The sequence below is a fragment of the Streptomyces malachitofuscus genome (genome assembly GCF_055571035.1).
Map to the genome: position 1 here is coordinate 1 of NZ_JBVIGA010000018.1, position 196907 is coordinate 196907.

The 196907-nt window shown below is 71.4% G+C and carries 169 protein-coding genes, 2 tRNA genes, 2 pseudogenes and 1 riboswitch; of the genes and pseudogenes, 102 read left to right on the forward strand and 71 right to left on the reverse strand.

Features of this window, described 5'->3' with window-relative positions; all coding sequences use genetic code 11:
- Positions 1–191: 191 nt before the first annotated feature.
- Positions 192–1484 (reverse strand): M6 family metalloprotease domain-containing protein, encoded by a 1293-nt coding sequence (locus ACZ44S_RS24785; RefSeq protein WP_466932581.1) that lies wholly within the window; start codon positions 1482–1484, stop codon positions 192–194.
- A 257-nt stretch (positions 1485–1741) separates the two neighbouring features.
- Here ACZ44S_RS24785 and ACZ44S_RS24790 point away from each other — a divergent pair, with 257 nt between their 5' ends.
- Both ACZ44S_RS24790 and ACZ44S_RS24795 read left to right on the forward strand, forming a co-directional pair.
- On the forward strand, positions 1742–2383 hold the full coding sequence (locus ACZ44S_RS24790) for a TetR/AcrR family transcriptional regulator (protein WP_466932583.1): 642 nt from the start codon (positions 1742–1744) through the stop codon (positions 2381–2383).
- A gap of 148 nt (positions 2384–2531) precedes the next feature.
- Positions 2532–4079 (forward strand): MFS transporter, encoded by a 1548-nt coding sequence (locus ACZ44S_RS24795; RefSeq protein WP_466932586.1) that lies wholly within the window; start codon positions 2532–2534, stop codon positions 4077–4079.
- Positions 4080–4198: 119 nt separating this feature from the next.
- On the opposite strand, the gene ACZ44S_RS24800 is transcribed toward ACZ44S_RS24795, so the two are convergent.
- Positions 4199–4714, reverse strand: a complete 516-nt coding sequence (locus tag ACZ44S_RS24800) for a MarR family winged helix-turn-helix transcriptional regulator (RefSeq protein ID WP_466932588.1) — start codon at positions 4712–4714, stop codon at positions 4199–4201.
- 170 nt (positions 4715–4884) lie between these two features.
- On the opposite strand from ACZ44S_RS24800, the gene ACZ44S_RS24805 reads away from it, so the two are divergent.
- Positions 4885–5646 carry a dioxygenase family protein gene (locus ACZ44S_RS24805; RefSeq protein ID WP_466932872.1) on the forward strand — a complete coding sequence of 254 codons (762 nt, stop codon included), beginning with the start codon at positions 4885–4887 and terminating at the stop codon, positions 5644–5646.
- A gap of 25 nt (positions 5647–5671) precedes the next feature.
- Here the strand turns inward: ACZ44S_RS24805 and ACZ44S_RS24810 are convergent, their stop codons facing one another.
- Positions 5672–6190, reverse strand: coding sequence for a GNAT family N-acetyltransferase (locus tag ACZ44S_RS24810; RefSeq protein WP_466932589.1), 519 nt, complete (start codon positions 6188–6190; stop codon positions 5672–5674).
- Between the two features lie 191 nt (positions 6191–6381).
- On the opposite strand from ACZ44S_RS24810, the gene ACZ44S_RS24815 reads away from it, so the two are divergent.
- Positions 6382–7380 carry a sigma-70 family RNA polymerase sigma factor gene (locus ACZ44S_RS24815; protein WP_190165297.1) on the forward strand — a complete coding sequence of 333 codons (999 nt, stop codon included), beginning with the start codon at positions 6382–6384 and terminating at the stop codon, positions 7378–7380.
- 464 nt (positions 7381–7844) lie between these two features.
- Complete coding sequence (locus ACZ44S_RS24820; RefSeq protein WP_466932874.1) at positions 7845–8465, forward strand: TetR/AcrR family transcriptional regulator; 621 nt, start codon at positions 7845–7847, stop codon at positions 8463–8465.
- Positions 8466–8711: 246 nt separating this feature from the next.
- Here the strand turns inward: ACZ44S_RS24820 and ACZ44S_RS24825 are convergent, their stop codons facing one another.
- Complete coding sequence (locus tag ACZ44S_RS24825; RefSeq protein ID WP_466932591.1) at positions 8712–9692, reverse strand: helix-turn-helix transcriptional regulator; 981 nt, start codon at positions 9690–9692, stop codon at positions 8712–8714.
- A gap of 63 nt (positions 9693–9755) precedes the next feature.
- Here ACZ44S_RS24825 and ACZ44S_RS24830 point away from each other — a divergent pair, with 63 nt between their 5' ends.
- From ACZ44S_RS24830 to ACZ44S_RS24850, 5 genes are all read left to right on the forward strand, one after another.
- Positions 9756–11270, forward strand: a complete 1515-nt coding sequence (locus tag ACZ44S_RS24830) for an MFS transporter (protein WP_466932592.1) — start codon at positions 9756–9758, stop codon at positions 11268–11270.
- 272 nt (positions 11271–11542) lie between these two features.
- Positions 11543–12304, forward strand: a complete 762-nt coding sequence (locus ACZ44S_RS24835) for a DeoR/GlpR family DNA-binding transcription regulator (protein ID WP_190165294.1) — start codon at positions 11543–11545, stop codon at positions 12302–12304.
- A complete protein-coding gene (pfkB, locus tag ACZ44S_RS24840; RefSeq protein WP_466932595.1) occupies positions 12301–13248 on the forward strand; it encodes a 1-phosphofructokinase in 948 nt (315 codons plus the stop codon). The genes ACZ44S_RS24835 and pfkB overlap by 4 nt, the downstream gene beginning before the upstream one ends.
- 82 nt (positions 13249–13330) lie before the next feature.
- On the forward strand, positions 13331–15358 hold the full coding sequence (locus ACZ44S_RS24845; RefSeq protein ID WP_466932597.1) for a PTS fructose transporter subunit IIABC: 2028 nt from the start codon (positions 13331–13333) through the stop codon (positions 15356–15358).
- A gap of 117 nt (positions 15359–15475) precedes the next feature.
- Positions 15476–15754 carry a hypothetical protein gene (locus tag ACZ44S_RS24850; protein WP_466932599.1) on the forward strand — a complete coding sequence of 93 codons (279 nt, stop codon included), beginning with the start codon at positions 15476–15478 and terminating at the stop codon, positions 15752–15754.
- 15 nt (positions 15755–15769) lie between these two features.
- Here ACZ44S_RS24850 and ACZ44S_RS24855 read toward each other — a convergent pair whose 3' ends face one another.
- A complete protein-coding gene (locus ACZ44S_RS24855; protein WP_466932601.1) occupies positions 15770–16516 on the reverse strand; it encodes a DUF6227 family protein in 747 nt (248 codons plus the stop codon).
- A 185-nt stretch (positions 16517–16701) separates the two neighbouring features.
- Positions 16702–17727: a P1 family peptidase gene (locus ACZ44S_RS24860; protein ID WP_466932603.1), complete on the reverse strand. Its 1026-nt coding sequence runs from the start codon at positions 17725–17727 to the stop codon at positions 16702–16704.
- A 43-nt stretch (positions 17728–17770) separates the two neighbouring features.
- Between ACZ44S_RS24860 and ACZ44S_RS24865 the strand changes: the two genes are divergently transcribed.
- On the forward strand, positions 17771–17947 hold the full coding sequence (locus tag ACZ44S_RS24865; RefSeq protein WP_466932604.1) for a hypothetical protein: 177 nt from the start codon (positions 17771–17773) through the stop codon (positions 17945–17947).
- Between the two features lie 13 nt (positions 17948–17960).
- Here ACZ44S_RS24865 and mscL read toward each other — a convergent pair whose 3' ends face one another.
- From mscL to ACZ44S_RS24895, 6 genes are all read right to left on the reverse strand, one after another.
- On the reverse strand, positions 17961–18431 hold the full coding sequence (mscL, locus tag ACZ44S_RS24870) for a large conductance mechanosensitive channel protein MscL (RefSeq protein ID WP_466932606.1): 471 nt from the start codon (positions 18429–18431) through the stop codon (positions 17961–17963).
- A 135-nt stretch (positions 18432–18566) separates the two neighbouring features.
- The gene (locus ACZ44S_RS24875; RefSeq protein ID WP_466932608.1) at positions 18567–19172 is read right to left on the reverse strand and encodes a hypothetical protein; all 606 of its coding nucleotides are present in this window, start codon (positions 19170–19172) and stop codon (positions 18567–18569) included.
- Between the two features lie 142 nt (positions 19173–19314).
- Positions 19315–20157 carry an S-methyl-5'-thioadenosine phosphorylase gene (locus ACZ44S_RS24880; protein WP_466932610.1) on the reverse strand — a complete coding sequence of 281 codons (843 nt, stop codon included), beginning with the start codon at positions 20155–20157 and terminating at the stop codon, positions 19315–19317.
- Positions 20158–20235: 78 nt separating this feature from the next.
- Entirely contained in the window at positions 20236–20553 is a 318-nt protein-coding gene (locus ACZ44S_RS24885; RefSeq protein ID WP_466932612.1) for an FmdB family zinc ribbon protein, read from the reverse strand.
- Positions 20554–20620: 67 nt separating this feature from the next.
- Positions 20621–21907, reverse strand: a complete 1287-nt coding sequence (locus ACZ44S_RS24890) for an MFS transporter (RefSeq protein ID WP_466932614.1) — start codon at positions 21905–21907, stop codon at positions 20621–20623.
- 227 nt (positions 21908–22134) lie between these two features.
- Entirely contained in the window at positions 22135–23670 is a 1536-nt protein-coding gene (locus ACZ44S_RS24895; protein WP_466932615.1) for a potassium/proton antiporter, read from the reverse strand.
- Positions 23671–23909: 239 nt separating this feature from the next.
- Here ACZ44S_RS24895 and ACZ44S_RS24900 point away from each other — a divergent pair, with 239 nt between their 5' ends.
- A complete protein-coding gene (locus ACZ44S_RS24900; RefSeq protein ID WP_466932617.1) occupies positions 23910–26771 on the forward strand; it encodes a penicillin acylase family protein in 2862 nt (953 codons plus the stop codon).
- A 58-nt stretch (positions 26772–26829) separates the two neighbouring features.
- Here the strand turns inward: ACZ44S_RS24900 and ACZ44S_RS24905 are convergent, their stop codons facing one another.
- A complete protein-coding gene (locus tag ACZ44S_RS24905) occupies positions 26830–27453 on the reverse strand; it encodes a 5-formyltetrahydrofolate cyclo-ligase (RefSeq protein ID WP_466932619.1) in 624 nt (207 codons plus the stop codon).
- 92 nt (positions 27454–27545) lie between these two features.
- Here ACZ44S_RS24905 and galU point away from each other — a divergent pair, with 92 nt between their 5' ends.
- From galU to ACZ44S_RS24940, 7 genes are all read left to right on the forward strand, one after another.
- Positions 27546–28457, forward strand: coding sequence for a UTP--glucose-1-phosphate uridylyltransferase GalU (gene galU, locus ACZ44S_RS24910; protein WP_466932620.1), 912 nt, complete (start codon positions 27546–27548; stop codon positions 28455–28457).
- Positions 28454–29776, forward strand: coding sequence for a molybdotransferase-like divisome protein Glp (glp, locus tag ACZ44S_RS24915; protein ID WP_466932622.1), 1323 nt, complete (start codon positions 28454–28456; stop codon positions 29774–29776). The genes galU and glp overlap by 4 nt, the downstream gene beginning before the upstream one ends.
- 86 nt (positions 29777–29862) lie before the next feature.
- Positions 29863–30375 (forward strand): cyclic pyranopterin monophosphate synthase MoaC, encoded by a 513-nt coding sequence (gene moaC, locus ACZ44S_RS24920; RefSeq protein ID WP_466932624.1) that lies wholly within the window; start codon positions 29863–29865, stop codon positions 30373–30375.
- On the forward strand, positions 30372–30878 hold the full coding sequence (locus ACZ44S_RS24925; protein WP_466932625.1) for a MogA/MoaB family molybdenum cofactor biosynthesis protein: 507 nt from the start codon (positions 30372–30374) through the stop codon (positions 30876–30878). Before moaC ends, ACZ44S_RS24925 begins: the two co-directional genes overlap by 4 nt.
- Positions 30879–30904: 26 nt before the next feature.
- Positions 30905–31558, forward strand: a complete 654-nt coding sequence (locus ACZ44S_RS24930; RefSeq protein ID WP_466932627.1) for a GNAT family N-acetyltransferase — start codon at positions 30905–30907, stop codon at positions 31556–31558.
- A 171-nt stretch (positions 31559–31729) separates the two neighbouring features.
- Complete coding sequence (gene sepX, locus ACZ44S_RS24935; RefSeq protein ID WP_466932629.1) at positions 31730–32932, forward strand: divisome protein SepX/GlpR; 1203 nt, start codon at positions 31730–31732, stop codon at positions 32930–32932.
- 71 nt (positions 32933–33003) lie between these two features.
- Positions 33004–33077: transfer RNA gene (locus ACZ44S_RS24940), tRNA-Ala, on the forward strand.
- A gap of 44 nt (positions 33078–33121) precedes the next feature.
- On the opposite strand, the gene ACZ44S_RS24945 is transcribed toward ACZ44S_RS24940, so the two are convergent.
- The gene (locus ACZ44S_RS24945) at positions 33122–33421 is read right to left on the reverse strand and encodes a GntR family transcriptional regulator (RefSeq protein ID WP_466932631.1); all 300 of its coding nucleotides are present in this window, start codon (positions 33419–33421) and stop codon (positions 33122–33124) included.
- Positions 33422–33831: 410 nt separating this feature from the next.
- Between ACZ44S_RS24945 and ACZ44S_RS24950 the strand changes: the two genes are divergently transcribed.
- Positions 33832–34224, forward strand: coding sequence for a hypothetical protein (locus tag ACZ44S_RS24950; protein WP_466932633.1), 393 nt, complete (start codon positions 33832–33834; stop codon positions 34222–34224).
- A gap of 135 nt (positions 34225–34359) precedes the next feature.
- Here the strand turns inward: ACZ44S_RS24950 and ACZ44S_RS24955 are convergent, their stop codons facing one another.
- The 4 genes from ACZ44S_RS24955 to ACZ44S_RS24970 form a co-directional block, all read right to left on the reverse strand.
- Positions 34360–34929, reverse strand: a complete 570-nt coding sequence (locus tag ACZ44S_RS24955) for a hypothetical protein (protein WP_466932635.1) — start codon at positions 34927–34929, stop codon at positions 34360–34362.
- Positions 34926–36842, reverse strand: coding sequence for an alpha/beta hydrolase (locus ACZ44S_RS24960; protein ID WP_466932637.1), 1917 nt, complete (start codon positions 36840–36842; stop codon positions 34926–34928). The genes ACZ44S_RS24955 and ACZ44S_RS24960 overlap by 4 nt, the downstream gene beginning before the upstream one ends.
- Entirely contained in the window at positions 36842–37300 is a 459-nt protein-coding gene (locus tag ACZ44S_RS24965; protein WP_466932639.1) for an amino acid ABC transporter permease, read from the reverse strand. Before ACZ44S_RS24965 ends, ACZ44S_RS24960 begins: the two co-directional genes overlap by 1 nt.
- Positions 37301–37522: 222 nt before the next feature.
- Complete coding sequence (locus tag ACZ44S_RS24970) at positions 37523–37999, reverse strand: GNAT family N-acetyltransferase (protein WP_466932641.1); 477 nt, start codon at positions 37997–37999, stop codon at positions 37523–37525.
- Between the two features lie 50 nt (positions 38000–38049).
- On the opposite strand from ACZ44S_RS24970, the gene ACZ44S_RS24975 reads away from it, so the two are divergent.
- Entirely contained in the window at positions 38050–38871 is an 822-nt protein-coding gene (locus ACZ44S_RS24975; protein WP_466932643.1) for an exodeoxyribonuclease III, read from the forward strand.
- A 215-nt stretch (positions 38872–39086) separates the two neighbouring features.
- On the opposite strand, the gene pdxR is transcribed toward ACZ44S_RS24975, so the two are convergent.
- Positions 39087–40526 carry a MocR-like pyridoxine biosynthesis transcription factor PdxR gene (pdxR, locus tag ACZ44S_RS24980; RefSeq protein ID WP_466932645.1) on the reverse strand — a complete coding sequence of 480 codons (1440 nt, stop codon included), beginning with the start codon at positions 40524–40526 and terminating at the stop codon, positions 39087–39089.
- A gap of 157 nt (positions 40527–40683) precedes the next feature.
- Here pdxR and ACZ44S_RS24985 point away from each other — a divergent pair, with 157 nt between their 5' ends.
- A complete protein-coding gene (locus ACZ44S_RS24985; RefSeq protein ID WP_466932647.1) occupies positions 40684–41181 on the forward strand; it encodes a cupin domain-containing protein in 498 nt (165 codons plus the stop codon).
- Between the two features lie 87 nt (positions 41182–41268).
- On the opposite strand, the gene ACZ44S_RS24990 is transcribed toward ACZ44S_RS24985, so the two are convergent.
- The gene (locus ACZ44S_RS24990; RefSeq protein ID WP_466932875.1) at positions 41269–41889 is read right to left on the reverse strand and encodes a MerR family transcriptional regulator; all 621 of its coding nucleotides are present in this window, start codon (positions 41887–41889) and stop codon (positions 41269–41271) included.
- A 177-nt stretch (positions 41890–42066) separates the two neighbouring features.
- Between ACZ44S_RS24990 and ACZ44S_RS24995 the strand changes: the two genes are divergently transcribed.
- The 4 genes from ACZ44S_RS24995 (at position 42067) to ACZ44S_RS25010 (ending at position 45652) form a co-directional block, all read left to right on the forward strand.
- Positions 42067–43590: a flavin-containing monooxygenase gene (locus ACZ44S_RS24995; RefSeq protein ID WP_466932649.1), complete on the forward strand. Its 1524-nt coding sequence runs from the start codon at positions 42067–42069 to the stop codon at positions 43588–43590.
- Positions 43587–44516: an alpha/beta fold hydrolase gene (locus ACZ44S_RS25000; protein ID WP_466932651.1), complete on the forward strand. Its 930-nt coding sequence runs from the start codon at positions 43587–43589 to the stop codon at positions 44514–44516. The genes ACZ44S_RS24995 and ACZ44S_RS25000 overlap by 4 nt, the downstream gene beginning before the upstream one ends.
- Positions 44513–45397 carry an SDR family oxidoreductase gene (locus ACZ44S_RS25005; protein ID WP_466932653.1) on the forward strand — a complete coding sequence of 295 codons (885 nt, stop codon included), beginning with the start codon at positions 44513–44515 and terminating at the stop codon, positions 45395–45397. The genes ACZ44S_RS25000 and ACZ44S_RS25005 overlap by 4 nt, the downstream gene beginning before the upstream one ends.
- A gap of 75 nt (positions 45398–45472) precedes the next feature.
- Positions 45473–45652, forward strand: a complete 180-nt coding sequence (locus ACZ44S_RS25010; RefSeq protein ID WP_149548789.1) for a hypothetical protein — start codon at positions 45473–45475, stop codon at positions 45650–45652.
- Positions 45653–45704: 52 nt separating this feature from the next.
- Here the strand turns inward: ACZ44S_RS25010 and ACZ44S_RS25015 are convergent, their stop codons facing one another.
- Positions 45705–48959, reverse strand: a complete 3255-nt coding sequence (locus ACZ44S_RS25015) for a S41 family peptidase (RefSeq protein ID WP_466932655.1) — start codon at positions 48957–48959, stop codon at positions 45705–45707.
- 175 nt (positions 48960–49134) lie between these two features.
- Between ACZ44S_RS25015 and ACZ44S_RS25020 the strand changes: the two genes are divergently transcribed.
- From ACZ44S_RS25020 to ACZ44S_RS25030, 3 genes are all read left to right on the forward strand, one after another.
- On the forward strand, positions 49135–49737 hold the full coding sequence (locus ACZ44S_RS25020; protein ID WP_466932657.1) for a TetR/AcrR family transcriptional regulator: 603 nt from the start codon (positions 49135–49137) through the stop codon (positions 49735–49737).
- Between the two features lie 114 nt (positions 49738–49851).
- On the forward strand, positions 49852–52065 hold the full coding sequence (locus ACZ44S_RS25025; RefSeq protein ID WP_466932659.1) for an MMPL family transporter: 2214 nt from the start codon (positions 49852–49854) through the stop codon (positions 52063–52065).
- Between the two features lie 207 nt (positions 52066–52272).
- A complete protein-coding gene (locus tag ACZ44S_RS25030; protein WP_190165259.1) occupies positions 52273–52548 on the forward strand; it encodes a DUF1876 domain-containing protein in 276 nt (91 codons plus the stop codon).
- Here ACZ44S_RS25030 and ACZ44S_RS25035 read toward each other — a convergent pair whose 3' ends face one another.
- The 4 genes from ACZ44S_RS25035 to ACZ44S_RS25050 form a co-directional block, all read right to left on the reverse strand.
- The gene (locus ACZ44S_RS25035) at positions 52549–53715 is read right to left on the reverse strand and encodes a serine hydrolase domain-containing protein (protein WP_466932661.1); all 1167 of its coding nucleotides are present in this window, start codon (positions 53713–53715) and stop codon (positions 52549–52551) included.
- A 107-nt stretch (positions 53716–53822) separates the two neighbouring features.
- The gene (locus ACZ44S_RS25040; protein ID WP_466932662.1) at positions 53823–54617 is read right to left on the reverse strand and encodes an energy-coupling factor ABC transporter ATP-binding protein; all 795 of its coding nucleotides are present in this window, start codon (positions 54615–54617) and stop codon (positions 53823–53825) included.
- On the reverse strand, positions 54605–55366 hold the full coding sequence (gene cbiQ, locus ACZ44S_RS25045) for a cobalt ECF transporter T component CbiQ (protein ID WP_466932664.1): 762 nt from the start codon (positions 55364–55366) through the stop codon (positions 54605–54607). The genes ACZ44S_RS25040 and cbiQ overlap by 13 nt, the downstream gene beginning before the upstream one ends.
- A gap of 1 nt (position 55367) precedes the next feature.
- Entirely contained in the window at positions 55368–56507 is a 1140-nt protein-coding gene (locus tag ACZ44S_RS25050; RefSeq protein WP_466932666.1) for an energy-coupling factor ABC transporter permease, read from the reverse strand.
- 200 nt (positions 56508–56707) lie between these two features.
- Here ACZ44S_RS25050 and ACZ44S_RS25055 point away from each other — a divergent pair, with 200 nt between their 5' ends.
- Entirely contained in the window at positions 56708–57064 is a 357-nt protein-coding gene (locus ACZ44S_RS25055; RefSeq protein WP_466932668.1) for an SsgA family sporulation/cell division regulator, read from the forward strand.
- A gap of 3 nt (positions 57065–57067) precedes the next feature.
- Here ACZ44S_RS25055 and ACZ44S_RS25060 read toward each other — a convergent pair whose 3' ends face one another.
- Together ACZ44S_RS25060 and ACZ44S_RS25065 are read right to left on the reverse strand one after the other, a co-directional pair.
- Positions 57068–58738, reverse strand: a complete 1671-nt coding sequence (locus ACZ44S_RS25060; protein WP_466932670.1) for a penicillin-binding transpeptidase domain-containing protein — start codon at positions 58736–58738, stop codon at positions 57068–57070.
- 133 nt (positions 58739–58871) lie between these two features.
- Entirely contained in the window at positions 58872–60515 is a 1644-nt protein-coding gene (locus tag ACZ44S_RS25065) for a penicillin-binding transpeptidase domain-containing protein (RefSeq protein WP_466932671.1), read from the reverse strand.
- 213 nt (positions 60516–60728) lie between these two features.
- Here ACZ44S_RS25065 and ACZ44S_RS25070 point away from each other — a divergent pair, with 213 nt between their 5' ends.
- Positions 60729–62105 (forward strand): hypothetical protein, encoded by a 1377-nt coding sequence (locus ACZ44S_RS25070; RefSeq protein ID WP_466932673.1) that lies wholly within the window; start codon positions 60729–60731, stop codon positions 62103–62105.
- The gene (locus ACZ44S_RS25075; protein WP_466932675.1) at positions 62095–62664 is read left to right on the forward strand and encodes an NUDIX hydrolase; all 570 of its coding nucleotides are present in this window, start codon (positions 62095–62097) and stop codon (positions 62662–62664) included. Before ACZ44S_RS25070 ends, ACZ44S_RS25075 begins: the two co-directional genes overlap by 11 nt.
- Here the strand turns inward: ACZ44S_RS25075 and ACZ44S_RS25080 are convergent.
- On the reverse strand, positions 62661–64406 hold the full coding sequence (locus ACZ44S_RS25080) for a dolichyl-phosphate-mannose--protein mannosyltransferase (RefSeq protein WP_466932677.1): 1746 nt from the start codon (positions 64404–64406) through the stop codon (positions 62661–62663). The two genes, ACZ44S_RS25075 and ACZ44S_RS25080, sit on opposite strands and share 4 nt — an antisense overlap.
- Before the next feature lie 91 nt (positions 64407–64497).
- Here ACZ44S_RS25080 and rsmI point away from each other — a divergent pair, with 91 nt between their 5' ends.
- The 5 genes from rsmI (at position 64498) to ACZ44S_RS25105 (ending at position 69589) form a co-directional block, all read left to right on the forward strand.
- The gene (rsmI, locus tag ACZ44S_RS25085; protein WP_466932679.1) at positions 64498–65367 is read left to right on the forward strand and encodes a 16S rRNA (cytidine(1402)-2'-O)-methyltransferase; all 870 of its coding nucleotides are present in this window, start codon (positions 64498–64500) and stop codon (positions 65365–65367) included.
- A gap of 131 nt (positions 65368–65498) precedes the next feature.
- Positions 65499–66380, forward strand: coding sequence for a TatD family hydrolase (locus ACZ44S_RS25090; RefSeq protein WP_466932681.1), 882 nt, complete (start codon positions 65499–65501; stop codon positions 66378–66380).
- 113 nt (positions 66381–66493) lie between these two features.
- Positions 66494–67756, forward strand: a complete 1263-nt coding sequence (locus ACZ44S_RS25095; RefSeq protein WP_466932683.1) for a ubiquitin-like domain-containing protein — start codon at positions 66494–66496, stop codon at positions 67754–67756.
- Positions 67757–67817: 61 nt separating this feature from the next.
- Complete coding sequence (gene rsmA / locus ACZ44S_RS25100; protein WP_466932685.1) at positions 67818–68699, forward strand: 16S rRNA (adenine(1518)-N(6)/adenine(1519)-N(6))-dimethyltransferase RsmA; 882 nt, start codon at positions 67818–67820, stop codon at positions 68697–68699.
- Positions 68696–69589, forward strand: coding sequence for a 4-(cytidine 5'-diphospho)-2-C-methyl-D-erythritol kinase (locus tag ACZ44S_RS25105; protein WP_466932687.1), 894 nt, complete (start codon positions 68696–68698; stop codon positions 69587–69589). The genes rsmA and ACZ44S_RS25105 overlap by 4 nt, the downstream gene beginning before the upstream one ends.
- Before the next feature lie 4 nt (positions 69590–69593).
- On the opposite strand, the gene ACZ44S_RS25110 is transcribed toward ACZ44S_RS25105, so the two are convergent.
- Complete coding sequence (locus tag ACZ44S_RS25110) at positions 69594–70190, reverse strand: Uma2 family endonuclease (RefSeq protein WP_466932689.1); 597 nt, start codon at positions 70188–70190, stop codon at positions 69594–69596.
- Between the two features lie 156 nt (positions 70191–70346).
- On the opposite strand from ACZ44S_RS25110, the gene ACZ44S_RS25115 reads away from it, so the two are divergent.
- The 4 genes from ACZ44S_RS25115 (at position 70347) to ACZ44S_RS25130 (ending at position 77115) form a co-directional block, all read left to right on the forward strand.
- On the forward strand, positions 70347–72158 hold the full coding sequence (locus ACZ44S_RS25115; RefSeq protein WP_466932691.1) for an ABC-F family ATP-binding cassette domain-containing protein: 1812 nt from the start codon (positions 70347–70349) through the stop codon (positions 72156–72158).
- A gap of 267 nt (positions 72159–72425) precedes the next feature.
- On the forward strand, positions 72426–74183 hold the full coding sequence (locus ACZ44S_RS25120) for an outer membrane protein assembly factor BamB family protein (RefSeq protein ID WP_466932693.1): 1758 nt from the start codon (positions 72426–72428) through the stop codon (positions 74181–74183).
- Between the two features lie 76 nt (positions 74184–74259).
- Positions 74260–76191, forward strand: coding sequence for an outer membrane protein assembly factor BamB family protein (locus ACZ44S_RS25125; protein WP_466932695.1), 1932 nt, complete (start codon positions 74260–74262; stop codon positions 76189–76191).
- A gap of 252 nt (positions 76192–76443) precedes the next feature.
- On the forward strand, positions 76444–77115 hold the full coding sequence (locus ACZ44S_RS25130) for a helix-turn-helix transcriptional regulator (protein ID WP_466932697.1): 672 nt from the start codon (positions 76444–76446) through the stop codon (positions 77113–77115).
- Positions 77116–77581: 466 nt separating this feature from the next.
- Here ACZ44S_RS25130 and ACZ44S_RS25135 read toward each other — a convergent pair whose 3' ends face one another.
- Positions 77582–77905 (reverse strand): hypothetical protein, encoded by a 324-nt coding sequence (locus tag ACZ44S_RS25135; RefSeq protein ID WP_190165237.1) that lies wholly within the window; start codon positions 77903–77905, stop codon positions 77582–77584.
- A 21-nt stretch (positions 77906–77926) separates the two neighbouring features.
- Positions 77927–79606, reverse strand: coding sequence for a sodium:solute symporter family protein (locus ACZ44S_RS25140; RefSeq protein ID WP_466932699.1), 1680 nt, complete (start codon positions 79604–79606; stop codon positions 77927–77929).
- Between the two features lie 179 nt (positions 79607–79785).
- On the opposite strand from ACZ44S_RS25140, the gene galT reads away from it, so the two are divergent.
- From galT to galK, 3 genes are read left to right on the forward strand one after another with little or no spacing between them, the layout of a single operon-like run.
- Positions 79786–80847 carry a galactose-1-phosphate uridylyltransferase gene (gene galT / locus ACZ44S_RS25145; RefSeq protein WP_466932701.1) on the forward strand — a complete coding sequence of 354 codons (1062 nt, stop codon included), beginning with the start codon at positions 79786–79788 and terminating at the stop codon, positions 80845–80847.
- Positions 80844–81806, forward strand: coding sequence for a UDP-glucose 4-epimerase GalE (galE, locus tag ACZ44S_RS25150; protein ID WP_466932703.1), 963 nt, complete (start codon positions 80844–80846; stop codon positions 81804–81806). Before galT ends, galE begins: the two co-directional genes overlap by 4 nt.
- A 28-nt stretch (positions 81807–81834) precedes the next feature.
- Complete coding sequence (gene galK / locus ACZ44S_RS25155) at positions 81835–82995, forward strand: galactokinase (RefSeq protein ID WP_466932705.1); 1161 nt, start codon at positions 81835–81837, stop codon at positions 82993–82995.
- Positions 82996–82998: 3 nt separating this feature from the next.
- Here galK and ACZ44S_RS25160 read toward each other — a convergent pair whose 3' ends face one another.
- Positions 82999–83454: a GNAT family N-acetyltransferase gene (locus ACZ44S_RS25160; protein WP_466932707.1), complete on the reverse strand. Its 456-nt coding sequence runs from the start codon at positions 83452–83454 to the stop codon at positions 82999–83001.
- Between the two features lie 289 nt (positions 83455–83743).
- Between ACZ44S_RS25160 and ACZ44S_RS25165 the strand changes: the two genes are divergently transcribed.
- Positions 83744–84511: a LuxR C-terminal-related transcriptional regulator gene (locus tag ACZ44S_RS25165; RefSeq protein WP_466932709.1), complete on the forward strand. Its 768-nt coding sequence runs from the start codon at positions 83744–83746 to the stop codon at positions 84509–84511.
- Here the strand turns inward: ACZ44S_RS25165 and tamR are convergent.
- Entirely contained in the window at positions 84470–84967 is a 498-nt protein-coding gene (tamR, locus tag ACZ44S_RS25170) for a MarR family transcriptional regulator TamR (RefSeq protein ID WP_190165230.1), read from the reverse strand. The two genes, ACZ44S_RS25165 and tamR, sit on opposite strands and share 42 nt — an antisense overlap.
- Positions 84968–85081: 114 nt before the next feature.
- Between tamR and ACZ44S_RS25175 the strand changes: the two genes are divergently transcribed.
- Both ACZ44S_RS25175 and ACZ44S_RS25180 read left to right on the forward strand, forming a co-directional pair.
- The gene (locus tag ACZ44S_RS25175; RefSeq protein WP_466932712.1) at positions 85082–85885 is read left to right on the forward strand and encodes a trans-aconitate 2-methyltransferase; all 804 of its coding nucleotides are present in this window, start codon (positions 85082–85084) and stop codon (positions 85883–85885) included.
- Positions 85885–86247 carry a VOC family protein gene (locus tag ACZ44S_RS25180; protein ID WP_466932714.1) on the forward strand — a complete coding sequence of 121 codons (363 nt, stop codon included), beginning with the start codon at positions 85885–85887 and terminating at the stop codon, positions 86245–86247. Before ACZ44S_RS25175 ends, ACZ44S_RS25180 begins: the two co-directional genes overlap by 1 nt.
- On the opposite strand, the gene ACZ44S_RS25185 is transcribed toward ACZ44S_RS25180, so the two are convergent.
- The 3 genes from ACZ44S_RS25185 to ACZ44S_RS25195 are packed head-to-tail and all read right to left on the reverse strand — an operon-like array spanning position 86193 to position 88173.
- Entirely contained in the window at positions 86193–86453 is a 261-nt protein-coding gene (locus tag ACZ44S_RS25185; protein ID WP_466932716.1) for a type II toxin-antitoxin system prevent-host-death family antitoxin, read from the reverse strand. The genes ACZ44S_RS25180 and ACZ44S_RS25185 overlap by 55 nt on opposite strands.
- Positions 86454–86485: 32 nt before the next feature.
- On the reverse strand, positions 86486–87163 hold the full coding sequence (locus tag ACZ44S_RS25190) for a TetR/AcrR family transcriptional regulator (RefSeq protein WP_466932718.1): 678 nt from the start codon (positions 87161–87163) through the stop codon (positions 86486–86488).
- Positions 87160–88173, reverse strand: coding sequence for an acyl-CoA desaturase (locus ACZ44S_RS25195; protein WP_466932720.1), 1014 nt, complete (start codon positions 88171–88173; stop codon positions 87160–87162). Before ACZ44S_RS25195 ends, ACZ44S_RS25190 begins: the two co-directional genes overlap by 4 nt.
- A gap of 290 nt (positions 88174–88463) precedes the next feature.
- Between ACZ44S_RS25195 and ppc the strand changes: the two genes are divergently transcribed.
- Positions 88464–91196, forward strand: coding sequence for a phosphoenolpyruvate carboxylase (gene ppc, locus ACZ44S_RS25200; RefSeq protein WP_466932722.1), 2733 nt, complete (start codon positions 88464–88466; stop codon positions 91194–91196).
- Between the two features lie 164 nt (positions 91197–91360).
- On the opposite strand, the gene ACZ44S_RS25205 is transcribed toward ppc, so the two are convergent.
- The 6 genes and pseudogenes from ACZ44S_RS25205 to ACZ44S_RS25230 form a co-directional block, all read right to left on the reverse strand.
- Positions 91361–91846, reverse strand: coding sequence for a hypothetical protein (locus ACZ44S_RS25205; protein ID WP_466932724.1), 486 nt, complete (start codon positions 91844–91846; stop codon positions 91361–91363).
- Positions 91847–91936: 90 nt separating this feature from the next.
- The gene (pth, locus tag ACZ44S_RS25210; protein ID WP_466932726.1) at positions 91937–92545 is read right to left on the reverse strand and encodes an aminoacyl-tRNA hydrolase; all 609 of its coding nucleotides are present in this window, start codon (positions 92543–92545) and stop codon (positions 91937–91939) included.
- A 72-nt stretch (positions 92546–92617) separates the two neighbouring features.
- Positions 92618–93214 carry a 50S ribosomal protein L25/general stress protein Ctc gene (locus ACZ44S_RS25215; protein ID WP_466932728.1) on the reverse strand — a complete coding sequence of 199 codons (597 nt, stop codon included), beginning with the start codon at positions 93212–93214 and terminating at the stop codon, positions 92618–92620.
- Positions 93215–93451: 237 nt separating this feature from the next.
- Entirely contained in the window at positions 93452–94432 is a 981-nt protein-coding gene (locus tag ACZ44S_RS25220; RefSeq protein WP_466932730.1) for a ribose-phosphate diphosphokinase, read from the reverse strand.
- Between the two features lie 88 nt (positions 94433–94520).
- The gene (gene glmU / locus ACZ44S_RS25225; RefSeq protein WP_466932732.1) at positions 94521–95966 is read right to left on the reverse strand and encodes a bifunctional UDP-N-acetylglucosamine diphosphorylase/glucosamine-1-phosphate N-acetyltransferase GlmU; all 1446 of its coding nucleotides are present in this window, start codon (positions 95964–95966) and stop codon (positions 94521–94523) included.
- Between the two features lie 213 nt (positions 95967–96179).
- Positions 96180–96555 (reverse strand): annotated as a pseudogene (locus tag ACZ44S_RS25230) (hypothetical protein); the annotation flags it as partial.
- Positions 96556–96788: 233 nt separating this feature from the next.
- Between ACZ44S_RS25230 and ACZ44S_RS25235 the strand changes: the two are divergent.
- Positions 96789–98105 carry a sensor histidine kinase gene (locus ACZ44S_RS25235; protein ID WP_466932734.1) on the forward strand — a complete coding sequence of 439 codons (1317 nt, stop codon included), beginning with the start codon at positions 96789–96791 and terminating at the stop codon, positions 98103–98105.
- Positions 98106–98123: 18 nt separating this feature from the next.
- On the opposite strand, the gene ACZ44S_RS25240 is transcribed toward ACZ44S_RS25235, so the two are convergent.
- Together ACZ44S_RS25240 and ACZ44S_RS25245 are read right to left on the reverse strand one after the other, a co-directional pair.
- Positions 98124–98618, reverse strand: a complete 495-nt coding sequence (locus tag ACZ44S_RS25240; protein WP_466932736.1) for an SUKH-3 domain-containing protein — start codon at positions 98616–98618, stop codon at positions 98124–98126.
- A gap of 42 nt (positions 98619–98660) precedes the next feature.
- Entirely contained in the window at positions 98661–99194 is a 534-nt protein-coding gene (locus ACZ44S_RS25245) for a YwqJ-related putative deaminase (RefSeq protein ID WP_361027460.1), read from the reverse strand.
- A gap of 351 nt (positions 99195–99545) precedes the next feature.
- Between ACZ44S_RS25245 and ACZ44S_RS25250 the strand changes: the two genes are divergently transcribed.
- The 3 genes from ACZ44S_RS25250 (at position 99546) to ACZ44S_RS25260 (ending at position 104271) form a co-directional block, all read left to right on the forward strand.
- Positions 99546–100565, forward strand: a complete 1020-nt coding sequence (locus ACZ44S_RS25250) for an SMI1/KNR4 family protein (RefSeq protein ID WP_466932738.1) — start codon at positions 99546–99548, stop codon at positions 100563–100565.
- Positions 100566–100574: 9 nt separating this feature from the next.
- Positions 100575–103184 carry an SUKH-4 family immunity protein gene (locus ACZ44S_RS25255; protein ID WP_466932739.1) on the forward strand — a complete coding sequence of 870 codons (2610 nt, stop codon included), beginning with the start codon at positions 100575–100577 and terminating at the stop codon, positions 103182–103184.
- Positions 103185–103386: 202 nt separating this feature from the next.
- Positions 103387–104271, forward strand: coding sequence for a cellulose-binding protein (locus tag ACZ44S_RS25260; protein WP_466932741.1), 885 nt, complete (start codon positions 103387–103389; stop codon positions 104269–104271).
- A 17-nt stretch (positions 104272–104288) separates the two neighbouring features.
- Here the strand turns inward: ACZ44S_RS25260 and ACZ44S_RS25265 are convergent.
- Positions 104289–105903 (reverse strand): annotated as a pseudogene (locus tag ACZ44S_RS25265) (sodium/solute symporter).
- Complete coding sequence (locus tag ACZ44S_RS25270) at positions 105900–106358, reverse strand: DUF485 domain-containing protein (RefSeq protein ID WP_466932743.1); 459 nt, start codon at positions 106356–106358, stop codon at positions 105900–105902. Before ACZ44S_RS25270 ends, ACZ44S_RS25265 begins: the two are co-directional and overlap by 4 nt.
- A gap of 647 nt (positions 106359–107005) precedes the next feature.
- On the opposite strand from ACZ44S_RS25270, the gene ACZ44S_RS25275 reads away from it, so the two are divergent.
- The 3 genes from ACZ44S_RS25275 (at position 107006) to mfd (ending at position 114258) form a co-directional block, all read left to right on the forward strand.
- The gene (locus ACZ44S_RS25275; RefSeq protein WP_466932744.1) at positions 107006–107845 is read left to right on the forward strand and encodes an ABC transporter ATP-binding protein; all 840 of its coding nucleotides are present in this window, start codon (positions 107006–107008) and stop codon (positions 107843–107845) included.
- The gene (locus tag ACZ44S_RS25280) at positions 107842–110421 is read left to right on the forward strand and encodes an ABC transporter permease (protein ID WP_466932745.1); all 2580 of its coding nucleotides are present in this window, start codon (positions 107842–107844) and stop codon (positions 110419–110421) included. The genes ACZ44S_RS25275 and ACZ44S_RS25280 overlap by 4 nt, the downstream gene beginning before the upstream one ends.
- Positions 110422–110724: 303 nt before the next feature.
- Entirely contained in the window at positions 110725–114258 is a 3534-nt protein-coding gene (mfd, locus tag ACZ44S_RS25285; protein ID WP_466932747.1) for a transcription-repair coupling factor, read from the forward strand.
- A 96-nt stretch (positions 114259–114354) separates the two neighbouring features.
- On the opposite strand, the gene ACZ44S_RS25290 is transcribed toward mfd, so the two are convergent.
- Positions 114355–114540: an antitoxin gene (locus ACZ44S_RS25290; protein ID WP_190165208.1), complete on the reverse strand. Its 186-nt coding sequence runs from the start codon at positions 114538–114540 to the stop codon at positions 114355–114357.
- A 165-nt stretch (positions 114541–114705) separates the two neighbouring features.
- Here ACZ44S_RS25290 and ACZ44S_RS25295 point away from each other — a divergent pair, with 165 nt between their 5' ends.
- Both ACZ44S_RS25295 and ACZ44S_RS25300 read left to right on the forward strand, forming a co-directional pair.
- Positions 114706–115485, forward strand: coding sequence for an HNH endonuclease family protein (locus ACZ44S_RS25295; protein ID WP_466932749.1), 780 nt, complete (start codon positions 114706–114708; stop codon positions 115483–115485).
- Positions 115486–115541: 56 nt separating this feature from the next.
- Positions 115542–116285, forward strand: coding sequence for an N-acetyltransferase (locus tag ACZ44S_RS25300; RefSeq protein WP_466932751.1), 744 nt, complete (start codon positions 115542–115544; stop codon positions 116283–116285).
- 80 nt (positions 116286–116365) lie between these two features.
- Here the strand turns inward: ACZ44S_RS25300 and ACZ44S_RS25305 are convergent, their stop codons facing one another.
- Positions 116366–116860: a hypothetical protein gene (locus ACZ44S_RS25305; protein ID WP_466932753.1), complete on the reverse strand. Its 495-nt coding sequence runs from the start codon at positions 116858–116860 to the stop codon at positions 116366–116368.
- A gap of 202 nt (positions 116861–117062) precedes the next feature.
- On the opposite strand from ACZ44S_RS25305, the gene ACZ44S_RS25310 reads away from it, so the two are divergent.
- The 14 genes from ACZ44S_RS25310 to ACZ44S_RS25375 all read left to right on the forward strand — a co-directional run bounded on the left by ACZ44S_RS25310 (position 117063) and on the right by ACZ44S_RS25375 (position 134326).
- Positions 117063–119162, forward strand: a complete 2100-nt coding sequence (locus tag ACZ44S_RS25310) for an N-6 DNA methylase (RefSeq protein ID WP_466932755.1) — start codon at positions 117063–117065, stop codon at positions 119160–119162.
- 154 nt (positions 119163–119316) lie between these two features.
- A complete protein-coding gene (locus ACZ44S_RS25315; RefSeq protein ID WP_466932756.1) occupies positions 119317–119943 on the forward strand; it encodes a hypothetical protein in 627 nt (208 codons plus the stop codon).
- Positions 119944–119981: 38 nt separating this feature from the next.
- Positions 119982–121472 carry a protein kinase domain-containing protein gene (locus ACZ44S_RS25320; protein WP_466932877.1) on the forward strand — a complete coding sequence of 497 codons (1491 nt, stop codon included), beginning with the start codon at positions 119982–119984 and terminating at the stop codon, positions 121470–121472.
- A gap of 169 nt (positions 121473–121641) precedes the next feature.
- The gene (locus ACZ44S_RS25325; protein ID WP_466932758.1) at positions 121642–122289 is read left to right on the forward strand and encodes a SurA N-terminal domain-containing protein; all 648 of its coding nucleotides are present in this window, start codon (positions 121642–121644) and stop codon (positions 122287–122289) included.
- Between the two features lie 87 nt (positions 122290–122376).
- Positions 122377–123372: a nucleoside triphosphate pyrophosphohydrolase gene (locus tag ACZ44S_RS25330; protein WP_466932760.1), complete on the forward strand. Its 996-nt coding sequence runs from the start codon at positions 122377–122379 to the stop codon at positions 123370–123372.
- Positions 123373–123496: 124 nt separating this feature from the next.
- Complete coding sequence (locus ACZ44S_RS25335) at positions 123497–124774, forward strand: cytochrome P450 family protein (protein ID WP_466932762.1); 1278 nt, start codon at positions 123497–123499, stop codon at positions 124772–124774.
- Between the two features lie 201 nt (positions 124775–124975).
- A complete protein-coding gene (locus tag ACZ44S_RS25340; RefSeq protein ID WP_466932764.1) occupies positions 124976–125971 on the forward strand; it encodes a transglycosylase family protein in 996 nt (331 codons plus the stop codon).
- Between the two features lie 205 nt (positions 125972–126176).
- Positions 126177–126345: riboswitch (cyclic di-AMP (ydaO/yuaA leader) on the forward strand.
- 4 nt (positions 126346–126349) lie between these two features.
- The gene (locus ACZ44S_RS25345; RefSeq protein WP_466932766.1) at positions 126350–127054 is read left to right on the forward strand and encodes a transglycosylase family protein; all 705 of its coding nucleotides are present in this window, start codon (positions 126350–126352) and stop codon (positions 127052–127054) included.
- A gap of 264 nt (positions 127055–127318) precedes the next feature.
- Positions 127319–128605, forward strand: coding sequence for a phosphopyruvate hydratase (gene eno, locus ACZ44S_RS25350; protein WP_466932768.1), 1287 nt, complete (start codon positions 127319–127321; stop codon positions 128603–128605).
- A gap of 189 nt (positions 128606–128794) precedes the next feature.
- The gene (locus ACZ44S_RS25355; RefSeq protein ID WP_466932770.1) at positions 128795–129265 is read left to right on the forward strand and encodes an FtsB family cell division protein; all 471 of its coding nucleotides are present in this window, start codon (positions 128795–128797) and stop codon (positions 129263–129265) included.
- A gap of 31 nt (positions 129266–129296) precedes the next feature.
- Positions 129297–129842, forward strand: a complete 546-nt coding sequence (locus tag ACZ44S_RS25360; RefSeq protein WP_466932772.1) for a DUF501 domain-containing protein — start codon at positions 129297–129299, stop codon at positions 129840–129842.
- Complete coding sequence (locus tag ACZ44S_RS25365; RefSeq protein ID WP_466932774.1) at positions 129839–130783, forward strand: Ppx/GppA phosphatase family protein; 945 nt, start codon at positions 129839–129841, stop codon at positions 130781–130783. The genes ACZ44S_RS25360 and ACZ44S_RS25365 overlap by 4 nt, the downstream gene beginning before the upstream one ends.
- 443 nt (positions 130784–131226) lie before the next feature.
- A complete protein-coding gene (locus ACZ44S_RS25370) occupies positions 131227–132618 on the forward strand; it encodes an NAD(P)/FAD-dependent oxidoreductase (RefSeq protein WP_466932776.1) in 1392 nt (463 codons plus the stop codon).
- 394 nt (positions 132619–133012) lie between these two features.
- The gene (locus tag ACZ44S_RS25375) at positions 133013–134326 is read left to right on the forward strand and encodes a class I SAM-dependent methyltransferase (protein WP_466932778.1); all 1314 of its coding nucleotides are present in this window, start codon (positions 133013–133015) and stop codon (positions 134324–134326) included.
- A 75-nt stretch (positions 134327–134401) separates the two neighbouring features.
- On the opposite strand, the gene ACZ44S_RS25380 is transcribed toward ACZ44S_RS25375, so the two are convergent.
- Together ACZ44S_RS25380 and ACZ44S_RS25385 are read right to left on the reverse strand one after the other, a co-directional pair.
- Positions 134402–136936, reverse strand: a complete 2535-nt coding sequence (locus tag ACZ44S_RS25380) for an ABC transporter permease (protein WP_466932780.1) — start codon at positions 136934–136936, stop codon at positions 134402–134404.
- A gap of 37 nt (positions 136937–136973) precedes the next feature.
- Positions 136974–137744 (reverse strand): ABC transporter ATP-binding protein, encoded by a 771-nt coding sequence (locus ACZ44S_RS25385; protein ID WP_466932782.1) that lies wholly within the window; start codon positions 137742–137744, stop codon positions 136974–136976.
- Positions 137745–138133: 389 nt separating this feature from the next.
- On the opposite strand from ACZ44S_RS25385, the gene ACZ44S_RS25390 reads away from it, so the two are divergent.
- Together ACZ44S_RS25390 and cutA are read left to right on the forward strand one after the other, a co-directional pair.
- Positions 138134–138217, forward strand: a tRNA-Leu gene (locus ACZ44S_RS25390).
- A 380-nt stretch (positions 138218–138597) separates the two neighbouring features.
- A complete protein-coding gene (gene cutA, locus ACZ44S_RS25395; RefSeq protein ID WP_466932784.1) occupies positions 138598–138924 on the forward strand; it encodes a divalent-cation tolerance protein CutA in 327 nt (108 codons plus the stop codon).
- Here the strand turns inward: cutA and ACZ44S_RS25400 are convergent.
- Positions 138921–140225, reverse strand: coding sequence for a helix-turn-helix domain-containing protein (locus ACZ44S_RS25400; RefSeq protein ID WP_466932786.1), 1305 nt, complete (start codon positions 140223–140225; stop codon positions 138921–138923). The two genes, cutA and ACZ44S_RS25400, sit on opposite strands and share 4 nt — an antisense overlap.
- Positions 140226–140478: 253 nt before the next feature.
- Between ACZ44S_RS25400 and ACZ44S_RS25405 the strand changes: the two genes are divergently transcribed.
- The 6 genes from ACZ44S_RS25405 (at position 140479) to ACZ44S_RS25430 (ending at position 147247) form a co-directional block, all read left to right on the forward strand.
- Positions 140479–140970, forward strand: a complete 492-nt coding sequence (locus tag ACZ44S_RS25405) for a hypothetical protein (RefSeq protein WP_466932788.1) — start codon at positions 140479–140481, stop codon at positions 140968–140970.
- Positions 140971–141016: 46 nt separating this feature from the next.
- The gene (locus ACZ44S_RS25410; RefSeq protein WP_466932790.1) at positions 141017–142240 is read left to right on the forward strand and encodes a phosphotransferase; all 1224 of its coding nucleotides are present in this window, start codon (positions 141017–141019) and stop codon (positions 142238–142240) included.
- Positions 142237–143157 (forward strand): lactate/malate family dehydrogenase, encoded by a 921-nt coding sequence (locus ACZ44S_RS25415; protein ID WP_466932792.1) that lies wholly within the window; start codon positions 142237–142239, stop codon positions 143155–143157. Before ACZ44S_RS25410 ends, ACZ44S_RS25415 begins: the two co-directional genes overlap by 4 nt.
- Positions 143154–144284, forward strand: coding sequence for a phosphoenolpyruvate carboxykinase (ATP) (locus ACZ44S_RS25420; RefSeq protein ID WP_466932794.1), 1131 nt, complete (start codon positions 143154–143156; stop codon positions 144282–144284). Before ACZ44S_RS25415 ends, ACZ44S_RS25420 begins: the two co-directional genes overlap by 4 nt.
- Positions 144285–144969: 685 nt before the next feature.
- On the forward strand, positions 144970–146145 hold the full coding sequence (locus tag ACZ44S_RS25425) for a 4-hydroxybenzoate 3-monooxygenase (RefSeq protein ID WP_466932796.1): 1176 nt from the start codon (positions 144970–144972) through the stop codon (positions 146143–146145).
- A 208-nt stretch (positions 146146–146353) separates the two neighbouring features.
- Complete coding sequence (locus ACZ44S_RS25430; protein WP_466932798.1) at positions 146354–147247, forward strand: Bax inhibitor-1/YccA family protein; 894 nt, start codon at positions 146354–146356, stop codon at positions 147245–147247.
- 78 nt (positions 147248–147325) lie between these two features.
- Here ACZ44S_RS25430 and ACZ44S_RS25435 read toward each other — a convergent pair whose 3' ends face one another.
- Complete coding sequence (locus ACZ44S_RS25435; protein WP_037939887.1) at positions 147326–147556, reverse strand: DUF4287 domain-containing protein; 231 nt, start codon at positions 147554–147556, stop codon at positions 147326–147328.
- Between the two features lie 101 nt (positions 147557–147657).
- On the opposite strand from ACZ44S_RS25435, the gene ACZ44S_RS25440 reads away from it, so the two are divergent.
- A complete protein-coding gene (locus tag ACZ44S_RS25440) occupies positions 147658–147969 on the forward strand; it encodes a hypothetical protein (RefSeq protein WP_190165187.1) in 312 nt (103 codons plus the stop codon).
- A gap of 26 nt (positions 147970–147995) precedes the next feature.
- On the opposite strand, the gene ACZ44S_RS25445 is transcribed toward ACZ44S_RS25440, so the two are convergent.
- The 3 genes from ACZ44S_RS25445 to ACZ44S_RS25455 form a co-directional block, all read right to left on the reverse strand.
- On the reverse strand, positions 147996–148778 hold the full coding sequence (locus ACZ44S_RS25445; protein ID WP_466932801.1) for a hypothetical protein: 783 nt from the start codon (positions 148776–148778) through the stop codon (positions 147996–147998).
- 290 nt (positions 148779–149068) lie between these two features.
- Positions 149069–150289, reverse strand: a complete 1221-nt coding sequence (locus ACZ44S_RS25450; protein ID WP_190165185.1) for an acetyl-CoA C-acetyltransferase — start codon at positions 150287–150289, stop codon at positions 149069–149071.
- A 562-nt stretch (positions 150290–150851) separates the two neighbouring features.
- Complete coding sequence (locus ACZ44S_RS25455) at positions 150852–151880, reverse strand: SGNH/GDSL hydrolase family protein (RefSeq protein ID WP_466932803.1); 1029 nt, start codon at positions 151878–151880, stop codon at positions 150852–150854.
- 160 nt (positions 151881–152040) lie between these two features.
- Between ACZ44S_RS25455 and ACZ44S_RS25460 the strand changes: the two genes are divergently transcribed.
- Positions 152041–153429: a cystathionine beta-synthase gene (locus ACZ44S_RS25460; RefSeq protein WP_466932805.1), complete on the forward strand. Its 1389-nt coding sequence runs from the start codon at positions 152041–152043 to the stop codon at positions 153427–153429.
- A 372-nt stretch (positions 153430–153801) separates the two neighbouring features.
- On the opposite strand, the gene ACZ44S_RS25465 is transcribed toward ACZ44S_RS25460, so the two are convergent.
- Positions 153802–154224, reverse strand: a complete 423-nt coding sequence (locus tag ACZ44S_RS25465; protein ID WP_466932879.1) for a hypothetical protein — start codon at positions 154222–154224, stop codon at positions 153802–153804.
- An 86-nt stretch (positions 154225–154310) separates the two neighbouring features.
- Positions 154311–156008, reverse strand: coding sequence for an LCP family protein (locus ACZ44S_RS25470; RefSeq protein ID WP_466932807.1), 1698 nt, complete (start codon positions 156006–156008; stop codon positions 154311–154313).
- A 270-nt stretch (positions 156009–156278) separates the two neighbouring features.
- Between ACZ44S_RS25470 and ACZ44S_RS25475 the strand changes: the two genes are divergently transcribed.
- The gene (locus tag ACZ44S_RS25475; RefSeq protein WP_466932809.1) at positions 156279–157121 is read left to right on the forward strand and encodes a MurR/RpiR family transcriptional regulator; all 843 of its coding nucleotides are present in this window, start codon (positions 156279–156281) and stop codon (positions 157119–157121) included.
- Positions 157122–157226: 105 nt separating this feature from the next.
- Positions 157227–157814, forward strand: coding sequence for a hypothetical protein (locus ACZ44S_RS25480; protein ID WP_466932811.1), 588 nt, complete (start codon positions 157227–157229; stop codon positions 157812–157814).
- 130 nt (positions 157815–157944) lie between these two features.
- Here the strand turns inward: ACZ44S_RS25480 and ACZ44S_RS25485 are convergent, their stop codons facing one another.
- Positions 157945–159366 (reverse strand): diaminopimelate decarboxylase, encoded by a 1422-nt coding sequence (locus tag ACZ44S_RS25485; RefSeq protein ID WP_466932813.1) that lies wholly within the window; start codon positions 159364–159366, stop codon positions 157945–157947.
- Between the two features lie 131 nt (positions 159367–159497).
- On the opposite strand from ACZ44S_RS25485, the gene hutU reads away from it, so the two are divergent.
- The 4 genes from hutU (at position 159498) to hutI (ending at position 165114) form a co-directional block, all read left to right on the forward strand.
- Positions 159498–161174 (forward strand): urocanate hydratase, encoded by a 1677-nt coding sequence (gene hutU, locus ACZ44S_RS25490; RefSeq protein WP_466932815.1) that lies wholly within the window; start codon positions 159498–159500, stop codon positions 161172–161174.
- Positions 161175–161326: 152 nt separating this feature from the next.
- Positions 161327–162529: an allantoate amidohydrolase gene (locus ACZ44S_RS25495; protein WP_466932817.1), complete on the forward strand. Its 1203-nt coding sequence runs from the start codon at positions 161327–161329 to the stop codon at positions 162527–162529.
- Entirely contained in the window at positions 162526–163908 is a 1383-nt protein-coding gene (locus tag ACZ44S_RS25500; protein ID WP_466932819.1) for a formimidoylglutamate deiminase, read from the forward strand. The genes ACZ44S_RS25495 and ACZ44S_RS25500 overlap by 4 nt, the downstream gene beginning before the upstream one ends.
- 21 nt (positions 163909–163929) lie before the next feature.
- Positions 163930–165114: an imidazolonepropionase gene (hutI, locus tag ACZ44S_RS25505; RefSeq protein WP_466932821.1), complete on the forward strand. Its 1185-nt coding sequence runs from the start codon at positions 163930–163932 to the stop codon at positions 165112–165114.
- A 250-nt stretch (positions 165115–165364) separates the two neighbouring features.
- On the opposite strand, the gene ACZ44S_RS25510 is transcribed toward hutI, so the two are convergent.
- Positions 165365–166279, reverse strand: a complete 915-nt coding sequence (locus ACZ44S_RS25510) for an RNA polymerase sigma factor SigF (RefSeq protein ID WP_466932823.1) — start codon at positions 166277–166279, stop codon at positions 165365–165367.
- Positions 166280–166529: 250 nt separating this feature from the next.
- Here ACZ44S_RS25510 and ACZ44S_RS25515 point away from each other — a divergent pair, with 250 nt between their 5' ends.
- Both ACZ44S_RS25515 and ACZ44S_RS25520 read left to right on the forward strand, forming a co-directional pair.
- Entirely contained in the window at positions 166530–166907 is a 378-nt protein-coding gene (locus ACZ44S_RS25515; RefSeq protein WP_466932825.1) for an STAS domain-containing protein, read from the forward strand.
- A 242-nt stretch (positions 166908–167149) separates the two neighbouring features.
- Positions 167150–167665, forward strand: a complete 516-nt coding sequence (locus ACZ44S_RS25520; RefSeq protein ID WP_466932827.1) for an ATP-binding protein — start codon at positions 167150–167152, stop codon at positions 167663–167665.
- Positions 167666–167960: 295 nt separating this feature from the next.
- Here the strand turns inward: ACZ44S_RS25520 and ACZ44S_RS25525 are convergent, their stop codons facing one another.
- Positions 167961–169457 (reverse strand): oligopeptide:H+ symporter, encoded by a 1497-nt coding sequence (locus ACZ44S_RS25525; RefSeq protein WP_466932829.1) that lies wholly within the window; start codon positions 169455–169457, stop codon positions 167961–167963.
- Positions 169458–169969: 512 nt separating this feature from the next.
- Between ACZ44S_RS25525 and ACZ44S_RS25530 the strand changes: the two genes are divergently transcribed.
- Both ACZ44S_RS25530 and ACZ44S_RS25535 read left to right on the forward strand, forming a co-directional pair.
- Complete coding sequence (locus ACZ44S_RS25530) at positions 169970–170647, forward strand: response regulator transcription factor (RefSeq protein WP_466932830.1); 678 nt, start codon at positions 169970–169972, stop codon at positions 170645–170647.
- A gap of 65 nt (positions 170648–170712) precedes the next feature.
- The gene (locus ACZ44S_RS25535) at positions 170713–171987 is read left to right on the forward strand and encodes an ATP-binding protein (protein WP_466932831.1); all 1275 of its coding nucleotides are present in this window, start codon (positions 170713–170715) and stop codon (positions 171985–171987) included.
- 19 nt (positions 171988–172006) lie between these two features.
- Here ACZ44S_RS25535 and ACZ44S_RS25540 read toward each other — a convergent pair whose 3' ends face one another.
- Positions 172007–172546 carry a GtrA family protein gene (locus tag ACZ44S_RS25540; protein ID WP_466932833.1) on the reverse strand — a complete coding sequence of 180 codons (540 nt, stop codon included), beginning with the start codon at positions 172544–172546 and terminating at the stop codon, positions 172007–172009.
- A gap of 154 nt (positions 172547–172700) precedes the next feature.
- On the opposite strand from ACZ44S_RS25540, the gene ACZ44S_RS25545 reads away from it, so the two are divergent.
- From ACZ44S_RS25545 to ACZ44S_RS25560, 4 genes are all read left to right on the forward strand, one after another.
- Positions 172701–173840, forward strand: coding sequence for a 5-(carboxyamino)imidazole ribonucleotide synthase (locus ACZ44S_RS25545; RefSeq protein ID WP_466932835.1), 1140 nt, complete (start codon positions 172701–172703; stop codon positions 173838–173840).
- On the forward strand, positions 173837–174361 hold the full coding sequence (gene purE, locus ACZ44S_RS25550; RefSeq protein WP_466932836.1) for a 5-(carboxyamino)imidazole ribonucleotide mutase: 525 nt from the start codon (positions 173837–173839) through the stop codon (positions 174359–174361). Before ACZ44S_RS25545 ends, purE begins: the two co-directional genes overlap by 4 nt.
- A gap of 14 nt (positions 174362–174375) precedes the next feature.
- Complete coding sequence (locus ACZ44S_RS25555) at positions 174376–175554, forward strand: dipeptidase (protein WP_466932838.1); 1179 nt, start codon at positions 174376–174378, stop codon at positions 175552–175554.
- A 122-nt stretch (positions 175555–175676) separates the two neighbouring features.
- Positions 175677–176804 carry a dipeptidase gene (locus ACZ44S_RS25560; RefSeq protein WP_466932840.1) on the forward strand — a complete coding sequence of 376 codons (1128 nt, stop codon included), beginning with the start codon at positions 175677–175679 and terminating at the stop codon, positions 176802–176804.
- Between the two features lie 18 nt (positions 176805–176822).
- On the opposite strand, the gene ACZ44S_RS25565 is transcribed toward ACZ44S_RS25560, so the two are convergent.
- The gene (locus ACZ44S_RS25565; RefSeq protein WP_466932842.1) at positions 176823–177215 is read right to left on the reverse strand and encodes a VOC family protein; all 393 of its coding nucleotides are present in this window, start codon (positions 177213–177215) and stop codon (positions 176823–176825) included.
- A 15-nt stretch (positions 177216–177230) separates the two neighbouring features.
- Entirely contained in the window at positions 177231–177590 is a 360-nt protein-coding gene (locus ACZ44S_RS25570; protein WP_466932844.1) for a VOC family protein, read from the reverse strand.
- 126 nt (positions 177591–177716) lie between these two features.
- Between ACZ44S_RS25570 and ACZ44S_RS25575 the strand changes: the two genes are divergently transcribed.
- The gene (locus ACZ44S_RS25575; protein WP_466932846.1) at positions 177717–178223 is read left to right on the forward strand and encodes a CGNR zinc finger domain-containing protein; all 507 of its coding nucleotides are present in this window, start codon (positions 177717–177719) and stop codon (positions 178221–178223) included.
- Between the two features lie 376 nt (positions 178224–178599).
- Here the strand turns inward: ACZ44S_RS25575 and ACZ44S_RS25580 are convergent, their stop codons facing one another.
- The gene (locus tag ACZ44S_RS25580; protein WP_466932848.1) at positions 178600–179943 is read right to left on the reverse strand and encodes a UDP-glucose dehydrogenase family protein; all 1344 of its coding nucleotides are present in this window, start codon (positions 179941–179943) and stop codon (positions 178600–178602) included.
- A gap of 181 nt (positions 179944–180124) precedes the next feature.
- Between ACZ44S_RS25580 and ACZ44S_RS25585 the strand changes: the two genes are divergently transcribed.
- Entirely contained in the window at positions 180125–181282 is a 1158-nt protein-coding gene (locus ACZ44S_RS25585; protein ID WP_268249064.1) for an acyl-CoA dehydrogenase, read from the forward strand.
- Positions 181283–181328: 46 nt separating this feature from the next.
- Here the strand turns inward: ACZ44S_RS25585 and ACZ44S_RS25590 are convergent, their stop codons facing one another.
- The gene (locus ACZ44S_RS25590; protein ID WP_466932850.1) at positions 181329–182492 is read right to left on the reverse strand and encodes a phospholipase D-like domain-containing protein; all 1164 of its coding nucleotides are present in this window, start codon (positions 182490–182492) and stop codon (positions 181329–181331) included.
- 227 nt (positions 182493–182719) lie between these two features.
- Here ACZ44S_RS25590 and ACZ44S_RS25595 point away from each other — a divergent pair, with 227 nt between their 5' ends.
- Positions 182720–183085, forward strand: a complete 366-nt coding sequence (locus tag ACZ44S_RS25595) for a four-helix bundle copper-binding protein (protein ID WP_466932851.1) — start codon at positions 182720–182722, stop codon at positions 183083–183085.
- Between the two features lie 56 nt (positions 183086–183141).
- Here ACZ44S_RS25595 and ACZ44S_RS25600 read toward each other — a convergent pair whose 3' ends face one another.
- Entirely contained in the window at positions 183142–184413 is a 1272-nt protein-coding gene (locus ACZ44S_RS25600; protein ID WP_466932853.1) for an LCP family protein, read from the reverse strand.
- 120 nt (positions 184414–184533) lie between these two features.
- On the opposite strand from ACZ44S_RS25600, the gene ACZ44S_RS25605 reads away from it, so the two are divergent.
- On the forward strand, positions 184534–185091 hold the full coding sequence (locus ACZ44S_RS25605) for an acyl-CoA thioesterase (protein ID WP_466932855.1): 558 nt from the start codon (positions 184534–184536) through the stop codon (positions 185089–185091).
- 49 nt (positions 185092–185140) lie between these two features.
- On the opposite strand, the gene ACZ44S_RS25610 is transcribed toward ACZ44S_RS25605, so the two are convergent.
- Complete coding sequence (locus ACZ44S_RS25610) at positions 185141–186616, reverse strand: LCP family protein (RefSeq protein ID WP_466932857.1); 1476 nt, start codon at positions 186614–186616, stop codon at positions 185141–185143.
- A 128-nt stretch (positions 186617–186744) separates the two neighbouring features.
- Between ACZ44S_RS25610 and ACZ44S_RS25615 the strand changes: the two genes are divergently transcribed.
- On the forward strand, positions 186745–187782 hold the full coding sequence (locus ACZ44S_RS25615) for a glycosyltransferase family 2 protein (protein ID WP_466932859.1): 1038 nt from the start codon (positions 186745–186747) through the stop codon (positions 187780–187782).
- A 52-nt stretch (positions 187783–187834) separates the two neighbouring features.
- Here ACZ44S_RS25615 and ACZ44S_RS25620 read toward each other — a convergent pair whose 3' ends face one another.
- From ACZ44S_RS25620 to ACZ44S_RS25635, 4 genes are all read right to left on the reverse strand, one after another.
- Positions 187835–189418: an LCP family protein gene (locus ACZ44S_RS25620; RefSeq protein WP_466932861.1), complete on the reverse strand. Its 1584-nt coding sequence runs from the start codon at positions 189416–189418 to the stop codon at positions 187835–187837.
- 189 nt (positions 189419–189607) lie between these two features.
- Positions 189608–191359 carry an LCP family protein gene (locus ACZ44S_RS25625; RefSeq protein WP_466932863.1) on the reverse strand — a complete coding sequence of 584 codons (1752 nt, stop codon included), beginning with the start codon at positions 191357–191359 and terminating at the stop codon, positions 189608–189610.
- 242 nt (positions 191360–191601) lie between these two features.
- A complete protein-coding gene (locus ACZ44S_RS25630; protein WP_466932865.1) occupies positions 191602–192807 on the reverse strand; it encodes an LCP family protein in 1206 nt (401 codons plus the stop codon).
- A gap of 426 nt (positions 192808–193233) precedes the next feature.
- A complete protein-coding gene (locus ACZ44S_RS25635) occupies positions 193234–193995 on the reverse strand; it encodes a TIGR03089 family protein (protein ID WP_466932867.1) in 762 nt (253 codons plus the stop codon).
- Positions 193996–194124: 129 nt separating this feature from the next.
- Between ACZ44S_RS25635 and ACZ44S_RS25640 the strand changes: the two genes are divergently transcribed.
- Together ACZ44S_RS25640 and manB are read left to right on the forward strand one after the other, a co-directional pair.
- The gene (locus tag ACZ44S_RS25640; RefSeq protein WP_466932869.1) at positions 194125–195528 is read left to right on the forward strand and encodes a peptidoglycan recognition protein family protein; all 1404 of its coding nucleotides are present in this window, start codon (positions 194125–194127) and stop codon (positions 195526–195528) included.
- A gap of 107 nt (positions 195529–195635) precedes the next feature.
- A complete protein-coding gene (manB, locus tag ACZ44S_RS25645; RefSeq protein ID WP_466932870.1) occupies positions 195636–196718 on the forward strand; it encodes a mannose-1-phosphate guanylyltransferase in 1083 nt (360 codons plus the stop codon).
- Positions 196719–196907 lie beyond the last annotated feature (189 nt).

Genomic DNA, 196907 nt, shown 5'->3' on the forward strand with positions numbered 1-196907 from the left:
CGAAGGCAACCACCCCCAAGCCATACCCGGGGCCACTGGATCTTCCGGACCGTACGACAGCCCATCCGACCCATCAACAACGTAGGACCACCCCCAGGTCATCCCATCGACAGGGGGCAACAGTCATGCCGGGCCCGGAGGCCGGCGGCCCTCTTGCAGGACCGCAGAAACACAACGGGCGGGGTTCGGTGTCAGCTCTCGGTGGTGCGGGTTACGCGGATGCGGTAGGTGTCGTCGGCCGCCTCCAGTACCGCCACCCGGATGCCCTTCTCCCGGTCCACGAAGCTCTCGCCCGGTGTGAACGTCGCGTCCGAGAGTTCCGCGTGGACGTTGGGGGAGCGGGTGCAGCCGCCGCTGTCCCGGCGGGAGTCGTGGACGGTGACCGGGCCCATGCCGGTGTCCACGTTCGCGTCGACGCGGTAGACGAGGATGCCGGGGCGGCAGACCGCCTCGTCGTTGCCGGCCCGGGTGCGCAGTTCGACGGCGTAGCCGGAGTGGGCGTTCAGCGGGATGAAGACCAGTTTCGGGCCGCCGGTCCGCGCGAGGGGCGTGAGTGCGTACTCCCGTGTGCCCCGGCTCGCCGCGCAGCCGACCTGGGACGCGTCCAGCCAGCCCAGCTTCCACTTGTGCCACGCGAGGAGGTCGTTGTTGGCGCCCCAGTCCTCGCTCATGATGTCCCAGTGGCCGACCGCGCCGCCGCCCTCGGCGGTGTAGAGGTCGGGCAGGCCGAAGACGTGGCCGTTCTCGTGCGGCAGGACGCGGTAGCCGGTGCGGTCGTAGGAGCCGGAGCCGTCGTCCTGGCGGGAGTAGACGAAGGACGCGTTGGAGACGGGGATGCCGTCCGCGGTCGGGGCCTCCCGGTTGCCGGCGAAGGTGACGGACAGGACCGTGTCCAGCGCGGCCGGGCCCGCGTTGGGGGTCACCAGCACGTTCAGCAGGTCGTATGCCTGGAAGTCCACCTCGGGATCGGCCTCGGCCACGATGTCGCGGACCAGTTCGCGGTAGCCGGGGTCGAAGGGGGCGCCGCGCTCTATGCCGTAGTCGCGAAAGGACTTGGGCATGCGCAGCCAGTCGGGGACCGGGATCTCGGGGCGGTAGTCGAGGCGGCCGTAGGAGCTGATGGCGAACCACTGGCGGGTCTGGGGGAAGAACTCCCGGTAGCGGTCGAGGGCGTCGCCCTCGCCGGGGGCGTCGGAGAAGTCGATCATCAGGGTGAGGGCGCGGACCGTGCCGGTGGAGCGGGTGTAACCGGGGTTTGTGGGGATGCCCTCGGACATCTGGACCTCACGGTTGCTGCCGATCATGCAGGGGCCGTGTGCGGAGGTGCGGGAGAGGGCGCTGGGTCCGGCGCCGGCGGTGGAGGCGCCGGGGGAGAGGTGGCCGTTGCCGGCGGAGGTGCTGACGGCGAGGGTCAGGGCGGAGACGGATGCCAGGGCGGCCAGGCGGCGCGGGGATATCCGGCGTCGGCTCGGCTGCCACTGCATGCGGGGACCTCCGCTCCACACGGCAGCCGCCGGTCTCCGACTGCACCCTCTCGATCACCCTCCGTTGCCCCGCAGGGGTGCGCTCGCCGGGAGGGCCGATCGTGGGGCACGCGAAGAACCGGATGTGGTGTGGGTCACAGGAAAAGTTCTCGGGGGAGGGAAATAACCGGGGATCGTTTCCCCGTTTAGACCTGTGTCCGCGCGAAACGGGGATTCCCTCCCCGGATTCGACGAGTCAACCGATCGAGGAGTGCACCGTGCAGACCGCGACCCCCGTCACGCGCAAGGCGCCCCGGCCCCGCGCCGACGCCCTGCGCAACCGGGAGCGGATCGTCACCGCCGCCCGCGAGATGTTCGTCGAGTTCGGGTGCGAGGTGCCGCTCGACGACGTCGCCCGCCGGGCCGGCGTCGGCAATGCCACGGTGTACCGCAACTTCCCCGACCGTGACGCGCTGGTGCGCGAGGTCGTCTGCTCCGTGATGGACCGTACGGTGCGGGCGGCCGAACAGGCGCTGAGCGAGACCGGGGACGCCTTCGAAGCGCTGGAGCGCTTCGCGCACGCGGCCGCCGACGAGCGGATCAGCGCGCTGTGCCCGATGATCTCCAGCGCCTTCGACCAGCACCACCCCGACCTGGAGGACGCACGCCGGCGAGCCGAGAGCCTCGTCGCCCAGCTGATGGACCGCGCCAAGGCGGCCGGTCAGCTCCGTACCGACGTGGAGTACGGCGATCTGATGGTGGGCGTCGCCCAGCTGAGCCGGCCCCCGGCCGGTACCGGCTGCGACAACGCCGACCGCTTCGTCCACCGCCATCTTCAGCTGTTCCTGGACGGGATGCGGGCGCCTGCCCCGAGCGTCCTGCCGGGTTCTGCCGTGACCGTGGAGGATCTGCGCCGCTGAGCGAGCCCTGACACCCGTCCGCGCCGCCCGTCCTGACCACGGGCCTCGCATCGAACGGCCGTCCCGGGGACGCGTCGTTCCCTGAAGACACCCGATTTTTCGTTACACATTCTCGATTTCCGTCACAAGTACCGAAGTGGGTACCCCCATGTCTGAAACAGCCTCACTGGCGGCGAAGACCGCCGGCGCTCCGGACGCCAACCGCTGGAAAGCGCTCGTCTTCATCGCGCTCGCCCAGCTGATGGTCGTCCTGGACGCGACCATCGTGAACATCGCCCTGCCCTCCGCCCAGCAGGACCTGGGCATCTCGGACGGCAACCGTCAGTGGGTCGTCACCGCGTACGCCCTCGCCTTCGGCGGTCTGCTGCTCTTCGGCGGCCGGATAGCCGACCTGTGGGGGCGCAAGCGGGCCTTCGTCCTCGGTCTGGGCGGCTTCGCGCTGGCCTCCGCGCTCGGTGGCGCGGCCACCAACGAGGCCATGATGTTCGGTGCCCGTGCCCTGCAGGGCGCGTTCGGCGCGCTGCTCGCGCCGGCCGCGCTCTCCCTGCTCGCGGTGATGTTCACCGACGGCAAGGAGCGCGCCAAGGCGTTCGGCATCTACGGCGCGATCGCCGGTGGCGGTGGTGCCGTGGGCCTGATCCTCGGCGGTTTCCTCACCGAGTACCTGGACTGGCGCTGGACGTTCTTCGTGAACATCCCGTTCGCCGTCGTCGCCGCGGCCGGTGCGTACCTCGTCATCCGTGAGCCGGAGGGCGGACGCAACCGCTCGCCGCTCGACATCCCGGGCGTGGTCCTGTCCACCCTGGGTCTGGTCGCGCTCGTCTACGGCTTCACCCGCGCGGAGTCCGAGGGCTGGAGCGACTCCGTGACCGTCGGCATGTTCATCGCGTCCGCCGTGCTGCTCACCGCCTTCGTGATCGTCGAGGCCCGGGTCAAGGCGCCGTTGCTGCCGCTGCGCGTGATCACCGAGCGCAACCGCGGCGGGGTGTATCTCTCGCTGGGCCTGGCGATCATCGCGATGTTCGGCCTGTTCCTCTTCCTCACCTACTACCTGCAGGTCGTGCAGGGGTACTCGCCGGTCAAGACCGGCTTCGCCTTCCTGCCGATGATCGCGGGCATGATCGTGGGGTCGACGCAGATCGGCACCCGGTTGATGACCCGGGTCGCGCCCCGGCTGCTGATGGCCCCCGGGTTCGTGGTCGCCGCGCTCGGCATGCTGCTGCTGACGCAGCTGGAGATCGACTCCTCGTACGCCGCCCTGCTGCTGCCGGCGATGCTGCTGCTCGGTCTGGGCATGGGTACGGCGTTCATGCCGGCCATGTCGCTGGCCACCCTGGGTGTGGAGCCGCGTGACTCCGGTGTCGCCTCCGCGATGGTCAACACCTCGCAGCAGGTGGGCGGCGCGATCGGTACGGCCCTGCTGAACACGATCGCCGCCTCGGCCACCACGTCCTACATCGCCGACCACATCGGCGGCGCCACCAGCCGGTCCCAGCAGCAGCTGGTCCAGCTCCAGGGGCAGGTGGAGGGTTACACCAGCGCGATCTGGTTCGCCGTCGGGATCCTGGTCGTGGCCGCGGCCATCGCCGCGGTCCTGATCAACGCGGGCAAGCCGGGCGGCACCGCCGTCGCCGGGTCCTCCGACGCCTCCCTCGAGGAGGAGGCGGCGACGGCCGTGCCGGTGGCCATGCACTGACGGGCGTGCCGGTGGCCGTACCCGTCCACTGACGGCCGGCCACCTCCCGCCACCCGTATGGAGGAGGAGGGGACGCCTCCCCCGTACGGCTTCCGGGACCTGCCCCGGCTTCCGCCTCGTCAGCGGAGCCAGGGCAGGTCCGCACCCGCTTCGCTCGGCTGAAGTCCCTCGGCGATGATCCGCATGATCTCGCCGAGGGACTTCTGCTGTTCCGGGGTGAGCCGGTCGAAGACCGCCTGGCGTACGGCGTCCACATGGCCGGGCGCGTGCCGGCGCAGCACGTCCTGGCCCTTCTCCGTCAGTACGGCGAACTGGCCCCGCTTGTCGGAGGGGCACTCCTCGCGCCGCACCCAGCCGCTCTTCTCCAGCCGGGCGACGGCGTGCGAGAGGCGGGAGCGGGTGATCTTCGCGGACATCGCCAGCTCCGTCATCCGCAGACGCCGGTCCGGGGCCTCGGCCAGCTTGACCAGCAGGCCGTAGTACACGTGCGGCATCCCCGCGTCACGCTGGAGCTGACGGTCGAGGTGGTCCTCCAGGAGGGTGGCGGCTTCGATGTACGCGCGCCAGACGCGCTGTTCCTCGTCGGTGAGCCAGCGTGGCTCCTCGGCGTCTGCCGATACGGGTGCCGTCTTCATGTACTCCACTGTACGGCGAACCTCCTTGAACGTTAAACAATAATGGCGTACGGTCGGTAGTGGAAATTGAGAGTTCAAGTAACAGCCGTCGCTCCGGGGTCGCCTCGGGCGGAGGCGAGGAGAACCCGCTGAAAGGAGTCGCCGTCATGACCGCCGCCACTCAGGAGCGCATGCCCGCGCTCTACCTCAGCCACGGCGCCCCGCCCCTGGCCGACGACCCCGTCTGGCCCGGTGAGCTGGCCGCCTGGTCGGCCGGGCTGCCCCGTCCCCAGGCCATCCTGGTCGTCTCCGCCCACTGGGAGGAGGCTCCGCTCGCCCTCGGCGCCACCGAGACCGTCCCTCTCGTCTACGACTTCTGGGGCTTCCCCCAGCACTACTACGAGGTAACATACGGCGCCCCCGGGGCCCCCGCGCTCGCGGACTCCGTGCGCAAGCTGCTGCGCGCCCCCGGCATGCCCGTGCAGGACGTCCCGGACCGGGGCCTGGATCACGGGGCGTACGTCCCGCTCGTCGAGATGTACCCCGGGGCGGACATCCCGGTCCTCCAGGTCTCCATGCCGACGCTGGACCCGGTGAAGCTGATGGAGATCGGGCGGCGGCTCGCGCCGCTGCGCGACGAGGGTGTACTGATCATCGGCTCGGGATTCTTCACCCACAACCTGGCGGCGCTGCGGCAGGGCGGCGTTCCCGCCTGGTCGGCGGAGTTCGACGCCTGGGGGCGCGAGGCCCTGGAGGCGCGGGACGTGGACGCACTGCTCGACTTCACCCGCACGTCCCCGGCGGGCCTGCTCGCCCACCCGCGCACCGAGCACTTCGCCCCGCTCTTCGTGGCCATGGGCGCCGCGGACGCCGCCGGTGAGCTCGGGGAACAGAAGTCCGTGATCGACGGGTTCTGGATGGGGCTGGCCAAGCGGTCGGTGCAGTTCGGCTGAGCAGCCCCCCGGGGGTGCGGGGGAGCTACAGCTCCTTCTCGTACCAGGCCACGTCCCACCACCGGCCGAACTTGCGGCCCACCTCCCGGTACGTGCCGACGTGCCGGAAGCCGAAGCGCTCGTGCAGGCGCGTCGAGGCATCGTTCGGCTGGGTGATGCCGGCGTAGGCGCGGTGCAGGTCCTCGCCCGCCAAGGCCTCGAAGAGGGCCTTGTAGAGCAGGGTGCCGACGCCGCGCCGGCCCGCGTCCGGGGCGACGTAGACCGTCGTCTCCACGGAGGTGCCGTAGGCGGGCTTGGGGCGGAAGGGGCTGGACGTGGCGTAGCCCAGGATCCGCCCCGGACCGGCGCCCGTGGCAACCATCAGGCGGTGGGGGCCGTCTACAGGGTGGGAGAGCAGCCAGGGGCGGCGCTCCTTCGGGGTGAACGGCGACGTGTCGAATGTGATCGCCGTCTCACGTACGTAGTGGTTGTACAGGTCGGTGAGGGCCGGCAGGTCGGCCTCCTCGCCCGGCCTGACCTGGACCTCCGCATGTTCCGACGGCATCGTGCCTCCCCGCGTGGGCCGACAGGGTACTGCATGATCAGAAAATCGGGGGCCGGGTTGGGAATTCTGTCCGGATTCCAGTCGTTGTTTCCATTGGATGCAGGGCACTCGACCAGAGTCCGGAGGACCTGAGAGACGTGCTGAGCGTCCGCAGGACCACCCGCTGACCTCATCATCGCAAGGGAGCACGCATGGCAACCCGCGCCGTCGCCCGTCGTCAGTCCGCCACCGGCGAGACGGCCGACTCGGCACGCACTGTCCGCGCCCAAGGCGGCGAGATCGCCGACCGCGACCTGGTCGGCATGTACCTCGACGAGATCGCGCGCACGCCGCTGCTCGACGCCGCCAAGGAGGTCGAGTTGTCCCAGATCATCGAGGCGGGTGTGTTCGCGCAGCAGATACTCGACGGCCTCGAGGAGAACAAGGTGGGGGCGACCCCCGAGGAGCTCCAGGCGCTGGTCGACGCGAGCGAGCGGGCCAAGGACGTCTTCATCCGTTCCAACCTCCGCCTGGTCGTCGCCGTCGCCCGGCGCTACCCGCGCAGCGGCCTGCCGCTGCTCGACCTGATCCAGGAGGGCAACGCCGGTCTGGTGCGCGCGGTCGAGAAGTTCGACTACCGCAAGGGCTTCAAGTTCTCGACGTACGCGACCTGGTGGATCCGTCAGGCCATCACGCGGTCGATAGCCGACCAGTCGCGCACCATCCGCCTGCCCGTCCACCTGGTGGAGGAGCTGGGCCGGATACGGCGCGTGCAGCGCGAGTTCAACCGTGAGCACGGCCGTGACCCGGAGCCCACGGAGATCGCCGCCGAGCTCGGCTCCACGCCGGAGCGCGTCACCGATGTGCTCGACTGGGCCCGTGACCCGGTCTCGCTGAACATGTCGGTGGACGACGAGGGCGAGACCCAGTTCGGCGACCTGCTGGAGGACACCTCGGCGGTGTCGCCGGAGCAGTCGGTGCTGACGCTGCTGCGCAGCGAGGAGCTGGACGACCTGATCGGCCGCCTCGACCAGCGCACGGCCTCCATCATCAAGATGCGCTACGGCATCGAGGACGGCCGCGAGCGCACGCTGACCGAGGTCGGCAAGGAGCACGGTCTGACCCGTGAGCGCATCCGCCAGATCGAGAAGCACGCGCTGCTGGAGCTGAAGAAGCTGGCCCGCGACACCGGGTTCGACGCGGCGGCGTGACAGCCGGCTTCGCCGTGCCGGGGTGACGACCGCGTGCGGCGCGGTAGCGTGAACACCCCGGCCGCGTGCGCCGGGTGGCGAAAGACCGCGCAGAATATGGCCGTTCCCTGCCGCTTCAACCCGCTGGGCCTTGGGAACAAGCATTCAAGACCCAGGAGTTCGAGCCCCGGGGGTGTGATCCCCTGGTCTCGCGAGAGCCACGTCCCGACGCACCACCCCCCCGGCGCCGGGACTTCCCAAGGCCGGGTTCGGCGCCCCTCCCCCCGGGCGCCGGGCCCGGCTTTCTCATGCCCCCGTGACGAGTAGGCGGGTCACCCCGAACCTGAACCCCGGGGTGGCCCGCCAGATGGCAGATTGTGCCACATGGGCATAGCCTGCCGGGCGTGACCAGCAGCACCACCCCGACCCCGCCCCTTCCGTCTTCCGGGCTCTCCCTGACCGCACGGCGCAAGGCCGAGACCCGTATGGAGATCGCCCGCGCGGCGGCCGGTCTCTTCGTCCGGCAGGGGCTCCGGGCCACTCGCGCCGAGGACATCGCCCAGGCGGCCGGGATCGCCCCGCGCACCTTCTACCGGTATTTCGCCAGCAAGGAAGAGGCCATCGGCCCGCTCTACGCGACCGGTGCCCAGCGGTGGGTGGAGGCGGTGCGCGCCACCCCCGCGGAGGTGCCCATGCCCCGGGTCCTGGAGGACGCCGTGCGCCACACGCTGACGCCGGGGCTCGGGGTCTCGGCAGCCTCCTGGAACTGGGTGCGCACGCTGATCCGGCTGGCGCAGGCGGACCCGGCCCTGGGCAGGGTGTGGGCGGAGGCGTGCCAGGCGTCGGAGCGCAACCTGACGGAGGCGCTGGCGGAGCGCCTGACGGCCGGTCAAGTCCGGTCCGCCTCCGACAACGTTGCCGACCGCAGCCGGCTGGCCTTCGCCGCCGCCGTCGCGAGCGCGGCCGTACGCACGGCCATGGAGAGCTGGGCGGCGTGCGACGGCCCCGCGGAGGGCGCCCAGGGACCGGCCGAACTGGCCGTGGCCAACCTGGCCGCGCTCCGGGACTTCCCGTGGACGGACCTGACGTCCCCCGGAACACCCTGACACCCGGTCACGGCCCGGCCCTGTCCTGGAGTCCAGCCCGTGACTGCCTCGATGCCGCCATGCGTCCGTCCGGCCGGAGTGGTGCCTCGGTCCTGTCTCCGGTGTGCGGCTCGTGCTTGCCTTGGTGCTGTGCCGTGTGTGCCGTGTGTGCCGTGTGTGCCGTCGGCCGGAGCCGTGCCTCGGGGCCGCCCCCGTCGTGTCGGCCTCGCGGCCGGTGCCCTGGTGCGGAGGGCTCGCCGTGCCGTGTCACGGTGAGCCGTTGCCGCCCGTCGCCGCCCTGCTCATCCGGCCGCCCAACTCCCGGACGGCGTCCACCAGTCCCTGCGGCGCCCGCACCGTGAAGTCGTGCCCCAGCATCGCCAGGCGCACCGCCATCCACTCCTTGGCGTCGCTCACCGTCGCCCGTAGCCGGCACGAGCCCTCGTCGAGCGGCTCGGGTGTGCCCAGCCAGCCGGGGATGCGGGCGGCGACCGTCCCGGCCGGGGCGGCGAAGGTGACGTCCAGCTCGTACGACTCCTGCGCCCGGTACATCGACCGGCGCAGATACTCCGCCGCGCTCCCCGTCGGCAGCTCCCTCGGTGTGAACCGCGCCCCCGTCGCGAAGGGGTCGCTCACCCGGTCGACGCGGAACGTGCGCCAGTCCTCGCGGTCGAGGTCGTACGCCACGAGGTACCAGCGCCGTCCGGTCGACACCAGCCGGTACGGCTCCGTCACGCGCCGGGACTCGGTGCCGTCGGCCGCCCGGTAGGCGAACCGCAGCCGCTCCTGCCCGGCCACCGTGGAGGCCATGACGATGAGGATCTCCGGCGCGATCGTCGCGCCGTCGCCGCTGGTCAGCGGAGTGGTCGCGGCCTGGAGGGTGCTGACTCGGTGCCGCAGTCTGCTGGGCAGCACCTGCTCGAGCTTCGCCAGGGCCCGCACGGACGCCTCGTCCACGCCCTCCAGCGCGTGCCCGGCGCCGGCCCGCAGCCCGACCGCGATGGCCACCGCCTCCTCGTCGTCGAGGACCAGGGGAGGCATCGCCTTGCCCGCGACGAGCCGGTAGCCGCCGTCCGCGCCGAGGGTCGCCTGCACGGGATAGCCGAGTTCGCGCAGCCGGTCGATGTCGCGCCGGACCGTGCGGCGGGAGACCCCGAGCCGGTCGGCCAGTTCGCCGCCGGGCCATTCGCGGGGTGTCTGGAGGAGGGAGAGGAGGGTCAGCAGCCGGGCCGGTGTGTCCGTCGTCATGTCATCGAGGATGCCCCGGAAGTAGGACCTGATCTGACCTATATGGGGAATAGCTTCTGGGACATGACCTTCACCGACACCCGGCACGCACAACAGCCCGCAGCGGGCGACCGACGCCGCTGGTTCGCGCTCGCCATCGTGATGACCGCGGCCTTCATGGACCTCGTCGACGTCACGATCGTCAACATCGCGATCCCCTCGATCCAGCGCGACGAGGGCGCCACGTTCAGCCAGATCCAGTGGATCACCGCCGGATACGCGCTGGCCTTCGCCGCCGGCCTCGTCACCGGCGGCCGGCTCGGCGACATCCACGGCCGCAAGCGGATCTTCCTCGTCGGCATCGGCGGATTCACCCTCGCCTCCGCGCTGTGCGGGCTCGCCGTGAACCCGGAGATGCTGGTCGCCTCCCGCATCCTCCAGGGCGCCATGGCGGCGCTGATGGTGCCGCAGGTGCTGTCGATCGTGCACGCCACCTTCCCGGCACACGAACGCGGCAAGGTGTTCGGGCTGTTCGGCGCGATCGTCGGACTGGGTGCCGTGTCCGGACCGCTGCTCGGCGCGCTGCTGACCGAGTGGAACCTGTTCGGCCTGGAATGGCGGCCGATCTTCCTGATCAACCTCCCGGTCGGCATCGCGGGCCTGATCCTCGGCAGCCGCTTCATCAGCGAGTCGAAGGCACCGCGCGCCCTGAAGCTGGACCTGGTGGGCGTCGCCCTGGTCACCCTGGCGCTGCTGATGCTGCTCTACCCGCTCACCCGCGGCCGTGAGCTGGGCTGGCCGGTGTGGGGGTATGTGTCGATGGCCGGCGCGCTGGTGGTGTTCGCGGCGCTGGTGGCGTACGAGCGGGTCAAGGGCGCGCGGGACGGCTCCCCGCTGATCGAGCTGTCGCTGTTCAAGGTGAAGAGCTTCGCGGCGGGCATCGCGGTGCAGACGGTGTTCGGCATCGGCCTCGGCATCTTCTTCCTGGTGTGGACGATGTACATGCAGATCGGCCTGGGCTGGAGCGCCCTGCGGGCCGGGCTGACCGGGGTGCCGTTCTCCGTCGCCGTGTCCGCGGCGGCCGGGATGTCGGTGCAGCTGCTGGTTCCGCGCTACGGGCGCAAGGTGCTCCAGGCCGGTGCCCTCGTCATGGCGGCCGGTGTGCTGATCTACCTGTGGGAGGCCGGGCGGTACGGCCAGTCCATCGCCTCCTGGCAGATGGCGCTGCCGCTGGTGGTCATGGGCGTCGGCATGGGGCTGATCGTCGCTCCGCTGACGGACGCGGTGCTGTCGGAGGTGCCGCGTGAGCACGCCGGGTCGGCGTCGGGGCTGATCAACACCGTGCAGCAGATGGGCAACGCGCTGGGGCTCGGCCTGGTGTCGGTCGTGTTCTTCGGAGTGATCGACGAGCCGCTCGCACCGGCCGAGGTGGGGCCCGCCTTCACGGACGGTTTCCAGCACGCGCTGGGCTGGGTGGCCGCGGTGATGGGTGTGATCTTCCTGCTGATGTTCGCCCTCCCGAAGCGCCCCGCCCAGCACGTGGAGGGCGCGGAGGACGCTCCGGCGGCGGCGGAGAAGGAGCCGGAGCTCGTGTCCTGAGGGGCGTGAGTGTCCTGAGAGTCCGAGTGTCCTGAGAGTCCGAGTGTCCTGAGAGTCCGAGTGTCCTGAGCGGACGGCCCACGGCATACAGAAGACCCGGCACCCACGGGGGGTGCCGGGTCTTCCCGTGCGTCGGGACCCAACAAACGGACACAATCGGAAGTCCATCCGCGCCCGATTGCGCCTGTACCTGTTTACTTTCCGGACATCTCGACGTACTCTCCGGATCGAACCACACGTTCGGGCATGAACGGACCGGGAGGCAGCCGGACATGTACGCACCGGAACGCCAGCAGGAGATCCTTCGGCTCGCCCGCGACAGCGGGCGGGTGGACGTGGTCTCGCTGGCCGAGGAGTTCCAGGTGACCGCGGAGACCATCCGCCGCGACCTGAAGGCGCTCGACCGCGCCGGACTGGTCCGCAGGGTGCACGGCGGGGCCATCCCCTCCGGACGCCTCGACTTCGAACCGGACCTCGCCGAGCGGGAGACCACCGCGGCCGACGAGAAGGACCGCATCGCCCGGGCCGCCCTCGCGGAACTCCCGGCCGACGGCACCGTGATCGTCGACGCCGGTTCGACCGTCGCCCGGGTCGTCGGCTCCCTGCCGGTGGACCTCTCCCTCACCGTCGTCACCCACAGCCTGCCCATCGCGGTCCGTCTCTCCGACCACCCCGGCATCCAGCTGCACCTGGTCGGAGGGCGCGTACGGCACCGTACGCGCGCCGCCGTGGACGCCTGGGCGCTGCGCGCGTATGCCGAAATCCGCGCGGACGTCCTGTTCGTGGCCGCCAACGGCTTCTCCGCCGAATACGGTCTCACCACCCCCGACCTCGCCGAGGCCGCCGTGAAACGCGCGGCCATGGCAGCCGCCCGCCGCGTGGTGCTGCTCGCCGACTCCTCCAAGCACGGCCAGGAACACTTCGCCCGCTTCGGCGACCTGAGCGATGTGGACCTGCTGATCACCGACACCGGGCTGAGCCCGCAGGACGCCACCGCCATCGAGCGCGGCGGCACGGAAGTGGTTCGCGCATGATCCTCACCGTCACCCCCAACCCGTCCCTGGACCGCACCTACGAGGTCCCCTCGCTGGAGCGCGGTGAGGTCGTCCGGGCCACCGGCGAACGGTTCGACCCCGGTGGCAAGGGGGTCAACGTCTCGCGTGCGGTCACCGCGGCCGGCCGGCGCACGGTCGCGGTGCTGCCCCTGGGCGGTGCGCCCGGCGCCCTGGTCGCCGACCTGCTCCACGCGCAGGGCATCGAGGTCGCCCCGGTCCCGGTCGCCGGAGCCACCCGCTCCAACATCGCGCTCGCCGAGGCCGACGGCGTACTGACGAAGATCAACGCGCCGGGTCCCGAGCTGACGGCGGCCGAGCGGGAACTGCTGCTGGAGACCGTGCGCCGGCAGGCGCCGGGTGCCGACTGGATCGCCTGCTGCGGCAGCCTGCCGCGCGGGCTCGCCCCCTCCTGGTACGCCGACCTGGTCGCCCGGGTGCACGCCGCCGGCGTGCGCATCGCCCTGGACACCTCGGGACCCGCGCTGCTCGCCGCGCTGCGCGAGCGGCCCGACGTGGTGAAGCCCAACGCGGCGGAACTCGCCGAGGCGGTGGGCCGCCCGCTGACCACCGTCGGCGACGCGATGAAAGCGGCCGAGGAACTGCGCGCGGCGGGCGCCCGGACCGTCCTCGCGAGCCTCGGCGCCGACGGACAACTGCTCGTCGACGAGGACGGCGCCTGGTTCGGCACCGCCCCCGTGGACGCCGTCCGCAGCAACGTGGGCGCGGGCGACTCCGCGCTCGCCGGGTTCCTCGTCGCCGGCGGACGCGGCCCCGGGGCGCTCGCCTCCGCCGTCGCCCACGGAGCGGCGGCCGTTCAGCTGCCCGGCAGTGTGATGCCGGCACCGGGCGACCTGGACCCGGCCGCGGTCACCGTCACGACCGAGGTCCCCGTCGACCGTCTCCTGAGGGAGCCGGCGTCATGAACTGCTCCCTCCGCCCCCTCACCCCCGTCCCCACCCCCGCCCCTCCCGCAGTACGGGCGATACGCGTGCGAAGGAGCCCGCGATGAGCGACATGATCACCGCGGACCTGGTCGATCTCGACCTGTCCGCCGACACCAAGGACGCGGCGGCACGAGCCCTCGCCGAACGCATGGTGGCCCAGGGCCGGGTGACCGACCTGGAGGGCTTCCTCGCCGACGTCGCCGCGCGCGAGGCCCAGATGCCGACCGGCCTCGACGGCGGCATCGGCATCCCGCACTGCCGCAGCGAGCACGTCACCGAGCCGACCCTGGCCTTCGGGCGCAGCGCCGCCGGGATCGACTTCGGCGCGGCGGACGGACCCGCCGACCTGATCTTCCTGATCGCCGCCCCCGCCGGAGCGGACGACGCCCATCTGACGATCCTGTCCTCGCTGGCCCGGCAGCTGATGAACACCGACTTCACCGATGCCCTCCGGTCGGTGGACGACGCGGCGGCAGCGGCGGCGCTGATCCGCGGCGACGAAGCCGGTTCCGACGACTCCGTGGCGGCGCCGGCGGCGGCCTCCGCCGGCGCCGCCACGGGCACCGCCGCCCCCGAGGAGGACCGCCCGTTCCGGATCGTCGCCGTCACCTCCTGCCCCACCGGCATCGCCCACACCTACATGGCGGCCGAGTCGCTGGAGAACGCCGGCCGGGAGGCCGGGGTCGAGGTCGTCGTCGAGACCCAGGGATCGGCGGGATTCACCCGGCTCGACCCGGCCGTGATCGCGGCGGCGGACGCGGTGATCCTCGCCCACGACGTTCCCGTGCGGGAAAAGGGCCGCTTCGCCGGCAAGCCCACCGTCGACACCGGCGTCAAGGCGGCCATCAACCGTCCCGCCGACCTGATCACCGAGGTCAGAGGCAAGGCGGAACGCGGCGAGGTCACCGCGGCGGCCGCCGCGTCCGGCGGTACGCCCGTCGAGCGCGCCGGCGGCAGCGGCGAGGGCTACGGCACCAAACTGCGCACCTGGCTGATGTCCGGCGTCAGCTACATGGTGCCGTTCGTCGCGGCGGGCGGTCTGCTCATCGCGCTCGGCTTCGCGATCGGCGGCTACGAGATCAACGAGGCGCCGTCGGTCATGGAGCACTTCGTGTGGACCCAGGCCGACAGCTGGGGCGCCCTGCTCTTCCAGATCGGCGGCGTCGCCTTCGGCTTCCTCGTCCCCGTCCTGGCCGGCTACATCGCCTACGGCATGGCCGACCGGCCCGGTCTGGTGCCCGGCTTCGTCGGCGGTGCGATCTCGCTCACCGTCAACGCCGGCTTCCTCGGCGGCCTCGCGGCCGGACTGATCGCCGGTGGTGTGGTGATCGCCATCCAGAAGGTGCGGATACCGGCCGCGCTGCGCGGCATCATGCCGGTGGTGGTGATTCCGCTGATCTCCGCCGCGGTCGTCGGCTTCCTGATGTTCGTGGTCATCGGCAAGCCCATCGCCGAGGCGCAGAAGGCCATGACCGACTGGCTGAACGGCCTCACCGGCACCAACGCCGTCCTGCTCGGCGCCCTGCTCGGACTGATGATGTGCTTCGACCTCGGCGGGCCGGTCAACAAGGTCGCCTACACCTTCGCCACCGCCGGGATCGCCGTCGCGAGCCCCAGCGACTCCGCCATGAAGATCATGGCCGCGGTGATGGCCGCCGGCATGGTGCCGCCGCTGGCGATGGCCCTGGCCACCACCGTGCGCGGCAAGCTCTTCAACCGGACCGAGCGCGAGAACGGCAAGGCCGCCTGGGTGCTGGGCGCCTCGTTCATCTCCGAGGGCGCGATCCCCTTCGCGGCGGCCGACCCGCTGCGGGTGATCCCCGCCTCGATGGCGGGCGGCGCGGTCACCGGCGCCCTGTCCATGGCCTTCGGCGCGACCCTGCGCGCACCGCACGGCGGCATCTTCGTGGTCCCGCTGATCGGCAACCCGTTCCTCTACCTGGTCGCGATCGCCGCGGGCGTCTGTGTCACGGCGGCGCTGGTGATCGTCCTCAAGGGCCTGCGCAAGCCGGTGCCGGAAGCCTCCGGCACGGGCCCCGGCGAGAGCACGGCACCGGCGGCGCGGAGCAAGGAAGCGGTGGCCGCATAGCCGGACGGGCGATGCGTCCGTTTGGGTAGGTGTGCACGGTTCATGCCTACTGCGATATAGATCACGATCATCACGGTCCGGGCCCAAAGTCCCGGACCGTGGTGTGTACTGGGCCGCATGCCTGAGTACAAGACGCTCTCGCGAACGACGGGTGCCGCCGTCCTCACCCTGGTGGCCGTGGCCTGCGCGGCGGGCCTGGCCGACGTCCTGCGGCGCCGGCGCGGGCGGACCCGCGCACCCGGGACCCCCGAGGCCGACGAACGGCACATCCCCCACGGCACCCCGACGATCCCGCGCCAGCGCCGGACGGGCCCCAGCACGGAGGCGGTGCGGCTCACCCCGGCCGAGCGTGACGCCTTCGCCGTGCTGGTCCGACGCCTCAGCGAGGGGGACTGAGCCTCACCGAGGCCGTCAGGAGACCTGCGCCGCCCGGCGCTCCATGGCGTCCCGCGCCGCGTCCTCGCTGGTGTACACCTCGCACATGTGCCGTCCGTCCGGCGTGACCGTGTGCTCGACCTCCCACAGGGAGAGCTCCACGCCGTCATCCAGCAGGAACGCGTGCTCGTAGAGGGAGAAGGAGAGCCCGGAGCGTCCCGCGCGGGACGGGCGGCCGAAGGCCTGCGTGATCCGGTGGGCGCACGCGGTGGTCAGCAGCGCGGCCGTCTCCGTGTCCGGCCGGTCCGGGTTCTCCGCCCGGCGCAGTAAACGGCGCGCGTGGTCCGGGGAATCGTCCGGAACGTACACCTGCCGCAGCGCGGGAGCCGGGATCAGCTGCACGGTCACCGGCAACTCGAAGTCCGGGGCGTCCGCCGGAAACGGCAGCCGGGCCGTCGCCGTACGCAGCTCCTCCTCGTCCACATAGATCTCGTGCTGCGGCTCGCCGCCCCGCGCGGCGTTGTGGACCAGCTCCCACAGTGTGACCGCCGAACCGTCGGCGAGCAGCCAGGTGTGCCGGTACGTCTCCCGGTGCAGACCGGCGCTGTGGTGCGCGGAGTGCAGGGAACCGTCGTGCGCCAGCGCGCAGTCCAGCCGCCGGATCGTCTCCTCCGGCAGCTCGAAGGAGTTCAGGGCGCGGCCGAGGAGTCGCGCGAGGTGCTCCTCCGGAGACTCGGGCGAGTCGGATGGTTCGTACGCTGCCGTCTCGTACGGAACGCTCAAGGTTTCTCCCGGCGTTGCTGCATGTCACCTTGTGGGTGCATACCGTAGCCCCTCGGCCGGACATCATGTCCAGGAACCGAGAAAACGTATGGCCGGAAAACGACCGGGCCACGCGAGAAATTCCCCGGCGCCCCCGCGGGACGACAACTCTTCCTGCTCACAGGTCACTTGGGTGCCCATTCGCCTCAACGTCCGTACAGAGCTCCGTACGACGGCCAGGCCCCGCCGGGACCGTCCACCGGCTCGGCGGCGCGCACCGCCTGTACGATCGCGCGGGTCACCAGGTCCGCGCCGGCCGCCAGCAGGCCGTTCAGGGCGAGGGGGTCCGCGGTGTCGAGCGGGCGGGTGCCCGTGGCCAGCGTGAAGACGGTGTCGCCGTCGCTCAGCAGATGCACCGGCCGCACGGCTCGCGCGATGCCGTCGTGGGCGGTGCCGGCGAGCTTCTGGGCCTGCGCCTTGGACAGAAGGGCGTCGGTGGCGACCACCGCGAGCGTCGTGTTCAGCGGGGGAGGGGCGTTCCGCTCGGCCGCCTGCGCCAGCTGCCGCAGCGCGGCCTCGTGCACCTCCGGATCCGGGTGCCGCACCCGCCCCTGGAACAACTCCCCGTACAGCACCCCCGTTTCCGGCTCCACCGCCGAACCCACCGCGTTGGCCACCACCAGCGCGGCCACCGTGACCCCGGAGTCCAGCACCGTGCTCGCCGTGCCGACCCCGCCCTTCAACTGCCCCAGCACGGCCCCCGTGCCGGCGCCCACACAGCCCTGCGGAACCGGAGCACCGGGCTCACTCGCCGCCGCCGCCTCGACCGCGGCCCGGCCGGTGGCCGCGTCCGGCCGGGCCCGGAAGTCGCCGCCCCGGCCCAGGTCGAAGACACAGGCGGCCGGTACCACCGGCACCACGTGCGCGGGGTCGGGCCCGACGCGCACCCCGCGTCCCCGCTCCTCCAGCCAGGCCATCACCCCGGACGCCGCGTCGAGCCCGTATGCGCTGCCGCCGGTCAGCACGACCGCCTCGACCTTCTGCACCAGGTTGCGCGGATCGAGCGCGTCGGTCTCCTTCGTGCCGGGTCCGCCGCCGCGCACATCCACCGCGGCCACGGCACCGCCCTCGGGCGCGAGCACCACCGTGGTGCCGGTGAGCCAACCGTCACCGGTGCGCGTCGCATGCCCCACGCGCACGCCGGCCACATCCGTCAGAGCGTCAACCGTCATGGGGCCAGTCTTGCCCGGCCGGACTCGGCCGTACCCTGGACGCATGAGCACCGCCCCCGATCCCCGCCCGCGTGAGCCGCGGCCCGCGCTGGTCTTCGACGATCCGCTGGACCAGCAGTCCTCGGACGACACGGACGGCGGGTGGGGGGAGCGCCCGTCCGGCGACAGCGCCGCCGATCTGAAGCGCTTCCTCGACGAGAAGCCGCCCCACCACATCTGACCGGGCCGGGCGCCTACCGGTCGCCCTGCCCCGGCCCGCGCTGCGCGACGAGGGTGTCGCGGATCTCCTTGAGGACCTCCAGCTCGGTGATCTCGACGACCTCGCGTGTGCCCTCCTTCGCCTTCCGGCGGGCCTCCACCCGGGCCAGGTACTTCGCCATGGGCAGCACCATCAGGAAGTAGACGACCGCCGCGGTGATCAGGAACTGCAGCGTCGCCCCGAGGACCGAGCCCCACAGGATCCTGACGCCGGTCGCGGCGTCCCCGGTGCCCTCGCAGGGGCCCTTCAGACACGAGCTGTAACTGTCCAGGTTCTTCGTGCCGAAGGCACCCACCAACGGGTTGATGACGCCCTTCACGACCGAGTTGACGATGTTGGTGAAGGCGGCCCCGATCACCACCGCCACGGCCAGATCGACGACGTTGCCACGCGTCAGGAAGGCTTTGAAGCCCTGCCAGACGCTCGTCCTGTCCTGGTCGCTCACGTCGAGGCCTCTTTTCTCGTGCGCAGGGAACGGAAGAAAACGCTCCGCAACCTACGGCACGCCGGTGCGGGCCTGTCCAGTCGCGGTGCTCGAACGACGGGCCGGACGGGAGCACCCGGCCCGGAGCGGCGGTGCTCACCACAGGGTCACCGCCAGCCGGGCCGTGGCGCTCGCGCCGGCCAGCCGGGCCGCGGTGTCACGGGGGACCGACAGCACGACCAGCGCCCCCGCGTCGCCCGCTCCGTCCGGCGGTGGCGGCACCTCGCTCACCCGGGCCCCGCGGGCGACCACGCGGGCCTCGCCGCCGGACACCGTCTCCTCGGCGGCGATCACGTCCACCCGGTCGCCGGGCCGCAGCAGCCGCACCGTGGCCGCGTCGGCGATCCGCACCGGTGCCGTCACCGTCGTCCCCGCCCGCCGCGGCCGTACGGGACGGTCCCCGGGGGACACCGAGGCGGCCGGGGCCGCCTGAGGACCGCCGGGATATCCGGGATGCCCGGGATGCCCGCGTGAACGGTCCGCGTCCCGGGGGCCCGCCGCGACGAGCGCCGCCGCCGTGACGGCGAGACCGACCGCCACGGCACGCCTCCGGTGCCGGACGAGCCGGCCCGGGAGCGGCAGACCGCCGCGCACCCGCACCGGCGCGAAGTGCGGCACCTCGCACGGGGCGGGGACGTCGGCGCCGGGCGGACGCGGAACGACGGGGGAGGAGGAGCAGAGCGAGGAGGAAGGACGGGACACGGGAACCACCACCTGCGACGAGGGACCGGCTTGCGGCTCCCACGATCGGGCACCCCGGCCGGGGCTCGCCGTGCCCTGTGGACGCGTCACGACCCTGTGGAAAACTCCTCCACCCGAACGGGACGCTCCGTCGGCCCGCCGGCTACGGCAGCGCGAACCCCGGGTCCATCCCGCCCAGCGCCGACGTGCACGGACAGTCCCGTTCCTCCGTCGTCGGCAGCGCGGCCACCGCGTCGAAGAGCACCCCCCGCAGCCGGTCCACGTTGGCGGCGAACACCCGCAGCACCTCGTCGTGGGAGACGCCCTCGCCGGTCTCGGCTCCGGCGTCGAGGTCGGTGACCAGGGTCAGCGAGGTGTAGCAGAGCTCCAGCTCACGGGCGAGCGCCGCCTCGGGGTGGCCCGTCATGCCCACCACCGACCAGCCCTGGGCCCGGTGCCACAACGATTCGGCGCGGGTGGAGAAGCGCGGCCCCTCCACCACGACCAGGGTGCCGCCGTCCACCGGCTCCCAGTCCCGCCCGCGCGCCGCCTTCAGCGCGGCCGCCCGTCCGGCGGGGCAGTAGGGGTCGGCCAGCGACACATGGACCACGTTCGGCACGGTGCCGTCGGGCAGCGGCAGCCCGTCGAAGTACGTGCCCGCCCGGGACTTCGTACGGTCCACGAGCTGGTCCGGAACCAGCAGCGTGCCCGGCCCGTACTCGGGCCGCAGCCCGCCCACCGCGCACGGCCCGAGGACCTGGCGCGCGCCGACCGACCTCAGCGCCCACAGGTTGGCGCGGTAGTTGATGCGGTGCGGCGGCAGATGGTGACCGCGGCCGTGCCGGGGCAGGAAGGCGACCCGGCGGCCGGCCACCTCGCCGAGGAAGAGGGAGTCGCTGGGCGCCCCGTAGGGGGTGTCGACCTGGAGCTCGGTCACGTCGTCGAGGAAGGAGTAGAAGCCGGAGCCGCCGATCACGCCGATCTCGGCCTTCGCCATGTTCGCCATGCTCCGCACCCTAACGGCACCCGGAAAAGCGGAAGACCCCGTCGTCGGATGACGAGGGGGTCCCCTGAAAGACAGGCCCTACGCGGCGGTGGTGCCGGCCGAGCCGCCGGAGCCGGACGAACCGGACGACGAGCTCGAACCCGAACCGGAGTCCGAGGAGGAGGACGAGGAAGCGGAGGCGGAGGCCTTCGACGACGCCGGCGAGCTGCTCGACGAGGAGCCGCGGCTGTCGTTGCGGTAGAAACCGGAGCCCTTGAAGACGATGCCGACCGCCGAGAACACCTTCTTCAGGCGTCCCTGGCAGTTGGGGCACTCGGTCAGGGCGTCGTCGGTGAACTTCTGCACCGCCTCGAGGCCCTCGCCGCACTCGGTGCACTGGTACTGGTAGGTCGGCACTGTCTTCCTCCTGGCACTCTCACTCGATGAGTGCTAACGACGGTCCATAGTGACGTATTCCGTGGGTTCAGTCCACTGCGACGGGCTCGCGGTGACCCACACCACGCGCCACGGTGCGCCCGCGCGGGCTCGTCACCAGCCGCGACCGCAGCGCCAGGAGCGTCGCCAGGGCGAGCACCGTACCGGCCATCGGCACCAGGAATCCGGCGCCGTCCCAGAGGCGGTCCTCCAGCTGCCCGGCGACCGTGACGGCCGCTGCCTGGCCGAGCGCCACGGCGCCGGTCAGCCAGGTGAAGGCCTCGGTGCGGGCCCCGGCCGGGACCAAACTCTCCACCAGCGTGTAGCCGGTGATCAGGGCCGGCGCGATGCACATGCCGACCAGGAGGCCGAGCGCGGCCAGCAGCAGCGCCGAATGGGCGGTCCACAGGGCCGACGCCGTCAGCGCGAGCGCCGCGTAGGCGAGGACCAGGCGCCGCTGCGGGGCGGTCCTCCAGGCGATCGCGCCGCAGGCGATCCCGGCAAGCATGTTGCCCGCCGCGAAGACGCCGTAGAGCACGCCGTTCAGCCCGGGGTTGCCGATGGACTCGGAGAACGCGGCCAGCGAGACCTGCATGCCGCCGAAGACGGAACCGATGCCGAGGAAGGTCACGATCAGCACCCGCACACCTGGGACGCGCAGCGCGGAACCGTGCTCCACGCGCGCGTGCTCCTCCCGGCCGGCCCGGGGCTGGGTGCCCTTCTGCGCCGCGAACAGCAGTCCGCCGATCAGGGTCAGCGCGGCCTCGGTGACCAGACCGGCGGCCGGGTCGACGGCCGTGCACAGGGCGGTGGCCAGCAGCGGTCCGACGACGAACGTGAACTCGTCGGTGACGGACTCGAAGGCCGCCGCGGTCGCCATCAGCGGGGAGCCCTTGAGCTTCACGCCCCAGCGGGCGCGCACCATGGGCCCGACCTGCGGCACCGAGGCACCCGTGGGGACGGCGGCGGCGAACAGCGCCCACAGGGGCGCGCCGGTCAGCGCCAGCGCGGTGAGGGCGAGCCCGGACACGGTGTGCACCAGGACACCGGGCACCAGCACGGCGCGCTGCCCGTAGCGGTCGGCGAGGCGGCCGCTGTAGGGCGCGAACAGGGCCATGGAGACGCCGGTGACGGCGGCGACGGCGCCCGCAGCGCCGTACGAGCCGGTGGTGTGCTGCACCAGCAGCACGATGGAGAGGGTGAGCATGGCGAACGGCTGGCGGGCCGCGAAGCCGGGGAGCAGGAACGTCCACGCGCCGCGCGTGCGCAGCAGTCGGCCGTATCCCGGACGGGGGGTGGCCGCCGAATCCTTCGACGTGGTGACCGTGGATGCCACGGCCCGTGCCTTTCTGCCACCTGGTAGCGCCGCCCGCGCGGGGTCGTGCGGGCGCGCCGAGAGCTGTCCTCTTGCGCTGACTGCGGTAGATACCGGCGCCACAGCTCAGGGCGTCCCGGCCGCCATACGGTCGCGCCAGCTCTGCATCAGGCAGAGTTGGTTCGATCTGGGGTCGCTTGCATAATACAGGGACCAAGGGCTTGTGCGTCTGTGAAACCGAGCACCTGTCAGCGTCCCGCCTGCGATCCGTCGGTGCCCAGCCAGCCGGCCAGCTTTCCGCCCCGGCCGACCGCCCGCAGGCGCCGTTCGGCGGCGTCCCGCACCGGGTCCGTGGCGACGACGAGCAGTTCGTCGCCGTGGCGCAGCGTCGTCGACGGCAGCGGGACGAACGACGTCCCCTCGCGCACGACGAGCGTGACGGCGGCCCCGGCCGGCAGCCGCAGTTCGCCGACCTCCACGCCGTGCATCTTCGACCCGTCGGGGATGGCGACCGACAGCAGATGCCCGCGCAGCCGCTCGAGGGGCGCCGACTCGATGCCGAGGTCGGCGGCGCCGGAGTCCTCGCCCAGGTGCAGCTCGCGGGCCACCCAGGGCAGCGTCGGGCCCTGGACGAGGGTGTAGACGACGACGAGGACGAAGACGATGTTGAAGATCCGCTCGCTGCCCGCGATGCCCTGCACCATCGGGATCGTCGCCAGGATGATGGGCACGGCGCCGCGCAGCCCCGCCCAGGACATCAGCACCTGCTCCCGCCAGGGCACGCGGAACGGCGTCAGGCACACCACGACGCTCAGCGGGCGGGCCACCAGGGTGAGTGCCAGCCCGATGAGCAGCGCGGGCACGAAGTCGTCGCCGAGCTCGTGCGGGGTGACCAGCAGGCCGAGCAGGACGAACATGCCGATCTGGGCGATCCAGCCGAGCCCTTCGGCGAACCCCCGCGTGGCGGGCCAGTGCGGCAGTTTGGCGTTGCCCAGCACCATCGAGGCGAGATAGACGGCGAGGAAGCCACTGCCGTGGGCGGTCGCTCCCACGGCGTAGGCCGCGACGGCGATGGCCATGACGGCGATCGGGTAGAGGCCGGAGGCGGGCAGCGCCACGTGCCGCAGTCCCCAGGCGCCCAGCCAGCCCACCGTGAGGCCGATGGCGGCGCCGATGGCCAGCTCCAGGAGGATCTCGCCGAGCAGCACGTACCAGTGCTCGACCGGCCCGGCGGCGGAGAGGGCGACGACCAGGATGACCACGGGTGCGTCGTTGAAGCCGGACTCCGCCTCCAGCGTGCCCGTCACCCGCGAGGGCAGGGGGATTCTCCGCAGCACCGAGAAGACGGCCGCCGCGTCGGTCGAGGAGACCACCGCACCGATGATGAGCGCCTGCCGCCACTCCAGCCCGACCAGGAAGTGCGCCGCCGACGCGGTGACCCCGACGCTCACCGCGACGCCGGCCAGGGCGAGCGTCGAGGCGGCCGACAGGGCCGGTCTCGCCTCGGCCCACTTGGTGCCCAGCCCGCCCTCGGCGAGGATCACGACCAGGGCCGCGTACCCGATGACCTGCGTCAGCGCGGCGTTGTCGTACGAGATGTCGCCGATGCCGTCCTGGCCTATGGCGATGCCTATGCCCATGTAGATGAGCAGGCTGGGGAGCCCGCTGCGCGAGGAGATCCGGACCGCGACGACGGCCACGAGCAGTACGACCGAGCAGACGAGCAGAAGCTGGTTGAGGTGGTGGATGGTCAGCGGCTGTTCCCTTCCCTGACTCAGGCGCACCCGCGCGTGAGATCACGTACATCGCATGCGATCCACCGCGCTTCCGCGGCAAACTACTTCGTTACCTTACCTAACTCTTGACGCATTCTTGACGCTCGGGGAGGCAAGATCGAACGCCCGTCCGGGCTGGTTCCCGACTCCGCGTCAAGGGGCGCGGGGCCCTGCGCCTATCGTTGCTCCAGCGCTCAGTTAAAAGCACAGCCCGACCTGCCGCTCGCGTTAGGACAGCAAGGACAGCGATGCCCACCGACATCACCGCCTCCCCGGGTCAGCAGGCCGACGCCTCCCCGGGTCAGCAGGCCGGCAAGTCCGGCAGGAAGAAAGGGCGCAAAGCCCGTCTGATCGTGCTCGTGCTGGTGCTGGCCCTGATCGGCGGTCTCGCCTACGGGGGGTACTGGACCGTCAGCACCGTGCGGGCCTCCTTCCCCCAGACCACCGGCTCGATCACGCTGAAGGGGCTGTCGGGGAACGTCGACGTCAAGCGCGACGGCTACGGCATCCCGCAGATCTACGCCTCCTCCGACGAGGACCTGTTCATGGCGCAGGGCTATGTCCAGGCGCAGGACCGGTTCTACGAGATGGACGTGCGCCGGCACATGACCGCCGGGCGCCTGTCGGAGATGTTCGGCGCAAGCCAGGTCGACACCGACGAGTTCCTGCGCACCCTCGGCTGGCACCGGATCGCCGAGGAGGAGTACGACAAGAAGCTCTCGCCCGCCACGAAGAAGTACCTCCAGGCGTACGCCAAGGGTGTCAACGCCTACCTGGAGGGCAAGCAGGGCGAGGAGATCTCCCTGGAGTACGCGGCGCTGGGCTTCGAGAACGACTACAAGCCCGGGGAGTGGACCCCGGTCGACTCCGTGGCCTGGCTCAAGGCGATGGCCTGGGACCTGCGCGGGAACATGCAGGACGAGATCGACCGCGCGCTGATGACCAGCCGTCTCGGCCCCCAGCAGATCGCCGACCTGTACCCGGAGTACCCGTACGGCCGGAACAAGCCGGTGATCCAGGAGGGCCAGTACAACGAGCTCACCGGAGCGTACGAGCAGGGCGGGACCACGGGGACCGGAAGCGGCACCGGGACCGGCAACGGCACCGGGACCGGCGACGGCACCGGGACCGGCACGGGCACGGGAACGGCGGGCTCGGGAACGGGCACCGGCACGGAGGCCGGTACGGGCACCGGCACCGGCACCGCGGGCTCCGCGCTGGAGAGCCAGCTGACGGGCCTCCAGGAGGTCATGCGCGACCTGCCCACCGCCGTCGGCATCAACGGCGACGGCATCGGCTCCAACTCCTGGGTCGTCTCCGGTGAGCACACCATCACCGGCGAGCCGCTGCTCGCCAACGACCCGCACCTGTCGGCCTCGCTGCCGTCCGTCTGGTACCAGATGGGCCTGCACTGCCGCGAAGTCTCCGCCGAGTGCCAGTACGACGTCACCGGCTACACCTTCGCGGGCATGCCCGGCGTCATAATCGGCCACAACCAGGACATCGCCTGGGGCCTGACCAATTCCGGCGTCGACGTCACCGACCTCTACCTGGAGAAGATCACCGGCGACGGCTACCAGTACGACGGCAAGGTGGTGCCGTTCACGACCCGCGAGGAGACCATCCGGGTCGCCGGCGGCACGGCGCGGAAGATCGTGGTCCGCGAGACCAACAACGGTCCCCTGCTCTCCGACCGCTCCGACGAACTGGTGAAGACCGGCAAGAAGGCCTCCGTCGACAGCGCGGCCCCCGACCGGGGCGACGGCTACGGCGTCGCCCTGCGCTGGACCGCACTGGACCCGGGCCGCACCATGGACTCCGTCTTCGCCATCAACCGCGCGAAGGACTGGGACGACTTCCGCGAGGCGGCCACGCTGTTCGAGGTGCCCTCGCAGAACCTCGTCTACGCGGACACCGAGGGCCACATCGGCTACACGCTGCCCGGGAAGATCCCCACCCGCGCGGAGAAGCACGACGGTTCCGTCCCCGCCCCGGGCTGGGACGCCGACTACCGGTGGACCGGCTGGATCGACCAGGACGCGCTCCCCTTCGAGCTCGACCCAGAGCGCGGCTACATCGTCACCGCCAACCAGGCCGTCGTCGGCAAGGACTACCCCTACACGCTGACCACGGACTGGGGCTACGGCGCCCGCAGCCGGCGCATCACCGACCTGATCCAGTCGAAGATCAAGGACGGCGGCAAGATCTCCACCGACGACATGCGGCAGATGCAGCTCGACAACTCCAGCTCCATCGCCAAGCTGCTGGTGCCCGACCTGCTGAAGATCGACACCGGTGACGCGGACGTGCGCGAGGCGCAGAAGCTGCTGGAGGGCTGGGACTACACCCAGGACGCCGACTCGGCCGCCGCCGCGTACTTCAACGCCGTGTGGCGCAACGTCCTCAAGCTCGCCTTCGGCCACAAGCTGCCCAAGGAGCTGCGGGCCGAGGGCCAGTGCCTGTGGGTCGACCCGGTCAACACCACCGGCCCCGCCGACGAGGCGGACAAGGTCCGCGAGTGCGGTCAGCGCGCCGCCGACCAGGCGCAGCCGGACGGCGGCGACCGCTGGTTCGAGGTGGTCCGCAAGCTCAAGGACGACCAGGACAGCGAGTGGTGGACGACGCCGAAGAGGGGCACCCGTCCGGGCGCGGACAACCGTGACGAGCTGTTCAAGCGGGCCATGATCGACGCCCGCTGGGAGCTGACCGCCAAGCTGGGCAAGGACATCGACACCTGGAGCTGGGGCCGGCTGCACCGCCTGTTCCTGAAGAACCAGACGCTCGGCACCGAGGGCCCCGGCTTCCTGCAGTACATGCTCAACCGCGGCCCGTGGAAGCTCGGCGGCGGCGAGGCGACGGTCAACGCGACCGGCTGGAACGCGGCCGGCGGCTACGAGGTCGTGTGGGTGCCGTCCATGCGGATGGTGGTCAACCTCGGCGACCTCGACAAGTCGCGGTGGATCAACCTCACCGGCGCCTCCGGACACGCCTACAGCGCCCACTACGTCGACCAGACGGACAAGTGGGCCGAGGGTGAGCTGCTGGAGTGGTCCTTCTCGGAGAAGGCGGTCGAGGAGAGCACGAGCGACACGCTGCTGCTCAAGCCCTGACCGCGGTCGTCCCGCTCCGTGAATCGGCCTCCACGCGCGCGTGGAGGCCGATTCCGTGTCAGGGGCGGGCGCCGAACCGCCGTACGCCGGACGGTGTCACCACCGCGTGCACCGGCCGGTCGTGCGGCTCCTCGGGGACACGGCCGACGACCTCGGCGTCGTACAGCAGCACCACCAGTGCCGGACGGGCGCCCGCGCGGTCCAGCCGGGCGAGCACGCGGTCGTAGGAGCCCCCGCCGCGTCCCAGCCGCATCCCGCGCGCGTCGACGGCCAGTCCGGGCAGCAGGACGACGTCCGCCTCGGTCACGGCGTCCGGTCCGAGGCGTTCGCCGGCCGGCTCGAGCAGGGCCATGCGCCCACCGTGCCGCACCCGCGCGAGGGAGCCCTCCCCCGTGTACGTGCCCCAGTCGAGGTCGTTGTCCGGGAGCAGGGCGGGCAGCAGGACGCGTACGCCCCGTGCGCGCAGCGCGTCCAGCAGCGCGAGCGTGCCGGGTTCGCTCCCCACGGAGACGTAGGCCGCCACCGTGCGCGCGTGCGCGAGTTCGGGCAGCGCGAGTGCCTGCCGGGACAGCGCGGTGGCGGATTCCCGCACTTCATTTGCCGTCAAGCCGTTCCTCGTCTGGAGGATTTGGCGTCGTAGCACCCGCTTGTCAGACTCGTCAGCGCGGTCGTTGTGTCTCAACTCTGTACCCGTACCGTTCCAATATGCTCATATGAGCGGTAAATAACCGGAGCCACAGATTCCCTGCAAAGGCACCGGATATGGTGTCCGGCATGTCACAGTCACACCCTCGGATCAGCAAGGCTGTCATCCCCGCAGCCGGTCTCGGCACCCGGTTCCTGCCGGCCACCAAGGCCACTCCCAAGGAGATGCTGCCGGTCGTCGACAAGCCGGCGATCCAGTACGTGGTCGAAGAGGCCGTCTCCGCCGGTCTCGACGACGTCCTCATGGTGACGGGCCGCAACAAGCGCCCGCTGGAGGACCATTTCGACCGCAATTACGAACTCGAGTCCGCCCTTCAGAAGAAGGGCGACGCCGGCCGCCTCGCCAAGGTCCAGGAGTCCAGCGACCTGGCCACCATGCACTACGTCCGCCAGGGCGACCCCAAGGGCCTCGGCCACGCCGTGCTGTGCGCCGCGCCGCACGTCGGCCACGAGCCCTTCGCCGTCCTCCTCGGCGACGACCTGATCGACCCGCGCGACCCCCTGCTCCAGCGCATGATCGACGTCCAGCAGCAGCACGGCGGCAGCGTCATCGCGCTCATGGAGGTGGCCCCCGAGCAGATCCACCTCTACGGCTCCGCCGCCGTCGAGGCCACCGCGGACTCCGACGTCGTCAAGATCGGCGGCCTGGTCGAGAAGCCGGCCGCCGAGGACGCGCCCTCGAACTACGCCATCATCGGCCGCTACGTCCTCGACCCGGCCGTCTTCGACATACTCCGCAAGACCGAGCCGGGCCGCGGCGGCGAGATCCAGCTCACCGACGCCCTCCAGCAGCTCGTGGCCGACGAAAAGGTCGGCGGGCCGGTGCACGGCGTCGTCTTCAAGGGCCGCCGCTATGACACCGGCGACCGCGGCGACTACCTGCGTGCCATTGTCCGGCTCGCGTGCGAACGTGAGGACCTGGGACCGGACTTCCGGACCTGGCTCCACCGTTATGTCACCGAGGAGATGCAGCAACGTTGAGCACCGCCGCGCCCCGCACCGCAGGCCCGGACCACCTCTGGTCGGTGGACGAGCACCTGGACGACATCCTCGCGACCGTCCGGCCCCTCGAACCCATCGAGTTGCAGCTCCTCGACGCCCAGGGCTGCGTCCTGGTCGAGGACATCACGGTCCCGGTGTCCCTGCCCCCGTTCGACAACAGTTCCATGGACGGGTACGCGGTGCGGGTCGCGGACATCGCGGGCGCCAGCGAGCAGTACCCGGCGTCCCTCGAGGTCGTCGGTGACGTCGCCGCCGGCCAGGCCGACCTCCTCCACGTCGGCCCCGGCCAGGCCGCCCGCATCATGACCGGCGCCCCGCTCCCGCCCGGCGCCGAGACCGTCGTCCCCGTCGAGTGGACCGACGGCGGCCTCGGCGGGGGACCGGCCGCCGGGATGCGCGCCCGCAGCCTGGCCCCGGAGGGCGCCACCGGCCAGGTCGCGGTGCACCGCCCGGCCGCGGCACGCGCGCACGTGCGCGCCCGGGGCAGCGACGTCAAGGCCGGCGACCGCGCGCTGGAGGCCGGCACCGTCCTCGGCCCGCCGCAGATCTCCCTGCTGGCCGCCATCGGCCGCGGCACGGTACGGGTGCGCCCGCGCCCGCGCGTGGTGGTGCTCTCCACCGGCAGCGAACTCGTCCAGCCCGGCGAGGAACTGCGCCCCGGTCAGATCTACGACTCCAACAGCTTCGCCCTCACCGCCGCCGCGCGGGACGCCGGAGCGATCGCCTACCGCGTGGGCGCCGTCGCCGACGACGCCGCGACCCTGCGCGACACCATCGAGGACCAGTTGGTCCGCGCCGACCTGATGGTCACCACCGGCGGTGTGAGCGTGGGGGCGTACGACGTCGTCAAGGAGGCGCTGTCGTACGCGGCCGACGAGGACGAACCCGGCAGCGGCATCGACTTCCGCCGGCTCGCCATGCAGCCCGGAAAGCCCCAGGGCTTCGGCTCCATCGGCCCCGACCACACCCCGCTGCTGGCCCTGCCCGGCAACCCCGTCTCCTCCTACGTGTCCTTCGAGCTGTTCGTCCGCCCCGCCATCCGTACCCTGATGGGCCTGACGGACGTCCACCGGCCGAGGGCCCGCGCGAAGCTCACCGCGGACCGGACCCTGACCTCGCCCAAGGGCCGCCGCCAGTTCCTGCGCGGCCGGTACACCGACGGCGCGGTGACGCCCGTGGGCGGCGCGGGATCGCACCTCGTGGCGGCCCTCGCGCAGGCCGACGCCCTGATCGTCGTCCCCGAGGACGTCGAGTCCGTCCCGCCCGGCACCGACGTCGAGGTGGTCCTGCTCGGCTGAGCAGGACCGGTTGGCGGTACCGTGTCGCGCACAGCAGGCCCGTGCGCCGCACCGCGAGGGGCCAGGACCGGGAGCGCCACACGATCATGACCGTGCCTTCCCGGGGGGCGACCCCCGGATCCTCCGAGCAGCAACGTCTGACCCACATCGACGAGGCGGGCGCCGCCCGTATGGTCGACGTGTCCGGCAAGGACGTCACCGCGCGCACCGCGCGGGCGACCGGCCGCGTCCTCGTCTCCCCGCGCGTGATCGAGCTGCTGCGCGGCGAGGGCGTCCCCAAGGGCGACGCGCTGGCCACCGCGCGCATCGCGGGCATCATGGGCGCCAAACGCACCCCCGACCTGATCCCGCTGTGCCACCCGTTGGCTCTCTCCGGTGTGAAACTGGACCTGTCGGTCGCGGACGACGCCGTGGAGATCGCGGCGACCGTGCGGACGACGGACCGCACGGGTGTCGAGATGGAGGCGCTCACCGCGGTGTCGGTCGCCGCGCTCACCGTGATCGACATGGTCAAGGCGGTCGACAAGAGGGCGGTCATCACGGACGTGCGGGTCGAGGAGAAGACGGGCGGCAAGTCGGGCGACTGGAGCCGGGCATGAGCTACCGGGCGCTTGTCGTCACGGCCTCCAACCGGGCCGCCGCCGGCGTCTACGAGGACAAGGGCGGTCCGCTGATCGCGGAGGGTCTGGCTCGCTTCGGCTTCGCCGTTGACGGTCCCCAGGTGGTCCCCGACGGCGACCCCGTGGAGGCGACGCTCCGCGCGGGCGTGGACGCTGCCTACGACGTCATCGTCACCACCGGCGGCACCGGCATCTCACCCACCGACCGCACCCCGGAGGCGACCCGCCGGGTGATCGACCGCGAGGTCCCCGGCATCGCGGAAGCCATCCGGGCGTACGGCCGGGACAAGGTGCCCACGGCCGCCCTCTCCCGGGGCCTCGCCGGAGTCGCGGGCGGAACCCTGATCGTCAACCTGCCCGGGTCCTCCGGCGGGGTGAAGGACGGGCTCGCCGTCCTGGAGCCGCTGCTGAAGCACGCCGTGGACCAGCTGCGCGGCGGCGACCATCCGAGACCGGACGCCAGTGGCGGGGGTGCGAGCTGAACAGCCCACACTGGCCGGTCGAGCTGGTGGACGGCGACATCGTCCTCCGGCCGATAAAGCTGCGCGACCAGAAGGCCTGGCGCGAGGTCAACCGGCGCAACCGCGACTGGCTGCGGCCCTGGGAGGCGACCATCCCGCCGCCCACGCCCAGCGGCCCGATCACCCATCGCCCGACCTACCGGCAGATGGTCCGCCATCTGCGCTCCGAGGCGAACGCGGGCCGGATGCTGCCCTTCGTCATCGAGTACCAGGGGCGTCTCGTCGGCCAGTTGACCGTCGCAGGGATCACCTGGGGCTCGATGTGCTCGGGCCACGTCGGCTACTGGGTGGACGAGGCCGTGGCCGGACGCGGAGTGGTGCCGACGGCCGTGGCCATGGCCGTGGACCACTGTTTCCGCACCGTCGGGCTGCACCGCATCGAGGTCTGCATTCGCCCGGAGAACATGCCGAGCCGCAGGGTCGCGGAGAAACTCGGATTCCGCGAGGAAGGGCTGCGGCCGCGATATCTGCACATCGACGGCGCCTGGCGGGACCATCTCGTCTTCGCGCTCACGGCGGAAGAAGTCCCCGACGGTTTGCTCGCCCGGTGGCACCGGGCACGCTCTCAGGAGCGCTCCGGCCGCGAGCTGCCCGGACACGAGCGGCACAACCGGGGAATCCCGCATGGACCGGGAAATTGAATAAACGTTCGAATTTGGGCGTGGGTTGACCGTCTTCGAGCCAGGAATTCCGGTTCAGGAGGCCTCCTGAACGTGGCCGTCACAAAAAATGTTCGAAATATCAGCCAGATCGTGCGACACACCGGCCCAATTGGCGGATGGCCCGCGCCAAACCCCTCTACGGTGTGAGGCGTGAGCAGCAGCGGCCTCATCTACGCAGTCATCGTCGGGGCCTGGGCCGCCTACTTGGTGCCGATGTGGCTCCGTAGGCAGGACGAGCTGAACGAGGCCCGTCCGACGGAACGCTTCAGCACCGCCATCCGATTGCTGTCCGGACGGGCGGGCATGGAGCGCCGGTACGCCAAGGACCTGCGGGCGCGCTCCACCGACGAGGGGGAGCAGGGCGTCCACGACCCGGATGCGATCACCGACTCGGTGGACGTCCGGGCCTTCGCCGTGTCCCAGACCCGTCCGCAGACTCAGGCGCCCCTTCCCTCCGCCCCCGAGGAGCGCCCCGAACGGGCGCCCGGCCGGCCCCCGCGCGAACGCGTGGAACGGCGTGCGCCCGAACCTGCCGCCGCGCGGGCACGCGTTCCGGCCGCACGCAGGGCCTCGGAAGCACGCGCGGCGCAGGCCGCGGCCGCGCGCGCCCGGCGCTCGAAGGTGCTGGCCCGGCGCCGGCGCACCACGACGCTTCTCTTCGTCGCCTTCACACTCGGCGCGGTCGTCGCGGCGGTCGGCGGACTCGCCTTCCTCTGGGCGCCCGGTGTGCCGGCCGTGCTGCTGAGCGCGTACATCGCCTATCTGCGCTCCCAGGAGCGCCGCCGGTTCGCCTACCAGATGGACCGCCGCCAGGCCGAGGTCGCGGCGCAGCGGCTGCGCGAGCGCGAGCGCCAGCCGCGCCGCCGCCCGGCCGTCGACGACGCCGACCCCGACGAACCGGAGGGGCCGGAAGCCGGAGCCGTCGCCGACCCGGGTCTGACCGCGCTCGCCGCGGACCGGCGTGCGCTCGTCGAGCAGACCGACCACGCCGAGTGGGTCGACCAGCAGCGCGAACGGCAGCGCCGCCCCGGCCAGGGCGGCGACAGCTGGGACCCCGTCCCGGTCCCGCTCCCCACGTACGTCACGGCCCCGGTCGCCCCGCGCGCCGCCGGCGACGTGGACCTCGGCGCCCCGGACACCTGGAGCTCGGCCCGCTCGAGCGCCGTGCCGGCGGAGGAGACGGCGTCGCCGCCGGCCGAGGAGACGGACCCCGACCCCGACTCCGCCGTTCCCGCCGACGAGCGCACCGACGCCCGCCGCGCGGCCTCGGCCCGCCGCTCCCGCGAGCGCGGCCGCACCCCGCTCTTCGACCAGTACGAGGACGGCGACCGCCCGAAGGCGGCCAACGAGTAGCCCTCGGCCCCACCGGCGGCAACGGATTACCGAGCACCCCGATCGGGATGCTAAAGTTTCACTCGTTGCAAGGGCCTGTGGCGCAGTCCGGTAGCGCACCTCGTTCGCATCGAGGGGGCCAGGGGTTCAAATCCCCTCAGGTCCACCGCAGCTGAGCCCCCGCCGAGAAATCGGCGGGGGCTTCTTTCGTCAGTCGGTGGTCCCGTCCGTCGTCTCCCGAGCACCCGTCGGTGGCTGCTCCACGACGAAGGACCCTTTGCCGCGCACGGTCACGATGAGTCCGCGCTCACGGAGTTCCTGCGCCGCCCGCCGTGCGGTGAGCCGGGCCACCCCGTACTCATCGGCGAGGTGATTCTCCGAGGGGATCGGCCTGTCCGGTGCCAGCTCACCTGCCTGGATCTTCTTGGCGATCACGTCAGCCAGTTGAACGTAGAGCGGTCGGGCGCTCATCGGGTCGAGAGCCGGCTGCGGCTTTGTTGCATCGCTCATATGTCCACCGTATGCATGGGCATACGTCCACTAACGAGTGGATCCCTCTGCACTTGTATGCAGAGGGCTATAGATGGATGTAGCTTCACGAGGAGACCCCGGCGAGGTGGCTAGACCTCCCGGGGCATGGCCAACGCTGCGAAGGAGCGTCGACATGCATGACCTTATCCACCGCCTCGCTCATTGGCTGGGCCCTTGGGCCCCGGCACCGGGAGCCACCGTGCGGGCGACCCGCTCCCTGCTCATCCCGCCCCTGACCGCACCACCAACGACACCGTCCGCCTCCCCTCCCACCGTTTCCCGTACTGCTCGCACCTCCCTATCGACGGAGGCGACTCCCGGCTCGTGCGCCCCTACGTCGCCGCCTGCCTGGACACGAGCGTCGTCGGTGTCGCTGAAAGGGTGGCGGCGTGACGCATCCGTATGCCTCGCTCAGGCTTCTGCCCTGGTCCTCGCCGGACGGGAAGCCGTGCTTCCTCGCCAACGGTGGTGACGGGTACGTCTCCTGGATGGCCGACGAGGCGGAGGCACGACAGCTCGCCGACGGCCTGGACGTACTCGAGCGCGCCCGGCGCGTCCTGGAGGACCCGATGTCACCGCACGTCGAGGTGCGGTACGGCGCCATCCGCCTGGCCGAGTGCCTCGCCGACGCACTGCGCGTCGCGGAGTCCCGCGGCCGCCGCCTGCCCCAGTCCGACGGCGAAGGCGACGACCACGTCGACACGACGCCCGGCGGGGAGCCCGAGGCAGCGCCCCGATCAGTCGGCCTCGAGACCGCTCCCGTCCCAAAGGAACGCCCCTGACCGGCGCCAGCACCCCCCTCCCGCACACCGCCCTTCCCGTCCCGCCGAGTGGGCAGGACGGACGGGTTGTGTGCGGGGCACGGGCGCCCGCCGGGCCGCCACGGTGTCGTAGCGGCCTTCTGTCGGCGCGGGCCGTTATGTCGCGGGGGACGAGGGAACGGAGGGGGCTGCCGACCAGAATTCGGAGGGGACGTTCGGGTCCGGGATGGGACTTCCCGCGTAGTTGGGGCCGACTGTGTCAGTGGCCGGCGGTGACACGGAGGACTTGGTCACGCAAGGCGTGGCCACCTCGAAAAAGGCCTGGCCATTTCCGCCGAAGAGCAACCGTACGTTGAAATCATCGGGCGTCCTGAAATACGTGGCAGGGCTCTTGGCGCTGCGGTTGACGCCGAGCTGCCGATATCCCTGTGACTTCCAGTAGCGTTCCACGACGCCCAGAAAACTGCCTCGGCGCTCCGAGGAAATGATGGTCATCACCGCTCGGCGTCGCGATACGTCACAGCTGCCCTCGGTGGATTCACCGTGGGTCCAGTGGATGGCTGGCTTGATGGCCGCGAAGGTGCCGTCAAGGATTTTGTCGGCTTTTTCGGCGGCTTCCTGCATGTTCATCTCTGTCCCATCGCCGGAGGATGAATCACCTGAAGTGCCGCAGCCGGCCGCAAAAAGTATCGCCACGGTGGCGACTGCGGCGGTGATGGCCCTCATCGTGGCTGCTCCAAAACGATCTCGTCGGCCCTCCCGGCCACGATTTTGGCAATGTTGTCCGCTGACATCTGGTCCTTGGTCGGAGTGAAATACTGTGAGTGTGCGTCAGTCCCACCCTCAATCAGGGTGGGACCATCGTCCACCATGAAGCGCGTGGCGCCGAACGCCTTGCTCGCGGGGTCGGTGCCGAACCAGATCTGGCTGGGGTCGGTCTGCTGGTCCTGGGCCGTGTAACCAGCGATGCCGCCGACTACGGAACCTGCCACACCGCCGACGAGCCCTCCTGGAGGGCCGGCGATGCCCAACCCCAGAACGAGCCCTGCCGACCCGCCGCCGGCGACTCCGGCCCCCATGCCGCCGGCCTCCTGCTGATTGGGGAGTTTGGTGACGATGTCGTTGTCCGCTGCGCCGACGTACACGTGACCTTCACCGACATTCAACTCGTCAGCGGTCTTCGCGCCGGTGCCGGGACTTCCGACGAGGATGATGTCGTCAGCTCCGGGAACTCCGCCCTTTTCCTGTGCGGCCAAACCGACGGTGAGGGAGCCGTATGAGTGCCCGATTGCAGTGATGTGAGGGTCGGCGTTTTCGTTCGTTGCGGAGATTCCAGCCATGAAACTGTTGTAGGCAGGAGCTCCCGCCTCGGCGTTTTCTCTGAACATGACGTCGGTGTTGGCGGCCAGGTCCTGGGCGGAGAGTTGGGGTGCGTCGTAACCGAGCCAGACTATTGACGCGGTTGACGTGTGAGGATCGGCTTCGGCGGCGCCGAGGGCAGTGTCCTGGGCCCGCTTGAGCGTACCGTCGGCGAACTCCTTGTCCAGCCTGGTGCCGAGGCCCGGTACATAAGCTGAGACGTTACGTGCCGTGTCGGGATTGCCGTAAGAAACTATGGCGCGGCCGTTGCCTTCGTCTCCGATGCCCAGCAGGTACATGGGCGGTACGCTCGGAGCTTCCAACTTGCCGCGGATGTCCTTCAACCCGTCCAGCATGGTCTGGGACTTTTCGTCCTCCTGCCCGGAGAGTTTCCCGATCAGGAGCTGGATGTTCTCCCGATTGGCCTCGTCCCGGACGACGGCCGGAATGCCGTCCAGGTTGCCGATCACGTCCGGGTATACGGCCAGGTACTGGTCTTGTTGCTCCTGCGTGAGTTGGTCCCACCAGGCCTTGCGATCCGCGGGGGACTTGTCGCGGGGAATGCCGGCTTCCAGATGGTCCGCGGCGGCGCCGACGGCTGCGGTGTCGGCGGCGGCGTCGGCCCAGGTCTTCTCGTCGACACGGAGGCCCGGGGCGGCCTTGAGTTTGCTGAGCGCTGCTCTGTACCGCTCGTCGATCTCACGGGCCTCGCGTAGGGCGTGGGCGATGCGGTCGGCGATGTCCTGTGCCTTGGCGTGGTGCGGATTGGGGTTGATCAGGCCGGGCGCCTCAGGTGTGTACAGCCCTTTGTCATTTGGTGGGTGCAGCCCTCGGTTGTCCGAGGTGAGCATGCCGTTGTTGCCCACAGCTGTTCCACCTGGGATCTCGGTGCCGGTCAGCTCGTTCTTGCCGCCGGCGGGATACCCGATGCTTCCATCCGCGTGCACCGTGTACGACAGGGCGGTTGCATCCTCCAGCGCGTCCTTCAGCCGCCGCCGAGGAGCGGCGATTTCAGACGAAAGGCCGCTCACAGAGGCGCGGATCAGGCCGCATTCAGCATGGATGTAGTGGTAGTTACTGCTCAGCCGTCTGAGGCGTCGGATGGCTGCCTTCGCCGACTCGCTCTCCTGAGTCTTCGCCAGACGACCGGACATCTCGGCGTCCACACGCTCGCCCGCGGCGTCCGCGTGGTGTGACACCTTGGCCCAGCTGTCCTCGGCGTCGTCCAGCTTCGACAATTCGAGATCTCGCAGTTGCTGCCAGGTCAACGTGGAGGCCACTATTCACGGCCTCCCGTCGGCACGCTCACGGAACGCACTGCGGCCACAGTGGCAGCCTCGCGCTCGCCCATCTCCTTGGCGACGGCGCGCAGCTTGGGCCCCAGCGACTCGCACTCCCCGCGTACCGCCTCCAAGCGCTTCTCCCAGGACGCGAGTACGGTTATCAGCACCTCCACGCTCGCCAGGCCCTCCGCGCCCTTCGGCACGCCTGTGTGCCCGGACTGCAGGTGCTTCTTCGTCGACTCGGTGCTGATTCTCAGGTCGTCCGCTGTACCTGCCGCCCGGGTCCACGGCCCGCCCGAGTGCTGAAGAGTGCCTGAGCCACCGGCGGTCCCGGCCCCCGCCCCGCCCCTAGGCGTGTCACCGCCCTGGTCGGCGGGCAGTTGGTTGAGCCGCATCCGTGCGATGTGCCGATCGGCCGCTTCGGCCTTCAACTGTTCCCATTCGTCCCACGCCATGCGCGGCCCCTCCCCCTGCCGTGCGCCGCCGAACTGATATGAGCGCGTCGTCGTCGCGCCGTGGTGATCAGTAGGGACGCTAACGGACGATCTTCTTCTGCTTCATGCGCAGGGGGCACCAGAGTGTCTGAGTATGTGTACTCAGGCAGAATCCGGCCATCAGAGTCCAGTCATCGGCTGGTGGCAGTCGTACCGCGGGCTCGCTCCGAGCCACTCGGTTCGCTACAGCGTTTTCGCGTAGCAGCGGCTTTCCTCGTGGTGGCGGTAGTAGCCGAACTTCTCGCACGGCTCGTAGCCGCTGGAGGCGTACAGGGCGATGGCCTCCGGCTGCTTCGTGCCGGTTTCCAGGACCATGCGGACGCGGCCGGCCGCGCGGGCGTCCTCCTCCAGGGCGGCCAGGATGCGGCGGGCGAGGCCCCGGCCGCGCATCTGCTCGATCACGTACATGCGCTTGAGCTCGGCGTCGCCGTCGCGGTTGCCCTCGCCGTTGGCGTCCTGGACGCGCCAGCCGCCGGAGGCCACGGGGACGTCGGCCTCGTCGTACGCGATCAGGTAGACGCCGTTCGGGGGCGTGAAGTCCGCCGGGTGCATGGGGGTGGAGTCGCCGCCGTCCCCGTAGCGGACGTGGTACTCGGCCTGGACCTCGGCGTCCAGCTTCACGGCGTCGGGGTGGTCGTAGGGGACCGGGCGGATTTCCATGCCGATTACGGTAAAACATGCGCGGACATGGAGTGTCGTATCGTGCCCTGATGCTTACTGTGACCTCCGTCAACGTCAATGGGCTGCGGGCCGCCGCCAAGAAGGGCTTCGTGGAGTGGCTGGCCGGGACCTCCGCCGATGTGATCTGTCTGCAGGAGGTGCGGGCGGAGGCGAAGCAGTTGCCGGAGCAGGTGCGGGAGCCCGAGGGGTGGCACGTCGTGCACGCTCCCGCCGCTGCCAAGGGACGTGCGGGGGTGTCCCTGTACTCCCGGCGTGAGCCCGACCGGGTGCAGGTGGGGTTCGGGTCGGCGGAGTTCGACGGCAGCGGGCGGTACGTGGAGGTCGATCTGCCGGGTGTGACGGTCGCCTCGTTGTATCTGCCGTCCGGGGAGGTCGGGACCGAGCGGCAGGAGGAGAAGGTCCGGTTCATGGGCGAGTTCCTCGCCTACCTCAAGGGGCTGCGGGAGCGGGCCGCCGCCGATGGGCGCGAGGTCGTCGTCTGCGGGGACTGGAACATCGCCCATGAGAAGGCCGACCTGAAGAACTGGCGGGGGAACACCAAGAGTTCCGGTTTCCTGCCGGAGGAGCGGGAGTGGCTCTCGCGCGTGCTCGATCCGTCCGACGGCGGGTACGTCGACGTGGTGCGGAAGCTGCACCCGGACGTCGAGGGGCCGTACACATGGTGGTCGTACCGGGGACGGGCGTTCGACAACGACACGGGGTGGAGGATCGACCTCGCCGTGGCGACTCCCGGGCTCGCGGCCCGCGCCGTCAAGGCGTACGTCGAGCGCGCCGCGACCCACGCCGAGCGGTGGTCGGACCACGCGCCGGTGACCGTGGTCTTCGAGGGCGTTCCGGCCGCGGCGGGCTGACGCCGACGCACCCGGGACCGCGCCGGAGCCGTCGGCGCCGGCAGCGGGAGCCCGGTCGGATCGACCCGTGATCCGGGCAGCGGAGCGAACGCTGTCAGGGGCCCTTCACGACCGTGGCGTCGTGACCATGACGAACGAGAGCACCACTCTCCGGGACACAGCCGCCCCTTCCGCAAAGACGGTCACGGGCCCGCTCGTCCTCCCCTTCCCGGCCGTCAGTCCCTGTCGGGCGGCGGTGGGGGCAGGATGCGGCAGAGGGCCTCGAGGGCCGCGCCGAAACCGTGGTCGGGAGGTGCGGCGTAGCCGACGACCAGGCCGTCGTGCGCGGGCATGGTGGCGGCCGGGTGCCGGAAGCCGGCGAGCCCGTCCACGGCGACGCGCTGCCGGGCAGCGGCCTTGGTCACCGACCGTTCGCTGCCGGGCGGAAGGCTCAGCACCGCGTGCAGTCCGGCGGCGATGCCGGTGGGCACGACGTGTGGCGCCCGGCGGGCGAGCAGGGCGATCAGACGGTCTCTGCGGTCCCGGTAGCGTTGCCGGCTCCGGCGGATGTGCCGGTCGTAGTGGCCCGACTCGATGAAGTCGGCGAGGGTCAGCTGGTCCGTGACACCGGCCCACGCCTCGCGCTCGCCCTTGGCGTGCAGCACGGGTTCCACCAGGTGGTCCGGCAGCACCATCCACCCCAGCCTCAGCGCGGGGGAGAGGCTCTTGCTGAGCGAGCCGAGGTACACGACGCGCTGCGGATCGAGTCCCTGGACGGCGCCCACCGGATCCCGGTCGTAGCGGAACTCCCCGTCGTAGTCGTCCTCCAGCAGCAGACCCCCGCTCCCGCGCGCCCAGTCCACCGCGGTGGCCCGCCGTTCGGCGTGGAGCGGACCTCCGGTGGGGAACTGGTGGGCGGGAGTGAGCAGCGCCGCCCGTACCTCCTTCAGCGCGGACAGTTCCGTGGTGCGCGCCCCGTGCTCGTCCAGCGTCAGGGGCACGGTCCGCACCCGCGCCGCGTCGAGGACCGACCGGTGGAACGGCAGTCCGTAGGACTCCACGGCCAGGGGGCCGCGCAGTACCTTCGCGCCGAAGAGCAGCCTCAGGGCGTGCGCGACACCGGAGCACACCACGATCGTCTCGGGGCTGGTGCGTACGCCCCGCACGCGGGACAGGTACGCGGCGAGGGCACGTCGCAGCTCGGGCCGTCCGCGAGGGTCACCGGGGCCGAACGCCTCACCGGGCGCCGCGTTCAGTGCCCGTCGTGCGGCGGCCAGCCAGGCAGTACGGGGGAAGGAGGTGACATCCGGCAGGCCCTGCCGCAGGTTGTGGGCGGGCGGCTCCCGGCGGACCGGCACCGGCTCGGGGACGCGCGGGGAGGGTGCCGGCCTCGCCCTGGGCGCCACCCGGGTCCCCGATCCCTGGCGGGCGATCAGCCAGCCCTCGGCGACGAGTTCGGCGTAGGTCTGGGCGACGGTGTTGCGGGCCAGCCCGAGGTCGGCGGCGAGTGACCGGTAGGGAGGGAGCCGGGTGCCCGGTGCCAGGCGTCCTTCCGTGATCGCCTCGCGCAGCGCTCGGCCGAGCACGGCGCGGCGGCTGCCACCCTTGGTCGTGTCCAGGACCAGGTGGAGGTCGCTGCCGATGCGCTCGGCCGGATTGACCCATGAATCAGCCATGGAAATGCACCCTACGCGGGGTCTTTCGCCCGCCTAGCGTGGTGGTCACGAGGAACGGGGAACGGGCCCGGCGCGAGGCCGGGACCGCAGACGGCCCGGGGCGGTTCGCGCCGGTCCGTCCCCCGCCGTCGCACCGGCCCGACCACGCCCCGAGGAGATGTCCGTGAACGCGTCCGCCCAGCCCGTTCTCGTCCGTGCCGATTCCGCCGAGACGTTGCAGGACGGGGCCACGAGCCTCATCACCCTGCTCGCCGACTCCGATCGGACCCAGGGGGCGCTGACGGCCAACCGGGCCACCCTGCGCAAGGGTTCCCCGGGCGCCCCCGCCCACTTCCACACCAGGGCGACCGAGATGTTCTTCGTGCTCGGCGGCAGCCTGCGGGTGCTGCTCGGTGACCGGGTCGTCACCCTGGGGGCGGGCGACTTCGTGACGGTGCCGCCACGACTGCCGCACGCCTTCGCCCCGGCCCGGGGTGAGGAGGCCGACGTCCTGGTCGCCTTCACGCCCGGTATGGACCGCTTCGACTACTACCGTCTGCTGGAGCGCGTGTACCGGGGGGAGGCCACCGTGGAGGACATCAAGGCCGGCTCCGAACAGTACGACAACCACTACTGCGCCAGCCCTCTCTGGCAGGCGGAGCTCGCCGACGCCTGACGGGCCGTGAGGGCCGGGTCCGTCCGTGCCGCCGGAAGGGACGCGTCGACCGGCGGTGCGGGCACGGCTCCCCGGCCGCCGGGGCGGTCAGTCCTGCTTGCGCAGGCGCCGGTCCAGGGCCAGCGACAGTTCCGCGTCGACCACGCTGCGGGCCAGCGGGCGCAGGCGGTGGAGGGCCTCCTCCGGGGCGTGGCGGAGGATCAGGTCGGCGAAGAGGTCGGCCAGGGCGTCGGCGTGGGTGCGGACCTCCGCGCCGGTGCGGAGCACCTCGGCGAGCGGGATGCCTTCGCGGACCAGGGCCGACGACACGTCCAGCAGGCGGCGGCTGATGTGGACGATCTCCTCGCCGTCGACGCCGAGGTAGCCGAGGTCCAGTGCGGCGGCCAGGTTCTCCGGGGTGACCTCGCCGGAGAAGTGGTCGGCCAGTTCCTCGGGGGTGAGGCGGGCCGGCGTCTCCTCGGTGGGGGTGTCCATGCCGAGGAGGTCGCCGACGTCGCGGCCGTGGTCGAAGGCCTCGGCGAGCTCCGCTATGCCGTTCAGGGTGTGGCCGCGTTCCAGGAGTGCCGTGATGGTGCGCAGCCGGGCCAGGTGCTGGTCGTCGTACCAGGCGATACGGCCTTCGCGGCGCGGTGGCGGGATCAGTTTGCGTTCGCGGTAGAACCGCAGCGTGCGCACCGTGATGCCGGCCAGCCTGGCCAGCTCCTCCATGCGGTACTCGCGCCGTTCACCGGGTCCTTCGCTGTCTGCTGCCACGTCTGAAGCCTAGGGCGTACCGGCGGTAAGTTTCCTCGCACGCCCCCTACCCATCAGTACGGAGCTGCTCTACTCTCCCCATTGCGCCAGTGTTCACTGGCAGGGTTCTGAGCGATGCGTGGAGGCTTCGGGATGGCCGAGCACGAGCACGAACATGTACGGGTGGCGGTGGTCGGGTCCGGGTTCGGCGGCCTCGGGGCCGCCGTCCGGCTGAGGCGCGAGGGGATCACCGACTTCGTCGTCCTGGAGCGGGCGGGCAGCGTCGGCGGCACCTGGCGCGACAACAGCTATCCCGGCTGTGCGTGCGACGTGCCCTCGCATCTCTACTCCTTCTCCTTCGCGCCCAATCCGGACTGGCCCCGCTCCTTCTCCGGACAGGAGCACATCCGCGCCTACCTGGAGCACGTCACCGACGTCTTCGGCCTGCGCCCGCACCTCCGCTTCGACTCGGAGGTGAAGCGGATGGCGTGGGACGCCGAGCGGCTGCGCTGGGACATCGAGACCACCAGTGGGAACCTCAGCGCCGATGTGGTGGTCTCCGCCACCGGTCCGCTGTCCGAGCCGAAGCTGCCGGACGTGCCCGGGCTCGACACCTTCCCCGGCAAGGTGTTCCACTCCGCCCAGTGGGACCACGACTACGACCTGCGCGGCAAGCGGGTCGCCATGATCGGCACCGGGGCGTCCGCGATCCAGATCGTGCCGTCGATCCAGCCGCTCGTGTCCCGGCTGACCCTCTTCCAGCGCACGCCCGCCTGGGTCCTGCCCCGCGTCGACCGGCCGATCAGCGGTGCGGAGCGCGCCCTGCACCGCACCCTGCCCTTCACCACGAAGATCCGCCGCGGACTGCTGTGGGGCGTACGGGAGCTGCAGGTCCAGGCGTTCACCAAGCACCCCGGCGAGCTCGGCTTCGTCGAGCGGCTGGCCAAGCGCAACATGGCCCGCGCCGTCAAGGACCCGGCCCTGCGCGCCAGGCTCACGCCCGACTACCGCATCGGCTGCAAGCGGATCCTGCTGTCCAGCACCTACTACCCGGCGCTCGCGCAGCCCAATGTCGACGTCGTCGCGAGCGGACTGAGCGAGGTGCGCGGGTCGACCGTCGTCGCCGCGGACGGGACCGAGGCCGAGGTCGACGCGATCGTGTTCGGCACCGGGTTCCACGTCACCGACATGCCGATCGCCGAGCGGGTCGTCGGCGCCGAGGGGAAGACCCTCGCCGAGGCGTGGGCGGGCGGGATGCAGGCGCTGCGCGGCGCGGCCGCCGCCGGGTTCCCCAACTGGATGACGGTCATCGGGCCCAACACCGGCCTCGGGAACTCCTCCATGATCCTGATGATCGAGTCCCAGCTGAACTACCTGGCCGACTACCTGCGCCAGCTGGATGTCCTGGGCGGCCGGGTCGCCCTCGACGCCCGCCCCAGCGCCGTACGCGCCTGGAACCACCGGGTGCAGGAGCGGATGAAGCGCACGGTGTGGAACACCGGCGGCTGTACCAGCTGGTACCTCGACGCGAGCGGGCGCAACACCACCATCTGGCCGGGAACCACGGCCGAGTTCCGACGCGAGACACGGCGCGTGGACCTCGCCGAGTACGCCGTTCTGCGCGCCGCCCCCGCCCGGCCGGAGCCCACCCGGGAGAACACCGAGGTGACCGCATGAGCCGCCTCACCCACGTCACCTCCGGGCCCTACGCCCCGCCCGCCGCCGCCCGCGAACTGACCGCCCTGTCCGCCGACGGCGCCCGGCTGCACGTCGAGGTGCACGGACCCGAGCGGGCGCCCGCGGTCGTGCTCGCCCACGGCTGGACCTGCTCGACCGCCTTCTGGGCGGCGCAGATCCGCGAACTGGCCGCCGACCACCGGGTCATCGCCTACGACCAGCGCGGCCACGGACGTACGCCCGCGAGCCCGGCGTGCAGCACCCAGGCGCTCGCCGACGACCTGGAGGCGGTGCTCACCGCCACCCTCGCGCCAGGCGAGCGGGCCGTGATCGCCGGGCACTCCATGGGCGGGATGACGGTGATGGCCGCGTCCGCCCGGCCCGCGTTCCGCGAGCACGCCGCCGCCGTCCTGCTGTGCAGCACCGGCAGTTCGCGGCTGGTGGACGAGTCGACGGTGCTGCCGATGCGGCCGGGACGGGTGCGGACCTGGCTGACCCACCGTGTCCTCGGCTCCCGGGCGCCGCTCGGACCGGTCACCCCGATGGCCCGCCGGATCCTCAAGTACGCCACGATGGGCCCCGCTTCGGCGGCGGACATGGTCGAGGCCTGCGCCCGCATCGTGCACGCCTGCCCGCGCGGGGTGCGGCACGCCTGGTCGCACGTCCTCGGCGAACTCGATCTCGAGTACGGGGTCCGGGAGTTGCGCGTGCCCACCGAGATCGTCGCGGGTGCGGCGGACCGGCTCACCCCGCCCGTGCACGCCCGGACACTGGCCGCCGCGCTGCCGCAGTGCCTCGGCGTCACCGAGCTGCCGGGGATCGGCCACATGACGCCGGTCGAGGCGCCCGACCTGGTCACCGGAAAGATCCGGGCGCTGGCCGCCGCCCACATCCACGCCGAACCCGCCGTCGAGGAGAGCGCATGAGCAGGGTCAGTCTCGAAGGAAAGGTCGCCGTCGTCACCGGAGCGGCGCGCGGTGTCGGGGAGTTGCTGGCCCGCAAGCTGTCCGCGCGCGGGGTGAAGGTGGCGCTGGTCGGGCTGGAGCCGGACGCGCTGAAGGACGTCTCCGCGCGGCTGCACAGCGACAGCGACCACTGGTACGCGGACGTCACCGACCACGAGGCGATGGCCCGGGTCGCCGGCGAGGTGCGGGAGCGCTTCGGCCGGGTGGACATCGTCGTCGCCAACGCCGGTGTGGCCACGGGCGGTCCGTTCGCCGACTCCGACCCGGAGTCCTGGCGGCGGGTGATCGAGGTGAACCTGATCGGATCGGCGGTCACCGCGCGGGCGTTCCTGCCGCTGCTCGCCGAGAGCCGCGGCTATCTGCTCCAGATAGCCTCCCTCGCCGCGATCACCCCCGCTCCGATGATGACGGCGTACTGCGCCTCCAAGTCCGGTGTGGAGGCGTACGCGCACAGCCTTCGCGCCGAAGTCGGTTACCGGGGCGTGAGGGTGGGCGTCGGCTATCTGTCGTGGACCGACACCGACATGGTGCGCGGGGCCGACCAGGACGACGTGATGCGGGAGTTGCGGCAGCGGCTGCCGTGGCCGTCCAACAAGACCTACCCGCTGGGGCCCGCCGTGGACCGGCTGGTGGCGGGGATCGAGCGGCGGTCGAGCCATGTGTACGGGCAGTGGTGGCTGCGGGGCATGCAGGGAGTGCGCGGGTACCTCCCGGCGGTCATCGGCACCGTGGGGCAACGGGAGATGAGGCGGTTCGCCGACCGGCTCGACGGGGTCCGCAAGGGACTGGTCGGGGCCGGCGGGAACGCCGACGAACAGCACCGCGCTACTGTGCGTAAGTGATCGACATGCGCAGGGTGACGGCCCGTGTGAATCTGGTCGGGCAAGTTCCCCCACCCCACACGGGAGTGAACCCACATGGGTATGAAGGACCAGTTCCAGGAGAAGTCCGAGCAGTTCCAGCAGCAGGCCAAGCAGCGTGCCCAGCAGGGCAAGGAGCAGCTGCAGAACCGCGGCCGCCGGCGTGACGAGGACATGGACGAGCAGCGCCGTCAGCGCGAGTCCGAGGAGCGCTTCGACCAGGACTACGAAGTCTGACGTCGCGCACTGAAGAAGGAGGGGTGCCCTGTGGCGAAGGGGCACCCCTTCTTCATGCCCTCGGCGGCAGCTCGGGCCGGGAACGGTCGGGGACGTCGCGGTACGAGGGCGGCGTGGCCGGGGGGTTGGCCTCCAGCAGCTCCAGGGCGATCCGCACCGCGTCGTCGAGCACCGCGTACCGGCCCTCGGCCCAGTCCAGCGGGGTGCGCAGCGCCTCCAGGTCGGGCTCGACGCCCTTGTTCTCCACGGACCAGCCGTAGGCGTCGAACCAGGCCGCGTTCATCGGCACCGTGATCACCGTGCCGTCCCCGAGCCGGTGCCGGCCGGTCATGCCGACGACTCCGCCCCAGGTGCGCTGGCCCACCACCGGGCCCAGCTCCAGCAGCTTGAACGCAGCGGTGATCATGTCGCCGTCGGAGCTGGTCGCCTCGTCCGTCAGCGCCACGACCGGCCCGCGCGGGGCGTTGGAGGCGTACGACACCGGCTGGGCGTCGCGGGTGAGGTCCCAGCCGATGATGGTGCGGGTCAGCTTCTCGACGACGAGTTCGCTGATGTGCCCGCCGGCGTTGCCACGCACGTCCACGATCAGCGCGGGCCGGGACATCTCCATGCGCACGTCGCGGTTGAACTGGGCCCAGCCGGAGCCGCCCATGTCGGGGATGTGCAGATAGCCGCAGCGGCCGCTGCTCAACTCCCTCACCACACCGCGGCGTTTGGCCACCCAGTCCTGGTAGCGCAGCGGCGTCTCGTCGATCAGCGGGACGACGGCGACCCGCCGGGGCGGGCCCTCGCCCTCGGCCGGTTGGAACGTCAGCTCCACCGTCGTACCGCCCGCGCCGGCGAGCAGCGGGTAGGGGCCGGTGACCGGGTCCACGGGGCGGCCGTCGACGTGGGTGAGGACGGCCCCCTCCCGGATGCCGGTGCCGGCCAGCGGGGAGCGGGCCCGGGAGTCGGAGGAGTCGCCGGGCAGGATCCGCTTGACCGTCCAGCCCTCCTCGCGGGGCACGAGGTTGGCACCGAGGAGGCCCTGGCGGCGCTGGTAGTGCGGAGGGCCCTCGTTGCGGCGGGCGGCGGTGACGTAGGCGTGGGAGGTGCCGAGTTCGCCGAGCACCTCGCGCAGCAGGTCCGCGAACTCGTCGGGGGAGGCGACGCGTTCGACCAGTGGGCGGTACTGGTCGAGCACCGCCTCCCAGTCGATGCCGCACATGCCGGGCTCCCAGAAGTAGGCGCGGATCAGCCGGCCCGCCTCCGCGTACGCCTGGCGCCACTCGGCCGCCGGGTCGGCCTCGTGCAGGATGCGGCGGGCGTCGATCCACACCGTGGAGTCGCTGTCGCCGGGCTCGGTGGCGGGGACCGCGCGCAGTTCGCCCTCGTCGACCACGACCATCCGGGTGCCGTCGCCGCTGACCGCGAAGAAGTCCAGGTCCGCGACGAGTTCGGCCCGCTTCGCCTTGCCGATGTCGAAGTGCTCCAGGGCGGGCCGGCCGCTGGTGTCGTCGGGGTTGACGAAGGTCTCGCCGAGCGCGCCGGAGATCGGCCAGCGCAGCCACACCAGACCGCAGCCCGCGACCGGGTACAGCCCCGAGTACTTGGAGGCGGCCACGGGGAACGGGGTGACCCTGCTCTCCAGGCCCTCCGCCTCGACGGTCACCGTGCCGGAGTCGGCGCCCTCCTCGGCGTCCTCGCGCTCGACCGGGTCCAGGCCGCCGGCGGCCGGACGTCCCTCGGGGTTGAGGGCGAACGGGGAGGGGGTCGCCGACGACAGGGGCACCAGATAGGGGCGGCAGCCCAGCGGGAAGGACAGATCGCCGGTGTGCACGTCGTACACCGGGTCGAAGCCGCGCCAGGACAGGAAGGCGAGATAGCGGCCGTCCCGGGTGAAGACGGGGTTCTCGTCCTCGAAGCGGCCGCCTGTGACGTCGAGGACGAGCCGGTCCTTGATCCGGGCGAGTTTGATCTGCCGCAGCGAGCGCCCGATGACCGGGTGGGACCAGGCCAGCCAGGCCCCGTCGGGGGAGAAGGCGAGGTCGCGCACGGGCCCGTTGCCGGAGTGGATCAGTTCGGTGACCTCGCCCCCGTCCTCCTCGCCGGTGCCGACCAGTAGCAGCCGTCCGTCGTGCGCGGCGACGGCCAGCCGCTCCCCGTCCGGGTCGGCCACCATTTCCAGCACCCGGCCCAGCTTTCCCCGGGCGAGTCTCCGGGGCTCGCGCTGACCGGTCGCGCGGGGCAGCGAGGCGATCTCGACGGCGTCGTCGCCCTCGGCGTCCGTCACGTACGCCACCTGGTCGCCGGCGCCGAGCATCTCCGGCAGCCGGACCCGTACGCCCGGGGTGTCGGTGAGGGTGCGGGCGGGGCCGTCGCGGTGGGTGAGCCAGTACAGGCTGCCGCGTACGACGACGGCGCTGGCCCGGCCGGTCTCGTCGACGGAGAGGCCGTCCAGGTGCCGTGCGGCCGGCACCTGGTAGGGGCGGCGCCCGGCCCGCGGCCCGCTCGGCGTCACGTCGAGCCGGCGCGGGACGGAGCCGGGGGACAGGTCCTCCACGAGCCACAGGTCGCCGGCGCACTGGTAGACGACCCGGGTGCCGTCGCTGGCGGCGTGCCGGGCGTAGAAGGCGTCGTGGTCGGTGTGGCGGCGCAGGTCGGAGCCGTCGTACGCGCACGAGTACAGGTTGCCGACACCCTCGTGGTCGGAGAGGAAGGCGATCCGCCCGCCGACGAACATGGGGGAGTGCAGATGGCCGTCGAGGCCGTCGAGCAGCCGGTGCCCGTGCAGCCAGAGCCTGCCCGTGGCGCCGCCCCGGTAGCGCTTCCAGGAGGCCGGTTCGTGCGGCGGGGTGCCGGTGAGCAGCAGCGACTTGCGTTCACCGGCGATGTCGGCGACCTGGATGTCGGACACCGGGCCCCAGGGCAGCTTGCGGCCGGGACTGCCGTCGCAGGCGAGCTTGTAGGCCCAGGTGAAGTAGGAGAAGGGCTCGCCGTGGGAGGCGACGGCGAGGATCTCGGCGTGGCCGTCCTCGTCGGGGGGTGCCCAGCCGCAGACCCGGGTGTCGGAGCTGCCCCAGTAGGTGAGGCGCCGCCCGGGCCCGCCGTCCACCGGCACGAGATGGACCTCGGGGTCGAGGCTGTGCCAGCTCGTGTACGCGATGTGCCGGCCGTCGGGGGAGAAGCGGGGGTGGCCGAGTTTGGTGCGGTCGACGGTGAGCCGCCAGGCGCGGCCGGGGCCGTCGAGCGGGGCGAGCCAGAGGTCGTCCTCGGCCACGAAGCACAGCAGGTCGTCCTTGAGGTGCGGCAGACGCAGATAGGTCACCTTTCCCATGCTTTTCCGGGGGATGGACCGCAGCAACTTATGCGGAACCGACAACCGTGACGCAGAACACGAACGAAACCGTTTCGTTTCGTTAGCGGGATGGGGTACCTTCGTCCTGTACGAAACCGTGTCGTTCTTCTGGCGCGGTGAACGCCGGAGTGGAAGGGTGAGCAGGATGAGCGAAGTCGCAACGTCGGCACGTCGCAGCCGGATCACCCCCGAGCGCGAGGCCGAGCTGTACCGGGCCGTGCTCGATCTGCTCCGCGAGGTCGGCTACGACGCCGTCACCATGGACGCCGTGGCCGCCCGCACCCGGTCCAGCAAGGCCACCCTCTACCGCCAGTGGGGCGGCAAGGCCGAGCTGGTGGTGAGAGCGATGCGCAGCCAGAAGCCGGGCGGCATCGCCGACATCGACACCGGGACCCTGCGGGGCGACCTGCACGCCATCATCGGGCGCGAGGACGACTGCGTCATGGCGCAGAACGTCGCCCTGATGCGGGCCCTGGCCATGGCGGTGCACCAGAACGACGACCTCCGCCAGGCGTTCAAGGAGCTCCTGGTCGAACCGGAGATCGAGGAGTTCCACCGGATCGTCCGGCGTGCGGTCGACCGGGGCGAGATCAGCCCCGACAACCCGGCGCTGGACTACGTGGTGCACATGCTCGTCGGCGCGTTCGCCACACGGACGCTGATCGACGACCGGCCGCCCACGCAGGAGTTCCTCCTTTCGTACCTCGACGCCGTGGTGCTCCCCGCCCTCGGCGTGCCTCCTCACTGACCGTCCCCCAGGTCAGACACCACAAGTCAGCCACCCCCTGACGTCACCGCTCACGTCGTCGGGCTGATCACACCTGCCCCGAAGCAACCACGACCTGACCGGGAGTACGCCCTCGTGGCCACATTCCTCTATCGACTCGGCCGTCTCGCCTTCCGGCGACGGCACCTCGTAGCCCTCATCTGGGTGGCGCTGCTCGCGCTCGCGGGCGTCGGCGCGGCCGGCGCCCCCGCGGCCGGCAACTCCTCCTTCTCCATCCCCGGCACCGAGGCCCAGAAGGCCTTCGACCTGCTCGAGGAGCGCTTCCCCGGCTCCAGCGCCGACGGGGCGACCGCACGCGTCGTCTTCAAGGCACCGTCCGGCGAGAAGATGACCGACGCCGACAACAAGGCGACCGTCGAGAAGACCGTCGACGAACTCTCCGGCGGCTCCGAGGTCGCCGGCGTCACCGACCCGTACCAGGGCGGCGGCGTCAGCCAGAACGGCACCATCGCCTACGCCTCGGTGACCTACGACGTCTCCGGCATGGAACTGGAGGAGTCCTCCCGCGAGGCCCTGAAGGCCGCCGCGGAGGACGCCCGTGAGGCCGGCCTGACCGTCGAGATCGGCGGCGACGCCCTTCAGGCCGTCCCGGAGACCGGTTCCGCGGAGATCATCGGCATCGGCGTCGCCGCGGTCGTCCTGGTCATCACCCTCGGCTCGCTGCTCGCCGCCGGGCTGCCGCTGCTCACCGCGATCGTCGGCGTCGGCATCGGCGTGTCCAGCATCACCGCGCTGGCCAGCACCCTCGACCTGGGCTCCACCACCTCCATCCTGGCGTCGATGATCGGCCTCGCCGTCGGCATCGACTACGCGCTGTTCGTCGTCTCCCGCTACCGGGCCGAACTGGCCGAGGGCCGCGAACGCGAGGAGGCAGCAGGCCGGGCCGTCGGCACGGCGGGCTCCGCCGTGGTCTTCGCCGGTCTGACCGTCGTGATCGCCCTGGTCGGCCTGTCCGTCGTCAACATCCCGATGCTGACCAAGATGGGCATCGCCGCCGCCGGCACCGTCGCCATCGCGGTGCTGATCGCCCTGACCCTGATCCCCGCCCTGCTCGGCTACGCCGGCCGCCGGGTCCGCCCCGCGGGCGAGAAGAGCAAGCTGCTCGGCGGAGCCCGCGCCGCGAAGAAGCCGCAGCGCCCGAACATGGGCACCCGCTGGGCGAGCTTCGTCGTCCGCCGTCCCCTGGCCGTGCTGCTGCTCGGCGTGGTCGGCCTGGGTGCCGCGGCCGTCCCGGCCGCCTCGCTGGAACTGGGCCTGCCCGACGACGGCTCCCAGCCGACGTCCACGACCCAGCGCCGCGCCTACGACATGCTCTCCGAGGGCTTCGGACCCGGCTTCAACGGCCCGCTGGTGGTCGTGGTCGACGCCAAGGGCGCCGGTGACCCGCAGACGGTCTTCAAGGGCGTCGGCGAGGACATCAAGGGCCTCGACAACGTCGTGAACGTCAGCCCCGCGCAGCCCAACAAGGCCGGCGACACGGCGACGATCACCGTGATCCCCGAGTCCAAGCCCTCCTCGGTGACCACCGAGGACCTGGTCCACGACATCCGCGACGCCGCGGGCACCGACTTCGTCGCCGACGGCGAGGCCGACGTCCTGGTCACCGGCGCCACGGCGATGAACATCGACGTCTCGCAGAAGCTCAACGACGCCCTGGTCCCGTACCTGGTCCTGGTGGTCGGCCTGGCCTTCCTGCTGCTGATCGTCGTGTTCCGCTCGATCCTGGTCCCGCTGAAGGCGGCCCTCGGCTTCCTGCTCTCCGTACTGGCGGCCCTCGGCGCGGTCGTCGCGGTCTACCAGTGGGGCTGGCTGTCCGGCCTGATGGGCGTGGAGGAGACCGGCCCGATCATGTCGATGATGCCGATCTTCATGGTCGGCGTGGTCTTCGGACTGGCCATGGACTACGAGGTGTTCCTCGTGACCCGGATCCGGGAGGCCTACGTCCACGGCGAGAAGCCGGGGCAGGCCGTCGTGACCGGCTTCAAGTACAGCGCCCGGGTGGTGACCGCCGCGGCCGTGATCATGATCGCGGTCTTCTCCGGCTTCATCGGCTCCAGCGACTCGATGGTCAAGATGATCGGCTTCGGCCTCGCGGTCGCCGTCCTCTTCGACGCGTTCGTCGTCCGCATGGCGATCGTCCCGGCGGTGCTGGCCCTGCTCGGCACGAAGGCCTGGTGGCTGCCGAAGTGGCTGGACCGCGCCCTGCCCAACGTGGACGTCGAGGGCGAGGGCCTGGCCGCGCACGACGACGACAAGAAGGACGAGGACCGGGAACTCGTGAAGGCCTGACGGCCCGACCGACCGCAGTACCAGCCGGTGAGGGCTCCGTGGGGACGGGGCGCCCTCACCGGCTTCCCCGTGACCCCGGCCGCTTTCCGGCCGGGGCCGCGGACACCGGGACGCCCCCCATGCCCATCCCCGTCACCGCCGCACGGGCGGGTGCAGGGCGGCGGTGTGAGGGGCACCCTGGAACTAGGTATTCCGGAGGTGATCGTCATGATGCACACCGCAGTGGGATGGCATGTGGAGCTGGAGTTCATGGAGGACGACCAGCACACCCGCGCGGTCGCGATGGTCCGGCTGCCCGACGGGTCCGAGGTACGGGCGAACGGGCACGCCACGCGGCACTACACCGACTCCAATCAGCCGCGGGTCGGTGAGGAGATCGCCGGGGCGCGGGCACTGAACGAACTCGCCATGCAGATGCTGACCAAGGCGCACAGCGAGATCGACGACGCGTCGGGGCGGACCTCGCACCCGATCCACGTCTGATCAGGCGGCCGACGACCGCCGCAGCGCCCGTATCAGCGCCTGGGCCCTGGGGTCCGCCGTCACCGTCCTGCGGAAGCCGTTGGTGACGTAACCGAAGGCGATGCCCGACTCCGGGTCGGCGAAGCCGAGGGAGCCGCCGCGGCCCGGGTGGCCGAAGGAGCCCGGGGCCAGGAAGGGGGAGGCGCTGCCGTGCAGCATGTAGCCGAGTCCGAAGCGGGTGCCGACGACCAGCACCCGGTCGGGGCCCGCGGACTCCTCGGCGCGGGCGCGTTCGACGGTGGCCCCGTCGAGGAGGCGTACGCCGTCGACGGGGCCGATCAGTGACGCGTAGAAGCGGGCCAGTCCGTCCGCCGTCGCGACCCCGTTGGCGGCGGGCAGGGCCGCCGCGCGGAACGCCGGGTCGTTCTGGTCCGGGAAGGGGGCGATCGCGGCGAAGGCGCGGCGGGTGAGGGAGGACGGGTCGGCGTAGGCGTCGGTGACCGAGCGCTTGGGGCGGGCGCGCAGCGTCCCGGACGGCTCGGGCCCCTCGATCCGGCCGACGGTGCCGACGCGATGGGCCTGCGCGTCCGGCAGCCCCACCCACAGGTCCAGGCCCAGCGGGCCGGCGATCTCCGCCGCGATCCACTCGCCGGAGCCCCGGCCGGTGAGGCGCCGCACCAGTTCGTCGAGCAGCCAGCCGTAGGTCAGGGCGTGGTAGCCGTGGTCCGTGCCCGGCTCCCACTCGGGGGCCTGGGCGGCGACCGCCTCGGCGGCCCGCAGCGGATCGGCCGCCTCGGAGGGGGTGAGCGGCCGGTCGAGGACCGGGAGTCCGGCGCGGTGGTTCAGCACGTGCCGGACCAGCAGCCGCTCCTTGCCGTGCGCCTTGAACTCCGGCCAGTACCGGCCGACCGGCGCGTCCAGGTCCAGTTCGCCGCGCTGGTGCAGCAGCAGGAGTACGGCGGCGGCGACGCCCTTGGTCGCCGAGCGCACGACCTGGGCGGTGTCCCGCGTCCACGGTTCGGTGCCGTCGACGTCCTTCACCCCGGCCCACAGGTCGACGACCCTGCGCCCGTCCCGGTACACGGCGAGGGCCGCGCCCCGGTCCCCGAGCGCGTCGAAGTTCCGGGCGAACGCCTCCCGGACCGGCTCGAAGCCCTCGGCCACTGTGCCGTGCACGTCGACGTCCACGTTCCTGTCGGTCCTTCCCGCTCGCCTTGCGCCACTCGCCTGTGACAGGGGGTGCAACAGTGCCGGTGCGCCTGCGATTCCTCGGCGCGGCCGACCACGCACGATCGTTATGAACGTCCGGGTGCGGCCGGCACCGAGCGGGGATCGAAGCCGTACGGCAGTTCCAGACGGTGGGCGCGCATGGTCGCGTCGTCGGCGAGGAGGTCCCGCGTGGGTCCGTCCGCCGCGATCACGCCGTCGCTGAGGATCAGCGAGCGCGGGCACAGCTCCAGGGCGTACGGCAGATCGTGGGTGACCATCAGCACGGTGACGTCCAGCGAGCGCAGGATGTCGGCGAGTTCGCGGCGGGAGGCGGGGTCCAGGTTGGAGGACGGCTCGTCCAGGACCAGGATCTCCGGCTCCATCGCGAGCACGGTCGCCACGGCCACCCGGCGCCGCTGGCCGAAGGAGAGATGGTGCGGCGGCCGGTCCTTGAACTCCGCCATGCCGACCAGGCCCAGCGCCCGGTCCACCCGCTCCTCCAGCTCGGGCCCCTTGAGCCCGGCCGCCGCCGGCCCGAACGCCACGTCCTCGCGCACCGTCGGCATGAAGAGCTGGTCGTCCGGGTCCTGGAAGACGATGCCGACCCGGCGCCGGATCTCCGCCATGTGCCGTCTGCCGACCTCGAGGCCGGCCACCGTCACCGTGCCGGTGCCGCCGGTCAGGATGCCGTTGAGGTGGAGGACGAGGGTGGTCTTGCCGGCGCCGTTCGGGCCGAGCAGTGCGACCCGCTCGCCGCGCGCGATCGAGAAGTCCACGCCGAACAGGGCCTGGTGGCCGTCGGGGTAGGCGAAGGCGAGGCCGGAGACCTCCAGGGACGCGGTCGTCACAAGGTCACTCACAGGGTCACTCACAGGGTCCATCCCAGCACACACACGACGAGGGCGGCCGAGGGGAGGGCGAGGGCGTACGACCACTGCGCCCGGGACGCGGTCACCTCGTCGATCACCGGCATGGAACCGGCGTAACCGCGGCTCACCATGGCCAGGTGCACCCGCTCGCCGCGCTCGTAGGAGCGGATGAACAGCGCGCCCGCCGACTTGGCGAGCACGCCCCAGTGCCGTACCCCGCGTGCCTCGAAGCCGCGGGACGCGCGGGCGATCCGCATCCGGCGCATCTCGTCGGTGATGACGTCGCCGTAGCGGACCATGAAGGAGGCGATCTGCACCAGCAGCGGCGGGAGCTTCAGGCGCTGCAGGCCCAGGAGCAGTTCGCGCAGCTCGGTGGTGGAGGCGAGGAGGACCGAGGCGGCCACGCCCAGGGTGCCCTTGGCCAGGACGTTCCACGCGCCCCACAGACCGCCGACGCTCAGCGACAGCCCGAGGACGTCGACGCGCTCGCCCTCCGCCACGAACGGCAGCAGCACGGCGAAGGCGACGAACGGGACCTCGATCAGCAGCCGTTTGAGCAGGAAGGCGGCCGGGACCCGGGCGGTGTACGCGACGGCGGCGAGCAGCCCGGCGTACACCGCGAACGCCCACATCGCCTCGCGCGGGGTGGACACCACGACGACCACGAAGGCGAGGACCGCGGCGAGTTTGGTGTGCGGCGGCAGGGCGTGCACGGGGGAGTGACCGTGCCGGTAGAGCTTGTGCGCGTGACCCGCCCCCACGTCAGACGCTCGTGCCGGTGGGATCGGTGGCCTCGGTCTTTTCGCGGGTGTTGCGCCGCCTGCGGACCGCCCAGAACACGCCGCTGCCCGCGACGGCCGTCACGCCGACGCCGATCACGCCCGCGAGGCCGCCGGAGAGGCGGGCGTCGTCGACGTCCTCGACGCCGTAGTCGGCGAGCGGGGAGTCGGCGAGTGCGTGCTCCTCCGCCTTCTTGTCGATGCCGTGGTCGGTGGCGACCTTCTCCAGGCCGTCGGGGTTCGCGGAGGCGTAGAAGCTGACGAACCCGGCGAGGACCAGCGAGGTGACCAGTCCGGTGATCCAGACGGTGCGCCGGGAGCGGGCGGCGGCGGGGACGGGTTCCGCCGCCGGGGTGTCGGGGGCGTCGACCAGTTCGCCGTTCACGCGCAGTTTGAGCTTCTGCCGCAGCCCGCGCGCCCCGTGCACCAGGTCCGGGCGCACGGCGACGACCGCGCCGACGGTCAGCGCGGTGATCACGGCCTCGCCGATGCCGATGAGGACGTGCACGCCCACCATGGCGGTGGCGACCTTGCCGAGCGAGACGTCGGTGGTGCCGCCGACGGCGTAGAGCAGCGTGAAGACGATCGCGGAGGCCGGGACGGAGACCAGTGCGGCGACGAAGGACGCGGCGGTCACCGAGCGGCGGGTGCGGGGCAGCAGTGTCACCAGGCCGCGGAAGAGCGCGTACGCGACGATCGTCGTGGTGATCGCCATGGTGGTGATGTTCACGCCGAGCGCGGTGAGCCCGCCGTCGGCGAAGAGCACGGCCTGCATCAGCAGGACGACGGAGACGCACAGCACCCCGGTGTAGGGGCCTACGAGTATCGCGGCGAGGGCACCGCCGAGCAGATGGCCGCTGGTCCCCGCCGCGACGGGGAAGTTCAGCATCTGCACGGCGAAGATGAACGCCGCCACCAGTCCGGCCAGCGGCGCGGTGCGCTCTCCCCCGCTCTCGGCTGCTCCCCCACGCTCGGCTTCGCTCGCGCGGGGGGACCCCCATGACCGGGAGGTGCCCCCCAGTTCGCGTCGCGCGCCGCGCAGGCTCACGGCGATCGCGCCGGCGGCGACGACTCCGGCCGCGGCGGAGACAGGGGCGTTGATGAATCCGTCAGGTGCGTGCACGGACTCGATGATGCGGCCTGTTGCAAAACATTCGCAAGAGCGAGTGGCTCGTCTTACCCTGCGCACACCTCATATGTGATATTCGCCGCTCAGAAGCGCGGATTCCGGAATGGGTGCACCATGGAACGCGGGGTGGGTATACGGCTTACACGGCTTACAGGCCGTTGATGCCGACGGATCGCAGCGTAAGGGGCGCACCGATGTCCGTAGTCGAGCAGTACGCGCGAGCCCACATAGTCACCGACGTCCTGGAGGACGATCGCGGCGCGGTGCCCGTGGTGCTGCGCTACGACCCCGATGCGGATCCCCGCTGCGTCCACATGGCGCTGCCGGGTGCCGCGCCCCGTGAATGGGCCGTCGCCCGGGAACTGCTGGAACAGGGTCTGCTCGCCCCCGCCGACGAGGGCGAGATACGGGTGTGGCCGTGCGGCCGCGTCCAGGCCGTCGTCGAGTTCCACACCGCGCAGGGCGTGTCGGTGGTCCAGTTCGAGACGAAGACCCTGGCCCGGTTCCTGCGGCGCACCTACGCGGCCACCGCGGAACCCGTCCCGCACTGACCCTCAGCCGCCCGCCTTCAGCAGCGCCGCCACGATCGGCCCGGCCGTCGAGCCGCCGTGCCCGGCCGCCTGCACCACACCCGCGGCCGCCAGGTCGCCGCGGTACGCGGTGAACCAGCCGTTGGGCTTCTTCTGCCCGTCGACCTCGGCCGACCCGGTCTTCGCGCCCCGGTCGCCGCCCACCCCGGCCATCGCCTCCGCCGCCGTGCCGTAGGAGGCGGTGTACGACATCAGCTCCCGCAGCTGGGCCAGCGTGTCCGCGGACATCGTGCGCGAGGCCGTCGCCAGTGAGCGCCCGTCGACCTCCGGTGAGACCAGGTACGGCTGATGGAAGACGCCCGCCTTGACCGTCGCCGACACCGACGCCATGTTCAGCGGGTTCATCCGCACCCCGCCCTGCCCGATCAGGGAGGCCCCCATCGGCGCCGCCGACTGCACCGGCACCGCGCCGTCGAAGGTCGGCACGCCGACCTGCCAGTTGTTCATCCCGAGCCCGAACACCTGCTGGGCCTGCTTGGTCAGATCGTCGTTCTTCAGCTCGGGCGCCTGGCTGATGAAGGCCGTGTTGCAGGACCGGGCGAAGCTCGCCTTGAAGGTGCCGTCCTTGATCTCGAACTTGTCGTCGTTCTGGAACTTCCAGCCGCCGTAGCTGAAGTACTTCGGGCACGGGTGCTTCTCGTCCATCGAGGCGAGCCCCTTCTCGATCAGCATCGAGGCGGTGATCACCTTCATCGTGGAGCCCGGGGCCAGCGAACCCTGGAACGCGGCGTTGAAGCCGCGCGAGGAGTTGGCCACCGCGAGGATCTCGCCCGTCGACGGGCGCAGCACCACCACCGACGCCCGCTTCTTCGCCGCCACCTGCTCCTCGGCGGCGGCCTGGAGCGACGGGCTCAGCGTGGTCCGCACCGTGCCGGGCGTGCCCTCGCTCAGCTCCAGGAGGGTCTTGTCGGACAGCTTCGCCTTCTCCGACTCCTTGCCCCGCACGATCCGCAGCTCGACGCCGGCCTCGCCGCCCGCCTTCTCGCCGTACTTCTCCCGCAGCCCGTCCAGCACCGACCCGAGGGACGGGTACTTCTCGGCGGTCAGCTCACCGCCGTCCCGGTCGAGCGCCTCGACCGGCGGGGTGCCCGCCTCGCCGGTGACCAGCCTGTCGCCCTCCTTGAGGTCCGGATGCACGACGGACGGCTGCCAGTCGACCCGCGGCGCGCCGTCCCCGCCCCGGCGCACGACGGTCAGCACGCTGTCGTACGTCAGCGGCTTGCCCGCCTCCTCGTACGACACCGTGCCCCTGACGGAGAAGGGGACCTCGCCGCCGGCGGGGGCGGCCGGAGTGAGGGTGACGTTCCTGATCCCGGCGTCCTCGGCGTAGGCCTTGAGCAGGGCGGCCGCGGCCTTCGGGTCGTCGGTGGCGGCGGCGGCCTCGTCGACCTTGCCGGCCTCCCAGGCGGTGAGGAAACGCTCGGCCGCGGTGGTGATCTCCTCGGCGGACAGCGGCCCGGTCTTCGCGGCCTCCGCCCGGGTCGAGGCGGATCCGGTGCCGTCCTCCGCGGCGGCGCCGCCCCCGTACAGCGCGTAGGCGCCGAACCCGGCACCGCCCACCACCACGGCGATCACTCCGCCGAGCACGGCGGGCCTGGTCTTCCGCCGCTCACCGGCGCGCACTCTGTTCCCCACTGCTGTCCGTTCCTCCGCTGCCCGCCGGGCTCCCCGTGACCCGCGTGACTCTCATGGCGCTCATGGCCCTCATGGCGCCGGATGTGCGCCGCGACGGCCACCACCCTAGAGTCCCGCCCGGCACGTGATGCGATCAGCCGCCGGCTCGTAGCACGGCTGCGACAATCGGGCCGGCCGCGTCGCCGCCGTGCCCGCCCTGCTGGGCCATCGCCGCCGCCGCGATGTCGTTGCGGAAGCCGGTGAACCAGCTGTCCGACGTGGCGTTGCCGTCGACCTCCGCCGACCCGGTCTTCGCGCCGATGTCACCGCCGAGGCCCGCCATGGCCTGCTGTGCCGTTCCCTGGGTGGCGGTCAGCCGCATCATCTGCTTCAGCTGCGCCGCCGTGCCCGACGGCAGCCCCTTGGCCTGCGCCAGCTGCCGGCCGTCGAGGTCCGGGGAGACCAGATACGGCTGGCGGAAGGTGCCGGTGATGGCGGTGGCCGTCACCGACGCCATGTTCAGCGGGTTCATCTGCACCTGCCCCTGGCCGATGGCGTTCGCCGCCTGGTCCGGGCCGTCGACGGCGGGAACGCTGCCGTCGAAGGAGACGATGCCGGTCTGCCAGTCGTCCCGGCCGAGCCCGAACCGGTCCTGCGCCTCCTGGGTGAGGGACTGCGTGGTGAGCGGCTGCTCGTCGATGAGCTTGATGAAGGCCGTGTTGCAGGACCGCAGGAAGCTGTTGGCGAGGGTCGCGCCCTCGTTCGGCGTCATACCGGTGAGGTTCTTGAAGGTCTGGCTCCGCCACATGGCGCTGGACGGACAGGGCGCCGGACCGTTCATCGAGGTCACGCCGTTGTCTATCAGCATCGCGGCCGTGATGATCTTCATGGTGGAGCCGGGGGCGACCTTGCCCTGGAAGGCCGCGTTGAACCCGTCCGCGCGGTGGTTGGCCACCGCCAGCACCTCACCGGTGCTCGGCTTCACGGCCACCACCGACGACTCGGCGAACCCCTTCACCGCCTTCTCGGCCGCCGCCTGCACCCCGGCGCTGAGCGTGGTCCGCAGCTTGCCCGGCTCACCCTCGGCGAGGGTCAGCAGCGGGGTGTCGGCGGCGGCCTCGCCCGAGGCGTCCTCCGCGTGCCGGACCACCAGCTCGACACCGGGGGTGCCGCCCGCCTTCGCGCCGTACTTCTGGCGCAGGGTGTCCAGGATCGGGCCCAGGGAGGGGTACTTCTCCTTCGTCAGCACCGTGCCGCCGCGGCCCACGGCCTCGATGGGCGGCTGCGCGGACTCCTCGGTGACGAGGGTGTCGCCGTCCTTCAGATCCGGGTGCACGACGGACGGCTTCCAGTCGACCAGCGCCCGCCCGGTGGTCTTCCCGCGGACGACGGTCAGCTCGCTCTTGTAGCTGAGCGGTTTCGACTTCCCGTCGTAACTGACGGTCGCCTTCACGGTGAACGGAACGGTGGTGCCGGTGGCCGTGCCGGGCGTGATCCCGACATCGCCGATGCGCGCTTCCTCGCCGTACCCGGAGAGCAGCGCGCCGGCCTCCTGCGCGTTGTTCGTGTACGACGCCGCCCGGTCCGCCGCGCCCTTCTCCCAGGCCGCGAAGAACGCCTCGGTGGTCTTCCTGACCTCTTCCTGGTCCGGCGGCCCGGACTTCTTCGTCTCCGACGCGCCGCCGCCCCCGCCGCCTCCGCCGACGGCCGACACGATGTTGTAGGCCCCGTATCCGGCCCCACCCACCATCACCGCGAACACACCACCGATGACGGCGGCCTTGACCCCCTTGCCCATCGGGCGATCCCCTCCCCCGCCGAACCCCACGTCTTCTGAACGTGTTCAGAAAGCTCGACGCGAAGCACCCTATGCGGTGCGAGTGCCGACCGGGACGTCTGTTTCCGTTTGTTGTCCGAACAGAGACCGCCCCCGACGCTCGCTCCGTCCCCCGGCATGTGCTGAACTCGCTGACGACTGCTCACGTCCGAACACCACAGAAAAGGCGGGCACATGACCGCGGTCCTCAGCACCGAGTGGGACAGCGTCCGGCAACGGACCCGGCTGAGCGCCCAGTCGGGCGGGGCCGCCGCCCCGGTGGAACGGCTGCCCGAGCTCACGCGCGCGGAGGTGCTCGGACGGCTGCGCTGGGAAGTCATCCAGGGCGGCTCCCTGTTCCTGACCTACCCCCAACTCCTCGACGGCGCCGTCTTCGCCGCACTCCGGCCCGCCGCCCTCCTCGACGAGCTGGCGATCCGGGCGATCGGCGGCGGAGCGGTCCTGCCCGTCCGGGTGAACTCCCGGAACGCGGATCTGGCCGGCCAGCTGATCGCGATGCTCTCGACCGGGTTCCTCTTCTCCTCCCTCCCCCTACCCGACGAACAGTGCCTGCGGCTCCAACGGGAGTTGGCCGGCCGCGCGGACGCCGAGGCCGCGGCCTGGGCTCTTGCCGCGGAGGGGCCGGTCGGTGCGGCGGACCGGTTGCTGGCGGCGACCGGCGTCCTCGACACACCGCTGCGGCGGCGCACCGTCGCCCGGTGGAGGGAGTGGCTGGAAGCCGCCGGGAACGGCCTGCTGGAGGTCAGCCCCCTGACCCCGGCCGACTACACGACGGCGTACGCGCTGCGACCCCCGCCGTCCCCGGAGGACGTGACCGGCGCCGAGGGCCGGGCGGTGCTCGCCGCCTGGACGAGCGGGGAGTTCGACGTGGCCGGCATGCCCAGCCGCAGCCGCCTGTACGAACACCTCGCCCCTCTCCTGCGCTCCGGCGATCCGGTGGCGGAAGCGGACGCGCGGACGCTGCGCGACTCCTTCGACGAGACGTACTACCGGGCGATCGCGGCGAGCGAAGGCTGCCTGCTCGGGCTGTCCTCGCCGCGACGCGGTGTGCGGCGCCGCGCCGCCGCGCCGCTCGCCGAGCGGACACCGGTCGTGATGTACCCGACCCGCTTCGAACTGAGGCTGGGCCTCATGACCAGCGCGGAGTGGCAGCGGTACACGGACGACGCGGCCGAGGCCCTCACCCGCTGGTGGCACCGGCGCGATCTCGAAGCGCTGCAGGAGGTGGGCGACCTGCTCGGACAGCGCACCAAGGAGCCGCCGTCCGGCGGCACGGACGAGGTGCCGGTGACCCGGCTCCAGCGCTTCGTGCAGAGCACCCGCGGGATCCCCGCGCAGATGGCCGCCGGAGGCTCGATGAGCTGGGCGACCAGTCTGCTCGGCCCGGAGACCCTCGGCGTGTTCGCCGCCGGCGCCGGTGGAGTGCTCGCCCCGGTGGTCGTCGCGGCCGTCACCGCCGGAGCGAACCGCCTGACCGACTTCCGGGGGCGGTACGACGTGATCGAGATCCCCGGAGTACTGGGGGAAGGACCCGGTGGACATGGACGCTGAGGCACCGCGCACGCACACCCGCACGGCGTACACCGACACCGACGGCGGACGGTGGTGCGAGGTCCACCTCGACACCTACCGCCTGCCCTCCGGCGCCGAGACCGTCCGGCACCGCATCCGCGTCGGCGGCGGCCGCACCGGCGTCGTCATCCTGGCCCGACGCGGTGACGACATCCTCCTGGTCCGCCAGTGGCGGCCCACGATCGGCCGGTGGGCCTGGGAACTCCCACGGGGCTTCGGCGAGACCGACCCCGCCTCGGACGCGCTGCGCGAACTGGCCGAGGAGACGGGCCTGTCCGGCACCACGGCGACCGTGCTGGCGTACCTGGACGTCGACTCCGGCATGCTGGAGAACGAGGTCGCCGTCGTCGAGGTCCAGGTGCCGGGAGACCACCCACTGCGCCCCGACTCGGCCGGCGACGGCGAGATCGCCCAGGCCCGCTGGTGGAGCCCCGACGACATCACCACGGCCATCCGCACGGGCGACCTCCGCGACGCCTTCACCCTCGCAGCCCTGGGAGCATCCGACGCGACGCACAAGGGACGTCCGTCCGACTAGACCCAGGTGTCCAGCCACATCCGTGAGCGCCAGTCGTCGATGGGGATGGGGGTGCCCGTGAACAGGGGCCAGAAGTAGATGAAGTTCCAGGCGATCAGGAGGGTGAGGACGCCCGCTGCGGTGGCTCCGGCCACGCGGCGGGTGTCGGTGGAGCGGGGTGGGCCGACGAGGGCGCCCAGGAGCATGGCCACGGCCAGGCAGAGGAAGGGGAGGAAGACGATGGCGTAGAAGAAGAAGATCGTGCGTTCCTGGTAGAGGAACCACGGCGCGTAGCCGGCCGCGATGCCGCAGGCGATGGCGCCCGCGCGCCAGTCGCGGCGGAAGAACCAGCGCCACAGGACGTAGAGCAGGGCGAAGCAGCCCACCCACCACAGCAGGGGTGTGCCGATGGCCAGGACCTCCTGGGCGCACTTCTCGCCCGCGTCGGCCGGGCAGCCGTCCGCGCCGGGGGCCGGGGACTCGTAGAAGTACGACACCGGGCGGCCCGTGACGATCCAGCTCCACGGGTTGGACTCGTAGGTGTGCGGCGAGGACAGGCCGACGTGGAAGTCGTAGACCTGGTGCTCGTAGTGCCACAGGCTGCGCCACCAGTCCGGGAACAGCCACGACCAGTCGCTGGTGCGGCCGTCCTTGACCGCCCAGTCGCGGTAGTAGCCGCCGGTGCCGTCGGAGGGGGAGAGGATCCAGCCGATCCAGGAGGCGAAGTAGGTGACCACCGCCACCGGCACCGTGGACAGGAACGCCCAGCCCAGGTCCCGCCTCAGCACCGCCGTCCGGGGCCGCACGGCGCCCGCGACCCTGCGTGCGCCGACGTCCCACAGCACCGCCATCACACAGAACGCGGCCATGATGTACAGCGCGTTCCACTTGGTGCCGATCGCCAGGCCCAGCATCAGGCCCGCCGCCAGCCGCCACGGCCGGAAGCCGATCCGGGTGGTCTCGGCGACGTGCGCGTCGGGACGGGCGCGGCCGTCGGCGTCCACGGGCAGCGCGGCGGCCAGTCTCTCCCGCGCCCGGTCCCGGTCGACCAGCAGACACCCGAAGGCCGCGAGCACGAAGAACATCAGCACGCCGTCGAGCAGCGCGGTCCGGCTCATCACGAAGTGCAGCCCGTCCACGGCCATCAGCGCACCCGCGAGACAGCCCAGGAACGTGGACCGGAACAGCCGCCGCCCGATCCGGCACAGCATCAGGACCGACAGCGTGCCCAGCAGCGCCGTCATGAACCGCCAGCCGAACGGGTCGAAGCCGAAGATCAGCTCGCCCAGCCCGATGACGTACTTGCCGACCGGGGGATGCACGACGTACGCGGCGTCCGTGGGGATCGGGACGCTGCCGCCCGAGTCCAGGATCAGCCGGTTGGCCTCCTTGTCCCAGTTGACCTCGAACCCGCGGTGGACCAGCGCCCACGCGTCCTTGGCGTAGTACGTCTCGTCGAATATCACCGCCTTGGGGCTGCCCAGGTTCCAGAACCGCAGGACTCCCGCCAGCAGCGTGACCAGCAGCGGACCGCCCCACGCCGACCAGCGCGTGACGCGCTGCGCGAGACGCGGCGGCATGCCCAGCGTCGCCCACAGCCGGCCCGACGGCTCGGTGTACGGCGGGACCAGGCGGTCGCGTACATCGCCTCTGGGGCCCGACGCCCGGTAGCCGAAACGTCGCAGCCGCTGCTGCCACGTCTGCCGCTGCTCGAGCGGCGACTGCTCCTGCCGGGTGTCCGTGGAGGACGCGGTACTGGTCACCGCGCCATCGTAGGGAACCGCGCTGTGTGAGTCCCGCGCATGGGCGGTATGCCCCGCCTCCGTCCTTTCCCGTTGCTGGGAGGATGGGGGCGTGACCGGAACCCTCGTACTCGCAGGCACCCCCATCGGCGACATCTCCGACGCCCCGCCCCGGCTCGCCGAGGAACTGGCCGGCGCCGACGTCGTCGCCGCAGAGGACACACGCCGGCTGCGTCGGCTGACCCAGGCGCTCGGCGTCACGCCCAAGGGGCGGGTGGTGTCGTACTTCGAGGGCAACGAGTCCGCCCGTACGCCCGAGCTGGTCGAGGAGCTGGCGGGCGGCGCCCGCGTGCTGCTGGTCACCGACGCCGGGATGCCGTCCGTGTCCGATCCCGGGTACCGGCTGGTCGCCGCGGCCGTCGAGCGGGACGTCAAGGTCACCGCGGTGCCCGGACCCTCCGCCGTGCTCACCGCGCTCGCCCTGTCCGGGCTGCCCGTGGACCGTTTCTGCTTCGAGGGGTTCCTGCCCCGCAAGGCCGGGGAACGGCGGGCACGGCTGCGCGAGGTCGCCGGGGAGCGGCGCACCCTCGTCTACTTCGAGGCCCCGCACCGGCTCGACGACACCCTCGCCGCGATGGCCGAGGTCTTCGGGTCGGAGCGCCGGGCCGCCGTCTGCCGGGAGCTCACCAAGACCTACGAGGAGGTCCGGCGCGGCCCGCTGGCCGAGCTGGCCGCGTGGGCGGCGGAGGGCGTGCGCGGGGAGATCACCGTCGTGGTCGAGGGCGCGCCGGAGCAGGGCCCGGAGGAGGTCGACGCCGCGGAGCTGGTGCGCAGGGTGCGGGTGCGCGAGGAGGCCGGGGAGCGGCGCAAGGACGCGATCGCCGCGGTGGCGGTGGAGGCGGGGCTGCCCAAGCGGCAGGTCTTCGACGCGGTGGTCGCCGCCAAGACGGCTGGTGCTTCGGGTTCCGCGGAGCGCCGTTAGGCGTGCGGTGTGTCCCGGGAACACGCTGGGCGGAGGGCCGGTCGCGCCCACACGACCGTGGACACGGTCCCGCGCTTCGGCGATCCACGGCCACATGAGGGGGCCCGCGCCGCTTCCGTAGGATCGGGGGCATGCCTGCGAACGCCCCCGACAAGAACGCCGCGCCGCCGCTCCCGGAGCCCCTGCGGGTGCCGGTCGCGGACTCCCACACCCACCTCGACATGCAGTCCGGCACGGTCGAGGAGGCCCTCGCCAAGGCCGCGTCGGTGGGTGTGGCAACGGTCGTACAGGTCGGCTGCGACCTCAAGGGGTCCCGGTGGGCGGCGGACACCGCGGCGGCGTACGACGCCGTCCACGCGACGGTCGCGCTGCACCCCAACGAGGCGCCGCGGATCGTGCATGGCGACCCCGACGGATGGTCCCGGCAGGGCGCCCGGGAGCCGGGCGGGGACGCGGCGCTGGACGAGGCCCTCGCCGAGATCGACCGGCTGGCCGCGCTGCCCCACGTCAAGGGCGTCGGCGAGACGGGCCTGGATTATTTCCGCACCGGACCCGAGGGCAAGGAGGCGCAGGAGCGGTCCTTCCGCGCCCACGTGGAGATCGCCAAGCGGCACGGCAAGACCCTCGTGATCCACGACCGCGACGCCCACGCCGACGTCCTGCGCGTGCTCAAGGAGGAGGGCGCGCCCGAGCGCACCGTCTTCCACTGCTACTCCGGGAACGCCGAGATGGCGGAGATCTGCGCGAGCGCCGGCTACTACATGTCGTTCGCCGGCAACGTCACCTTCAAGAACGCCCAGAACCTGCGGGACGCGCTCGCCGTCGCCCCGCTGGAACTGGTCCTCGTGGAGACCGACGCGCCGTTCCTGACCCCGGTGCCCCACCGCGGCCGCCCCAACGCCCCCTACCTGGTGCCGGTCACGGTGCGTGCCATGGCCGCCGTACGCGGCATCGACGAGGACACCCTGGCCACGGCCCTCGGCGCGAACACGGCCCGCGCCTTCGGATACTGACGAGCGCCACGCGGTGCACGTTCCGTAGTCGTGTCGCTTGGGAGAGTGATCGGCGCTCGGCTAGGTTCTGGGAGCCCGATCGGGACCCCGCGGCCACCCTGGAGCGTGTCGGCGTGAGCACCACCCTGCGGTTCGAGACGTACGAGAAGACGTGCCCGGCCCATGACGTCTGCGGCGATCTGCACGAGGCGGAGACCGTCCCCGCCCTTCCGCGCCGCCCGCCGGGACCCGCACCGGCCCGGCGGTCCGCGCACCGGCGCCGGGGACGGTACGCCGAGCGTGCGGACGGCGTGCGCCGGCTGCTGCCGCGGGCGCTCGTCGTGGCGTTCCTCGCCGGCGGCACCAGCGCCTTCGTCGCCAAGGACAAGGCCGTCGAGCTGAACGTCGACGGCCGGACCCGCACCCTGCACACCTTCGCCGACGACGTCACCGAGCTGCTCGCCGAGGAGGGCGTCCGGACCGGGGCGCACGACGTGATCACGCCCGCCCCCGGCACGGCGCTCGGCGACGGCGACGCGATCGAGGTGCGCCACGCCCGCCCGGTGCTGCTGACCCTCGACGGCCGTCGGCACCAGGTGTGGACGACGGCGCACACCGTGAAGGGTCTGCTCGGGGACCTGGGCGTGCGGGTGGAGGGCGCGCATCTGTCGACCCCCCTCTCCCGGCGCATCCCGCGCGAGGGGCTCGCCCTGGACGTCCGTACCGAGCGCTCGGTGACGGTCCTGGCGGACGGACGGGCGCGCACCGTCCGCACCGACGCGGCGACCGTGCGCGAGGCCGTCGCGCAGGCCGGGGTGACCCTGCGCGGCCGGGACACCACCTCCGTCGCCCCCGGCAGCTTCCCGCGCGACGGCCAGACCGTCACCGTGCTGCGGATCACCGACGACACCGTCGTACGCGACGAGGTGATCCCGTTCTCCGAAGTCCGCGTCGAGGACCCCACGCTGGCCCGGGGCACCGAGGTCGTCGACCGGCCCGGGCAGCCGGGGCTGCGCCGCGTCACCTCCGCACAGCGGACGGTCAACGGGGTCCGGCAGAGGCCGCGGCCGCTGCGGTCCGAGGTGGTGCGCGAGCCGCGCCCGCAGCAGGTGCGGGTCGGGACCGGGACGCCGCCGGCGTCGGTGCCGGCGGCAGCGGACGGGCTGGACTGGAGCGGGCTGGCCCGGTGCGAGTCCGGCGGACGGCCCGACGCGGTGGACCCCTCGGGCACGTACGGCGGGCTGTACCAGTTCGACACCCCGACCTGGCGGAGCCTCGGCGGCAGCGGACGGCCCCAGGACGCGCCGGCGGCGGAGCAGACGTACCGCGCGAAGAAGCTCTACGTCCGCAGCGGCGTCGGCGCGTGGCCGCACTGCGGGAGCAGGCTGCGGGGATGAGCGGGGGAGCGGCCGTGGCCGGGGTGACCTGGGCGGCCGTCCCGCCCCGTACCCTTGTCCCGTGACCAGCCCCACCCCTGACGCCCTCCTGGGCCCCGCCGACATCCGTGAACTGGCGGCCGCCCTCGGCGTACGGCCCACCAAGCAGCGCGGCCAGAACTTCGTCATCGACGCCAACACGGTCCGTCGTATCGTCCGCACCGCACAGGTACGCCCCGACGACGTGGTCGTCGAGGTCGGCCCGGGGCTGGGCTCGCTCACCCTGGCGCTGCTGGAGGCCGCCGACCGGGTCACCGCCGTCGAGATCGACGACGTCCTCGCCGCCGCGCTGCCCGCGACCGTCGCCGCCCGGATGCCCGAACGCGCCGACCGGTTCGCGCTGGTCCACTCCGACGCGATGCACGTCACCGAGCTGCCGGGCCCCGCACCGACCGCGCTCGTCGCGAACCTCCCCTACAACGTGGCCGTCCCGGTGCTGCTCCACATGCTCGAAACCTTCCCGAGCATCGAACGCACCCTCGTCATGGTCCAGTCCGAGGTCGCCGACCGGCTGGCCGCCGCACCCGGCTCCAAGGTGTACGGCGTGCCGTCGGTCAAGGCCAACTGGTACGCGGAGGTCAAACGGGCCGGTGCCATCGGGCGGAACGTCTTCTGGCCCGCGCCGAACGTCGACAGCGGGCTGGTCTCGCTGGTCCGCCGCGCGGAGCCGCTGAAGACCGGCGCGTCGCGCCGTGAGGTGTTCGCCGTCGTGGACGCGGCCTTCGCCCAGCGCCGCAAGACGCTGCGGGCCGCGCTCGCCGGGTGGGCGGGTTCGGCGGCCGCCGCGGAGGCGGCGCTGGTCGCGGCCGGGGTGTCGCCGCAGGCGCGGGGCGAGTCGCTGACCGTCGAGGAGTTCGCGCGCATCGCCGAGCACGCCGTCGACAAGGAGCAGGGGCAGCAGTGAGCGTCACCGTCCGCGTCCCCGCCAAGGTCAACGTCCAGCTCGCGGTCGGCGCGGCCCGCCCCGACGGCTTCCACGACCTGGCCAACGTCTTCCTCGCGGTGGGCCTGTACGACGAGGTCACCGTCACCCCGGCCGACGAACTGCGGGTGACCTGCACCGGCCCCGACGCCGACCAGGTCCCGCTCGACCGCACCAACCTCGCCGCCCGCGCCGCCCTCGCGCTCGCCGAGCGGTACGGCCGTACCGCGAACGTTCATGTGCACATCGCCAAGGACATCCCCGTCGCCGGCGGTATGGCGGGCGGCAGTGCGGACGGCGCGGGGGCCCTGCTGGCCTGCGACGCGCTGTGGGGGACGGGCGCCTCGCGCGAGGAGCTCCTCGACATCTGCGCCGAGCTCGGCAGCGATGTGCCGTTCAGCCTGGTGGGCGGGGCGGCGCTGGGCACCGGACGGGGCGAGCGGCTGACGGAGCTGGAGGTGGGGGGCGGCTTCCACTGGGTGTTCGCCATGGCCGCGCGGGGGCTGTCGACGCCGGCGGTGTTCCGGGAGTTCGACCGGCTGGCGGAGGGGCGGGGTATTCCGGAGCCCGTGGCCTCGCGGGAGCTGCTCGACGCCCTGGCCAAGGGGGACGTCGACGCGCTCGCCGCGACCGTCTCCAACGATCTTCAGCCGGCGGCGCTGTCGCTGTTCCCGGAGCTGGCGGACACGCTCGCGGCGGGACGGGCGTCTGGGGCACTGGCCTCGCTGGTCTCGGGGTCGGGGCCCACTACGGCGTTCCTGGCGCGGGACGCGGAGGGGGCGGAGGAGGTCGCGGGTGCGCTGCGGGCCTCGGGCACCTGCCGCACGGTGCGTACGGCGGCAGGGCCGGTGCCGGGCGCGACGGTCGTCTGAAGCGCTAGGCCCGCGTTTCGACCGGGCCCAGGTCAAAGGCGATGGCGGAAGGCTTGTCGACCTTGATCCGGTCGCGGTGCCAACCCATGTGCACGTAGGACTGCGTCATCGGGTCGAGCTCGTAGACATGGATGAGGGGATGGCCGGTGGTTCCGTCCGGCTCGACGAGCCAGTAGTGGGGGATTCCCGCGAGGGCGTACTTGTGCGGTTTGGTTGTACGGTCGCGGGACTCCGATTCGGGTGAGACAACCTCTACGGCGAGCAGGACGTCCTCGGCCTTGAAACTGGTCTGGTTCAGCCCGGTGACCGCGTCGGCTCGAACCACGCTGACATCCGGTTCGGGGCCGTTGCGCTTGTCGAGAACGACGGTCATCTCCCGTTCGACACTGAACTCCGGGCCGAGAGCGCTACGCAGCCCGCTGAACAAGAGGTCGATTACAAGGAAGTGGCAACGGCGCTGCGGACTCACGAAAACCAGACTCCCGTCGATCAGCTCGGTGTGCGGCGGGAGATCAGGCAGCGTGAACAGGTCATCCACGGTGTAGCCGTCCAGCGGCGGCACCGGCCACTGGACGCGGTGCTCTACGGACTCGGCGGTCATGGTTCCTCCCATGGACGGGATCCTGCTGCCTGCCTCCTACGGTAGCCGTCCGTTTCCGATCACGTCATCACAAAGAGTGACTGTCTCCTCGCGTCCCGGGCCCGTTCCGCGAGGGCCTACGCTGGAAAGCTGATCGATCCACCGGGCAGGAGAGAAATGGCCGTCAACCTGGTCAATGTCGAGAACGTCAGCAAGGTGTACGGCACGCGGGCGTTGCTCGACGGGATTTCCCTCGGCGTCTCCGAAGGGGACCGGATCGGGGTCGTGGGGCGCAACGGCGACGGCAAGACCACCCTCATCCGGATGCTGGCCAAGCTGGAGGACGCCGACACCGGCCGGGTGACGCACTCCGGCGGGCTGCGGCTCGGGGTGCTCACCCAGCACGACTCGCTCGACCCCGCGGCCACCGTCCGGCACGAGGTCATCGGGGACATGGCCGACCACGAGTGGGCCGGTAACGCGAAGGTCAGGGACGTCCTGACCGGACTGTTCGGCGGGCTCGACCTGCCCGGGTTCCCCAAGGGCCTCGACACGGTCATCGGGCCGCTGTCCGGCGGGGAGCGGCGGCGCATCGCCCTCGCCAAGCTGCTCATCGAGGAGCAGGACCTGATCGTCCTCGACGAGCCCACCAACCACCTCGACGTCGAGGGCATCGCCTGGCTCGCCGAGCATCTGCGGACCCGCCGGTCCGCGCTCGTCTGCGTCACCCACGACCGGTGGTTCCTCGACCAGGTCTGCACCCGCATGTGGGACGTGCAGCGCGGGGACGTCTACGAGTACGAGGGCGGCTACTCCGACTACGTCTTCGCCCGGGCGGAGCGTGAGCGCATCGCCGCCACCGAGGAGGTCAAGCGGCAGAACCTGGTCCGCAAGGAGCTGGCCTGGCTGCGGCGCGGGGCGCCCGCGCGGACGTCCAAGCCGCGGTTCCGCGTCGAGGCCGCCAACGAGCTCATCAAGGACGTTCCCCCGCCGCGCGACAGCAGCGAGCTGATGAAGTTCGCCTCCTCACGGCTCGGCAAGACGGTGTTCGACCTGGAGGACGTCACCGTCCAGGCCGGGCCCAAGGTGCTGCTCAAGCACGTCACCTGGCAGCTCGGCCCCGGGGACCGCATCGGCCTGGTCGGCGTCAACGGCGCGGGCAAGACCTCACTGCTGCGGGCACTGGCGGACGCGGCCCGCAGCGAGGGCGAGGTGCAGCCCGCGGCGGGCGGCATCCGGGTGGGCAAGACGGTCAAACTGGCCTATCTCTCCCAGGAGGTCGCCGAGCTCGACCCCAACTGGCGGGTGCTCCAGGCCGTGCAGCAGGTGCGCGAACGCGTCGACCTCGGCAAGGGACGCGAGATGACCGCCGGTCAGCTGTGCGAGACCTTCGGGTTCAACAAGGAGAAGCAGTGGACGCCGGTCGGTGACCTCTCCGGCGGTGAGCGGCGGCGGCTGCAGCTGCTGCGGCTGCTGATGGACGAGCCCAACGTCCTCTTCCTCGACGAGCCCACCAACGACCTCGACATCGAGACCCTCACCCAGCTCGAGGACGTCCTCGACGGCTGGCCCGGCTCGATGATCGTCATCTCCCACGACCGGTTCTTCGTCGAGCGCACCACCGACCGGGTGTTCGCCCTCCTCGGTGACGGCACCCTGCGCATGCTGCCGCGCGGCATCGACGAATACCTGGAGCGCCGCAAGCGGATGGAGGAGGCCGCCGCCGCGGCCTCCGTCCCCGCGGCGGCGCCCCGGACCGCGGGGCCCGAGAAGAGCGCCGCCGACCAGCGTGCCGCCAAGAAGGAACTGCAGCGGATCGAGCGTCAGCTGGACAAGATCTCCGAGAAGGAGACCGCACTGCACGCCGCCATCGCCGAGCACGCCACCGACTTCGCGAAGGTGGCCGAACTGGACGCCGAACTGCGAGGGCTGTCCGGCCAGCGGGAGGAACTGGAGCTGCGCTGGCTGGAACTGGCCGAGGACGCCTGAGCCGGGGACACCTGAGCCGAGGACGCCTCAACCACCCGGCCCCGGACGCGTGCAGGGCGCGCGGGGGAGCGTGAAGAGGGCGTGAAGGCGCGTAACGAGGGCATCACGGGCCGGTCCTCCCTTGGGAACAGGGGCGGACGCGGCCCGGTGGTGTGTCGGTGCCGGGTGATAGAAAGGGCCCGTCTAAGCAACGTCTGAATACGACTCTGGGTTCACCGCATACCTCAGGGCGTGGCTAAAAATCAGTGAGCAAGGGGGAACGCGCTGATGGCTCAGCCGCCCAATCAGCCGCCGCAGGGTGGCTTCGGAGCACCGCAGGATCCGCCGCCGGGTGGCGGCTTCGGGGCGCCGCAGACGCCGCCGCCCCCGCAGGGGCCGCCGGCCGGTGCGCCGCAGCCGGGGTACGGCTACCCGCAGCAGCCTCCGCAGCAGCCGGGGCCCTACAACTCCGGCCCGTACGCCTCCGGTCCCTACGGGCAGCCGCAGCAGCCGGGCCCGTACGGGCAGCAGCCCGGGTACGGCTACCCGCAGCCGCAGTTCCCCGGAGCGCCCGGCACCCCGCCCGGCGGTTCCGGCTCCCGCAACCCCTTCAAGGGCAAGCCCGCCCTCGTCGTCGGCGCCGCCGTGGCCGCGTTGCTGGTGATCGGCGGCACCGTGTGGGCCGTCTCCGGTGACGACGGCAAGAAGGACAAGAAGCCCGTCGCTCGGCAGACCGACGACCCCAAGCCGGACAGCTCGGGCGGCGCCCCGGTCAACCCCGGCGACGGCAGCGGCGACGGCGGCGACGACCCGGAGAACCTCAACGAGGGCCGCCAGGCCGGCGAGTCCAAGGTGCTCTGGTACAAGGAGGCGCCCGACGCCCCCGGCTCCGGCGCCGACGCCCCCGGTATGTGGATCACCGACAGGACCGCGGTGAAGGCCGCCTACAAGGAGCTCTCCGCCTACAACGTCGGGGACGGCAAGCCCAGCTGGGAGACCATCGCCTTCCCCCAGGAGATCTGCTCCGTCACCACGGAGAAGACGGCCGACGACAAGGTCGTCATCGCCTACAAGAGCGGCAAGAGCGACCGGGCCAAGTGCAACCAGCTCCAGCTCGTCGACCTCAACAGCGGTGCGAAGGGCTGGACGGCGGAGGTCGCCGACGGCGATCTGTTCGACTCCGCGCTCTCCATCGAGATGTCCCTCACCGGCAACACGCTGATGGTGGGCCGCTCGCAGTCCGGCACGGCCTACGACGTGCGCACTGGCAAGAAGCTGTTCGAGGCCGAGAAGTACGGCGACGCCCCCTGCTTCCCCTCCGCCTTCGCGGGCGGTGAGCGGCTGATCCAGGTCGCGTCCTGCGGCGCCGGCGGCGACAACGCGCACGACGAGGTCCAAGAGCTCGACCCGAAGACCGGCAAGGCCAAGTGGACCTACGCGTACGAGAAGGGCTGGAGGGTCGAGCGGACCTTCTCCGTCGACCCGCTCGTCGTCTACGCCACCAAGGAGGAGGACGGCGACAAGAAGTCCTGGAACATCGCCGCCTTCACCGCCGCGGGCAAGCTGCGCTCGCAGGTCGCCGTCGACGAGGACTTCGACCCCGGCTGCGGCTGGGCCATCCTGGCGCGCGACCTCCAGGGCTGCCAGGGCGTCACCGTCGAGGGGGACACCCTCTACCTGCCCACGAAGGCGACCACCGGCGCCAACGAGATCGTCGCGATCAGCCTCGACAACGGCAAGGAGCGGTGGCGCGAATCCTCCCCCGTGGAGGAGTCGATGGTGCCGATGAAGGTCGAGAACGGCAAGCTCGTCGCCTACGTCGAGCCCTCCTACGACTCGGGCGGCCAGGTCGTCGCCCTGCCCCTCACGGGCAGCAGCCACAAGCCGGCCAAGCTGATGCAGAACCCGCAGGGCGTCGCGGACATCGAGAGCAGCTTCTTCAGCAAGGCGATCGACTGGGTCGACGGACGCTTCTACATCTCGACCACCCGGCTGACCGGAAATGACGAGTCGAAGGAGAAGTTGATGCTCGCCTACGGCAAGTGATGCGTGTGAGCGCCGCTGTCGCCGTCACTTTCCTGCCGCCCGTCGTCCCCTTCCCCTTTCCCGAGGTACTCACGTCATGACCCAGCCGCCTCCGCCGCCCAACCAGCCGCCGCAGCAGCCGGGGTTCGGGCCGCCGCAGGATCCTTCGCAGCAGCCGCCCGCTCCCGCGGGCGGGGCTGATCTCAACAAGGCCCCCGAGTCCGGGCCCCAGCCCGGGTACGGCTATCCGCAGGCGCCCTCGGCGCCGCCGCAGGCGCCGTCGACTCCGCCCACCCCTCCGGCGGCCCCGCAGGGGCCCGGGTACGGGTATCCGCAGCAGCCGCCGGCCGGCGGGTACGGGTATCCCGGGCAGCAGCCGCCCGGGCCGTACGGTCAGCCGCAGCAGCCGGGAGCGTACGGTCAGCCGCAGCAGCCGGGAGCGTACGGTCAGCCGCAGCAGCCGGGGCCGTACGGGCAGCCGCAGCAGCCGGGGCCGTACGGGCAGCCCGGGTACGGGTACCCGCAGCCGCCGACCATGCCGATGCAGCCGCAGCCGGGCGGCGGCGGGCGGAAGATCAACGCGCAGATGGCCATCATCGTGGCCGCGGTCGTGGCCATCGCCCTGATCGTCGGCGGCGGGGTCTGGTACGCGTCGTCCGGCAAGGACGACGACAAGAAGACCACCGCGAACGGCGGCGGGGGCAAGGAAGAGAAGAACGGCGAGGGCAAGGGCGGGTCCGGGGGCTCCTCCTCCGGCGGGGAGGCCAAGGAGAAGGCTCCCGCCGACACCGCCTCCAAGGTGCTCTTCCAGGTGCCCGCGCCCAAGCTGCCCAAGGGCGTCTCGACCATCGACACCTCCGGCTCCTGGCTGACCGACACGGTGTACGCCAAGAGCGGCATCTCCGAGATCGTCGGTTACGACCGCGCCAAGGGCACCGAGAAGTGGACCGTCGACCTGCCCGGTCCGGTGTGCTCCGCGACCCGTCACGTCACCGAGGACAACAAGACGGCGATCGTCCACAAGCCGAAGATGCCGACCAAGGGCGAGCCGCAGTCCTGCACCCAGGTCGCGCTGATCGACCTGGAGGCGGGCAAGCAGCTGTGGTCCAAGTCGGCCAAGTCCGGCACCATGCCGATCAGCTTCAACAACGTCACCCTCAGCGGGAACACCGTCGCCGCGGGGAGCACCAGCGGCGGAGCCGCCTGGGAGATCCCCTCCGGCAAGCAGCTGTGGGCGCCCAAGACGTCCGACTCCTGCTTCGACTCCGGGTACGGCGGCGGCGCGAAGCTGGTCGCGGTCCGCAAGTGCGGTCCGTACGAGCAGCGTCAGCTGCACATCCAGACCATCGACCCGAAGACCGGGAACGTCATCACCGAGTACAAGATGGACGAGGGCATCGAGTACGCCGCCGTCGTGTCCACCGACCCGCTGGTCGTGGCCGCCGACGTCGGTGACTCCGCCGGTGACGGCAGCGGCATCTCGGACTTCTTCTCCATCGACAACAAGACCGGCAAGCTGCGCCAGCGCATCTCGGCTCCGGGCGACGACTTCGCGGCCGAGTGCGACGCCATCTACAAGATGGAGCAGTGCAGCGGGCTGGCGGTCGGCAACGACCGGCTGTACATCGCGACGGAGGAGCACGAGACCGGCGGGGACTCCTACGGCCAGACCAACGAGATCGTGGCCTTCGACCTCGCGACCGGCAAGCAGACCGGTCAGCGGGCCGACGCGGGTGACGACTACGAGATCACTCCGCTGCGGATGGACGGCGGCAACGTGATCGCGTACAAGCGTCCGCCCTACGACAAGGGCGGGCAGATCGTCAGCATCGACGGGGGGACCTTCAAGGAGACGGTGCTCCTGGAGAACCCGGCGACGGAGAGCGTGCGGGACGTCGAAGGGCGGATGCTGCCCTCGTCCGCGGAGATCCTGTACTCGCAGGGGGGTCTGTACATGTCGAAGGTGTACGCGAGCGACTTCTCCACGGGTGACAAGGAGTATCTGGTCATCGCGTTCGGCACGGGTTGATCGCGCCGGCGGTTCCGCGGTCCGCGGTTTCGCGGTGCCGCGGTTCCGGCTTGTTTCGCACGGCCCCGTCCCTGTTCAGGGACGGGGCCGTGCGCGTACCGCTCATCATGCGCTCATCGCCACCGAATGCGAGAATTTCGGTGATCCGGGGCGATTCTCGCCGGTAGGGGGAGCGCAACGTCGAACAAGCGTGTAGCTTCCGGGGGCATCCGGGGGTCCGGGGGTGCGTTGTCGTGGGGGGTTGGTTGTTCGATGGGTGTGCGGTTGATGGTGGTCGACGACCACCGACTGCTCGCCGAGGCGCTGGCCTCGGCGTTGAAGCTGCGTGGGCACCGGGTGCTGGCCGCGGCGGCGCCGGCGGTGGGGGCGGCGGATCTGGTGATCAGCAGGGCGCCGGAGGTGTGTCTGCTGGGGACGGCTGCGCCGGCGGAGCCGGGGACGTTCGATCCGGTGGTGAAGATCAAGCGGGAGCGGCCGCAGGTGGCGGTGGTCGTGCTGGGGCCGGTGCCGTCGCCTCGGGGGATCGCGGCGGCGTTCGCGGCGGGGGCGTCGGGGTATGTGCGGCACGACGAGCGGATCGAGGGTGTCGAGCGGGCGATCATGAAGGCGCGGGCGGGGGAGGCGGCGGTGGCGCCGCAGCTCTTGCAGGGGGCGTTCGGGGAGCTGCTGAATCCCGCGGCGCAGCCGGACGACGAGGGGCAGCGGCTGCTGCAGATGCTGACGCCTCGGGAGGTGGAGGTGCTGGTGCGGGTGGCGGACGGGGAGGACACCCGGCTGATCGCGGCGGGGATGGGGATCGCGCCGTCCACGGCGCGTACGCATGTGCAGCGGGTGCTGATGAAACTGGGCGTGGGGTCGAGGCTGGAGGCTGCCGCCCTGGCCGCCCGCACGGGTCTCCTGGACCGCGCGGGCCCGGTCGACTGACGCACCACCGCCTGCGGCGCAGCTTTCCCTCCGGTGGGGGTGCGCGTCCTACGCCTGCGGCGCAGCTGCGGGTGGGGTGGGGGTGCGCGTAGCGCCCACGGTGGGTGGGGGGTGCGGGGCCGGGGCGGGGGTGTCCGTCCTCGGACTGGCGCGATGGAGCTTGTTGGTGGGGGTGCGGGGCGCGGACGCGCCAGCCACTGCGGGCGGACACCCCCACCCCGTCCCCTCCCCGCCGTAGGCGACTCGCCCCACGCCCACCGCGATCCGCGGGCAGTCGTGCCGCTGGGGCGATGGGGGTCCCCCCGCTCGAGCGAAGTCGAGAGTGGGGGAGGGTGGGCGCGACGGCACCCCGTAAGCGCCGGGCTGCGCTACCCACCCCCGGCCCACACCAGCGCGGGGCACCCCGTCGGCACCGGGCGCCGACGCAGTCACCCCGCGCCGACGCAGTCACCCCGCGCCGACGCAGTCACCCCGTGCCGGAGTCCTCCCGCTCGTCCGGCAGGACGTCCGGTGGGGGCGGAGCCGTCGGGCGGAGCTTGAGCCACAGCAGGAACAGCAGGCCCAGGACCAGCATCCCCAACCCCGTCCAGAGGTTGATGTTGACCCCCTCCGCCTTGTCGATATCCGCATCGGACGCCGCGAACCCCGCGATCGTGACGATGACGCCGTACAGGACGAACAGCCCGCCGATGATCCGCCGGATGTCGAACAGCCGGGCCGCCGTCGCGGACTTGGTCTCCAGTTCGGTGATCTCCCGCTGGAGATCACGCTCGGAGTAGTGATCGGACATGGTCTCTCAATCCTCCCGCGTTCAGAACGAGAACGGGATGTAGCAGGCGGCCGCCAGAATCACCGCACCCCAGCCGAGCAGCGCCGGCTTGCGGTACCACGCGTCGTCGCCCTCGGCGGGCGGCTCCGCCATGCCGGGGGAGCGCGTGCCGTAGACCAGGCCCTCGAGCTCCTCGGCCGGCTTCGGCGCGGTGAACAGTGACACGGCGACCATCACCACCGCGCCCGCGACGAAGCCCGCGATCGCGGAGACGAAGTTGGCGCCCTGGTCGGTGGGGATGTCGATGATGCCCTGCTTGTAGATGACGAAGTAGTTGACCATTGCGGCGGTGGTGCCGGCGATCAGGCCCCAGAAGCCCGACTTCATCGACGCCCGCTTCCAGAACATGCCGATGATGAAGACCACGAACATCGGCACGTTGAAGAAGGAGAACAGCGTCTGGAGGTAGCTCATGATGTTGGAGAAGGAGCTGGCCAGGAACGCCGTGCCGATGGAGGCGAGGACGCCGATCGCGGTGATCAGGCGGCCGAAGCGGACGTAGTACGCGTCCTCGCGGTGCTTGACCACGTACTTCTGCCAGATGTCGGCGGTGAAGACGGTGTTGAAGGACGAGACGTTGGCCGCCATGCCGGCCATGAACGCCGCCAGCAGGCCGGTCACCGCGATGCCCAGCACGCCGTTGGGCAGGAGTTGCTGCATCAGGTACGGGATGGCGTCGTTGTACTGCAGGTCCGAGTCGCCGGTGCCGATCTGGGGGACCATGACCGCTGCCACCAGGCCCGGGATCATCACCAGGAACACGATGAAGATCTTCGGGAAGGCCGCGATGAGCGGGGTGCGCTGGGCCGCCGAGAGGTTCTTCGCGGACAGGGCGCGCTGCACCTCGGCGAAGTTGGTCGTCCAGTAGCCGAAGGACAGCACGAAACCGAGGCCGAGGACGATGGTCAGCCAGTTGGCGCCGAGCGGGTTGTCGCTGCCGATGCCGGTGCCGCCCCAGGAGGTCATGAAGTTGTCGCCGCGGGAGGCGGTGAGGGAGTCGGACAGGCCGTCCCAGCCGCCGACGCTCTTGAGGCCGAGCACGGTGATGGGGATGAGGGCGGCCAGGATGACGAAGAACTGCAGGACCTCGTTGTAGATCGCCGAGGACAGACCGCCCAGGGTGATGTAGGCCAGGACGAAGAAGCCGGCGACGACGATCGCCACCCACTGCGGCCAGCCCAGGAGGGCCTCGACGACGATCGCGAGGGCGTAGAGGTTCACTCCGGCGATGAGGATCGCGGCCGCCGCGAAGAGGATCGAGCTGAGCAGGTGGGCCGCCTTGTCGAAGCGCAGCAGCAGGAACTCGGGGACCGAGCGGACCTTGCTGCCGTAGTAGAACGGCATCATCACCAGGCCCAGGAAGACCATCGCGGGGATGGCGCCGATCCAGTACCAGTGGGTCGTGTAGACGCCGTACTGGGCGCTGTTGGCCGCCATGCCGAGGATCTCGGTGGCGCCGAGGTTGGCCGCGATGAAGGCCAGGCCGGTGACCCAGGCGGGCAGGGAGCGGCCCGAGAGGAAGAAGTCGAGGCTGGTCCTGACCGAGCGGCGGGCGGCGAAGCCGATGCCCAGCACGACGACGAAGTAGATGCCGAGGATCGTGTAGTCCAGCCAGTTGGTGGGGAGTCGAAGCTCTGCGGCCAGATATGTGGGGGTTTGCATACACACTCGCTTCGTTCGCGAACTGATCCGGTGCGGAACCTACGCCTCCGTGTTCAGAAAATGAACACGTCCGGTGATGTTCTTTGTTCGATCGTGATGAGAACGGTCCGCTGGTGAGTTGTGATGTGTTATGTTTGATTGTGTTGGATGGTTGGCGGAAGGTGCAGAGGAGTGCGGCAGTGAAGAAGACCTCGACCCGGCTGGCCGACGGTCGCGAGCTCATCTACTACGACCTCGCCGACGACACCGTCCGCGACGCCGTCGACCGCCGCCCGCTGGACGCCACCGTCACCACGTCCGAGATCCGCCGCGACGTGCTGCTCGGCGACTCCGTCGCCATCGCCTCCCACCGTCAGGGGCGCACCTATCACCCGCCGGCCGACGAGTGCCCGCTGTGTCCCTCGGAGGGGGAGCGGCTGAGCGAGATCCCCGACACCTCCTACGACGTGGTGGTCTTCGAGAACCGCTTTCCCTCGCTGGCCGGGGACTCGGGGCGGTGCGAGGTCGTCTGCTTCACCTCCGACCACCACGCCTCCTTCGCGGATCTGAGTGAGCGGCAGGCGCGGCTGGTGCTGGATGCCTGGACCGACCGGACGTCCGAGCTGTCGCATCTGCCCTCCGTTGAACAGGTGTTCTGCTTCGAGAACCGGGGGGCCGAGATCGGCGTCACCCTCCAGCACCCGCACGGGCAGATCTACGCCTACCCCTTCACCACCCCCCGCACCGCCCTGATGCTGCGCCAAGTGGCCGCCCACAAGGAGGCGACCGGCGGGGAGAACCTGTTCGACGCCGTGGTGGAGCGGGAAACGGCGGACGAGCGGATCGTCCTGGAGGGTGAACACTGGGTGGCCTTCGTGCCGTATGCGGCGCACTGGCCCTACGAGGTCCACCTGTATCCCAAGCGCCGGGTGCCCGACCTGCTCGGGCTGGAGGAGGCGGCGCGCACGGAGTTCCCCGAGGTGTACCTGGAGCTGCTGAAACGCTTCGACCGGATCTTCGGCGAAGGCGAGCCCTCCACGCCGTACATCGCGGCCTGGCACCAGGCGCCGTTCGGCGCGCTGGAGGAGTTCGACGGCGTCACGCGGGACGACTTCGCGCTCCATCTGGAGCTTTTCACCGTCCGCCGCACGTCCGGCAAGCTGAAGTTCCTCGCGGGCTCCGAGTCCGGCATGAACGTCTTCATCAACGACGTGCCGCCGGAGCGCGCGGCCGAGCGACTGCGGGAGGTAGCGAGTTCATGAGCGGGAAATACCTGGTCACCGGGGGCGCGGGGTATGTCGGCAGCGTCGTCGCCCAGCATCTGATCGAGGCCGGACACGAGGTCGTCGTGCTCGACAACCTCTCCACCGGGTTCCGCGAGGGCGTTCCCGCGGGCGCGTCGTTCATCGAGGGCGACATCCGCGATGCCGCCAAATGGCTGGACTCCTCGTTCGACGGGGTGCTGCACTTCGCCGCCTCCTCCCAGGTCGGCGAGTCGGTGCTGAAGCCGGAGAAGTACTGGGACAACAACGTCGGCGGCACCATGGCCCTGCTCGGCGCGATGCGCGAGGCGGGCGTGCGCCGGCTGGTGTTCTCCTCCACGGCGGCGACGTACGGCGAACCCGAGCAGGTGCCGATCCTCGAGACCGCCCCGACCAGCCCCACCAGCCCGTACGGCGCCTCCAAGCTGGCCGTCGACCACATGATCACCGGCGAGGCGAAGGCGCACGGACTGGGCGCCGTCTCCCTGCGCTACTTCAACGTGGCCGGCGCCTACGGCCGGTACGGCGAGCGCCACGACCCCGAGTCGCACCTGATCCCGCTCGTGCTGCAGGTCGCACAGGGGCGGCGGGAGGCGATCTCCGTGTACGGCGACGACTATCCGACGCCCGACGGCACCTGCGTGCGCGACTACATCCACGTCGCCGACCTGGCCGAGGCCCATCTGCTGGCCCTGCGGGCCGCCGCGCCCGGCGAGCACCTGATCTGCAACCTCGGCAACGGCAACGGCTTCTCCGTCCGCGAGGTCGTCGAGACCGTGCGCCGGGTCACCGGGCATCCGATCCCCGAGGTGGTGGCCCCGCGCCGGGGCGGCGACCCGGCGGTCCTGGTGGCGTCCGCCGCGACGGCACGGGAGAAGCTCGGCTGGAACCCGTCGCGCGCCGACCTCGACGGGATCGTCGCGGACGCGTGGACGTTCGCGCAGCAGCAGGCCGACTAGAACGCAACGAAGGGGCAAGGGGCAGGGCATGAGCGAGACCAGCGGGTCCGTCGCCGAGCGGTTCGAGCAGTTGTACGGGGCCGCGCCGGACGGGGTGTGGGCGGCGCCGGGCCGGGTCAACCTGATCGGCGAGCACACCGACTACAACGACGGCTTCGTCATGCCGTTCGCCCTGCCGCACACCGCCGTCGCCGCGGTGTCCCGGCGGGACGACGGCGTCCTGCGCCTGCACTCCGCCGACGTGTCCGAGCCGGTCGTCGAACTGACGGTGGACGCCCTCGCCCCCGAGTCGGACAAGCGGTGGACCGCCTACCCGGCGGGCGTGGTCTGGGCGCTGCGCGAGGCCGGACACGCCGTCACCGGCGCCGACATCCACCTCGCCTCGACGGTCCCGGCGGGCGCGGGCCTGTCGTCGTCCGCGGCCCTGGAAGTCGTGGTCGCGCTCGCCCTGAACGACCTGTTCGGGCTGGACCTGCGCGGTTGGCAGCTGGCCCGGCTGTGCCAGCGCGCGGAGAACGTCTACGTCGGCGCCCCTGTCGGCATCATGGACCAGACGGCGTCGGCCTGCTGCGAGCCGGGCCACGCCCTGTTCCTCGACACCCGTGACCTCTCCCAGCGGCAGATCCCCTTCGACCTGGCCGCCGAGGGCATGCGCCTGCTGGTCGTCGACACCCGGGTCAAGCACAGCCACAGCGAGGGCGAGTACGGCAAACGCCGCGCGGGCTGCGAGAAGGGCGCCGCCCTGCTGGGCGTGGACGCGCTCAGGGACGTGCCGTTCGGGGAACTGGACGCGGCGCTGAAGCGGCTGGGCGGCGAGGAGGAGGTCCGCCGGCTGGTCCGTCACGTGGTGACGGAGGACGCGCGGGTGGAACGGGTGGTCCGGCTGCTGGAGTCGGGCGACACCCGCGCCATCGGGCCGGTGCTCGTGGAAGGCCACGCCTCGCTGCGCGACGACTTCCGCGTCTCCTGCCCGGAACTCGACCTGGTGGTGGAGACGGCCGTCGCCGCGGGCGCCCTGGGCGCCCGGATGACCGGCGGCGGCTTCGGCGGCTCGGCCATCGTCCTGGCGGAGGAGGCCGATGTCGCCGCCGTCACCAAGGCGGTCGAGGAGGCGTTCGCGGCGGCCGGGTTCAGGACCCCCCGGGTCTTCGAGGCGGTGCCGTCGGCCGGGGCGCGGCGGGTGCGCTGAGTCTCAGGCCAGCCGCTTGGTCAGCGTGTACTCGGTGATCCCCGGCGGGTAGTCGGGGATCACGCACACCACGTCGTAACCCAGGCGCCGGTAGAAGTCCGGGGCCTGGAAGTCCCAGGTCTCCACGCGGGAGGACGTGCACCCGCGTTCGGCGGTGGCGACGCGTTCGGCTTCCGTGAGGAGGCTCGAGCCCAGACCCGCTCCGCGGTGGCGGGCGTCGACCCAGAGGTAGGTCACGTGCAGCCAGGCCGTCCAGGTGTGGCCGACCAGACCGCCCGCGAGATCACCGTTCGCGTCCAACGCCCACACGTGCAAAGGCGCTTCCCGTTCGTCCGGGGTTCCGCGCAGGGCGCGCAGGACCGGTGACGCCGCCGTATTGGTGTCCCTCAGACGCCTGCGGAGCAGATCACGTCGGGCCTTGTCGACTTCTGTCTCAAGACGAAACATGCGGCTCACCATAAACGCGCAAGGGCGCCAGTTCTGCAAATAACCTTCCGCTCCCGGCCCCCGCCCGTACCCTGATGAACAGCGCCGGTGGGGGCCGGCGCCGTTCAGGGGGCGAGACAGTCGGGTACGGCGTTCGAGGTGGGGGCGGCGGTTGTACGGCGGCGGCCGTGCGGTCGCAGTGGTCCGTTCCATGTCCGGTGTGAGTCGATGACAGGGGCCTCGGCGCCGTACCCGCGCCGGTGTCGGCCTCCGACGATGGGGTAGTCCCCTGCTCTGGGAAGAGCTTGGGGAAGGGGGTTTCGTGGTTCGCATTCGAGTCCTGGTCGTCGACGACCATCGCATCTTCGCCGAGTCACTGGCCGCGGCGCTGGCCGCAGAGCCCGATGTCGACGTGTCCGCGGCGGGCAGCGGCCCGGCCGCGCTGCGCTGCCTGGAGCGGGCGGCTTCCGAGGGGCGGCGCTTCGACGTGCTGCTCGTCGACGCCGATCTGGGCGGCAAGGTGCCGGGCGGCCGGCCGGCCGTACCCGTGCAGGCCGGTGACGAGGAGGGGCTCGTCGACGGGATATCGCTGGTCACCGGCGTGCGTTCGGCGCAGCCCCAGGTACGGATCGTCGTCCTCGCGGGGAAGGACGACCCGGCCCGGGCCGCGCTCGCCCTGCAGGCGGGCGCCTCCGGATGGGTGGCCAAGGACTGCTCGCTGAACCGGCTGCTCACCGTCATCCGAGGGGTGCTGCGCGACGAGACGCATCTGCCACCCGCCCTGCTGACGGGCGTACTGCGGGAGTTGACCGCGGCCCGGCGGCACCGCACGGAGAGCGAACGGCTCGTGGAGTCCCTGACCCCGCGCGAGCGGGAGGTGCTCCGGTGCATGGTCGCGGGGCTGGGGCGCAAGGCCGTCGCCGAGCGCCTGTATCTGTCCCCGCACACCGTACGGACCCATATGCAGAACGTCCTCGGGAAACTGGGCGTGCACTCCACCCTGGCCGCGGTGGCCCTCGCCCGCCGAGCGGGGGTCGGGCCCGTCGACCTAACCGGGGATGTTGTCGAACGGGGCGGTCAGCTGGCGTAGCAGTCCAGCCAGTTCGCCACGCTGGGCGCGGGTGAGCTCACCGAGGATCGCCCGCTCCTGCGCCAGCAGCCCGGCCAGCGCCTGATCGGCGCGGTCGCGGCCCTCGTCCGTGAGCCGGACCAGGACACCGCGCCGGTCGCTGGGGTCGGGCAGCCGCTCCACCAGGCCCTTCTTGGCGAGGCGGTCGATGCGGTTGGTCATCGTGCCCGAGGTGACGAGCGTCTGGGTGAGCAGCTGCCCCGGCGAGAGCTGGTACGGGGTGCCCGCGCGGCGCAGCGCGGTCAGGACGTCGAACTCCCAGGACTCCAGGCCGTGCTCGGTGAACGCCAGCCGACGTGCCCGGTCCAGGTGCCGGGCCAGCCTGCTCACCCGGCTGAGCACCTCGAGCGGTTCCACGTCGAGGTCCGGGCGCTCCCGGCGCCACGCCGCGACCAGCCGATCGACCTCGTCCTCCATGCTGATCAGTGTAGTGGTTGTGTCGACGTGAAGTCTCTTGACATCGAGCATCTTGACATCGAGATGAACGGGGAGTGACGCTGGGTACCCGTCCACCGGCCATCAGGAGGCGCCATGTCCGCCGCGACCCCCGTCTGGGACCCCGCCCAGTACCTGCGCCACGCCGGTCACCGCACCCGGCCCTTCACCGACCTGCTCGCCCGCGTCCCGGAACCGCCGGGGCGCCGGCCCCGGATCGCCGACCTCGGCTGCGGCGCCGGCAACGTCACCGCGCTCCTCGCCCAACGCTGGCCCGCCGCGCTCATCACCGGCTACGACAACTCGCCCGAGATGCTCGACCGGGCCCGCGCCGAGCACGAGGGCGGCGGACTCGGCTTCGCGGAGGCCGACGTCCGCGCGTGGACGCCGGACGAGCCGCACGGCCTCATCGTCAGCAACGCCACGCTGCAATGGGTCCCGGGGCACGCCGACCGGTTCGCCGAGTGGATCGCCGGGCTCGCTCCCGGCGGCACGTTCGCCTTCCAGGTGCCGGGCAACTTCGACGCCCCCAGCCACGTACTGATGCGCGAACTGGCCGCCTCCGCGCGGTGGCGCGACCGCCTGTCCGGCGTCCTGCGCCACGACGACGCCGTACTGAGCCCGGAGGCGTACCTGGAGCGGCTGGCCGCCCTGGGCTGCGTGACCGACGCGTGGGAGACGACGTACGTGCACCTGCTGGAAGGGGAGGACCCCGTCCTCGACTGGGTCAAGGGCACCGGCCTGCGCCCCGTCCTCACCGCCCTCGCCGACGACCCCGAGGCCCGGGACGCCTTCGTCGCCGACTACCGCAGCGCCCTGCGGTCCGCCTACCCGGCGGGCCCCCACGGCACCCCGTTCCCCTTCCGCCGCGTCTTCGCCGTCGCCGTCAAGGAGGCGTGATGCTCGCCGCCGTCGACCACGTGCAGCTCGCCGCGCCGCCCGGCTCCGAGGAACGGCTGCGCGCCTACTACGCCGGCACCCTCGGCATGACCGAGGTGCCCAAGCCGCCGGCCCTGGCAGCACGCGGAGGCTGCTGGTTCGAGGCCGGCACCGTACGTCTCCACCTGGGCATCGAGGACGGCTTCCGGCCCGCGAGAAAGGCCCACCCCGGTCTGCGCGTGACCGGCATCGAGGCGTACGCGGCCCGGCTGGCCGCCCACGGCGCCCCGGTCACCTGGGACGACACCCTCCCGGGCCACCGGCGCTTCTACTCCGAGGACCCGGTGGGCAACCGCCTGGAATTCCTCGAACCGACCAACTGACGCCCCTTCCGGCCGAGGTCTTCCCCCGCCTGCCGCCGGCCGGCGACCGCCAGGGCGTCCTCCATGCCCTTGATCACCTCAGGATCGACCAGGAGCGCCGTCACACCGCCGTCGACGGTGACCGCGATCGGCTCGGGGCTGCCGGACAGCCGGCGCACCAGATCATCCAGCCGGGCAGCGGCCTCGTCGGCCGTGATCTCCATCATGCCCGCACGGTGCCACACCGAGGACCGCGTCCTCAGCTCTTGCGGTGGCCTATCAGCCGCGGCTTCGGCTCCAGGCCGTCCAGCCCGTGCCACGCCAGATTGACCAGGTGGGCCGCCACCTCCGCCTTCTTCGGCTTGCGCACGTCCAGCCACCACTGGCCCGTCAGGGCGACCATGCCCACCAGAGCCTGCGCGTACAGCGGGGCCAGCTTCGGGTCGAAACCGCGGCTCTTGAACTCGCGCCCCAGGATGTCCTCCACCTGGGTGGCGATGTCCGAGATCAGGGAGGCGAAGGACCCCGTCGACTGGGGGATGGGCGAGTCACGGACCAGGATGCGGAAACCGTCCGTGTACTCCTCGATGTAGTCCAGCAGCGCGAACGCCGCCTGCTCGCACAGTTCACGGGGGTGACCCGCCGTCAGTGAACCGGTGACCATGTCCAGCAGACGCCGCATCTCGCGGTCGACCACCACTGCGTACAGGCCCTCCTTGCCGCCGAAATGCTCGTACACCACCGGCTTGGAGACCCCGGCCTTCGCCGCGATCTCCTCCACCGACGTGCCCTCGAAGCCCTTCGCCGCGAACAGGGTGCGGCCGATCTCCAGCAGCTGCTGGCGGCGCTCCGCACCGGTCATCCGGGTACGGCGCGCACGCCGCGGCTTGTCATTGCTGGGGGTGCTGCTGGAGTCGGTCGCCACGGCGCCCATCATGCCGCCTCGACGGACTCCGTCCCCTGCCGGGAGCCGCCTTCCACGGTGTTACGGCGCGAATCGATACGGGAGCGTGACGGCCACCGCACGTCGTACGCCCAGCCCAGCTGCTCGAACCAGCGGATCAGCCGGGCCGAGGAATCCAGCTGCCCGCGCTCGACCCCGTGCCGCGCGGACGTCGGGTCGGCGTGGTGCAGGTTGTGCCAGGACTCACCGCACGACAGAACCGCCAGCCACCACACGTTGCCCGAACGGTCCCGCGACTTGAACGGACGCTTGCCGACCGCGTGGCAGATCGAGTTGATCGACCACGTCACGTGGTGCAGCAGCGCCACCCGGACGAGCGACCCCCAGAAGAAGCCGGTGAACGCGCCCCACCAGGACATGGTGACCAGGCCGCCGATCAGTGCGGGCAGCGCCAGCGACAACGCCGTCCACAGGATGAACTGCCGGGAGATGGCCCGCAGCGTCCGGTCCTTGATCAGGTCCGGCGCGTACTTGTCCTGCGGCGTCTGCTCCTCGTCGAACATCCAGCCGATGTGCGCCCACCACAGGCCCTTCATCAGCGCCGGGACCGTCTCGCCGTACTTCCACGGCGAATGCGGGTCGCCCTCGTCGTCGGAGAACTTGTGGTGCTTGCGGTGATCGGCCACCCACCGCACCAGGGGGCCCTCCACCGCCATGGACCCCGCGATCGCCAACGCGATCTTCAGGGGCCGCTTCGCCTTGAACGAACCGTGCGTGAAGTGACGGTGGAAGCCGATGGTGATGCCGTGGCATCCGAGGAAGTAGAAGAAGACCAGCAGACCGAGGTCCAGCCAGCTCACTCCCCAGCCCCATGCCAGCGGCACCGCCGCCAGCAGCGCCAGGAACGGCACCGTGATGAAGAGCAGCAGCGTGATCTGCTCGATGGACCGCTTGCGCTCCCCGCCCAAGGTGGCGGAGGGCGCGGCGTCGTCGGACCGGGACTGCGTCGAGGCTTCGTCGAGCACGTCGGAACGTGAGGTCATACGTGTCCCCTGTGGGGTATGTGGACTGAGGGTGGTGCCGCGGCCGCCGGAAACGCACGACTTTCCTACGGTTCCGTAACCTACGGCAACGTAAGTATGGCAGTGCGTGGCCCGGCGGCAAGAGCCCGTGGGCCTGCGCGTCCGGGTCGACACCTATCCTGGAGATCGGTCGGACAGCGCGGTCCGCTCTGATTTCTTCCCGGACGCCCGGCCCGTAAGCGGCGCACGCCGCGCGGGACGCCGTCCGGGTTCCCTCCCAGAGAGCTTCAACACTGCAAGGAGCCGCACCTGTGAGCAGTGCCGACGACCAGACCACCACGACGAGCAGCGAGCTGCGCGCCGACATCCGCCGGCTGGGCGACCTCCTAGGAGAGACCCTGGTCCGCCAGGAGGGCCCGGAACTGCTCGACCTCGTCGAGAAGGTACGCCGACTCACCCGTGAGGACGGCGAGGCCGCCGCGGAACTGCTGCGGGGGACCGAACTGGAGACCGCGGCCAAGCTGGTCCGCGCCTTCTCCACCTACTTCCACCTGGCCAACGTCACCGAGCAGGTGCACCGCGGCCGCGAACTGCGCGCCCGCCGGGCCGCCGAGGGCGGCCTGCTCTCCCGCACCGCCGACCGGCTCAAGGACGCCGACCCCGAGCACCTGCGCGAGACCGTGCGCCACCTCAACGTGCGCCCCGTCTTCACCGCCCACCCCACCGAGGCCGCCCGCCGCTCCGTCCTCAACAAGCTCCGCCGGATCGCCGCCCTCCTCGACACCCCGGTCCTCGCCTCCGACCGGCGCCGCCTCGACACCCGGCTGGCCGAGAACATCGACCTCGTCTGGCAGACCGACGAACTGCGCGTCGTCCGCCCCGAGCCCGCCGACGAGGCCCGCAACGCCATCTACTACCTCGACGAACTCCACGCCGGCGCCGTCGGCGACGTCCTGGAGGACCTCACCGCCGAACTGGAGCGCGTCGGCGTCCACCTCCCCGACGACACCCGCCCCCTCACCTTCGGCACCTGGATCGGCGGCGACCGCGACGGCAACCCCAACGTCACCCCCCAGGTGACCTGGGACGTCCTCATCCTCCAGCACGAGCACGGCATCAACGACGCCCTGGAGATGATCGACGAGCTGCGCGGCTTCCTCTCCAACTCCATCCGCTACGCCGGCGCGACCGAGGAACTGCTCGCCTCCCTCCAGGCCGACCTCGACGCGCTCCCCGAGATCAGCCCCCGCTACAAGCGGCTCAACGCCGAGGAGCCCTACCGGCTCAAGGCCACCTGCATCCGCCAGAAGCTGGAGAACACCAAGCTCCGCCTCGCCAAGGGCACCACCCACGAGCCCGGCCGCGACTACCTCGGCACCGGCGAACTCCTCGCCGACCTGCGCATCATCCAGGCCTCCCTGCGCGAACACCGCGGCGGCCTCTTCGCCGACGGCCGTCTCGCCCGCACCATCCGCACCCTGGCCGCCTTCGGTCTCCAGCTCGCCACCATGGACGTACGCGAGCACGCCGACGCCCACCACCACGCCCTCGGCCAGCTGTTCGACCGGCTCGGCGAGGAATCGTGGCGGTACGCCGACATGCCCCGCGACTACCGCTCCAAGCTCCTCGCCAAGGAACTGCGCAGCAGAAGGCCGCTCGCCCCCACCCCGGCGCCCGTCGACGCCGCCGGCGAGAAGACCCTCGGCGTGTTCCGGACCGTCAAGCGGGCCCTGGAGGTCTTCGGCCCCGAGGTCGTCGAGTCCTACATCATCTCCATGTGCCAGGGCGCCGACGACGTCTTCGCCGCCGCCGTCCTCGCCCGCGAGGCCGGACTCATCGACCTGCACGCCGGCTGGGCGAAGATCGGCATCGTCCCCCTGCTGGAGACCACGGACGAGCTCAAGGCCGCCGACACCATCCTCGAGGACATGCTCGCCGACCCCTCCTACCGGCGCCTCGTCGCCCTGCGCGGTGACGTCCAGGAGGTCATGCTCGGCTACTCCGACTCCTCCAAGTTCGGCGGCATCACCACCAGCCAGTGGGAGATCCACCGCGCCCAGCGCCGCCTGCGCGACGTCGCCCACCGCTACGGCGTCCGCCTGCGCCTCTTCCACGGCCGCGGCGGCACCGTCGGCCGCGGCGGCGGCCCCACCCACGACGCCATCCTCGCCCAGCCCTGGGGCACCCTCGAAGGCGAGATCAAGGTCACCGAACAGGGCGAGGTCATCTCCGACAAGTACCTCATCCCGTCGCTGGCCAGGGAGAACCTGGAGCTGACCGTCGCGGCCACCCTCCAGGCGTCCGCCCTGCACACCGCCCCCCGCCAGTCCGACGAGGCACTCGCCCGCTGGGACGCCGCCATGGACGTCGTCTCCGACGCCGCCCACACGGCCTACCGGGGGCTCGTCGAGGACCCCGACCTGCCGACGTACTTCCTCGCCTCCACGCCCGTCGACCAGCTCGCCGAGCTGCACCTGGGCTCGCGGCCCTCCCGCCGCCCCGGCTCCGGCGTCTCGCTCGACGGACTGCGCGCCATCCCGTGGGTGTTCGGCTGGACCCAGTCCCGGCAGATCGTCCCCGGCTGGTACGGCGTCGGCTCCGGCCTCAAGGCCCTCCGCGAGGCCGGCCTCGACACCGTGCTCGACGAGATGCACCAGCAGTGGCACTTCTTCCGCAACTTCATCTCCAACGTGGAGATGACCCTCGCCAAGACCGACCTGCGCATCGCCCAGCACTACGTCGACACCCTCGTCCCCGACGAGCTCAAGCACGTCTTCGACGCCATCAAGGCCGAACACGAGCTGACCGTCGCCGAGGTCCTCCGGGTCACCGGCGAGAAGGAACTCCTGGACGCCGACCCGGTCCTCAAGCAGACGTTCAGCATCCGTGACGCCTACCTGGACCCGATCTCCTACCTCCAGGTCGCCCTCCTCAAGCGCCAGCGCGACGCCGCCGAGGCCGAGGAGCAGCCCGACCCGGTGCTCTCCCGCGCCCTGCTGCTCACCGTCAACGGCGTGGCGGCCGGCCTGCGCAACACCGGCTGACCACACGCAACGACAGGTGCCCCCGGCCGCGTACGGCCGGGGGCACCTGCACGTTTCGCACCGGCCTTGAACGGCCGGGGTGTCTGCGCGTCCTGCACCCGTCCCGCACGGCCGAAGCACGTGCGCGTCACCGGGTGTCCCGCAGAGTGGAGGGCCCGTGCGGCTCACACCACGAGGAAAGCCGCCGTGAGCAGCGCCCCGCCCGACAACGCCAGTACCCACGCCGCCCGGGTCCGCAGCAGCCCGCCCGCCACCACGACCGACGCGAGCAGCAGCGCACCGCCCAGCGGCACCCACGCGTAAAGAATCCCGGCAGGACCGGAACGGACCGCGTCCCCACCACCCGGCTTCAGCACCACCGCGTAGGTCCGGCCCTTCTCCACGGCCACCGAGTTCTCCAGCACCACCTTCGCCCGCGGCTGCGAACCCCGCGACACCGGCGTGTACGGCCCCGTGCACGTCCGCGCACCGCACCAGGTCACCGCGACCGTGCCGCGCTCGCGCCCCTTCGTCAGCATCGCGTGCTGCGCCGTCCCCCACGACGCCCACACACCCGCGATCAGGATCAGCGCGGTGACCGTGCCCATCGCCGCGAACCGCCCGAACCGCAGGGCGGAGGAGCCACCGGAGGAGCGGACCGCAGAAGACATGGCCGAGATCCTTGGCCATGACCTTGCGGTCGGTCAACCTCGGCAGGCATCCGCACCGGACAACTCCCCCGAAGCCCCCCCATCAGCACGTCACGAGTTGTACGTGCTCTGCGCCCGCACCAGACCCTCGATCACCAGACACTCCACCGCGTCCGCCGCCCGGTCCACGAAGTAGTCCAGCTCCTTGCGCTCCGACGACGAAAAATCCCTCAGCACGAAATCCGCCACCTGCATCCGCCCCGGCGGCCTGCCGATCCCGAACCGCACCCGGTGATAATCCCGCCCGAACGCCTGCGTCAACGACTTCAGCCCGTTGTGACCGTTGTCCCCGCCACCCAGCTTCAACCGCAACGTCCCGTAGTCGATGTCCAGCTCGTCATGAACCGCCACCACACGCTCCGCCGGCACCTTGTAGAACTCCCGCAGCGCGTTCACCGGCCCACCCGACAGATTCATGTACGACATCGGCTTCACCAGCACCACCCGCCGGCCCGCCGGCCCCGGAGGCCCGACCCGGCCCTCCACCACCTGAGCCTGCGCCTTCCCCGCCCGCTTGAACCGGCCGCCCATCCGCTCCGCCAGCAGATCCGCCACCATGAACCCCACATTGTGGCGGTTCATCGCATACCCGGGCCCCGGATTGCCCAGCCCCACCACCAGCCAGGGACCCGCCGCGCCCGCCGCATCCGTCACGCCCATGCCTCCTTCATACGCGTCGGCCGCTGCCCCGCACGGGAACAGCGGCCGACGAACGACGACTCGAGAAGACGATCAGGCCTCGGCGGCCTCTTCGCCCGCCTCCTCGGCACCCTCGGGCGTCTCCTCCGCCTGCGCGGCCAGCACCTGAAGGACCACCGCGTCCTCCTCGACGGCCAGCTTCACACCGCTCGGCAGCGTGATGTCCTTGGCGAGGACCGAGGCACCGGCCTCCAGACCCTCCACGGACACGGTCACGCTCTCCGGAATGTGCGTGGCCTCGGCCTCGACCGGCAGCGCCGACAGCACGTGCTCCAGCAGGTTGCCACCCGGAGCCAGCTCACCCTCGGCCTGCACCGGGATCTCGACCTGGACCGTCTCGCCGCGCTGCACCAGCTGCAGGTCCACGTGCTCCAGGAAACCCTTCAGCGGGTCACGCTGCACGGCCTTCGGGATCGCCAGCTCGTTCGACTTGCCGTCGATGTCCAGAGCGATCAGCACGTTCGGCGTACGCAGCGCCATCAGCAGCTCGTGGCCCGGGAAGGTCAGGTGCAGCGGGTCCGAACCGTGCCCGTACAGCACACCCGGAACCTTGTTGTCACGACGGATACGGCGCGCGGCACCCTTACCGAACTCGGTGCGCGTCGCGGCGGTGATCTTCACCTCGGACATGGTCACTCCTCGAAGTCAGAAACGGACGTGGTCACCCGGCCACGAACGGCCTGCTACGAAGAGCGCGTCGATAACGGACCGCCGTACACGCTCCCATGAAGCGGTACGGCCTCCCTCGCCGAGCAACTTCAGCAGTCTACTCGGACCAGGAGGCCGCACCCAAAACGATCACCGGGACCCGTACGGTACCCGACCGCGGAACGACTGCAGAACCCTTACTGCACGTCCGCCACGCGCCTACTGCTCATCGAACAGGCTCGTCACCGAACCGTCCTCGAACACCTCACGCGCCGCACGCGCGATCGTCGGCGCAATCGACAGCACCTTGATCTTGTCCAGCGTCTCGCTCAGCTCACCCGGCGTCGGCAGCGTGTTGGTGAACACGAACTCACTCACCCGCGAGTTCTTCAGACGATCCGCCGCCGGACCCGACAGCACACCGTGCGTCGCCGTCACGATGACATCCTCCGCACCATGCGCGTACAACGCGTCCGCCGCCGCACAGATCGTGCCACCCGTGTCGATCATGTCGTCCACCAGCACACACACGCGGCCCTTCACCTCACCGACCACCTCATGCACGGTGACCTGGTTCGCCACGTCCTTGTCCCGCCGCTTGTGCACGATCGCCAACGGCGCACCCAACCGGTCGCACCAACGGTCCGCCACCCGCACACGGCCCGCGTCCGGAGACACCACCGTCAGCTTCGAACGGTCCACCTTCGCACCCACGTAATCCGCCAGCAGCGGCAGCGCGAACAGATGATCCACAGGACCGTCGAAGAAACCCTGAATCTGATCCGTGTGCAGATCCACCGCCAACAGCCGCGTCGCACCCGCCGTCTTCATCAGATCCGCGATCAGACGCGCCGAAATCGGTTCACGACCCCGGTGCTTCTTGTCCTGCCGCGCGTAACCGTAGAACGGCACGATGACCGTGATGGACCTGGCCGACGCACGCTTCAGCGCATCGATCATGATCAACTGCTCCATGATCCACTTATTGATCGGAGCGGTGTGGCTCTGAATCAGGAAACAGTCGGCACCACGAGCCGACTCCTGATACCGCACATAGATCTCGCCATTGGCGAAGTCGAAGGCCTTCGTCGGGACAACCCCGACACCCAGCTGGTGGGCGACCTCCTCGGCAAGCTCGGGGTGTGCGCGGCCGGAGAAGAGCATCATCTTCTTCTCGCCGGTCGTCTTGATCCCGGTCACAGCACGTTCTCCTCAGAGGTGTCGCAGCAGGTGGGGGTGCAGATGTGCACTTATCACGGTACGCGGTGTTCGCAGCGGCCGAATCCCCTCACCCCTCCTCGACCGCCCCCCGGGACGCCGCCTCGGCCGCCTTCGCCGCAGCACTCCCCGGACGCTTACGAGCCACCCAACCCTCGATATTCCGCTGCTGACCACGGGCCACAGCCAGCGAACCCGGCGGCACATCCTTCGTGATCACCGAGCCGGCAGCCGTATAAGCACCGTCCCCGACCGTGACAGGCGCCACAAACATGTTGTCCGAACCCGTCTTGCAATGCGAGCCCACCGTCGTGTGGTGCTTGTGCTCCCCGTCATAGTTGACGAACACACTCGCCGCACCGATGTTCGAGAACGCGCCGATCGTGGCATCCCCCACATACGACAGATGCGGAACCTTCGTCCCCTCACCGATCGACGCGTTCTTCGTCTCCACATACGTACCGATCTTGCCCTTACGGCCCAACCGCGTCCCCGGACGCAGATACGCATACGGCCCCACCGACGCCTCCGGACCCACATCGGCACCCACCGCCACCGTGTTGTCCACCCGCGCACCCGCACCCACCCGCGTATCCGTCAACCGCGCGTTCGGACCCACCTCACAGCCCTCCGCGAGATGCGTCGCACCGTGCAACTGCGTACCGGGGTGAATCACGACGTCCCGCTCGAACGTCACCGTCGCATCCACCCACGTCGTGGCGGGATCGACCACGGTCACCCCGGACAACATCGCCGCCGTCAGCAGCCGGTCGTTCAGAATCCGCCGCGCCTCGGACAACTGCACACGGTTGTTGATCCCCGCGATCTCCCGGTGATCACCCGCCACCGACGCACCCACCCGGTGCCCCGCCTCACGCAGAATCCCGAGCACATCCGTCAGGTACTCCTCACCCTGACTGTTGTCCGTACGCACCTTCTTCAACGCATCCGCCAGCAGAGCGCCGTCGAACGCGAACACACCCGAGTTGATCTCCCGGATCTCCCGCTGCGTCTCGGAGGCGTCCTTGTGCTCCACGATCGCGGTGACGGCACCGGTGTCGTCCCGCACGATCCGCCCGTAACCCGTCGCATCCGGCACCTCCGCCGTCAGCACGGTCACCGCGTTGCCGTCGGCGGTGTGGGTCGCGGACAGCTGCCGCAACGTCTCACCCGTCAGCAGCGGAGTGTCACCGCACACCACCACCACGGTCCCGTCCACGGAACCGCCCAGCTCCTCCAGCCCCATCCGCACGGCATGCCCCGTGCCGTTCTGCTCCTCCTGCACCGCGGTGCGGACGGCGGGGGAGACCTCGGCGAGGTGCGCGGTCACCTGCTCGCGGGCGTGACCCACGACGACGACCAGGTTCTCCGGGTCGAGTTCACCGGCGGCGGTGAGGACGTGGCCCACCAGGGAACGGCCACAGATGTCGTGCAGGACCTTCGGTGTGGCCGACTTCATACGGGTGCCCTCACCCGCTGCGAGTACGACGACGGCTGCCGGGCGAATGGCGCTCACGGGATGCCCTTCGGCTGTGATGGGGAGGGGGTGACATCCGCAGGATACCGGGGTGGGGGTGGGGGGACATGAGTGCGGGCCCTGACGTGGATGTCAGGGCCCGGACGCGACAGCTCCCCCATCAGGATTTGAACCTGAACTTAAGGGACCAAAACCCTCAGTGCTGCCTGATTACACCATGGGGGATGAAACTCGACTAAACCGGACATTCGGTCAGGTTGCCGAGTCGGCACCCAACACTATGCCGTACCAAGAGCCTTCGATGCGACGGTACAGGTCGGCGCCCTTCAGGACTTTGATCACCAGGCATCCCCGGTAGGACGCACCCACGTTCTTCCGCACCGTCTTGGGGTTGTGCCGCTTGAGCGTCGTCTTGTTGAACGCGCTGCGGTCGGACGACGTTCTCCCGGCGGTCGTACGGCTTGTCCTTGCCTCCTTCCGCCCAGTACAAGCCGACGCCCACGAGGAACAGCTCACGGGCCGACAGGTCGCCGATCGCCTGCTTGGCCGCCTCCTCGGTGCGCTGCCGCTCCTCGTCGCGGACGCGCAGCTTCGCTTCCCGGCCCCGACGTGGGCTCGGTCCCGCGCGTCGCGGTGCCACCGCCTGTTCGCGCAGGCTCTCGAAGTCGGCGTATGTGCCGGGTGCATGTGTCACACGCATACCGTCCGGCCGGAATGGTGTGTTCCCCTCTCGAACGGTGTCCGATTCAGCAGTGCGAGGGATTTCGGGCCGTACCGCGTCCGATCGGTCACCGTGTGTGGTGTGGGTCGGACGTGGAAACTCGCCGGATAACGGGTGGGGGCCGCCCGTAGGCTGGAGGCATGACCACGACGGGGGAAGACCATGTGACGGCCCGGGGCGGGCCGTGGTGGTGGGACAGGCGCCGCAGTGCGGTGTTCGATGTCGGGCTCGCGGTGGTGTCCGCGCTGGAGTGTGCGCTGGAGGGGATCCCGTTCGCGTGGGAGGCGGGGATCCCGGTGGCCGTGGGGGTGGTGTTCGGCCTGCTGGCGGGGTCGGTGCTGCTGGTGCGGCGGAAGTGGCCGATCGCGGTGGTGCTGGTGGCGATCGCGGTGACGCCGGCGTCGATGGGTCTGTTGATGGGTGTGGTCGGCCTGTATTCGCTGGCCGCGTCGGATCTGCCGCGGCGGATCATCGGTTCGCTGGCGGGGATGCAGTCGCTGGGTGTGCTGATCGTGATGTTCGTGCGGTTGCGGCAGGACGCGGCGCGGGGCGATCTGGATGTCGGGGACTGGATCGTGCCGTTCGCGTCGATCACGATGGCGTTGGGGGTGACGGCGCCGCCGTTGTTGCTGGGGCTGTATGTGGGGGCGCGCCGGCGGTTGATGGAGAGCTTGCGGGAGCGGGCGGACAGTCTGGAGCGGGAGCTGCAGTTGCTCGCGGAGCGGGCGGAGGAGCGTGCGGAGTGGGCGCGGGGTGAGGAGCGGACGCGGATCGCGCGTGAGATGCATGACGTGGTGGCGCATCGGGTGAGTCTGATGGTGGTGCATGCGGCGGCGTTGCAGGCGGTGGCGCGGAAGGATCCGGAGAAGGCGGTGAGGAATGCCGCGTTGGTGGGGGACATGGGGCGGCAGGCGTTGACGGAGTTGCGGGAGATGCTCGGGGTGCTGCGTTCGGGTGGGGACGGGGCGTTGCGGCGGGAGCGGGCGTCGGTGCCGTTGGCGGCGGTGGGGGCGGCTGCGGCGGCTGCGGCGTCGCGGGCGGTGGATGAGGCTGCGGGGGCGGGTGAGGGGCCGTGTCTGTCGGAGATCGATGAGTTGGTGGGGCAGTCGGCGGCTGCGGGGATGGTGGTGGATCTGTCGGTGGAGGGGGAGGTTCGTGCGTATGCGCCGGAGGTGGAGTCGACGGCGTATCGGGTGGTGCAGGAGGCGTTGACGAACGTCCATAAGCATGCGGCGGGTGCGAAGACGTATGTGCGTCTGGCGCATCGGGTGTCGGAGATCGCGATGCAGGTGGAGAACGAGCCGCCGTCGGGGGCGGTGTCGTCGGCTCGGTTGCCGTCGGGTGGGAATGGTCTGGTGGGGATGAAGGAGCGGGTGTCGGCGCTGGGTGGGGTGTTTGTGTCGGGGCCGACGGATGCGGGGGGTTTTCGGGTGTCGGCGGTGATTCCGGCGTCGTAGGCCGGGGGTGCGGTGGGGTCAGCCGGCGGTGAGGCGTGCGGGTTGGATGCCGGTGATGAGTGTGGTGAGGCCGTGGTCGATGGTGGGGCCGAGGTACCAGTCGCCGGTGTGGTCGAGGGCGTAGACGCGGCCTTGGGTGTCGATGGCGAGCAGGGTCTGGGTGTCGGTTTCGGCGCCGAGGGGGGAGACCTCGGTGTCGAGGGCGCGGCCGAGGTCGCCGAGGGTGCGGGCGAGGTGGAGGCCGTGGAGGGGGTCGAGGTGGAGGGTTGCGGGGGCGACTTGGCGGCCGGGGCCTGCGGGGGTGATGTGGAGGCCGCCGAATTCGGCCCAGGCTTCCACGGCTGCGGGGAAGACGGTGTGGCGGTGTCCTGCGGGTGAGGTGTGGTCGCGGAGGGTGTCGGCCCAGATTTCGGCTTGTTTGATGTCCCAGTGTCCGGGTTGCCATCCGGCGGTGCGGAGGGCGGCGTCGACGGGGACGGCGAAGCGGGTGGTGGAGGTGCGGTCGGTGTGCATCTGCTCTTCGTTCGTCGAGGTCGTGTGGTGGTGCGGGGTGGTTCAGCCGTCGGTGGTGGCGGCGGGGTCGACCATGCGGACGCCGAAGTGGGCGGTGAGGGCGGTGCAGGCGCGGCAGGGGGTGGCGTAGGCGCCGTGGAGGGGGTCTCCGTCCTCGCGGATGCGGCGGGTGGTGAGCTTTGCTTGTTTGAGGGCTTTGCGTGCTTCGCCGTTGGTCATGGGTTTTCGTGCGGCGCGTTTGCTGCGGGCGGCGTCGGCGGTGGTGATGTGCCGGGAGATGAGGATGGTTTCGGCGCAGCGGCCGGTGAAGCGGTCGCGTTGGTCGCTGGTGAGGGTGTCGAGGAAGTCCTGGACGAGGGGGTGGAGGGCGGGGGGTGTGTCGCCGCGGGCGGCGGTGCCGGTGAGGGTTTCGCCGCGGACGGAGAGGGCGGCGGCGATGGTGGGGAGGATGCCGTCGCGGCGGTGGTGGAGGGTGGGGGTGGGGGTGGTGTCGGTGGTGCTCCAGCCGATGCGGGGGTCGCCGGAGCGGGGGTCGCCGGATGGGCCGGTGTGCGTCCCCGTCTGCGTCATGTTCATGATCGTCTTCCCCTCCCGAGCATCCCCCCGGAGGTCACAGAGTGCCAAATGGGCGGGCTGATGGGGAAGCTGGGGCGGGGTGACACGCCCGGTTTGGGCGGGCTGTCACGGGAGGGTGACGGCTGGTCACGGAAGCGGAAGGGTGGGTGACCGGTGCCGGTGACCGGCCGGGGTGTACCGCATAGGCTGTCGGCACCGCGATTCACGCGGTGTTCCGCACGGTTGTGCGTGCGGGCGCCGTGGGGGTCGTGGCGGTACGTAGTCGAGACAGACGTGACAGTCGAATACGTTCCGTAACGGTCCGAAGGTGGGCGGTGCGGGGCGTACGGAATGCCGCAGGGGGCAACCGCCATGACGACAGGTCGGCTCGGGCTGGGGGATCCTCCCGGCCGCCAGGCCGGGGGACAAGCCGCGCCGCCGAACGCGGCCTATGCCGGGCAGGTCGTGCACTTCCCGGATCCGGTGCGTGCGGCCCGTCACCCGAGAGGGGTACGGGTGGACGAGCGTGGTTACCCCGACTTCTCGCCCTATGCGCGTGCGGCTGTGGAGATCGCGGAGCCGCCGGAGGGTTTCGGTGTCGACGAGCTGCGTCTGACCGACTACGTGTCGGCGAACGCGGCGTTGGCGGCGACCGGTCACGCGTTGTGGGACACGGTGCCGGCGGTGGCGACGCCGCACGGCTGGACGTGGCATCACGTGGCGGGTTCGCGGCGTCTTGAGCTGGTGCCGGTCGAGGTGAAGGCGCTGTTGCGGCATCACGGTGGTGTGGCGACGTCGGCGGTGGACCACGGCAAGCGGGGGACGCGGCCGTTGCAGGAGACGCGGCCGGCGCATTTCGGGCTGCCGAGGTCGGGTGCGGCGGTGTCGGAGTCGCAGGTCCTCGGCGTGGAGGAGGATCTGGGTTACCGGCTGCCGGGCGCGTACCGGTCGTTCCTGAAGGCGGCGGGTGGTTGTGCGCCGGTGGGTACGGCGTTGGACGCCGAGCTGGGGCTGCTGGTGGACCAGCCGTTCTTCACGGTGCGGGACGAGGCGGCGGTCAATGACCTCGTGTACGTGAACAAGTGTCTGCGTGACCATCTCACCAAGGACTATCTGTGCGTGGCGTTCGTGCAGGGCGGTCTGCTGGCGGTGAAGGTGCGGGGCGAGCGGCAGGGTTCGGTGTGGTTCTGCGCGTACGACGATGTGCGGGACGTGGATCCGTCGTGGCCGCCGGCCGAGCGGGTGGAGCGGCTGTTGCTGGCGTGCGGTGATGACTTCGACGCGTTCTTGTCGCGGCTGGCGGGGTCTCCGCCGGAGTTGGAGACGGTGGCGAATCTGATGGTGGACGGCGGGTTCGCGCGTGTCGTTCCGGTTTCTTCCGCGGGGGAGTGAGCTTCGGCGATGGTGACGTTCGCGCAGGCGCAGGAGCGCGCCGAGGAGTGGGTCAACGGGGATGTTCCGTCGTACCAGCATCGTGAGGTGCGGGTACGGGAGTTCGGCCTGGGGTTCGTGGTGTGGGCGGAGGACCGTGCGGACGGGCCTCGTTCGGACGGTGGTGCGCAGCGGCTGGTGATCGCCCGGGACAGTGGTGAGGCGACGTTGTGGCCCGCGCTGCCGGTGGGTGAGGTGATCCGCCGGTACGAGGAGGAGTACGGCCGTGATGCGGAGCTGTCGGCGGCGGAGCCGGCGCCTGCGGCGCGGGTGGATCTGAATCAGACGTCGTTCCTGTTGAGTCCGCCGGAGTGGCTGCAGGAGGCGGCGGACCGGCTGGGGATTCCGGACCGGCGCGGGGAGAGTGCGGGGGGTGCCTCGGGGGCCGGTGCGGTTCCGGGGCAGGGTGCGGGTCCGGCCGCGGCTTCCGCTGCTGCGGGGCCTGCTCCGGCTCCGGCTGCCGGTCCTGGTCCGCAGGATGCGTCCGCGGGGAGCGGGGCCGCGTGGCCCGCCGCCGGTGGGGGCGGTTCCCAGGCGGGTGCGGGTGCGCCTGCCGGGGCGACTCCGTGGGCGGGTACGGACACCAATGCCGATGCCGGTGACGATCGTTCGGTTCCGTTGCCGGAGACGGTGTTCGCGCCGCAGCTGAGCGAGTCGGGTGACGACACGCCGCCGCCCGCGCCGCCGGCGACGGCCGAGGCGCGGACCGCGTTGATGTCGGGCGGCAGTCAGCTCCCTCCGACGGCTCTCGCGCCGGCGGTTCCGGAGCCCGGTGCGCGGCAGGAGACGCCGCCGCCGTCGTCGCCCGCGCCGTACGGCCAGGGGCAGGGTGGTGCGCACGGTACGCCCGCGCCGGGTACGCCCGCGCCGGAGGTGCCGGCGCCTCCGCCGCCCGGTCCGGCTGCGGCGCCCGAGCGGCCGCTCGCGCCGAACGCGGGTGACATCGCCGACGCCGCGACCAGCAAGGCGACCCCGCCGCCGCGTCGTGGCTCGGGTGCGGCGACGCCGCCTCCTCCGGGTGCCCCGGGTACGCCGGGTGCGCGTCCGGGCGGCACGCCCGCGCCTGCGTCCGGTCCGGCGGGCGGGTATGTGCCGACGCAGCTGGTGTCGTCGCTCGGCGGGCCGCAGGGTGCCGGTGGTCCGACGCCGCCTCCGCCCGGGCCGCCGAACGCGCCCGGCGGTACGCCGCCCGGTGGTGTCCACCATGCCGCGACGATGTTCGCCGACCCGGCCGCGGGCGGCCCCGGCGCCCCCGCGCCTCCGGGGCCTCCTGGCGCTCCGGGCACGCCCGCGCCTCCCGGCCCGCCCGGCGCTCCCGGCACGCCCGCGCCTCCTGGGCCCCCCGGCGCTCCCCAGCCGCCCGGTGCGCCCGGTGCGCCCGGTACCGGAGGAGGCGGCCGTCCGCCGGTGCATCACGCGGAGACCGTGCTGGCCGCGCCCCCGGTGGGCGGTCCCGGTACGCCGCCGCCCCCGGCTCCCCCCGGTGTGCCCGGCGGTGCCCCCCCGATGCCGCCGCCCGGCGCCGTGCCGCCGGGTACGCCTCCGCCCGGTGTTCCGGGTCCGGGGCAGCCGCCGGCGTACGGTTACCCGCCGCAGCCGGCCGGGCAGCCGACGGTCGGCCCCGGTTACCAGGCGGTGCTGCGCTACCGCGCGCAGGACGGTTCCGAGCAGCAGCTGATCCGGCGTTCGGCGCCGGGCACGCCGCATCCGGAGTGGCAGATCTTCCATGAGCTGCGGGCCATGAACGTGCCGCCGGACCAGGTGCTGGAGCTGCACACCGAGCTGGAGTCGTGCGAGCTGCCGGGTGCGTACTGTGCGCGGATGATCCGGGAGCAGTGGCCGCAGGCGCGGATCACGAGCATCGCCCCCTACGGCACGGATCACGCCAGCCGGCAGCAGGGGATGCAGCAACTGCTGGCGCACCAGGGTGAGTTGCATCAGGTCGCGGACGGTCCGGCGCGTCCGGCGCCCGTCCGCGCGCCGGTTCCGCCGGTGCAGCCGGCGCCGCCGGTTCCGCCGGAGGCCGTCGCGCAGGAGCTGGCGGGGGCGTTCGGGCCGGGGGTGTTCCGGTTCGAGCAGGCGGCGGTGTCCCGGCAGGGCGTGCCGCCGGTGGTGGCGCACACGCTGGTGGCGGCGGGGCTGCCGATGGACATGGGCCCGTTCTTCTGGGCGCAGGCGCAGCCGGGCCGTCCGGTGCCGACGCTGGCGGAGCTGGCCGCGGAGCGGGGTGTGCAGGCGGCCCCGGACGCGGGCTCGTACCTGGTGATGGGCAGCGACTTCGGCAAGGCGATCTGTGTGCAGTACGGCACGGCGAACATCGTCGCGGTGCCGGTGGAGGCGGGGCCGGGCGGTGTGTCCGTTCCGCCGCAGTTCGTGAACACCGGTCTGCCGGAGTTCGCGCGCTGTCTGGCGCTGCTGGGGCGGATGTGGCGGCTGCGGTTCGGGCTGAATCAGGAGCAGGCGGGCCGCTGGACCGTCGACTTCCAGGCGCAGTTGGCCGCGCTGGACCCGGCGGCGCTGGGTTCGCCGGAGAGCTGGTGGTCGGTGCTGCTGGAGCAGATGTGGGACGGGCTGCTGTGATGCGGCGGCGCTGATGCGTGTGTGACGCGAGGAGCCGGGCCCGGTCGTGGAGGCGACCGGGCCCGGCTTTTGCGTGCCTGCTCCGCGGAGTGTCGCGTTATGAACACTTCCGTGTGATCCATCAAGATGTGCGCGATTCATCCCATTTCGCACTCGGTCGTCGTGGTGGGCTTCGTGTCCGTCGGTGGAGAGGGGTTCCAGGGTGAGCAGCGCATCGGTGTCGTCGCAGGGCTTCGAGGTGGTGCGGGGGCGTGGCTACCGTCCCTTGCAGGTGATCGCATACGTCGAGGCACTCTCGGAGGACCGTGACGCCGCCTGGGAGCGGGCGGCGCGGCTCACGGTGCTGGCCAGGGAGATGGAGGAGGAGCTGGAGCTGCTGCGCGCGCGGGTGGCGGCGCTTCCCGAGCAGACGTACGAATCGCTGGGGGAGAGCGCGCGGCGGCTGTTCGAGCTGGCCCGGGAGGAGGCGACGGCCGTACGGGAGGCGGCCCGGCAGCATGCGCGGGACGTGACGGATCTGGCGCGGGACGACGCGGACGGTGTGCGGGAGGCGGCGCGGGCGTGCGCGGACCGGGTGCGTGCGGCGGCGGACGAGCATGCCCGTGAGCGGCTGCTCGCGGCCCGCGCGGAGGCCGACGAGATCCGCATCGAGGCCCGGCTGGAGGTGAAGGAGCAGCGCGGGCGGACGCTGGCGGCGCTGCGGGAGATGCGGGAGCGCACGTCCGGGATGCTTGCGGAGGGGGCGCGGGACCAGGCGGAACGGCTGGACGAGGTGGAGCGGGAGGAGGCCGGACGGGTGGCCGCGCTGGACGCCCGTCAGGCGGAGGCGGAGGCCCGGGCGCGGAGTGCGGTGGCCGAGGCGCAGCAGGCGTTCGCCGACGCGGAGGAGTCGGCCCGCCGCCGCGCGGAGGAGGCGCAGGAGCGTGCGGCGGAGGTGCTCGCCGAGGCGCACGCCCGCGCGGAGGGCATCGCGCGGGAGACGGAGCGGGTGCTGCGCGACCACGCCGACCGGCGGGAGGACGTGCAGACGCACATGGACCACGTGTGCGCCAGTCTCAGCGCGCTGACGGGGCGGGTCGTGGAGTAGGGGAGAGAGAGGGGTTCTCACATCCTTCTGCGTGCCGCCCCGGCGAGGATCCACCCCTCCACGGCCTCGTACTGACGTCGCTGTTCCTCCGCGTGCCTCCGGCCGGAGGCCACGGTGCCGAGCCAGCCGCAGAGGAAGCCGAGGGGGATGGAGAGCAGGCCGGTGGTGGTGAACGGGAACCAGTTGAAGTCGGCGTCGGGGAAGGCGGATACGGGCGATCCGGAGACCAGGTTGGTGCCCGGCATCAGCAGCAGCACGGACAGCGAGCCGCCGATGAGGGTGGCGAGCAGGCCTGTGCGGGTGTAGCGGCGCCAGAAGAGGCTGTAGACGAGGGCGGGGGCGATGGCGGAGGCGCCGAGGCAGAAGGACAGGGTGACCAGGGGCTGCAGGCTGTGGTGCTGCACCAGGGTGGCCAGCAGGATCGCGGGGACGCCCACGGCGAGTGCGGAGAGGCGGGCCAGGATCATCTCGTGGCGCGGTGACATCTCCTGGACGCGGGCGGCGAAGACGTCGTGGGCGAGGGAGTTGGCGCAGGCGAGGATCATGCCGGCGACGGAGGCGAGGACGGTGAGGAAGATCGCCGTGGTGACGGTGGTGAGGAGGAAGGTCTCCGCCGCGGACACCTCCGGGCCGAACGCGGCCTGTGAGCCGAGCAGGTAGGCGGTGTTGCCCCGGGGGTCGGCCCGGGCGACGGCGGCCCGTCCGGCCAGGGCGGTGGCGCCGAAGCCGATGACGGTGATGACGAGGACGAACAGGGCCACGGCGGACACCGCCCAGGACATCGAGCGGCGCACCTGGCGTGCGCCGGAGGCGGTGTACATGCGCATGGTGACGTGGGGGAGGCAGGCGCCGCCGAGGACGACCGTCAGATGCGAGGTGATCATGTCCCAGCCGGGGCCGGCGCCTCCGGTGAACTGCAGGCCCGGGGCGAGGAACGCGTCGCCGACGCCGCTGCCCGCGGCGGCCGCGTCGAAGAGGGCGCCCGGGTTCCAGTCGAAGCGGTGCAGGACGAGGGCGGCGACGACGATGCCGGAGCCGAGCAGCAGCACGATCTTCAGGATCTGGATGAGGGCGGTGCCCTTCATGCCGCCGATCGCCGCGTAACTGATCATCAGGGCGCCCACGCCGACGATGCAGCCGGTCTGCAGGGACTCGCCGGAGAAGCCGAGGATGAACCCCATGAGCTGCCCGGTTCCGGCGAGTTGGACCAGCATCAGCGGCAGCAGCGCTGCGAGGGTGACGGCGCTGGCGGCGATCCGTATCCCGCGTTCCTGCGGCATACGGCGGGCCAGCGCGTCGCCCATGGTGAACCGGCCCGCGTTGCGCAGGGGTTCGGCCAGCAGGAACATCAGCAGCATCAGGGACAGGGCGGTGGACAGGGCGAGCACGATCCCGTCGTAGCCGAAGAGGGCGATGACACCGCCGGTGCCGAGGACGGTGGCGGCGGAGATGTAGTCACCGGCGATGGCCGCCGTTGCGCATGGGGGAGAGGGAGCCGTAACCGGTGTAGAACTCGTCGAGGTCGTCGCGGTCGGGGCCGGTCATCACGCACAGCAGGAGGGTGACGGTGGCGACGGCGGAGAAGCCGACGAGGGCCATGGCCTGGGTGTCGCCGCCGAATTCGGGGTTCATCGTGTCGCCTCCCGCTTGGCGTCCAGCGCGCTCTGACGGCGGATGAGGTCCGCGAGGGGGTCGACGCGGCGGCGGGCGGTGCTCTCGTACAGGGCGATGGCCAGCCAGGTGACGGGCACCTGGAGCACGGCGAGGAGCAGCCCGGTGGGTACGCCGTCGGTGACGGTGCCGGTCATGAAGTCCGGTGCGAACGCCGACAGGACGAGGAAGAGGACGAAGTATCCGAGTGCGGTGAGGGTGGCGGCACGGCGCTGCCAGCGGTAGGCGCTGCGCAGCCGGCGCAGGTCGGAGTGGTGTCCGAGCGGGGCGTGCTGGGGAGCCCGCCTCGGCTCGGGGGCGGGCGGGGCCGCCGGGGGCAGCCAGGGGTAGGTGGCGTAGGAGGGGGAGGCGGCGTACGAGGGCCGGGGGTGGGGGGCCCGGTGGGGGTGGGGGCGCTGGTACGGGTCGGTGGGCATCCCGTTCTCCTTGCGTGGCTCGGATCCGTGCGGGGACGGCAGGGAGGGGGGTGGGGGGAGCGGAGACCGCACGCTACTCGCGCGTACGGGGGTGCGCTGCGTTTTGGCCGAACTGAGTGGTCGGTATGCGCTTACCGCTCGGTTCCCGGGGCTGACCTGGGGTGTTACCCGGATTAACTCAGACTTTTGCGCCACGAAGTCCCGTCGTCGGGACCCGACTTGACCCTGACGCGACGGGAGGGTGGAGCCTCGGACACGCCGGCGGGACGGAGCTTCGGATACGTCAGGCAGGTTGGAGATTCGGATGCACCGACAGGAGGACCCGACCCCGAGACGGACTCCCCCCGTCGGCGGAAGCCCTTAGGGGTACCTCCGTACTACGGCTCGGGGAGGGTTCGTACCGGCGGAGGACGAGACGGGGCGGGAGCCGTCCTTAACCTGGCTTTACGCCGCCGGGGGGTGGTGAAGCACAGCAACGGGGGTGGGGTTTTCCCCAGGGAAAGACTGCGCTGAACACCAGCGCGCCCGACCCCCTCCCACCGCGAGACTGAAGCACATCGCACGAACGGGCACCGAACGGCCGCCGGACGACACGGGGGTCGCCGGGGCGCCGCACTCACTTTGCTGACCGACATAGGAGACTTACCGTGACATCGGCTGTGACCATTCCCGGGCACGGGGGCGATTCAGAGGGTGCGGCGCGAAGCGCCTCGTTGAGGGGTGGCGGCCGGGCGGCGGGCGGGAGGACGGCCGTTGCCGCGCGGGCGCGGCAGGTCGTGAAGGCGTACGGGTCCGGTGAGACCCGTGTCGTCGCCCTCGACCACGTCGACGTGGACATCGCCCGCGGCCGGTTCACCGCGATCATGGGCCCCTCGGGGTCCGGCAAGTCCACCCTGATGCACTGCCTCGCCGGGCTCGACACCGTCACCAGCGGTCAGATCTACCTGGACGAGACCGAGATCACCGGCCTGAAGGACAAGAAGCTCACGCGGCTGCGCCGGGACCGCATCGGGTTCATCTTCCAGGCGTTCAACCTGCTGCCGACGCTGAACGCGATCGAGAACATCACGCTGCCCATGGACATCGCCGGCCGCAGGCCCGACAAGGCATGGCTGGACCGGGTCGTGGAGACCGTCGGGCTCGCGGGACGGCTCAAGCACCGGCCCACCCAGCTCTCCGGCGGCCAGCAGCAGCGCGTCGCGGTGGCACGGGCACTGGCCGCCCGGCCGGAGATCATCTTCGGTGACGAGCCGACCGGAAACCTCGACTCCCGCGCGGGCGCCGAAGTCCTCGGCTTCCTGCGCCGCTCGGTCGACGAGCTGGGCCAGACCATCGTGATGGTCACCCACGACCCGGTCGCCGCCTCCTACGCGGACCGTGTGCTGTACCTCGCCGACGGCCGCATCGTCGACGAGATGCACCAGCCCACCGCCGAGCAGGTCCTGGACCGCATGAAGGACTTCGACGCCCGGGGGCGCACGTCATGACCGTGCTCAAGACCTCGATGCGCAACTTCTTCGCGCACAAGGGACGCATGGCGCTGTCGGCGATCGCGGTGCTGCTGTCGGTGGCGTTCGTGTGCGGGACCCTGGTGTTCACGGACACCATGAACACCACGTTCGACAAGCTGTTCGCGGCCACCTCCTCGGACGTCACCGTCAGCCACAAGGACGCCTCCGACAGCGGTGAGACGACCTCCGGCAACGGCAAGCCGCCGGTGATACCGGCCACCGTGCTCGACGAGGTCAAGGCCGCCGAGGGCGTGCAGTCGGCCGAGGGCACGGTGTTCTCCACCTCGGTGAGCGTCGTCGACGGCGACAAGGACAGCCTCTCGCCGAACAGCGGCGGCCCGACCATCGTCGGCAGCTGGAACGCCAACGACGCCCGCACCATGGAGATCACCTCCGGTGCCGCGCCCGAGGGCGCCGACCAGATCATGGTCGACGCCGACACCGCCGACAAGCACGACCTGAAGCTCGGTGACGAGATCGGAGTCATCAGCGCGGTCGGCACGCACACCGCGAAGATCTCCGGCATCGCCGACTTCACCGTCACCAACCCCGGTGCCGCGATCTTCTACATGGACACCGAGACCGCCCAGCGGACCCTGGTCGGCGAGCGCGGCGTCTACACCAACGTCAACGTCACGGCCGCGGCCGGCGTCAGCGACGAACAGCTGAAGAAGAACGTCACGGCCGAACTCGGCGGCGGCTACAAGGTGCTGACCGCCGAGGAGACCGCGGAGGCCAACCAGAAGAGCGTCGGCGAGTTCATGAACGTCATGAAGTACGCCATGCTCGGCTTCGCCGGGATCGCCTTCCTCGTCGGCATCTTCCTGATCATCAACACCTTCTCCATGCTGGTCGCCCAGCGCACCCGGGAGATCGGCCTGATGCGGGCGATCGGCTCGTCCCGCAAGCAGGTCAACCGCTCGGTGCTGGTCGAAGCCCTGCTGCTCGGGGTGATCGGCTCGGTCCTCGGAGTCGGCGCGGGCGTCGGCCTCGCGGTCGGCCTGATGAAGCTCATGGGCCAGATGGGCATGGAGCTGTCCACCGACGACCTCACGGTCGCCTGGACCACCCCCGCGCTCGGCCTGCTCCTCGGTGTCGTCGTCACCGTGCTCGCCGCCTACCTGCCCGCCCGACGCGCCGGGAAGATCTCCCCGATGGCCGCGCTGCGCGACGCCGGCACCCCGGCGGACGCCAAGGCCGGCTGGATCCGGGCCGCGGTCGGTCTGGTCCTCACCGGCGCCGGCGGCTTCGCCCTCTACCTGGCCGGGACCGCCGACCAGGCCACCGACGGCTCCCTGTGGCTGGGCCTGGGCGTGGTGCTGTCCCTGATCGGCTTCGTCGTCATCGGCCCGGTGCTGGCGAGCGGCATGGTCCGCGTCCTCGGCGCGCTCCTGCTGCGGGCGTTCGGCCCCGTGGGCCGCATGGCCGAGCGCAACGCCCTGCGCAACCCGCGCCGCACCGGTGCGACGGGCGCCGCGCTGATGATCGGCCTGGCCCTGGTGGCCTGCCTGTCCGTGGTCGGCTCCTCCATGGTCGCCTCGGCCACCGAGGAACTCGACAAGACGGTCGGCACGGACTTCATCATCCAGGACGACATGGGCGCGCTGGTCACCTCGCAGGCCGTCGAGGCCGTGAAGTCGACGCCGGGCATCGACCGGGTCACCGAGTACAAGTGGACCGAGGCGGACTTCACCACGCCCGACGGCAAGACCGTCGACGACACCGCGATCACCGCCGCCGACCCGACGTACGCGACCGACCTGCGGGTCGAGACCGTCGCCGGCACGCTCGCCGACGCCTACCGGCCCGACTCGATGTCCGTCCACGAGGACTTCGCCAAGGACCACGACGTCCGCATCGGCTCGAAGATCGACGTCGCCTTCAAGGACGGCACCACGGGCTCCCTGACGGTGCGGGCCATCACCAGCAGTGAGGGCGTGATCGACGCCGGCGCGATGTACACGTCCATCGACACCCTCGCCACCTACGTCCCGGCCGACAAGATGCCGCTGGACCAGCTGGTCTTCGCCTCGGCGAAGGACGGGCAGAAGGACGCCGCGTACAAGGCGCTGAAGGACTCGCTGAGTGACTTCCCCGACTACGAGGTGCGCGACCAGACCGACTACAAGGAGGCGCTGAAGGACCAGATCGGCCAGCTGCTGAACATGATCTACGGTCTGCTGGCCCTGGCGATCGTCGTCGCGATCCTGGGTGTGGTGAACACCCTGGCCCTGTCGGTCGTGGAGCGCACCCGGGAGATCGGCCTGATGCGGGCCATCGGCCTCTCCCGCCGCCAGCTGCGCCGCATGATCCGTATGGAGTCGGTCGTGATCGCCCTGTTCGGTGCGCTGCTGGGCCTCGGCCTGGGCATGGGCTGGGGCGCCACCGCGCAGCAGCTCCTGGCGCTGGAGGGCATGAAGGTCCTCGACATCCCCTGGCCGACGATCATCGGCGTCTTCATCGGCTCGGCCTTCGTGGGCCTCTTCGCGGCCCTGGTCCCGGCCTTCCGCGCCGGCCGCATGAACGTCCTGAACGCCATCGCCACCGATTAGCCACCGCACACGGGGGTTGCGGGGGAACACCGGCGCCGGAAAGTCCACGAGGACTTTCCGGCGCCGACCCGTGCCGACGGGTGCCCCTGGCTTCTTGAGTCACCGAGTCGGGTGGTGGGTGGGCACAGGCCGGGGGTCCAGGGGGCGGCGCCCCCTGGTGGGCCGCCCCACCGCTCACCGGTCAACCGGCGTTGTCCACAGCCCCCCGCACCCGCGGACGCGGCGACGTACTCTTGACACCCCCGGCCCGCAGCGCGCGTCGGGCCCGTCGTGTTGCACACCCCCGGAGGGAATCCGCCCCGCATGAGCCTGCACGGTCTGCTCGACGCCGTAGTCAAGGACCCCGCCCTCGCGGAAGCGATCACCGCGGCCGCCGACGGCACCCGCATGCACGTCGACCTCGTCGGCCCGCCCGCGGCCCGCCCCTTCACCATCGCCGCCCTGGCCCGTGACACCGGCCGCCCCGTGCTCGCCGTGACGGCGACCGGCCGCGAGGCCGAGGACCTGGCCGCGGCCCTGCGCTCCCTCCTCCCGCCCGAGGGCATCGTGGAGTACCCCTCCTGGGAGACGCTCCCGCACGAGCGGCTCAGCCCCCGCAGCGACACCGTCGGCCGCCGCCTCGCCGTACTGCGCCGCCTGGCGCACCCCCGCCCCGACGACCCCGAGACCGGCCCGGTCTCCGTCGTCGTCGCCCCCGTGCGCTCCGTGCTGCAGCCGCAGGTCAAGGGCCTGGGCGACCTGGAGCCCGTCTCCCTGCGGACCGGACAGAGCGCCGACCTGAACGAGATCGTCGAGGCCCTCGCCGCCGCCGCGTACGCGCGGGTGGAGCTGGTGGAGAAGCGCGGCGAGTTCGCCGTACGGGGCGGCATCCTGGACGTCTTCCCGCCCACCGAGGAACACCCCCTGCGCGTCGAGTTCTGGGGCGACGACGTGGAGGAGGTCCGCTACTTCAAGGTCGCCGACCAGCGCTCCCTGGAGGTCGCCGAGCACGGGCTGTGGGCCCCGCCCTGCCGCGAGCTGCTGCTCACGGACGACGTACGGGAACGCGCCCGGGTCCTGGCCGAGCAGCACCCGGAGCTGGGCGAACTGCTCGGCAAGATCGCCGAGGGCATCGCCGTGGAGGGCATGGAGTCCCTGGCCCCCGTCCTCGTCGACGACATGGAGCTGCTGCTGGACGTGCTGCCCAAGGGCGCCATGGCCGTCGTCTGCGACCCGGAGCGGGTGCGCACGCGCGCCTCGGACCTGGTGGCCACCTCCCAGGAGTTCCTGCAGGCCTCGTGGGCGGCCACCGCAGGCGGCGGCGAGGCGCCCATCGACGTCGGCGCGGCGTCCCTGTGGTCGATCGCGGACGTCCGCGACCGGGCGCGTGAGCTGGACATGATGTGGTGGTCGGTGTCGCCGTTCGCCGCGGACGAGGAACTTGCCTCCGACACCCTCAAGCTCGGCATGCACGCCCCCGAGACCTACCGCGGCGACACCGCGCGGGCGCTGGCCGACACCAAGGGCTGGCTCGCCGACGGCTGGCGCACCGTGTTCGTCACGGAGGGCCACGGCCCGGCCGCCCGCACGGTCGAGGTGCTCGGCGGCGAGGGCATCGCCGCGCGTCTGGACACCGACCTCGGTGAGATCAGCCCGTCCCTGGTGCACGTTGCCTGCGGCTGCATCGACCACGGCTTCGTCGACCCGGTGCTCAAGCTCGCCGTGCTCACCGAGACCGACCTCACCGGCCAGAAGGCGTCCGGCCGCGAGGGCGCCCGGATGCCGGCCCGGCGGCGCAAGACCATCGACCCGCTCACCCTGGAGGCGGGCGACTACATCGTCCACGAGCAGCACGGCGTGGGCCGCTACATCGAGATGGTGCAGCGCACCGTGCAGGGCGCCACCCGCGAGTACCTGGTCGTGGAGTACGCCCCCGCCAAGCGCGGCCAGCCCGGCGACCGGCTCTACATCCCCACCGACCAGCTGGAGCAGATCACCAAGTACGTCGGCGGCGAGGCACCCACCCTGCACCGTCTCGGCGGCGCGGACTGGACCAAGACCAAGGCGCGCGCCAAGAAGGCCGTCAAGGAGATCGCCGCCGACCTGATCAAGCTGTACAGCGCGCGCATGGCCGCCCCCGGCCACGCCTTCGGCGCCGACTCGCCCTGGCAGCGCGAGCTGGAGGACGCCTTCCCGTACGCGGAGACGCCCGACCAGCTCACCACCATCGCCGAGGTCAAGGAGGACATGGAGAAGTCGGTCCCCATGGACCGTCTGATCTGCGGCGACGTCGGCTACGGCAAGACCGAGATCGCGGTGCGGGCCGCGTTCAAGGCCGTACAGGACGGCAAGCAGGTCGCCGTGCTGGTGCCGACCACGCTGCTGGTGCAGCAGCACTTCGGGACGTTCAGCGAGCGGTACGCGCAGTTCCCGGTGGTCGTGAAGGCGCTGTCCCGCTTCCAGACCGACACGGAGGCGAAGGCCGTCCTGGAAGGGCTGCGGGAGGGTTCGGTGGACGTCGTCATCGGCACCCACCGCCTGTTCTCCTCGGAGACGAAGTTCAAGGACCTGGGCCTGGTCATCGTCGACGAGGAGCAGCGCTTCGGCGTCGAGCACAAGGAGCAGCTGAAGAAGCTGCGCGCCAACGTCGACGTGCTGACCATGTCCGCCACGCCGATCCCGCGCACGCTGGAGATGGCGGTCACCGGCATCCGCGAGATGTCGACGATCACCACCCCGCCGGAGGAGCGCCACCCGGTGCTCACCTTCGTCGGGCCCTACGAGCAGAAGCAGATCGGCGCGGCCATCCGCCGCGAACTCCTGCGCGAGGGCCAGGTCTTCTACATCCACAACCGGGTCGAGTCCATCGACCGCGCGGCGGCCCGGCTGCGCGAGATCGTGCCCGAGGCGCGCATCGCCACCGCCCACGGGCAGATGTCGGAGTCGGCGCTGGAGCAGGTCGTCGTCGACTTCTGGGAGAAGAAGTTCGACGTGCTGGTGTCGACGACGATCGTCGAGTCCGGCATCGACATCTCCAACGCCAACACCCTGATCGTCGAGCGCGGCGACAACTTCGGCCTCAGCCAGCTGCACCAGCTGCGCGGCCGGGTCGGACGAGGACGGGAGCGCGGGTACGCCTACTTCCTCTACCCGCCGGAGAAGCCGCTGACCGAGACGGCGCACGAGCGGCTCGCCACGATCGCCCAGCACACGGAGATGGGCGCGGGCATGTACGTGGCGATGAAGGACCTGGAGATCCGCGGCGCCGGCAACCTGCTCGGCGGTGAGCAGTCGGGCCACATCGCGGGCGTCGGCTTCGACCTGTACGTGCGGATGGTCGGCGAGGCGGTCGCGGACTACCGGCGCCAGCTGGAGACCGGTGAGATCGAGGAGGAGCCGCCGCTCGAGGTGAAGATCGAGCTGCCCGTCGACGCGCACGTCCCGCACGACTACGCGCCGGGCGAGCGGCTGCGCCTGCAGGCGTACCGGGCGATCGCCTCGGCCAACTCCGAGGAGGACGTCAAGGCGGTCCGCGAGGAGCTCGTCGACCGCTACGGCAAGCTGCCCGAGCCGGTGGAGAACCTGCTGCTGGTGGCGGGTCTGCGGATGCTGGCCCGGGCGTGCGGGGTCGGCGAGATCGTGCTGCAGGGCAGCAACATCCGCTTCGCGCCGGTGGAGTTGCGCGAGTCCCAGGAACTGCGGCTGAAGCGCCTGTACCCGGGCTCGGTCATCAAGCCGGCCGCCCACCAGGTGCTGGTGCCGCGCCCGAAGACCGCGAAGGTGGGCGGGAAGCCGCTGGTCGGACGGGATCTGCTCGGCTGGGTCGGGGAGTTCCTGACGTCGGTGCTGGGGTCCTGACGCCGGTCCCCGGCTCCTGACGGGCTGCCACGCGCGCACCGGCGGGCCGTCCACGGCGGAGGTCGCCGTGGACGGCCCTGACGGGTGCGCGAGGCCTTACGGCTGGTCGGGACGATCGCGGTCCATGCCGAGCCGGCGTTCGGCCTGCTGCTGCCCGGTGTCGATCTGCTGCTCGTACTTGCCGCCGGTCCTCTCGTTCATCTTCTTTTCCGCGGCGTCCGAGGCCTGCCTGGCCTTGTCGCGTGCCGCCTTGTTGCTCTTGAACTTGTCGAGGATGCCCATCCAGAGCTCCTTCCGGAGGTGACTCAAAACCGACAATACGCGCGGTTCGGGGCGAATGCTCAAGAAGTGTCCATATGGTCTGGACCTCTCGCTCGTTACGGTGAGACCCGGGATCGACCCGCCCCCGCCGGGGCAGGGATACAGGAGGAACAAGGGAGGGGCGCGGTGACGCGACACAAGGGGTGGGGCCGGCGGCTCCTGCACACGGGACCGGCGGCGACCGCCGCGGTGGCCCTGCTCGCCGGTTGCGACGGACTTCCGGACGCCGGCTCCCCGGCCGGCGGCGGCAGCGGGGCGGCCGCCCCCGACGGACGTGCCGTCAGCCCGCTGGACAACCCCGACGGCACCGGACCGGGCCTCGCACCCGTGACCGGTGAGAAGAACCGTGCCGCTGCCGTCGCCCTCATCGAGAAGGTGACCACCAAGGGCCGCGGACCGAGGACGGGCTACGACCGCGACGAGTTCGGCTACGCCTGGATGGACACGGCCGACGGGGTGCCGCTCGCGAGGAACGGCTGCGACACCCGCAACGACCTGCTGAAACTCCATGGCCGCGACGTCCGGTTCCGGTCCGGTTCCGACTGCGTGGTGGTCTCGATGGAGCTGTACGACCCGTACACCGGCAAGGACATCGCCTGGAAGAAGGCGGAGGCGGCCGAGGTGCAGATCGACCACGTGGTCCCGCTGTCCTACAGCTGGCAGATGGGGGCGGCCCGGTGGCCGGAGGACAAGCGCGAGCGGCTGGCGAACGACGCGCTGAATCTGCTGCCCGTCGAGGGGCGCGCCAACTCGGCGAAGCGGGACTCGGGTCCCGCGTCCTGGCTCCCCCCGAACAAGGCCGTCCGGTGCGCCTACGCGGTCCGCTTCGCGCAGGTCGCCCTCAAGTACGAACTGCCGGTGACCGCGGCCGACCGGCGGATGATGCGGGAGCAGTGCGGCGGGTGAGCGGGGCGGGGGGAAATCGTTTCCCCTGGCCGTTCGGTCATGTCTACCGTGCCGTCATGGACTTCACGGTATCGAGCCTCGTCGACCGTCCCGACCGGGCGGCGGCCGTGCGCGACATGGCGGACACCTGGCCGCAGTTCGTGACCGAGGACCTGGTGGCCTTCGCGTACTTCTCGCGCATCGCCCTGGAGCTGCCCGAGTACGTGCTCTTCGCCGAGGACGACCGCGGTGACGTGGTCGCCAACGCCTACAGCGTGCCGTTCGCGCTCGACGCCGAGGGGCGCGGGGAACTGCCCGCGCGCGGCTGGGACGAGGTCCTGGTGTGGGCCTTCTCCGACCTGCGCCGAGGGGTGCGCCCCGACACGGTCAGCGCCATCTCGGTCTCCGTCGCCCCGCACGCCCAGGGCCGCAGGCTGTCCGCGGTGATGCTCTCCGCGATGCGCGACAACGCCCGGGCCCGTGGCTTTCGTGAGGTCGTCGCCCCCGTGCGGCCCAACGCCAAGCACCTGGAACCCGGTACGTCCATGGAGGAGTACGCCCGTCGCGTGCGCGCGGACGGCCTGCCGCACGACCCCTGGCTGCGCGTCCACGCCCGGGCCGGCGCCACCGTGGAGTCGGTGGCGCCGGCGTCGATGACGGTCGCCGCCTCGCTGGAGGACTGGCGTCGCTGGACCGGGCTGCCCTTCGACACCGACGGCGAGGTCGAGGTGCCCGGCGCGCTGGCTCCGGTGCGCTGCGAGGCGGAGCGCGGATACGCGGTGTACGTCGAGCCCAACGTGTGGATGCGGCACCCGCTGTGATGTGAACAGCCGGGCGGGAGGTGGCCGGTCAGGGCGGCGAGCGCGGGGCGGCGCACGGCTGGTTCCCCCCCCGGGGTCCGTCAGAAGTTGCCGTTGCCGAGCAGTTCGCCGTCGGCGTCGTAGACGGTGACGAGGCCGTTGTCGCTCTGCTTCCAGTCGGCGAACGCGGAGGCGATGAGCTTGGCGGGGCCCATGCCCTCGCCCAGCATGCCGCCGGTGAAGTCGGTGTAGACGTCCGCGGCGTCGAGGATGTTGTTCTGCTCGTCGGCACCCTGGACCTTGGTGACGTGGGAAACGGCCTCCTTCTCCTTGGCCGTCCCGTTCTTCTGCACGAACGCCTTGAACTGCTCGGCCTGGGACGCCTTCTCGACGCCCTTGTCCTCGGCGGACTTCGTGTCGGACGCGCCGTCCGCCTTCGAGCCGTCCCCCTTCGAGCCGCCCGCCCGCTGCTGGGCGGAGGCGGAGGAGTCCTTGCCGGTGGATCCGCCGTCCGCGTCACCGGAGTTCGCCGAGACGGCGCCGATGACGACGATGCCCACGACGGCGCCCAGCGCGATCTTGCTCTTCATGCCCATGGTTGGTGTCCCCTCCCGACGACGGCAACCACATCTGTCAGGCGGTTGCTCGTTCGCGGGGTCAATAAGAACAGATGCTGTGAACTGAGTCAACGCGGTTCACGCGAGTCGGTTGATACACGCGCGTGAAGTCGGGAATCCAGCGTGCGTCGGTATGCTCGTGACCACAGACGGGCAGAGGGGAATGGGGCGGGTGCCGGGCATGCAGGACAACGCGACAGAAGTGACCGCCGCCGGGATCGCGCGGCTGGCCGGTGTCGGCCGCGCCGCCGTCAGCAACTGGCGGCGGCGGCACGCCGACTTCCCCCGGCCGGTCGGCGGCACCGAGACCAGCCCCTCCTTCGCCCTCGCCGAGGTCGAGGGCTGGCTGCGCCACCACCGCAAACTCGCCGAGGTCCCCCTCAGGGAACGCGTCTGGCAGCAGCTCGCCGGACACCCCGCGGGCCCTGTCACCGCCCTCACCCACGCCGGCTGCGTCCTGCTCCTCATCCACGACCGCTCCCCGGACTGGCTCGAGGTCGGCTCCGGCACCGACGAGCGACTCGCCGCGATGCTCCCCGCCGCGCTGGAACGCGTGCTCACGCCGCGCCTATGCGAGCCGGGCGGCTCACGTGTGAACTCCTCGAGCGCTGTGAACTCGTCCGCCGACGCGCCGGCCGCCACCGTGCCCGCCCTCACCCTCCCCACCGCCCCCCAGCTGCTGCCCTCCGCCCCCCTCCTGCGCGGCGTCGCCGAACTCGCCGCCGAGCGCGGCGCCCGGCACACCTTCGAATTCCTGCTGGGCCGGCACCTCGACGCCAACCCGCGCCAGTACACGCTCACCCCCGCCGAGCTCGCCGGACTCATGGCCGACCTCGCCGGCACCCCCCGCACCGTCCTCGACCCGGCCTGCGGCACCGGCGCCCTGCTCCGCTCCGTCGCCCACCGCCCCGGCCAGGAGCTCCACGCCCAGGACAGCTCCCCCGAGCTCGCCGCCCTCACCGCGCTCCGTCTCGCCCTGCACACCCGCGCCGCCGTGCACGCCGCCGCCGGTGACGCCCTGCGGGCCGACGCCCACCCGGAGCTGCGGGCCGACGCGGTGCTGTGCCACCCGCCGTTCAACGAGCGCAACTGGGGCCACGACGAACTCGCCTACGACCCGCGCTGGGAGTACGGCTTCCCGGCCCGCACCGAGTCCGAGCTGGCCTGGGTGCAGCACGCCCTCGCCCGGCTGCGGGACGGCGGCACCGCCGTGCTGCTGATGCCGCCCGCCGCCGCGTCCCGCCGCTCCGGGCGCCGGATCAGGGCCGACCTGCTGCGCCGGGGCGCGCTGCGCGCCGTCGTCGCGCTGCCGGCCGGCGCCGCGCCCCCGTACAACCTCCCGCTGCACCTGTGGGTGCTGCGGCGGCCCGAACAGGCGCCCGCCCAGCCGGAGGTGCTGCTCGTCGACGCCGGGCAGTTCGCCGCCGAGGGGCGCGGCGGGCCCGACTGGCCGGGCGTGCGCGAATCGGTCCTGGACGCCTGGCGCGCCTTCGACCGGGCCGGCCGGCTCGACGAACGGCCCGGACTGGCCCGCTCCGTGCCGGTCATCGAACTCCTCGACGACGACGTCGACCTGGCCCCGGCCCGCCGGCTGCCGCCCCCCGCCGCGGCCGCCGGCGCCGGCCGGCTCACCGACGTGCGCGACCGGCTCGACGAGACGCTGCGCCTGACCGCCGAGCTGGCCCCGCCGCCGGTGGAACCCGCGCCGCCCGCCGTCTCCGGCCGGCTGCCGCTCACCACCGTCGGCGAGCTCGCGCGCGGCGGCGCCCTGGTGATGAGGACCGGCGGTCACGGCGGGCACGCGCGCGTGCCCGTGCTCACCGACCACGACGTACTCGCCGGAACCGCCCCCTCCGGAACGCTGCCGGAGAGCGACGAGGAAGCGGTACTCACCGAACCGGGCGACGTCGTCGTCCCCGTGCTCGGCGGAGGAGCCGTCGCGCGGGTCGTCGACGACGCGACCGCCGGAGCCGCCCTGGGCCGCAACCTCGTCCTGCTGCGCCCCGACCCCGCCGCGCTCGACGCGTGGTTCCTCGCCGGCTTCCTGCGCGGCACCACCAACCACCGTCAGGCGAGCAGTTATGCCTCCACGGCCACGCGGCTCGACGTGCGCCGTCTGCAGCTGCCCCGGCTCCCGCTCGCCGAACAGCGGCGCTACGGCGCCCGCTTCCGCGCCCTCGACGCGTTCGAGCGGGCGCTCAAGGAGGCGGGCCGGCTCGGCGAACAGCTGGTCCGCGGGATGTACGACGGCCTGACCGACGGGACCATCGCCCCGGACTGAGCCCGCGGCCGCGCCCCGCGCGGGACTTCACGCAGCCGGACGAAGCGATCAGGACGACAACGGTTCGGTACATCAGGGACCCGTTGTCCCTGATGGCCTATACGCTCGGAGTCTCGACCCGAGTTCCCACCGCTTCACCTGTCCAGGAGCAGTCATGTACGGCCACGGCGCGGCGCCGCCCCCACCCAGCGGCGCATCGGTCATCACGCAGCGCGTGCTGTACGCCGCGGCCGGAATCCTGTGCTGCGGTCTGCTGGCCGCAGTGCCGTTGTTCCGTGTCGCGGTCCTGCGCGGACGGCTGCTCGACTGGGCGGCGGCGTGGGTGAGCATCCCGTTGGCCATAGCCTGCATGGCGGTGGTCGGTTCGCTGCCGGAGTCGGACTACCGCACCGACGTCGCCCTGGCCGCGGTCCTGATCCTCGGCGCGGTGTCGAGCGCGTACTTCCTGACCGTGGACATCCGCCTGCACCGGCGACAGGGCCCGTACGCGGCCCAGGGCCCGCCGTCGCCGCACGCGACGACGATGCACGCGCCGGGATCCCCCACCCCGTACGGCTACCCGCAGCAGGCCTCGCCCTACGCGAACACCCCCGTACCGCAGCCGCAGTCCCCGCACACGCCGCTGCCCCCCACCCCCGTACCGCCGCAGCCGGGGCCGCCGCAGCGCCCCGCGCCGGCCCGGATCGACCAGGTGCGTGCCGAGCTCGACGAACTCAGCGACTACCTGCGCCGGCAGGACGGGCAGCAGGGACAGCACGGCAACGGTGAAGGCGGAAGGTGAGCGTGACGACGGGACGTGTCGTCGCCGGCCGCTATGAACTGTCCACGCTCATAGGGCAGGGCGGCATGGGACAGGTCTGGACGGCCTACGACAAACGACTGGACCGGCGCGTGGCGGTGAAGCTGCTGCGCCCCGACAAGGTGGCCGGCCAGGAGGCCGACGAACTGCGCCGCCGCTTCGTGCGCGAGTGCCGGGTGACCGCCCAGGTCGACCATCCCGGCCTGGTCACGGTGCACGACGCGGGCAGCGAGGGCGAGGAGCTGTTCCTCGTCATGCAGTACGTCGACGGCGCCGACCTCGGCGACCACCTCGCCGAGCACGACCCGTACCCCTGGCAGTGGGCGGCGGCGGTCGCCGCGCAGCTGTGCGCCGTACTGAGCGCCGTGCACGCCGTGCCGATCGTCCACCGCGACCTCAAGCCGCGCAACGTGATGGTGAAGCAGGACGGCACCGTCACCGTGCTCGACCTCGGCGTCGCCTCCGTCATGGACGCCGACACCACCCGTCTGACCCACACCGGCACCCCCATCGGCTCGCCCGCCTACATGGCCCCCGAGCAGGCGATGGGCGGCGCGGTCGGCCCCTACACCGACCTGTACGCGCTCGGGGTGCTGATGCACGAGCTGCTCAGCGGCGACGTACCGTTCGCCGGCTCGACGGCGCTCGGGGTGCTGCACCGGCACCTGTACGAGCCGCCGGTGCCGGTGCGCCGGATCCGCCCGGAGGTGCCCGAGGCCCTGGAGGCCCTGGTGCTGCGGCTGCTCGCCAAGGACCCGCAGCACCGACCGGACTCCGCGCAGGAGGTCTACGAGCACCTGTCGCAGCTGCTCCCCGCGCGGGGTACGCCCACCGGCGCGCCGCTGGATCCCACCCGCCCGTTCCTCCGTCCGCACGCCCCTTGGCCGGACCGTGCGCCCGCGCCCCAGCCCGCCCCCGCCGCGCCGCCCGCGCCCGTGGCGGAGAAGGCCGATGTCGCCGCCGCCGTGGACGAGGTGAAGCGGCTGCTCGGCGAGGGCCGCATCACCCAGGCCGTGGACATCCTCGGCTCGATCCTGCCCGTCGCCGCCGACCAGCACGGAGAGCACTCCCCGGTCGTCCGCACCCTGCGCAAGCAGTACGCGGCCACCCTCCTGGACGACGGCCAGTACCGGCGCGCCCTGCCCGAACTGCGCCGCCTCGCCGACGAGCGCGCCGCCGAGGCCGGCCAGGCCGACCCGCAGTCCCTGCGCTACCGCTACGAGGCAGCGCAGTGCCTGGAGCAGCTCGGCGAACCGGCGGCGGCGCTCGCCGAGTACCGGGCGCTGCTGGCGTACTACGAGAACCAGTACGTGGCCGCCGGTGACCCGCAGCTCGCCCACGACGTCCGCCGCCGCATCGGCCATCTGCTGCTGGCCCTCGGCGACCGGGCCGCCGCGCACGACACGCTGGCCCGGCTGCTGCATGACGTGGAGCGCCTGCACGGCCCCGGGCATCCGCTGGCCGCGGACATCCGCCGGACCCTGGGGTGGCTGGGACAGGTGCGCGGATAGCGGACGGCGGACCGCAAAGGGGCCATACGGCCGGACGGCGGGCCGGGGCGGTGCCGGAAGTCGCGGTGAATCGTTGGTCGAATGGGTTGGCCAGAGCTTGGCCGATGCCTACCATCGATCACCGCAAGACTTTGTGCACCGCCGCACAAGCTCTCCTCAGGAGGTCTCCTTGCACCGCCGCCGTCGCACCGCGTTCCTCCTCACCGCCGCGATCGCCGCAGCGCCCCTGCTCACCGCCTGCGGGAACGACGCGCACCCCGGTGCCGCGGCCGTGGTCGGCGGGGAACGGATCACCGTGTCGCAGCTGGAGAACCGGGTCGACGAGGTCCGCGCGGCACAGCGGGCGGCCGTGCCGGACGAGGCCCAGTACCAGCAGGCCATCGCGCGCACCGGCAGCCTGACCCGCGACACCCTGCACGGCATGGTCCTGGACCGGGTGCTGGAGCGCGCCGCGAAGGACGCCGGGGTGACGGTCACGGACCGCGAGATCCAGCAGATGCGCTCCGGCCTGGAGCAGCAGGCGGGCGGTGCGGAGGCGCTGGAGGCCGCCTGGCTCCAGCAGTACGGCATCCCGCCGCAGCGTCTCGACGAGAACCTCCGCCTCCAGTTGCAGGCCCAGAAGCTCGCCCAGCGGCTCGGCACCGACACCAGCCGGCCCGAGTTCTGGCAGGCGCTGTCCGAGGCGGGCAAGGAGCTCGACATCGACCTCAACCCGCGTTACGGCGACTGGGACGTGGACAAGAGCAGCCGGGTCGACGCGAAGGTGCCGTGGGTACGGGACGTCAGTTCCTCTCCCGAGGCTCCGCAGCCGCTCTGACGGGGCGGTCCTGTGGACGGACAGGCTGTGGACGAACGGGCTGTGGACAACTCGGGGCCCGTCGGTGGGGTGGGCTAGTTTCGGAGCGTGAACGCAATCAGCTCCGTACCGACCTCCGAGGACGGCCCCGGCCGTGTCGTCCTGCTCACCACCAGTCACCGCGTCGCGCCCGGCCTGCTGTCCTGGCCGGCCTGGCAGGTCCTGCACGCGGCCGACCGAGTGCTGTGCGCGGACGGCGCCCACCCGCAGCTGCCGTATCTGCGGGAGTCGGGGATATCGGTCGACGAGGCCGCGCCGACCGCCGAGGAGATCGTCGACGCCTGCGCGGGCGGGCGGACGGTGGTGGTCGTGGCGACCGGGGAGGGCGAGCCGGCGCTGACCGACGGGCTGGCGCGGCTGGCCGGGTCCGGCAGGGTCCGGATGCCCGAGCTGGAACTGCTGCCCGCCTCCTACGACCTGCCGGGCGCCCGTCTGCTCGACCTGGTGCAGGTCATGGACCGCATCCGGGCGGAGTGCCCGTGGTCGTCCCAGCAGACCCACAAGGGTCTGGCCAAGTACGGCATCGAGGAGGCGTACGAACTCGTCGAGGCCATCGAGGAGGGTGACCGGGACGAGCTGCGGGAGGAACTGGGCGACGTGCTCCTCCAAGTCGTCTTCCACGCCCGCATCGCCGAGGAGCACCCGGACGAGCCGTTCTCCGTCGACGACGTGGCGGGCGGCATCGTGGCCAAGCTGATCCACCGCCACCCGCATGTCTTCGGTGGGGAGACGGCGGACACGCCCGAGGACGTCAAGGCGCACTGGCTGCGGACCAAGGCGGAGGAGAAGCGGCGCAGCTCGGTGACGGAGGGGGTGCCGCTCGGACAGCCCGCCCTGGCGCTGGCGGCGAAGCTGGCGTCGCGGGCGCGGACGGCGGGGCTGGAGGTTCCGTTGCCGGCGGGGGAGGGCGTCGGCTACGAGCTGCTGGCGCTGGCGGCACGGGCGGAGGCCGCGGGGGTGGATCCGGAGGCGGCGTTGCGGGCGGCGGCACGGGTGTACCGCGATGCGATCCGGGGTGCGGAGGGTGGCGCGGACCACAGCTGAGCGAGCCGACCGCAGGGGGTGCTCCGCCCCCGCCGCCCTTCCCGTCCCGTCCCCGGGGGCTCCGCCCCCGCCCGACGCCCCAGGCCACCCGAGCCGCACGGCACACGCCCATTGAGGTCACCGCATGTCAGACCACCCCTCCGCCCCGCAGGGCCCCGTTCCGGAGTTGTTCAGCTGGGAGTTCGCCGCCGATCCGTACCCCGCCTACGCCTGGCTGCGTGAGCACGCCCCCGTGCACCGGACCCGGCTGCCCAGCGGTGTGGAGGCCTGGCTGGTCACGCGGTACGCGGACGCCAAGCAGACCCTCGCCGACCACCGCCTGTCCAAGAACCCCGCGCACCACGACGAGCCCGCGCACGCCAAGGGCAAGACGGGCATCCCCGGTGAGCGCCAGGCGGAGCTGATGACGCATCTGCTGAACATCGATCCGCCGGACCACACCCGGCTGCGGCGGCTGGTCAGCAAGGCGTTCACCCCGCGCCGTGTCGCGGAGTTCGCGCCGCGCGTGCAGGAGCTCACCGACGGACTCATCGACCGTTTCGCGGACCGGGGCTCCGCCGACCTCATCCACGAGTTCGCCTTCCCCCTTCCCATCTACGCCATCTGCGACCTGCTCGGCGTCCCGCGGGAGGACCAGGACGACTTCCGGGACTGGGCGGGCATGATGATCCGTCACGGCGGGGGACCACGTGGCGGGGTCGCCCGGTCCGTGAAGAAGATGCGCGGCTATCTCGCCGAGCTGATCCACCGCAAACGCGAGGCTCTGCCCGCCGAGCCCGCCCCCGGCGAGGACCTCATCTCCGGTCTCATCCGCGCCTCCGACCACGGTGAGCACCTCACCGAGAACGAGGCCGCCGCCATGGCGTTCATCCTGCTGTTCGCGGGCTTCGAGACCACCGTGAACCTCATCGGCAACGGCACCTACGCCCTGCTCACCCATCCCGGTCAGCGCGCACGCCTGCAACGGGCCCTCGCCGCCGGGGACCACGGGCTGCTGGAGACCGGTGTGGAGGAACTCCTGCGCTACGACGGCCCCGTGGAACTCGCCACCTGGCGGTTCGCCACCGAGCCGGTCACCATCGGCGGGCAGCGCATCGCGGCGGGCGACCCGGTGCTCGTCGTCCTCGCCGCCGCGGACCGGGACCCGGACCGGTTCGCCGACCCGGACGTGCTCGATCTCGGCCGGCGCGACAACCAGCATCTGGGATACGGCCACGGCATCCACTACTGCCTCGGCGCCCCGCTGGCCCGGCTGGAGGGGCAGACCGCGCTCGCCACGCTGCTGACCAGGCTTCCGGACCTGCGGCCGGCGGTGGAACCGGACGAACTCCGGTGGCGCGGCGGGCTCATCATGCGCGGACTGCGCACGCTTCCGGTGGAATTCACCCCTCCGCAAAAGTGACGGACCGTGCTCCGCTCCATGCACCCCGAGCGGACCAGCGCAAACGTGACACGCCCTCAACTCTGTGATCTTCACGTGATCTGCGCGGCATTAACTTGTGACAAGTGATCGTCTGCCGATACGTTCACCCATCAAGTGCGGCGCTCCGTCTCGGGCTCCATGCGCCGCGCCTGTTCATCGCTGTCGTTGAAAGGTCTCCGCATGCTCTCCGGGAACGGTCGGCACCGACGCCCCCGCCAGGCTCCGGCTCTCCTCGTCGCGGCCGGAGTGACCGGCTCCGCCATCGCGATCCCTCTTCTCGGGGCCGGCAGCGCCAGCGCAGCCGACGGCACCACCTGGGACCGGATCGCCGAGTGCGAGAGCGGTGGCTCCTGGAGCCAGAACACCGGCAACGGTTACTACGGCGGCCTGCAGTTGACCCAGGACGACTGGGAGAGGTACGGCGGTCTGGACTACGCGCCGAGCGCCGACCAGGCCAGCCGCGGCCAGCAGATAGCCGTGGCCGAGGCGATCCTCGCCGACCAGGGTGTCGGAGCGTGGCGCACCTGTGGCCTGCTCGCGGGCCTGGGGCAGGACGCGCCCGCGGCCGGCACGGGTACGTCCGGCTCGTCGGACGCGTCCGCCTCGCCGGACTCCGGCGATGAGCCGGCTTCCTCCTCTCCGTCGGCCACGGCCGACCCGTCGTCCGGTGCGGACGGCGAGAAGGGGACCCCGAAGGGCGCGGACGGCGAATCGGGTGAAAACGGCAAGTCGACCGAATCGGATGCCGCTTCAGGTGGCGACGAGGGCGGTGGCGCCGACGGCGGCGAGAGCGTGGACACCGGCGCCTCCCCCTCCGCCTCGGCCACGCCCGATGGTGACGAGCCGGACAAGGCGGGGCAGAGCGACCGTCCTTCGGCGGACAGTGGTGGCGAGGGCACCGGTCGCCACCGCGGGGCCGGCGCCGAGGAGGGCGAGGAGCGCCCCTCGGAGTCGTCCGGCCGGCATGCGCGCGGTCTCGACGCCTGGGGTGGTTCCGGCGACAGCTCCTACACCGTGGACACCGGGGACAGCCTCTCGTCCATCGCCGACTCCCTTGCGGTCGACGGCGGATGGCGTGCGCTCTACGCCGTCAACGCCCAGCTCATCGGCGCCGACCCGGACTACATCCTGCCGGGTCAGGAGCTTGACGTAGAGGTCGAACCGGGCGAAAAGTGACATCCGAAATCGCCCGGACGCGGGGCCGGTTGGCGTCATGGTTCGCGCTGAATGTCCGGTTTAAAGGCTGTGAGAGATAGGTCTCAGAAGCCGTGATCGTCTTTGATATTCCGCGAATCGCGTGTCTACGGTCGTGACCGCTCGCCACCGCGGGCCCCGGCTGCCGCCACGCCGAATCCTGCCAGTGGCAGCACGGGAACAGTCGTCGCGTCATGCGCCGTAGGCAGGAGCGGGGGACCCAAGGTAAGTGCCCTTTCCGGTGATTGACACCGGTTCGGGCTTGGGGTGAAGCCGCCTCCCGGGAGGGACGCGGCCGGGCAACTCAACCGGCCCGAACCCGACAGCTCACCTCGCAGGCGTCGGTGAGGGGATCCATCCATGCTGTTTTCCGGCAAGGGCAAGCACCGTCGTCCGTCCAAGGCCACCCGCGCCATCGCCGTCGCCGGTGTCGCCTCCGCCGCCGTCGCCGCCCCGCTGATGGCGGCCGGCAGCGCCTCCGCCGCCACCGCGTCCGAGTGGGACGCCGTCGCCCAGTGCGAGTCCGGCGGCAACTGGTCCATCAACACCGGCAACGGTTACTACGGCGGTCTGCAGTTCTCCGCCTCCACCTGGGCCGGCTACGGCGGCACGAAGTACGCCGCCAGCGCCGACCAGGCCACCAAGGCCCAGCAGATCGAGATCGCCGAGAAGGTCCTGGCGGGCCAGGGCAAGGGTGCCTGGCCGGTCTGCGGCAAGGGTCTGTCCAACGCCGCCTACACCGGCTCCTCCGCCGGCGACTCGGCCGGCTCCGCGCAGAGCACCCAGCCCCGCGAGACCGAGCAGAAGGCCTCCCGCTCCGCCGAGCGCCCGGCCGCCGAGAAGCAGGCCGAGCCGAAGGCCGAGAAGAAGACCGTCACCACCCCCACCGGCAAGAAGGTCGAGAAGGGCGACGGCGAGTACAAGGTCGTCAAGGGTGACACCCTCAGCTCCATCGCCGAGGAGCACGACGTCGAGGGCGGCTGGGCGAAGCTGTTCAAGCTGAACGACGACATCGTCCAGGACGCCGACCTGATCTACCCGGGCCAGCAGCTGCACCTGAAGTAAGGGAAAGCAGCAGGTCCCTCCCCGTCCCCACGGGCTCCCCGCCCCGGTGCGTCTTCCCCCGTACGCACCGGGGCGGGGTCATGCACGGGCACTTTCCGGTCACGGTTTCCGGAACCGTCTTTGTTCCGTACGGAAACAATTTACGCTCGGTTCTGTCCATGGGGTGGGCGGCCGGATGGCCGATCGCCCGGAGCCGGTTAGGCTCGGTCTCGCAAGACCCCCGTGGCCTTGCTCACCCGCGTCACATCCAAGAAGGAGATGCTCGTGCCGTCCATCGACGTCGTCGTAGCCCGGGAAATCCTGGACTCCCGAGGCAACCCCACGGTCGAGGTCGAGGTCGGCCTCGACGACGGCAGCACGGGTCGTGCCGCCGTCCCGTCCGGCGCCTCCACCGGCGCCTTCGAGGCCATCGAACTCCGTGACGGCGATGCCAACCGTTACCTGGGCAAGGGCGTCGAGAAGGCCGTCCTGGCCGTCATCGAGCAGATCGGCCCGGAGCTCGTCGGCTACGACGCCACCGAACAGCGTCTGATCGACCAGGCGATGTTCGACCTGGACGCCACCGACAACAAGGGCTCCCTCGGCGCCAACGCCATCCTCGGCGTCTCGCTCGCCGTCGCCCACGCCGCCTCCGAGGCCTCCGACCTCCCGCTCTTCCGCTACCTGGGCGGTCCGAACGCGCACCTGCTGCCGGTGCCGATGATGAACATCCTGAACGGCGGCTCGCACGCCGACTCCAACGTGGACATCCAGGAGTTCATGATCGCCCCGATCGGCGCGGAGTCCTTCTCCGAGGCCCTGCGCTGGGGCACCGAGGTCTACCACACGCTGAAGAAGGTCCTGAAGAGCAAGGGCCTGGCCACCGGCCTCGGCGACGAGGGCGGCTTCGCCCCCAACCTCGGCTCCAACCGTGAGGCCCTCGACCTGATCCTCGAGGCCGTCAAGGAGGCCGGCTACACCCCCGGCGAGCAGATCGCCCTCGCGCTGGACGTCGCCGCGTCCGAGTTCTACAAGGACGGCTCCTACACCTTCGAGGGCAAGGAGCGCTCGGCCGCCGAGATGACCGAGTACTACGCCGAGCTCGTCGAGGCGTACCCGCTCGTCTCCATCGAGGACCCGCTGTTCGAGGACGACTGGGAGGGCTGGAAGACCATCACCGCCAAGCTCGGTGACAAGGTCCAGCTCGTCGGCGACGACCTGTTCGTCACCAACCCCGAGCGCCTCGCCCGCGGCATCGAGGAGGGCGCCGCCAACGCCCTGCTGGTCAAGGTCAACCAGATCGGCTCGCTGACCGAGACCCTGGACGCCGTCGAGCTGGCCCAGCGCAACGGCTTCAAGTGCATGATGTCCCACCGCTCCGGCGAGACCGAGGACGTCACCATCGCCGACCTGGCCGTCGCCACCAACTGCGGCCAGATCAAGACCGGCGCCCCGGCCCGCTCCGAGCGCGTCGCCAAGTACAACCAGCTGCTGCGCATCGAGGAGATCCTCGACGACGCCGCGGTGTACGCCGGCCGCAGCGCCTTCCCGCGGTTCCGCTCCGAGGGCTGAGCGCCCGTTCGCAGGCAGCGTCGTACGTACGTCCCCGTACGCGGTCCCGTACCGTGTGCGGGGACGTACGCGCGTAGGACGGTGAACGGGAGGCGGGATCATGGCGGTGCTGTGCTGTCCCGGGGGGCAACCCCCGGACCCCCGGCCGGTACGTCAGGGCGCCGGCGCGTGGATGCGGAGCGCGACTCCGTGACCGGGCGGGACCGTTTCTCCACCGCGACCAGGATCCGGCTGATCGGCGAGCAGACCGCCGCCCGGGTCTACCGCTCGCAGACCAGGCGGCAGGCCCGCCGCTCCCGGCTGACCGGAAGGGCGGCGCTGCTCGCCCTGGTGGTCTGCTCGCTGGTCGTGGCCCTCGCCTACCCCATGCGGCAGTACGTCTCCCAGCGGGCCGACATCGCCGACCTCCAGCAGGAGCAGGACGAGACCCGTCAGCGGGTCGAGCGGCTGCGCGACATGAAGGCGCGCTGGCAGGACGACGCCTACGCCGAGCAGGAGATCCGCCGGCGCCTGCACTACGTCATGCCCGGCGAGACCGGCTACATCGTCGTCGACCCGGACGCGGCCGAGAAGTCGCGCACCGACCTCGAGGCGGCCGACCGCCCCTGGTACTCGAACGTCTGGGACGGCGTCGACAAGTCCGACGCCGCAGTCCAGTGACCCTTTGCAGAAAGCCGTAGAAGAGACACGTATGGAAACCCCTCCGCCCACGACCCCGCGCACCGAGCCCACCGACGCGGACGTCGAGGCCTTCAAGCAGCAGCTCGGCCGGCCCCCGCGCGGGCTGCGCGCCATCGCGCACCGCTGTCCCTGCGGTCAGCCGGACGTCGTGGAGACCGCGCCGAGGCTGCCCGACGGCACCCCGTTCCCGACGCTGTACTACCTGACGTGTCCGAAGGCGAACTCCGCGATCGGCACGCTGGAGGCGAACGGCGTGATGAAGGAGATGACGGAGCGGCTGGGCACCGACCCGGAGCTGGCGGCCGCGTACCGGGCGGCGCACGAGGACTACATCCGGCGCCGCGACGAGATCGAGGAGCTGAGGAACTTCCCGAGCGCGGGCGGCATGCCGGACCGGGTGAAGTGCCTGCACGTCCTGGTCGCCCACTCGCTGGCCGCCGGCCCCGGCGTCAACCCGCTGGGCGACGAGGCGCTGGCGATGCTGCCGCAGTGGTGGAGCAAGGGCCCCTGCGTGACACTCCCCGAGGCCGGTACGGAGAAGGAGGACGCCCAGTGACCCGGGTCGCCGCCATCGACTGCGGTACGAACTCCATCCGTCTGCTGGTGGCCGACGCCGACCCGGTGACCGGTGAACTCACCGAGCTGGACCGGCGGATGACGATCGTGCGGCTCGGCCAGGGCGTCGACCGCACGGGCCGGCTGGCGCCCGAGGCGCTGGAGCGCACCTTCGCCGCCTGCCGCGAGTACGCGGAGATTGTGGAGAAGCACGGCGCCTCGGCGCGCCTGCGCTTCGTCGCCACCTCCGCCTCCCGCGACGCCGAGAACCGCGACGAGTTCGTGCGCGGGGTGCTGGACATCCTGGGCGTGGAACCCGAGGTCATCACCGGCGACCAGGAGGCCGAGTTCTCCTTCACCGGCGCCACCAAGGAGCTGACCGGCCGGGCCGACCTGCACCGTCCGTTCCTGGTGGTGGACATCGGCGGCGGCTCGACCGAGTTCGTCGTCGGCGACGACCACGTACGCGCCGCCCGCTCCGTGGACGTGGGCTGCGTCCGGATGACCGAGCGGCACCTGGTGCACGACGGGGCCGTGACCGACCCGCCCACCCAGGAGCAGCTCGCGGCGATGCGCGCGGACATCGAGGCCGCCCTCGACCGGGCCGAGGAGACGGTCCCGCTGCGCGAGGCGCACACGCTGGTCGGCCTGGCGGGCTCGGTCACGACCGTGTCGGCGATCGCCCAGGACCTGCCCGAGTACGACTCGGCGGCCATCCACCACTCCCGCGTCTCCCGGGACCGGGTCCGCGAGATCACCGAGTGGCTGCTGCGCTCCACCCACGCCGAGCGCGCCGAGGTGCCCTCCATGCATCCCGGCCGGGTCGACGTGATCGGTGCCGGGGCCCTCGTACTGCTCGCGATCATGGAGCGGATCGGTGCCGAGGAGGTCGTGGTGTCGGAGCACGACATCCTCGACGGCATCGCCTGGTCCGTGGCCTAGGTCTCCTTTGCTACTGACCAGTAGCACTCCGCTGAGCAGTCGGGATAGCGTTTGAGCGACGCTCGGGGGCCCTCGCGGGCCCCCCGGGGAGGGGTCGGCCCGGAAAGTTCGTGAAGTTCTTCACAAGGAATTGGCCCCGGCGGAACGAAGAAGTGGGTCCGGTTGACCCGTCCGGGCCCTCAACACCCCTTTGAACACGTTCAGAAGGTGATGCGGAGCGTCTCGCGGGCGAGCGCGGCGCGGACCGGCCGACCGGCCTCACACCCGCCGCGAACCGACAGAGAGGCAGCTCACGCGCCATTGACAACGCCCCGTGTGATGCTCCGGTTCCCGATCGGAACTGTGATCTGGATCAAGAAGCGCGGGATGGTAGCACAGGCCCTGTCGGAGCTTGTGAAGGGGCGCACGAGGTACCCCCCTGAGACGGGTGGATACTCGATGGCATGAGCACCACGGAGCGTCCCAGGATCCTCGTAGTAGGCGGTGGGTACGTAGGCCTGTACGCAGCTCGGCGCATCCAGAAGAAGATGCGTTACGGCGAGGCGACCGTCACCGTCGTCGACCCGCGGTCGTACATGACCTACCAGCCCTTCCTCCCCGAAGCCGCCGCCGGCAGCATCTCCCCGCGGCATGTCGTCGTCCCGCTGCGACGCGTGCTCCCCAAGGCGGAGGTCCTCACCGGCCGGGTCACCACCATCGACCAGGACCGCAAGGTCGCCACGATCGCCCCGCTGGTCGGCGAGGCGTACGAGCTGCCCTTCGACTACCTGGTCATCGCGATGGGCGCGGTCTCCCGCACCTTCCCGATCCCCGGCCTCGCCGAGCAGGGCATCGGCATGAAGGGCATCGAGGAGGCCATCGGCCTGCGCAACCACGTCCTCGAGCAGCTCGACAAGGCCGACTCCACCACGGACGAGGAGATCCGGCGCAAGGCGCTCACCTTCGTCTTCGTGGGCGGCGGCTTCGCCGGTGCGGAGACCATCGGTGAGGTCGAGGACATGGCCCGGGACGCGGCCAAGTACTACACCAACGTGTCCCGCGAGGACATGCGCTTCGTCCTCGTCGACGCCGCCGACAAGATCCTCCCCGAGGTCGGCCCCAAGCTCGGCAAGTACGGCAAGGAGCACCTCGAGAGCCGCGGCGTCGAGGTCTACCTGTCCACGTCGATGGACTCCTGCGTCGACGGCCACGTGGTGCTGAAGAACGGCCTCGAGGTCGACTCCAACACCATCGTGTGGACGGCGGGCGTCAAGCCGAACCCGGCGCTGGCCCGCTTCGGCCTGCCGCTCGGTCCGCGCGGTCACGTCGACACCGAGCCGACCCTCCAGGTCAAGGGCACGGACTACATCTGGGCCGCGGGCGACAACGCCCAGGTTCCGGACCTCGTGGGCCGCAAGGCCGGCAACGAGAACGCCTGGTGCCCGCCGAACGCCCAGCACGCGCTGCGTCAGGCCAAGGTCCTCGGCGACAACGTGATCTCCGGCATGCGGGGCTTCCCGCAGAAGGAGTACAGCCACGCCAACAAGGGCGCGGTGGCGGGCCTCGGCCTCCACAAGGGCGTGGCGATGATCGTCATGGGCAAGATGAAGATCAAGCTCAAGGGCCGGCTCGCCTGGTACATGCACCGTGGCTACCACGGCATGGCCATGCCGACCTGGAACCGCAAGATCCGCGTCTTCGCCGACTGGACGCTCGGCATGTTCCTCAAGCGCGAGGTCGTGTCCCTGGGCGCGATCGAGTCCCCGCGCGAGGAGTTCTACGAGGCCGCGAAGCCCGCGCCGGCGCCGGCGGCGGTGCAGCAGGAGCCGAAGAAGACCGAGGCCAAGGCCTCCTGACCCCCGGTCACCCCTGAAGGGGCCGCCCGCCATCCGTGGTGCGGGCGGCCCCTTCCTCGTCCCCGACGCCGCGGCCCGCCTCGACGCCCTGGAACAGCCCTCCCGAACCCCCGCCCCGGTGGGGCGCCTTGTCGGCTCCCGAGTCGGGTGGTGGGGGGGGGCAAAGGCCGGGGATCCAGGGGGCGGAGCCCCCTGGGTGCGGAGTGCAGAGGTGCCCAGCCTCACACACCGGGCCCGTGCCACAACCCGCCCCGCCCGCGCAGCACACCGCAGCCCAAGCGAGTGCGTTTCCGTGTTTTGCCCAGATGTGACGCGCGCCGGGGACTGCCAACCCCCGCCCCAGGTGTTTACGTGGTGAGGACATTCCGGGATTCCCGTCACGGAGGTGTACACCATGGCAGACGCCGCCCCACGGCTGAAGGGCATCCTCGAGCAACTGATCGGCACGTCCCTCCCCGTCCGCATCCGCGCCTGGGACGGTTCCCAGGCCGGTCCCCCCGACGCCCCGACCCTGGTCGTACGCAACCGCCGCGCCCTGCGCCACCTGCTCTGGAAGCCGGGTGAACTCGGCCTCGCCCGCGCCTGGGTGGCCGGCGACCTCACCGTCGAGGGCGACCTCTACACCGCCCTGGACCGGCTCGCCGGACTCGTCTGGGAGCGCGACGAGGACGCCCGCCCCCTCACCCAGGCCCTGCGCGACCCCTCCTTCCGCTCCGCCGTCCGCGGACTGCTCGCCCTCGCGGGCCACCCGCTGCCGCCCGCCCCGCCCCCGGAGGAGGCCCGCCGCCCCCGCCGGGGGCTGCACACCAAGCACAGCGACAGACGCGCCATCAGCCACCACTACGACGTCGGCAACGACTTCTACGAGATCGTCCTCGGCCCGTCGATGGTGTACTCCTGCGCCTACTGGCCCGCCCCGCCCCCGCAGGGCACCCTCGAACAGGCCCAGTACGACAAGCTCGACCTGGTCTGCCGCAAACTCGCCCTGGAGCCCGGCCGGCGCCTGCTGGACGTCGGCTGCGGCTGGGGCTCCATGGCCATCCACGCCGCCCGCGAGCACGGCGCGAACGTCGTCGGCATCACCCTGTCCCAGGAGCAGGCCGCGTACGCCCGTAAGCGCATCGCCGACGAGGGCCTGACCGACCGCGTCGAGATCCGCGTACAGGACTACCGGGACGTCGCGGACGGGCCGTACGACGCGATTTCGTCCATCGGCATGGCCGAGCACGTCGGATCGCAGCGCTACCTGGAGTACGCCACCGCCCTGCACCGCCTTCTCCGGCCCGGCGGACGGCTGCTGAACCACCAGATCGCCCGCCGCCCGCAGCACGACGAGACGGCGTACCGGGTGGACGACTTCATCGACGCCTACGTCTTCCCCGACGGCGAACTCGCCCCGCTCGGCACCACGGTGTCCCTGCTGGAGCGAGCCGGCTTCGAGGTGCGCGACGTGGAGTCGATCCGCGAGCACTACGCGCTCACCCTGCGCCGCTGGGTGGCGAACCTGGAGGCCGGCCGGGCCCGCGCGGAGGCCCTCACCAGTCCCGGACGGGTCCGCGTCTGGCAGCTGTACATGGCGGCCTCCGCCCTCGCCTTCGAGCGCAACCGCATCGGCGTCAACCAGGTCCTCGCCGGCAGAACCCCCGAGTCCGGCGCCTCCGGCATGCCGTTGCGGGCCCGCTCCTGGGGTGCGCCCGGCCGCGATTGACCCGTACCGACGCCGAAGGGCCGGCTCCCCCGCAACGGGGGAGCCGGCCCTTCGACGTGCCGTCGCGCGGCCGGGTCACTCGGCCTTGATCGCGTTCAGCATGTTCAGCCGGGCGGCGTTGCGGGCCGGCCACATCGCGGCGAGCACACCCACCAGACCGGCCAGCACCAGGAAGATCCCGATCCGGTCCCAGGGCAGGACCAGTGTGTAGCCGGGGATCTCGTCCGCGAAGGTCTCGCCGATGGCCCAGCCGAGGAACGCCCCGAGCCCGATGCCGACCACCGCGCCGAACACCGAGATGACCACGGCCTCCAGCCGGACCATCCGCTTCACCCGGCGCCGGTCCAGACCGATGGCGCGCAGCATGCCGATCTCCTGCTGCCGTTCGAACACCGACATCGCGAGGGTGTTGACGACGCCCAGCACCGCAATGATCAGGGCCATCGCCAGCAGGCCGTACATCACGTTCAGCAGGGTGTTGATGGCGCCGCCGAACTCGTTGCGGATGTCCTGCTTGTCCATCACGGTGATCGCCGGGTTGTCGCCCAGCGCGTCGATGAGGACCTTCTCGTTCGCCGCGGTCTGGCCGCCGTCGATCTTCACGAAGATCTGCATGATGGACGGCTTCGTCTCGTGCCGGTCCACGACCTTCCGGTCGATGAGGACGGGGGAGAGGAACTCGCTGTCCTTGTAGACGGCGCCGACCGTCAGGGTGGCCGACTTGTCGTCGCCGAACGTGACGGGGAGCCTGTCGCCGGTCTTCCAGCCCCTGTTCTTCGCCGTCTTCTCGGCGACCGCGATGTGCCCCTCGGCGAGCGAGGCGGCGCTGCCGCTGACGACGTCGACGGTCAGGACCTTCTCGATGTCGCCCGGGGTGACGGCCGAGGCGGACACGAAGTCGTCGCCGTCGACCTTGAAGTAGGCGTCCTGCTGCGGCGAGACCGCGGACACGCCCTTCGCCTTCTCCAGCGCCGACAGCGCCGACCGGTCGAGGTCACCGCCGTTGGCCATCGACACCATGTAGTCGGCCCTGATGTTGTCGGTGGTCAATTTGTCGATGGCCGTGCCGACCGTGACGCCGAGCACCGACAGGCCGGTCACCAGCGTCAGCCCGATGGCCAGCGCAGAGGCGGTGGCTCCGGTGCGGCGCGGGTTGCGGACGGCGTTCTGGCCGGCGAGCTTGCCCGCCACCCCGAAGGGGCCGACGAGCAGCGGCCGGACGAGCGCTATCACGGGCCGGGACAGCAGCGGGATCAGGATGATCACGCCGATCAGCGCGAGGAACGCGCCCGCCCCGATGTACATCCGGCCGTCGTCGCCGCCGGTCGAGGCACCCGCCACGATTCCCACCGCGCCGAGGGCGGTGACGGCGGCTCCGATGGAGTTGCGCAGCACCAGGGACTTGGTGGTGGCCACCGCGTGGACACTGTTCATGGCCGCCACCGGCGGGATCTTCGCGGCCCGGCGACCGGGCAGCCAGGCGGCGAACGTCGTGATGAGCACGCCCACCGCGAACGCCGTGACCACCGGCGTGGCGGACAGGACCAGCGGACCGTCAGGCATCTTCATGTCGAAGGCGGCCATGCCGGAGCGCAGTCCGACCGCCAGGCCGATGCCGAGGACGAAGCCGACGGCCGAGGCGACCAGACCCACCAGCGCGGCCTCGGCCAGCACCGAGCGGGTGATCTGCCTGCGGGACGCGCCGACGGCGCGCATCAGGGCGATCTCCTTGGTGCGCTGGGCGACCAGCATCGTGAACGTGTTGGAGATCAGGAAGATCCCGACGAAGAGCGCGATGCCCGCGAAGCCGAGCAGGACCTGCTTGAGGTTGCCCAGGCCCTGCTCGATCTGCTCGGCCTGTTCGTCGGCGAGCGCCTGGCCGGTCTGCGCCTCGGCGGTGGCCGGCAGCAGCGGCTTGACCGCGTCCAGGATCCGCGTGTCGTTCGCGCCGGGGGCGGCGGTGACGGTGGCGCTCTCGAAGTAGCCCGGCTTGAGGTACTGCTGCTGGGCGACGGCGGTGTCGAAGAGGACGAGGCTGCCGCCGGCGTTCACGGCGCCGTCCTCGGTGGTGAACACCCCGCTGAGGGTGTACTCCTTCACCGGGCCGTTGGTCGCGACGCGCACCCGGTCGCCGACCTGGTACTCGCCCTTGGCCGCGGAGTCCTTGTCCAGGGCGATCTGGTCGTCCCGCACCGGGCCGGAGCCGTCGGTGAAGGAGTACGCGGGGTCATTGCCGTCCTTGCCCGGGGCGAAGTTGGACCCCCTGTTGGACCAACCGACGCCGATCAGCTTCCCGTCGGGGTCGGCGACCCCGGCGAAGCCCTCGACGCGGCCGTACACCCCGGCGACGCCGTCCACGGCGGACATCCTGTCGAGGTCCTTGCCGGCCAGGCCGGGCTCCTCGTCGGGGTTGTCCGGGTCGGCGTACGAGGTGACGGAGACGGCGACGTCGTCGTAGCTCTTCGCCGACTGGTTGCGGAAGGCGTTGGAGAGGGTGTCGGCGAAGACCAGGGTGCCCGAGACGAACGCGACGCCGAGCATCACGGCGAGCACGGTCATCAGCAACCGGGCCTTGTGCGCGAATACGTTGCGCAAGGCGGTACGGAACATGGTGGCGGTTCTCAGTCCTGTCGGTCCTGGTGGTGGATCAGCTCGTGCGGCCCTTGGCGTCGAACTGCTTCATCCGGTCGAGCACCGAGTCGGCCGTCGGCCCGTACACCTCGTCCACGATCCGGCCGTCGGCGAGGAAGATCACGCGGTCCGCGTAGGCGGCGGCCACCGGGTCGTGGGTCACCATGACCACCGTCTGACCCAGCTCGCGCACCGAGTTGCGGAGGAAGCCCAGGACTTCGGCGCCGGAGCGGGAGTCGAGGTTTCCGGTGGGCTCGTCGCCGAAGATGATGTCGGGACGCGAGGCCAGCGCCCGCGCCACGGCGACGCGCTGCTGCTGGCCGCCGGAGAGCTGGGTCGGCCGGTGGCTCAGCCGGTCGGACAGCCCGACCATCCTGATCACGGTGTCCATCCACTGCTTGTCCGGCTTGCGACCGGCGATGTCCATGGGGAGGGTGATGTTCTCCAGGGCGGACAGCGTCGGCAGCAGGTTGAACGCCTGGAAGATGAAGCCGATCTTGTCCCGGCGCAGCTTGGTCAGTTGCTTGTCCTTCAGCGAGCCCAGCTCGGTCTCGCCGATGCGCACGGAACCCGAGGAGAAGGTGTCGAGCCCGGCCACGCAGTGCATCAGCGTGGACTTGCCGGAGCCGGACGGCCCCATGATCGCGGTGAACTCGGCCTGCTGGAAACCGACGGAGACCCGGTCCAGGGCGACCACCTGGGTCTCGCCCTGGCCGTAGATCTTCGACAGCTCCGTGGCGCGCGCGGCCACGGCGGTGGTCCGGTCGGCGATTGGTGCGGTGGTCACGGGATGGACGCTCCTGTCGGGACGACGTGCTCTCGGGTACGGCGTCCATCGTTCCGTCGCTTTGCCTCCGTGTAGTCACCCGCTGCTCCGGTTCCGGGGGGCGACTGGGGTCGGACCCCCGGGCGCGCCGTCATACCTGGGGATGACGGGACACCCTGAGCGGTCATGCCGAGAACAGGTGGAGCGCCCTTGTTCGGACGGTGAAATTCCGTCATTCCGCATGCGTGGCGGGGCATCAGCCGTAAGGCTGGTGGCACGTGCTGACGGCGAGTTCCCGGGTCTGATGCTCCCTCAGGCGCCAATAAAATAAGACAAGATCGGGCCATCCCGCCGCTGCCGGCGCGAAGGTCACCGATAGGCTCGGAGCCGCGAAGCGGAGCCCACGGCCTGCCCGGATGGTGGAATGCAGACACGGCGAGCTTAAACCTCGCTGCCCCTCAGAGGGCGTGCCGGTTCAAGTCCGGCTCCGGGCACTTCCACAGTCACTGAGTGTGACCAGCGACAACGGTCCTACAGGGCCGTCTCTCTTGTTTCCGTTCGGTGCACCGTTAGTGCACGGGCGGCTACGCGACGGATCTCATCTGGCACCCAGTCCGGCTGCTCCCGTGTGTTATGCGGCGGGTTCGACGTCGTCTCGGGTGACCTCGGCCACAGGGTGAGGAGGCGGGCCCACTCGGCGGTGCGCTCGGCACCCGCAGGAGTTCCCATGAGCCGGCGGAAGGCTTCCTTCAGCTCGTCCCTGGCGGGGGATTGGGGCACAGGGCAACCGTAGGGGATGGGACTGACAACCGCGGCGGCGTCGCCGATGCGGGCGTACTGCCCACCGCACCGCGAGATCGCTAGTCTCCGGCCCATGAATGAGCATGTGCAGGTCTCGACCGCCACGCCCAACCGCGAGCAAGCCGTGGGCCTGGCGCAAGGAGCGGTCAAGGCGCGGCTCGCCGCGGGCGCGCAGATCATCGGGCCCGTCACCTCCGTCTTCTGGCACCTCGGGGAGTTCGGCGAGGGCGAGGAGTGGCGGCTGCTGCTGACGACCACGACGGACCGGTACCCGGATCTGGAGAAGCACCTGCTGGAAGCGCACCCGTGGGACAACCCGGAGCTGATCGCCACGCCGATCACGGGGGCGCCCCGCTGCCTCCGGTGGATCGAGGACAACGTGACGCCCGAGTTGTCCTAGACGCCGGCCCGCTCGAGGACGCCGCGCACCGCGGGGACGTTCCGGTGCTGCCCGAGCTGGGCCAGCACCGGAGCGAGCCGCTGCCGTGGCCGTACGGACGCCACGCCGATGGACAGGTCCAGTGCGCGGTTGGTGACGGTGGCGGCGGCCTCGACCTCTCCGGCGGTGAGGCAGGCATCCGCGAGCCACGACAGGTAGAGGGACTTGTCGCGGGCGTGGGAGTCGTCGTAGCGGTCCAGGGCGCGGGTGAGGACGGGGACGGCGCGCAGTGGCCGGCGCAGCTCCGTCCAGCAGCGCCCGGTCATGATGTCCAGCTCTGTCTCGTCGACCCACGCGGCCCAGTCGGGTTGCTCCTCGCCGTCCTGCTGCTCCGCGAGCGCTGTCCGGGCGGCCTCCAGGGCGTGTTCGGTCTCGGCGGGCCGGCCGGCGATGGCGCATGCCCACGCCATCCGCTCGTGCAGCAGGGCGCGCACGCCGGCCGGGGTGCCGCCGTTGATGGTGGCGCAGCTGCGCGCGGCGATCTCGGCGGCCTGGGCGCGGTCGTTGGTCTGGTAGGCGAGGAAGGCGTACGCGTTGCCGAGGAGGCTGCTGTCGCCGGCTTCGCGGGCGGCGGCCATACTCTCCTCGTACAGGGTGCCGGCTTCTGTCGGGTGGCCGCCGTCGAAGGCCGCCCATCCGGCTTGCTGGGCCTGCTCGGCGAGGAGGGACAGGGCGAGGCGGCGGGTTTCGTCGGTGGTGCTGACCGTGCGCAGCAGGGACTTGGTGGCCTGGAACTCGCTGAGGTAGACGCGGTAGGTGTCGCCGCCGCCGAGGAGGTCGTCCAGGCGGCGAAGCCGTGCCGTGCGGGCGCGGAGCTGGGTGACGTACTCGGTGGTCATGCGCGTGGGTGCCGGGGGCCGTTGCAGGGCGGGCAGGGCGGCGGCCAGGCCGACGGTGGACGCGGCTTGGAGGACAGTTCGGCGGCGCACGGCTGTTCCGTTCTCTTGGGCGTATGTGTGCGCAGGAGAAGCGCCGGTCTCCCACGGGCGGGGCGCGAGCCCCACCATGTGCCCAGGGACGCGTAGGGCGTCCGCGATCTGCACGATCTTGTCGAACGTAGTCACGCGGCCCTCGCCCCGCGCGAGCTGCCCGACCCGGATCGGTTTGAGGTCACAGGCATCGGCCAGCCGGGAGTAGCTGATTCCGGCGCGGCTGCGCGCGAGGCGGAACACCGGCCCGAAGTCGTGCCCGGCCAGGGCACGCTGCATCTCCTCGTCGTCGAGGAGGTCTTGGGGCAGGGCTGTGGGTGGCTGGTAGGTCATGCGGCACTTCCTGCTCGCCTGAGTGTGCGTGATGAGCCGTCACGGGCTGTACCCATGATGGGTATACCCGGCGCGGGGAAGTGCTGGAAACCGCGGAAATCCACCCTGTACGCGTGAGAGCCCTGGTGGCCGTGGTGTCCGCCGTCGGCCTGTCCGGGGCATGGACGACGAGCAAGGAGTCGCCATGTTTGAAAGTACCCAACTCCCCCCGCACAGTGGAGGGTTGAACAAGTGGGCGAGAGGCGGCCCGGTGGTGACCGGCAATGAGCGCGTGCTGGCTGCCGAGCAGTGGCTGCTGTTGACCGTGGAAGACCGCGAGCTGGCCCGCCGCCAGTGGGACAGCGAGGGCGTCACCCTCCTGCGGTGCGGCGGGCTCATCTCCGCGATCCGACTGCCGGCCCGCCTGGTGTGGAACGCGGCGGAGACCGAGGAGCTGCCGGAGGTGGACGCCTACCTCGCCGCCGCTCTCGGAGGCCCGGCGTTCATGGACCTGCACGTCTGCTGCTACTACGCGCTGGTGGACAGCCGCAGCCTGGAACGCTTCCCGTTCGGTGACATGCCGGGATTGGCGGCCATCGGCCAGAACCACTACCTGGGCGTGCCCAGCCTGCGGCACGTTACCGTCGCCGGCCGCGCGTACTGGTGCGTGCCGCCCGAGTCTGCGGGCGTGCTCTGCCCCGTGGAGGCCGTGGAGGCGATGGTCCGCAAAGGCCGTGCCCGCATGATCTCGGGCCAGTGCCGCTGACCGCCGCTCGGTCGCGCCCGGACACCAGGCAGCTCAAGGAGACGCCGTGACCACCAGCCTCCCAGCAGTTCCGGCACAGAACAGGAACACCCTGCCGCGCGTCGCCGACGTCTTCGTGCACGCGGCCGCGCAGATCCACCGGGCGGCAGCCCAGTTATGGCCCGGCCTGCCCGTCAGCCTCGAACAGCACGTGCCGAGCGTCACCGGCTACGTGCACCGCGCCCGCGTCGGCGATCGCACCCTATACGCGAAGACGTCGCTGCTCGGCGTCTCCCTCGTGTCGCTCCTGCGCGGGGCGTGCGGCCACTGGCCGGCCGTCATCGAGGAGCAGCGCGCGTACGTGACGCAGCCCGACGGCCTGCTCCAGCGGGAAGCGGCACAGCTGCAGATCCTCGCGGGCCTTGACCGGCCCCGGGTGTGCGCCGTCGCGGGCCTCGCCCAGGGCGTCATCTTCACCGAGCCGGTCACCGGGCCGAACCTGGGCGAGCTGCTGCTCGCCAGGCCCGGCGACACGGCCGACCTCCTGGCCGCCGCGTTCGACGAGCTGCGCCCCCTGCACCAGGCGGGCGCCGCGAAGGCCCTCGACCCGGCCGGCGTGATCGGCGAGCGCAGCATCGCCGGCACGTTCCTGCGGAAGTTCAACGGCCTGTCGGGGGTGTACTACATCGAGCGGGTCGGCGCGGAGCGCTGCGCCGAGCCCACCCGCCAGGAGGTCACCGGCCTGGTGCGGGCCTGCGTTGACCGGCTGTGGCGGCTGCGCCTGCTGCTGCCCGCCGCCGACGGCACGACGCTGGCGTACGGCGACCTGAAACCAGAGCACGTCCTCTTCCCGGATGGGCCAGGAGCGCGGCCGGTGTTCCTCGACCCCGGCCTGATGCGGTCGGCGCCGATGGTCGATGTGGCCAAGATGCTCAGCCGGACCGTGCTGACGCTCGCCGCGGACCGGCCCGGCGGCGAGACGTCCCGGCAGATCCTCGACGGGTTCACAGTGTTCGCCGTGTCGCGGATCGCGCACCTGAGCGCCGTCGACCAGCGGACGTGGCTACGGCATCTGCTGACGCTGTGGGCCATGGACACGCTGAACATCCTCACCACGTACCTGTCGGCCCCGGCCGGACTGCCGCTGCCGCACCTGGGCGCGGCGCTCGTCGACCGGGCCGTGCCGCTGTGCCGCTTGGTGGACCGGATCAGCACCGAGCTGACCGAGCAGCCGTCGCAGCTCGACGTGTGGGACCGCGCCCTCGACGAGGCCCTGGCGGTGGCGTCATGACGGCGTCCATCGGCATCGTCGGCGCCGGGGCCGTCGGCCAGGCCGTCGGCAGCACTCTGGTGACGGCCGGCGTGGGCGGACAGCTCCTCATCGCCGGGCGGACACCGAAGCAGGCCGCGGCCCTCGCGGACGACCTGGCCGACTTGCGGGCTGCCACGGGCTCGCCGGTGCGGGCGGCCGTCGCGGAGGTGCCCGATCTGCGGCAGTGCGCTGCGATCGTCGTCACGGTCCGGGTGGCGTTCTTCAACGCCCGCGCCACCGACGTCCGGATGGGCGGCGCCTACGCGAACACGCCCGTAGTGCGGCGGCTTGCCGAGCAGCTCGCCGGCTACGACGGCACCGTGCTGATGGTGACGAACCCGGTCGACCTGATGACGCGGCTGTTCGCCGAAAACTCGGGATGCGCGCGGGTCTTCGGCGTCGGCTCCAGCCTGGACACCGCCCGCTACCGGCTGACACTCGCGCGGCTGCTGGATGTGCCGCTGTGCGCCGTGCGCGGCCACGTCATCGGCGAGCACGGCGACGCTGCGGTGGTGTGCGCCTCGTCGACCACCGTCAACGGGCATCCGCTGCCTGTCCCTCTTCAGCAGGTACGTGACGAACTCGCCCGGCGGCCCGGCCGGATCAGCCTCGGTATCGGCCGCACGAAGCACGGACCCGCAGGTGCCGTGCTGCAAGCCCTCCGCCTGGCCCTCGGCCTGGAGGACGGATTCACCGAGCTGTCGGCGCCCCACGGCGGTGGCTTCCTCGGAATCCGTTTGCAGTTCATCCAGGGCCGCCCTCTACCGTGCATGCCTCCGCTCGATGACGCGGAGGCCCGGCAGTTGGAGGCGGCCCACGTCAAACTCCGCGACGGCTACGCGGTCGTGCGCGATATCCCCGCCCAGCCCGCCCCCGTAGAGAGGAACCTCTTGTGACCACTCACGCTGTACGACTGGACGTCGCTGGCGCGACCGCTACCGTGCTGTCCGCCGACAAGACGGTCACCGACTGGACGGCCCGCTACTTCGGGCAGTGGTGGAACGCCACCGAGGTGGCGCCGGAGAGCGTCTGCACCGGATCGGTGGTCATCGCCACTGTGGACCGCGAGGAATACGACGCCGTGGCGCTGGGAGTGACGCAGGAGCCGCACACGAGCACCCAGTACGCGAGGGCGCTGCTCCTGCTGTCACACGAGGTGTCCTCCGGTGTGATCCGCGCCGTCAGCCCGGGCCAGCGGCTCGCCTACCGGTCGGAGCCGGGGGCCGGCCAGTTGCAGATCATCGGCTGCGACAGCGACGCCGTCGCCACGGCGACCGCCCGCCTGGCCCGTGAGGTCGTGCGCGGGATCCTGCTGCGGGACGGCTGGGCGGTGCTGCACGCGTCCGCCGTCGTCGACCAGGACGGCCGGGCGATCCTCACGTTCGGGCAGAAGGGCGCAGGCAAGACGACCACGGCTCTCGCCCTGGCGGCACGCCACCAGGTCAGCCTCCTCGCCAACGACCGCGTCTTCGTCCGGCCCGACCGGACCAGCGGCGTCGACGTGATCCCGTGGCCGGCGGCCGCCGCGGTCGGGCTCGGGCTGCTGGACTCGCTCGACTGGTTCGACATCGCGCGGGAGCGGATGGCTGGTGGCGAGCAGCTCCACCCCACCCAGGACGAGCGGGTGACGGCAGCCCTCCGCGCCGATGTCTCGGTGCCGCTGTGGGACAAGGGCAAGGAGCTGAAGGCGCAGATCTTCCCTGACCAGTTCGAGCGCTGGTTCGGCGTGCCGTTGTCCACGGGCGGGAGCGCTGCCGCGCTCGTCTTCCCTCGCATTGATGCCGACGCCGATCCGGCCGAGGAGGACTCTGTCCGGACGCTCGGCGACGGCGACTTCATGAGCGGTGAGACCGAGGACCGGTACCCCGATGTGTTCGGCCTCCTCGGAGTGGACGGCGGCGGGGCCCACAGCGTGCGGCAGGAGATCGCCTGGCGGCTGGGGACACTGCCGCACCACTCCGTGATCCTGGCCCACGACGTGGCTGCGAACGGCGACTTCCTGGCCAAGCTCGTCGGCGTGTGACCCCTGACGGGCTCCCAGCCCGCCAGGTGAGGACGTAGGTCACCTACGTTTGATGTACAACCCCGGACGGGCGACTCGACGATCGTCGTAGATTGAACTGGTGTAGGTGGGACATTCGTAGCCTGGGGTAAGAATGGTCAAGAACCGGTCATGATCGGCTCTTGTGCTTGCCTCTCACCGGCGTGCGGGTCGGGAGCTGGCGAGACGGCGGCTTCGGCCCTTGCTCCGCAAAGCAGGCACCCGAAGCCGCTACGCGGGTTCGGCTCCCTTGCTCCGCCGCTTAGGCGCCGGGCTCGCGCTGGTGGGCCCGACATTCCTACTGCCGGGCCCACCGAGTCTCTTCTGCCCGTAGGTGGCGCTTCGGCTATGCCTCCGGCTTCCTTCGTTGGGTCTGCCTGGTGCATGCGCCTCCTGGCGTGCGCCAGCCGGTGCGCCACTGGCGCACCGGGTGCGTGTGGATGCGTGAAGATGCGGGCGGATGCGTGAGGATCCGGAAGTGTTTGGTGAGGTCACAGCATCGCCGCAGGTCAGGAGGGGGGTGGGGCAGGTTCAAGTCCGGCTCCGGGCACCATCACGCTTTCCCCTCTTCCTGATCGCCGCCCTTCGGCGTGCCCGCGTGGCCGTTGACACCGGGTGTATGCGGCTGGAAACTCGCGGGCGGTCGGGTGGTGAAGGAGGGCGGGCGATGCGGACCTGTGTGGGGATCATCGGGGCCGGGCCCGCCGGGCTGCTGCTCGCGCGACTGCTGCACCGCGCCGGGATCGAGTCGGTCGTCCTGGAGGCACGCGACCGGGCCTATGTCGAGCAGCGGCAGCGGGCCGGGGTGCTGGAGCAGGGGACCGTGGACGTGCTGCGGGCCGCCGGGGCCGGGGCGCGCATGGACCGGGAGGGACTGCGGCACGACGGGATCGAGCTCAGGTTCGACCGGCGGCGGCACCGCGTGGACTTCCCCGGGCTCACCGGCGGCCGGTCCGTCATGGTGTACGCGCAGACCGAGGTCTGCAAGGACCTCATCGCGCTCCAGCTGGCCGAGGGCGGGCCGCTGCTCTTCGAGGCCGAGGCGGTGGCGGTGGAGGACGTGGACACCCCGTCCCCTCGCATCCGGTTCCGGCACCAGGGCCGCGAGGACGTGCTGGAGTGCGACTACGTGGCCGGGTGCGACGGCTTCTGGGGCGTGTCGCGTCCCGCGCTCCCCGCCGGGGCCGGAAGGGTTTTCGAACGGACGTACCCCTTCGGCTGGCTCGGCATCCTCGCCGATGTGCCGCCCTCCCACGACGAACTGGTCTACGCCCGCCACGAGCGCGGCTTCGCCCTGCTGTCCATGCGCACCCCGGCCGTCTCCCGGCTCTATCTCCAGGTCCCCGAGGGGACCAAGGCGGAGGAGTGGAGCGACGAGGAGATCTGGCGGGAGCTGGAGCTGCGGTTCGAGACCGCCGACGGCTGGACACTGCGGCGCGGGCCCGTCACCCAGAAGTCGGTCACCCCCATGCGCTCCTACGTCCACGAGCCCATGCGGTACGGCCGGCTCTTCCTCGCCGGGGACGCCGCCCACATCGTGCCGCCCACCGGGGCCAAAGGGCTGAATCTCGCCGTCGGGGACGTGGTGGTGCTCGCGCGGGCGCTGGCCCACGAGAAGGAGACCGGTTCGGCCGAGCTGCTCGACGCCTACTCCGCGACCTGCCTGCGCCGGGTCTGGCAGGCCGAGCGCTTCTCCTACGACATGACCACCCTGCTGCACCGCGCCCCGGACGCCACCGCCTTCGAGGACCGCCTCCAGCTGGCCAGCCTGGAGCGCATCACCTCCTCCCGCGCCGCCGAGACCGACCTCGCGGAGGCCTACACGGGATTCCCCCTGGCGTGAGCCCGCACAAGCGGATGATCTCCGGCCGGTTCCGGGCGGGTACCGGGTCGGTCATGGTTCGGTCCCCCGTGGTGAGGGGAATCACCAACCCGCGTAGCGTGTTGCGCAGCATGACGAGGGAAAGATCCTCCCCAAGCATTAGGGTCAATCCTTTGCCTACCTATTACTCTTGAGCCAAGGCCGCGCCGTGTGGCCATGGAGGAGTGAAATGAGGAGCAGAAACCCGGTCTTCTCGCGACGGGGGTTCAGCCGCGACAACGGCTACGCGGGCTTCAACACCGCGCCGCAGGCCGGGGGTCCCGCTGTCGCCACGCAGGCCAACCCGTACGCGCAGCCGACGGGCAACCCGTACGCCCAGAACCCCTACGCGCAGCAGGACCTGCAGTACGGCGCACCGCCGCAGGCCCCGGCCACCACCGGCCGGATGACGCTCGACGACGTCATCGTGCGCACGGCCAGTACGCTCGGCCTGCTCATCGTGACGGCCGCGCTCTCCTGGGCGCTGCTGCCGGTCGACGACGCCAACATCAGCCGGTCCTACGGCATCGGTATCGGCGCCGCGCTGATCGGCATGGTGCTGGCGCTGGTGCAGTCCTTCAAGCGCAAGCCCACGCCCGCGCTGATCCTGACGTACGCGGCGTTCGAGGGTGTCTTCCTCGGCGTCATCTCCAGCATCGTCGACAACCGCATCGCCGACGGTGCGGCCATGCAGGCCGTGCTCGGCACCATGGCGGTCTTCGCCGGTGTGCTGGTGGCGTACAAGGCGGGCTGGATCCGCGTCAACCGCCGCTTCTACGGCTTCGTGATGGCGGCCGCGCTCGGCTTCATCCTGCTGATGGCCGTGAACCTGCTGTTCGCGGTGTTCGGCGGCGGTGACGGCCTCGGCTTCCGCAGCGGCCCGCTCGGCATCGTCTTCGGCATCGTCGGCATCATCCTCGGTGCCTGCTTCCTCGCCCTGGACTTCAAGCAGGTCGAGGACGGCATCGCCTACGGCGCGCCGCGCGAGGAGGCCTGGTTCGCCGCCTTCGGCCTCACGCTGACGCTGGTGTGGATCTACATGGAGTTCCTGCGGCTCATCGCGATCTTCAACAGCAGCGACTGACGACGGGACGGCGTCCTGTACGCCGCCGACGCCAAGGCAAGGGCCCCGGTATCCACCGGGGCCCTTCGTCTGTGCGCGCTAGAGCAGTTTGCGCGCGGCCCTCCTCAAGTCGTACTCGTGGACGATCGCCTTGGCGTGGCCGTACGCCAGGTCGTACTCGTGCCGGAGCCAGCTGACCTTCTCCTCGAAGCGGAAGAGCGACGGGCCTTCTTCGACGGTGCGCAGCCAGTCGGAGATCTCACGACCGGTGCAGTGGGGGATGCGGGCGAGCATGTTGCGATGGGTCTCTGCGGAGAAGACTTGGGACATCGGCGCCTCCGGACGCTGGGATGTAAGCCGGTCCTTCAGGTCACCGTGCCTGAGCGTTCGCCCGTTGGCAACAGTCCTGCCGCGCCGCGTACGCTCACCGCGTGGTTGATACGACACCCTTCACCCGTGCCGTGGATCATTTCGCCGACCGCCTGCGGGCCGCGCCGCAGAGCCGGCTGCAACGGGGCGGGGCCGCCGAAGCGCTCGCCCTGGCCAGGGAGTTGGCGCGGCGCACCCAGCTCGTCGAGGAGCCCGACACCGCACCCCGCGAGATGCCCGACGCCGGCATGTTCGCCGCCGCCGACCAGATCACCGTGGCCGGTCACGACCTGGCCCTCGTACTGAAGAACGACGACGAGGTCGAGGAGGCCGTCCGGCTCGTGGAGGAGGCACGCGAACGCGCCGGGGTGTGACCCCGGCGGCTACAGGGCTGCGGGGACTACAGGGACGCGATGACGCGGTCCGCCAGGATGTAGACGCTCTCCTCGCCGCACGAGAAGGTCAGCGTGTACGCCCCCGAGATGCCGGAGCCGCCCAGCAGGAACGGGGTCTCGCCCGCGCGCAGCGCCCCGGCCAGCCGCTCCGCGGTCTCGCGGTGGCCCGGCGTCATGCACAGCGTCGTCCCGTCGGCGAACACATAGACGTCCAGGGTTCCCAGCGGACCCGGGCGGACGTCGGTCAGCTCGGTGCGCTCGGCGGCCAGCTCCTCCAGGATGGACACGGTGCGCTCATGGTCGTTCACCACCGGTGACGGATTGGGCACGAAGTCCGGGTGCGAGGGGTGACGGCGGCGGGCCGCGGCCAGCTCGGGGGAGTCCCCGGCGTGCTCCTCGGGGGCGTCCGCCCCGGGCTCGATCACCGGCTCCAGACCCGCGAAATCGGCCTGCCGGGGCAGGAACAGTTCGCTGTCGGCCAGGCCGAGCAGGGACGGCGCGTCCGAGGCGTCGCGCGCCTCCTGGGCGGCCCAGAAGGCCCGGGCCTCGGCGAGCTCACGCTCCCGCTCCTCGGCGAGTGCCTCCGCCACGGCGGCGCGTATCTCGTCGGGGCCGGCCGCGCGGGCGGAGGGAACACGCGCGCGCGTGGCGGCGGCCTGGTTCCCGGCCAGCTCGGTGTGCAGGGCCGCGACCTGTCTGCGCAGCACCATGATGCTGCGCAGGACGGCGACGCCCACGGCGCCCGTGGCGGCCGTGGTGATCAGCAGGGCGATCGGCATGGCGCTCACTGACGTACTCCCGGTTCACAGTCGACCCCCGACTTCCTACATCAGCTTGAAGGGCGGACTAACCTTCTGTCAGTGCGTAACGTCACGAAACGGACAGTTCTTTGAGGCCGTCCCCCTGAGGGGTGCGGCGCTGACCTGCGGGAATCACCCCGACGAGAGGGATAGGTCACATCCTGGGGGAGATTGGATCACGGAACGGCCCGGACCCCGGTGATGGCCGGGATCCGGGCCGTTGACTGACGGACGGTGCCGGGAGAGTTACCGTGCGCCCGCGCGCCGCGCCGCGGTGCTCAGCTGAGGCGCTCGATGACCATCGCCATGCCCTGGCCGCCGCCGACGCACATCGTCTCCAGACCGAACTGCTTGTCGTGGAACTGGAGGGAGTTGATCAGCGTGCCGGTGATGCGGGCGCCGGTCATGCCGAAGGGGTGGCCGACGGCGATGGCGCCGCCGTTGACGTTCAGCTTCTCCAGCGGGATGCCGAGGTCGCGGTAGGAGGGGATCACCTGGGCGGCGAACGCCTCGTTGATCTCGACCAGGTCGATGTCGTCGATGGTCAGACCGGCGCGGCCCAGGGCCTGCTTGCTCGCCTCGACCGGGCCGAGGCCCATGATCTCCGGGGAGAGGCCGGAGACGCCGGTGGACACGATCCGGGCGAGCGGGGTGAGGCCCAGCTCGCGGGCCTTGGTGTCGCTCATGATGACGAGCGCGGCGGCGCCGTCGTTGAGCGGGCAGCAGTTGCCGGCGGTGACGAGTCCGTCCGGGCGGAAGACCGGCTTCAAGCCCGCGACGCCCTCCATGGTGACGCCGGGGCGGGGGCCGTCGTCCTTGCTGATCACGGTGCCGTCGGGGAGCGTCACCGGGGTGATCTCGCGCTCCCAGAAGCCGTTCTTGATGGCCTCTTCGGCGAGGTTCTGCGAGCGAACGCCGAACTCGTCCATGTCCTGACGGGTGACGCCCTTGAGGCGGGCCAGGTTCTCGGCGGTCTGGCCCATCGCGATGTACGGGTCGGGCACCAGGCCGTCCTCGCGAGGGTCGTGCCAGGTCGACCCCTCCGACTCGGCGACGGCGGCGGTACGGGCCTCGGCCTCGGCGAACAGCGGGTTGTGGGTGTCCGGGAGGCTGTCGGAGTTGCCCTTGACGAAGCGGGAGACGGTCTCGACACCGGCCGAGATGAAGACGTCGCCCTCGCCGGCCTTGATGGCGTGCAGGGCCATGCGGGAGGTCTGCAGCGAGGACGAGCAGTAGCGGGTGATGGTGCAGCCGGGGAGGTGGTCCATGCCCATCTGCACGGCGACGATGCGGCCGAGGTTGTTGCCCTGCTCGCCGCCGGGGAGGCCGCAGCCGAGCATCAGGTCGTCGATGTCCCTCGGATCCAGCTCGGGGACCTTGGCGAGGGCGGCCTGGATGATCGTGGCGGTCAGGTCGTCCGGGCGCAGGTCCTTCAGGGAGCCCTTGAAGGCGCGGCCGATGGGGGAGCGGGCGGCTGAGACGATCACGGCTTCGGGCATCAGGGCTCCTGGTGTAAGAGGTGGCGCGCAGCGCCTCGTTGAGGGGTGGTGGTCGGGAGACGGGCGGGCATACCGGTGGGTTGGCAGGGCTGCTTGGGAAGTTACCCGGCCGTATGAGCGGGGTCACGACTCCCACGGTGTGACATGGACCGCAACTGTCTAAGCGCTTGCTTTGCCCCCACGCCGTCGCCCAGCCGCAACAACCCCGCCCAGCCGCGTGCCGCCGCCGCGATCCGCGGGCAGTCGTGCCGCAGGGCGGCACGGGTGGGCGCGACGGCACCCCGTCGGCGCCGGGCTGCGCCACCTCCCCCCGGGTACATCAGCACCGGTGTGCTGCTCGGCCGGGGGTGGGTGTCGCTCGCCGGCGCTTGCCGGGTGCCTCCCCCACTCTCGGCTCCGCTCGAGCGGGAGGTACCCCCACCGCCCACCCGTGCCGCCCCAGCGGCACGACTGCCCGCAGCTGCGGCGTGTGCGGCGGCTGCAGTGGGCCGGCGGTGGCTGCGCCACGCGGGCGGTGGCTGCGGCGGCGGGTGTGGCTGCGCCATGCGGGTGGCGGCTGCCGCTAGGGGGACGGCTGGGCTGTGGGCTGGGGTTCGGGCTCCGGGACCCGGCGCCGCCGCCGCCGCTTCAGCAGCGCCCACGGCCCCCGCGGCCCCGCCGGCATCGCCGCCGTGACCTCCGTGCCCGCCTCCGACGCCGCCTCCGCCGCCGCCCGGGCCACCGGCAGGAACCCCTCGCGCCGCGCGGCGTCCGGCCGCTCCTCCTCCGCCGGCCACAGCCCCAGCGCCGCGCAGACCGTCGGCAGCACCGCCATCGCGGCCGTGGCATATCCCTCCACGGAGGGGTGGTAGCTGTCGGGCCCGAACAGCTCCCGCGGATTCGCCGCGAACTCCGGTCCCAGCAGATCCCCCAGCGACACCGTCCGCCCGCCCTGCTCCACGGCCCCGATCGTCTGTGCTGCCGCCAGCTGCCGTGACGCACGCCGGGCCAGCCAGCGCAACGGCTGCTGCACCGGCTCGATGGTGCCGAGATCGGGGCACGTACCGACCACCACCTCCGCACCGGCCGTCCGCAGCCGGCGCACCGCCGAGGCCAGATGACGTACGGACTGGGTGGGCGGCATGCGATGGGTGACGTCGTTGGCGCCGATCATGATCACGCAGATGTCCGGCACCCGCGACGGATCCGCCAGCGCCATCGTGACCTGCCGGTCCAGATCGTCGGAGCGCGCCCCGGGCACCGCGACCGTGCTCAGCCCCACCGGACGCTCCGCGATCGCCGCGACCCCCGACGCCAGCAGCGCGCCCGGCGTCTGCCCCGCCCGGTGCACGCCCTGCCCCGCCGCCGTGGAGTCGCCCAGCATCGTCAGCCGCAGCGCCGGCTCGCCCGGCACCGTGTACGCGGCGCCGTACAGGCCGTCGGCGTTCGGGACGCGAGGACTCGTGCCGTTGCCCACGCGGCGCCGCGCCAGCTGCGCCTCCGCCAGCAGCAGGCCCATGGCGGCCGCGCCGGCCAGGCCGATGCCACCGCCGCCGTACGCCGCACCGGCCGCGATCCGCCGGGCCACCCGCGCCCTCGACATGCCCGTCATGCCCGCCGCCACCTCCTCGAAGCCGTACCCAGTGCTTGCCCCGTACGGACAGTGGTCCAATCCCAACGAGGAGTGAACGACCCGCGCGGCTTCCGCTCCGGGAGGGCCTACGCTGGTTCGACCACCACGACCACCTCTTTTGCAGCATCCGGAGACAACGGTGCAATTCCACGACTCGATGATCAGCCTCGTCGGCAACACCCCGCTGGTGCGGCTCAACAGCGTGACCAAGGGCATCAGGGCGACCGTCCTGGCCAAGGTGGAGTACTTCAACCCGGGCGGCTCCGTGAAGGACCGCATCGCCCTGCGCATGATCGAGGCGGCCGAGAAGAGCGGGGAGCTCAAGCCGGGCGGCACCATCGTCGAGCCGACCAGCGGCAACACCGGCGTCGGTCTTGCCATCGTGGCCCAGCAGAAGGGCTACAAGTGCATCTTCGTCTGCCCGGACAAGGTGTCCACGGACAAGATCAACGTATTGCGGGCCTACGGCGCCGAGGTCGTCGTCTGCCCGACCGCCGTGGCGCCGGAGCACCCCGACTCCTACTACAACGTCTCCGACCGCCTGGTGCGCGAGACGCCGGGTGCCTGGAAGCCGGACCAGTACTCCAACCCCAACAACCCGCTCTCCCACTACCACTCCACCGGGCCCGAGCTGTGGGAGCAGACCGAGGGGAAGATCACCCACTTCGTGGCCGGTGTCGGCACCGGCGGCACCATCTCGGGCACCGGGCGCTATCTGAAGGAGGTCAGCGACGGCGCCGTGAAGGTGATCGGCGCCGACCCCGAGGGCTCCGTGTACTCCGGCGGCTCCGGACGGCCGTACCTGGTGGAGGGCGTCGGCGAGGACTTCTGGCCGACCGCCTACGACCGTGAGGTCGCGGACGGCATCGTCGCCGTCTCCGACAAGGACTCCTTCCAGATGACCCGGCGCCTCGCCAAGGAGGAGGGCCTGCTGGTCGGCGGCTCCTGCGGCATGGCGGTCGTGGCGGCGCTCGAGGTGGCCTCCCAACTCGGTGAGGACGACGTGGTCGTCGTCCTGCTGCCGGACAGCGGACGCGGCTACCTCAGCAAGATCTTCAACGACGAGTGGATGGCCGACTACGGCTTCCTGGAGGACACCGGCCCCAGCGCCCGCGTCGGCGACGTCCTCGACGACAAGGAGGGCGGCCACATCCCCTCCCTCGTCCACATGCACCCCGACGAGACGATCGGCCAGGCCATCGAGGTGCTGCGCGAGTACGGCGTCTCGCAGATGCCGGTGGTCAAGCCGGGCGCCGGCCACCCGGACGTGATGGCCGCCGAGGTCGTCGGCTCGGTGGTGGAGCGGGAGCTGCTGGACGCGCTGTTCAGCAAGAGCGCCTCGCTCGACGACCCGCTGGAGAAGCACATGTCCGCGCCGCTGCCGCAGGTCGGCTCCGGCGAGCCCGTCGCGGACCTGATGGCCGTCCTGGGCAAGGCCGACGCGGCGATCGTCCTCGTCGAGGGCAAGCCGACCGGCGTGATCAGCCGCCAGGACCTGCTGTCCTTCCTCGCCAGGAACGAGAAGTGACGGGGCGTCGGGCGAAGCGCCGTCGAACCAGCGGTGAACGCCGGGGTGTTGACGCGCCCGTGATCCTCGTGGACTTCGCGGAAGCGGTACGAGGGTGTCACGTGCGCGCAGCACTCGCTTAACACGCGTCCGGCAGATTGGTGGGTGTCGGCAGGGCGGCGGAATCACCTCCCCGGGCGTTCAGCACCGGGTGGGGTCTTCTTCAAGTCCGGCCGGCGGCCAAGCGGCGTCGAAGGACCTCCGGAGCGGCTCCCGGACCTCCAAGGACGCCCCGGACGCGCAGCCGCCTCGACGGGCGCGCGTCCCTCGCGGGGACCGCCGTCGTCCCGCCCCCCGGCGACGGGGGTGCGGCGGTCCCCGCGCAAGGCGGCCTCAGTCCTCCCAGTCGCTGTCCCGCGCGGGCCGGCGGGTGCCGAACAGGCCGGGGTTGGTCCGTACGGCCTGTACGACGTTCACGCCGACGATGCCCAGCCAGGTGACCAGCAGGCCGGGCAGATGACCCACGCCCCCGCCGATCGCGGACAGCGGCACCGCCAGGACCAGCGAGACGATCCCGAACCCGAAACGCTCGCCCCAGGAGTCCGTGACCCTCGGCGAGCGTGCGTCCCGGGCCTCCGTCATCTGGTGCTCGGCGAGCTGCCGGCGCACCCGGCGCTCCACCGCGCCGTCGATGCGCTGGTCGACCTTCTCCAGGAACGAGTCGACCAGCGCGGACTCGTACTCCTCGCCCAGTTCCCTGCGCGCCTGCAGGGAGGCGTTGAGTTCCTTCTTCAGCTCGGCGTCCCGCGCGTCCATTCCGGTCATGGAATCCACGGTAGGCAGGGGCGGGCCCGGTGGCACTGGGGGTAACCCCCCATCTCGGCCTGGGGCTGGCCGCGCCCCTACTTCTTGCACATCTTCTCGTCGGCCCGGGACTGCTCGACGTCCACCTTCTTCGGCGCGGCGACGGGAACGCCGGCCTTCTTGAAGTCGGGGCCGAGGGTGAGCGTCATCGGCGCGTCCGGGGCCGCGTCCGTGGTGCCGGGCTTCAGCGCGGCGGCGGGCAGGCCCATCAGATCGGCGAGCCTGCGGGCCTGGTCGGCCTGGTTCGGCGCGTACTCCAGCCGCGTCCTGCCGACCTCGGCCGGGGCGTTCCCCTTGTTCGTGGACCTGGGGACGCCCTCGCCGGTCTGCAGCCAGACCAGGGTGTCCTGCGCGGCCCCCTGCGGACCGCCGCCGTTGTAGACGTCGACGCGCACGGCGGACGCCTCGGCCCGCGGCCCCTCGAGCAGGGCGGCCTGCTCGTCCTTGGCCTTCTTCTCCTTCTTCTTCACCTCGGTGAGGGAGACGTCGTTCTGCAGGATGCTGAAGAGCTTCGGGGCCTCGGCCGGGTGCGGGACGACGGTGACGGGCCTGGGCTCCGCCGGGTTGTCGATCACCGGCAGCGTCATCAGGGTGATGTTCTTCAGATCGATCTTGGCGAGTTCCTTGGCGAGGGTGAGGAGCTTGCCGGGACTGCCTATGCCCTTGTCCACGGTGAGGGACTTGGTGGCCGCGTCGGCCACGTCGAGCATCTTCGACGGGCTGTCCAGCGTGTCCTCCTTCAACTGGCGGATCATCGACGCGACGAACTTCTGCTGCATCTGGATCCGGTCCAGGTCGCTCTCGTTCTTCAGGCCGTGCCGGTTGCGGAGAAATGCCAGCGCGTCCTCGCCCTGGATCGTGCTCTCCCCGGAGGGCAGATCCAGGTTCGTCCCGCCGTCCAGGTCCTTGATGGGCCTCTCCAGACACACCTTCACGCCGCCGACGGCGGTGGACAGCGTCTTGACCGCGTTGAAGTCGAACATCATGAAGTGGTCGACCTCGATGCCGGCGAGTCCCTCGACCGTGCGCATGGTGCAGCCCGGGTCGCGGCCGTTCACCCCGTAGGACTCGTTGAACCTGGTGGTGCCCGTCGAGCCCGGGACCACCTTGGTGGAGCCGTCGGACTGCTTGGTCTCGCAGTCGGGGATCTTCGTCATGAGGTCCCGGGGGATGCTCACCACGGTCGCGTTGGTGCGGTCCTCCGAGACATGGAAGAGGAGGGTGGTGTCGGCGTGCCCGGTGACGTTGTCCCGGTTGCCATAGGCCTCGTTGCCCTCGCCGGTGCGGACGTCGTTGCCGATGATCAGAAGGTTGACCGGGCCGTCCGCGAGTACCTTGTCGCTGCCCACGTCACCGATGTCGACGGTGTTGATGTTGCCGTAGAGACGGTCGTACCAGTAGTACGCGAACGCCGAGCCGCCGACGAGGACCAGTCCGAGGACGCCCCCCGTCCACATCAGCGCCTTCTTCCGGCCGCTCTTCCTCGGCCGGCCGCGCCCGCGGCGGCCGCTGCCGCCGGAGTCGTCCGGGGCGGGAGCGGGCACGGTACGGCGGCCGCGCTGCCCCGGGACACGGCCGGGAGCGGGGGCGGTGCGGGACGCGCCGCGGGGGCGGGGGACAGGCGGCGGCTCGGGGGAACCGTTCAGCCGCAGCTCGAAATCGCCGGTCTCCGGGTTGAGTACCCACTGGTCGGCAGGGTCGGTCCCGTCCGTCTGCCCACGGCTTGGCGCATCCACGCTCGTACCCAGTCCTCCGTCGGGCGCCCCGGAGGACGCCTGCGTCTCAAAGCGCTTAATTGTTCGATGCGTTACGCTATCCGGCCCATTCGGGATGCGCTGACGTCGTAGCAAAATCGTCGAGGTCCGGATCTGTCCCCGGCCGGGCACCGTGTGTGATCTCCGCCCTTCACGACGCGTGTACGGCCGCGACGCCGCGTTCGCCTGTATAACGGCATGCAGAAGTCACGACGGATGAATGGGCCGAGAGGTCGAGGGGGAAGTCAGGTCATGAGCGGCACCGAGAGCCCCGCCGCGCGCCTCCAGGCGCTCTTCGAGGGGCATCGGCTGACGCCGACCCAGCGGCGCATCGCGCACAGCATGGTGCGGCGGGCCGCCGACGTGCCGTTCCTGTCCAGCGTGGAGCTGGCCGAGCTGGCCGGGGTCAGCCAGCCCTCCGTGACGCGGTTCGCCGTCGCCCTCGGTTTCGACGGCTACCCCGCCCTGCGCCGGCATCTGCGCGAGGTCGCGCCCGTCGAACCCGCGCCCGAAACCGCCTCGTACAACGAGTACCAGCAGGCCGTCGAGGCCGAGATCGAGAACCTGCGCCACCTCGCCGACGCGCTGGCCGACACCGGCCCCGTGCAGCGGGCGGGACGGGTCCTCGCGGGCAGCCGCCCGCTGCCCGTGCTGGGGCTGCGTGCGGCGGCGGCACAGGCGCACGGCTTCGCCTACTTCGCCGCCAAGGTCCACCCCGACGTACGGCTGCTCAACGAGGGCGGCACGATGCTCCACGACCGCATCGACGCCGCCGTCCGCGCCGGGGCGAGCGCCCTGCTGTGCTTCGCGCTGCCCCGGCATCCCCGCGAGGTCGTCGACGCCCTCGCCCACGCCAAGGAGACCGGGCTGACCGTCGTCACCGTCGCCGACTCCCCGTTCGCGCCGGTCGCCAAGGTGTCCGACCTGCTGCTGCCCGCCGCCGTCGGCACCGGGCTGGCCTTCGACACGGCGTGCGCGCCGATGCTGCTGGGCCGGGTGCTGCTGGAGGCGATGTGCGACGACCTGCCGGACGCGCAGGCGCGGCTCGAGGAGTTCGACGCGAAGGCGGCGGCGCGCGGGCTGTTCGTGGACTGACGGCGGTGCCGCCCGCCGTGTCTTCTCAGACTCGTCTCACCTTGCGTCGCTAACGTCCGCCTCCGGAAACCATGCACGGGCATCGGAGGACGGGAGGCCAAGGACGTGACGCGCGGAGGACAGGGACTGGCCCGGGTGGCCGTCGTCGTGCGGGCCGGGGCGGCGCCACTGTGGTGGCTGGGGATTTTCGCCGCGGGCATCGGGGTGCTGGTGCCCGGACTGACCGGACGCCGGATCGGTGTCCTGACGGGCGCCGCGCTGTTCCTCGTGGCGACGTCGGCCGTGGCGTACGGGCGGCGCGGACGGTACCGCGCGCTGGCCCGTTCGGCGGCGCGGGCGGGCCGGCACGATGTGCTCCAGGACCGCGCGGTGTCCGTGCGCAACTGGCGCCGGGCGCACCGCTGGTGGCTGCTGCTCGCGTTTCTCGGCGCCCTGGGCGCGGGGTTCGCCGCACCCGCCGCCGGTGGTCTGCTGCTCGCCGGGTGCGGGGCCGGGCTGTGGCTGAAGGCGGCCTGGATCGGCCGGCTGGAGCAGGCGGACGAGGCCCTGCTGTGGGTGCGCGTCGACTGGCTCCGCGCGGGTGCGGGGCGGCCTGCCGGCAAGGCGGTCAAGGCCTACCGCACCACGGGGATCGCGGCGGGGGATGCCGCGCCGGGCGGCGGTTCCCGCCGGAGGAGCGCGGCGCTGGTCTGAGGGACGGTGCCCTGCGGGCGCGGGGTGCGGTTGTCTGCGTCCTTCCCCGCGCCCCTGGGGCTGCCGTCGTGGGTCTCTGCGGGTGGGAGGGGGCTGGTCGCGCCGTTCCCCGCGCCCCTGAGGGGTGGGGTCAGGGGGTTTTGGGTGTCAGGGCGTTGGTGTGGGCGGCTCCGGACTCGGTGACGATGTCCTCGATGGTCTGGGCTCGACGGACCGTGGCGAAGACGACCCCTCCCTTTCCGTCCGGAGTGAAGCCGTGGACGGCGGGGCGGGGGAGCGAGTTGTACGCGTAGTGGTGGGCGAAGTAGTACGCGCCCGTGTCCAGCGCCGCCGCGTAGTCGCCCTGCTCCAGCAGCGGCAGCTCCTGCCCCTGCGCGAGCAGGTCACCCGCGAAGCAGGCCGGTCCCGCCACGTCCTGCACGACCGCCGGCCCCTCCTTGGGCCGCCCCTTCGCGTCGTAGGCGGCGATCCTCAGCGGCCACGACTGCGGCGCGTACACCGTGCGCGTCGCCACCTGCACGCCCGCGTGCGTCACCGCGACCGGACGCCCGCCCGCGCTCTTGGCGTACTCCACGCGGGCGACCACCGTGCCGTGCTTGGCCAGCAGGGACCGTCCGAACTCGGTCACCAGGCCGTACCGCCCGTCGAACAGCCCCGGGACCGTCTCGCGCAGCAGCCGCGCGTACTCCCCGTACGTCGGGCTCGTCTCCTCGGACGCGAAGTTCACCGGCAGTCCGCCGCCGATGTCGACGGTGTCGATCTGCTGCCGCCCGGCACGCCGGTTGATCTCCTCCGCCAGCGCGTACGTCTCCGCGATCCCCCGCGTCATCATCGACAGCGCGATGCCCTGGGAACCGGAGTGCGCGTGCAGCCGGGTCAGCCACGGCCGGTCCAGATACGCCCGCACCACCCACTCCCGCGCCCCCTCGTCGCGCAGCGCCACCCCGAACTTCGACGTCGCCGTCGCCGTGGACAGCGCCTCGATGGAACCGCCGCCGACCTGCGGGTTCACCCGGATGCCGATGGGGGAGCGGGAGCCGGACCCGGCCATGAGGGCGTCGATGCGCTCCAGCTCCTGAGGATTGTCCGCGTTCACGGCGATGCCCAGCGCCAGCGCCTCCCGCAGCTCGGCGAGGGTCTTGGCGGGCGAGTCGAGGACCGTCCGCTCCGGCTCCACCCCGGCGGCCCTGGCCAGCGCCAGCTCACCCGGGCTCGCCACCTCCGCGCCGATGCCCTCCTCACGCAGCAACCGCAGCACCGGCACCAACGGGCTCGCCTTCACCGCGAAGGCGTGCAGCACGGGTGTGCCGGGCGCCGTCACCGCGTCGAACGCCGCCCGCAGCCCGGCCGCCGACTCCCGGATGCCGGTGACGTCCAGCAGGGCCACCAGCGGAGTGTCGCCGTCGAGCAGTCCCTGCTCCACGGCGGTCCGCACCGCCTGGTCCCGCCGCGCCGCCCGTCCGGTGCCCCGCGGGTCCACCTCGTCCGTCAGGCCGTTGCCGTGAGCCACCGTGTCCCCCGTCCCTTCGGCGTTCTCCGTGTCCGCACGCATGCATCCAGCCAAACATCCCTCTCCCGGCGGTGCCGACACACCCCCTGTCTTGACTAGCTCTATTCAGAAGTCGAGGATATGAATATCTGCAGTAATCATCCGCAGTGATCCGCAGCATGAGGAGGCACACCATGGCCGGACCCGGACCCGGACCCCGCCCCGTCCGAGCGCCGCGCGGCACCGAACCGAGCGCCCTGGGCTGGCAGCAGGAGGCCGCCCTGCGGATGCTGCAGAACAACCTCGACCCCGAGGTTGCCGAGCACCCCGACAAGCTCGTCGTCTACGGCGGAACGGGCAAGGCCGCCCGCGACTGGCGCTCCTTCGACGCGATGGTCCGCACGCTGAAGACCCTCAAACAGGACGAGACGATGCTCGTCCAGTCCGGCCGCCCGGTCGGCGTCATGCAGACCCACGAGTGGGCCCCGCGCGTCCTCCTCGCCAACTCCAACCTGGTCGGCGACTGGGCCAACTGGGAGGAGTTCCGCCGCCTGGAGGCCCTCGGTCTGACCATGTACGGGCAGATGACCGCCGGCTCCTGGATCTACATCGGCACCCAGGGCATCCTCCAGGGCACCTACGAGACCTTCGCCGCCGTCGCCGCCAAGAGGTTCGGCGGCACCCTCGCCGGGACCATCACCCTCACCGCCGGCCTCGGCGGCATGGGAGGCGCCCAGCCGCTCGCCGTGACGATGAACGACGGCGTCGCGATCTGCGTCGACTGCGACCCCCGCGCCATCGACCGGCGCATCGAACACCGCTACCTCGACGTCAAGGCCGACTCCCTCGACCACGCCCTCCAGCTCGCCGTCGAGGCCCGGGACCGGCGCACGCCCCTCTCCATCGGCGTCCTCGGCAACGCGGCCGAGCTGGTCCCGCAGCTGCTCGCCATGGGCGCGCCCATCGACATCGTCACCGACCAGACCTCCGCGCACGACCCCCTGGCGTATCTGCCCGTCGGCATCGCCTTCGAGGACATGGCCGACGCCGCCGCCAAGGACCCGGCCGGCTTCACCACCCGCGCCCGCGAGTCCATGGCCCGGCACGTCGAGGCGATGGTCGGCTTCCAGGACGCCGGTGCCGAGGTGTTCGACTACGGCAACTCCATCCGCGGTGAGGCGCAGCTGGCCGGGTACGAGCGGGCGTTCGCCTTCCCCGGGTTCGTGCCGGCGTACATCCGGCCGCTGTTCTGCGAGGGGAAGGGCCCCTTCCGGTGGGCCGCGCTGTCGGGTGACCCCGCGGACATCGCCAAGACCGACAAGGCGATCCTGGAGCTCTTCCCGGAGAACGAGTCCCTGGCCCGCTGGATCAGGATGGCGGGGGAACGGGTTCACTTCCAGGGGCTGCCCGCGCGGATCTGCTGGCTCGGGTACGGGGAGCGCGACAAGGCCGGCGAGCGGTTCAACGACATGGTCGCGAGCGGGGAGCTGGCGGCGCCGGTCGTCATCGGGCGGGACCATCTCGACTGCGGTTCGGTCGCCTCTCCCTACCGGGAGACCGAGGCGATGCTGGACGGCTCCGACGCCATCGCCGACTGGCCGCTGCTGAACGCCATGGTGAACGTGGCGTCGGGCGCGTCGTGGGTGTCCGTCCACCACGGTGGCGGTGTCGGCATGGGGCGGTCGATCCACGCCGGGCAGGTGACGGTGGCCGACGGGACGGCGCTGGCGGGCGAGAAGATCCGGCGCGTGCTGACGAACGACCCCGGCATGGGTGTGATCCGGCACGTGGACGCCGGGTACGACATCGCGGAGTCGGTGGCCGGCGAGCGGGGTGTGCGGGTGCCGATGCGTGAGGGTGATCCGGCGTGAGCGACGGCATCCGGGGGGTGGCGGCCGGGGCAACGTCGCCGTCTGCGGGTCCGGCCGCGCCCGCCCTCCCCCATGGCCCGAAGGGCGGGGGAGGTACCCCCGTCGCCCCACGGAACGACCGCCCACAGCCCGGGGGGAGCTCCTTTCTGGAGATGTGGGGGCAACTGCGGCCCATGGGGCGGCATCACGCCTCCGGTGGCTACCGGCGGTTCGCCTGGAGTGAGGCCGACGCCGAGTGCCGGGACTGGTTCGAGGCGCAGGCGCGCAGCCGCGGGCTGGCCTACGAGGTCGACCGGAACGGCAATCAGTGGGCCTGGCTCGGGGACCCCGCCCGGGGGGACGCCGTGGTCACCGGTTCTCATCTGGACTCCGTGCCCGACGGCGGGGCCTTCGACGGGCCCCTCGGGGTCGTGTCCGCCTTCGCCGCCCTCGACGAGCTGCGCCGCAGGGACGCGCGGTTCGCCAAGCCCCTGGGCATCGTCAACTTCGGCGACGAGGAGGGCGCGAGATTCGGGCTCGCCTGTGTCGGCTCCCGGCTCACCGCGGGCGCGCTCACGGTCGAGCAGGCCCACCGGCTCACCGACGCGGACGGCATCACACTCCCGCAGGCCATGGAGGCCGCCGGCTACGACCCCGGCACCCTCGGCGCCGACCCCGGACGGCTCGACCGCATCGGCGCCTTCGTCGAACTCCATGTGGAGCAGGGCCGCGCCCTGGACCTGTCCGGCGACCGTGTCGGCATCGCGTCCGCCATCTGGCCGCACGGCCGTTGGAGGTTCGACTTCCGGGGAGAGGCCAACCACGCCGGCACCACCCGGCTCGCCGACCGCCGCGACCCGATGCTGTCGTACGCCGAGACCGTCCTCGCCGCTCGCCGCGAGGCCGAACTCGCCGGTGCGGTCGCCACCTTCGGCAAGATCGCCGTCGAGCCGAACGGCGTGAACGCCATCTCCTCCCTGGTGCGCGGCTGGCTCGACTCGCGCGCCGCCGACCAGGAGCGCCTGGACGCCGTGGTCGGCGGGGTGGAGAGGGCAGCCCGTGAGTACGCCGCCGCCCACGGAGTCGACCTGGACGTCGAACGGGAGTCCTTCACCCCCGTCGTCGAGTTCGACCACGCCCTGCGCGACGAACTCGCCCGCATCCTGGGCAGCGACACGGACCTCAAGGTGCCCGTCCTCGGCACCGGCGCCGGACACGACGCCGGGATCCTCTCCGGACGCGTCCCGACCGCCATGCTGTTCGTACGCAACCCCACCGGCGTCTCGCACTCGCCGGCCGAGTTCGCCACCGAGGACGACTGCGTGGCCGGGGTGCTCGCACTCGCCGACGTACTGGAAGGACTGGCCCGCACGTGACTGCCACCCCGCGGACGTACTGGCTGGAGCACGCCTGGCTCGGCACCCTCCCCCAAGCTCTCGGCTCCGCTCGAGCAGGGGGGACCCCCATCGAGCCGGGCGTGACCCTCACCGTCCAGGACGGCCGCATCACCGCCGTCCGCCCGGACACGCCCTCCCCGCCGCCCGGGGCCGAGAGTCTGCGGGGACTGACCCTGCCGGGACTGGCCAACGCCCACAGCCACGCCTTCCACCGCGCCCTGCGCTCCACCGCCCAGGTGGGCTCCGGCACCTTCTGGACCTGGCGCGAGATCATGTACGCCACGGCCGAGCGGCTCACGCCGGACACCTACCACGCCCTCGCCCGGGCCGTGTACGCCGAGATGGCGCTGGCCGGCATCACGACCGTCGGCGAGTTCCACTACGTCCACCACGCCCCCGGCGGCACGCCCTACGCCGACCCCAACGCCATGGGGGAGGCGCTCGTCGCGGCCGCCGCCGAAGCCGGCGTCCGGATCACCCTCCTCGACACCGCCTATCTCTCCTCCGGCTTCGGCCGGCCGCCCACCGCCCAGCAGCTCCGCTTCTCCGACGGCGACGCGGACGCCTGGGCCGAACGCTGTTCAGTTCTCAAGGAACGGGATCACGCACGGATCGGGGCGGCGATCCACTCCGTCAGGGCCGTACCGGCGGAGCAGTTGGCGACCGTGGCACGCTGGGCCGAGGAGCGGCGGGCCCCGCTCCATGTGCATCTGTCCGAGCAGACCGCGGAGAACGACGCCTGCCGCGAGGCGCACGGATGCACCCCGACCCAGCTTCTGGCCCTGCACGGCGTCCTCGGGCCCCGCACCACCGGTGTCCACAACACCCATCTCACCGCCGAGGACGTCTCCCTCATCGGCGGCAGCGGCACCGGTACCTGTATGTGCCCGACGACCGAACGGGACCTCGCCGACGGCATCGGCCCCGCCGCCGCCCTGCAGAACGAGGGCTCCCCGCTCAGCCTCGGCTCCGACAGCCACGCCGTGATCGACCTCTTCGAAGAGGCTCGCGCGATGGAGCTGAACGAGCGGCTGCGCACCCGCACCCGGGGCCACTGGACGGCCGCCGCCCTGCTGCGGGCCGCCTCCGCCGACGGACACGCCGCCCTCGGCTGGGACGGCATCGGCACCATCGAGGCCGGGGCGCGCGCCGACCTCGTCACGATCGCCCTCGACTCGGTCAGAACCGCGGGGCCACTGCCCGGACTCGGCGCCGAGACGGCCGTATTCGCCGCGACGGCAGCGGACGTCCGCCACACGATCGTGTCGGGCCGGCCCGTCGTGCGCGACGGGGAGCACACGCTCGTCCCCGATGTGCCCGGAGCCCTCGCACAGGCAGTCGAAGCCCTGCGCGCCTGACGACCCCCCCATGAGGACACCATGAGCAGCACCGTCATCAGCAACATCGCCACGCTGGTCACCAACGACCCCTCCCTCGGTGACAGTTCTCCCCTCGGTCTGGTCCGGGACGCGGCCGTCGTCATCGAGGGCGACCGCGTCGTGTGGACCGGTGAATCAAGCAAAGCACCCGCCACTGACAACCGGTTCGACGCCGAGGGCCGGGCGGTCCTCCCCGGCTTCGTCGACTCCCACTCCCACCTGGTCTTCGCGGGCGACCGTACCGAGGAGTTCAACGCCCGGATGTCCGGCCGCCCGTACAGCGCGGGCGGCATCCGTACGACCGTCGCCGCCACCCGCGCCGCCACCGACGCGCAGCTGGAGGCGAACCTGACCCGTCTCCTCGCCGAGGCGCTGCGCCAGGGCACCACCACCTTCGAGACCAAGTCCGGCTACGGCCTGACCACCGAGGACGAGGCCCGCGCCCTGCGCCTGGCCGCCCGCCACACCGACGAGGTCACCTACCTCGGCGCCCACGTCGTCGCTCCCGAGTACGCCGAGGACCCGGCCGGGTATGTCGCGCTCGTCACCGGCGAGATGCTGGACGCCTGCGCGCCGCACGCCCGCTGGATCGACGTCTTCTGCGAGAAGGGGGCCTTCGACGGCGACCAGGCCCGCGCGATCCTCACCGCGGGCAGGGCGAAGGGCCTGCACCCGCGCGTCCACGCCAACCAGCTCTCGTACGGCCCCGGCGTCCAGCTCGCCGTGGAGCTCGACGCGGCCAGCGCCGACCACTGCACCCACCTCACCGACGCCGACGTGGACGCCCTCGCGAACAGCCGCACGGTCGCCACGCTGCTTCCCGGCGCCGAGTTCTCCACCCGCGCCGAGTGGCCCGACGCCCGCCGGCTGCTGGACGCGGGCGCCACGGTCGCGCTGTCCACCGACTGCAACCCCGGCTCGTCCTTCACGTCCTCCGTCCCCTTCTGCATCGCGCTCGCGGTGCGGGACATGGGGATGACGCCCGACGAGGCCGTGTGGTCGGCCACGGCGGGCGGGGCCAGGGCCCTGCGCCGGGACGACATCGGCCGTATCACCCCGGGAGCGTACGCGGACCTGCTGCTGCTCGACGCCCCGTCCCATGTGCAGCTGGCCTACCGCCCCGGCGTGCCCCTGGTCCGCACGGTCTGGCAGAAGGGACGCAGACTCGAACAGCGGTGGATGTGAGCCACGTCGGTCGCCCCGAGGCACGTCCGTCACACGAGGCACGTCCGTCACCCAAGGCACGTCCGTCACCCAGGCCACGTCCGTCACCCCGGGCACATCCGTCACCCGGCGCCGACCCGCCACAACGAGGCGCGCCCCGCGCCCGGCGGGCGCCCGGTGCCCGGGGTGGGCATCCGGCGCCTGCAGGGCGCGGGGCGCGGTCACGTCGCTCCGCGGAGGAGGCGGCCCGTCGTTCACGACGGCCGGCCCGTCACTCCTCGACGGTGAGGCCCTTGCGCAGTTTCACCAGCGTCCGCGACAGCAGACGGGAGACATGCATCTGGGAAATGCCGAGTTCCTCGCCGATCTCCGACTGGGTCATGCCCGCGACGAAGCGCAGGGACAGGATCTTCCGGTCCCGCGGCGGCAGTTCGGCGATCAGTGGCTTCAACGACTCGACGTACTCGATGCCTTCGAGTCCGTGGTCCTCGTAACCGATCCGGTCCGCCAGCGCGCCCTCCGCGTCGTCCTCCTCCGGCTGGGCGTCCAGCGAGGAGGCGGTGTAGGCGTTCGACGCCGCCATGCCCTCGATGACCTCGTCCTTGGTGATGCCCAGGCGGTCGGCGAGCTCGGCCACTGTCGGCGCGCGGTCGAGCTGCTGTGCCAGTTCGTCACCGGCCTTGGCCAGGTCGAGCCGGAGCTCCTGCAGCCGGCGCGGTACGCGCACGGACCAGGAGGTGTCGCGGAAGAAACGCTTGATCTCGCCGATGATGGTTGGCATCGCGAACGTGGGGAACTCCACACCGCGCGACAGCTCGAAGCGGTCGATCGCCTTGATCAGGCCGATGGTGCCGACCTGGATGATGTCCTCCATCGGCTCGCTGCGCGAGCGGAAGCGGGAAGCGGCGAACTTGACCAGGGCGAGGTTCAGTTCGACGAGCGTATTGCGTACGTAAGCGAATTCGTGGGTGCCTTCCTCCAGCGACTCCAGGCGCTCGAAGAGGGTCTTCGACAGCGCCCGCGCGTCGACCGGGCCCACCTCGTCGTACGGGGGGATCTCCGGAAGTCCGGCGAGTAGGTCTTCCGGGACGACACCGAGGTCGTCCTGCTCGATGGGATCCAGATGTTCCGGAGGGAGTGTCGACGTCGCTTCAGGGTTAGGCGATGCGTCGAGCCGGGGTGACATGATGTCCTCCATCGTTCTCGGCATATGGCTGCCGAAGCCGATACGTGCACTGCGGTGTGCGGCGCCTCCAAAGCCGGCCGTGTCGGGTACGTGTCCTACTAGCCCTACCGGCTCTCGCAAGTTCACCGCAAGTGCGTTCTGTGTGCATATGTCTGTTTGTGCGTGATTGTTAGAGTGTCGATGCGTGGCCGGAAGGCGTAATGTTCGAAGGCGTCAGTAAGCAGCCACGACCTCGGGAGAGAGAGACGGCATGGACCGCGGGACAGTCGGCAGCGCACAGTCGGGCCGGCTTCTGGTCGAGGTGCGAGAAGAGGGCCCCACTGCCGTCGTGACTCCGGCGGGTGAGTTGGATCACCACACCGCCGATCTGTTGCGTGAGCCACTGGAGGGCTGCCTCGCCAAGGGTTTCAAGCGGCTCGTCATCGATTGCTCACGGCTGGAGTTCTGTGACTCCACGGGATTGAACGTGCTGCTCGGCGCCCGGCTGAAGGCCGAGGCGGCGGGAGGCGGGGTCCACCTCGCCGGGATGCAGCCCGTGGTGGCGCGCGTGTTCGAGATCACGGGTGCGGACGCGGTGTTCACCGTGCACGACACTCTCGAGGCGGCTCTGGCCGACGATTCGGCGTGAGCCGCGTGGGCACGCCGGCCGGGACGCCCCCGCCGCACCCGTCACCGGGGGGTCCCCTCCGTCGCGCCTTTTCGTGCGAATACGGGGGTGTCCCCGCGGCCCGCTCGGGCAGGAGACATCCTGAACGTGCCGGACGTGGTGGTCGCGAGGGCGCCGGGAACCGGATGTTCCGTGCACGCGTGAACGACCGAGTACGGAAACTTTTGAATCGTGAACTGGTGACACGGTGAGGTGAAGCGCTGATGAGCACCACCCGGCCCTACTCGCCGGGCGACCGCGGTCCTGAGCCCGGCGGCGCTTCCGGGACGCCCGCGGACGCGGTGCCGGCCGGGGGCGTGCCCGACAGCGGCGGCCGGGTCCGCCGGCTGAGCTTCGACGGCCAGAGCGGCGTCGTGCCGCTCGCCCGTGACTTCACCCGGCAGGCGCTGTACGACTGGGGCTGGCTGCCCGCCGCCACCGCCGACCGGCGGGCTGCCGCCGAGGACGTCCTGCTCGTCGTCTCGGAGCTGGTCACCAATGCGTGCCTGCATGCGGAGGGGCCCGACCATCTGGCCATCACCTGCGACAAGAAGGTGATACGCCTGGAGGTCACCGACCGGGGGACGGGGCAGCCGGCTCCGCGCACGCCGCACCGGGCCGGCCGGCCGGGAGGGCACGGCATGTTCATCGTGCAGCGGCTCTGTCTGGACTGGGGTGTCGTACGGGCCCCGGACGTCGCAGGCAAAACGGTCTGGGCGGAACTGGGCACCCCGGCGTAGCCGCTCGTCGCCGGGCGGGTGTTTCGCCCCCGCCGCCCCTTCCCGTCCCGTCCCCGGGGGCAAGCCCCCGGACCCCCTTTCGGCCCTTCGGGCCTCGTCCTCAAACGCCGGACGGGTTGAGTTCAGCCCCTCCGGCGTTTGAGGAGCGGGGTCCGGGGCGGAGCCCCAGGCCGGGACGGGAAAGGGCGGCGGGGGCGAAACAAGCATGTGGCGCGGCACCCGGCGCGCCGAAACCGCCCGAAGGGCCCCGCACCCTATCGGTGCGGGACCCTTCGTATGCCCGTGCGGGGACCGCTCAGCGCACGTCGCCCATGAGCGCCTTGACCTTGTTGCGGTACATCCACACCGCGAAACCGGCGACCACGGCGAGCGTGGCCTCCATCGCGACGATGCCCGTCCGGTTCAGGTCGACACCGGCGAGGGACAGCAGACCGGTGGTGGCGTCACCGGCGGTGACGGCCAGGAACCAGACACCCATCATCTGCGAGGCGTACTTCGCGGGCGCCATCTTCGTGGTGACCGACAGGCCGACCGGGGAGAGCAGCAGCTCACCGACGGTCTGCGTGAAGTAGATCGCCACCAGCCACAGCGCCGCGGCCTTGTGACCGCCCTCGGCGATCGACAGCGGGGCCAGGAAGAGGAAGAAGGACACGCCGACCAGCGTCAGACCGGACGCGAACTTCACGATCGTGCTCGGCTCCTTGCCGCGCCGGTTCAGCGCCAGCCAGATCCAGGCGAAGACCGGGGCCAGCGCCATGATCAGGACCGGGTTGACCGACTGGTACCAGGAGACCGGGAACTCCCAGCCGAACACGCTGTTGTCGGCCGAGGAGTCGGCGAAGATCGACAGGGTCGAGCCGCCCTGGTCGTAGATCATCCAGAAGATCGCGGCGGCCACGAAGAACCAGATGTACGCGGACATCTTCGACTGCTCGGCGCGGTCCAGGTCCTTGTCGCGCTTGATGCGGGCGATCACCATCACCGGGACGATCACACCGAGCAGCGTCAGCGGGACCAGGACCCAGTTCAGGGTGTAGTTGCCGGTGACACCGAGGACGGCGTACGCGACGACGGCGATGCCGGCCCACAGCGCGGCCTTGCGCAGCGTCGAGGACTTCTCCTGGTCGGAGAGCGGCTTCGGGACGACGCTGGACTGCGCGTCCAGGTGACGGCTGCCGAGCAGGAACTGCGCGACGCCGAGACCCATGCCGAGCGCGGCGAGCGCGAAGCCCAGGTGCCAGTTGACGTTCTCACCGATGGTGCCGATGATCAGCGGCGCGGCGAAGGCACCCAGGTTGATGCCCATGTAGAAGACGGTGAAGCCGCCGTCCCGGCGCGGGTCGTCCGGGCCCTGGTAGAGCTGGCCGACCATGGTGGAGATGTTGGCCTTCAGCAGACCGGAGCCGATGGCGACCAGGCCCAGTCCCGCGTAGAAGGTGCCGGAGGACGGCAGGGCCAGCGTCAGATGGCCCAGCATGATGATGCCGCCCGCGACGGCCACGGTCTTGCGGGGACCCCACACACGGTCGCCGAACCAGCCGCCCGGCATCGTGAGCAGGTACACCAGCGAGAGGTAGACGGAGTAGATCGCGGTGGCGGTGCCCGCGCTCAGGCCCAGTCCGCCCGGTGCGACGAGGTACAGCGGGAGCAGAGCCCTCATGCCGTAGTAGGAGAAACGCTCCCACATCTCGGTCATGAAGAGAGTGGCCAGTCCGCGGGGGTGGCCGAAGAAGGTCTTCTCGGAACCGGGGGTGCCCGGGGTGACCGAGTCCTTCGTCAGGCTGGACGCCATGGTCGTTCCTTGCTGTCGGGACGCGTCGCGCGAGCGTGTACGCGCCCGGTGGGGGGCGGCCGGCACCGGCGGGCCGTACCGTCCACCCCACGCCCGGGGGGAGGCCGCTCCGGATCGCGGAACGGCGGACGGCGACCACCGGGATCCACGCCTCCTCCGTGCGTCCACGCGCGGTGAGGCCCGGCCACAGGTCATTCCTTCCGGGGCCGGCGGAAAGCCGGCCCGCACACGAAAGAGACCCTCGGCGTCGACTGCGCCAAAGGTCCCCGTGGTGCAACAGGCGTTGATTCACCATACGGCAGGACAGTGCCGGATATGGAAGGACTTGAGACACGGATCACAGGTTACGGAGGAACCGGATCACTCATTCGAAGGTCTCTTTCAGGATCGCACCCCACACCCCCAGGTCCGTACCAGGGCCGTGGAAGGTGAGAGGCGGGTATGCGGGAGGTAAGAGACGAGCGTGGCGATCACCCCCCTGGGCTTACCGCGGCGGGTCTACCATCACTGGCATGACCCGTGTACTGCTCGCCGAGGACGACGCGTCCATCTCGGAGCCGCTGGCCCGCGCCCTGCGCCGGGAGGGCTACGAAGTCGAGGTGCGTGAGGACGGACCCGGCGCACTCGCCGCCGGGATGCAGGGCGGCGTCGACCTGGTGGTGCTGGATCTCGGGCTGCCCGGCATGGACGGCCTCGAGGTCGCCCGCCGGCTCCGCTCCGAGGGGCACACGGTTCCGCTGCTGATCCTGACCGCGCGCGCCGACGAGGTGGACACGGTGGTCGGCCTGGACGCGGGCGCCGACGACTACGTCACCAAGCCGTTCCGTCTCGCCGAGCTGCTCGCCCGGGTCCGCGCCCTGCTACGGCGCGGCTCCACGGAGCCCCAGCAGCCGCCCGCCACCCACGGGGTGCGCATCGACGTCGAGTCCCACCGGGCGTGGATGGGCGAGGAGGAGCTCCAGCTCACGGCCAAGGAGTTCGACCTGCTGCGGGTCCTGGTGCGGGACGCGGGCCGGGTCGTCACCCGCGACCAGCTGATGCGCGAGGTCTGGGACACCACCTGGTGGTCCTCCACCAAGACCCTGGACATGCACATCTCCTGGCTGCGCAAGAAGCTCGGCGACGACGCGGCCAACCCGCGCTACATCGCCACCGTGCGCGGTGTGGGCTTCCGCTTCGAGAAGAGCTGAACCCCGCCGGGGTTCGCCAGCGGGCAACAGCAGTGGGAGCGGGCAACAGCAGTGGGTAAGGGAACATGCGCCGCCGTCTGATCCAGTCCACGCTCGCCGTGGTGCTCGTCGTGATCGCCGTCTTCGGCGTCTCCCTGGTGATCGTGGAGACCCGGACCATCAGCGAGACGGCCAGGGAGCGGGTGGAGTCCGAGGCGGTGCGGCTGGCCAGCATCGTCGACAGCCGGCTGCTCGTCGAGGACAAGGTCACCGCCGAGATCCTCAGCGACCAGATCACCGAGGACCGGTACGCCGTCGTACGGATCCCCGGCAAGCCGCCCATCGAGGTCGGCACCAAACCGGACGGCGACGTCATCAGCGCCTCGGCACCCGGTGAGGAGGGCGAGACGGTCACCGTCCAGGAGCCGCGCTCCTCGGTGACCCGGGAGGTCGGCCGTACGCTGCTGATCATCGTCCTGGTGGCACTCCTCGCCGTGATCGCGGCGGTGCTGCTGGCGATCCGCCAGGCGAGCCGGCTGGCCTCCCCGCTCACCGACCTCGCCGAGACCGCCGAACGCCTCGGCTCCGGCGATCCACGCCCCCGCCACCGCCGCTACGGCGTTCCCGAGCTGGACCGGGTCGCGGACGTGCTGGACGCCTCCGCCGAGCGCATCGCCCGCATGCTGACCGCCGAGCGGCGGCTGGCGGCCGACGCCTCCCACCAGCTGCGCACCCCCCTCACCGCGCTGTCCATGCGCCTGGAGGAGATCACCGTCACCGACGACCCGGACACGGTGAAGGAGGAGGCGACGATCGCGCTGACGCAGGTGGAGCGGCTGACGGACGTCGTGGAACGGCTGCTGACCAATTCCCGCGACCCCCGCACCGGCTCCGCGGTCACCTTCGACCTCGACGAGGTGATCAAGCAGCAGCTCGCCGAGTGGCGCCCCGCCTACCGCAGCGCGGGCCGCGCGATCGTCACCTCCGGCAAGCGCGAGCTGCGGGCGGTGGGCACGCCGGGCGCGGTGGCCCAGGTGCTGGCCGCGCTGATCGAGAACTCGCTGATGCACGGCGGCGGCACGGTCGCCCTGCGGACACGGGTCACGGGCAACCAGGTCGTGGTCGAGGTCACCGACGAGGGTCCCGGCGTCCCCGCCGAGCTGGGGGCGCGGATCTTCGAGCGGGCGATCAGCGGGCGCAACTCCACCGGCATCGGCCTGGCCGTGGCCCGGGACCTGGCCGAGGCGGACGGCGGCCGGCTGGAGATGCTGCAGGCCAGCCCGGCGGTCTTCGGGCTGTTCCTGTCCCGTACGCCCCCGCAGAGGTCCGCGGACGAGGAGAGCGGCCGCACGGTGCGCTGAGCGGCAGGGCGGGGTGCGGCTACGGCACCCGCTGCTTCGGCCGGTCCCCGGTGACCGGGCCGGAACCCGTCACCGTCCCCCGGACGGGCAGCGCACGGAACACCCACGTGCGGTACGACCAGAAGCGGAACAGGGTCGCGATGCCGATGCCCAGGAACTTGAAGATGTTGCTCTGCAGGGAGCTGTCCCAGCCGAAGCCGTACGTCGCCGTGTACAGCACGCCGTTCTCGATCACCAGACCGGCCGCGCTGAACAGCAGGAACAGGGACATTTCCCGGGTGCGCCGGGACTTGTCGCGGTCGCGGTAGGTGAAGTACCGGAAGCCGACGTAGTTGAAGATGATCGCCACGATGGTGGCGATGACGCTCGCCCGCACCACGTGCAGGTCGGTCACCTGCCGGACCAGGTTGAACACCACGAAGTTGACCAGCAGGCCCGCTCCGCCGACCGCGCCGAACTTCACCAGCTCGCGGAAGAGCCCGTCGATCCGCTGCCGCAGGGTGCCGCCCGGAGCCGGAGCCGGGGCCCTGGTCGGAGGCCCGGAGGAACCTGGTCCCATGGTCGTGCTGGCCCCCGTCCATCGGTTGGCGTCAACGAGACCATGCTAACCACCCGTCCTCGCGATCTTCCTGCGGACGGAGGCCCTGACCGCAGACCCTGCGGATACCGGGCCGGGAAATCGGCCACTGTGGCTCGACGGATACCCTGGGGGCGTGACGTTCCCGGTAGTCGGCATGGTCGGCGGTGGCCAGCTCGCTCGTATGACACACGAGGCGGGCATCCCGTTCGGCATCAGGTTCAAGCTTCTCAGTGACACTCCGCAGGATTCCGCGGCGCAGGTCGTCGGCGATGTCGTCGTCGGCGACTACCGCGACTTGGAGACGCTGCGCGCGTTCGCGCGCGGCTGCGACGTGATCACCTTCGACCACGAGCACGTGCCCACCGAGCACCTCAGGGCCCTGGAGGCGGACGGCATCCCCGTCCGTCCCGGCCCCGAGGCGCTCGTGCACGCCCAGGACAAGGGGGTGATGCGCGCGAAGCTCGACGCGATCGGCGTGCCCTGCCCCCGGCACCGCATCGTCGACGGTCCCGCCGACGTGGCCGCGTTCGCCGCCGAGGGGGAGGGCTTCCCCGTCGTCCTCAAGACGGTCCGCGGCGGCTACGACGGCAAGGGCGTGTGGGTCGTCGACTCCGCCGAGGAGGCCGCCGAGCCGTTCAAGGCGGGCGTGCCCGTCCTCGCCGAGGAGAAGGTCGACTTCGTGCGCGAGCTGGCCGCCAACGTGGTCCGCTCCCCGCACGGCCAGGCCGTCGCCTACCCGGTCGTGGAGTCGCGGCAGGTCAACGGCGTCTGCGACACCGTGATCGCGCCCGCGCCCGGCCTCGACGAGGAGCTCGCGCTGAGGGCCGAGGAGATGGCGCTGACCATCGCCAAGGAGCTCGGCGTCGTCGGCCACCTCGCGGTCGAGCTGTTCCAGACCCGCGACGGCCGCATCCTCGTCAACGAACTCGCGATGCGCCCGCACAACTCGGGCCACTGGTCCATGGACGGCGCGATCACCTCGCAGTTCGCCAACCACGTCCGCGCCGTCCTGGACCTCCCGCTCGGCGACCCGCGTCCGCGCGCGAAGTGGACGGTCATGGTCAACGTCCTGGGCGGCGACTACCCGGACATGTACTCCGCGTACCTGCACTGCATGGCCCGCGACCCCCAGCTGAAGATCCACATGTACGGCAAGGACGTGAAGCCCGGCCGCAAGGTGGGCCACGTCAACACCTACGGCGACGACCTGGACGACGTGCTGGAGCGCGCCCGTCACGCAGCCGGCTACCTGAGAGGCACGATCACCGAATGAGCCCTGTTGTCGGCATCGTCATGGGGTCGGACTCCGACTGGCCCGTCATGGAGGCTGCGGCCAAGGCCCTCGACGAGTTCGAGATCGACTACGAGGTCGACGTCGTCTCCGCGCACCGCATGCCCCGCGAGATGATCGCGTACGGCGAGCAGGCCGCGGACCGGGGCCTGAAGGTGATCGTCGCGGGTGCGGGCGGCGCCGCCCATCTGCCCGGCATGCTCGCCTCGGTCACCCCGCTGCCCGTCATCGGTGTGCCCGTGCCGCTGAAGTACCTCGACGGCATGGACTCCCTGCTGTCCATCGTGCAGATGCCGGCCGGTGTCCCGGTTGCCACGGTCTCCGTCGCCGGAGCGCGCAACGCGGGCCTGCTCGCGGCCCGGATCCTCGCCTCCCACGACGAGGAACTCCTCGGCCGGATGCGGGAGTTCCAGCAGGAGCTGAACGACCAGGCCACCGAGAAGGGCAAGCGGCTGCGCGCCAAGGCCGAGGGGTCCGGCAACGGCTTCGGTTTCGGCAAGTGAGCGGGGAGGGTGCCATGACGTCCCTCGGCGACGCCCGCGCGCTGCTGGCCGAGTTCCCCGTCGTCGACGGGCACAACGACCTGCCGTGGGCGCTGCGCGAACAGGTCCGCTACGACCTCGGCGCCCGCGACATCGCCGGCGACCAGTCCGTCCATCTGCACACCGACATCCCCCGGCTGCGGGCGGGCGGCGTCGGGGCGCAGTTCTGGTCGGTGTACGTCCGCGCGGACCTGCCCGACCCGGTGCCGGCGACGCTCGAACAGATCGACTGCGTGCGGCAGTTGCTGGCGCGTCACCCGGAGGACCTGGCGCCCGCGCTGACCGCCGCGGACATGGAGGAGGCGCGCGGCCAGGGCCGTATCGCCTCCCTCATGGGCGCGGAGGGCGGCCACTCCATCGCCGACTCGCTCGGAACGCTCCGGGGGTTGTACGACCTCGGCGTGCGCTATCTGACCCTCACCCACAACTTCAACGTGGCATGGGCGGACTCGGCGACCGACGAGCCCGCCGTGGGCGGTCTGTCCGCCTTCGGCCGCGAGGTGGTCCGGGAGATGAACCGGCTCGGCATGCTGGTCGACCTCTCCCATGTCGCCGCGACGACCATGCGGGACGCGCTGGACACCACCTCCGCGCCGGTCATCTTCTCCCACTCCTCCGCCCGCGCCGTCTGCGACCACCCGCGCAACATCCCGGACGACGTACTGGAACGGCTGCCCGCCAACGGCGGTGTCGCGATGGTGACGTTCGTGCCGAAGTTCGTGCTCCAGGCGGCCGTCGACTGGACCGCCGCGGCCGACGAGAACATGCGCGCGCACGGCTTCCACCACCTCGACACCACCGCCGAGGCGATGAAGGTCCACCGCGCCTTCGAGGAGACCCACCCGCGCCCGGTCGCCACGGTGTCCACGGTTGCCGACCACCTGGACCACATGCGCGAGGTCGCGGGCATCGACCACCTCGGCATCGGCGGCGACTACGACGGCACGGCCTTCACCCCCGACGGCCTGGGCGACGTCTCCGGATACCCGAACCTGATCGCCGAACTCCTCGACCGCGGCTGGTCGAAGACCGACCTGGCCAAGGTGACCTGGCAGAACGCGGTACGGGTCCTGGGCGCCGCGGAGGACGTCGCCCGCGATCTGCGCGCGACCCGCGCACCGTCCAACGCCACCCTGGCCTCCCTGGACGGCTGACCGGCCCGGCCCGGGTGGGGGCCCTTGCGGGCTTACCCCGAACGCCCCGTCCACCAGGAACCCCACGGCCGCTCCGTGCGACGGTGACCGTACTGCCCAGGTCACGACGTACGGAGCCCGTGATGGCCGATCTCCAGGACGACCTGCACCCCGTCGGCGAGGTGGGGCGTGCCGACGAGCCGTACCCGCAGGAGGCGGTGATCGTCGGGCCGGAGGTGTACGAGCCGGTCTCCGACCCGGACGACACCCCGCTGACCCGGGCCCGTGCCGTCCTCGCCGCCCACCCCGTCGCCGACGGCCACAGCGGGCTGCCGTGGGCGCTGCGCCGGCTGCCCTGGTACGACCTGGAACTCGGGGAGAGCGCCGTCGACGCGGACGTGCCCCGGCTGCGCAGGGGCCAGGTGGGGGCCGTGTTCTGGTCGCTGCAGCTGCCCGAGGGGTACGACGGCGACCGGGCCGTCGGCGCGACCCTGGAGCAGCTGGACCTGGCGAAGTCGGTGGTCGCCGCCCACGACGAGGGCCTGCGGCCCGCCCGTACCGCGGGGCAGGTCGTCGACGCCCGCAACTGCGGCCGGGTCGCGGTGCTGTTCGGCCCCGCCGGCGCCGCGGCTCTCGGTGACTCCCTGGGCGTCCTGCGCTCGCTGCACGCCCTCGGGGTGCGTGTCCTCACCCTGACCGGCACCAGCTGGGCGGGCGCCGCGGGCCTCACCCGGTTCGGCGAGGAGGTCGTCCGCGAGATGAACCGGGTCGGCATGATCGCCGACCTGGCGCACGCCTCCACTCCGACGATCCGGCGGGTCCTGACCATCTCCAAGGCGCCCGTGCTGTTCACCCGCTCGGCCGCCCGCGCCCTGCGCCCCCACCCGGCCAACCTCCCAGACGAGCTGCTCACCGAGGTGGGGGAGGCCAAGGGCCTGTGCCTGGTGCCGCTGACCGCCGAGCAGGCCGGCCCGACCGTCCGTGACGTCGCCGACCACCTGGACCACGTCCGCACTCTCGCCGGACCGGAGTGCGTCGGCCTGTCCGGCACCTACGACACCGGCAGCGCCCATCCGCAGGAACTGGGCGACACCTCCTGCTACCCGAGGCTGATCGCCGAACTGCTGCGGCGCGGCTGGGAGGAGTCCGATGTGGCACTCCTGACCTGGGGCAACGTGCAGCGGGTGCTGCGCGGCGCGGATTTCACGGCCCACACCGCACAGCAGCGCCGGCCCCCGTCGACGGCGACGATCGCCGAGCTCGACGGCTGAGCCCGGCCGCCCCAGGCCCTACGGCTGTGCGATCCGGCACAGACAGAACGGATGCCCCGCGGGATCGGCGTACACGCGGAAGTCCTTTGTCTCGTCGTCCTCCCGGTCCAGCACCCGTGCCCCCAGCGCCAGCACCTTCTCCTCGGCCGCGTCGACCTCCTCCCACGTCCCCCCGGCGTCGAAGTCGAGGTGGAACTGCTGGGAGTCGTGGTCGGCGCGCGGCCAGTCCGGCGGTGCGTACCCGGGCGCCCGTTGGAAGGCCAGCCGCGGCCCCGCGGGGATCTGGAGCACCACCCAGTCCGGGTCCTCCTCCACGGGCGTGCCCCCGCCGACGGCCGCGTAGAAGACGGCCAGCTCACGCGGATCGGGGCAGTCGAGGACGACACTGCGCAGGCGTGCCACCGCGGCCATGAATTCCTCCTGGAGTCAGCAGGCGCACAGGCAGAACGGGTGCCCGGCCGGATCCGCGTAAACCCGGAAGGTCCGCGAGCGGTCCTCCGCGTCCAGCGGCTTCGCGCCCAGCGCCAGCACCTCCTTCTCGGCGGCGTCCAGGTCCTCGACCGTCAGGTCCAGGTGGAACTGCTGCGAGTGGTCCGCCGCCGGCCACCGCGGCGGCACGTGTCCCGGCGCCGCCTGGAAGGCCAGCGTCGGGCCGCCGGGCACCTTCAGGTCCATCCAGTCGTCCTCGCCCTCCACCGTGCCGCCCACGATCCCGGCGTAGAAAGCGGCCAGCTCGCGCGGGTCGGGACAGTCCAGTACGACGGCGCCCACCTTGGCCACGGACATGTCGTCCTCCTCGAGATTGGGGGTGTTACCGGTAACTGCCTTCAGCCGGTAACCGTTACTGCATGCTGCACCATAGGGGGTAACGCCGCAAGGGGGTTCCGCAGACCCGAGAGGTACGGTCCAGGCATGAGTGAGAGATCGGCCCCGCCCGGTGGGCTCGCCCTGGTCCAGGCCCTGGTCAACACGCTGGACATCGAAACGGGCGGCGACGCGCTGGACACCGCGGAGGGCCGTGCGCCGTTCGGGCTCACCGAGGACGCCGTCGGCTCCGCCCGCGAACTGCGCGAGTCCCTGCGCGTGACCCTCCTCGCGCACGCCGGGCACCCGCCGCACCGTGCCGTCACCCCGCTGGGCGACCTGCTGGCGCGGGCGCCTCTGGTGGTCACGGTCGACGCCGCCGACGGCTCGGCCGCCCTCGCCCCGGTCGACGACGGCCCGCTGCTCTCCCGGATCGCCGCCGCCGTCGCCGAGGCCGTCACCGCGGGCACGTGGAACCGGCTCAAGGCCTGCGAGGCCGTCACCTGCCACTGGGCGTACTACGACCGCAGCCCCGCGGGTCGCGGCCGCTGGTGCTCCATGCAGGTGTGCGGGGCGCGCGCGAAGATGCGCCGGTACCGGGAGCGCTCCGCCTAGGACGCGGTGATGTGTGTCGAGGCCCGGCTGCGGCGTTGTCGTGGCTGTTGGCCCAGTTCCCCGCGCCCCCTAAGGCAAGGGGGGTGCGGTGTGGGTCGTCTGCCGCGCCGTCGTGGCTGGTCGCGCAGTTCCCCGCGCCCCTCGGGGCGTAGGGGGTGCGGGTGTGGGGCGGCTGGGGCGTCGTTGTGGCTGGTCGCGCGGTTCTCCGTGTCCCTTCAGGGCGCGCTGCCCGGACCGCGGCGCGATATCGCAGCCCCGGTGGAAGGGGGCATAGTCGCGCCGGGTGCGCGGGGGGTTTGGCAGAATGCAGCGGGACGCCGGTTCGGCCGACTGAGCCTCGGCCGAACCGGCGTCACCCGTCGTGCAGGGCGCCGGCTCAGGCGCCGGGGCGGCCCATCGCGCGGAAGCGCCACCCGGCCCGCCGCCAGACCTCGGCGTCGAGCGCGTTCCGGCCGTCCAGGATCAGCTTCTCGGCCGCCACCTCACCCAGCTCCGCCGGGTCCAGCTCGCGGAACTCCCGCCACTCCGTCAGATGCAGCACGACATCCGCGCCCCGCACCGCGTCCAGCGCCGAGTCGGCGTACCCCAGGGTCGGGAAGATGCTGCGGGCGTTGTCCATCCCCTTCGGGTCGTACACGGTCACCTGGCCGCCCTGCAGATGGATCTGCCCGGCCACGTTCAGCGCCGGCGAGTCCCGGACGTCGTCCGAGTCCGGCTTGAAGGTCGCGCCCAGCACCGCCACCCGCTTGCCCAGGAACGGGCCGCCGCCCAGCGCCTGCCGGGTCAGCTCCACCATCCGGCCGCGCTGGCGCATGTTGATCGAGTCGATCTCCCTCAGGAACGTCAGCGCCTGGTCCGCGCCCAGCTCACCCGCGCGCGCCATGAACGCCCGGATGTCCTTCGGCAGACAGCCGCCGCCGAACCCGATCCCGGCCCGCAGGAACTTCTTGCCGATCCGGTCGTCGTAGCCGATGGCCTCCGCCAGCCTGGCGACGTCACCGCCCGTCGCCTCGCACAGTTCGGCCATGGCGTTGATGAAGGAGATCTTGGTCGCGAGGAAGGAGTTCGCGGAGGTCTTCACCAGCTCCGCCGTCGGGAAGTCCGTCACCACGAACGGCGACCCCTCCTCGACCGGAGTGGCGTACACCTCGCGCAGCAGCTTCTCCGCGCGCTCGCTGCGCACGCCCACCACGATCCGGTCCGGGTGCAGCGTGTCCTGGACGGCGAAGCCCTCGCGCAGGAACTCCGGGTTCCACGCCAGCTCCGCGTCCTCGCCGGCCGGGGCGTGCTCCGCCAGGTAGGCGGCCAGCCGGTCGGCCGAACCCACCGGTACCGTCGACTTGCCGACGACCAGCGCGGGACCCTTCAGATGCGGCGCGAGCGAGGCGATCGCGGAGTCGACGTACGACATGTCGCAGGCGTACTCGCCGTGCCGTTGCGGGGTGTTCACGCAGACGAAGTGGATGTCGCCGAACTCGCCCACCTCGGCCCAGTCCATGGTGAACCGCAGCCGGCCGCTCGACCCTTCGATCCCGGCGACGTGCCGGCGCAGCAGCTCGTCGAGCCCCGGCTCGTACATCGGGACCTCACCGCGCCGGAGCTTGTCGATCTTCTCCGGCACGACGTCGAGGCCCAGCACCTCGAATCCCAGCTCCGCCATGGCCGCCGCGTGGGTCGCGCCGAGATAACCGGTGCCGATCACGGTGATCTTCAGGGCCATGGGTGCTCCAGGGGTCAACGGCATGCAGTGCGCGCCCGAGCATAGCCGGGAGGCGGGGAACCAAGCCCTCCGGCTGTCGTCAAGCTCACCTATCCACGACCGGGGACGAAGGCCTAAAATTGGAGTTACTTAACGGTAGTTAGCGTGACCAGCATCGCAGCGTTTTGGAGCGTGAGAGACCTTGGCCGGATCGGCTGACTTCGACCTGTACCGCCCGTCCGAGGAGCACGACATGCTCCGCGACGCCGTCCGCTCGCTGGCCGAGGCGAAGATCGCGCCGTACGCCGCCGCGGTGGACGAGGAGGCCCGCTTCCCCCGCGAGGCCCTCGACGCGCTCGTCGCGAACGACCTGCACGCCGTCCACGTACCCGAGGAGTTCGGCGGTGCCGGCGCGGACGCTCTCGCGACGGTCATCGTGATCGAGGAGGTGGCCCGCGTCTGCGCGTCCTCCTCCCTCATCCCCGCCGTGAACAAGCTGGGCTCGCTGCCGGTCATCCTGTCCGGCTCCGAGGCGCTGAAGAAGAAGTACATGACCCCGCTCGCCAAGGGCGAGGCGATGTTCTCGTACTGCCTCTCCGAGCCGGACGCCGGCTCCGACGCCGCCGGCATGAAGACCAAGGCGGTCCGCGACGGCGACCACTACGTCCTCAACGGCGTGAAGCGCTGGATCACCAACGCCGGCGAGTCCGAGTACTACACGGTGATGGCCGTCACCGACCCCACCAAGCGCTCCAAGGGCATCTCCGCCTTCGTCGTCGAGAAGTCCGACGAGGGCGTCTCCTTCGGCGCCCCCGAGAAGAAGCTCGGCATCAAGGGCTCGCCCACGCGCGAGGTGTACCTGGACAACGTCCGCATCCCCGCCGACCGCATGATCGGCGAGGAGGGCACCGGCTTCGCCACCGCGATGAAGACGCTGGACCACACCCGCATCACCATCGCCGCCCAGGCCCTCGGCATCGCCCAGGGCGCCCTCGACTACGCCAAGGGCTATGTCCAGGAGCGCAAGCAGTTCGGCAAGCCGATCGCCGACTTCCAGGGCATCCAGTTCATGCTCGCCGACATGGCCATGAAGATCGAGGCCGCCCGCCAGCTCACCTACGCCGCCGCGGCCAAGTCCGAGCGCGGCGACAGCGACCTCACCTTCCAGGGCGCCGCCGCCAAGTGTTTCGCCTCCGACGTCGCCATGGAGGTCACCACGGACGCCGTCCAGCTCCTCGGCGGCTACGGCTACACCCGTGACTACCCGGTCGAGCGGATGATGCGCGACGCCAAGATCACGCAGATTTATGAAGGGACGAATCAGGTTCAGCGGATCGTCATGGCCCGCAACCTGCCGTAGCCCTTCCCTGTTCCCGGGCCGGGCGCCCCGGCCCGGGAACAGGTCGTCACAGGAAACGCCGGATCGGGGTGACCGCAGCCTCGGCCAGGCGCTCGGTCAGCGGGCGCCGCTTCCAGCGGGCCGGGTCGACCGGCTCGCTCAGCTTGCGGTCGGCGTCGAAGTCCCCGTCGAGCTCCGCGGTGAAGTCCTCGTCGAGAACGGCCAGCATGACCTCCTCGTCGTGCTCCAGCGAACGGCGGTTGAAGTTCGTGGACCCGATGAGGGAGCAGACGCCGTCCACCGTGATGATCTTCGTGTGGAGCATGGTCGGCTGGTACTCCCGCACCTCCACCCCCGCGTCGACCAGCTCCTGGTAGTGCTGCCGACCGGCCAGCAGACAGGCCCGTTGATCGGTGTGCGGACCCGGCAGCAGGATCTCCACCCGCACCCCCCGGCGGGCCGCGTCGGCCAGCAGCCCGACGAAGTAGGCGTCGGGCGCGAAGTAGGCCGTGGCCAGCCGGAAGCGCTCCCGCGCCGAAGTGATCACCACGCGCAGCAGTGTCTGCATGTCCTGCCAGCCGAAGCTCGCCGAGCCCCGCACCACCTGGACCGTGGCGTTCCCCGGCTGTTCCTGCTCGGTGAACCGGTCGTGCTCGTCGTACAGCTCGTCGTGGCACTCGGCCCAGTTCTGGGCGAAGGCCGCCGCGATGCCGTCCACGGCCGGTCCCCTGACCCGGACATGGGTGTCGCGCCACTCGTCGGGATTGCGGGCGTCGCCGCACCACTCCTGGGCGATGCCCACGCCCCCGGTGAAGGCGGTGTGCTCGTCGGTGACCAGCACTTTGCGGTGGCAGCGGTGGTTCTGGCGCATCGGCGACAGCCGCGTGGGCTTGCGGAACCAGGCCACCTGGACACCGGCCTCCGCCATCGCCCGGAGCAGTTCCGGCTCTATCTCCTTGGCCCCGAAGCCGTCCAGCAGCAGCCGTACGCGCACCCCCGCGCGGGCCCGGTCGGCCAGGGCGCCGGCGAACTCCCGCGCGATGTCGCCCCGCCAGTACACGAAGGTCATCATGTCGATGGTGTGCCGCGCGGCACGGACCGCCGCCAGCATCGCGGGGAAGATCTGGTCGCCGTTGCGCAGCGGCACGAGCTCGTTGCCCTCGGTCGCGGCGATGCCGATGAGCCGCTCCAGCCGTCTGCGCAGCCTCTGTCTCTCCGCCTGTGGTGTCATCGTGCTCTCCCTGTCCCGTTCGTCGAGCCCTCGTCGCGTCCTCGGTCCGACCCGGGCGCCACCCCCCTAATGCCGTTGCCCGCTCTGCGCCCGAACATCCCGTTTCCGGGGCCCGGCCCACGCGGGACCGGGCGGTTCGGTCCGTCCTGTGGTGGTCATGGGGCGAGGGGCGTAGGACGGAGGGGCGAGGGTCGAACGCCGGTCCTCGCCGCCCCCTGGGAGGAACCATGACCCAGCAGCAGCCCACCATGGAACCGATGAGCCGGCAGATGCAGGACTGCGTCCAGGCGTGCATGGCCTGCCACACCGTGTGCGAGGAGACCATGAGCTCCTGTCTGCACATGGGCGGCGAGGCCCGGATGCCGGTCATGCGCGCGCTCATGGACTGCGCGGAGATGACCCGCATGTGTGCGGACATGATGATGCGCCGCTCGCCGCTGGCGAACGAGATGTGCATGATGTGCGCGCAGGCCTGCGACATCTGCGCCGAGGCGTGTATGTCCATGCCGGAGGACGACCGGATGACGGCCTGTGCCGACTCCTGTCGCCGCTGCTCCGAGATGTGCCGGGCGATGGCGGGCGCCACGATGTGACACCCCCGGAAAACGGCCGGGGCACCCCGTGGGGTGCCCCGGCCCGCGTCCGGACGTCAGTTGCCCTTGACGGTGACCTTCTCGTCGTTGTTCAGCTGGTTCACCAGCTGCTTCACCTTCGCCTTGTCCCAGACCAGGTTGCCGCCGCTGGACCCCGAGATGGGCATGTTCATGGACGTGCCCTCGCCGCCGCTGACGCCCTTCATCGACCAGAACATGTCGGCCAGGTCGAACAGGCCCATGTCCTTGTCGACGATCAGGGAGTCCAGGCCGGCGCCCATGGTCGGGTAGAGCTTGAAGGGATTGAGGACCGTGCCCGGCGTGGCCACCTGGTTGGCCAGGGCCGAGAGGAACTTCTGCTGGTTCTTCGTACGGTCCAGGTCGGAGCCCGCCAGCGCGTACCGGGTGCGGACGAAGGCGAGCGCCTCCTCGCCGTTCAGGGTCTGCTTGCCCTTCTTGAGGTCGGCGCCGGACTTGGTGTCCTTGATGTCCTGCGGGATGTCCATCTCCACCCCGCCGACCGCGTCCACGATGTTCGCGAAGCCGGCGAAGCCGATCTCGACGTAGTGGTCGATGTGCAGGCCGGTGTTGAACTCCACCGTGCGCACCAGCAGCTCGGGCCCGTCCTCGGCGTAGGCGGCGTTGAGCTTCACCTGCCGTCCGGTCGCGGGGTAGGTCTTGCCCGACTCCGAGCCCTTGAAGGACGGTATCTCGACGTTCGAGTCCCGGGGCAGTGAGATGAGGGTGGGGCCGTTGTCACCGGTGTGCAGGATCATCATCGAGTCCGTGCGCTTGCCCTCGGCGGACCCGGTGCGCAGCCTCTTCTTGTCCTCGTCGGACATCCCCGCGCGGCTGTCGGAGCCGACGATCAGGTAGTTGGTGCCCGCGCCCTTCTCCGGCCGCTCGATCACCTTCGACAGGTCGACCTCGCGGTTGAGCTTGCCGTCGGCCCAGAAGTACGTGCCGACGGTCGTCACGACCAGCACGGTCACCAGGGTGATCGCCGTCCACTTGATGCGGCGGCGCCAGTCGGGCGCCGGGCGCTGCGAGGCGTAGCCGCCGTCACCGCCCCGCCCGCCGCCGCCGGGCGAGCCGTAGACCTGGCCGGTGTTGTAGCCGCTGTCGTAGCCGTCGGGGCCGTGACCCTGTCCGTCCACGTACGACGGCTGCTGCGGGACACCGCCGTACGCGCCCTGCCCGGGAGGGGCCGCCGGGCCGCGGCGGACCTGCCGCATGACGCGGGCGCTCTCGGGCTGTGCGCTCGCGCTCCCGCGTCCGTAGCGGCCGCCGCGGTTTTCGTCGGACCATGCCTCGGGCCAATCATTCATGGGAGACAGTGTGCAGGTCCGCGCTGTGCGCCATACAAGGGTCGTCGGAAAATCAGGGCAGCGCTGTAGCGAAGCTGACACAAATCAGGGCGGACGACGCCTCGGCATAAGGTGGAGTCCATGACAGACCAGGCCCCAGCCGCAGCCACGGAGAGTCCGGACATTCCGGGCAAGCCCATCGCGGCGTCCCGTACGACCCTCAGCCACATCATGACCCACAACGACACCAACCTTCTGGGTACGGTGCACGGCGGGGTGATCATGAAGTTGGTCGACGACGCGGCGGGTGCCGTCGCCGGACGGCACTCCGGGGGGCCGGCCGTCACCGCCTCCATGGACGAGATGGCCTTTCTCGAGCCGGTCCGCGTCGGTGATCTGGTCCATGTGAAGGCCCAGGTCAACTGGACCGGCCGGACCTCGATGGAGGTCGGCGTGCGGGTACTGGCGGAGCGCTGGAACGAGTCCGCCCCGGCCACCCACGTCGGCTCGGCGTATCTGGTCTTCGCGGCCGTCGACGCCGACGGCAAGCCGCGCCGGGTGCCGCAGGTGATACCGGACACGGAGCAGGACAAGCGCCGCTACCAGGAGGCCCAGATCCGCCGCACCCACCGGCTGGCCCGCCGCCGGGCGATCATGGAGCTGCGGGAGAAGCGCGCCGCGGACGGATTCGAGGACTAGAAGATCTTCATCGATCTTCCAGGGATGCCGTTCGGGAGAGGGCGGCGGTTCAGGAGCAGCTCACCTCGTCGCCCCGCACCACCCCGAACTCGCCCTGACCCGGGTCCTCGGCCCGTACCTTGCGCACCTTGACGAAGTCGGCGCCCGCGATCACCTTCAGCGTGGCGCCCTGCCCCTTCACCGCGCGCAGCTCGCTGCCGGGCAGGGCCGCGGCGAGGGACTTCGCGGAGCGGTCCCAGCGGGGGTCGTAGGCGACGACCGTGCGCTTCACGTTCTGCTCGGCCGCGTTGGCCGGGACGCGGGTGGTGTTGAAGCCGGTCGCCGCCAGTGCCGCGTCCACACGCCTGCCGAGGCCCGCGGTCCGGGTGCCGTTCTCGACCTGGACGCGGATCTGCCGGGGGTCCACGGGCACCCGCTGTGCCGCGTCGGGGGAGCGGTGCCCGGAGAGCGCCTGATCCCGGCGGAGCGCGTCGAAGATGTGCCCGGCCTTCTCGGCGTCCCACTTCAGCGTCGATCCGACGCCCTTCACCGCGTATCCCATCTTCTCGATCGGCACCGTCGTGAACTCGGAGGAGGACGGCGAGAAGTTCCGCATCGCCCGGCCGAGGTCCAGCAGTTCACCCGTGCCGAAGCCCTTGTCCGCGCGGACCGAGCCGAGCACCGCCCGGGTCACGTCCCGGAACCTCATCGGGTTCAGCAGGATCCCGGAGGAGGTCGCACGGTCCACCAGCGCGGCCATGAAGTGCTGCTGGCGCCGCATCCTGCTGAGGTCGGAGGCGCCGTCGACATGCCGGGCCCGGACGTACTGCAGGGCCTCGCCGCCCTTGAGGGTGTGGCGGCCGGCCGCCAGGTCCAGGCCCGTCCGGCTGTCCTTGAGCCGCCGGTCGGTGCAGATCTCCACGCCGCCGACCACGTCGACGGTCTTCATGAAGCTGGTGAAGTCGACCTCCAGATAGTGGTCGATCTTCACGCGGGTCATCTTCTCGACGGTGCGCACCGTCAGCTGCGGCCCGCCCTCCGCGTACGCCGCGTTCAGCTTGACGGGGTGCGACGCATGCCGTTCGCCGCTCACGCGGTCGGTGTGCGGGGGCATCACGGCGTAGGAGTCGCGGGGCAGGCTGACCACGCTGGCGCGGTCCCGGTCCTCCGAGATGTGCACGATCATGATCGTGTCGGTGCAGTGGCAGGGCGCCCCGCCGAGCCGGTACTTCTCCCGCTCCTCCTTGCCGATCCGCTCGCGGCCGTCGGTGCCGACGAGCAGGATGTTCATGCCGTGGCCGGCCTCGGGCCGGTTCTTCATGTCGCGGAACGGGTCGACCCGGGTGATGTCCTCCTCGAGGCTGCTGAGCACCGCGTGCCCGATCCCCGCGGAGGCGAGCACCACGACCGACAGCGTGGTGACCGTGCGCATGACCCAGCGCGGCTTGCGGCGCGGGGGCACGGGCGGCCGCGGCCCCCGGCGGGACTGCCGCGGGGGGGGCTGGGGCGAGGTGCGGGGCCGGGGGGACCGCTGCGACGTGGGCAAGGGGGGCACCTCCGGACGACGGCGTGCGCGGGATCGGGAGCACCGTAGGCCGATACGATCTGCGGCCCGGCGCACAGCACCCCGGCGCGCGCAACCGTGTCCCCCGTTCGCGGTAACGTGAGCCCCCTATGAACGCCAATCCCGACGTGCGGCACCCCGCCGTTTCCGTGATCATGCCCGTCCTCAACGAGGAGCGGCACCTGCGTGGCGCCGTCCGCGCGATCCTCGCCCAGGAGTACGCCGGCGAGATGGAGGTCGTGATCGCCCTCGGTCCGTCCACGGACCGCACGGACGAGATCGCCGCCGAGCTCGTGGCCGAGGACCCGCGGGTGCACACCGTGCCCAATCCCACCGGCCGCACCCCGGCCGCCCTCAACGCGGCGATCAAGGCCTCGCGCCATCCGATCGTGGTCCGCGTCGACGGGCACGGGATGCTCTCCCCGAACTACATCGCCACCGCCGTGCGGCTCCTCGAGGAGACCGGTGCGCAGAACGTCGGCGGCATCATGCACGCCGAGGGCGAGAACGACTGGGAGCACGCCGTCGCCGCCGCGATGACGTCGAAGATCGGTGTGGGCAACGCCGTCTTCCACACCGGTGGCCAGGCGGGTGCCGCCGAGACCGTGTACCTCGGCGTGTTCCGGCGCGAGGCGCTGGAGCAGCAGGGCGGCTACAACGTGGAGTTCATCCGCGCCCAGGACTGGGAGCTGAACTTCCGCATCCGTGAGGCCGGCGGGCTGATCTGGTTCTCGCCGGAGCTGAAGGTGTCCTACCGGCCCCGGCCGAGCGTGCGCGCCCTGGCCAAGCAGTACAAGGACTACGGCCGTTGGCGGCACGTCGTGGCCCGCTACCACTCCGGCTCCATCAACCTGCGCTACCTCGCCCCGCCGACCGCGGTGTGCGCGATCCTGGCCGGCATCGTGGTGGGCGCGGTGCTCACCCCGTGGGGCTTCGTGGTGCCCGGCGGCTATCTCGCGGCGATCGTGGCGGGGTCCATACCCGCCGGCAGGGGACTGCCGCTGAAGGCGCGGCTGCAGATCCCGGTGGCGCTCGCCACCATGCACATGTCGTGGGGCTGGGGCTTCCTGACCAGCCCGCGCTCGCTGGCGAGGAAGGTCATCGCCTCCCGTCGCCCCGCCGTGCAGGCGGACGCGCCGGCCGCCTGACACCGCGACGTCCGCGGGGCCCCTTCCCGGCCGGGGAGGGGCCCTCGCGCGTTCACCAGGTGTAGGCGGGGTTGACGTGCATGCACGCCTCGTCGTCGGCCCCGTTGAGCGCGTTCGCCGACTCGGGGGTGGTGTTGTCCTCCTCGGGCTCCTTGTACGCCGTGCCCTCGCGCCAGTCGGCGCCCACCACGACGGTCACACCGGAGACGCCGGTGGACCGTTTCACCTGGCTCGCCGGGATGCCCAGGGCGTCGGCGACGCGCCGGGCGTCGCCCTCCAGGTCGGCGCTCGGGTAGCGCACGACCGTCCGCTTCTCGCTGAGCGCGCTGGTGGTGTCGGCGGTCGTCGCCGTGAAGCCCAGCTCCCTGAGCGCCCCGGCGACCGTGCCGGTCCGTCCGGGGGCGGCCGCGAGGGTGTCGGTGCGGGTGCCGTTGCGCACCTGGACGGCGATCTCGGCGTCGTCGGCGGCCGGGTCGGAGGGTGCCTCGTCCTTCTTGTCCTCCGGCTTCTCCGGCTTGGCGTCCTTGCCGTCGAGGGCGATGTCCTCGCGCACGAGACGGAACAGCTTCTCCGCGTCCTCGGTCGGCTCCACCCGTGCGCCCACGTACCGGTTGGGCATCGTCGTCATGGTGATGCGCTCCGGCTTCACCTTGCGCAGCTCGGTGCTCAGGTCGTAGAGCTTCTTCACGGTGTCGAGACCGGGGTCGACGGTGAGTGCCTCGGTGGCCTTCTCGGCCAGCTTGCGCAGCTTGTTGGGGCTGCTCAGGGTGGCGTTCTCCCGCAACTGGCGGACCAGCGAGTTCATGTACATGTGCTGGGCCCGGGCCCGGGCGAGGTCGCTGCCGTCCTCGAAGCCGTACCGGGTGCGCAGCCACTGCAGGGCCTGCTCGCCCTTGACGGGGTGGGTGCCCTTCTCGAGCTTCAGCCCGGAGCCGTGCCCCTGGCTGTCGCGTGAGTGGATGTTGGCGTCGACGCACACCGGGACACCGCCGACCGCGTCCGCCATGGACACCACGCCCGCGAAGTCGACCATGACGAAGTGGTCGATGTGGATGCCGGTGAGCTCCTGCCAGGTGGCCACGGTGCAGCCCGGACCGCCGTGTCCGAGGCTCTGGTTGGTCATCGTGCGCCCGTAGCTCGCCGGGTAGACCTCGCCGTCGTCCGGGTCGGTGCACTTGGGGATCTCGACCAGGGTGTCGCGCGGCATGCTGATCACGGACATGTTGGTCCGGTCGGCCGACAGGTGCACCAGCATCTGCACATCGGCGAGCGGGGTGGAGCCGAACGTCTCCCGGGCACCCCCGAGTTGCTGGTTCTCCTCGGTGTCCCGCGCGTCACTGCCGATGAGCAGGATGTTCAGCGGCGTCTGCCCGGCCGCGTTCGGCGTCGGCTCGGCGACCTTGTTGTCGCCCAGGTTCAGGGCGTCCTTCTTGATGTTGCCGTTCAGCTGCCGGTAGTAGAGGTAACCCGCCCCGGCAGCGCCGATTATGAGCAGGGCGAGGACCGCGGCCGACCACTTGAGCACCCGGCGCACGCGCCGCGGGCGGGGGCCGCTGTCACCGGCGGGCGGGCCGTCGTCCGGCCCCTCCTGGTGCTCCTTGTCACGGAGCGTCTCCCGCGTGGCGTTCTGCGTCACTGCCCCCGTCCTCCCCACCCCTGGAAACCCGTCGCCGCGGCCACGTCGGGCCGTCCTGCCTCCTGTTAGACGCACGAGGGGCCCGTCAGTTGCCCCACGTCGCGGAGCGAGTTCAACAAAAATTCGCCCCGCACGGGGAACGGGCCCTCCGCGCCCCGCAGGAGGCGCGACGGACCCGTCAGGCCACCCCTACTTGGCGCACTCGACCTTGTCGGCCGTGGACTTCTTGATGTCGTCGGGCGCCTTGTCCGGCGGCGTGAGCGACACACCGGCCCCCTTGAAGTCCTTGCCGAGGGTCAGCGTCATCGCGGGCACGCCCTGGGCGTTGGTGACGCTCTCGCCGGGCTTCATCGCCGACCCGGACAGTCCCAGGATCTCGGCCAGGCGGCGTGCCTGGTCGGCCTGGTCGGGGGCGTACTCGAGCGTCGTCTTCCCCAGCTCCGCGGGCGCGTTGCCCGCGTTCTCCGACTTGGTGACGCCCTGCTGGACCTGGAGCCAGCTGAGGGTCTCCTGCGCGCTGCCCGCGGGAGCGCCGCCGTTGAGGATCCGTACCCGGACCTCGGAGGCGGGTGCCTTCTCGCCCTTCAGCCGGGCGGCAACAGCGGCCTTCTCCTTCTTCTTCTGCTGCTTGACCTCGGTGAACGACACATCGTTCTTGATCAGGGAGAAGACCTCGGGAGCCTTGGCCTCGTCGAGGACGACGGTCGCCTTCACCTGCTCCGCCGGGTTGTCGATCACCGGGATGGTGGTGAAGGTGAGGTTCTTGACGTTGAGCTTGCCCAGCTCCAGACCGAGGTCCTTGAGCTTGTTGATGCTGTCCAGCGTGGAGTCGACGGTGAGGGCCTCGGTACCCGCCTCGGCGAGTTTGATCATCTTGGACGGGCTGGTGAGGGTGTCGTTGGACTTGAGCTTGCGCATCAGCGCGCTCAGGAACTGCTGCTGGAGCTCGATGCGGCTCAGGTCGCCGCCCAGGCCCACCGAGTGCCGGGTGCGCACGAACGCCAGTGCCTGCTCGCCCTCGATGGTGTGCGTGCCCTTGGGCAGCTTCAGGTGCGAGTCCGGGTCGTCGATGTCCTTCGCCAGACACACCTCGACGCCGCCGACCGCCGACGTCAGCGTCTTGACCGCGTTGAAGTCCGCCACCATGAAGTTGTCCGGCGTGATCCCGGTCAGCTCGGTCACGGTCCGCATCGTGCAGCTGGGCGTACGGCCGCCCTGGCCGAGGCTGGTGTTGAATCGGACGCCGGCGGAGCCCGGGATCACCTTCTGGCTGCCGTCCTCCTGCTGCGTCGGACAGTCGGGGATGTCGACTATCAGGTCACGCGGGATGCTCAGCGCGGTCGCGTTGGAGCGGTCCTTGGAGACGTGCAGCAGGATCGTGGTGTCGGCGTGGCCGGCGCTGCCCTTGTCGCCGTAGCCCTCGTTGCCCGAACCGGTGCGCTTGTCGGTGCCGATCAGCAGGATGTTGATCGCTTCGTCCTTCTTGAAGCCACCGGTGCCGGCGCCGTCGTCGGAGACGGACGTGATGTTGTCGTTCAGGTGTTCCAGATACAGATAGCCGCCCACACCGACGGCCAGCACCAGGAACGCCATGGTGCCGCTGGTCCACAGCAGGACCTTCTTGACCTTGGAGTTCTTCTTCGCCGGCCGGCGACCGCGCCGGCCCGGCGGCTCCTCCGGCACACCACGGCGCCTGCGCTGCGGCGGCACCTCCCGGCCGGGCGTCTCCCGCCCGGGCGTCGCACGGCCGGGACGCTCGGAGGAACGGCCCGGCGCCGACGGACGCCGTGCGCCCGGGGGGCGGGGGCCGCGCGGGCCGGGGATGGGCGACTGCGGTGCGGAAGGGCCCAGTCGCAGTTCGTATTCACCCGTGTTCGGATTGAGCACCCACTGATCTGCGGGATCGATGTTCTCTCCCCGCCCACGGCTTTGCGCGTCCACGGTCGCTCGAATCCTCCGTCGGGGCCACGCGGCGCCTTTCCCCTCCCAGGCGCTCGGGTCTCGGTCACACAGTGCGTTTCTCAGGACGGGCCTGAGGGAACGGACGCACCGGAGCGCTCACACTAACGGTCCTGATCCGCTCCGGGCGACGCCGGTGACGAATTCCACGTCCTCACAAGGGGGCATTCCACCCATTTCCCTGGACAAGGGTGCGCAGGTGCGGAGTTGGATTGGTGCAGCCTTTACATACAGGAGTCCTCGGCGGCGGTGTTCCCCGGGAAGGTCGGGGCGGGAGAACTGCTGCCGGAGGGCTTCCCCGATTCCCTTTCCGTGGCCTTTTCGTCACGTTCCGTGTCGACGGTCACGGGTGCGTCCGTGCGCAGCCGCTCGAACAGTTCTTCCGCCGCGGGCTGCGCGAGCTGGTCACGATTGACGTCCCCGATGTACGACTCACGCGGCACGGTCAGGAATTGCACGTCCTGCGTGGGGATCTCACGCAGGCCGCGCACGAGTTCGTACAAACCACGCAAGCTGGCCAGTTCCGGGTCGGTGGTGAGCGAGGAGGTGGCCGCGTCCAGAACGGGATACAGCTTCACCGGATTCAGCAGAACGTCATTGCTGCGCACCTTGTTCACGAGCGCGCCGAGGAACCTCTGCTGGCGTTCCATCCGGCCGGTGTCGCTGCCGTCGCCGAGGGTCTTGCGAGCACGGACATAACCGAGCGCCTGCTCCCCGCTCAGCGTCACCCGCCCCGCCGGGAGTTTCAGTTCCGCGTCCTTGTCGTCAATGGGCTCGCGCAGGCACACCTCGACGCCGTCCACCGCGTCGACCATGTCCTTGAAACCCTCGAAGTCCACGACGACGTGATGGTCGACGCGGATGTCCGTGAGTTTCTCGACCGTGCGGATGCTGCAGGCGGAACCGCCCACCTCGAAGGCGGAGTTGAACGCGGTGAACATCGGTGCGGAGCGCGATCCGTCCGGGCGGCGGCAGCCGGGCACCTCCACCATCAGGTCCCGGGGTATGGACACCGCGGTGGCGCTGCGCCGGCCCGCCGACAGATGCAGCAGGATCACGGTGTCCGAGCGCTCGGTCCCCGGATCCCGCCCGTAGCGGCGGTTCTCCGCCCCGGAGCGCGAATCGGAGCCGATGAGCAGGATGTTCCGGGCGTCCTTGACGAGCGAGGTGGGCCGGTCCTCCTCGAACCGCGCGAGTTCGGCCGCCGCCGCCTCGTCCGGGGTGATGTTCCCGTCCAGCTTCAGGTACACCGCCCACCCGGCGCCCGCCGCGGCGACGAGTACGACGGCCACCGTCAGCCCGGTGCCGTGCGCCCAGCGCCGCCGCCTGCGACGGGTACGGCCCCGCCCGCTCGGCGAGGACCCCGTTCCCGTGCCCGGGGCGCGCCCGGACCCCGGCTGTCCGGAGGGCGCGCCTGCGGTGTCGCTCATGGCCGGGTCCACCCCTCACTGCGTACGGGACCAGGACGGCGTACGGGTGTGGTGCGTGCCGCTGACTACGACGATGACCCGAATACGCGGGGCGTGGGGGGTGGTGTTGCGCCGAACGGGGGCTGGTGGGCCTCTCCGGGGCGGCGGGGGCGGACGGAGTCTTCCCCGGGGCGGCGGGGTTGGTGGGGCCCTCCCCGGGGCGGCGGGGGTCGGCGGTCTTCCCCCGGGGCGTCGGGGGTGGACGGGGTCCTCTCCGGGGCGGGGTTGGTGGGGCCCTTCCCTGAGCGTCGGGGGCTGGCGGGGTCTTCCCCCGGGGTGGCGGGGGTGGACGGGGCTCTCTCCGGGGTGGCGGGGTTGGTGGGGCCTCCCCGGGGCGGCGGGGGCGGACGGGGCCCTCCCTGGGGCGGCTGGGGCTTCAGTCGGGGGTCATCCGGCGATGACCGTCACCCGCTCGCTCTCCACCCGCTTGTCCAGGGCCTCCTTGCCGAGACGGTCCGGATTCCGGCACAGAACCACGGAGCCGCCGGTCGCCAGCGGTCCGTACAGACCGGAGTTCAGGCCCTCCCAGGTGTCGAACGGCAGCCCCGACAGGATCCGTGAGCCGGGACCGGTCAGCCCGAGCTCCGGCGCCTCCGCCCGGGCCCGCTCCACCACCTCGGCCCCGGTGAACTCCCGCCCCGCCACGATCAGCGCCGGCTCCTCCGGGTCGACGGGCGCGTACGGCACGAACCGGTCGCCCTGGCCCGGCACCTCCACGGCGTAGTCGGCGAAGCCCTCCGGCGGCTGCGGGAAGCGTCCGCCGAGCGGCCTGAGGGCCAGCGCGATCCGCGGTCCCGAGCAGGCCCGCGCGGCCTCCAGCGACTCCGGCTCCGGACCGCTCACCGCGACATCGGCGGCCGCCGCATCCCCGGCCACGTCGGCGATCACGCCCACCGACGCGCACGCCAGCAGCCACACCGCCGTCTGCCAGTGCGCGGGCAGCAGCAGGGCCACCCGGTCGCCGGGTTCGACGGACAGTTCGTCCTGGAGGAGGTTGGCGGTCTTGGCCACCCAATTGGCGAAGGTGGCCACGGACAATTCGACACGTTCGCCCGTGGCGTCGTCGTAGAAGGTCACCAGGGGGCGTGCCGGGTCCGCGGCGAGCGCGGAACTCAGCAGGTCGGCAGGGGTGCGATCGGTGGCGTTCACCCGGGCAAGCGTACGCGGGACCGTCCCCGCGCACCGTCCCCGCACGCCACCGGTTCGGAGGAACGGCGTCCGACGGTCCGTCACATGCCCGATGGACAGATTTGTATGACTATGTCCAAGATCAGGGGCATGCGTGGAATTCTTGCTTCCTCAATCGGTGTCACCTGCGCCGCCGCCCTCGCCCTCCCGCTCGCCCCGCCCGCCACCGCGGCGGCCGCGAGACCGGCGCCCACGGCAGAAGCGGCCACGCGCGCAGCGGTGACGGCCCCGCCCGACGTGCCCGGCAGCACCCAGTCGCTGCCCCTGCGGCCCCTCACCCACGACCGCGCCTCCGGCGCCGCCGTCCACGGCCTCGCCCCCCGGGCCGTACGGCACTTCTCCCTCCTCGGCGTCGTCTGGGACGACCCCGCCCGCGAACTCGCCGGCCGCGTCCAGGTCCGTACCCGCTCGGCCGCCACCCGGGACTGGTCCGTCTGGCAGCACGTCGAGACCCACTACACCGACCACGGGGCCGATCCGGGGAGTTCGGAAGCCGCCTCGGGACGGGTGCGGGGGGCCACGGCTCCCCTGTGGGTGGGGGAGTCGGACGGGGTGGAGGTCCGGGTGCGGCCCGAACCCGATGAACCGGGCGCCGGTTCCGACGACTCCGCGACCCGGGAACCGGGCGTCGGTGAAACCCCGGAGCTGCCGTCCGGGCTGCGGCTCGAACTCATCGACCCGGGTGACGCCCACGCCGCGGACCCGCGCGAGGCCGTCGACGGCCGTACCGGCCCCATGACCGCGGAGGCGACCGCCGCCTCCGCGGCCAACGCCGGACTCGCGGCCCTCGGCGCCGCCGAGATCCCGGAACTGGACGGCGAGCGGACCCGGCGGGAGTACCTCGCCCTGCGCGGGGCCGAGCTGACCGAGGAACAGCGGGCCAAGCCGTACATCGGGCCGCGCCCCGCCATCGTCACCCGGCGGGGGTGGGGAGCCGACGAGGGCCTGCGGGAAGGCGGGTTCGTGTACACGAGCAAGGTCAAGGCGGCCTTCGTGCACCACACCGCCTCCGGCAACAACTACTCCTGCTCGCAGGCGCCTTCGCTCATCCGCGGCTTCTACCGCTACCACGTCAGGAGCCTGGGCTGGCGGGACATCGGCTACAACTTCCTCATCGACAAGTGCGGCCGGATCTACGAGGGCAGGGCCGGCGGAGTGGCCAAGCCGGTCAAGGGCGCCCACACCCTCGGGTTCAACAGCAGGACGACGGGGATCGCGGTGATCGGTTCCTACGGCTCCAAGAAGCCGTCGTCCTCCGCGGTGAAGGCCGTCGCCCGGCTCACCGCGTGGAAACTCGGGCTGCACGGCAAGAATCCGCGCGCCAAGACATACCTGACGTCCGGGGGTGGCAATCTCTACCGAAAAGGCAAGAAGGTACGACTGAACGTGATCTCCGGTCACCGGGACGGGTTCAACACCTCGTGCCCAGGGGGGAAGCTGTACAAGAAGCTCGGCACCGTGCGTTCCACGGCGGCCCGCTACCAGGGGCGCTGAGGCCGGCCGCGCTTCTTCCTGCCGGAGAACGGGCTGCGGAACGGTCTGCATACACTGGCCGGCCGAAAGACAGTTCGGCCGGTCCCGGCAGGAAGCAGAGACGACAGGTGACAGAAGCGATCCTCCTGGTCGGCGGCAAGGGCACACGGCTGCGCCCGCTCACGGTGCACACGCCCAAGCCCATGGTCCCGGCGGCCGGGGTGCCTTTCCTCACGCACCAGCTGGCGAGAGCCAGAGCGGCGGGCGTCGAGCACATCGTCCTGGCGACGTCCTATCTGGCCGAGGTCTTCGAGCCGTACTTCGGTGACGGCTCGGCGCTGGGGCTGCACATCGAGTACGTGACGGAGGAGGAGCCGCTCGGTACGGGCGGTGCCATCCGCAATGTCGCGTCCCGGCTGCACTCGGGGCCGGACGACCCCGTGCTCATCTTCAACGGGGACATCCTCACGGGGCTGGACATCCGGGCGCTGGTGCGGACGCACGGGACGACGGGGGCGGACGTCTCGCTGCACCTGACGAAGGTGACCGATCCGCGGGCGTACGGGCTGGTCCCGACGGACGACACGGGGAAGGTGCTCGCCTTCCTGGAGAAGCCGCAGACGCCGGAGGAGATCGTCACCGACCAGATCAACGCGGGGGCCTACGTCTTCCGGCGGTCCGTGATCGACACGATCCCGGCGGGGCGGGTGGTGTCGGTGGAGCGGGAGACGTTCCCGGGGCTGCTGGCGGCGGGCGCGCATCTGCAGGGGATGGTCGACTCGACGTACTGGCTGGACCTGGGGACGCCGGCGGCGTTCGTGCGGGGCTCGGCGGACCTGGTGCTCGGGCGTGCGCCGTCGCCCGCAGTGCCCGGCCGCTGCGGTGACCGGCTGGTGCTGCCCACGGCGACCGTGGCGCCCGACGCGAAGCTCGCGGGCGGGACGGTGGTGGGCGAGGGCGCGTTCGTGGCGGAGGGCGCGCGCGTCTTCGGGAGCACGATCCTGCCGGGGGCGGTCATCGAACCGGGCGCGGTCGTCACCGACTCACTGATCGGGACGCGGGCGCGGGTGGGTGAACGGTCGGTGCTGACCGGCACGGTCATAGGTGACGGCGCGGTCATAGGCGCCCACAACGAACTGCGCGAGGGCGTCCGCGTCTGGTGCGACGCCCGCATCCCCGCGGGCGCCGTCCGCTTCTCCTCGGACCAGTAGCGGCTGCGGGGCGGTGGTCGTATGCCTGCGGCGCAGCTGCGGGTGCGGTGGGGGTGCGGGTAGCGCCTACGGGTGGTGGGTGGTGCGGGGGTGGGGTGGGGGTGTCCGTCCTCGGACTGGCGCGATGGGGCTTGTTGGTGGGGGTGCGGGGTGCGGACGCGCCAGCCACTGCGGGCGGACACCCCCACC

Excerpts from the sequence above, each read along its gene's own strand:
- ACZ44S_RS24785 (WP_466932581.1), bottom strand. The coding sequence starts at position 1,484 with ATGCAGTGGCAGCCGAGCCGACGCCGGATATCCCCGCGCCGCCTGGCC.
- ACZ44S_RS24795 (WP_466932586.1), top strand. The coding sequence starts at position 2,532 with ATGTCTGAAACAGCCTCACTGGCGGCGAAGACCGCCGGCGCTCCGGAC.
- ACZ44S_RS24800 (WP_466932588.1), bottom strand. The coding sequence starts at position 4,714 with ATGAAGACGGCACCCGTATCGGCAGACGCCGAGGAGCCACGCTGGCTC.
- ACZ44S_RS24805 (WP_466932872.1), top strand. The coding sequence starts at position 4,885 with ATGCCCGCGCTCTACCTCAGCCACGGCGCCCCGCCCCTGGCCGACGAC.
- ACZ44S_RS24810 (WP_466932589.1), bottom strand. The coding sequence starts at position 6,190 with ATGCCGTCGGAACATGCGGAGGTCCAGGTCAGGCCGGGCGAGGAGGCC.
- ACZ44S_RS24815 (WP_190165297.1), top strand. The coding sequence starts at position 6,382 with ATGGCAACCCGCGCCGTCGCCCGTCGTCAGTCCGCCACCGGCGAGACG.
- ACZ44S_RS24820 (WP_466932874.1), top strand. The coding sequence starts at position 7,845 with ATGGAGATCGCCCGCGCGGCGGCCGGTCTCTTCGTCCGGCAGGGGCTC.
- ACZ44S_RS24825 (WP_466932591.1), bottom strand. The coding sequence starts at position 9,692 with ATGACGACGGACACACCGGCCCGGCTGCTGACCCTCCTCTCCCTCCTC.
- ACZ44S_RS24830 (WP_466932592.1), top strand. The coding sequence starts at position 9,756 with ATGACCTTCACCGACACCCGGCACGCACAACAGCCCGCAGCGGGCGAC.
- ACZ44S_RS24835 (WP_190165294.1), top strand. The coding sequence starts at position 11,543 with ATGTACGCACCGGAACGCCAGCAGGAGATCCTTCGGCTCGCCCGCGAC.
- pfkB (WP_466932595.1), top strand. The coding sequence starts at position 12,301 with ATGATCCTCACCGTCACCCCCAACCCGTCCCTGGACCGCACCTACGAG.
- ACZ44S_RS24845 (WP_466932597.1), top strand. The coding sequence starts at position 13,331 with ATGAGCGACATGATCACCGCGGACCTGGTCGATCTCGACCTGTCCGCC.
- ACZ44S_RS24850 (WP_466932599.1), top strand. The coding sequence starts at position 15,476 with ATGCCTGAGTACAAGACGCTCTCGCGAACGACGGGTGCCGCCGTCCTC.
- ACZ44S_RS24860 (WP_466932603.1), bottom strand. The coding sequence starts at position 17,727 with ATGACGGTTGACGCTCTGACGGATGTGGCCGGCGTGCGCGTGGGGCAT.
- ACZ44S_RS24865 (WP_466932604.1), top strand. The coding sequence starts at position 17,771 with ATGAGCACCGCCCCCGATCCCCGCCCGCGTGAGCCGCGGCCCGCGCTG.
- ACZ44S_RS24880 (WP_466932610.1), bottom strand. The coding sequence starts at position 20,157 with ATGGCGAACATGGCGAAGGCCGAGATCGGCGTGATCGGCGGCTCCGGC.
- ACZ44S_RS24900 (WP_466932617.1), top strand. The coding sequence starts at position 23,910 with ATGCCCACCGACATCACCGCCTCCCCGGGTCAGCAGGCCGACGCCTCC.
- galU (WP_466932620.1), top strand. The coding sequence starts at position 27,546 with ATGTCACAGTCACACCCTCGGATCAGCAAGGCTGTCATCCCCGCAGCC.
- moaC (WP_466932624.1), top strand. The coding sequence starts at position 29,863 with ATGACCGTGCCTTCCCGGGGGGCGACCCCCGGATCCTCCGAGCAGCAA.
- ACZ44S_RS24925 (WP_466932625.1), top strand. The coding sequence starts at position 30,372 with ATGAGCTACCGGGCGCTTGTCGTCACGGCCTCCAACCGGGCCGCCGCC.
- ACZ44S_RS24945 (WP_466932631.1), bottom strand. The coding sequence starts at position 33,421 with ATGAGCGATGCAACAAAGCCGCAGCCGGCTCTCGACCCGATGAGCGCC.
- ACZ44S_RS24955 (WP_466932635.1), bottom strand. The coding sequence starts at position 34,929 with ATGAGGGCCATCACCGCCGCAGTCGCCACCGTGGCGATACTTTTTGCG.
- ACZ44S_RS24965 (WP_466932639.1), bottom strand. The coding sequence starts at position 37,300 with ATGGCGTGGGACGAATGGGAACAGTTGAAGGCCGAAGCGGCCGATCGG.
- ACZ44S_RS24970 (WP_466932641.1), bottom strand. The coding sequence starts at position 37,999 with ATGGAAATCCGCCCGGTCCCCTACGACCACCCCGACGCCGTGAAGCTG.
- ACZ44S_RS24975 (WP_466932643.1), top strand. The coding sequence starts at position 38,050 with ATGCTTACTGTGACCTCCGTCAACGTCAATGGGCTGCGGGCCGCCGCC.
- pdxR (WP_466932645.1), bottom strand. The coding sequence starts at position 40,526 with ATGGCTGATTCATGGGTCAATCCGGCCGAGCGCATCGGCAGCGACCTC.
- ACZ44S_RS24985 (WP_466932647.1), top strand. The coding sequence starts at position 40,684 with ATGTCCGTGAACGCGTCCGCCCAGCCCGTTCTCGTCCGTGCCGATTCC.
- ACZ44S_RS24990 (WP_466932875.1), bottom strand. The coding sequence starts at position 41,889 with ATGGAGGAGCTGGCCAGGCTGGCCGGCATCACGGTGCGCACGCTGCGG.
- ACZ44S_RS24995 (WP_466932649.1), top strand. The coding sequence starts at position 42,067 with ATGGCCGAGCACGAGCACGAACATGTACGGGTGGCGGTGGTCGGGTCC.
- ACZ44S_RS25000 (WP_466932651.1), top strand. The coding sequence starts at position 43,587 with ATGAGCCGCCTCACCCACGTCACCTCCGGGCCCTACGCCCCGCCCGCC.
- ACZ44S_RS25005 (WP_466932653.1), top strand. The coding sequence starts at position 44,513 with ATGAGCAGGGTCAGTCTCGAAGGAAAGGTCGCCGTCGTCACCGGAGCG.
- ACZ44S_RS25010 (WP_149548789.1), top strand. The coding sequence starts at position 45,473 with ATGGGTATGAAGGACCAGTTCCAGGAGAAGTCCGAGCAGTTCCAGCAG.
- ACZ44S_RS25020 (WP_466932657.1), top strand. The coding sequence starts at position 49,135 with ATGAGCGAAGTCGCAACGTCGGCACGTCGCAGCCGGATCACCCCCGAG.
- ACZ44S_RS25030 (WP_190165259.1), top strand. The coding sequence starts at position 52,273 with ATGATGCACACCGCAGTGGGATGGCATGTGGAGCTGGAGTTCATGGAG.
- ACZ44S_RS25040 (WP_466932662.1), bottom strand. The coding sequence starts at position 54,617 with ATGGACCCTGTGAGTGACCCTGTGAGTGACCTTGTGACGACCGCGTCC.
- ACZ44S_RS25055 (WP_466932668.1), top strand. The coding sequence starts at position 56,708 with ATGTCCGTAGTCGAGCAGTACGCGCGAGCCCACATAGTCACCGACGTC.
- ACZ44S_RS25065 (WP_466932671.1), bottom strand. The coding sequence starts at position 60,515 with ATGGGCAAGGGGGTCAAGGCCGCCGTCATCGGTGGTGTGTTCGCGGTG.
- ACZ44S_RS25070 (WP_466932673.1), top strand. The coding sequence starts at position 60,729 with ATGACCGCGGTCCTCAGCACCGAGTGGGACAGCGTCCGGCAACGGACC.
- ACZ44S_RS25075 (WP_466932675.1), top strand. The coding sequence starts at position 62,095 with ATGGACGCTGAGGCACCGCGCACGCACACCCGCACGGCGTACACCGAC.
- ACZ44S_RS25090 (WP_466932681.1), top strand. The coding sequence starts at position 65,499 with ATGCCTGCGAACGCCCCCGACAAGAACGCCGCGCCGCCGCTCCCGGAG.
- ACZ44S_RS25110 (WP_466932689.1), bottom strand. The coding sequence starts at position 70,190 with ATGACCGCCGAGTCCGTAGAGCACCGCGTCCAGTGGCCGGTGCCGCCG.
- ACZ44S_RS25115 (WP_466932691.1), top strand. The coding sequence starts at position 70,347 with ATGGCCGTCAACCTGGTCAATGTCGAGAACGTCAGCAAGGTGTACGGC.
- ACZ44S_RS25120 (WP_466932693.1), top strand. The coding sequence starts at position 72,426 with ATGGCTCAGCCGCCCAATCAGCCGCCGCAGGGTGGCTTCGGAGCACCG.
- ACZ44S_RS25125 (WP_466932695.1), top strand. The coding sequence starts at position 74,260 with ATGACCCAGCCGCCTCCGCCGCCCAACCAGCCGCCGCAGCAGCCGGGG.
- ACZ44S_RS25130 (WP_466932697.1), top strand. The coding sequence starts at position 76,444 with ATGGGTGTGCGGTTGATGGTGGTCGACGACCACCGACTGCTCGCCGAG.
- ACZ44S_RS25135 (WP_190165237.1), bottom strand. The coding sequence starts at position 77,905 with ATGTCCGATCACTACTCCGAGCGTGATCTCCAGCGGGAGATCACCGAA.
- ACZ44S_RS25140 (WP_466932699.1), bottom strand. The coding sequence starts at position 79,606 with ATGCAAACCCCCACATATCTGGCCGCAGAGCTTCGACTCCCCACCAAC.
- galE (WP_466932703.1), top strand. The coding sequence starts at position 80,844 with ATGAGCGGGAAATACCTGGTCACCGGGGGCGCGGGGTATGTCGGCAGC.
- galK (WP_466932705.1), top strand. The coding sequence starts at position 81,835 with ATGAGCGAGACCAGCGGGTCCGTCGCCGAGCGGTTCGAGCAGTTGTAC.
- ACZ44S_RS25160 (WP_466932707.1), bottom strand. The coding sequence starts at position 83,454 with ATGGTGAGCCGCATGTTTCGTCTTGAGACAGAAGTCGACAAGGCCCGA.
- tamR (WP_190165230.1), bottom strand. The coding sequence starts at position 84,967 with ATGGAGGACGAGGTCGATCGGCTGGTCGCGGCGTGGCGCCGGGAGCGC.
- ACZ44S_RS25175 (WP_466932712.1), top strand. The coding sequence starts at position 85,082 with ATGTCCGCCGCGACCCCCGTCTGGGACCCCGCCCAGTACCTGCGCCAC.
- ACZ44S_RS25180 (WP_466932714.1), top strand. The coding sequence starts at position 85,885 with ATGCTCGCCGCCGTCGACCACGTGCAGCTCGCCGCGCCGCCCGGCTCC.
- ACZ44S_RS25185 (WP_466932716.1), bottom strand. The coding sequence starts at position 86,453 with ATGATGGAGATCACGGCCGACGAGGCCGCTGCCCGGCTGGATGATCTG.
- ACZ44S_RS25190 (WP_466932718.1), bottom strand. The coding sequence starts at position 87,163 with ATGATGGGCGCCGTGGCGACCGACTCCAGCAGCACCCCCAGCAATGAC.
- ACZ44S_RS25195 (WP_466932720.1), bottom strand. The coding sequence starts at position 88,173 with ATGACCTCACGTTCCGACGTGCTCGACGAAGCCTCGACGCAGTCCCGG.
- ACZ44S_RS25205 (WP_466932724.1), bottom strand. The coding sequence starts at position 91,846 with ATGTCTTCTGCGGTCCGCTCCTCCGGTGGCTCCTCCGCCCTGCGGTTC.
- pth (WP_466932726.1), bottom strand. The coding sequence starts at position 92,545 with ATGGGCGTGACGGATGCGGCGGGCGCGGCGGGTCCCTGGCTGGTGGTG.
- ACZ44S_RS25215 (WP_466932728.1), bottom strand. The coding sequence starts at position 93,214 with ATGTCCGAGGTGAAGATCACCGCCGCGACGCGCACCGAGTTCGGTAAG.
- ACZ44S_RS25235 (WP_466932734.1), top strand. The coding sequence starts at position 96,789 with ATGACCACGACGGGGGAAGACCATGTGACGGCCCGGGGCGGGCCGTGG.
- ACZ44S_RS25240 (WP_466932736.1), bottom strand. The coding sequence starts at position 98,618 with ATGCACACCGACCGCACCTCCACCACCCGCTTCGCCGTCCCCGTCGAC.
- ACZ44S_RS25245 (WP_361027460.1), bottom strand. The coding sequence starts at position 99,194 with ATGAACATGACGCAGACGGGGACGCACACCGGCCCATCCGGCGACCCC.
- ACZ44S_RS25250 (WP_466932738.1), top strand. The coding sequence starts at position 99,546 with ATGACGACAGGTCGGCTCGGGCTGGGGGATCCTCCCGGCCGCCAGGCC.
- ACZ44S_RS25255 (WP_466932739.1), top strand. The coding sequence starts at position 100,575 with ATGGTGACGTTCGCGCAGGCGCAGGAGCGCGCCGAGGAGTGGGTCAAC.
- ACZ44S_RS25270 (WP_466932743.1), bottom strand. The coding sequence starts at position 106,358 with ATGCCCACCGACCCGTACCAGCGCCCCCACCCCCACCGGGCCCCCCAC.
- ACZ44S_RS25280 (WP_466932745.1), top strand. The coding sequence starts at position 107,842 with ATGACCGTGCTCAAGACCTCGATGCGCAACTTCTTCGCGCACAAGGGA.
- mfd (WP_466932747.1), top strand. The coding sequence starts at position 110,725 with ATGAGCCTGCACGGTCTGCTCGACGCCGTAGTCAAGGACCCCGCCCTC.
- ACZ44S_RS25290 (WP_190165208.1), bottom strand. The coding sequence starts at position 114,540 with ATGGGCATCCTCGACAAGTTCAAGAGCAACAAGGCGGCACGCGACAAG.
- ACZ44S_RS25300 (WP_466932751.1), top strand. The coding sequence starts at position 115,542 with ATGGACTTCACGGTATCGAGCCTCGTCGACCGTCCCGACCGGGCGGCG.
- ACZ44S_RS25305 (WP_466932753.1), bottom strand. The coding sequence starts at position 116,860 with ATGGGCATGAAGAGCAAGATCGCGCTGGGCGCCGTCGTGGGCATCGTC.
- ACZ44S_RS25310 (WP_466932755.1), top strand. The coding sequence starts at position 117,063 with ATGCAGGACAACGCGACAGAAGTGACCGCCGCCGGGATCGCGCGGCTG.
- ACZ44S_RS25315 (WP_466932756.1), top strand. The coding sequence starts at position 119,317 with ATGTACGGCCACGGCGCGGCGCCGCCCCCACCCAGCGGCGCATCGGTC.
- ACZ44S_RS25335 (WP_466932762.1), top strand. The coding sequence starts at position 123,497 with ATGTCAGACCACCCCTCCGCCCCGCAGGGCCCCGTTCCGGAGTTGTTC.
- ACZ44S_RS25340 (WP_466932764.1), top strand. The coding sequence starts at position 124,976 with ATGCTCTCCGGGAACGGTCGGCACCGACGCCCCCGCCAGGCTCCGGCT.
- ACZ44S_RS25345 (WP_466932766.1), top strand. The coding sequence starts at position 126,350 with ATGCTGTTTTCCGGCAAGGGCAAGCACCGTCGTCCGTCCAAGGCCACC.
- ACZ44S_RS25360 (WP_466932772.1), top strand. The coding sequence starts at position 129,297 with ATGGAAACCCCTCCGCCCACGACCCCGCGCACCGAGCCCACCGACGCG.
- ACZ44S_RS25370 (WP_466932776.1), top strand. The coding sequence starts at position 131,227 with ATGAGCACCACGGAGCGTCCCAGGATCCTCGTAGTAGGCGGTGGGTAC.
- ACZ44S_RS25375 (WP_466932778.1), top strand. The coding sequence starts at position 133,013 with ATGGCAGACGCCGCCCCACGGCTGAAGGGCATCCTCGAGCAACTGATC.
- ACZ44S_RS25380 (WP_466932780.1), bottom strand. The coding sequence starts at position 136,936 with ATGTTCCGTACCGCCTTGCGCAACGTATTCGCGCACAAGGCCCGGTTG.
- cutA (WP_466932784.1), top strand. The coding sequence starts at position 138,598 with ATGAATGAGCATGTGCAGGTCTCGACCGCCACGCCCAACCGCGAGCAA.
- ACZ44S_RS25400 (WP_466932786.1), bottom strand. The coding sequence starts at position 140,225 with ATGACCTACCAGCCACCCACAGCCCTGCCCCAAGACCTCCTCGACGAC.
- ACZ44S_RS25415 (WP_466932792.1), top strand. The coding sequence starts at position 142,237 with ATGACGGCGTCCATCGGCATCGTCGGCGCCGGGGCCGTCGGCCAGGCC.
- ACZ44S_RS25425 (WP_466932796.1), top strand. The coding sequence starts at position 144,970 with ATGCGGACCTGTGTGGGGATCATCGGGGCCGGGCCCGCCGGGCTGCTG.
- ACZ44S_RS25430 (WP_466932798.1), top strand. The coding sequence starts at position 146,354 with ATGAGGAGCAGAAACCCGGTCTTCTCGCGACGGGGGTTCAGCCGCGAC.
- ACZ44S_RS25435 (WP_037939887.1), bottom strand. The coding sequence starts at position 147,556 with ATGTCCCAAGTCTTCTCCGCAGAGACCCATCGCAACATGCTCGCCCGC.
- ACZ44S_RS25450 (WP_190165185.1), bottom strand. The coding sequence starts at position 150,289 with ATGCCCGAAGCCGTGATCGTCTCAGCCGCCCGCTCCCCCATCGGCCGC.
- ACZ44S_RS25455 (WP_466932803.1), bottom strand. The coding sequence starts at position 151,880 with ATGACGGGCATGTCGAGGGCGCGGGTGGCCCGGCGGATCGCGGCCGGT.
- ACZ44S_RS25465 (WP_466932879.1), bottom strand. The coding sequence starts at position 154,224 with ATGGACGCGCGGGACGCCGAGCTGAAGAAGGAACTCAACGCCTCCCTG.
- ACZ44S_RS25475 (WP_466932809.1), top strand. The coding sequence starts at position 156,279 with ATGAGCGGCACCGAGAGCCCCGCCGCGCGCCTCCAGGCGCTCTTCGAG.
- ACZ44S_RS25485 (WP_466932813.1), bottom strand. The coding sequence starts at position 159,366 with ATGCGTGCGGACACGGAGAACGCCGAAGGGACGGGGGACACGGTGGCT.
- hutU (WP_466932815.1), top strand. The coding sequence starts at position 159,498 with ATGGCCGGACCCGGACCCGGACCCCGCCCCGTCCGAGCGCCGCGCGGC.
- ACZ44S_RS25495 (WP_466932817.1), top strand. The coding sequence starts at position 161,327 with ATGTGGGGGCAACTGCGGCCCATGGGGCGGCATCACGCCTCCGGTGGC.
- hutI (WP_466932821.1), top strand. The coding sequence starts at position 163,930 with ATGAGCAGCACCGTCATCAGCAACATCGCCACGCTGGTCACCAACGAC.
- ACZ44S_RS25510 (WP_466932823.1), bottom strand. The coding sequence starts at position 166,279 with ATGTCACCCCGGCTCGACGCATCGCCTAACCCTGAAGCGACGTCGACA.
- ACZ44S_RS25515 (WP_466932825.1), top strand. The coding sequence starts at position 166,530 with ATGGACCGCGGGACAGTCGGCAGCGCACAGTCGGGCCGGCTTCTGGTC.
- ACZ44S_RS25520 (WP_466932827.1), top strand. The coding sequence starts at position 167,150 with ATGAGCACCACCCGGCCCTACTCGCCGGGCGACCGCGGTCCTGAGCCC.
- ACZ44S_RS25525 (WP_466932829.1), bottom strand. The coding sequence starts at position 169,457 with ATGGCGTCCAGCCTGACGAAGGACTCGGTCACCCCGGGCACCCCCGGT.
- ACZ44S_RS25530 (WP_466932830.1), top strand. The coding sequence starts at position 169,970 with ATGACCCGTGTACTGCTCGCCGAGGACGACGCGTCCATCTCGGAGCCG.
- ACZ44S_RS25535 (WP_466932831.1), top strand. The coding sequence starts at position 170,713 with ATGCGCCGCCGTCTGATCCAGTCCACGCTCGCCGTGGTGCTCGTCGTG.
- ACZ44S_RS25540 (WP_466932833.1), bottom strand. The coding sequence starts at position 172,546 with ATGGGACCAGGTTCCTCCGGGCCTCCGACCAGGGCCCCGGCTCCGGCT.
- purE (WP_466932836.1), top strand. The coding sequence starts at position 173,837 with ATGAGCCCTGTTGTCGGCATCGTCATGGGGTCGGACTCCGACTGGCCC.
- ACZ44S_RS25555 (WP_466932838.1), top strand. The coding sequence starts at position 174,376 with ATGACGTCCCTCGGCGACGCCCGCGCGCTGCTGGCCGAGTTCCCCGTC.
- ACZ44S_RS25560 (WP_466932840.1), top strand. The coding sequence starts at position 175,677 with ATGGCCGATCTCCAGGACGACCTGCACCCCGTCGGCGAGGTGGGGCGT.
- ACZ44S_RS25565 (WP_466932842.1), bottom strand. The coding sequence starts at position 177,215 with ATGGCCGCGGTGGCACGCCTGCGCAGTGTCGTCCTCGACTGCCCCGAT.
- ACZ44S_RS25570 (WP_466932844.1), bottom strand. The coding sequence starts at position 177,590 with ATGTCCGTGGCCAAGGTGGGCGCCGTCGTACTGGACTGTCCCGACCCG.
- ACZ44S_RS25575 (WP_466932846.1), top strand. The coding sequence starts at position 177,717 with ATGAGTGAGAGATCGGCCCCGCCCGGTGGGCTCGCCCTGGTCCAGGCC.
- ACZ44S_RS25580 (WP_466932848.1), bottom strand. The coding sequence starts at position 179,943 with ATGGCCCTGAAGATCACCGTGATCGGCACCGGTTATCTCGGCGCGACC.
- ACZ44S_RS25590 (WP_466932850.1), bottom strand. The coding sequence starts at position 182,492 with ATGACACCACAGGCGGAGAGACAGAGGCTGCGCAGACGGCTGGAGCGG.
- ACZ44S_RS25595 (WP_466932851.1), top strand. The coding sequence starts at position 182,720 with ATGACCCAGCAGCAGCCCACCATGGAACCGATGAGCCGGCAGATGCAG.
- ACZ44S_RS25600 (WP_466932853.1), bottom strand. The coding sequence starts at position 184,413 with ATGAATGATTGGCCCGAGGCATGGTCCGACGAAAACCGCGGCGGCCGC.
- ACZ44S_RS25605 (WP_466932855.1), top strand. The coding sequence starts at position 184,534 with ATGACAGACCAGGCCCCAGCCGCAGCCACGGAGAGTCCGGACATTCCG.
- ACZ44S_RS25615 (WP_466932859.1), top strand. The coding sequence starts at position 186,745 with ATGAACGCCAATCCCGACGTGCGGCACCCCGCCGTTTCCGTGATCATG.
- ACZ44S_RS25630 (WP_466932865.1), bottom strand. The coding sequence starts at position 192,807 with ATGAGCGACACCGCAGGCGCGCCCTCCGGACAGCCGGGGTCCGGGCGC.
- ACZ44S_RS25640 (WP_466932869.1), top strand. The coding sequence starts at position 194,125 with ATGCGTGGAATTCTTGCTTCCTCAATCGGTGTCACCTGCGCCGCCGCC.